Below are 224,298 nucleotides of genomic sequence, written 5' to 3'. Positions count from 1 at the left end.
AGACGGTCTGTTGACACCGGCAGGCGTTCCCGAAACTATCGGCACCCATGAACACCTCGTCCTCGGCAGCCGATGCGATCCTGAGCCGGCGCTCGCAGTCGCTCTCCGGCATCGTGCAGCGCGAGCTCGAGCGGCTGATCCTTTCGGGCGAGATCGCGGCCGGCGAGCGCCTCAACGAGCAGCGGCTCGCCGCGAAACTCGGGGTGAGCCGCGGCCCGATCCGCGAGGCCACGCGGGCGCTCGAGAGCGCCGGCCTCGTGACGGTCGTGGCGAACCAGGGCGTGTTCGTCCGCCAGCTCGACCGCGACGAGGCGGCCGAACTCTACGACATGCGCGCTGTCGTCTTCGGCTTTGCCTGCGCCCGGCTTGCGGAGAAGGCGGCGCCCGATCAGGTCGCTGTGCTGAAGGGGCTCATCGCCGAGATGGACGCCGCGATCGGGGTGCCGGACCCGTCGCGCTACTACCGGCTGAACCTGCAGTTCCACGACACGATCCTCGCTTTCGCGGGGCACAAGCGTGCCGTCCAGATCTACGATTCGCTCGTGAAGGAGGCGCATCTCTGCCGCCAGCGCTCGCTGCAGCCCATCGCTTCGATGCAGGAATCGAACGAGGAGCACCGGCGGATGGTGGCCGCGATCGCAGCGGGCAATGCGGTCGAGGCCCGCCGTACTGCCGAGGCGCATCATTTCGGCGGCAAGCGCCGCTGGCAGGCGACGCTGGACAAGGAGGCGACCCGCACGGCCGACGCCGCCGTCGCCTGACAAGAATCCGGGTGCGGCCAGGCCGGGCCCGGGGAACGGGAAACAGGGAGGAAGCAATGAGAAGACTGCTGAAGGAATGGACGGGACTGCTCGGAGCCGGCGCGCTCGGGCTGATGATGGCGGCCCAGCCGCTCACCGCCGGCGACGCGGCCGCGCAGGACTATCCGAACAAGCGGCTCGAATGGACGATCGCGTTCGGCCCGGGCGGCGGCAACGACATCATGTCCCGCACGCTCATCGACATCCTGGAGAAGCACAAGCTCTACCCGGGCAACATCGTTGCAGAGAACCGGGCCGGCGGCAGCGGCGCGGTCGGCTGGGGCTACCTGTTCAACCAGAAGGGCAACCCCTACCAGATCTCCTCCACGAGCGGCAGCTTCATCACCACGCCGCTGCAGGCCGACACGCCCTGGAAGCCGACTGACTTCACGCCGATCGCGCTCCTCGCGAGCGACGACCTGGTGCTCCTGGTGCGCGGCGATTCGCAGATCGAGACGCTCGACCAGTTCATCGAATCCGCCAAGCAGAACCCGCCGACGATCGGCGGCATCGGCGCGGTGAACGTCGATTTCATCATCCCGAAGATCCTGTCCAAGCAGGCCGGCTTCGAGTTCGACTACGTCTCGTTCAATGCCGCGGGCGAGCTCAACACCGCGCTCCTGTCGAACGCGCTCGACGCCATCATGGCGAATCCGGGCGAGGTGCTCGGCCTGATCGAATCGAAAGACATGCGCCCGCTCGCCTATAGCGGCGAGGAGACCCCCGACGCGCTCGGCGACGTGCCCACCATGAAGGAGGCGGGCTACGAAATCGGCGTCTCCCTGCCGCGCGGCCTGATCCTGCCGCCCGACGCGCCCAAGGAGGCGCAGGACTGGTGGATCGAGACGATCAAGAAGGTCGTCGAGACGCCGGAGTGGCAGGACTATCTCGACAAGCAGATCCTGACCGAGAACATCCGCTACGGCGACGACTTCAAGGCCTTCCTGCAGGAGACGCAGGACCGGTTCGCCGAGATCCTGCGCGAACAAGGCGCCATCAAGTAGCCGGCGGCGGCACCCGAACGCGGCCCTGCGGCGCATCGCCCGCAGGGCCGTCCCTCGTCAGGGGATATCCATGAAGCGGGCTTTCATCCTCGCGATCCTGGCGATCGCGCTGGGCTACACGTATCTGGCCTTCCAGCTGAGCTTCCTGTCGTCGACCGGCCGGCTCGGGCCGGGCTTCTTTCCGCGGGTGGTCGGCATCGGCCTGGTCGTCTCCTGCCTCTATGCGCTCGTCGCCGAATGGCGCTCGGATGCGCTGCGCGAGGAGCAGAAGGGGCTCTGGGGCGTCACGGTCGCGATGGTGCTGCTCTCCGGCGCGTTCGTGGCGGTGCTGGACGTGCTCGGCGGCCTCCTTTCCATGATCCTCTTCATGTTCGCCGCGCTCTTCATCCTGAATCGGGGCCGCCTCGTGCAGAACGCCGCGCTGTCGCTCATCCTGCCGGGCGTCATCTACGTGCTCTTCGAACACTGGCTCAATGCGGGCATGCCGGAAGGCATGCTGCGGCTGCCCGTCTGAGGCGCCATGGATCTCTTCGACAATCTCTGGATGGGGCTGTCCATCGCGGCAACGCCGATGAACATGCTCTATCTGCTCGCCGGCGCGATGGTCGGCATGGTGGTGGGCATCATCCCGGGCTTCGGTCCGGCGGCCGGTCTCGCGATCCTCTTGCCGATCACCTTCGGCATGGACCCGATCGGCGCCGTCGTCATGCTCGCGGCGATCTACTACGCCTCCATGTATGGCGGGACGATCACCTCGATCCTCCTCAACACGCCGGGCGAATCCGCGACGGTGGCCAGCACCTTCGACGGCTATCCGCTCGCCCGCCAGGGCCGCGCCGGGCCGGCGCTCGTCATGCAGGCCGTGGCCTCCTTCGTCGGCGGCACCGTCGGAGTCATCCTGATCACGCTGCTCGCACCCATGTTCGCGCTGCTGGCGCGGAATTTCGGGCCGCCGGAGTATTTCCTGCTCGCCATGATGGGCATGCTGCTCCTCATCGTGATGGTCGGCGGCAACTGGCGGCTCGGCGTCATCTCCGCGCTGATCGGCTTCGCGCTCGGCACGGTCGGCGTGGATCTCGAGACCGGCCAGCAGCGCTTCACCTTCGGCTCGGCCGAGCTCATCGGCGGCATCGACTTCATCCCGATCGCGATCGGGCTGTTCGGCCTCGGCGAGCTCTATTACTCGCTCTACAACGGCCTCCACCTCTCGCGCTCCGGCTCGATCGTCGACTACCACAAGGAGGCGCGCTTCTGGCCCGAGGCGCGCGATTTCATCGAGACGCGCTTCACGCTGATCCGCGGCTCGCTGCTCGGCTTCGTCGTCGGCGTGATCCCCGGCGCCGGCGCGACGATCGCCTCGCTGATGTCCTATTCGATCGAGAAGTCGCTCTCGCGCACGCCGGAGAAGTTCGGCAAAGGCGCGATGGCGGGCCTGGTCGGGCCGGAATCCGCCAACAACGCCGCCTCCGCCGGCGCCATGGTGCCGCTCCTCACCCTCGGCATCCCGGGCTCGGCCTCGACCGCGGTGCTGCTCGCCGCCTTCCTGCTCTGGGGCCTGCGCCCCGGGCCGCTGCTGATGTCGCAGAACCCGGAATTCGCCTGGGGCCTGATCGCCAGCATGTATCTCGGCAACGTGGCGCTGCTCGCCATCAACATCTTCGCCATCCCGCTCTTCGTGTGGATGGTGAAGACGCCCTACCGGCTGCTCGCGCCCGCCGTCATCGTGGTGTGCACGGTCGGCACCTACAGCGTCCACAGCTCGATCGTGGAGACCTGGCTGATGTTCTTCGCCGGCATCGTCGGCTTCTTCATGAAGAAGTTCGGCTTCTCGCCGGCCGCGCTCGTGCTCGCGCTGGTCCTCGGCAAGCTCGCCGAGGAGGCGCTCCGGCAGACGCTCACCATTTCGCGCGGCTCGTTCTGGATCTTCCTGGAGCGGCCGACCTCGCTCTGGATCATCGGCATCACGGTCGCCGTGCTCATGATCGCGCCGCTCCTCCGGCGCGCGCAGCCGAGGGGCTGAACCGTCGCCCGACGATCCCAATACGACGAGGAGACCGGATGAACGAGGAAGCGGCCCGCGCGGCCTTCGAGACGGCGCTGTCCACCTACGAGCAGAAGTTCGAGACCTTCTTCCTCGCCCGCCTGTTCGGGCTGGAGATCGCCTATACGGACGAGACCTGCGTGGTGGAGATCCCCGTAGCCGACTTCATGTCCAATCCGCAGGGCAGCCTCCACGGCGGCGTCATCGCTTTCGCGCTCGACGTCTCCATGGGCCATCTCATCAAGCACAGGACCGGCAAGGCGGGCATCACGCTGGAGATGAAGGTCCAGTACATGCGGCCCGCAATGCCCGGCCGGGTCCGCTGCGAGGGCCGGTTCCTCCGCATCGGCCGCACCGTCAGCCAGATGGAATCGCGCATGACCGACGCCGGCGGCAAGCTCCTCGCCATGGCGACGGCCACCTGGCAGATGCCGCAGGGCTGAGGAGCGCCGCTTTCGTCGAACAGGGCCCGGCAGGCCGCGCCCCGGCCAACGCTCACGCGGCCGTCGCGTCCTCGTGCTCCGGGTGGAGCGGGGCGGCGACGGGGGTGGTCTGGGGCAGCGGCCGGAAGGCGGCCTGCGCCTCGGCCGGCAGCGGCGGGCGGGCGAAGGTGCGCGCGATGCCGAAGCCGGTCGCGGCGAGGGCCATCACCGCCGAGAACACGAAGAGGCCGGGAGGGCCGATCAGCGACATCGCGACGGAGCCGGCGAGCGGGCCGAGAATGGCGCCGACGGAATTGAGCAGGATCAGCCCGCCGCTCGCCGCGACGAGGTCGGACTTCGCCACGTAATCGTTGGTGTGCGCGAGCGACAGCGGATAGAGGCTGAACGACAGCCCGCCGAAGAAGAGCGCGAAGCCCAGGAACCGCCACTGCTCGGCCGCCGGCGTGGCCCAGAGGCCGAGGCTCGTGGCGCCGAGCACGGCGGCCACCGCGATGATGACCGTGCGGCGGTCGAGGATATCGGAGAGCCGCCCGAGCGGCCATTGGAGCAGGACGCCGCCGAGGATCAGCACGGTCATGAAGGCCGCCGTTCCCGATACGCCGAAGCCGGAGGTCGCGCCGAACACCGGCCCGAGGCTGTAGAGCGCGCCCGTCATCGTCCCGCTGATGAAGACGCCGGCGAGGCCGAGCGGCGAAGCCTGGTAGAGCTTGCGCAGGCTGAAGGAGGTCACGTCCGGGAGCATGGGCGGCGCCGTGCGGGTGAGCGAGACCGGCACGAGCGAGATCGACACGAGGATCGAGATCACCATGAAGAGCAGGGCGCCGGGATCGGCTTCCAGGTTGAGGAGCTGCTGGCCGGCCCCGAGCGCCGCGTAGAGCGTGACCATGTAGACCGAGAGGATCCGGCCGCGCGTCTCGTTGCTGGCCTGGTCGTTCAGCCAGCTCTCCACGCACATGTAGATGCCGGCGAGGCAGAGGCCCTCGATGAACCGCAGCGCCGTCCAGAGCCAGACGTCCGCAACGATCGCGTGGCCGAGCGAAGCCGCCGAGAAGACGGAGGCGAAGGCGGCGAACGCCCGGATGTGCCCGACCCGGCTGATCAGCCGGAAGCACTGCATGGATCCGACCGTGAGGCCCGCGAAATAGGCGGCGCCCACAATGCCGACGGCGACCGGCCCCGCGCCCGCGAGCGAGAGCCGGATGCCGATCAGCGTGCCGAGCGCGCCGTTGCCGAGCATCAGGAAGGCGACGCTCACCAGGATGGGAAGGATGGACGGGAGGGCTGAGATCACGCTGTCGGGCTCTCTTCCTGCCGGGCGGGCGGCTCGGCCGCGCGGGATCCGCTCCGGCTTCGGCGGGCTACCCGAACGGGCCGGGGCTGCGCAACCGCCTGCCTAGACGTCGCGGAGCCGGCCCGCGACCTCCTCAGCGACCGCGAGCGACGCAGTGAGCCCCGGGCTCTCCATGCCGAAGAGGTTGACGAGGCCAGCGACGCCGTGCGCCTCCGGGCCGTCTATGCGGAAGTCGGCGGCCGCCTCGTTGGCCCGGACCAGCTTCGGCCGTATGCCGGCATAACCGGGGGCGAGGACGTCGTCGGGCAGCGCCGGCCAGTAGCGCCGGATGGCGGCGTAGAAGAGGTCGCCTCGCCGCGGGTCGACGTCGTAGTCGATCGCCTCGATCCATTCGGCGTCCGGGCCGAAGCGGGCATTGCCGGCGAGGTCGAGGGTGAGGTGCACGCCGAGGCTCGCGCTGTTCGGCATCGGATAGATGAGGTGGCTGAAGGGCGAGCGCATGCAGAGCGTGAAGTAGTTGCCCTTGGCGTAGCGGGTCTCGGGGATGTGCGCCGGGTCGAGGCCCGCGATCGCGGCGGCGACCTGCGAGGCGTGGAGGCCGGCGGCATTGACGAGCGCGCGCGCCGTGATGCGGCTCTCCTCCTCGCCGCCGACGCGGATCGTGAAGGTGCCGTCGGCCTCATGGTCCGCACCGAGGAAGGGCGCCCGGAAGATCACGGTGGCGCCGGCATTCTCGGCGTCGCCGAGCAAAGCGAGCATGTAGGAATGGCTGTCGAGAATGCCGGTGGAAGGCGAAAGCGCGCCTCCGACCGACTTCAGCGCCGGCTCGAGGACGTGCGCCTCCTCCGCGCCGATCATGCGCAGGTCGCCGACGCCGTTCGCCCGGCCGCGTGCCAGCAGTGATTCAACGACCGGCAGCTCGTCCGGCTCGACGGCGACGAGGATCTTGCCGCAGCGCAGGTGAGGAATCTCACGCTCGGCGAGGTACTGGTAGAGACGGTGGCGCCCCTCGACGCAGAGCCGCGCCTTCAGGCTGCCCGGCGGGTAGTAGATGCCGGCGTGGATGACCTCGCTGTTGCGGGACGAGGTCTCCATGCCGAAGGACTCGGCCTTCTCGACGACCAGGACGGAGCGGCCGGAGAGGGCGAGCGCCCGCGTGACCGCAAGCCCCACGACGCCTGCGCCGACGACGACCGCATCGAAATCCGCCATACCGCTCCTCCGCGTCTGCCGGCCCGGCTGTAAGCCGAACCGGCGGCGAAGAAAACCGGCGACGGACGCCATCCGGACGTTGGGCCGAGTGGGCGGCCCGAATGCCGCCACTCCCACTGTCGTCCTGCCCGGGCTCGACCCGCATCCAGCGGCGGCGGAGGGGCTGCGGTGGATCGCCGGATCAAGTCCGGCGATGACGACAGAGAGTGAGGCACTTCGGTGCAGGTTCGGCGATGACGACAGCGCCTGGGGTGCGGGCGGTGCTCCGTAGGTCGGCGGCGATGGCGAGGGAGTCGGCGACCGAATGCTGGCACTCCCACTGTTGTCATGCCCGGGCTCGACCCGGGCATCCCGCGGCGGCGGAGGGGTTTCGGTGGATCGCCGGATCAAGTCCGGCGATGACGACAGAGGGTGGGCCACCCCGGAGCAGGTCCGGCGATGACGACAGCGGCTGGGGTGCGGGCGGTGCTCGGCAGATTGCCGCGATGGCGGCGGCAGGCCGCCGCGAAGAGCGTCAGGAGCGGGGCGCGTGGCGCGGCAGCTCGGCGCTGATGCCGAGCGTGTCGAGGTCGGCCTTCTCCGGCCGGTAGCCGTTCTCGACCGCATTCGCGACGCGGATCGAAGCGCCAATCAGGCCGACGAACTCCGAAACGCGGCCGAAGCCGGTCGACAGGGCGGCGAGGGGGGTGGCGGCCGGTCGGGCCGGGGCGACGGTGGTGTAGGCCATGGTGTTCAGCTCCTCGAAGAAAAATTGATGGTGGAGGCGGGATGCGTTCAGCCCCTGCCGTACCGCGCGCCGATCTCGGCGCCGCAGAGCCGGCGCTCGACCTCGTCGGTCAGGCGTGCGCCGCTCCGGCCGAGCACGGCCTCGACCTCGCGGTCGGCCTGGCGCTGGCGGGCGGCCATGAAGGCGCTGGCGAAGCGTGTGAAGAGGCCCGGACGCGCCGTGGCGGCGGATCGGGCTCTGTCGATGCCGCCGGCGATGGGCGGCAGGCTTGTCACCGTGGTCATGTCTCTCTCCAGATGCGAGTGACGGGGACCCCGGACGCTTCCTCGCTCTTGACTGACCCCAAGATAGGTCATCGGGAGCGCGGCGGAATATGGTGCAGCGCAACTCAGCTATGCGCGAAGCGCTGCGCTGGAGCCGCCGCGAATCAGGAGAAATTCAGAAGATCCGCAGCAGCTATGCCGGGGATGCATGCCTGCACTGCAGCATTTTTCCGTTGTGCAATGCAGCGGAGCGTGCCATCTTACGCGTGCCCTCATTGGGCGTTTCCTCCCTAGACTTGGGCCGCCGGGCAACCGTGCGGCCCTTTTTTCTGGACCTGTTCGGCCCAGGGGGAGGGCAGGCTGCGCTACGCGCGCACGGGCTGTTCGGCCGGCTCCGCCCGCCGGACCGCTGGGCCGGCGCGGATACTGCTCTCGGGCGCGATCTCCAGATCCTGGGCCTGCAGCATCCGGCGGTAGGCGCTGTCGCGGGCGATGAGCTCCCTATGCGTGCCCTCTTCCGCGATGCCGCCTCTGTCGACGACGAATATGCGGTCGGCGTTGCGGATCGTGGCGAGCCGGTGGGCGATGACGAGCGTGGTGCGGCCTTCCGCGAGTTCGGCGAGCGACTTCTGGATCTCGCGCTCGGTCTCCGAATCGAGCGCCGAGGTCGCCTCGTCGAGGATCAGGATCGGCGGGTTCTTCAGGAAGATGCGGGCGATGGCGAGGCGCTGCTTCTGGCCGCCGGAGAGCTTCACGCCGCGCTCGCCGACGATCGTGTCGAGCCCCGCCGGGAGCTCGTCGAGGACCTTCTCGAGGTGGGCGCGGCGCGCGGCGTCGAGGATGTCCGCCTCGCTCGCGCCGAGCCGGCCATAGGCGATGTTCTCCCGGATCGTGCCGCCGAAGACGAAGACGTCCTGCTGCACGATGCCGATCTGGCTCCGTAGCGAGGCGAGCGTCATGTCGCGGATGTCGATGCCGTCTATCGTGATCGACCCGGCCTCGATCTCGTAGAAGCGCGGCAGCAGCGAGCAGATCGTGGTCTTGCCGGCGCCGGACGGGCCGACGAAGGCGACGGTCTGGCCGGGAGACACCGCGAGGTCGACGGACTCCAGGATCCGCCGGCCGCGGCCGTAGCCGAAGCTCACGCCGGAATAGCGGATCTCGCCCTTGAGCGGTGGGACCGGCCGGGCGCCCGGCCGGTCCGCGACGTCCGGCTCGGTCTCCAGCAGTTCGAGATAGCGGCGGAAGCCGGCGATCCCCTTCGGATAGGTCTCGATCACCGAGTTGATCTTCTCGATCGGCCGGAAGAACACGCCGACGAGGAGCAGGAAGCCGACGAAGCCGCCATAGGTCAGGCTGCCCTGCAGCACGAGCCAGCTTCCGGCGAGCATCACGACGAGCTGGACGAGCCGCATGCTCATGTAGCTGAGCGAGGAGGTGGCGGCCATGAGCTTGTAGGCTTCGAGTTTGGTGCTGCGGTACTTGGCGTTGTCGCGCGCGAACAGCGAGCGCTCGTGCTCCTCGTTGGCGAAGGCCTGGACGACCCGCATGCCGCCGACATTCTCCTCGATGCGGACGTTGAAATCGCCGACCCTCTCGAAGAGCCCCCGGAAGTTCTGCGTCATGCGCCCGCCATAGGAGGTCGTGACCCAGGCGACCGCCGGAACGATCAGCGCGGTGAGGAGCGCGAGCTCGACGTTCACCGTCAGCATCAGCACGAACGCGCCGATGAAGGTCATCACGGCGATGAAGAGATCTTCCGGGCCGTGATGGGCGACCTCGCCGATCTCCTCGAGATCCTTGGTGACGCGGCCGACGAGGTGCCCGGTCTTGTTCTCGTCGTAGAAGCTGAAGGAGAGCTTCTGCAGATGGTCGAACGCCTTGCGGCGCATGTCGGTCTCGATGTTGATGCCGAGCATGTGGCCCCAATAGGTCACGATCGCCATCAGCCCGGTGTTCGCGACGTAGAGGACGAGCAGGCCGAGTGCGGCCAGCACGATGAGCGACCAGCTCTGGGTGGGGAGCAGCTCGTCGACGAAGAGCTTGACCGCCATGGGGAAGGCGAGCTCCAGCAGTCCGGCGATCACCGCGCAGCCGAAATCGAGCAGGAAGAGGCCCCTGTAGGGGGCGTAATAGGCGAAGAAGCGGGCGATCATCGAGAACCGGCGACGAGCTTGCGACGGAGGGTTATGGCGCCTCGTGCCGCGGAAGGCCAGCCGGTGTGCGGCTCCTGGCAGGGCCGCTTGCGTTCGCGCTTGTCCTTTGAGCAGACACGGCCGAAAGAGGGCCGTTCCGGCGCGAGCGCGCCGTCCCGGATGAGAGGTATCCGATGCAGCTCGACGACTACGCGATCGACGTCCTCGTCCAGGGCTTTCCCGGCAAGTCTGTGTGCCACGGCACGCTCGGCTGGAGCACGATCGCGCTCCTGAGGGGGCACGGCCGCAACGCGCTGGTGGACGTCGGCGCCTTCGGGATGCGCAAGACGCTGCTCGCGCGGCTTGCCGAGCGCGGGCTCGGTCCCGGCGACATCACCGACGTCGTGCTGACGCACTGCCATTACGACCACGCGGTGAACTGGGTGACGTTCCCGAACGCGCGGGTCTTCATCGGCGGTTCCGAGCTCGACTGGGCGGTCACCGTGCCGTTCGGCCAGACCATCGTGCCGGAGCTCTACGTTCGCGAGCTGGTCGCGAGCGAGCGGCTGGTCCGGGTGGCGCCCGGCGAGGAGGTGCTGCCGAGGCTCGCCGCGCATGCGACGCCGGGCCATACGCCCGGGCACCTCGTCTACGTGCTCGAAGGGGCCGGGCACGACGTCATCTTCACCGGCGACGCCGCGAAAAACCGCGCGGAGCTGATCGAATGCCGGGCCGACGCCACGATGGATGCGGGCGCCTCGGCCGCCTCGATCGCCGCCATCATGGAGCTCTGGCGCAGGCGGCCGGGATCGGTGCTGATCCCGGGCCACGACGTCCCGATGGTGCTCCGCGACGGCCGGCCGGCCTATGTCGACGAGCGGCGGGCGGCGATCGTCGCCTGGTACGACGAGAGCCTCGACGAGACGCGGGTTTTCGAGCTCGCCTGAGCCGGCCGCCTCACCAGCCGATCGCGTTCGGGAGCCACGTCGCGAGGCCGGGAAAGAGGAAGAGCATGACGAGCGCCACGATCTGCAGCAGGATGAAGGGCACCGCGCCGCGGTAGATGTCGCCGGTCGTCACACCGGCGGGCGCCACGCCCTTCAGGAAGAACAGCGACCAGCCAAACGGCGGCGTCAGGAACGAGGTCTGCAGGTTCAGGCAGACCAGCATGCCGAGCCAGACCATGTCGACGCCGCTCTGGATGAAGAAGGGCAGGAAGAGCGGCAGCGCGATGTAGCCGATCTCGATCCATTCCAGGAAGAAGCCCAGCACGAAGATCAGCACCATCAGGAAGATCAGGCTGCCGGTCACGCCCCCCGGCACCAGCGCGAAGGCGTCCGCCACCAGGCGCTCGCCGCCGAGGCCCCGGAAGGCGAGGCCGAACACCTGGGCGCAGATCAGGATGAAGAAGACCATCGCCGAGATGAGGAGCGTCGAGCGCGCGATCTCGTCGAGGAGGCGGAAGGAGAACTTGCCGCTGAGGATGACGAGGAGCAGCGCGCCGATCGCGCCCATCGACGCGGCCTCGGTGGGCGCGGCGACGCCGCCCACGATCGAGCCGAGCACGGCGACCACGAGCCCGAGCGGCGGGACGACCACCTTGACGGTCTTCAGCGCGAGCGTGCCCCGGGACAGGCCGGCCCGCTCTTCGGCCGGGATCGGCGGTGCGAGGTCGGGCCGGTAGGCGGCGAGCGCGATCAGCGCCAGGATGTAGACGCCGGAGAGCAGCAGCCCCGGCACGACCGCGGCGGCGAAGAGCGTGCCGACGGACTCGCCGAGGATGTCGGAGAGCAGGATCAGGATCAGGCTCGGCGGGATGATCTGGCCGAGCGTTCCGGAGGCGCAGATCGTGCCGCAGGCGAGCGGCTTGGAATAGCCGCGGCGCAGCAGCGTCGGCAGCGTGAGGAGCCCGAGCGTCACGATGGTCGCGCCGACCACGCCGGTCGCGGCGCCGAGCAGCATGCCGACCAGGATGATGGCGATGCCCATGCCGCCCGCGAGCCGGCCGGCGAGGTGGCCGATGACGTCGAGGAGCTCCTCGGCGAGCCGCGACTTCTCCAGCGTCACGCCCATGAAGACGAAGAGCGGGATGGCGAGCAGCGTGTAGTTGGTCGCCACGCCGTAGATGCGCGCCGGCAGCAGGTTGAAGAGGCCCGGCCCGAACCCGGCATAGCCGAAGACGAGCCCGCAGACGGCGATCGCGATCCCGACGGGAATGCCGATGACGAGGAGCGCGAAGAAGGACGCGACCATGCCGATCGCGAGGAGTTCGCCGGGCGACACCTAGCGGGCCCCGCGGAAGGTCAGGGCATGGCGGAGCGCATGGGCCGCGCCCTGCAGGCCGAGCAGCGCGAAGCCGAGCGGGATGAACGCCTTGAGCAGCCAGCGGTAGCCGAGCCCCCCGGGATTGGGCGAGCCCTCGCCGATCCGGTACGCCTGCATCACGAAGGGCAGGGACAGCTTCACCGCGATCACTGCGAAGATCACCAGGAGCAACCCCGTGAGCACCTCGATCGCGTTGCGGAGCCCGGCCGGCATGCGGTCGAACAGGAAGTCGACGCGCACCTGCTCGCCGCCGAGCAGCGCGTAGCTCATGCCGAGCAGCGCGATCGGCGAGATCAGGTGCCATTCGAGCTCCTGCAGCCAGATCGTGCCGGTGCGGAAGAAATAGCGGGCGAGCACGTTGCCGGCGACGACGAGCACGAGCGCGACGCAGGTCCAGGCGGCGAGCCGCCCGGCCACGTTCACGGCCATCTCGATCGCCAGCGCAGCCCGGCGGGCGGCGGCGATCATGTCCGGGTCACACCTTCAGGATGCTGCCGAACCACGGCTTCTGGCTGACGGCGGCCCAGCGGTCGTGCTTCGCCTTGAAAGCCATGTAGGAATCATGGACCTTCTGCACGAGCGGATCGGCCGCCGCGTGCGTGGCGAGCGTGTCGGCAGTCGCCTCGCGCAGCCGGTCGACGACTTCGGCCGGCAGCTCGGCGGCCTTCACGCCGTGGTTCTCGACGAGATCGACGAGCGCCTCGCCGTTCACGGCCTCCGACCAGGCCACGCTTTCCAGCACGGCGGCCATCGCGGCGGAACGGACGATCGCCTTGAGATCGTCCGGGAGCGCGTCCCAGGCGGGCTTGGAGATGACCAGCTCGCCGGTCGTCGCCGGCTCGTGCCAGCCGGTCGTGTAATAGTTCTTCGCCGCCGTCTGCAGCCCGAGCCGCCGGTCCTGGTAGGGGCCGACGAACTCGGCCGCGTCGATCACACCGCGCTCCAGCGCCGGGAAGATCTCGCCGCCGGGCAGGAGCCGGACGTCCACGCCGAGCGTCTGGTAGACCTGACCCGCCAGGCCGGGGATGCGCATGCGCAGGCCGTTGAAGTCCGCGACGCCCTCGACCGGCTCGCGGAACCAGCCGGTCATCTGGATGCCGGTGTTGTTGATCGGGAAGGCGACGACGCCGAACGGCTCGTAGACCTCCTGCCAGAGGTCGAGCCCGCCGCCGTGATAGAGCCAGGCCATGTGGCCGAGGAAGCTCATGCCGAACGGCACGGTCGTGAAATACTGCGCGGCGAAGCTCTTGCCCGACCAGAAATAGGAATTGGCGGCGTTCGTCTCGACCGTGCCGGCCGCGACGGCGTCGAAGCCCTCGAGCGCCGGGATGAGCTCGCCGGCCGCGAAATGCTGGATCTTCAGCCGGCCGCCCGACATCGCCTCGACCTTCTCGATGAAGTCGGTCGGGCTGCCCGGCCCGACGACGTAGAAGGGGGCGTTCGGGCCGTAGGCGTTGGTCATGCGCCAGGTGAAGCTCTCCTGGGCGCGGGCGACCGCCGGGGCGGCGAGCGTCGCGCCCGAGGCGGCGGCGGCCGTCATTCCGGTCCGCAGGAACGTACGTCTGTCCATGAAATCCCTCTCGAGCGTATGCGTGGCCTCGGCGGCCGTCGGGAGAGGGGTTTCAAGAAGCGTGCCAGCTTTGGCCGCGGGCGCGCGGGGGAGCCGGCGCGCGCCCGATCGGGCAGTGCCCGCGCGGCGAAGGCGGTGTGCGGCACGCAAGCTGCCCAAATCCTGGGCAGAGCGTGCCCGAGGCCCCGCTACTTCCGCTCGGGCATCGGCTCGACCGGGCCGCCGGCCTGGCGCCAGGCGGAGAGGCCGCCGCCGACATGCGCCACGTTCGGCAGGCCCATCTCCTGCGCCGTCTTGGCGGCGAGCGCCGAGCGCCAGCCGCTGGCGCAGTAGAACAGGAACCGCTTCGGCTCGGAGAAGACCGGCTTGTGGTAGGGGCTTTCCGGATCGATCCAGAACTCGAGCATGCCGCGCGGGCAGTGGAAGGCGCCCGGAATGCGCCCGTCGCGCTCGAGCTCGCGCGGGTCGCGCAGATCGACGAACAGGATCTGCTCTGCCTCCGCCGCGTGCATGGGGACGGCCATCACCGCCGGGATCGTCTCGATCGCGGCGTTCGCCTCCTCCAGCAGCTGCTTGTAGCCCTTCCTCATCGCTCGCATGCCTCTCTGTGCAACGTTTCCTCGGCCTCGACCGTAGCAGCGGGCCGGGTGGCGGGAAATGCGGTTCTCTCCCATTGACGCCATGCGCCGCCCTCCCATATCCATCCCTGCGGATGGTGAGAAATGGATCGACTTCGGCAACTCAGGGCGAGAGCAGGCGACACCGAGAAGATCACGATCAATCTCGGCTATGTCGATCTGGGCCATATCGACCTGATGGTGCAGGAGGGGTTCTACTCCAACCGGACGGATTTCATCCGCACCGCGATCCGCAACCAGCTCGCGGCCCATGCCGAGGCGATCAGCACCTCGGCCATCCGCAAGACGCTCGACCTCGGCCTCCGGCATTTCGGCCGGAGCGACCTGGAGGCGGCCAAGAAGAAGGGCGAGAGGCTGAGGATCCAGGTCCTCGGGCTCGCCGTGATCGGCGACGATGTCACGCCGGCGCTCGCGGAGGAGACGATCGAATCGATCACCGTCTTCGGGGCGCTGCACGCGAGCCGCGAAGTCAGGGCGGCATTGGCCGGCCGAATCCATTGACGCCGTGCTGAAGGAATTTTTCATGTCGGAACGTTTCGGGGCCGCGATGCGCAAGGCGGCGCGCCTGACCGGCGCGCGCAAGCTCCTGGAAGCGACGGAGGTCATCCAGCAGGCGCTCGGCGGGCGCGGCGAGCCGCGGACGGGCACGCCGCAGCCCGGTGCGCCAGCCGGCGGTCCCGCAGCCAACGGCGACGGCGGCACCGCGCTTGACCTCACGGCCGAGATTGTGCGCGTCCGGCGGGCGCCGGCGGAGACGGAGCCCGCCACGAAGGGGCAGCGGACGAAGACCGCGCCGTCCGGCCGGCCAGTGCGCCCGCTCGGCGAGGTCGTGGAGGGATTGCGCCACGGCCGCTTCGCCCGGAGCCCAGGCGCGCCCGCCACGCCGGAAGGCGCCGTCTTCCTGGAGGGCAGGCACTCGGCCGCCGGCGGCTCGCGCACCTACAAGCTCTACCGTCCGGCGACGGCCGCGGACGAAGGCGACAGGCCGCTCATCGTGATGCTGCACGGCTGCACGCAGAACCCGGACGATTTCGCGGCAGGCACAGGCATGAACCGGCTCGCCGAGGAGCACGGCTTCCTGGTGCTCTATCCGGCGCAGTCGCGGCAGGCGAACCAGTCCGGCTGCTGGAACTGGTTCGACGGCGGTCACCAGCGCCGGGGGCGGGGCGAGCCCGCCCTCATCGCGGCGATGACGCGCGCAGCGATCGCGGAGCATGGCGCCGATCCGGGCCGCGTCTTCGTGGCCGGCCTGTCCGCGGGCGGTGCGATGGCCGCCGTGATGGGCGCGACCTATCCCGACCTCTACCACGCCGTCGGCATCCATTCGGGCCTCGCCTATGGAGCGGCGAGCGACGTGGCCTCGGCATTCCGCGCCATGCGGGGGGAGCACGGCGAATTCCTCGTCCCCGGGCTGCGGCCTGCGCCGAAGCCGCGCCCGGGCGGGCTCGTCCGCACCATCGTCATCCACGGCGACGCCGACGCCACCGTGCATCACTCGAACGGGGAACGGATCGCCTCGATCGTCGGGACCCGCCTCTCCGAGGCAGAGGCAGAGGCCGAGGCGGTGCGCGAAAGCGGGGAGGCGAACGGGCGCAGCTACGAGCGGGTAGTCATCCGCGACGGTGCGGGGATCCCGGTGCTGGAGCACTGGATCATCCACGGCGCCGGCCACGCCTGGTTCGGCGGCGATCCGGCCGGCTCCTATGCCGACCCGGCCGGGCCGGACGCTTCGCGCGAGATGGTGCGCTTCTTCCTGGAGGGCGCTCGGCCTTAGCGCCGGACGCTCATCTCTGGCGGGCCTTGCGAGCCGCGTAGCGGGCGTCCCGCGCGGCCTTCTGGGCGGCCTTCAGGGATTCTTCGCGCTCCTCCTCGGCCTTGAGCTCGGCCTCGCGCGCCTCCTTTTCGGCGGCCTCGCGCGTCGCGCGTTCCACCTTCGCCGCCGCTTCCTCGGCCTCCCTGGCCGCCTTGCGCTCGGCCGCGCGGGCCTCGCGCGCGGCCTTGGCGGCAGCCCGCTCGGCCTGGCGCTGCGCGACGGCCGGGTCGTCGGCCTTCGGCCGCGACTGGAACTTCTCGAGCAGCTTCTTCTTGGCTTCGGAAGCCGCGCTGATCCGGTCGCCGAATTCCGGATTCTTGAAACCAGCCATCTCTGTTCGCCTGTTCGCCTGGGTGAGGACCGCGTCGACGGCATTCGTCTGTTGGCAGCATCGCCTGCGACGGCGCTGCAAATGCATGACGCCGGCGCAGGCGGCTTTGCCTTGCCGGTAGATCGACTGCGATCGTGCTTTGCGCCTCGACTAGCACGGGCGGCCCGTGCTTCTCAAGGCCGGCGCGGCATCGGCGCGGATCGGTCGCGCCATCACCGTTCGCAGATGCGGCGCGACCCCCGGTATGGCTGGTAGGTGCAGTCCGAGGCGCGGAACGAGCGGTAGAAGCGGGAGCAGGCCCGGTAATTGCACTGCATGGCGGCCGGCTGGTCGGTCTGGCCGGTCGGAACGGCACCGGCCACCGGCACGGAGCCCGTCGCCATCGCCTCGAGCCGCTGTTGGTCGGTCGGATCGGGCGCCGGCTCGGCCGGGGCGGTCGCCCGCCTCGCGGCGGACAGAACGGTGCTCTCGGGCGATCCGGCCGGATCCGCGGCGGGCTCCGCGGCCGGTACGGGGACCTCCTGCGGCGCTTCGTCCGCTGCCGGGGGCGGGGGCTCGGCGGCGGCGACGGGGATGTCCGGGTCGGCGGCCTCGGGCTCGGCCGGGGGCGCCTCCGCCACCGGGGCGTCCTGCTCTTGTGCGGACGGGATCTCCTGTGCCGGCGCCGGGGGAGCCGCGCGGGCGAGCGCCATCGCGCGCGTGACGAAGGTCTTCCAGATCTGCGCCGGCAGCGTGCCACCGGTCACGTCGTCCATCGGACTGCCGTCGTCGTTGCCGACCCAGACGCCGACCACGATGTGCTCGTTGAAGCCGACGAACCAGGCGTCGCGATGGTTCTGGCTCGTTCCGGTCTTGCCTGCCGCGAAGCCGTCGAGCGCGGCCTCGCGTCCGGTGCCGCTCTCCACGACCAGGCGAAGCAGGCCGACGAGCGGCTCGTGCACGTCGGCGAGCGACTGCCGCGCCGTGACGGGGGGCCCCGACGTCATCAGCTGGCCCTGCTCCTCCGGCCCGAAGGCGGCGATGCCCCAGGGTTCGATCGGGGCGACGCCGGCGCGCACGGAGGCATAGGCGCCGGTAAGGTCGAGGAGCGTGACCTCCGATGTGCCGAGCGCCAGGCTAGGCGTCTCGCCGAGCGGTGCGTCGATGCCGAGATCGCGCGCGGCACGGGCGACCTCCAAAATGCCCACGCCGTCGGCGAGGCGGACCGTGGCCGTGTTGAGCGACCGCGCGAAGGCTTGCGCGAGCGTGACGCGGCCGTGGTAGCGGCCGCCGAAGTTCTCGGGTTTCCAGCCGTCGATCTCGAGCGGCGCATCCTCGACGATGTCGTCCGGCCGCAATCCGCTGCGGAGCGCGGCAAGATAGACGAAGAGCTTGAACGTGGATCCGGGCTGCCGCTTTGCCTGGGTGGCGCGGTTGAAGACGCTCTCGCCGTAGTCGCGGCCGCCGACCATCGCCATGACCGCCCCGTCGGGCTTCAGCGCGACGAGCGCCGCCTGCGACGGGCCGCCCGCCCCGCCGGCGAGCGCCTCGCCCACCACCTCCTCGGCGAGATCCTGCAGGGCCGGGATGAGGGTCGTGCGGATGCGCATGCCGCCGCGGAAGGAGCCGGCAAGGTCGCTCGCCTCTTCGAAGATCCAGTCGGTGAACCAGCTGCCGCCCTGGAGCGCCTTGGGCTGGTGGAGGACCGCCGGGTTGGCCTTGGCCTCCTCGGCGGCGGCCGCATCGAGCCTGCCGTCGGCCACCATGCTGTCGAGGACGACGGCCGCCCGTCGTCGCGCGGCGTCGAAGTTGCGCAGCGGATTGAGCTGCGAGGGCGCCTTGATGAGCCCGGCGAGGAGCGCAGATTCGGCGAGCGTCAGCTCGCTCACCTCCTTGTCGAAATAGATCCGTGCCGCGGTCGGCATGCCGGTCGCGCCGGCGCCGAGATAGATGCCGTTCAGGTAGCGGGCGAGGATCTCGTCCTTCTCGAGCTTGCGGTCGAGCCACACCGAGAGCGCGACCTCCCGCAGCTTCCGGCCGTAGGTCCTCTCGCGGTCGAGATACTCGATCTTCACGAGCTGCTGGGTGATCGTGCTGCCGCCCTCCACGATCCCGCCTGCGGAATAGTTGCGGATCGCGGCGCGCAGGATGCCGCGGAAATCGATCCCGGAATGGTCGTAGAAGCGCCGGTCCTCGATGCTGAGAACGGCATCGACGAGGTGCTTCGGGAAGGCGTCGATCGGCGCGTCCGGCGCCTGGATCGGGCCGCGGCGCGTCAGGGGCTCGCCGTCGGCCGCCTCGATCAGGATGGAGGGCTCCGTCTCCGCCTCCGCGACCGAGGCGAGGGGGACGTCCCGCAGGGCCCAGAGCGCGGTGCCCGCGGCGACGATCGTGCCGAGGAGGAAGATTGCAAAGACCGCCGCGAGGGCCGCAACCATCGGGCGGCGCAGCCCGCGTCGGCGCCGCCCGGCTTGCGCCTCTGACGCGACCACTGGAGCCGAATGGGCTGCGCTGCCCTTGAGAAGCCGCGACCGGCGGGACGCCGCGGGACGCCGGGCGTCGTCGAGCCCCGTTGCCGCTGCGCCGCGGATGCGATGCGCCAGGCCCGCCGCGGCGATGTTCCGCCTTGCGCCGTCGAGGCCCGCCGCGCCCGCGATGCGGATGCGCTGCGCCAGACGCGCCGCCGCCGCACGCAGCCCGACGGCGAGAATCGCGAGGTCTTCGGCAAGCGCGGCGAGGAAGGCGCGCCCCGCCTCGCCGGTCCGGCTGTGCGACCGCCGACGGCCGACCTCCCCGTCCCGCCGCGGTCGCGGTGATCCCGCTCCCCTCGGCCCGGCGTCGCGCTCCCCGAGATCCATCCGCCTGCGCTCGATCCTGTCGTGACCTGCTCGTGACAGGTAACTTGAGCCGGCGACGGTACGTTCCAGACGATTGCATCGGAGTTGGGCCGCCCAGCGCGCTCCGAATGCAATCGCTGGCGCGGGCGGTGCCCGCCGCAACGCAGGGTATCCGCTTGCTAGGGCAGGAGATGTTCGGGCAAGATCGTCATCGGAGAATTGCAGAGCCGGCCGCGAGCCGTCCTCAGGGAGGACCGAAGACCATGAAGGCTGTCCTGTTATCCGGAATCGTCGCGCTTCTGTCGTCGACCGCTCTTGCGCAGACGCCGCCCGCGCAGGACCCCGGCAGCCAGGCGCCCGCCGCCGCGCAGGCACCGGCCGCACCTGCGCCCGCCGCCGAGGCGCCTTCAGGAGCCGCCCCGAACGCGCAAGTGCCCGCGGCGGATGCGCCTGCCGGCGAGGCGCCGGCTGCCGGCGCCGCTCAGGCGCCCGCCGCCACGGCGCAGGCCCAGGGCGGCCCCGCCAATCTCTGCCAGGAGCTCTTGGCCTACATGCAGGCGCCGCCGCCCGCGCCACCGGCGCCTGCCGGGGCTGCCCCGGCCGCGCCCGCCGCTGCCGCCGCTCCCGCCGGACAGGCGCAACAGCCTGCGGGTCAGCAGGCTGGAGCTCAGCCCGCGGGTCAGGCGCAGCCGCCTGCGGGCGAACAGGCCGCAGCACCGCCCGCAAGCCAGGCCGGCGGCGGGCAGCAGGCTGGGGCTCAGCCCGCGGGACAGCCGGCGGCCGGCCAGCCCGGCGCGGCTCAGACCGCTGCGCAGCCGGGCGCTCCCGAGCAGGCAGGATCGCCGTCCGGCCAGGCCGTCCCGCCGCAACCGGCGTCGGAGGGAGGATCGGCGCAGCAGATCGCCGGCCAGAGCGGCCCGGCGGTCGAGGCCCCGAAGCCGACCTCGGCGCAGCCGGCGCAAGGCACCGGACAGAACGCGCCGCAGACCTCCGGTATCAGCGCGCCCGTCCCGGCCGCGCCGACGAGCCCGCCGAAGGACTCGGTGATGTCCGTCGAGGAGGCCCAGGCGCTCGCCGACGCCAACGACATCATGGGCTGCCGCGCCGCGGCGAGGAAGATGCGCGTGGCCGGCGTCGCCATGCCCGCGCCGCTGCTGGCGCTCGCCGCCCTCGACCCGAAATTCTTCGGCCAGCAGCCGAACCAGTGATTGCGAGGGCGTTGGTCGCAAACAAGGAGATCAGAAAATGGGGGTAATCGTGACCGGCATTCTGGCGGCGGTCGTCATCGCGATCGGTGCCGGCTTCTTCCTGCAGGGGCAGGAATGGAAGCCCGCCTGGGAGGTCTACAGCAGCACCGAGAGCACGCGCGTCGGCAATCCCGGCTACAATCTCGTCGGCAGGAACTGGCGCGGCGAGCCGACAGGCCTGGAGGCCGATGCCGGCACGACCGGAAGCAACGGCTGACGCGCACGGCGGGTCGGGCGTAAGGTCCGGCCGTCCCCCGCGATTGCGCCCGGTCTAGCATCGGCGCCAGACGGCGTCCCGTCTGCCGGGCCATCTGCCGAGGCAGCAAGCTTCTCAGGAATGGTGTCGCCCCGTCCCGCCCCAGTGGGGCGGGACGGGGTCTTCTTGCTGCCCGCAAATCGCCGTCGCGCAGCGTCCTGCCCGTCTCCTGGAAGATGCGCTTGCGTCCCGGGGCATTGCAGGGCGCCGCGGGTCCGCCGGGCGTGGGCGGTTTGCGGTCGAGCCGGCCGTTCGAAAAAGAAGAACCGCCGGAACGGGCGTTCCGGCGGCTCCGTCGATCCGTGTCGGACGGAGCCTTGCGGCTCCGGGCCGTGCTATTCCGCCGGCGCCATCGTGGTGGCGGGGCGGCCGGTCACACGCGCCTCCTGCGCCTCGACCCAGGCGCTGTGATGGGCGCGCGCCCAGTTCAGGTCGACCTCGCCGCTGCCCATCGCGTCGTAGGCGCCCTCCATGCCGAGCGAGCCGATATAGATGTGGGCGAGGATCACCGCGATCATGACCATGCCGACCACGGCGTGAACGTACTGCGCCAACTGCATGCCGTTGATGTCGGTGAAGGAGAACGGGAACAGCATGATCACGCCGGTCACCGACAGCGCGATGCCGCCGATGATGACCGACCAGAAGATCAGTTTCTGGCCGGCGTTGAAGCGGCCCGCCGGCGGATGGGTGTTGCGCAGGAACCCGCCGGCTTCCCGGATCCAGCGCCAGTCGTAGCGGTCCGGCAGATTGTCCTTGATCCAGATGACGAGCATGAAGAACACGCCGACCATGAACGCCCAGGAGACGAAATTGTGGGCGTACTTCGCCCAATAGCTCCAGGTGGCGAAGGCGTCGGGGCTCATCAGCGGCATGAGCAGGCGCTTGCCGAACACGTAGTTGAGGCCGGTGATGGCGAGGACGATGAAGGCCGTCGCCGTCATCCAGTGATTGAACCGCTCGAACCAGTTGAAGCGGAGGATCTTCACGCCGGAATAGCCCTCCGTCATCCGCATCCGGCCCTTGGTGAAATAGAAGACCGCCAGGGCGAGCAGCATGCCGAGAATGGCGATCGCGCCGATCCAGACCAGCCAGCCCTCGCGGAAATCGCGATAGTCGCGCCCTTGCGGCTGCTCGAGCAGCCCGGCGGCCGTGTTCGGGATGCTGACCCGGCCCTGGATCTTGTTGAGCTCCTGCAGGAGCTGCTGCTCATGGACGGATTGCGCGGTCGGGTTGCTCCCGGTCCCGCTCTGTCCCATCCCCGACTGGTTCTGCGCGGAAACGGGCGCCGCATAGAGCCCGATGGCCAGAACCAACGCGACGATCATCGGCCCGATCGGGCCGGAAAGCTTCGACAAAGGCATCCCTCACTCCTTGTCTCGGCGCTCCTTTCCGGAGCGTCTTTCCCGATCCGTCGTCTAGACCGTGATCCCTTCGCGATAGGCCGTCTGCCAGCCCCAGGCGCCGGAGCCGTAGCCGCGCTGCGTCACCCGCTCCTTGTAGATCGAGGCGATGATCTCGCCGTCGCCGGCGAGCAGCGACTTGGTCGAGCACATCTCGGCGCAGAGCGGGAGCTTGCCCTCGGCCAGGCGGTTCGACCCGTATTTGGCGTATTCCGCCGCCGTGTTGTCGGGCTCCGGGCCGGCGGCGCAGAAGGTGCACTTGTCCATCTTGCCGCGCGAGCCGAAATTGCCGACCCGCGGATATTGCGGGGCGCCGAACGGGCAGGCGTAGAAGCAATAGCCGCAGCCGATGCAGAGGTCCTTCGAATGCAGCACCACGGCGTCCGCCGTGGTGTAGAAACAGTCGACCGGGCACACCGCCGCGCAGGGCGCGTCGGTGCAGTGCATGCAGGCCATGGAGACCGAGCGCTCGCCGGGCTTGCCGTCATTGATGGTGACGACGCGCCGGCGGTTGATGCCCCAGGGGACGTCATGCTCGTTCTTGCAGGCGGTGACGCAGGCGTTGCACTCGATGCAGCGGTCCGCGTCGCAGAGGAATTTCATCCGAGCCATTTCGTCGTCCCCCTTACGCAGCCTGGATCTGGCACAGAGTGGCCTTCGGCTCCTGCATGCCCGTGACCGGGTCGAAGCCGTAGGTCGTGATCGTGTTCACGCTTTCGCCGAGCACGACGGGATCCGTCCCTTCCGGGTAGCGGTGTCGCATGTCCTCGCCCTGGTACCAGCCGGAGAAGTGGAACGGCATCCAGGCGACGCCTCTGCCGACCCGCTCCGTCACCAGCGCCTTGACGCGGGTCCGGGCGCCGTTCTCGGCGCCGAGCACCCACACAAACTGGCCGTCCTTGATGCCGCGATCGCCGGCGTCGCCCGGGTTGATCTCGACGAACATGTCCTGCTGCAGCTCGGCGAGCCAGCGGTTCGACCGGGTCTCCTCGCCGCCGCCTTCGTACTCGACCAGCCGGCCGGAGGAGAGGATGATCGGGAACTGCCGGGCAATGTCCTTGTCGACCGCGCTCTGCTGGACCGTGAAGCCGGCGTTGAGCAACCGGAACTGCCGCTCGTCGGGCCGCGTCGGATACTGCGCGACGAGGTCGCTGCGCGGCGTGTAGATCGGCTCGCGGTGGACAGGCACGGGATCGGGCAGGTTCCACGCCACGGCGCGCGCCTTGCCGTTGCCGTAGTGCATGACCCCATGCGCCATGCAGACGCGCTGGATGCCGCCGGAGAGGTCGATCGACCAGCTCACGGTGTCGATCTTGTCGCCGCCGATTCGCTCGATGACCGCGAGCTCGTCCGCCGTGAGGTCCCTGTCCCAGCCGAGCTTCTTCAGCATCGCCATGGTGAACTCGGGATAGCCGTCGGTGAGCTCGGAGCCCTGCGAGAAGGAATCCTCGGCGAGCAGCGTCTGCCCGTTCCGCTCGATGCCGAAGCGGGCGCGGAACGTGCCGCCCCCCTCCATCACGTGGAGGTTGGTGTTGTAGAGGATCGGCGTCCCGGGGTGCCGGAGCTCCGGCTTGCCCCAGCACGGCCAGGGCAGGCCGTAATAGTCGCCGCCGACCTCCGGCACGTCCTTCGGCGCCCGGAGCGTGACGAGGTCGAACTTGTCCTGGTTGCGCATGTGCGCCTTGAGGCGCTCCGGCGACTGCCCGCAATAGCCGGTCGACCAGCCGCCGCGGTTGATCTCGCGGAGGATGTCCTCGGGGTCGGGCTTGTTGTCCGTGACCCTGATGTTCTTGAACATGCTCTCCGCCAGGCCGAGCTTCCTGGCGAGCAGGTACATCGTCTCGTAGTCGTCCTTCGATTCGAAGGCCGGCTCCACGATCTTCTCGCCCCACTGGATGGAGCGGTTGGAGGCCGTGCGCGACCCTTCCGTCTCCAGCGATGTGGCGATCGGCAGGAGATACGTGCCTTCCTGGCGGTTGCCGATCGCGGCGAAGGTGGTCGGGTGCGGGTCGGCGACGACGAGCAGGTCGAGCTTGTCCATCCCCTTGATCATCTCGGGGATGCGCGTGACCGTGTTGCCGCCGTGGCCCATGACGATCATGCCGCGGACGTTGGAGCGCTGGTCGACCTCCTCCTCGGGGGTCGTCACCGCGTCGAACCACCTTGTCGAGGTGATCCCCGGCGTCTCCATGTTCTCCTTGCGGGTGCGCGCCTTGCGGCCGCCCTTCTCGGGCACTTCGTCGAACTGGCCCTGCAGCCAGTCGTACTCGACTTCCCAGACACGGGCCCAGTGCTTCCACGCCGCTTCCGTGAGGCCGTAATAGAGGGGCAGGGTGCTGATATCGAGGCCGAGATCGGTCGCGCCCTGCACGTTGGTGTGGCCGCGGAAGATGTTCGCGCCGGTGCCGGGCGAGCCGATGTTGCCGGTGGCCAGGCACGCGATGCAGAAGGCGCGGACATTGGCCGTGCCGATCGTGTGCTGGGTCGCGCCCATGCACCAGATGATGGTCGCGGGCTTCTGCGTCGCGAACATCTCGGCGACGCGCCGGAGCTGGTCGCCCGGCACGCCGGTCACGCGCTGGACCTCCTCGGGGTTCCACTTCGCGACTTCCTTGCGCACCTCGTCCATGCCGTAGACGCGCTTGGCGATGAAGTCCTTGTCTTCCCAGCCGTTCTCGAAGACGTGCCAGAGCAGGCCCCAGACGAGCGGGATGTCGGTGCCGGACCGGAACCGCACGTATTCCGTCGCGTGCGCGGCGGTGCGCGTGAAGCGCGGATCCATCACGACGACGTTGGCGCGGTTGAGCTCCTTGCCCGACAGGATGTGCTGCATCGCGATCGGATGGGCTTCGGCGGCGTTGGAGCCGATGAAGATCATCGTCTTCGTGTTGCGGATGTCGTTGTAGGAGTTCGTCTGCGCGCCGTAGCCCCACGTGTTCGCCACGCCGGCGACCGTCGTGGAGTGGCAGATGCGGGCCTGGTGGTCGATCGAGTTCGTGCCCCAGAAGGCGCCGAACTTGCGCATCAGGTAAGCGCCCTCGTTCGTGAACTTGGCGGAGCCCAGCCAGTAGACCGCGTCGGCGCCGGACTGCTCGCGGATCTCGAGCATCTTGTCGCCGATCTCGTCGATCGCCTGGTCCCAGGAAATGCGCTGCCATTTCCCGCCGGTGAGCTTCAGCGGGTATTTCAGCCGGCGCTCGCCATGCACGATTTCGCGGATCGCCGCGCCCTTCGCGCAGTGCGAGCCGCGGTTGATCGGGCTCTGCCAGGCGGGCTCCTGGCCGGTCCAGACGCCGTTCTGCACTTCGGCGAGGACGGTGCAGCCGACCGAGCAATGCGTGCAGATGTTCTTCTTGATGGTGACTTCGACGCCCGGCTGCGGGGCGGCGACCGCCTCGGCCTTGCGGATCGTGCCGAGCTGGAAGCTGCCGGCCGCGGCGAGGCCGCCGACGGTGAGCCCCGACCGGCGCAGGAAGGTGCGGCGGTCGATCGCCTGCGAGGCGGCGGCCGCGATCGCCTGGAGATTTCTGCGGGCGGCCTGGCCGCTCTTGCGCTTGGTCAGCATGGCGCCCTCACTTCTTCAGCGTTTCGTAGCCGTTGACGCGGTAGAAGGCCTTGACGTGGTCGGTTTCCTGGTACCGCGCCCGCGTCTCCTCCCCGCCCGGATTGTAGGCCTGCGCATCGTCAGGCAGTGCGACCGCGACGGCGGCCACGGCGGCCGTGGAGGCGCCGCCGACGGCCCGCAGGAAGTCGCGGCGACCGATCCCCTTCTGCTGCTTGTCCTGCATCGTCCGTCCTCCTTTTTCGCCGCCGGTCCATCCACCGGCACGGGCGGCTCGCCGCCCCCCTAGTGCATGGCGATCACGCATCGAGCGCGAAGGCCTCCGATTCGATGTCCATGAACAGGCCGCCGATGCGGCCGACCGGCGCGTAGAGCTTCGCCCGTTTCGCCATCTCGAGGTCCGCGAAGAAGCGCGGCGCCCACGGCGCGATGTGATCCAGGAAGAACCGCCGCTCGTCGTCCGGGCTCGCCTCGAACGCGCCGCAGGCGAAGCCGCTCATGATCTCGCAGAGCGTGCCGAGATGGTCCTCCGGCTCGCGATGGCCCTCGGCGCGCTCGAGCCCCAGCCGCCGGAGGTCGCCGCGCAGGCGTGCGAGCGGGCGCTCGTTCAGGAAGCCGGTCAGGTAATACGAGGCGTAGGGCAGCAGCTCGCCGCGGCCGACGCCGATGAAGAGGTCGAAATATTCCTGCTGGGCGTCCGCCACCGAGGTCGAGGCCGCCGCCTCGGCGAGCGCGATCTGGGCAAGGCCGATCGGGGTCGCCGTGCCCTGCACGGCGGAAAGCTGCGCCAGCATGGCGGCGTCGGGCGCGCGCAGGAGAAGGCCGGCGAGCAGAGCGTAGAGGTGGGAGCGCGCGAGGTCGGTCTCGTCGACCTCGGGGCGGGACTGGAACGCTGTCATGCGATCACCCACAGGCGCGACTGCGTCCGGCCGTCTCGTCCGGCCCGAATCAACTCTTTCCGCATCCCCGAAAGCGCGCTCGGCCACGCCGTTGACCATTCCGACCGTTTCCTCCCCGCCCTTCTTGGTCTGCACGTCGGTGCGGGCGTTTGTCATAGTACGCTGCGGTTGCGCGACTGCAATAGATTTATGTGAATCACCCGGGCGTTGTGGGCGCCGTTCAGGCCGGCAGCGCGCCGCCGTGGCGCCCGCTCCGCCCGCGCTCCGGGCCGCGGCCCGGAGCCCCTTCCGCCTCGTCCTCCGGGGACATCGCCGAACCGGCATCGAGCGTTTCCGGCGGCGCCGTTTCCCCACCGGGTTGCGCGGCGGGTGCCGCCGCGCTCGCCGCGTCCTCCGCGATCGCGTCGTTCTCCGTGGCCTGCGCCGCCTCATCCGGCGCGTCGGACGGAGCCGGTGTTCTCGGCTCGGGCGCCTTCGCTGCTTCGGGGTGCTCGCCGGGTTGCCCCTCCTCCCTCAACGAGAACCGGACCGGATTCGGACCGGCCCCGCCGGCGGCGGGCCCGAAGCCCGGAATCGATGCGGGATCGTTGAAATCCCACGCATTCTCCGCCGGCCCGACATAGCTGCGGATCGTGGGATCGAGCGCCCACGCCTTGCGGAGCGCCGCCGCCCGCAGGGCCTGCGGCACGCCCTTGCGCAGGAAGGCGGAAAGGTCGCTCTCGGCCGTCACCTCCTCGATGCGCGGCAGGTCCGCCTCGGGGATGGGCTCCTCCGCCGGGGCCGCTTCCTGCGCGGCCTCGGCCCCGACGGCCTCCTCGGGCGCCGCCGGCGCGATCTCCGCCTCGGCAGGATCCGTTCCGGCCTCGAGCTTCCGGCGCGACCAGCGGGCGAGGAAGCTCTGTTCGCGTTCGCTCATGGCTCGTCCTCATGCGGCAGCTTCTCCGGCTTCGGCCGCAGCGCGAGCGCTTCCGGATTGGCGCGGTCGCGCTTGCGCTTCACGAACGGCCGCTCGACGTGGTGCGCGGCGACGAAGGCGGCGACCCGTTCGCGCACTGCGGGCGGCATCGGCACCGCTTCCACGATCGCCGCGCCCGTCTCCGTCAGGCCCTCGCCCTCGGCCGGGTCGGGCGTCACGATGGCGAGCGCCACGCCCGGCTCGTGCTCGGACTCGCGCAGCGACACCCAGAGCGTCGGCGCGCCGGTGGCGAGGTTGTCGCGGTAATTGCCCGTCTCGGTCCGGTGCAGCGCCACCTCGGCCGCCCCCGCGTAGAAGGTCGTGCGGTCCGGGTCCTCGGCGAGCACGCTCCACGGCGCGGCCGCCGCCGGCGCGGGCAAGGCGGCGACGGGCACCCAGGCGAACTCGGCCCAGGGGCTCTTCAGCCGCCGCCGCTCCACCACGATCCCGACTTCGAATGCCTCGCCCGCCATCCGTCAGCTCGCCATCTCTGACGTCCGAAGCGGCAGGCCCGCGACGAGGTTCTGCGGCTTCATGCGGACGATGCGGTCGGGGGTCATGGCGAGGATCAGCCAGACCGGCCGGCTTCCGACCTCGTCGCGCGCCTCGCGCGGATCGGCGAAGGTCAGGCGGAACAGCGCGAGCACGCGCGAAAGCGTCTCCGCGTCGATCTCGCCGCCGCGCCAGAGCAGGTTGCCGATCCGCGTCGCCTCGGCGTCGAGCCCGACGAACCAGGTGAAGTCAGGGTCCTCCAGTCGCGCGACTGGCTCGACCTCGACCTCGGCTCCGAGGAGATGCCGGACCCAGGTCGCGATCGCGGTCGCGAGCCCCTCCCGCACCCGGCCCTCGCCGAGGTTCAGCACGAACTCGAAGGCGTCGCTGCGCTCGAAGTAGCGGTCGGCGTCCGCCTCCGTGAGCACCGCGAGCTCGGCCACGGCCGGCCCGCCCAGCATGGCGAGGAGCGGCGAGGCATGCCGGTCCTTCTCGTGGCTCTCGATCGTCTCCGCATCGGCGAGCAGCACCGAGCCCTCGTTGAAGGTGACGCGCTGCGCCCGGTAGAGGAGCTCGGCCGCGCGCAGCACGAACGGGTCGCCGATCCCGTCGAGCGCGTTGCGGAGCACCACCTGCGCGAGCTGGTTCAGGAAGATCGGCGGGGTCCGGCCCATGTCGCCGCGGGCGAGCGCGACGTAGGCCGCCTCGAGCGACGGCGCCGCGATGAGCCGGTCGCGGAAGGCGATCATCAGCTCCCAGTTCTCGCGCGCGTCGGCGTCGCGGATCGCGGCGATCTCGGCCGGGGCGACGGGGCGGCGCGGGTGATGGAAGAGCAGCTCGTGGTGGAGCCGCCGCTCCGCCTCGCAGGAATCGTCCGGGGGGACCAGCTCGGGACGGGCGAGATAGGCCTTGATGAAGGCGTCGGTCGCGACGAGCCGGCCGGCCTCGTCGCGGTCGAGCAGGTGGTGGCCCGCGGCGATCCAGAAGTCGCTCATCGGCGGCCGCCCTTCAGCATGGCGAGCAGGTCGACCGCTTCCTCCGGCGCCTCCTCGTCGTCCTCGACGATGCGGAACACGCCGCGCGGCTGCAGCTGGTCCTCCCTTCGGCGGAGCGTGCGGAACGACTCCCGCACCTCGTCGCCGGAAACCGTCCGGTGCAGGGCGACGAGCGTGCCGACGGGGTGGTCGCAGAGCGATGCGGCGAAGGCGATCTCCTCGGCCGCCGCGCCGCGCGCGACCGCGTGGGACGGCGCGCCGCAATGGGCGACCAGTTGCCCGGCGAGGCGCTCGACCGCGGCGTCACGCTCCGCCTCGTTCGCCTCGCTCACCACCACGAGGGTCGACCAGCCGAAGCTCTCGATCCCGGTGAAGCCGCCGCGGAAGGCCTGCAGCGCCTTGCCGGCGAGCGTGCCGGCATCCACCCCGAAGAAGCGGAACGTCCCGGTCACCGCCCATTCGCCGGGCTCGGCGGCACGCGCATAGACGAAGGTGTCGGAGGCGTCGAGGCGGATCGTTCGCGGCAGCTTCAGAGCCATGGCAGCCCCGTCTCCGGATCGCGCCAGGACGGCGTGCCGAGCTCCGCCCGCAGGCTGCGGCGCTCGCCCGCCTGCGGGCCGATGCCGCGCGGAACGAAGAGGTCGCCGTTCTCCTCGATCGTGGCGAGGGCGCCGGCCCCGGCGGGCAGCCGCTGCAGCCAGCGGCGCGCCACCGCGTCGAACCCGCTCTCGTTCCAGAGGTCGAACTGCAGCATCATGTGGCGCGCGAAGCTGCCGAGCAGCGCCGCGCCGTCGATACCCTCGAAGCCGAGCTCGTCGAGCGCGCCGAGGAGCGGCCGGAGGCCCGGCTCGCCGGCGCGCATCACCGCCGTGCGCAGCATGCCGGCGAACACCAGCCAGTCCGGCACCGAATCCTCCGGCGTCCCGTCCGGCCAGGCGAGGCGGACGCCGCCGACGAGCACGCCGTCCACCCGGATGGCGTCGGGCCATTCGAACTGGATCGGCCGCTCCGGCGGGGATTGGGCCGCGAGCGCGTCGGCAAGCGCATTCATGCCGGCATAGAGCGCCCGCCGCGCCGTCGCCAGCGGCTCCTCCGGCTCGAGCACGAGGGCGAACTCGACGATGTCGAACCGGCCGACCCAGACGAGGGTCGCCGCGCCCGCCTCGGCCGCGATCGACCGGGCATGGGCGAGCGCGTCCCCCGACTCGCGCAGCGTCACGAGCCGGTAGAGCGGTGGAAGATCGATCGTCCGGCCTTTGGACGAGACGGCTATGGCCATGATTTCCCGTGCGCTGGTGCCGCGGTGCCATCTCGTTATAATCCTTCTAAAGTGGCCGACGCCACAGTCGCGTGGGCAAGGCCTTGGAGGGGCGATGAAATCGCAGGAGCGCCGCACGATCCTGGTCTGCTCGTGCGAGAAGACCATGCCGGATTTCGGCGCGGACGCGGAACGCGGCTGCCCGGGCGCCGGCGTGGAGCGTGCCGAGCAGCTGTGCGGCCGCGAGCTCGACCGGGCACGGAGCGTCCTTGGCGGAAGCGGAACCGTGACGATCGCGTGCACCCAGCAGGCGCCGCTCTTCGGCGACCTCGCCGAGGAGGCGGGGTTCTCGGGCCGGGTCGATTTCGTCAACATCCGGGAGACCGCCGGCTGGTCGGCGGAGGCGGCGGCAGCCGGCCCGAAGGTCGCGGCGCTCCTCGCCATGGCCGCCGAGCCCGCCGGCGACACGCCGATCGTGAGCGTTGCGAGCGAAGGCGTGATTCTCGTCTACGGGCGCGACGAGGTCGCGATCGAGGCGGGACGCGCGCTCTCCGAGCGGCTGAACGTAACGATCCTGCTCACGCGGCCGCAGGACGTCGCCCCGCCGCGGGTCTGGGACTTCCCGATCATGCGGGGCACGGTCACCGGTGCAACCGGCCGGGTCGGGGACTTCGCGCTCACCGTCGACGATCTCGCCGCGCCCCTGCCGTCGTCCCGCGACCGGCTCGTGTTCGGCCCGGCGCGCGACGGCGCAACCTCGCATTGCGAACTGGTGCTGGACCTGAGCGGCGGTACGCCGCTCTTCGCCGCCGACGATCTGCTCGACGGCTATTTCCGTGCCGATCCCCGCGACCGGGCGGGCGTCGCCGAGGCGATCGCGCGGGCCGGCGAGATGGTCGGCGAGTTCGACAAGCCGCGCTACGTCGATTTCCATGCCGACCTCTGTGCGCATTCCCGTTCCCGGATCGTCGGCTGCTCGCGCTGCCTGGAGCTCTGCCCGACCGGTGCGATCACGCCGGCCGGCGATCACGTCGCCATCGATCCGCTGATCTGCGCCGGGTGCGGAAGCTGCGCGGCGGCGTGCCCGACGGGTGCGGCGTCCTACACGCTGCCTGCCGTCGACGGGCTGCTCCGCCGCGTCCGGGTCGGACTGCAGGCCTACCAGCGTGCGGGCGGGCGCGACGCGGTCCTGCTCTTCCACGACGGCGAGCACGGCGGCCCGCTTGTCGACGCGCTCGCGCGGTTCGGGGCGGGCCTGCCGGCGAACGTCATCCCGGTCGAGGTGAATGCCGTGACCCAGATCGGGCTCGAGGCCTTCGCGGCGCCGCTCGCCTGGGGCGCGGTCGCGGTGCGGGCGCTGTCCCGGGCGAAGCCGCGGCACGACGTCGGCGGCCTGCTGCGCACCATCGCAATGGCCGACCATCTCGCCGCGGCGCTCGGCTACGGGTTCGGCTCGGCCGGCCTCGTCGAGACGGACGATCCCGACCGGCTCGCCGAGGCGCTGGCCGGACTGCCTCGCCGGGCCGTGGAGCGCGAGATCGCCACCTTCATGCCGGCCGGCGGCAAGCGCACGGTTCTCGCCACCACGTTTCGCGAGTTGCACCGCGTGGCGCCTGCGCCAGTCGATGTCGTCGCTCTCCCGGCGAGCGCGCCCTTCGGCGGGCTGGCGATCAATGCGGAGGGATGCACCCTCTGTCATTCCTGCGTGGCGGCGTGCCCGACCGGGGCGCTCTCCGACGATCCCGATCGGCCGGCCCTCTACTTCAACGAGAGCGCCTGCGTTCAATGCGGCCTTTGCGCCGCCACCTGCCCCGAACATGTGATTGCGCTCGAGCCGCGGCTCGACTTCGCCGCCTGGAACGCGCCGAAACGGCTCGTCAAGGAGGAGGAGCCGTTCTGCTGTATCGCCTGTGGGGCGGCGTTCGGCACCAGGAGCACGATCGAGCGCATCGTGGCGAAGCTCCAGGACAGCCACTGGATGTATGCGGGAGTGAATGCGCGACGGCTCGACGTGATCCGCATGTGCGACACGTGCCGCGTCCAGGCGATGACCGAGGAGAGCTTCGACCCCTATGCCTCGCCGCGCGCGCCGCGCACGACGGAGGATTATCTCCGCGCGGGTACGCCGACCGACGGCTCGGCCTGACCCTCCTCCGGGCCGGCCCTCTTCGCCCCGGGAGCCGTTGGCCCGGTCGCCCGCGCCAGGAACGACACGAGCGCGGCACGATCCTCCGGGTCGCGGATCACCTGCTCGGGCATCTTCGTGCCGGGGGTATAGGCCATCGGTCCGACCTCGAAGAGCCTGGCGACGGTTTCGGGCGTCCAGACGATGTCCATCTGCTTCAGTGCTTCGGAATAGTGGTAGTCCGGCAGCGTCGCGATCCTGCGGCCGAACACGCCGTGGAGCGTCGGCCCTGCGCGGGCACCCTCGGAAGGATCGAGCGTGTGGCAGGCGACGCAGGCGCGGAACACCTGCGCACCGCGGTCTCCCTCGAAGGCGGCGAGCGGATCCGGCGGGCCGCCGCCCACCAGCCCGCCGAGATGCGCTCCCGTCTCGACGTTCCATTGCCGGACCACGCGATCCGAGCCGCCGGTGAAGAGCGTCTTCCCGTCGGGCGCGAACGCCGCCGACCAGACCGGCAGGCCCGGCCCGACGAGGTCCCGCTCCCGTTCCAGCCGGTCGGAATCCAGCACCGCGATCGCGCCGCGCAGCCCGCCTGCCGCGAGCCTTTTCGCGTCGGGCGATGCGGCGAGCGCGATCACCGGCGTGGCCGAGATCTCCGCCTCCGCCAGTATCACACCGGTGCGGTCGAGCAGGCGGACGCGGCCGTCGGCCGAACCCGCTGCGAGGCGGTCGGGCCCGACCGCGACGAGCGTGTTGACCGGGCTCGGCAAAGTCGCGACGGAGGATGACCAGTCGTCGGGCCGCCAGAACCGGACGGTCAGGTCGTAGCCGCCGCTGACGAGCGTGCCGTCGGCCAGGAAGGCGACGGCGTTCACGTTCCCCGAATGGCCCTCCAGGATGCGCGGCTCGCCGCCCCGGAGCGGCCAGACCCGGACCGTGCCGTCCCAGGCCGCCGATGCTAGGCTTTTCCCGTCGGGAGAGACGGCGAGGCCCGCGATCGGCGCCGTGTGGCCCTCGAGGACGCGCTCGGGCGTGGTGGCGCCGGGCTGCCAGAGCGCGATGCGGCCCTCTTCCCCCGCGCTCGCGACGCCGCCGCCGGGCAGCACGGCGAGCGCGTTCACCTGCCCGTCGTGGAAGCGGAGCACCCGCTCGGCCGCCCCGACGGTGGCCGACCAGACGATGATCGCCGTGTCGAAGCTCCCGCTGATGACCCGGCCGCCTTCGGAATCGACCGCGAGGCTGCGCACCGGGCCGCCGTGGCCGCGGAGTTCCGCCCCGTGGCCGGGCGCGACGCCCTGCAGGAGGAGCGCGGCGGCACAGGCGGAACCTGCGACCGCCCCGCGACAGCGGCGATGCAACCGGGTCCCGCCCGCCATCAGGCGCTTCCGGCAGCGGCCGGCGCGTTCACGGGGATGCCCAGCGCCGCGAGCGCGTCGGCGAGTTCGGCCGCGGAATAGGGCTTCCGCAGGAAGGCGATGCCGCGCCAGTTCATCTCGATCGAGTTCATGCCGAGGAATCCGGAAGTGAAGAGCACCGGAAGGTCGGGGATCCGGCTCCGGAGCCATTCGGCGAGGCGCGGGCCGTCGAGCGCGCCCGGCATCATGCAATCCGTGAAGAGCGCGGAGATGCCGGCGTCCTGCTCGAAGAGGCGCGCCGCCTCGTCGCCGTTCGCCGCGCTGACGACGTCGACGCCGAGCTCCTCGAGCATCGAGGCCGCGAGCGCGCGCACCTTCTCCTCGTCCTCCACCAGGAGGATGCGGGCGGGTTCGCCGCCCGTCTTGCGCTGCTGCGGCAGCTTGCGCCGCCGGCGCGATCGACTCCCCCGCTCGTCGAGGGCACGTGGCAGGAAGAGCCGGACGGTGGTCCCCACACCGAGTTCGCTGTCGATTGTCACCGTGCCGCCGGACTGGCGCATGAAGCCGTAGATCGAACTCAGGCCGAGGCCCGTGCCCCGGCCGGCTTCCTTGGTGGTGAAGAACGGCTCGAAGGCGTGTGCCTTCACCTCCTCCGACATGCCCGATCCGCTGTCGGCGACGGCGAGCTCGACATACTCCCCTTGCGGCAGGTCGAGGCCCGCGAGCACGGCATCGTCGGCGGGACGGTTCAGGGCCGTGATCCTGATCGCTCCGCCCTCGGCCATGGCGTCCCGGGCGTTGATGACGAGGTTGACGATCGCGGCCTCGAGTTGCGAGGCGTCGAGATAGACCGGCCAGACGTCATCCTTGCAGGTCATCTCGACCGGGATGCGATCCTCGAGAAGGCGCGCCAGGATCTTCTCGAGCCGGATCAGCTCGTCGCAGAGCCTGATGCTCTTCGGCTCGAGCGCCTGGCGCCGGGCGAAGCTCAGGAGCCGCTTGGTCAGGTCCGCGCAGCTGACCGCCGCCTGCATGGCGAGGTTCAGTCGCGAGGAGAGCCTCTCGTCCTCGATGGGCATGGCGAGCGCGCGGTCGAGGCTGCCGATGATGACGCTCAGCATGTTGTTGAAGTCATGGGCGATGCCGCCGGTCATCTGCCCGATCGCCTCGATCTTCTGGGCGTGGACGAGCTGTTCCTCGAGCCGCCGCCGCTCGGTGATGTCGAGCAGGATGCCGAACTGCTCGCGCCGGTCGGACTTGCTGAAGGTGGCGCGGTCGGAGAACCAGCGGTAGGAGCCGTCGCGGCATTTCAGGCGGTACTCCGCCGAGAACACCTTCGTCTCAGTCGCCTCCTCGAAGGCGGAGAGGATGCGCGGGCGGTCGTCGGGATGGACCCAGTCGAACCAGTTCCGGATCTCGCCGTCGACGTCGCCGCCATGGCCGACGAGCCCCTCGAGCCGCCCGCCGACCAGCTTGCGGGACCGGAACTCGTCGACCGAGCGCGCCGTGTAGAGGGCGAGCGGAAGGGCCTCGATGACCGCCGATTGCTGGGCGAGGCTCCGCTCCAGCGCCGCCTCCGTCCGCATCTGCTCGGTCCTGACGAGGAGGTTGTCGGCAAGCAGCCGCTTCTCGTGCTCGGCCTGGCGGCGGATCTCCTGGGCGCGCTTGTGCAGCTCGATGAAGACGGCGACCTTCGAGCGCAGCATGAGCGGGTCGACGGGCTTGAACACGAAGTCGACCGCGCCCGCCGCGTAGCCGCGCGCGAGATGGCCCGATTCCTTGTTCACGGCCGAGAGGAAGATGATCGGGACGTGCCTGGTGCGCTCGCGGGCGCGGATGATCGCGGCCGTCTCGTAGCCGTCCAGCCCCGGCATCAGCACGTCGAGGAGGATGACGGCGAACTCCTCCTTGAGGAGGCGGCGCAGCGCCTCCTCCCCGGAGCGCACGCACACGATGGGCTGCTCGAGCTCGCCGAGGATCGCCTGGATTGCGATCAGGTTGGCCGGGTCGTCGTCGACCGCCAGGATGCGGGCGAACTCGCCCGCCTCGCCGGGCCGGGCCTCCGGGATCTCGTTGCCCTCGTCTTGCTGCCGCGCCAACGCCATCCGTCAACCCGTGTTCCGCTGGAGCCAGGTGCGCAGGACCGACAGCATCTCATCGAGGTCGACCGGCTTGGAGAGGTAGTCGGACGCGCCGGCCTCGAAGCAGCGGTCCCGATCCTCCTTCATGGCCTTGGCCGTCACGGCAATCAGCGGAATGTCCTTCACCTCGTCGATGGCGCGAAGCGTGCGCATGACCTCGTAGCCGTCCATCTCCGGCATCATGATGTCGACGAGAACGGCATCGAGGTCCGGGTTGGCCATGACCAGTTCGATGCCCTGGCGGCCGTCCTCCGCATGGATCACGTCCACGAAGTGCTGTTCCAGAATGGCGGTCAGCGAGAATATGTTCCGGATGTCGTCGTCGATGATGGCGATCTTCCGGCCCTTGAGCCGCGGATCGTGGCGCCTGAGCTCCTCGATCTGCAACTGCACCGCCTCCGGCAGCGTGGCCAGCGGCAGATGTAGCGCGCGCGTCAGCTCGTCAAGCGTCAGGCCGGCCGTGTTGCGGCCGGAAATGACGACCGGGCCGCGGCTGCGAAGCGCGCTCTCCAGCTCGGGGTCGAGCGCCTCCAGCACCCGGACGACGACCGGCACCTTGCGGTTGGTCCGGTCCTTCACGAGCTGGTCGACGAAGGAGACGAGGCTCGGCGAGCCCTTCCCCGCGGTGACCATGATGCAGTCGAACGTCTCGTCGCGGATGAGGCGGGCCGCCTTGCGCGCGTTCGCCTCCACGATCGTCAGCCCGTTCACGGCGTCGAGCATGTCCAGCTCTCCGGCTTCGGCGGGCGAGGCCCGCACGACGAGGAGCCGCCGCTCCGTCCGGGCGATCAGCGTCCGCAGGTCGCCGAAGACGTCGAGGAGCTCGTCGCGGCTGACGGGCTTGCCGCTGTAGTGAACCGCGCCGAGATGCGAGCGCAGCCGCGCCTCGTCCTCGACCACCGAGATGATGTGGACGGGGATGTGCCGGGTCGCCGGATGGTGCTTCAGGAGGTCGAGCAGCGCCCAGCCGTCGATGTCCGGAAGCTGGATGTCGAGGCTGATCGCGTCGGGGCGGTGGCGCGCCACCGCGGTCAGCACGGCGCGGCCCTCGGAGATCGACATGCCGTCGAAGCCCTTCTCCCGCGCGATTTCCAGCAGGATGCCGGCGAAGATCGGATCGTCCTCGATGACGAGGACGAACGGCTTCGCCCGTCCCGGCGCGATCGGGACCTGCGCGCTTTCGATCGGCTCCGCCGCGCGGGCGGGGGCGGGCGCCGGGCGCGATGCAGCGGGGCGCGTCACGGGCGCGACCGGCTCCGGCGGCAGGCGGCGCATCGGTTCGGCCGCCCGCGCCGAGGCGTCCCGGTCGATCGGGAGATAGAGCGTGAAGGTGCTGCCCTCGCCGGGCTGGCTCTCGAGCCGGATCTCGCCGCCGAGCAGCGCGGCCAGCTCGCGGCTGATCGACAGGCCGAGCCCGGTTCCGCCGTAGCGCCGGCTGGTCGTGCCGTCGGCCTGCTGGAAGGCCTCGAAGACCACCTGCTGGTGCTCGGGCGAGATGCCGATCCCGGTGTCCCGGATCGCGAACGCCACCACCTGGGGCGCCGCCGCCAGCGATGGGACCGCGCTGCTCCAGCCCTTCTGGGCCAGGTGGATGCCGAGCGTCACGCTGCCGGCTTCCGTGAACTTGAAGGCGTTCGAGAGCAGGTTGTTGATGACCTGCTGGAGCCGCATCGGATCCGTGTGGATCGTGTCGGGCAGTTCCGGGCCGAGCTCGATCCGGAACTCCACGCCCTTCTCGGCCGCCGTTTCCCGGAAGGTGCGCTCGGTCTGGTCGCAGAGGCTCTTGAAGGGCAGCTCGCTCACGTCGAGGACCACGGTCCCGGACTCGATCTTGGAGAGGTCGAGGATGTCGTTGATCAGGCGGAGCAGGTCGGTGCCGGCGTCGTGGATGGTGCGGGCATGCTCGATCTGCTTCTGGCTGAGATTGCCCGGGGCGTTGTCCGAGAGCAGCTTGGACAGGATCAGGAGGCTGTTCAGCGGCGTCCGGAGCTCGTGCGACATGTTGGCGAGGAACTCGGACTTGTAGCGCGAGGTGAGGGCGAGCTGCTCGGCCTTCTCCTCGAGCGCGACCCGCGCCGTCTCGACCTCGCGGTTGACGGCCTCGACCTGCCGCTTCTCGTTCTCGAGCTGCGCCGCCTTCTCCTGCAGCTCCTCGTTCTTCCCGCGCAGCTCGTCCTGCTGTGCCTTCAGCAGCTCCTCGGATTCGCGCAGATCGGCCGCCTGCTGCTGCAGCCGGTCGTTCGTCGTCTTCAGTTCCGCCTGCTGCGACTGCAGTTCGCTCGTCAGGATCTGCGACTGCTTGAGGAGCCCTTCCGTGCGCATGCCCGCCCGGATCGTGTTGAGCACGATGCCGATCGATTCCACCAGTTGGTCGAGGAAGGAGATGTGGCTCGCGCTGAACCGGCTGAACGAGGCGAGCTCGATGACGGCGCGCACGCTGCCCTCGAAGAGGACCGGCAGCACCACGATGTTGAGCGGCTCCGCGCTGCCCGTCCCGGACGTGATCCGGACGTAGTCGGGCGGCACGTTGGTGAGCAGGATGCGCTTCTTCTCGAAGGCGCACTGGCCGACCAGCCCCTCGCGCAGATGCACCGTGCTCATCAGGTGCTTGCGCTCGCTCATCGCGTAGCTCGCGGTGAGCTCCAGCTCGAGATCCTCGCCGACCTCGTCGCGGGCGACGTAGAGCACCCCGTGCTGGGCGTCCACCAGCGGCGCCACCTCGGAGAGGACGAGGTTGCAGACGGTCACCATGTCGCGCTCGCCCTGCATCATGCGGGTGAAGCGCGCGAGGTTCGTCTTCAGCCAGTCCTGCTCCATGTTGTACTGCGTCGTCTCGCGCAGGTTGGCGATCATCCGGTTGATGTTGTCCTTGAGCTCGGCCACCTCGCCGAGCGCCTCCACCGAGATGGTCCGGGTCAGGTCGCCCTTCGCCACTGCGGTGGCGACCTCCGCGATCGCGCGCACTTGGGTCGTGAGGTTGGCGGCGAGCTGGTTGACGTTGTCCGTGAGGTCGCGCCACAGGCCCGCGGCGCCGGGCACGCGCGCCTGGCCGCCGAGCTTTCCTTCCGCGCCCACCTCGCGCGCGACGTCCGTCACCTGGTCGGCGAAGATGGCGAGCGTCTCGATCATGCCGTTGATCGTCTCGGCGAGCTCGGCGATCTCGCCCTTGGCGTCGACGGTGAGCTTGCGCTTCAGGTTGCCGTTGGCGACGGCGGTTACGACCTCGGCGATGCCGCGCACCTGGTTGGTCAGGTTGGTCGCCATCATGTTCACGTTGTCGGTCAGGTCCTTCCAGGTGCCGCCGACGCCGCCGACCTGCGCCTGGCCGCCGAGCTTGCCCTCCGTGCCCACCTCGCGCGCGACGCGCGTCACTTCCGAGGCGAAGGAGTTGAGCTGGTCCACCATCGTGTTGATGGTGTTCTTCAGCTCGAGGATCTCGCCCTTCACGTCGACGGTGATCTTCTTGGAGAGGTCGCCGCGCGCGACCGCGGTCGTGACCTCGGCGATGTTGCGGACCTGGCCCGTGAGGTTGGTCGCCATCGCGTTCACGTTGTCGGTCAGGTCCTTCCAGGTGCCGGCCACGCCGCGCACCTGGGCCTCGCCGCCGAGCTTGCCTTCGGTGCCCACCTCGCGCGCGACGCGCGTCACCTCCGAGGCGAAGGAGTTGAGCTGGTCCACCATCGTGTTGATGGTGTTCTTGAGCTCCAGGATCTCGCCCTTCACGTCGACCGTGATCTTGCGCGAAAGGTCGCCGCGGGCGACCGCGGTCGTGACGTCGGCGATGTTGCGGACCTGGCCGGTGAGGTTGGTCGCCATCGCGTTCACGTTCTCGGTAAGGTCCTTCCAGGTCCCGGCGACGCCTTCCACCTGCGCCTGCCCGCCGAGCTTGCCCTCCGTGCCGACCTCGCGCGCAACGCGCGTCACTTCTGAGGCGAAGGAGTTGAGCTGGTCCACCATCGTGTTGATGGTGTTCTTCAGCTCCAGGATCTCGCCCTTCACGTCGACGGTGATCTTGCGCGAGAGGTCGCCGCGGGCGACCGCGGTCGTGACGTCGGCGATGTTGCGGACCTGGCCGGTGAGGTTGGTCGCCATCGCGTTCACGTTGTCGGTCAGGTCCTTCCACGTCCCGGCGACGCCCTCCACCCGGGCCTGGCCGCCGAGCTTGCCCTCCGTGCCGACCTCGCGCGCGACGCGCGTCACCTCCGAGGCGAAGGAGGACAGCTGGTCGACCATCGTGTTTATGGTGTTCTTCAGCTCCAGGATCTCGCCCTGGACGTCGACGGTGATCTTGCGCGAGAGGTCGCCGCGGGCGACCGCGGTCGTCACGTCGGCGATGTTACGGACCTGTCCAGTGAGGTTCGTCGCCATCGCGTTCACGTTGTCGGTGAGGTCCTTCCAGGTGCCGGCGACGCCCTCGACTTTGGCCTGCCCGCCGAGCTTGCCTTCGGTCCCCACCTCGCGCGCCACGCGCGTCACTTCCGAGGCGAAGGAGGACAGCTGGTCGACCATCGTGTTGATGGTGTTCTTCAGCTCCAGGATCTCGCCCTTCACGTCGACGGTGATCTTGCGCGAGAGGTCGCCGCGGGCAACGGCCGTGGTGACGTCGGCGATGTTGCGGACCTGGCTCGTCAGGTTCGACGCCATCGCGTTCACGTTGTCGGTCAGGTCCTTCCAGGTGCCGGCGACGCCCTCGACCTTGGCCTCGCCGCCGAGCTTGCCCTCCGTGCCGACCTCGCGAGCGACGCGCGTCACTTCCGAGGCGAAGGAGGAGAGCTGGTCGACCATCGTGTTGATGGTGTTCTTCAGCTCGAGGATCTCGCCCTTCACGTCGACGGTGATCTTGCGCGAGAGGTCGCCGCGGGCAACGGCCGTGGTGACGTCGGCGATGTTGCGGACCTGGCTCGTCAGGTTCGACGCCATCATGTTCACGTTGTCGGTGAGGTCCTTCCACGTCCCGGCGACGCCCTCGACCTTGGCCTGTCCGCCGAGCTTGCCTTCCGTGCCGACCTCGCCGGCGACGCGGGTGACTTCCGAGGCGAAGGAATTGAGCTGGTCCACCATCGTGTTGATGGTGTCCTTGAGCTCCTGGATCTCGCCCTTCACGTCGACGGTGATCTTCTTGGAGAGGTCGCCGCGGGCGACCGCGGTCGTCACGTCGGCAATGTTGCGCACCTGGTTGGTGAGGTTCGTCGCCATCGCGTTGACGTTGTCGGTCAGGTCCTTCCAGGTGCCGGCGACGCCGCGCACCTTGGCCTGTCCGCCGAGCTTGCCTTCGGTGCCGACCTCGCGCGCCACGCGGGTCACTTCGGATGAGACCAGGCCAAGCCGGTCCACCATGGTGTTGATGGTCTTGGCGATGTGCAGGAACTCGCCCTTCAGCGGCCGGCCCTCAACGTCGAGCGCCATCGTCTGGGACAGGTCGCCCTTGGCGACGGCGCCGACGACGCGCGAGATCTGCGCCGTCTGCTGCACCGTGTCGGTGATCAGCGCGTTCACGCATTCCATGCTCTCGCGCCAGCCGCCCTGGGCATTGTCCAGCCGCCCGCGCTCGCTGATCCGGCCGTCGCGACCGACCGCGCGCCGCAGCCGGGAAAGCTCGCCCGCCATGGCGCGGTTGAGGCCAACCACTTCGTTGAAGAGCTCCGCGATCTCGCCGTCCGTCCCGGTCAGGTCCTTCGGCAGCTCCACCGAGAAATCGCCGCGCCGCAATGTCCGCAATGCGGCCAGTATGGCCTTGTTGTTGAGCTCCGGCTCCCTGGATTCGACCTGAACGTTCATGCTTCCTCCAAGCGCGGGCGTCGTGCTGCGGCCCCGTCTGCCCCGGTGACCTGCCGGGAGCCGCACGCCTGCATCCATACCAACCGTGGCCGCCGGACGGTACTGCCTTGTTGCAACTCGCTTTCGCAGGGCCGGAGGCCGGCCTTCGGGTCCATGCCGCGTGCCGCGCCGCCCGGACGAGCGCGCACCGTCCTCAGGAACGGGTGCACCCGCACTCCGTTGATCCGCCTGCGACACCGGCAGGGACCCGAAAGGTGAACCGATGAACAATTCGTGCGGAATATTCGCTGCCTCGATCCTTGCGCTCGGCCTCGCGGCCGCGCCCGCTCTTGCGCAGGAGAAGAGCCCGGCGAGCGACGAGTACGAAGCCGCGATGAAGGACATGCAGTCCAGGATGATGGAGGCGAGCGACGATCAGGCCGATGTCGAGTTCGCGAAGAAGATGATCGAGCACCACCAGGGCGGCGTCGCGATGGTCGACATCGTGCTGAAGTACACGGAAGACGAGAAGCTGCGCGAGATGGCGCAGAAGACGAAGGCGATGCAGGAGAAGGAGACGAAGGAACTTCAGGCCTGGATCGAAGAGAACGACAAGTAGGTCGCGGGCCTGCTCATCCGATCGCGAGCGCGAGGGCGGCGTAGCGCGCCGTCTTCGCCGCGCCGACCAGTGCGACGAAGACGGCGAGCGGCGTTCGCAGCGCGCCCGCGACGACCGTGATGGGATCGCCGATGAGCGGCACCCAGCTGAGAAGCAGCGACCACAGGCCCCAGCGGCGATAGAAGCGCTCGGCTCGGGCGAGGGCCGGTTCGCGCACCGGGAACCAGCGCCTGCCCCTGAACGAGGCGAGAAATCGGCCGAGCACCCAGTTCACCACCGAGCCGAGCACGTTGCCGACGCTGGCGACCGCCACCAGCACGACCGGGTCGGCGGCACCGGCGAGAAGCAGCGCCGCGAGCACCGCCTCCGACTGGGCCGGCACGATCGTCGCCGCCAGGAAAGCCGAGCCGAACAGGCCCGCCAGGGCTGCAGCCTCGCTCAAGAACGGCGTTCCGGGACGAGGCCGGCGCTTCCCGAGGCCGGAACGGCAGGCGTCGCGGCGGTGCGCGTCACACCCGCTCGAACGCCATCGCGACGCCCTGGCCGACGCCAACGCACATCGTCGCCAGCCCATAGCGCGCGCCGCGCCGATGCACCTCGCGCACCACGTCCGACGCGATGCGCGCACCCGACATGCCGAGCGGATGCCCGAGCGCGATCGCCCCGCCATTGGGGTTCACGTGCTCGGCGTCGTCGGGGAGCCCGAGCTGGCGGAGGCAGGCGAGCGCCTGCGAGGCGAAGGCCTCGTTGAACTCGATCACGTCGAAATCCGAAACCTGCATGCCGAGCCGCTCCGTGAGCTTGCGCACGGCCGGCACCGGCCCGATGCCCATGATCCGCGGCGGCACGCCGGCCGACGCCATGCCGAGGACGCGGGCGAGGGGAGAGAGGCCGTAGCGCTCCACCGCGTCGCCGGAGGCGACGATCATCGCCGCTGCGCCGTCGTTCACGCCCGAAGCGTTGCCGGCGGTCACGGTGCCGTCCGGGCGGACGATCGGCCGGAGCTTCGCCAACGTCTCGAGGGTCGTGTCGGGGCGCGGATGCTCGTCGCGCTCGACCCTGACCGGCCCCGCCTTGCCGCCGGGCACCTCGATCGGGATGACATGCGCGTCGATCCGGCCCTCGGCCCGGGCCCGGCCGGCGCGCTGCTGCGAACGCAGCGCGAAGGCGTCCTGGTCGGCCCGGCTCACCTGGAACTCCTGCGCGACGTTCTCGCCGGTCTCCGGCATGGAATCGACGCCGTATTGCTGCTTCATGAGCGGATTCACGAAACGCCAGCCGATCGTCGTGTCATGGATGTCGGCGCTGCGCTGGAAGGCCTGCTCGGCCTTGCCCATGACGAACGGCGCGCGCGACATGGATTCCACGCCGCCGGCGATCGCCAGCGCGATGTCGCCCGCCTTGATCGCGCGGCTGGCCGCCCCGACCGCGTCGAGGCCGGACGCGCAGAGCCGGTTGATGGTGCTGCCGGGGATCGTCTCCGGCAGGCCGGCGAGAAGCGCCGCCATGCGCGCGACGTTGCGGTTGTCCTCGCCGGCCTGGTTGGCGCAGCCGAGGAACACCTCGTCGATCGCTTCGCGGATGGCGGGGTGCCGCTCCGCGAGCGTCCGGATCGGGATGGCGGCGAGATCGTCCGCGCGCACCTTCGCGAGCGACCCGCCGTAGCGCCCGATCGGGGTGCGCACGGGGTCGCAGATGAAGACGTCGCGGGTCGCTGCCATCGGGGAATGCTCCAGCCGGCCGCGAACCTCCGGTGGCGTGCGGCCGCATCCGCCGGCCGCCGCCGGAAGCCGTGAGGTGCGGCTCATCTCGTTCCGCGTCCAGATAGGCGCTGGACGCCTGGAGGTCCATGCGGATCAGGTGCCGGCCGGAGCCTCGTCCGCGCTCGTCCTCTCGCCGCGCAGGACGACGTAGATCGCCGGGATGACGATGACGGTGAGGAGCGTCGAGGAGGCGAGCCCGAACAGGAGCGAGATCGCCAGGCCCTGGAAGATCGGGTCGAACAGGATCACCGCGGCGCCGATCATGGCGGCGATGGCGGTGAGCAGAATCGGCTTGAACCGGATCGCGCCGGCCTCCAGCAGCACGTCGACGAGGCGGCGGTTCTCCCGCGGCGCGTGCCGGATGAAATCGACGAGCAGGATCGAGTTGCGCACGATGATGCCGGCGAGCGCGATGAAGCCGATCATCGACGTGGCGGTGAACGGCGCGGCGAAGAGCCAGTGCCCGAGCATGATGCCGATGAAGGTGAGCGGGATCGGCGTCAGGATGACGAGCGGCAGCTTGAACGAGCCGAACTGCGCGACGACGAGGATGTAGATGCCGAGCATGGCCACGGCGAAGGCCGCGCCCATGTCGCGGAACGTGACCCAGGTCACCTCCCATTCCCCGTCCCACAGCAGCGTCGGCCGCGATTCGTCGTCGGGCTGGCCGTTGAGGCGGATCTCCGGCTTCGGCACGTCGCCCCATTCGATGCGCTCGAGCGCCGCGGCGACCTCCATCATGCCGTAGAGCGGCGCCTCGAAATCGCCGGCGAGTTCGCCGGTGATCATCTCGGCCGCCCGGCCGTCGCGCCGGTAGACCGGGAAGGAGGCACGCTCGCGGACGGGGCGGACGACGTCGCCGAGTTCGACCACGCTGCGGTCGCCCGGCAGGATGTTGGCCGGCACCGGCGTCGCCAGCGCGCGCTCGTCGAGCACCTTCTCCGCCTTGCCGCGGGCGAGCCGGATCGGGATCGGGTTCCGCCCGCCGCCGCGGTGCGAATAGCCGACGGTGGCGCCGCCATACAGCGTCCGGATCGTGTCGTAGACGTCGCGATGGTCGACGCGGTGGAATTCGAGATCGTCCTCGGCGATCCTGAGGCGGATGCGCTCGCTCGGCGTGCCGAAGGAATCATCGACGTCGACGACGAACGGCACCATGGCGAACGCCTCGCGCACCTTTCCCGCCACGGCGCGGCGGGTCTCGGCGTCGGGCCCGTAGATCTCGGCGAGCAACGTGGCGAGGACCGGCGGGCCGGGCGGCGGCTCGACGACCCGGATCGCGGTGCCCTCCGGCACCTCCAGGGCGCCGAGGCGCTCGCGGATCTCCAGCGCCAGATCGTGGCTGGCGCGGTCGCGCTCCGCCTTCGGGCTGAGGTTGAGCTGGATGTCGCCCTGCTCCGGCTTGCCGCGGAGATAGTAATGGCGGACGAGGCCGTTGAAGTTGAACGGCGCAGCCGTGCCGGCATGGGTCTGGAACGACAGGATGTCCGGCATGTCGGCGAGCCGGGCGGCCGCCGCCTGCAGCACGCGGTCGGTGCCCTCGACGGAGGCGCCCTCCGGCAGGTCGATGACGACGGCGAGCTCCGACTTGTTGTCGAACGGCAGGAGCTTCACGGTCACCGCCTTCGTGTAGAACAGCGTGAGCGCCGCCAGCGTGGCGATGCCGACCAGGATCAGGAAGAGCCACGCGCGCCAGCGGCTCGCCAGCACCGGCGCGGCGGCTGCCCGGTAGGCGCGGCCGAGCACGCCGCCTTCGCTCGCCGCATGTCCGTCTCCGTGTCCGCCACCGTGGCCGGCGGCCGCGCCGCCGAGGCGCAGCATCAGCCACGGCGTCACCGTGACCGCCACGAAGAAGGAGAAGATCATCGCGGCCGAGGCGTTGGCCGGGATCGGGCTCATGTAGGGGCCCATCAGGCCGGACACGAAGAGCATCGGCAGGAGGGCCGCGACCACCGTCAGAGTCGCGACGATGGTCGGGTTGCCGACTTCCGCGACCGCCTCGATCGCGGCCGTGATCCGGCTGCGGCCGTCGCGCATCGCCCAGTGCCGCGCGATGTTCTCGATGACGACGATGGCGTCGTCGACCAGGATGCCGATCGAGAAGATGAGGGCGAACAGGCTGACGCGGTTGAGCGTGTAGCCCATCAGCCGCGCCGCGAAGAGCGTGAGCAGGATCGTGACGGGGATCACGACCGCCACGACGATCGCCTCACGCCAGCCGATCGCGAGCCAGACGAGGAGGACGATCGAGACGGTGGCGAGCCCGAGATGGAAGAGCAGCTCGTTCGCCTTCTCGTTCGCCGTCTCGCCATAGTCGCGGGTGACGTGGACGACCACGTCCTCGGGGACGATGCTGCCGCGCACCGTCTCGACCTGGGCGAGCACGTGCTCGGCGATCGCGACCGCGTTGGCGCCTGCGCGCTTGGCGACCGCGACGGAGACGGCCGGGACGCGGACGAGCGCGCCGTCGGCCCCGCGCTCCAGATGCGAGACGCGCGCCTCCGCCGGCTCGGCGACGAGTTCCAGGTCGGCCAGGTCGCGGACGTAGACCGGGCGCTCGTCGCGGCTCGTGACGAGCAGGTTGCCGATCTCCTGCATGCCCTGCAGCGTCTGGCCGGCGACGAGCCCGATCTGCCCGCCGCCGTCGCGGACGCGCCCGGCCTGGAAGGTGCGGTTGGCGCCTTCGATCTTGGCGGCGAGCTGCTGCAGCGTGACGCCGTAGAGCGCGAGCTTCTCCGGATCCGGGTCGATCCGGATCTCCTCGGCCTGCTCGCCGACCAGATAGGTCAGCCCGACGTCCTCGAGCTTGGCGATCTCGACCCTGAGCTCGCGGGCGAGCCGCGTGAGGGCGTTCGCGGTCCAGCGATCGGCGACCTCCGGCTTCGGCGCCAGCGTGAGCACGACGATCGCCACGTCGTCGATGCCGCGGCCAACGATCAGCGGCTCCGGGATGCCGACGGGGATGCGGTCCATGTTGGCGCGCACCTTGTCGTGCACGCGCAGCACCGCCGCGTCGGCGCTGGTGCCGACCTCGAAGCGCGCGGTGACGAGCGCGCCGTCGTCCTCGGTCTGGGAATAGACGTGCTCGACGCCGACGATGCCCTTCACGATCGTTTCGAGCGGCTCCGTCACGAGCTTCACCGCGTCCTCCGCCTTCAGCCCCTCGGCGCGGACGTGGATGTCGATCATGGGCACCGAGATCTGCGGCTCCTCCTCGCGCGGCAGCGTGGCGAGCGCGACCAGGCCGAAGGCGAGGGAAGCCAGCAGGAAGAGCGGCGTCAGCGGCGAGGCGATGAAGGTGCGGGTGAGGCCGCCGGCGATCCCGAGCTTCATGGCGTGACGACCCGGTCGCCGTCGCGGATCCCGGAAAGGATCTCCAGCCGCGGCCCGTCGGGCGTCTCGATGCGCTCGCCGACGAGGACGGCTACCTCCGTCTCGCCGCCGTCGCGGCGGAGCCGGACGAAATCGATGCCGGATCGCGTCGCCACGGCCTCAACGGGCACCGCCACGACCTCGCGCATGCCGACCGGCACCCGGACGAGCGCGCGCTCGCCGACGAAATAGTCGCCGAGCGCCGCGACCTCGACGTCCGCGATCACGCGGCCGTTCTCGAGCTCCGGGTAGATCTTCGCCAGCCGGCCCTTGCCGGCCGCGGCGCCGGCATCGGAGCCCCCGCGCGCGCCGACCTCGACCTCGGAGCCTTCCTTGAGAAGCGCCGCGTGGCGCTCGGGGAGGGCGAGGCGGAGGAAATAGCCGCCGCCCGCGATCCTGGCGACGGTCTCGCCGGGGAGGATGACGGAGCCGCGCGTGAGCGGCACGGTCAGGGCGCGGCCCGAAACGGGGGCGACCACGTCGCCCTCGCTGCTCTGCTGGGCGATGACGGCGCGGTCAGCCTCGCCGCCGGCGATCTGGTTGACGAGCACGTTCAGCTGCGTCTGCAGCTGGTCGACGCGCTGCTGCGGGACCGTGCCGCGGGCGAGGAGCTGCTGCGCCCGCTCGAGGTCGGTCTGGACGTTGTCGCGCTCCGCCTGGAGCGCGCGCAGGCGTGCCTCCGTCGCCTCCATCTGCAGCGCGAGCTTTTCGTCGACGACGCGCGCGAGCACGGCGCCGGCCTCGACCGCGGAGCCTTCCTCGACCTCGACCGACACGAGCGTGCCGCCGATGCGCGCCCTCGCCGGCACCAGGTCGCGCGGCTCGACGCGGCCGTAGACCGCCTTCATGTCGGCGATCTCGTATCGCGTCGCCGCGACGTCCGCCGCACCGGCGGGTCCGCCTCCGAACGCTGCCGCCGCAGCAGACAGTCCGGCGGCAAGGATGGTGGCGCGAATCCGACGTGCGGGGCCGCACGCGGCTGACGGGACGATCGGCAGGACCATGATCCTCTCCTGCAGGAACTTCGGAGAGGCGGTTACATCGTCCCGAGGCCCCGCGCCTTGCGCTCGATCAAGTCGGCCGACCATGTGAATTGACGGGGTGGTCATACGGTATCACAATCAGGTGCTCGCCAGCTGCCGTTGATGACGGGGCGGGCGGAACGACAAACAAATCGAAGGGAGGAGCGCATGCGCTCTCGCATGAAGGTACTGGGTGCCGCCGCGATGGTGACTGCCACGCTGGCGTTTGCGGCGTCGCCGGGTACGGCGCTGGCAGGGCCGGTCTATGACGGGAAGAACGTGGTGCTGGTGGTGCCGAACTCGCCCGCGGGCCTGATGACGCAATATGCGCGCATGATCGCGCCCTTCATCGAGAAGCACTCGGGCGCGAAGATGGTTCGGGTCGAGAACCGCACGGGCGCCGGCGGTCTGAAGGGGACCAACACGGTCTGGAACGAGAAGCCGGACGGCATGACCATTGCGTTCACCAACGTGCCGGCGCTGATCCTCGCCCAGCTCGCCGACAGCCCCGGCGTCCAGTTCGATGCGACGAAGTTCACCTATCTCGGCCGTGCGGCGTCCGAGCCCCGGGTGCTCGTGGTCGGCACCGTGTCCGACATCAAGACCATGGAGGACATCCAGAAGCTCGGGCGCCCCTTCGCCTATGCCTCGCAGGGCACCGACGAGGATTTCTACGCGACGTCGGTCATTGCCGACGTGTTCGGCTTCAAGCTCAAGGCGATCACCGGCTATGAGGGGCAGTCCGACACGGCGCTCGCCGCGATCAAGGGCGACCTCGATGGCTACACCACCGGCTGGGTGGCAGCGAAGCCGGTCGTGGACGCCGGCGAGGTCCGCGTCATCGCCGTTCTCGACGAGAAGCGCTTGACGGACCTTCCGGACGTGCCCTCGGTCGTCGAACTCGCGACCGACGACAGCAAGAAGAGCCTGCTCTCGGCGACCATCACGATCATGAACATGAGCCGCGGCTTCTTCGGCCCGCCGGACATGGATCCTGCCGCGACGGAGGAGATGCGGGCGGCGATCGAGGCCTCGCTGAAGGATCCGGAGCTGCTGGCCGCGGCCGACAAGGCGGGTGTCTCGATCATCTTCGCGCCGGGCGCGGAGCAGCAGGAGAAGGTCGCCGAGATCCTGGCCGCCAGCGAGGACCTCAAGTCGGTCCTGAAGGCGTCGATCGCCGCGCTGCAATAGCGCATCGGCGCCGCCCGACCGCGGCACGGCCCCTTAACCTCCCCCTCGCGGGGAAGTCGAAAGCGGCGGAGCCGCTTTCGGGAGGGGGGCGCTGCGCTTCCGCTTCCTCGGCGTCGGGAGAGCCCTCGGCCGCTGGATGCCCGGGTCAAGCCCGGGCATGACGACAGTGGGCGGGAGGCGCAGAGCAACGGCCCGGCCCCTTGACCTCCCCGCGAGGAGAGGCCGAAAGCGGTGGAGCCGCTTTCGGGACGGGGAGGGGGCGGGCGGCCCCGGGAATGCGGCGCGCCGGCCTCAGCGCTCGATCGGGACGCCGACGAGGTTGCCCCATTCCGTCCAGGAGCCGTCATAGACGCGCACGTTCTCGAAACCGAGAAGCTGCGTCAGCGCGAAGTAGGCGACCGTCGCGCGGTGGCTCATGCGGCAATAGGCGATCACCGGCTCGCCCGGCGAAAGGCCCCTCTCGGCGGCGAGTGCGCGCAGCTCGTCCGCCGGCCGGAAGGCTTTGTTCTCGTCGAGGAAGTCCATGTAGAACATGTGCCTCGCGCCCGGGATGCGCCCCGGCCTGACCGCGCCGCTGTCCGGGCCGCCGGGCCCGCCGACCCGCTCCCCGCGGTATTCCTCGGGCGAGCGCGCATCGACGATCGCCGCCGTCTCCTCCTCGAGCGCCTTCAGGACCTCGTCCCGGAAGATGCGCATGCCCGGATCGCGCGCGGTCGGCCGGTATTCGACGGGCGGCGGAGCGGGCGGGAAGGCCTGCTCGAGCGGCCGGCCCTCGGCCTTCCAGCGGTAGCGCGCGCCGTCGAGCACCTTGACGTTGCGATGACCGCAATAGCGGAGCGTCCACCAGGCGTAGATGCCGAACTGCACGTCCTCGCCGTAGACGACGACGGTCGTATCGTTGCCGATGCCGGCGGCACCCATGCGGCGCGCGAACTCCTCGGGGGAGGGGAAGTCGCGCATGTGGCTGTCCCACAGCATCTCCTTCCAGCGCCAGCACACGGCGCCCGGCACGTGCCCGGCCTTGTAGGCGGGCATGTCGTCCTGCCTGAGGCCGGCGATCTCGACGATGCGGAGGTCGGGATCGTTGCGATGCGCCTCGAGCCATTCGGGGCTGACAAGCGGCGAATCGCCTGCGGTGCTGGTGCTGGCCATGTGGTCCTCTCTTCTCTCGATCAGGGTGCTGGCGCGGGCCGGAACCGGACGCGGAGTTCGGAGCCGAGCGCGATGCGGCTCACCACGCCGCCGGAGCGGGCGGCATCCTCCAGGCCGGCGCGGTCTGCGATCGCGTCCAGGCCGGGCAGGGCAACGTCGATCGCGACCGCGTCCCGGTCCCCGGCGGCGGAAGGCTCGAACGCCACCTCGACGGCGATGCCCTCCGACGGATGACCGGCATGGGCCAGGAAGGTGCGCAGCGACCCGGCCGCGCAGGATCCGATGGCGAGGAGGAGCAGCTCGCCCGAGGTCGGGCCGGCGTCGGTGCCGCCGTCCTCCCGCTTGCGGTCGGTCGTGACCTGGTGCGCCCCGGCGGTGCAGAGGAGCTTGCGCCCCTCCAGGCGGCGGACGACGATCCTGTTCATGGCGGCCTCGCGGCGGCTGCTTCAGCCGGCATTCAGAGTTGCCGAAAGTATGACCATATGCCCATAGTACGATCCTTGGGCCTGCATCAAGGCGCGGGATCGGCGGTCCGGCCGCCGCACCGCCAGCCAGAGGCCAGGGGAGGAAACGACATGAAGAGCATTCGTGCGAACGGCATCAGCCAGACGGAATGGGTTGCGCGGCGAGACGTGCTGAAGGCGGGCGGGTTCGGCGCGCTCGGGCTCCTGCTCGCCGTGGCGACGACGCGCGGGAGCTTCGCCCAGGATGCGACGCCGAGCATGGCGAACGTGAAGGCGAACCTCAGCTCGCTGAAATACGGCGAGTTCAACCCGAACTACGTCTCCGCCTGGGCCCTCACGATTGCCCGCGCGCAAGGCTATTTCGAAGAGGTCGGCCTCTCCGACGTCGAGATGATCCTCTCGGAGGCCTACATTCCCGGCCTGATCGGCGGCAGCCTGCACCTCGCCCACGGCGACACCAGCAGCTTCCTCAGCGCCGCCGAGAAGAGCGGCACGCCGATCAAGATCATCAGCATCCTGCGCCACAAGGAATGGTGGATCATGGGCGTGCGCAAGGGCATCGAGAAGCCCGAGGACCTGAAGGGCGGCAAGATCACCGGCGGGTCGCTGGACGGCCGCAACACCTGGATCCAGAAGGAGCTGGTGCGGAAGATGGGGCTCGACCCGGAGAAGGACGTCGAGTTCGTGCCGAGCTCCGGCGGCTCCGACAACCGCATGGCCGCCCTCGTCAACGGCATCGTCGACGGCGCCAGCGTGTTCCCGCGCCACAAGGCCGGCATCGAGGCCTCCGGCGGCCGCTTCCTGCACGAGGAGCTGGTCTCCGCCCCGCAGGAAGGCATCGGCGCGATGGGCGACTTCCTCGAGAAGAACGAGGACACCGCCTATGCCTGGGCGCTCGCCGAGATCCGCGCCCGGCAATGGCTGTTCGAGCCCGCCAACAAGGCCGAGGCCTACGACATCATCCGCAAATACGGCTTCGAGGTCCCGCCGGAATTCGAGGCGCAGTACCAGGTCGAGCTCGACCAGCTCAGCCCCGACGGCGGTTTCGACAGCGCCGAGGCGATGGACACGTTCCTCGCCCAGCTCGCCGAGACCGGCGAGGTCGAGGCGGGCGTCGACTGGCGCAAGCACATCGAGATGAAATACGTCTGGGCCGCCCAGGAGGCGCTCGGCCTGCCGAAGCGGCCGACCTCGATCTGAGCCCGCGGGCGCCGGAGAGGAGCCCCAGCGCTCCCTTCGGCGCCTCCGAGGTTGCCCGGCGGGACCGCCCCCGCTAGAACGCCGCCGGCTTCATGAAGGAATGGCCGCCGGTGGCGGGCGAGTGAGCGGGAAGGACCCAGAGACATGCGCGTTTATTACGACCGCGACGCGGACGTGAACCTCATCAAGGATCGCAAGGTCGCGATCATCGGCTATGGCAGCCAGGGCCATGCCCATGCGCTGAACCTCCGCGATTCCGGCGTGAAGGAGGTCGTGATCGCGCTGCGTCCGGGGTCCGCCTCCGCGCAGAAGGCGGAGAGCGCGGGCCTGCGCGTGATGTCGGTCGCGGACGCCGCCGGCTGGGCCGACCTGATGATGATGGCGACCCCGGACGAGCTGCAGGCCGACATCTGGCGCGAGCACATCGCGCCGAACATCCGCGACGGCGCGGCCATCGCGTTCGCCCACGGCCTCAACGTCCATTTCGCGCTGATCGAGCCGAAGTCCACGATCGACGTCGTCATGATCGCGCCGAAGGGGCCGGGCCACACGGTGCGCAGCGAGTACCAGCGCGGCGGCGGCGTGCCCTGCCTCATCGCGGTCGCGCAGGACGCCTCCGGCAACGCCCACGACCTCGCGCTGTCCTATGCCTCGGCGATCGGCGGCGGGCGCTCCGGCATCATCGAGACGACCTTCAAGGAGGAATGCGAGACCGACCTCTTCGGCGAGCAGGCGGTGCTCTGCGGCGGTCTGGTCGAGCTCATCCGCGCCGGCTTCGAGACGCTGGTGGAGGCCGGCTACGCGCCCGAGATGGCCTATTTCGAGTGCCTGCACGAGGTGAAGCTGATCGTCGACCTCATCTATGAGGGCGGCATCGCCAACATGAACTACTCGATCTCCAACACCGCCGAATGGGGCGAGTACGTCACCGGCCCGCGCATCATCACCGACGAGACCAAGGCGGAGATGCGGAAGGTCCTGAAGGACATCCAGAGCGGGCGGTTCACCTCGGAATGGATGCAGGAATACCGGGCCGGCGCCGCCAAGTTCAAGGCGACGCGCCGCCTGAACGACGCCCACCCGATCGAGGAGGTGGGCGAGCGCCTGCGCGGCATGATGCCGTGGATCACCGCCAACAAGCTGGTCGACAAGGCGAAGAACTGACGGCCGGCCGAGCCCGCCGACGGACCCGGACCCCGCGCTTTGGCGCGGGGTTCTTCGTTCTTCGGGGCGCCGTCGGCGTCGGCGCGCAAAGCGCCGCGGGGGCATGCTCTTCCTTTACCGGGAATCGCTTGCCGCGACCCCGTTCCGCCGGCCCCTATTGCGTCGCCTCCCTCTCTATTGTCTTTCAGGGGCTGACGATCCCGATCCCGCTCCGCCGGATCGGATGGGTGAGAGGACAGGATGGCGCGGCGCTACCAGATCTACGACGTCTTCACGGACCGGCCGCTCGCGGGCAACCCGCTCGCGGTCGTGCTCGACGCCGAAGGGCTGGACAACGGCGCCATGCAGGCGATCGCGCGCGAGTTCAACCTGTCGGAGACCGTCTTCGTGCTGGAGGCGGACAATCCCGGCCACACCGCGCGCGTGCGGATCTTCACTCCCTTCGCCGAGCTGCCCTTCGCCGGGCATCCGACCATCGGCACCGCCGTGGCGCTCTCGGCGCAGCGCTTCCAGGGCGCCTCCGGCGAGCAGGACGCGGTCGTCGTGCTCGAGGAGAACATCGGGCCGGTGCGCTGCGGCGTGAAGGTGACCGGGCCCGACGGCTTCGCCGAGTTCGACTGCCCCCGGCTGCCGCGTGCGCTCGGGCCGGCGCCGGCGCACGACGCCATTGCCGGTGCGCTCGGGCTGTCGGTCGGCGAGCTCGGCTTCGAGAACCATGCGCCGTCGGTCTGGTCGGCCGGCGTCCCGTTCCATTTCGTGCCGGTGCGCGACCGTTCGGTGCTGGCCGAGGCGATGGTCGTGCACGCGAACTGGTCGGACGCGTTCGGCGAGGACGGCGCCTATCTCTACACGCGCGAGACCGAGGGCCACGACCACGCCTTCCGGGCCCGCATGTTCGCGCCCATGCACGGCATCGACGAGGATCCCGCCACCGGGTCCGCAGCGGCCGCCTTCGCCGGGCCGATCCATCATTTCGACGACCTTCCGGAAGGCGGGCACACCTGCATCGTCGAGCAGGGCTACGAGATGGGCCGCCCCTCTCTCATCCGCGTCGAGATGAGCGTGTCCGGCGGCAAGCTCGCGACGGTGCGGATCGGGGGCAGGGCCGTTCGCGTCGCCGAAGGCGTGCTGGCGGTCTGAATGCCGATTGATCTGCCGCAAGGCGCCCGGATCGAACTCCGGCTAAACGATGTGCGAGTCACCGTCCGGACGGCCTTCTGATGTACGAAATCCTGCTGATCGCCCATCTCATGATCATCGCCATGGTGACGGGGATGGCCTTCTCGCACCTCCTGATGCTGCGGGTGAGCGCCGGGCAGTCCGGCGACAGCAGCCTGGCGCTGGCGCTCGCCCGGCGGACGCTCGCGGACTTCACGACCATGGCGGTGGTCTTCGTATGGATCACCGGCTTGATGCTGTTGTGGAGCCAGTACGGCCAGACCGGCCGCGAGGTGAGCGCGTGGTTCTACGCCAAGGTCGGCTTCGTGGGCGTGCTCACCGTCTCCCACCTCATGCAGCGCATGCAGGCGGCGCGCATGCACGGTCTCGTCGGCGAAAAGGAGCGCGCGAGGCTCGAGCTCTGGGTGGCGGTCGTATGGCTCGCGGCCCTGATCGCCATCTGCCTTGCGGTGGTCTCGTTCGCGCCCGATCCGCGCTAGCTGTCCCGGCGGAAGCGGGTTCGGCTCACGCCAGGAGATCGAGGGCCGTCGCCATCGCCTTCGCGGCGCCGTCCTCGTCGCCGGCGAGCTGCAGCCGCCGGGCTTCTGCGATCAGCGAGCGCACGCGTGCCACGGCATCGCCGTTCATGGCGTTCTCTTCCATCGCGAGTTCCAGTTCCCCCGCCGCTTCGTACCGGCGCTCCCCGGCCATGCTCGGGCCCGTCACCCCGGAACCGATGACGGCGAGGACGACTGCGATCGTCAGATCCTGCTTGATGCGCCTCATCTTTCCCTCCGACTGCCCCCTCGCCGGCGAGTGAAGCTGCTCTCGGTGTCCGAATGAAGGCGCAATGTGGGCTCCGGCCGGGCCGTTCCGAAGCGAAGGTGAGCCGCGCCACATTCCCGCGGTATCGTGGCGGATCGGCAACGCCGCCGCGCGCCGATATTGCGGAAACGGGCGGAAATCGGTAGAAGGCGGGGAGGTGAGGTTCCGGCGAATGTTCGAGCGATCCGCGATCGCAGCATTGCTGTCGACTGGCCCGCGTTCCGCGCGGAGCCTTCCGCTCGCCCTCGGTCTCCTTCTTCTTAGCCGCCCCTGAGCGTCGGCAGCCCGGGTCCGATGGACCGGTCAGGGCGGGCACTCAGGGGAGCGAGCCACCAGAAGAGACAACGCGTGCGCCTTGATGGCGGCACCCCGAGACCGGAACAAGGACTAGACCCATGAGCGAGACCGCTCCCCAGCAGACCGACGCCGACCGCGTCCTGATCTTCGACACCACGCTGCGCGACGGCGAGCAATGCCCCGGCGCGACCATGACCTTCGAGGAGAAGCTCGAGGTCGCCGACCTCCTCGACGGGATGGGCGTCGACATCATCGAGGCGGGGTTCCCGATCGCCTCCGTCGGCGATTTCGAGGCCGTGAGCGAGATCGCGAAGCGGGTGAGGAACGCGACCGTGGCAGGCCTCGCCCGGGCCGGCTTCAAGGACATCGACAGGGCCGGCGAGGCGGTGCGTGCCGCGCGCCGCCCGCGCATCCACACATTCATCTCCACCTCGCCCGTGCACATGAAGCACAAGCTCCAGAAGGAGCCCGACGAGGTGCTGGAGATGGTGGTCGCCTCCGTCGCGCGCGCCCGCAACCTCGTCGACGACGTCGAATGGTCGTGCGAGGACGGCACGAGGACCGAGCACGACTTCCTGTGCCGCTGCGTGGAGGCGGCGATCAAGGCCGGCGCGACCACGATCAACATCCCCGACACGGTCGGCTACACCACGCCGGACGAGTACCGTGCGCTCTTCCGCACGGTGCGCGAGCGCGTGCCGAACGCCGACAAGGCGGTGTTCTCCGTGCATTGCCACGACGATCTGGGGCTGGCGGTAGCGAACTCGCTCGCCGGCATCGAGGGCGGCGCGCGTCAGGTCGAGTGCACGGTCAACGGCATCGGCGAGCGCGCCGGCAATGCCGCGCTGGAGGAGATCGTGATGGCGATCCGCACGCGCGCGGACGCCTATCCCTTCACCACCGGCATCGACGCGACGCAGCTCACCCGGGCCTCGAAGCTCGTCTCGGCGGTGACGTCGTTCCCGGTCCAGTACAACAAGGCGATCGTCGGGCGGAACGCCTTCGCCCACGAGAGCGGCATCCACCAGGACGGCATGCTGAAGAACACCCAGACCTACGAGATCATGACGCCGGAATCCGTCGGTGTCTCGAAGACCTCGCTGGTCATGGGCAAGCATTCGGGGCGGGCCGCCTTCCGCTCCAAGCTGAAGGAGCTCGGCTACCAGCTCGGCGAGAATGCGCTGGAGGACGCCTTCAACCAGTTCAAGGCGCTCGCCGACCGCAAGAAGCACGTCTACGACGAGGACATCGAGGCGCTGATCGACCAGGAGATCGCCTCCGCGCACGAGCACGTCCGCGTGCTCTCGCTCACCGTCATCGCCGGCACGATGGGTCCGCAGAGCGCCACGCTCACGCTCGATTTCGACGGCGAGCACCGGACGGTGCAGGCGACCGGGAACGGGCCGGTCGACGCGATCTTCAACGCGGTCAACGCGCTGGTGCCGAACGAGGCGAACCTCGAACTCTACCAGGTCTCGGCCGTGACCGAGGGCACGGACGCGCAGGCGGAGGTCTCCGTCCGGCTCGAGGAGAACGGCCGGAGCGTGACCGGCCGCGCCGCCGACACCGACACGCTGGTCGCCTCGGCCAGGGCCTACGTCTCGGCCCTCAACAAGCTGCTGGCGCGGCGCTCCAAGGGCGCGCCGGAAGCGCTCAGGGCGGTCTGACCCGCTGCGCGCGGACGCGACCGGGGAGATCCCGTTGAGGATCGACGCGCCGGCGGCTTCGGCCCCGCCGGCGCGCCTGCCGTGGGTGGACGAGGCGCGCGGCATCGCCATCCTGGCGATGGTGGTCTACCATTTTTCCTGGGATCTCAGCTTCTTCCGGCTGATCGAGACCGATGTCGGCGAGGCCTTCGGCTGGCGCCTCTTCGCGCGCATCATCGCCGGTTCCTTCCTCTTCCTGGTCGGCTTCAGTCTGGTGCTTGCGACCCGCGGCGGCATCCGCTGGCGACCCTATTTCCGCCGGCTCGCGCTCGTCGCCGCGGCGGCGGCGGCGATCACCATCGTGACGTGGTTCGTCTTCCCGGAGAGCTTCGTCTTCTTCGGCATCCTGCATCACATCGCGGTGGCGAGCGTGCTGGGGCTCGTCTTCGTGCGCGCGCCGCTCTGGTTGGTCGCGCTCGCCGCGCTCGTCGCGGTCGCCGCACCGGCGATCTTCGCCGCGCCGGTCTTCGACCACCCGGCGCTGCTCTGGCTCGGCCTCTACACCGAGCCGCCGATGTCGAACGATTACGTGCCCGTCTTCCCCTGGTTCTCCTTGGTGCTCTCGGGCATCGTGGCCGCGCGCGTGCTGGCCGGCCGCCTTGCCGCGGCCCGCCCCGGGGCGCCGGGCCGGGCGGGGAGGGGGCTCGTCTGGCTCGGCCGGCACAGCCTCGCCATCTATCTCGTGCACCAGCCGGTCCTCTTCGGCAGCATGCTCGCGCTGCAGGCTTTCGGCGCCTGGACGCCGGCCGTGGAGCGCGAGTTCGTGGCGAACTGCGTCGCCGCCTGCGTGGCGACCGCGCGCGACGAGGCGCTCTGCCGCCGGGCCTGCCCGTGCGTGCTCGAGCAAACCAAGGCGAGCGGCATCTGGGATGCCCTCCAGTCCGGCCTCCTCAGCGACGAGGACCAGCAGATCTACGCGGACGCCGCCCGCCAGTGCTTCGCGGGGGAGGCTCGTTGATCAGGTCGCAGCCTTTGCGCGTCGCCGCCGGCTCCGCGGCTTGTGCGCCGGCTGGTCCGGCGTCGGCTCCGGCCTGAGCCGGACCTGCATCGGCCCGCCGTCGCGCTGCTCGATCTCGAAGGCGCCGGTGCTGCGGACGAGGTCGCTCAGCTTCCGAAAGCCGAACGTGCGGGGGTCGAAGTCGGAGGCGATCGTGGCGAGACGCTGCCCGACCGTGCCGAGGCGCACCCAACCGTCCTCCGTCTCGATCTGCTCGACCGCCCGGGTGAGGATCGGGACGGCGGCGGCCGCCGGCTCGAGCTGATTGGCCGGCGCGCTCTCGTCCCGTGCCGCAGCTTGCGCTTCGGGGAGGAGGTTCTCCGTGTAGATGAACCGCCGGCAGGCCTGGCGGAAGCTTTCCGGCGTCTTCTGCGCGCCGAAGCCGTACACGTCGGCGCCCTGCTCGCGCAGGCGCGAGGCGAGCCGGGTGAAATCGCTGTCCGACGAGACCAGGCAGAAGCCGTCGAACCGTCCGCTGTGCAGGAGGTCCATGGCGTCGATGACGAGCGCGATGTCGGAGGCGTTCTTGCCGGACGTATAGGCGAACTGCTGGTGCGGATCGATCGCATGCTTCTGCAGCACGTCCGCCCACGATTTCAGCCGCGGGCTGGAGAAGTCGCCGTAGATGCGGCGCGCGCTCGCCTCGCCGAACTTGGCGATCTCCTCGAAGAGGCCGGCCGCGATCTTCGGCGACGTGTTGTCGGCGTCGATGAGCACGGCGAACCGGCGGAGCCGGCCTTCATCTGCCATGACGTTCTCCTCCTCCGCGTGCATCCGGGTCGCAGCCGCCGGCGGGCGAGGTCCGGACCGGGGATCACGATCCGGTCGGAGCCGGACCTTGCCCGCCTCGCCCGGCTCCGGCCGCTCGCCGGTGAGCCGCGCCTTCACATAGCCCTGGGCATGGACGGCGGTCGAGGAGGGCGCGTCCCAATATTGCGCGCACTCGCCCTCGACGCGCACGAGCACGAGGTGAAGAACCACAGCTCGCCTTCCGGCTCCGCCGCGATGGAGCCCATCGGCCCGGCGTGTCGTCGGGGGCCAAAGGATCGCGGCGGCGAACGGTTCCGGGCTGCCTCAGGCGACAATCCTCAAATCCGCGACGAGGTCGCGGAAGCCCTTCTCCTTGGCGCTCCGGTCGGGGATGCGGAGGATCATGGAGGGGTGGACGGTGAGGAGCAGCCGGAAGCCGCGCGCGTCCTGCGACGCCCGGCCGCGCTCGGAGAGCACCTTCACGGCGCGGCCGTAGAGCGCCTGGCCCGCGGTCGCGCCGAGCGCCACCACCGTCTCCGGCTTCAGCACCGCGAGCTCGCGCTCGAGCCACCATTTGCAGGCCTCGATCTCCGGCCGGTCGGGCTTCTTGTGGATGCGCCGCTTGCCGCGCGGCTCGAACTTGAAGTGCTTCACCGCATTGGTGACGTAGACCTCGTCGCGGTCGATGCCGGCCGCCTCCAGCGCGCGGTCGAGCATCTGCCCCGCCGGCCCGACGAACGGCCGGCCCGTGAGGTCCTCCTGGTCGCCCGGCTGCTCGCCGACGAGCACGATGCGCGCGTCGGGCGGCCCCTCGCCGAACACCGTCTGCGTGGCGTCCCGGTAGAGCGGGCAGCGGGTGCAGGCGGCCGCCTCCTCCCTCAGCGCAGCGATCGTCGTGTTCGGGCCGATGCCGAAGAGGTCCGGAGAGCTCGTTTCCATGCGATCGCTCCCTGGCGAAGTCTGCCGCTCCGGCCGCGACCGCCGCCCCGGCACCCGGCCGTTCACTGCGGCGGCGCGAGCTCGAGGTCGACGCGGGCGCTGATGCCGGCGCAGAGCAGGAGATGCGCGACGCGCTCTTCCGGCACGCCCGGGCGCTCGGCCGCGATCCGCCGGGCCTCCTTGCCGACACAGAGGATCTCGCCGTCGGCGATCGCCTTGGCCACGGCGGAGCGGACCGCCTCCTCCAGGCTCGGCTTGCGGGCGGTGTCGATGGTGCTGACGGGCGGGAACAGATGGGCGGTCATCTTCTTGTTCTTTCGCGGGCCGCAGCCAGAACGCCGAAGCCACCCGCCGGTTCCGGCGCGGCGCAACGGCGCGGGGCCAGGTTCGCGCTTTGCGCGCTTGCGTACGTCGATGTACACCGGAGAGGGAAAATCAAACGCGGAGGCGAGAGACGGTCATGGCCACACCCGCTCGCCCACGCTAGGATGACGTGAATGGGGGCCTCCATGGATCCTGCTCAGATCGCGTTCGAATTCGTGGAGCGGTGCAGCACCCACCGGTCCGTCGAGACCGTGCTGGCGGACTTCGGGGCCTGCGCCGGACGCTTCGGCTTCGACCATTTCATCCTGACCGGCCTTCCCGTGCCGACCGCGAAGCTCGAGCCGCTCGTCCTTCTCAACGGCTGGCCCCGCGGCTGGTTCGCCCGCTACAACGAACGCGACTATTTCGCCGCCGACGGCGTCAGCCAGTGGGCGCTGCGCACCCATCAGCCGTTCCTCTGGCGCGAGGTGCCGCCCGCCCTGCGCGACACGGCCGGCTCGCGCCTCGTGGCGAACGAGGCGGTCGAGTTCGGCCTGCGCGACGGCTACGTGGTGCCGATGTACTCCGCGCGGCACTGGCAGTCGGCGGTCTCCTTCGCCAGCAGCGAGCCGTGCGACCTCAGCCGCCGGGATCGCGCCGCGCTCCACCTGATGGCGATCTACGCGAACGGCGCGGTGCGGCAGCTGCTGGGGGAGATCCCGTCCGAGCCGCGCCTGTCGGACCGCGAGCGGGAGGTCCTGCGCTGGACCGCCGACGGCAAGACCGCGTGGGAGGTCTCGGTGATCCTCACGATTTCCGAGCGCACCGTGGCCAAGCACCTGGAATCGGTCAGGCGCAAGCTCGACGTCACCACCACCAGCCAGGCCGTCGCGGTAGCCCTCCAGAGCGGAGAAATCGCGCTCTAGTCAATACGTAGATCTGCCACCTGACAGCATCGTCGCAAAGGTTAGCTTCCTGCGATATCGCCCGCAGGAGTCCTTGCCATGATCGAAGTGCATGTCGTCGGGAGCAACAACCGCGATCTCTACGCGGCGGAGCTCGACAGCTACTTCGAGTGGCGGCACCGGGTCTATGTCGGCGAGAAGGGCTGGCATGCTCCGTTCCCGGACGGCCGCGAGCGCGACCAGTTCGACACCATGCGCGCAACCTATCTCCTGGGCTTCGAGAACGGCGAGCTCGTTACCGGCTCGCGGCTCGTTCCCACCGACGCGCCGCACCTCCTTTCCGAGGTGTTCTCGCATCTCGGCGACGTGAAGGGCATTCCGCGCCGGCCGGATGTCGCCGAGTGGACGCGGATGCTGGTCGTGCCGAGCCGGCGCGAGCGCGGCCATTCCGGCGTCGCCGGGCAGATGTGCTGCGCGGTCATGGAATACCTGCTGGAGGAAGGCGCCAGCCAGGTGGGTGGGGTGCAGGAACTCTACTGGCTTCCGCGCTGGCAGGATTACGGCTGGCGCGTCCATCCGCTCGGGCTGCCGGACGAGATCGGCGGCGTCTGGTGCCTGGCGGCCTATTTCGACGTGTCGGAGGAGGCGCTCGCCGGGGTCCGGGCGGCGACCGGGGTGGCACAGCCGCTCGTCGTCCGCAAGGGCGCGCCCGATCCCTTCGTTCCGCGGCCGAAGGTGCCGCCGCCCCGGCCGGGCCTCGCCCTTCAACGCGGCATCAAGCAGATCGGCTGAGTGGACATCATGGCGAACGGAGACGTCAGGACGGCCGAACTGATCCCGCTCCCGGCGCGCCGGGAGCACCCGAAGCAGGCCGGCGATTGCGCGCCGCGCATCGCGCTCGCCTATGCGATCGCGGATCTTCAGCGGCAGGCAGAGGAACTCGGCCTCCCGCTCGTCGCCCATGTGCTCGAACTGGCGCTGTGCGAGGCGGGCCGGCTGATCGACGACCCGTCCAGGATCTAGGCCGGGCCGCGCGGCTCCTCCGCGTCGCGGGCGAGCCAGCGCTCGGCGGCCTCGATCACGACCCGGTCGTCCGGCCTCGCCCCCATTTGCGCCAGCGCGCGGGCGGCGCGCAGCACCGGCACCAGCATCGCGCGGTTGTCCGGAGCCTGTTCGCCGCGCGCCCGACGCAGCGCGAAAGTCAGCGCCTCGGAGAGATTCTCCGCGGCGGCAAGCGCCAGATCCCGATCACTGCCGGCCGTCTCCGCCATCATCTCCCCTTGCGGGAAGAAAAAGGATATCGGCACGTCCAGCGCGCGCGCGATCTGCTGAAGCCGGCTCGCGCCGATGCGGTTCACGCCGCGCTCGTACTTCTGCACCTGCTGGAACGTCACCCCGATCGCGTCGCCGAGCGCTTCCTGGGTGATGCCAAGTTGCTTGCGTCGCAGGCGGACCTGGCTGCCGACATGAACATCGATCGGGGCGGGCGACCGGGTCGCACTGATTTCGGCCTGAGCCATCAAGCCTCCTGAACAGCGGTTGGATGAATGGGAGACGAACGGGCGACATTACGCGCGATGCACCGTGGAGGCGAGCAAATCCGCCCCTCGCGGCCCAGCGCGGCAAAGAAGGTCTTAACCGACACAACCGCACCCGCCCCCGGAGCGGCTGTCGGTCGGACCCGGCGGGCTGGCACATCTCGCTGTCTTTTCTCAGCCGGCACGCTTCTTCGCTCATCCATCGACGAACGCTATAGCGTACCATCAAGTTGCGTGTAAGTATCCAAAATGACTTGTTGAATTCGTTCGTGTACAATTCGTAGGCAGTGACGCGGCGGGCCACGCTCCCCCGGCTCGTGTCGCAGCGCATGCAGGGCGGCCCGTTTCCGGCGCCGCGTCAGACGCCCCACGGGGCAAACCCGTTTGAGACCAAATCAACACGGCGGAGTTGATCAACTCAAGGTAGCGCGGTTTCGGCGTGCGCTCCGGCTTCCAGCGCCAGGATCGCCGTCAGCCCGGCCCGGTAGTCCGGGTGGCGCAGGCGCACGCCGAGCACGTCCTTCATCCGATCGTTCCGGACGCACTTGTTCTCGCCGTAGAACGACCGGGCCATCGCGGTCATCTCGGCCTCCTCGAAGGGCACCTCGGGCGGGGGCGGCAGGCCGAGCAAGGCGGCGGCATAGGCGAGCACGTCCTCGGGCGGGGCCGGCTCGTCGTCGGCCGCGTTGAAGATGCCGCTCGCGGCGCGGGCGAAGGCCGCGTCCACGAGCGCGGCGATATCGTCCACATGGATTCGGTTGAACACCTGGCCCGCCTTGATGATGCGCCGGGCCGTCCCGTTCCTGACCTTCTCGAACGGGCCGCGGCCGGGCCCGTATATGCCGGCGAGGCGTATCAGCGCGACGGGGACGCCCGTCGCCTCGGCGAAACGCTGCCATTCCTGTTCCGCCGCGAGCCGCTGGCGGGAACGCTGCGACGCAGGGTGGCAGGGGCTCGTCTCGTCGACCCAGGCGCCGCCATGGTCGCCGTAGACGCCGATGGTGGACAAATAGACCACGCATCGCGGCCGCGCCCGGACGAGGTCGTCGCGGTAGAACCGCAGGACCGGATCCCCCTCCGCGTCGGGCGCGATGGAGACGAGGACGCAATCGGCTCCCGCGAGGTCCCGCGCCGCGGACTCGCTGCGCGTCCGACCGTCGAAGACGGCCGCGTCGATCCCGGACCCGCGGAGACGGTCAGCCTTGTCGGGGCTGCGGGTGGTGCCGGCAATATGGGTCAGGCGCGGCCGGAGGCGTTCTGCGACGGCCGCCGCCGAATAGCCCATCCCGAAGACGAAGAGACGGCTCATGCCCCGCCGCGGGCCTGGCCCTGTCTGGCGCGAGGCCGCAGCCGCAGCCGCTCGATCTCCAGCGTGCCGATGGAGAGGTGGTCGAACCGGGCGCGCCGGACGGCCATCCCGCCGACCGCCAGCCTGCCGATGGCGAGGCCCCCGAGCGCGAAGGCGCCGATCGCGAGCGCTCCGAGGGCGGCCGCACCGAGCGCACCCGCCGGCCGGCGGTAGGGCCGGATCATCTTCATGCGCGTCGAGCCCTTCATGCCGCCGTCTCCCACTCTGCCCGCACGTCCGGGTCGGCCTCGATCGCGATGCGCGCGCCGGACATCCGCTTCGCCGCCGCGGGTGCGATGCGCTCCAGCGCCCACACGGCCGCTCCCCGCACCAGCGGGCTGGCATCGTCGAGGCGGCGAAGGACGTCCGGGAGGAAGTGCTCGCGTTCGGAATTGCCGATGGCGATCAGCACGTTGCGGATGAAGCGGTCGCGCCCGATGCGCTTCACCGGCGAGCCCGAGAAGAACTGGCGGAAGCCGGCATCGTCGAGCCGCACGAGGTCCGCCAGCCGTGGCGCCTCGAGGTCCACCCTCGCCTTCAGCTTCGCCTCGGACGCGGCGGCGGCGAACTTGTTCCACGGGCAGACCGCCAGGCAGTCGTCGCAGCCGTAGATCCGGTTGCCCATCATCGGCCGGAACGCGCGCGGGATCGGGCCCTTGTGCTCGATCGTCAGGTACGAGATGCAGCGGCGCGCGTCGAGGCGGTAGGGCGCCGGGAAGGCGTTGGTGGGGCAGACGTCCAGGCAGGCGCGGCACGAGCCGCAATGGTCCGCCTCCGGCGCGTCCCGGGCGAGTTCTGCCGTGGTGAAGATCGCGCCGAGGAAGAGCCACGAGCCGTAGGACCGGCTCACCAGGTTCGTGTGCTTGCCCTGCCAGCCGATCCCGGCCGCCGCCGCGAGCGGCTTCTCCATGACGGGCGCGGTGTCGACGAACACCTTGATGCCGGCTCCGGCAGAGGCCGCAAATTTGGTCCCGATCCGCTTCAGAGCGCCCTTGATGAGGTCGTGGTAGTCGCGGTTCCTGGCATAGACCGAGATCGTGGCGGCAGCCGGATCGGCGAGGGAGGCAAGGGGATCGCTCGCGGGACCGTAGTTCATGCCGAACATCGCGATCGACCGCACGTCCGGCCATAGCACGGCAGGCTGCGACCGCCGCCCGGCCGTTTCCGCCAGCCAGGTCATGGTCGCGCCGTGGCCGTCGGCAAGCGCCCGCGCCAGGCGTGTCCCGGCATCGGGAATGGCATCCGGTCCCGTCACGCCGAGCACCGCGAAACCCTCGGCCGATGCGAGATCGTCGAGCAGGCCGCGCAGGCGCTCCGGCGCTAGAAGTCGAGCGCGGGGTAGTGCTCCGGCGGCTTCTGGCCCCGAACGACGTCGGCCAGAAGCGGGCGGAACCCGGGCCTTGACTTCAGCCGCATGTACCAGTTCTTCGCCTCCTCGGCGTCCGTCCATGGCACCTCGCCCAGATAGTCCGCGACGGAGAGCGCCGCCGCTGCGGCCAGATCGGCATAGCTCATCCGCTCCCCGGCGAGCCAGTTCCGCTCGCCGATCAGGTGCTCAATATAGGCGAGATGCGTCCGGATGTTGGAGCGTGCGGCACGGAGCGCAGAGGAATCGGGCGATCCGTTGCCGCCCTTGCGGGCGCGCTCCCGCTTGATCACCTTCTCCTCCACGAAATAGCCCGTCACCTCCTCGTCGAAACGCAGCGCGAACCATTCCGTGAGCCTGCGCACCTCCGCGCGCTGTGCGGCGCTCGAGGGCAGCAGGCGCCGGTCTCCGAGCGCGAAGCCGCGCGTCTCGTCAAGATATTCCGACACCGCCCAGACGCCGCAGACCGGCGGGCTGTCGTCCTCGAAGAGCACGGGGAGGGTCCCGGCCGGGTTGGCCAGCAGGAAGTCGGGCCGACGCTCCCAGTACGCCTCCTCCTGGAGGACCGGACTGATCTCGCTTTCCGCCAGCGCGAGCCGGATGAAGCGGGACGTCACGGAGAGCGGGTAGTGGATGAGTGTGATCATGCGCCGGTTTCGTCCGAGCGGTAGGTGTTGCGGAAGCCGTTAGCAATTCCGGCGCGCGAAGGCGATAAGAGCGCCTTTCTGAAAACCCGAATCGGGCAAGGCGACGGCGATATGGACCTGCAGCGGATTTTGGAAGCCATTTTCCTCGGTTTTCTCGAGGGCCTGACCGAGTTCATCCCGGTTTCCTCGACCGGCCACCTGCTGCTGGCAACGCATTTCATGGGCTTCGAGACGGCCGGCCGGTCGTTCGAAGTGCTGATCCAGCTCGGCGCGATCCTGGCGATCCTGTCGGTCTATTTCGGCAAGCTCTGGCACGTCGCCACCGCCCTGCCGCACGATCCCGCGGCGCGGCGCTTCGTGCTCTCGATCCTCCTCGCCTTCCTGCCGGCGGTCGTCATCGGCGTGCTGGCCCACGGCTTCATCAAGAACGTGCTGTTCGAGACTCCGCTCCTGATCTGCATCACCCTGATCGTCGGCGGCGTGATCCTCGCCCTCGTCGACCGCCTCGACCTGAAGCCGGTCCATCACGACGCGATGCGCTATCCGCCGGGACTGGCCTTCAGGATCGGGCTGTTCCAGACGCTTGCGATGGTGCCCGGCGTCTCGCGCTCCGGCGCCACCATCGTCGGCGCCCTCCTGATGGGCTGCGACAAACGGTCCGCCGCGGAATTCTCCTTCTTTCTCGCCATGCCGACCATGGCCGGCGCGTTCGCCTACGACCTCTACAAGAACCGCGACGTGATTTCGATCGACGATGCCGGCGTGATCGCCGTCGGCTTCGTCGCCGCCTTCGTCGCGGCCGTCGTCGTCGTGCGCAGCCTGCTCGACTTCGTGTCCCACCGCGGCTTCACGCCGTTCGCGATCTGGCGCATCGTGGTCGGCACGGCCGGGCTGATCGCTCTCTGGGCCTTCGGCTGAGCGGGTCAGGACGCGCCGATCCGCGCGAACTGGCCGCGTTCCCGGTAGCTCACGAGGTAGGTCGGCAGGATCACGTCGACGGCGGTCGGCTCGATGCCGAGCCCTTCCAGCGTGCGCCCCTCGGCCTGCGCCTCCGCCGAGACGACGTTGTCGTGCTCCAGCTGCCGGACCTGGTCGTAGGTGATCGGGGCCATCGGGAAGGCGCCGAGGACGCGCCCGAGCATCTTCGAGACGCCGAACGAAAGCGGCACCAGCATGCGCCGCCGGCCCGTCTGCGCGAGCACGCGCTCGTAGACTTCGCGCAGCGTCATCACCTCCGGCCCGCCGAGTTCGTAGACCGTGCCGCGGCGCGATGCGCCGTCGACGGCGCGTGCGACGGCCTCTCCGACGTCACCGCCGAAAACCGGCTGGAACCGCGTCCCGCCACCCCCGATCAGCGGCAATCCCGGCGAAATCCGCGCCATCCCGGCGAATCTGCGGAAGAAATGGTCACCCGGCCCGAAGATGATCGAGGGCCGCATCACGACCGCCTCAGGCACGGTTTCCAGCATGCCGCGCTCGCCGAGCCCCTTGGAGCGGGCGTAGGGAATGTCGGATTCCGGGTCGGCGCCGATCGCGGAGACGTGTGTCACGTTGGCGATGCCGGCCGAGCGCGCCGCCTCGGCGATGGCGCGGGGGCCGAAGGTCTGGACGGCGTCGAAGCGCTGGCGGCCGGATTCCGCCAGGATGCCGACGAGGTTGACGACGGCGTCGGCGCCCTCCACCGCCCGGTCGACCGACCAGCGATACCGCAGGTTCGCCTGGACTGCCTTGATCTGGCCGACGGTCCCGAGCGGCTGGAGATGGCCGGCGAGATCGGGCCTTCGCACGGCCACAAGCACGCGATAGCCGCGCTGCGCCAGCGCCCGCACCACAAAGCGTCCGAGGAAGCCGGAGCCGCCGAAGACGGTGACGAGCTTCCTGGACGAATCCGGTACGGTCATGGTGCCACTCCTCGTGCGCGCGAGCGCGGTCGGGCGGTCCTTATCGTGCAGGCGATGGAGTGTATAGCCCCGGCCGGATCAGGTTGGAGGCGCCATCCTTCGGCGTATCGCATCCCCATCGGCGGCGCCGGCGTGCGAATCAGGAGGAGGCCGCCTCAGCGGGTGGCGGCGGCGGATCGCCGCGGTCGCGGTACGACGGCAGGTCGGGGGCCCCGTCCGGGACCGGGTTCCTTTCCATCTCCACGATGAGCTGCTTCATTTCGCTGATCTCGCGCACCTGGGCCTCGATGATGCGGTCGGCGAGGAGGCGCACGCGCGGGTCCCTGATATGCGCACGCTCGCTGGTCATGATCGCTATCGAATGGTGCGGGATCATCGCCTTCATGTAAGACACGTCGCCCACGGTCTGCTGGCTCCGGACCAGCCAGAGCGCGCCCGCGAAGACGAGAACGCTTGCCGCGATGACAGCAATATTGGCGCGCCGGTTCTCGTACATGGACCACATGAAGGAAAGCATGACGATCGCCATTGCGGCACCCATCACCAGCGCCATCCAGGTCCGCGTCTGGCTGTAGTCGACGTGCTCAAGCGCATAGGTGTTCAGGTACATCAATCCGAACATCACGATGGTGGACGTCGCGATCATCGCGGCGAAACGTGCGTAGCTCATGATCTTCTCCGTGCCGCTCGTTTCCGGTTCATCCCCCGGAGAAAATGATCGGCCGACGGATTCGTTTCACGGCTACCGATGTGCCGGCCGGGCTTGGCTTCCTCTTCGGCGTGGCCGGGCGGACGGCCGGGCCTCCGCTCGCACCTCACAGCACTTCGCGAAGCGCCTCGTAGATCATGAGGCCGGTCGACACCGCCAGGTTCAGCGAATCCGCCTTCCCGCGCATCGGGATCCGCACGAGCGCGGTGCATGCTTCGGCGAGCGCGGGCGACAGGCCCTGCTGCTCGTTCCCCATCACGATCGTCATGGGCTGCCGGTAGTCGGCCAGCCGATAGTCGACGCTCGCCGACAGATGGGTGCCGACGAGGCGCAGGCGGTCGCGGCCGGCCGCGGCGAGGAAGGCGGTCTCCTCGAGGCGCACGACCGGAACGTGGAAGATCGATCCCATCGTGGCGCGAACCGTCTCGAGCGCGAACGGGTCGCAGCACTGGCCGACGAGCGCCACCCCTGCGACGCCGGTCGCGTCCGCGGTCCGCAGGATCGTGCCGAGATTGCCGGGATCCCGGACGCGGTCGAGCGCGACCCACAGGCCGCTCCGGCCGATCGTGGCCGGCGCGGCGAAGCGCTGCCCGACCACCCCGATCACCGTCTGCGGATTGTCGCGTCGGGCGATCTTCTCGAGCACTGCCGCGCTGACCTCCAGCACGGTGCCGCCGGACGCCTTCACCTCGGCGGCCATGCGGCCCACGGTGGGGTCGCTCGTCTGGTCCGGGCCGAGCACGAGCGTCGCGACCGGCCAGCCGCCGTCGAGCGCGTCGCGGACGAGCTTCCGCCCCTCGGCTAGGAAAAGCCCGGTCTCGTCGCGGTGCTTCTTCATGTGCAGCGCGCGGATGTCCTTGACGAGCGGGTTGGCGAGGCTCGTCACCTTGCGGTAGGCGCCCGGGGCCGGCACGGCGCTCATCGCGGCGTCCACCGTGCGAAGAGCGAGGTCGAGAGGAGCCGCCCGCCGGCCTCGCGCAGAACCAGTTCGCCCGACTCCACGCGCCCGCCGAACACCTCCCGCACCAGCATGTCGAGCGAGAGGAAGGATGCCCGGATGGCGTAGGCGGTGAGGATCAGGAAGCCGTTGTCCGGGTCGATGATCTCGCGGCAGGCGCGCAGCAGCTGCGGCAGGTCGCGGAAGATGTCCCAGATCTCGCCGTTGGGTCCGCGGCCGTATTTCGGCGGGTCGAGCAGGATGCCGTCATAGCGGTTGCCGCGGCGGGCCTCGCGGGCCGCGAATTTCGGCGCGTCCTCCACGAGCCACCTGATCGGGCGGTCCTCCAGCCCGGAGAGGGCCTGGTTCTCGCGCGCCCAGGCGGTCGCCTTCTTCGACGCATCGACATGGGTGACGCGCGCGCCCGCCTCTGCGGCAACGAGGGAGGCGAGGCCCGTATAGCCGAACAGATTCAGGAGCTTCGGCTCGCGCCGCGCGGCGAGCCGCTCGCGCATGTCGCGCCAGTGCGCCTCCTGCTCGGGGAAGACCCCGACATGGCGGAACGAGGTCAGGCGGCAGCGGAACGCGATGCGGCCGTGGCGGCTGACCCAGCTCTCGGGGCGGCCGGGCTTGCGCCGCCAGCGCCCGGCGCCTTCCTCGTCGGTGTCGCCGGTGAAGACCGCGTCGGCGGCCTCCCAGTCGCGCTCAGGCAAGCGGGGCGTCCAGATCGCCTGCTCCTCCGGCCGCACGAGGACCATGTCGCCGAAGCGCTCGAGCTTGCGGCCGTGACCGGAATCGAGCAGCCGGTATTCTTCATAGCCGTCCGTGGCGAGAAGGAGCGGGCCGGGCAGGCCGTCGCTCATGCCGCCTGGTCGAGATCGAGCCGGTCCAGCAGGCCGGCATCGCCCGTTGCCAGGAAGAACGGGTTCTCGAAATCGCGCATCCCCTCGACCTTCAGCTTGCCGTAGGCGAGCGGCCGACCGTCGAGCGTGACGACCCGACCGCCGGCCGCACGCAGCACCGCGTCGCCCGCCGCCGTGTCCCATTCCATCGTGGGCCCGAAGCGCGGGTAGAAGTCGGCCTCGCTCTCCGCCACCATGCAGAACTTCAGGGACGACCCGATCGAGCGGCGCTCGCCCGCACCGACTTTGTCGAGCATGATCTCGGTCTCGGGCGTGGAGTGCGAGCGACTCGCCACCGCGACCGGGGCGCCGGAAACGCTGCGGGCGCGGAGCGGCGTCGGCGCGTCCATCGCCGTGCAGTCCGGATCGACGCCTGCGGTCCAGGCCTCGCCGCCGGCGCCGGCATAGATGCGGCCGAGCGCCGGGGCGAGCACAACCCCGGCGACGGGACGGCCGTCCTCGATGAGCCCGATGTTCACCGTAAACTCGCCGTTCCGCTTGATGAACTCCTTCGTCCCGTCGAGCGGGTCGACCAGGAAGAAGCGGCTGCCGATCTCCGGCACGCGCCCCTCCGATACGGCCTCCTCGGCGACGACGGGAATGTCCGGGAAGGCTGCTCGCAGCAGCGGTTCGATCACGCTCTCGGCGCGGCGGTCCGCTTCGGAGACGGGCGAGTTGTCGCCTTTCAGTTCGACGTCGAAATCGGTGGCGTAGACGGCGAGAACCTCCCGGCCGCCCGCGAGGGCGGCCTCGACGAGCGTCGGCAGGAGCTTTTCGGGGGCGAGGCTTGCGGCGGAATGATCCATCATGAGGAACCTTTATCCCCTCCCGCCGTCGACGCCAACCGGAGCGGGCGGGCCAGGGCATAAATCGCGGCAGCCCCATTGTCGGCCGGCAACGGGCGGTGCAACATCAAGTCGAGGAGGACCCGCATGGAGCTCAAGGGCGAATATCGGATCGCGGCGCCGCGCGAAGACGTGTGGGTGATGCTCAACGATCCGGACGTGCTGCGCGACTGCATTCCCGGATGCGAGAGCCTGGAAGCCTCGGGCGACGGGTTCGCCGCACGCGTCACGACCAAGATCGGCCCGGTCAAGGCGACTTTCACCGGGACGGTCACGCTCACCAACATGAACCCGCCGGTCGGCTACACGATCGTCGGCGAGGGCAAGGGCGGCGTGGCCGGCTTCGCCAGAGGCAGCGCCGACGTCCATCTCGCCGAGGACGGCATCGTCACGGTGCTCACCTATTCCGCCGACGCCAAGGTGGGCGGCAAGCTCGCCCAGCTCGGCTCACGGCTGATCGATTCGACCGCCAAGAAGCTCGCCGACGAGTTCTTCGCCTGCTTTGCCGCCCGCGCTGTGGGCGAGCCGGCGCGGGCCGAGCCGGTCGACGTGCCCGCACCGGCGGCACCGGCTTCCGAAGCGGGCCTGCCGGCCGCCACGGCGATCGAGCCGAGCGCCGGCGCCCGATCCACGGCGACAGCGCCGGCCGGCGCGCCGCCGCCTGCCGCGCCCGTGACGGCGGTTCCCGCGGGCACGGCCGCGGCCGGGGGATCCGCTACGCCTGCGGCGGCTGCCGCCGCCGCGGTGACATCCGTTCCACCCGCCGTCGCGCTCGCCGGCGAGGAGGCCTCGGCCCATGCGGGCAGGCTCGACCGGGAAGCGAGCGCCGGCGGGCCGGAAACGCCGGCGGCGTTTCCGGGCGAGACGATCCCTCCGGCAGCAACGGGCGTTCCGGAGGTAGGAGTGGCGAGCGAGGCGGCGCCGGCGCCAATCCTGGAGGAGGCCAAGCCGGCAACCGCCGTACCTCATCGCCACGGTGCGGCCGAAGCCGTCGCCCACGCGGCCCACGACGTCGAAGAGGAAATCGAGCTGAAGGCGGCGACCGGGTTCCTTGGCGGACCTGTCGTGTGGGGCCTGCTCGTGCTCGCCGCGCTGATCGTCTTCTATTTCATTTTCCAATGATCGCATCCCGCGCAGGCGGGTCGGGGCAAGGGAGGCTCGGATGTCCAGAGTGGAGTTGACCGTCAACGGGCGGTCGGTCGCGCGGGAGGTCGAAGACCGCACGCTGCTCGTGCATTTCCTGCGCGAGGAGCTGGGCCTGACCGGGACGCATGTCGGCTGCGACACCTCACAATGCGGCGCCTGCGTGGTCCATGTCGACGGGCGGGCCGTGAAGTCCTGCACCATGCTCGCGGTGCAGGCGAGCGGCAGCACGGTCACGACCATCGAGGGCCTGGCGCGCGGCGAGGAGCTCCATCCCGTCCAGGCCGCATTCCGGGAGCATCACGGGCTGCAGTGCGGCTTCTGCACCCCCGGCATGATCATGGCTGCGATCGACATGATCGAACGCCACGACGGCCAGCTCGACGAGAAGACGGTGCGCCACGAGCTGGAGGGCAACATCTGTCGCTGCACGGGCTACCACAACATCGTCAAAGCCATCCTCGCCGCATCCGATACCATGCGCGGAGGGATGCGCGCGGCTGCGGAATAGCGCCGACGGAGCGGGCGTTCGCCGGGCGGCACATCCTGCCGCGGAGCCCGCAGAAGACGATGCCGCAGGCCGCACACGGCCGCGGCGCTTCGGGAGAACCTGGGGAGGAAAGAATGGGCGTTGAGGGAATTGGCGCTCGCGCGCTCCGGAAGGAAGACCGCCGCTTCATCACCGGCAAGGGCAGGTACACCGACGACATGGTCGTGCCGGGCATGGCCCATGCCGCGTTCGTGCGCTCGCCGCATGCCCATGCCCGCATCGCCCGCCTGGACGCGAGCCCGGCCGAGGCCATGCCCGGCGTGATCGCCGTCCTGACGGGGAAGGAGATCGCCGCCGACGGCATCGGCAACCTCATCTGCGGCTGGATGGTCCACTCCAAGGACAAGACGCCCATGAACATGGGCCAGTATCCGGCGATGGCGAAGGACACGGTGCGCTACGTGGGCCAGCCGCTGGCGGTGGTGGTCGCCGAGACGCGGGCGCAGGCGCGCGACGCAGCCGAGGCGGTGGAAATCGACTGGGAGGAGCTGCCCGCGATCATCGACCCGATGGACGCGATCGCCGAGGGCGCGCACCAGCTGCACGAGAACGCGAAGCGGAACCTGGTCTACGACTGGGAGATCGGCGACGCCGCCGCCGTCGATGCGGCCTTCCAGCGTGCGTCCCACGTCACGCGCATCGACCTCGTCAACAACCGGCTCGTGCCGAACGCGATGGAGCCGCGCGCCGCGCTCGGCCATTACGATGCCGGCGACGACCATTACACGGTGTGGACGACGAGCCAGAACCCCCATGTCGCGCGGCTCGTCATGTCGGCCTTCTACAATGTCGCGCCCGAGCACAAGCTGCGGGTGATCGCGCCGGACGTCGGCGGCGGATTCGGCTCCAAGATCTTCATCTATCCCGAGGAGATCGTCTGCCTGTGGGCGTCGAAGCGCACGGGCGTGCCGGTCAAGTGGACGAGCGACCGCAGCGAGGCATTCCAGACCGACGCCCACGGCCGGGACCACATCACCCATGCCGAGCTGGCCTTCGACGACGACAACCGGATGATCGGGCTGAAGGTCGACACGATCGCCAATTTCGGCGCCTACATGTCCCTCTTCTCGTCGTCGGTTCCGACCTACCTCTATGCGACGCTGCTCTCCGGGCAGTACGTGATCCCGGCGATCCACTGCAACGTCCGCGCGGTCTACACCAACACCACGCCGGTCGACGCCTATCGCGGCGCCGGCCGTCCGGAGGCGACCTACGTCCTCGAACGCCTCGTGGAGACGGCTGCGCGCGAGCTCGGGCTTGCGCCGGCGGAGCTGCGGCGGCGGAACTTCGTCAGGGAGTTCCCCTACCAGACGCCAGTCATCATGACCTACGACGCCGGCGACTACGAGGCCTCGCTCGACGCGGCGATGCAGGCCGCCGACTACGCCGGGTTCCCGGCCCGGAAGGCGGAGGCGGCCCGCCGCGGCAAGCTGCGCGGGATCGGCATGTCCTGCTACATCGAGGCCTGCGGCATCGCGCCGAGCGCGGCGGTCGGCTCCCTCGGCGCCGGCGTCGGGCTCTGGGAATCGGCCGAGGTGCGGGTGAACCCCGTCGGCACGATCGAGGTCCTGACCGGCTCGCACAGCCACGGCCAGAGCCACGAGACGACCTTCGCGCAAGTGGTGGCGGAGCGCTTCGGCGTGCCGATCGAGAACGTCGCCATCATCCACGGCGACACCGACAAGGTGCAGTTCGGCATGGGCACCTACGGCTCACGCTCCGGCGCGGTCGGCATGTCGGCAATCGTCAAGGCGCTCGACAAGGTCGAGGCCAAGGCGAAGCGCATCGCCGCGCACCTGCTGGAGGCCGCCGAGGGCGACATCGAGATCCGGAACGGGGAAGTTCTCGTCGCCGGCACGGACAGGAAGCTCGGCTGGCACGAGGTCTGCCTCGCCGCCTATACCGGCCACAATCTGCCGCCCGGCCTGGAGCCGGGCCTGAAGGAGGGGGCGTTCTACGACCCGACCAACTTCACCTTCCCGGCCGGCTGCTACATCTGCGAGGTCGAGATCGACCCGGAGAGCGGCAAGACGGACATCGTGCAGTTCGTGGCCGCCGACGATTTCGGCCGCGTCATCAACCCGATGGTCGTGGAGGGGCAGGTCCATGGCGGGCTCGCCCAGGGCATCGGGCAGGCGCTGCTCGAAGGCTGCGTCTACGACCGCGAGACGGGGCAGCTCATCACCGCGAGCTACAACGACTACGCCATGCCGCGGGCGGGCGACCTGCCGTCCTTCCACGTCTCGACAACGGAGACGATCTGTCCGGGCAATCCGCTCGGCATGAAGGGCTGCGGCGAAGCGGGCGCGATCGGCTCCCCGCCGGCCGTCATCAACGCGATCACGGACGCGATCGGCAACAACGAGATCGACATGCCTGCGACCCCGGAGAAGGTCTGGCGCGCCATCCGCGCCTCGGGAATGCAACAGGCGGCCGAATAGGGGAGGCGAGGATGTACCAGACGCAATACCACAGGCCGACGAGCCTCGAGGAGGCGGCCCGCATCTTCTCCGAAGCAGGCGACGCCGCGTACCTGTCAGGCGGGCACACGCTGCTGCCCGCCATGAAGCTGCGCCTGTCCGCGCCGGGCAATCTGATCGACCTCCGCCATGTCGGCGAGCTCAAGGGCATTTCGGTCGGCGCCGACGAGGTGACGATCGGCGCCGGGATGACGCACGCGGAGGTGGCGGCGTCGGCGGACGTGAAGGGCGCCATCCCGGCGCTCGCCGAACTCGCCGGCTCGATCGGCGACGCCCATGTCCGCCATCTCGGCACGATCGGCGGGTCGGTCGCCAACAACGACCCGGCCGCGGACTATCCGAGCGCGGTACTCGCGCTTGCCGGCACGGTTCACACGAACCGCCGCTCGGTCGCGGCCGACGAGTATTTCACCGGCCTCTACGAGACCGTGCTCCAGGAGGGCGAGATCGTCACGAAGGTGAGCTTCCGGATCCCGGAGACCGCGGCCTATGCCAAGTTCCGCAACCCGGCCTCGCGCTACCCGATGGCGGGCGTGTTCGTCGCACGCCACCGCGACGGCAGCATCCGCGTCGCCGTGACGGGGGCGGGGAATTCGGGCGTGTTCCGAATTCCGGCCATGGAGCAGGCGCTCGCATCGAACTTTTCCGCCGACGCCATCAAGGACATCCGGGTCGACCCGGCCGGCATGATGGGCGACATTCACGGCTCGTCCGAATACCGGGCGCATCTGGTCAACGTGATGGCGCGCCGGGCGGTGGAGAATCCCGGCAAGGCTCTGGCCTTCGTCTGAGCGAGCGGTCGGCCGGAACCCGGGCCGGGAAGGCGGGAGGAAGACGGGCATGAGACGGGCGATCCTGGCCGGACTCATCGGCTTCCTTCTTACGGCGGCGGCCTCCGCGCAGCCCGCCTCCGATCTCGTTGCGCCCGAGCCGGCGACCCGGCCGGCCGCGGAGAATGCCGGCAGGCAGCCCGTCACCGCAGAGAAATGGCTGGTCGCCGCCGCCAACCCGCTCGCGGCCGAGGCCGGGGCGGCGATCTTGCGCAAGGGCGGCAGCGCAGCGGATGCGGCGGTCGCGGTGCAACTCGTGCTCGGTCTCGTCGAGCCGCAATCCTCCGGCCTCGGCGGCGGCGCGTTCGTCCTCCACTGGGATGCGGAGGCAAAGCGGCTCGTCACTCTGGACGGGCGCGAGACGGCGCCGCGCGCCGCCACCCCGATCCTCTTCCAGGACGAGAAGGGCGAGCCGCTGAAGTTCTACGACGCCGTCGTGGGCGGCCGCTCGGTCGGCGTGCCGGGGACGCCGCGGCTCCTCGAGGCGCTTCACGCGCGCTTCGGCACGCTGCCCTGGGCCGACCTCTTCGGCACGGCGATCGAGCTGGCGGAAGAGGGCTTCCAGCTCTCGCCCCGGCTGCTCGCCCTGGTGGCGGAGGACAGCGCGCGGCTCGCCCGCTACCCGGCGACGCGCGACTACTTCCTCTCCGGGTTCATGCGGGCGCTCGCCGAGGGCGGCCGCATCAGGAACCCGGCCTATGCCGAGACGCTGAAGGCACTCCGCGACCGCGGCGCCGACGCCTTCTATTCCGGTGCGATCGCCGCCGATATCGTGGCGGCCGTCCGCGAGGCCGAGGGCAATCCCGGTGCGATGGTCCTCCAGGATCTCGCCGCCTATACGGTGAAGGAGCGCGAGCCGGCCTGCGCGCCCTACCGGCTCTATCTCGTCTGCGGCATGGGTCCGCCGAGTTCGGGCGGGGTGGCCGTCGGCCAGATCCTGGGGCTCCTGGCGGAAACGGAGATCGCGAGCTTCGGGCCGGACGACGTCCGCTCCTGGCAACTCTTCGGCGACGCCACGCGCCTCGCCTTCGCCGACCGCGAGCGCTATCTCGCCGACAGCGACTTCGTGCCGGTCCCGGTCCGCGGGCTGCTCGATCCCGCCTATTTGTCCGCCCGCGCGGCCGCCCTCGAGCCGGGCCGGCGTCTCGAGGAGGCGGAGGCGGGCGAGCCGGCGTGGGATCACGCGCTGAACTGGGCCGAGGAGCCTGCGCTGGAGCTGCCCTCGACCAGCCACTTCGTGATCGTGGACGGGGAGGGCGACGTGCTCTCCATGACGACGACGATCGAGAACCAGTTCGGCTCGCGTCTCATGGTGCGCGGCTTCCTGCTCAACAACGAGCTGACCGACTTCTCCTTCCGTTCGCACAGGGGCGGCGTGCCGGTCGCCAACCGGGTGGAGCCGGGCAAGCGTCCGCGCTCCTCGATGGCGCCGACGATCGTGCTGAAGGACGGAGAGCCGGTGCTCGCGCTCGGCTCTCCCGGCGGCAGCCAGATCATCCCCTATGTCGCGCAGGCGCTCGTGGCGATGCTCGACTGGGGGCTCGACGCACAGGCGGCAATCGACCTGCCGCATCTCACCAACCGCTTCGGCACCTTCGACGTGGAGGCCGGCACTTCGGCCGAACGCTTCGTGCCGATGCTGAAGGCGATGGGGTACGAGGTGAAGACTGGCGAGCTCAATTCGGGGCTGCATGCCGTCGCGATCCGGCCAGGCCGGCTGGAGGGCGGGGCGGATGCGCGCCGCGAAGGGATCGCCATCGGCGAATGAGCCGGCACGTCACGCGCGATTCACCGGAAAGTGCCTTGCCGAGGGCCGGTTCGGGGCTCAGTTGCGGCGGAAGGAGTCCCGCCATGCTGCTGCGCCTGACCGCCTTCTGCCTGTCCGCCCTGATGATGCTCGGAGCCGCGCGCGCCGACCAGCCCGATCCCCGGAACTGGGCGGACGTGATGGCCGCTGCACGCGGCCAGACCGTGTATTTCCACGCCTGGGGCGGCGAGCCGCGCATCAACGACTACATCGCCTGGGCCGGCCGCGAGGTGGAGCGGAGGTTCGACGTGAGGCTCGTCCACGTCAAGGTCGCCGAGACAGGCGCGGTGGTGGCGAAGGTGCTGACGGAGAAGGCGGCGGGCCGCGTCACCGGCGGCTCCGTTGATCTCGTCTGGATCAACGGCGAGAACTTCGCCGCCATGAAGGAGAATGCCCTGCTGCTGTCGCGGCCGTGGTCGGAGGCGCTGCCGAACCACCGCTTCGTCGATGTCGAGGGAAAGCCGACGGTGGCGAGCGACTTCGGCATCCCCGTCGACGGACTGGAGGCCCCCTGGGGCATGGCGAAGCTCGTCTTCTTCCACGACGGGGCGGCGCTTGCCGAGCCGCCGCGCTCCACCCCCGCGCTAGGAGAATGGATCGCGGCCAATCCCGGCCGCTTCACCTATCCGCAGCCGCCCGACTTCATGGGAACCACCTTGCTGAAGCAGATCCTGGTCGATCTCGCGACCGATCCCGCGCAGCTCCAGCGCCCGGTTTCGGCGGCCGACCCGGACGAGGTCACGAAGCCGCTCTGGGCCTTTCTCGATCGCGTCACCCCGCATCTCTGGCGGCAGGGACGGGCCTATCCGAGGGACTATGGCGGCATGCGCCGGCTTTTCGGCGACGGCGAGATCGGCCTGAGCTTTGCCTTCAACCCTGCCGATGCTTCGAACGCTATCGCAAACGGGGAACTGCCGGACACCGTCCGCAGCTTCGTCTTCGAGGGAGGCACGATCGGCAACACGCATTTCCTCGCGATTCCCTTCAACGCCAACGCCAAGGCGGGGGCGATGGTGGTCGCCGACTTCCTGCTCTCGCCGGAGGCCCAGGCGCGCAAGGAGGATGCCGCCGTCTGGGGGGATCCGACGGTGCTTGCCGTGGAGAAGCTGCCGGAGGCGGAGCGGGCGAGCTTTGCCGGCATCGAGCGCGGTCCCGCGACCTTGGCGCCGGAGGAGCTCGGACCGGTCCTGCCCGAGCCGCATCCCTCCTGGGTCGCCTGGATCGAGGCGGAATGGGCGCGCCGCTATGGCGCCGGCCAGTAACGGCCGGCCTTGCTGAGGCTCGTCCCGCCGGCGATCCTGCTGATCCTGATCGGCCCGATTGCGGCGGGGCTTCTCGGGGTCCTCCTGCCGGCCGCGGGCTATCTCCCCGCGCTCGGCGGCGACGCGCTCTCGCCGGACCCGGTTCGGAAGCTGGTCGCGATGCCCGGGCTCGGCACCTCCGTCCTCCTGAGCTTCGGGACCGGGCTGGCCGCAACTGCGATCTCGGTCCTCGCCGTCCTTCTCTTCGTCGGAGGCTGGCTCGGCACACGAACCTTCCGCCTGCTGCAGCGCCTCGTATCGCCTCTCCTCAGCGTGCCGCACGCGGCGGCCGCCTTCGGCCTCGCTTTGCTGATCGCGCCGTCCGGCCTGCCGGCGCGCATTCTGTCGCCCTGGCTCACCGGCTGGACCAGCCCGCCCGATCTGCTGATCGTGAACGATCAGACGGGGATCGCGATGACGGCCGGTCTCGTCATCAAGGAGATTCCGTTCCTGCTCCTCATGACGCTCGCCGCGCTTCCCCAGACGCGGGCTCGCGAGCGGCTCGAGCTGATGACGAGCCTCGGCTACGGCCGGCTCGCCGGCTTCGCGGTCGGCGTCCTGCCAGTACTGTACGGCCAGCTCCGCCTGCCGGTCTTCGCCGTGCTCGCCTATGCCACGTCGACCGTCGACGTCGCGCTCGTGCTCGGGCCGACGACGCCGCCGCCGCTCGCCGTGCGGCTGCTCGACTGGCACGCCGACCCGGACCTCGGGATGCGCTTCGTGCTCGCGGCCGGCGCGATCCTCCAGCTCGCCGTGACGGCCGCCGCGATCGTGGCCTGGGTCGCTCTCGAGCAGGTGTGCCGCGGCCTCCTCGCGGCGATCGCGGCGGCCGGTCGCCGGGGCGCGAGAGGGCGGATTGCGCGAGCGGCGGGGCTCCTCCTCGTTTCCGTGTCGGCCGCTTCGGTCCTTCTCGGCATGGCGGGCCTTGCGCTCTGGTCGGTTGCCGGCCCCTGGCGCTTCCCCGACGCCCTGCCGCAGCACTTCACGCTGGACGTCTGGATGCGCGCGGCGAGCGGGTTCCGAGAGGCCGTCGGCGACGCGCTGCTGATCGGGGGCGCCGCAAGCGCGCTCGCGCTCGCGCTCGTGCTCGCGGCCCTCGAGAACGAGAGCAGGACCGGGGTCCGCCCCGGGTTGAAAGCGCTTGCCGCGCTCTATCTGCCGCTGGTCGTTCCGCAGGCGGCGTTCCTCTTCGGCCTCGACCTGCTGGCGACGGGGACGGGTTCGGACGGCATGCTCGTGGCCGTCGTCATGATCCACACGTTGTTCGTGCTCCCCTACGTCTTCCTTTCGCTCGCCGATGCGTGGCGGAGCTTCGACCCGCGCTATGCGGCGGTTGCGCGCAGCCTCGGCCGCGGGCCCGATTTCGTTTTCTGGCGCGTCCGTCTGCCCGTTCTCCTGCGACCCGTCCTGACGGCACTCGCGGTCGGTTTCGCGGTCTCCGTCGGGCTCTACCTTCCGACACTCATCGTCGGCGCCGGCCGCTGGCCGACGATCACGACCGAGGCCGTGGCGCTCGCCTCCAGCGGCGACCGCCGCGTGATCGGGGCGACGGCGCTCGTCCAGGCGCTGCTCCCGTTTCTCGGCTTCCTGCTCGCCGCGGCACTCCCCGCCTTGCTCTTCCGTGACAGGCGGGCCCTGAGGGTCGGCTCGTGAGCAAGCAAGGTTTCCGGCTGTCGCATGTGCGCATCGGGCTTCGGGGGCGCCTTCTCGTGGCGGTCGACGCGTCCGTTCTGCCCGGTGAAGTCCTGACCGTCATGGGGCCCTCGGGGTCGGGCAAGTCGACGCTCCTCGCCTATGTCGCCGGCTTCCTCGATCCCGCCTTCTCGGCGGAAGGGCAGGTGATCCTCGACGGCCGCGACATCACGCGGGTGCCGCCGGAGCGGCGTGGCGTCGGGCTCCTGTTCCAGGACAGCCTACTCCTCCCGCATCTTTCGGTGGCCGGAAACCTCCTGCTCGGCATCCCCGCCTCGGTCCGCGGCCGGGCTGCGCGCCGCCGGATCGCGGAGGAGGCGCTCGCCGGGATCGGGCTCGACGGCTATTCAGGCGCCGACCCGGCCACGCTCTCCGGCGGCCAGAAGGCGCGCGTCGCACTGTTGCGCACGCTGCTGGCGGAGCCGCGCGCGCTCGCGCTCGACGAGCCTTTCTCGAGCCTCGACGCGGCGCTCCGCGCGCAGATGCGCGATCTCGTCTTCGGCGAGGCGCGGCGGCGCGGCCTGCCCGTGCTCCTCGTCACCCACGACGCGGATGACGCGGCCGCAGCGGGCGGGCCGGTGATCGATCTGGCGGAGCACGGGGGCGCAACCCTATAAGGCGCCATGCTGCCCGTCGAAGACGCCATCCCGGAACTGCTGCAGGCGCTGGAAGAGGGCCGGTCGGCCGTGCTGGTGGCGCCGCCAGGCGCAGGCAAGACGACGCTGGTGCCGCTCCGGTTGCTCGACGCGGCCTGGATCGGCGGCGGCCGCGTCATCGTGGTCGAGCCGCGCCGGCTCGCCGCCCGCGCAGCGGCCCGCCGCATGGCGGAAATGCGCGGCGAGGAGGTCGGCGACACCATCGGCTATCGCGTCCGCAACGAGACCCGCGTCTCCACCGGCACCCGTATCGAGCTCGTCACCGGTGGTGTCTTCGTCCGGATGATCCTTGACGACCCGGGGCTGTCGGGGGTTGCGGCCGTGCTCTTCGACGAGGTGCACGAGCGCTCCCTCGACACCGATCTCGGCCTGGCGCTTGCGCTCGACGCGCAGTCGGCCCTCCGTGACGACCTCCGGCTGCTCGTGATGTCCGCCACGCTGGACGGCGCGCGCTTCGCCGCCCTCCTCGGCGGGGCGCCCGTGGTGGAAAGCGCCGGCCGGGCCTTTCCCGTCGAGACGATCCATCTCGGTGCCGATCCGGCGCTTCGCATCGAAGACCGGGTGGTGCGCGCGATCCGGAAGGGGCTCGCCGAGCGGCCCGGCAGCATCCTCGCCTTTCTGCCCGGGCAGAGCGAGATCGCCCGCGCGGCGGAACGCCTGTCGGACCTGCCCGCCGACGTGATGCTCGCGCCGCTCTACGGCGCCCTCGACCCGCGCGCGCAGGACGCAGCCGTCCGCCCGGCCCCCGCGGGCCGGCGCAAGGTCGTGCTCGCCACGTCCATCGCCGAGACTTCGCTCACCATCGACGGCGTCACGGTCGTCGTCGATTCCGGCTTCGCGCGCCGGCCGCGCTACGATCCGGGTTCCGGGCTGACGCGGCTGGAGACGGTGCGCGTCTCGCGCGCCTCGGCCGACCAGCGGCGCGGGCGCGCCGGGCGCACGGCCCCCGGCACCTGCTACCGCCTGTGGGACGAGCCGCAAACCGCCTCGCTGGCGCCCTTCGACCGGCCGGAGATCCTGGAGACGGACCTCGCAGCGCTTGCGCTCGCGCTTCTGGCCTGGGGCGTCGACGACCCGATGCGCCTCGCCTGGCTCGACCCGCCGCCCGCAGCGGCATTCGCGGAGGCGATGGCGACGCTCGGCCGGCTCGGAGCGCGCGATCCCGCGGGCGGGCTGTCGCGGCACGGGCGGCGGCTCGCGGACCTGCCGCTACCGCCGCGTCTGGCGCACATGGTGCTCGAAGGCGGGCGCCGCGGCGAGGCCGAACTCGCCGCCGACATCGCCGCCATCCTGGCCGAGCCGGGCATTGCCGGCCGCGACACGGATCTCGCGCTGCGGATCGACCGGTTCAGGCGGGCGGGCAGCGGAGCGGCACGTGCTGCGCGCCAGGCGGCACAACGCTGGGCGAAGCTCGCCGGCGGCCGACGTGCCGGTGAGGGACCCGGTGCGGGCGGGCTTCTCGCGCTCGCCTTCCCGGAGCGGATCGCGCAGGCGCGTGGCGCGCGCGGTCGCTACCGGATGGCGGGCGGCGCCGGCGCGAAGCTCGACGAGGCCGATCCGCTCTGCGATGCCCCGTTCCTCGCGGTGGCCGAGGTCCAGGGCGGCGGGCCCGACGCCCGTATCCTTCTCGCAGTCGCGATCGAGCGCGGAACGATCGAGGCGCTCTTTGCCGACCGGATCGTTGATGAGGACCGGGTCGAGTACGACAGATCGGCCGATCTCCTGCGCGCGACCCGCGTGAAGCGCCTCGACGCGCTCGTCCTGTCGGAACGGCCGGCTGAGCCGGCGGGCAACGAGCGGAACGCGCGCATCCTGGCCGAGGCCGCCCTCGATCGCGGGCTGGACGCATTGCCCTGGCCGGCCGAGTTGAACCGGATGCGCGAGCGGCTCGCCTTTCTGCGCGCGAGGCAGGGCGCCGGCTGGCCGGATCTCTCCGATGACGCCTTGCGGGCCAGCGCCGAGGACTGGCTGGTGCCTGCCCTCCGTGGCAAGCGGCGTCTCTCCGAGCTGTCGGGGACCGGTCTGCGGGAGGCGCTCGCCGGGCTTCTTCCGTGGCAGAGGATGGCGGAGCTCGACCGCCTCGCCCCTGCCTCCTTCACGGCACCGTCGGGCAATGCGGCGGCGATCGATTATTCCTCGGGCGAGCCGGTGGCGCGGCTTCCCGTGCAGAACCTGTTCGGGATCGCCGTCCATCCTACGGTGCTCGGCGGCGCCGTCCCCATCGTGTTCGAGCTGCTGTCGCCGGCGCGCCGGCCGATCCAGGTCACGCGTGACCTGCCCGCCTTCTGGCGAGGATCGTGGCGTGACGTGCGCGCCGACATGCGGGGGCGCTATCCGAAGCACGCCTGGCCCGACAATCCCGCCGAGGCTGCGCCCGTCTCGGGCGCGAGGCGCTCGGGGCGACCAGCATGAAGCTGATTCCCTACCGCGCGGCGACCGCCGCCCTCCGCCAGCGCCGACCCGTCAGCGACACGCCGAAGCGATTGGGCGTGCGCGCGAAGGCGGCGAGGCCGAGCAAAGCGGGACTGTCGCGGGTGATCACGGCGGTCGCCATGCCCGCCACGAGCTTCTCGTGCGGCGCTTTCGCTTCGAACGCCTTGCGGAAGCCGCCGCGATTGAGGAAGGGCAGGAGGCGTGGCGCGATTCCGCCACCGAGATAAACGCCGCCGCGCGCCATGAAGATCAGCGCGAGGTCGCCGGCCGTGCGCCCGAGCAGCCGGCAATAGAGCTCCATCGTCCGTTCCGCGCAGGGGTCGGTCCCGGCGAGCGCTGCGTCGGTGATCATTGCCGGGCTGTGCAATTGCGGCATGGACCCCGCCACCGTCGCCACCGCGCGGTAGAGCCGCACGATGCCGCGCCCGGCGAGCAGCGATTCGGCGGAGATGCGTCCGTGCTCGGGCTCGATCACCCGCCAGATCGGGAACTCGTCCGGCTCGATCGGACCGAAGGAGACGTGCCCGCCTTCGCCGGGCACCGGCACCCAGATCCGCGCAGCATGCACCAGCCCGCCGACGCCGAGCCCGGTGCCGGGGCCGACGACCACCTTCGTGCAGAAGCTCTCGACCTCGCCGCGGCCGACATGGGTGACGTCCGCCGGCCTCAGCTCCGGCAGCGCGAGCGCGAGCGCCTCGAAATCGTTGAGGAGAACGACGTCGCCGATGCCGACCTTCTCCATGATGTCGGCCGGCCGGACGATCCAGTCCGCATTGGTGAGGTCGACCGCGTTCCCGCTCACCGGCCCCGCAACGGCGATGACGGCGGATCGCGGCATGATGCTCGTGTGGGCGAGAACCGTCTCCTCGATCGCCGTCTCGATGTCCGGGTAATCGGCGGTGCCGACGGACGGGAAGCTGCGCAGTTCGGCGTTGGCGTCGCTGAGGAGCGCGAACCGGACGTTCGTCCCGCCGATGTCGCCGACGAGCACCGGAAATGCGAGCGGCTCGATCGCGGCTTGCAGCAACGACATTACGGGCTTCCCTTCACGGCACGGGCTATAGCAGATATCGCGTCCGAGCGGGGCGTCAAAGGCCGGCGAACCCGATGAGCCTCGCGCCGCGCGTGCGGAACGCCCGCCGGCCGCACCTCACGGCCGCAGGAGAGGAGCAGCGCATGCGTGTCAACCCGACCAGCGCGGCGGCACCGACTGCCGCATCGGCACCCGGCTCGTGAACCGCTCGCTCCACCGCCGTGCCTGCCTCGCCTTCCTTGCCGGCGGCCTGGCCGGCGGCGTCGCCGGTTGCGCCGGCCCCGCCGCCCTGCTGGAGGCGCGCCAGCTTCCCGCCGACGAAGGAGCGGCCGCCCGGCTCGTCGCGGCGTTCCGGGCGAAAAGCGGCCTCGGGCCGGTGACGTCCGACCCGCTGTTGCGGACAGCCGCGGAACGGCAGGCTCTGGCGATGGCACGCGCGGACACGCTCAGTCACACGGTCGCCGGCCGGCTGCCGGGGCGGGTCGAGGCTGCAGGCTACGACTGGGGCATCCTCGTGGAGAATCTCGGTGCCGGCTATCGCACCATCGAGGAAGCGGTGGCGGGCTGGAAGGCTTCGCCCGAGCACCGGCGGAATCTCCTGCGCGACGGCGTGACCCAGTTCGGCATCGGCCTCGCTCATGCGCCCGCGTCGCAGTACCGCTACTACTGGGCGCTGATCCTTGCCATGCCGCGGCCGCCGCGGGGGCCGGGCGGGCCGTTCGCGACCTGAGCCGGCGCGGCCTTCGCGGGGCCGTGCGGGCGCCAAGCCGCCCGGCCGCGGCCAAGCAGGGTCCTTCGCTCCCAGAACGCGCCTTTCCGTATTGACGGTCGACCGTCTTGCCGGCTTCATCACTCGCCCTGCACCGCCGCCGGCGGGGCGGGGCGTGCCTTGTGTCAAGGAGCATTGATGGGGGCCCCGTCGAGCGACCTCTTCAGAGCCGCCTGCGCAGCCATGGCTCAGGCCCATGCGCCCTATTCCCGTTTTCCGGTCGGGGCGGCGATCCGGACGGCCTCCGGCGCCATCCATTCGGGGTGCAATGTCGAGAACGCGGCCTATCCCGAAGGGTGGTGCGCGGAAACGACCGCGATCGGACACATGATCATGGCGGGCGAAAGGCAGATCGAGGAGGTCGCGGTGGTCGCCGAGAAGATGGATCGGATCACGCCCTGCGGCGGCTGCCGCCAGCGTCTTGCCGAGTTCGGCACGGCGGACACCCGGGTCCATCTCTGCGATCCCGGCGGCGTGGTGGAGACCGTCCGGCTGGGAGACCTCCTGCCGCTCTCCTTTTCGAGCAGCCGCGGATGAGCGCGCTCATCAACGCGGCCTTGGTGGAGGCGCGCTCGCGGCACGTCCCAAGGCTCGCGATCGTTCTCGGCTCCGGCCTCGGCGGCGCCATGGACCTGAATGACCGCGTGGAAATCCCCTATGGCGACCTCGCCGGGTTTCCGGAGCCCGGGGTCTCCGGCCATGCGGGCACGCTCGCGCTCGGCACGGTCGCGGGTGTCCCGGTCGCTCTCCTGTCCGGCCGCTCGCACTATTACGAAACCGGCCGCGCCGACGGCATGCGCGTGGCCCTTGAGACGCTGAAGGCGCTCGGCGCCGAGGCGCTGGTCCTCACCAATGCCGCCGGCAGCGTCCGGGCGGACATGCCGTCCGGTTCGGTCATGCTGATCACCGACCACATCAACCTGACGGCTGCCAACCCGCTGCTGGGGGAGACGGGCGACGACCGCTTCGTCGGGATGACGCGGGCCTACGACGCGGAACTCTGCGGGCGGGCACGCAACGCTGCGGAATCGCTCGACCTCGCGCTCGCCGAAGGCGTCTACATGTGGTTCTCGGGCCCCGCTTTCGAGACGCCGGCCGAGATCCGGGCCGCCCGCGTCCTCGGCGCCGATGCGGTCGGCATGTCGACCGTGCCTGAGGTGATCCTCGCCCGCTTCCTCGGCTTGCGGGTCATCGCCTTTTCGGTGATCACGAATCTCGCCGCCGGCATGACCGGCGCGGAACTCTCCCACGAAGAGACAAGGGATCGGGCGCCCGAAGGGGGAGAAAGGCTCGCCCGCCTCCTGACGCGCCTGCTGGAGGATTGGGGATGAAGACGGCCGAGCGGCAGGCCAATGCAAGACGCGCGCTGGCCTGCCTCGACCTCACCGACCTCTCCGAAGCCTGCACGACGGGCGACGTCGATCGCCTGTGCGAGCGTGCCGTGACGCCGCACGGGCCGGTCGCGGCCGTGTGCGTGTGGCCGCGCTTCGTCGCCCGGGCGAAGCAGCGTCTGGACGGCGCACCGGTCTCGGTTTCCGCGGTGGTGAACTTCCCCGAAGGCCGTGACGACGTGGACGCGGCCGTCGGGGAGGCGGCTGCCGTCGTGGAGGCCGGCGCCGACGAGATCGACATGGTGATGGCGTGGCGGCTGGTCGGTTCGGAGCCGCAGAAGGCCGAGGCCCAGATCGTGCGCGTCGGCGAAGCGATCGGGCCCGACGTCATCCTCAAGGTCATCCTGGAGACGGGGGAACTGAAGGAGGAGCGGCTCATCAGGCGCGCCGCCGAGATCGCCGCCCGCGCCGGCGCCGATTTTATCAAGACCTCGACCGGCACGGTGCCGGTGAACGCCACCCCGGAAGCTGCCAGGGTCATGATGGCGGTCATCGCCGAATATGCCGGCGACCTCGGCTTCAAGGCCGCGGGCGGGATGCGGACGGTCGAGGAGGCCGCCGTCTACCTGCAGCTCGCCGACGAGATCCTCGGGCCGGACTGGGCAACTCCGGACCGCTTCCGATTCGGCGCGTCGGCGCTCCTCGACGCGCTCCTGGCGGCGCTCGCCGAGGTCCGGACGGATGCCGCGGACGGATGCTGACTCCGTGAGCTTCCTGCCGCAGGAGGTGATCCGCAGGAAGCGGGACGGCGGCCGGCTCTCCGACGGGGAGATCCGCTCGTTCGTGGCCGGGATCGCCGACGGCTCGATCGGGGAGGGCCAGGTCGCCGCCTTCGCCATGGCCGTCTTCTTCCGCGACCTCGACATGGCCGAGCGCGTCGCGCTCACCGGGGCGATGCGGGATTCCGGCTCGATCCTCGATTGGTCGCATCTCGACCGGCCGATCCTGGACAAGCATTCCACCGGCGGCGTCGGCGACAATGTCTCGCTGATGCTGGCTCCTCTCGTCGCGGCCTGCGGCGGGGCGGTCCCGATGATCGCCGGCCGCGGCCTGGGCCATACCGGCGGGACGCTCGACAAGCTCGATTCCATTCCCGGGTACCGGAGCCAACCCAGCCTGGAGGTGTTTCGCCGGGCGGTCGCCGAGGTCGGCTGCGCGATCGTCGGCCAGACCGCGGATCTCGCGCCGGCGGACGGCCGTCTCTACGGCATCCGCGACGTGACGGCGACGGTGGAGTCGATTGCGCTCATCACCGCCTCGATCCTGTCGAAGAAACTCGCGGCCGGGCTCGACGCGCTCGTGCTCGACGTGAAATCCGGCTCCGGCGCGTTCATGGAGGAGGAGGCAGACGCCCGCAGACTGGCCGAGAGCCTCGTCACGGTGGCAAACGGGGCCGGGCTGCGGACGAGCGCCCTCCTCACCGACATGCACGAGCCGCTCGCATCCGCGGCCGGGAACGCCCTCGAGGTGTTGAATGCCATCCGGTTCCTGACGGGCACGGCGCGGGACCCGCGACTCGAGCAGGTCGTCCTGGCGCTCGCTGCCGAGATGCTGGTGCTCGGCGGCCTGTCCGAAGACCAGGGGCGGGCCGAGCAGGCAGCGAAGGCAGCGCTCGATGACGGCCGCGCAGCCGAGACCTTTGCGCGAATGGCGGCGGCGCTCGGCGGTCCGCGCGACCTCGTGAGCCGCCCGGAGCGTCACCTGGCCGCGGCGCCGGTGCAGCGCGCCGTGCTCCCCGATGCGGCCGGCGAGATCGCGGCGATCGACACCCGTGCGGTGGGGCTCGCGGTCGTGGCGCTCGGCGGCGGACGCCTGCGCGCGGAGGACCGCATCGACCACGCCGTGGGCCTTTCCGGCCTCGCGGGCCTCGGGGATGACGTCGGGCCGGAACGGCCGCTCTGCATCGTGCATTCCCGCGACGAGGCATCCGCGGAGCGGGCGGCGCGGACGCTGCGCGTCGCCTATGCGATCGGCGAGCCAGGGGAGCGCCGGCCCGTCATCCTCGGCCGGCTCGGCGCGGAAGGGAACTGAGGTGGCGCGTGCCTTCCTCCTCGTGATGGATTCCGTCGGAATCGGCGGCGCGCCCGACGCGGCCGAGTTCGGCGACGAGGGCGCGGACACGCTGGGGCACATCGCCGAAGCCTGCGCCGCGGGCGGAGCCGACGTCCCCGGCCTGCGTGCGGGGCCGCTCGCGATCCCGACGATGAACCGGCTGGGCATCGGCCGAGCGGCGGAAGCGTCTACCGGCCGGCATCCCGCGGGTCTCCCGCGCGTGGAGGCGCCGGAGGCGATCTGGGCCCATGCCCGCGAGGTCTCGCGCGGCAAGGACACCCAGTCCGGCCATTGGGAGCTCGCGGGGCTGCCGGTGCCGTTCACATGGGGCTACTTTCCCGACGAAGTGCCCGCCCTGCCGGAGGCCCTGACGCGTGCGCTGATCACGGAAGCCGGCCTGCCCGGCATTCTCGGCGACAAGCACGCTTCCGGGACGGCGATCCTCGATGAACTCGGCGCCGAGCACGTCCGGACCGGAAAGCCGATCTGCTACACCTCGGTGGATTCGGTCCTGCAGATCGCTGCGCACGAGGAGACCTTCGGACTTGAACGGCTCTATGCGGTCTGCCGCATCGCGCGCCGGCTCTGCGATCCGCTGCGGATCGGGCGGGTCATCGCCCGGCCCTTCACCGGCGACGAGGCCTCCGGATTCCGGCGCACGGGCAACCGCCGCGACCTGGCGATCCCGCCGCCTGCGCCGACGCTCCTCGACGAGGCGGTCTCGGCCGGCAGGTCCGTCTTCGCGGTCGGCAAGATCGCCGACATCTTCTGCAACCGGGGTGTCTCCCGCATTCTCAAGGCGACTGACAATGCGGCGCAGTTCGATGCCACGCTCGCCGCCGCCGAGGCGGCGAGGGACGGCGACCTGGTCGTGACCAACTTCATCGACTTCGACCAGCTCTACGGGCACCGGCGCGACGTCGCGGGGTATGCCGCCTGCCTGGAGGACTTCGACCGGCGGCTCCCAGAGCTCATCTGGCGCCTCCGGACGGGCGACCTGATCGTTCTGACGGCCGATCACGGCAATGACCCGACCTTCCGCGGCACCGACCACACACGTGAGAACATCCCCGTGCTCGCGTTCGGCCCCGGCATCGAAGGCAAGGCCGCGGGTGCGCGCAGCACCTATGCGGACGTTGCGGCGACGATCGCCGCCCATCTCGGCCTGCCGCCGATGCGGCGCGGTGCGAGCTTGATGTGACCGGCCGGGCGGGTAATCTCTGCGACGTGCAGACAGTTCAGCGTTTCCGCGCACCCGCGGACGGTCACCTGACGATCGGGATGAACGACGCCTGGGAGCGCGACGGCTTTCTCGTGATCGAGGACTTCGTCCGGCCGGCGGAGCTCGCCGCCGTTCGCGACCGCATTGATCGTCTCGTCGAGAGCTTCGACCCCGCGCGGGTCCGGTCCGCGTTCCCGAGCGGCGGCGGCAGCCTCGCAAGGGACGAGTATTTCCGGGATTCTGGCGACAAGATCCGGTTTTTTCTCGAGCCGGAGGCCTTTGACGAGCGGGGTGGGCTCAAGGTGCCCAAGCGGCGTGCGCTGAACACGATCGGACACGCCTTGCATGATCTCGACCCGACATTCGACCGATTCTTCCGGAATGCGCGGCTGGCTGCCCTGACGGAGGACCTGGGGATCCGCGATCCCGGGCTGGTGCAGTCCATGGTGGTCTTCAAGCAGCCGCACATCGGCGGAGAGGTCGGCCTGCACCAGGACGCGAGCTTCCTTCACACCGAGCCGGAGTCGGTCGTTGGGTTCTGGTTCGCGCTCGACGACGCGGACCGGGAGAACGGGTGCCTATTCGTCCTGCCCGGCGAGCACCGCAACGGCCTCCGCGAGCGGTTCCATTATGATGGCGAGGATCTCGTCATGAGCCGGCTCTTCGATGTCGACTGGGACGAGCGGCAGCCCGTTCCGCTCGAAGTGGGTGCCGGGACGCTGGTGGTGCTGAACGGACTCCTTCCGCATGGATCGGCTCCCAATCGAAGCCGCCGGCCGCGCGAGGCGGTTGTCCTCCACGTCGTGGATCGCGCCGCTCGCTGGCCTGCCGACAACTGGCTGAAGAGAAGCCCGGCCATGCCGCTACGCGGCTTCGCCGACCCCGCGGCCGAGGTCGCGTGAGCGAAGGGGAGCCGCCACTTTCGACCGCGAGCATGGGGGGAGGGCGCCTGAACGTCCTCGTGCTCGGCCTCGCGCGCACCGGCACCACCGTCATCTCGGAGACGATCGCGCGCGCAATCGGGGCGGATCGATATGTGTCGGAACCCCGCACCATCGAGACATTCCAGGACCGCCGGCTGCTGAAGGCGAAGCGGGCGGTGGTCAAGGTCCTCTTCGAGCACTGGAGCGACCGGCCAAATTTGCGGCGCGGCGTGGTCGCCGACGAATGCGCCGTGAAGTTCGACCGCCGCATCTTCGTCGTCCGCGATCCCCGCGACGAACTGATCAGCCGGCTGCACTTCTTCATCCTCAGCCATATCGACAATGCCGGTTACGATCCGGGCGTCTGCGACCGCTGGCTGGACCTCTTGAGGCGAAAGGAAGAGGCGCCCGGGAGCGTGTCCGTTCTCGATCTCGTGCGGGCGCGCGAGGCGATCTTTGGAAAGGGCGCGATCGCCCATGTCGGCAAGAACCGGGCGCTCGGCCGGTTCATTGCCGGCACCGCCCACTCGAATTACGTGCTGCGCTACGAGGATTTCATCGCGGGGGACCGCGCGGAACTCGGCGCCTATCTGGGCTGCGGGCCGATCGAACTCGCCGACGAGACCCGCTTCGCGCATCGCAAGCGCACGGGCGCGGCAGAGAACTGGAAGCGGTACTTCACGGCGGAGGACGTCAAGCATTTCCGGCCGCGCTACGGACCGGTCATGGAGCCGCTCGGCTACCACGACTGGGCGCTGGAGCCTGTGGACCGGCTCGATCCGGCGGTCGGCTCCGGCTATGTCGAAGAACTCGTCACGCTGGCGCGGGCCCGGAAGCGCCGCCGCTGGCCGTTCTCGTGGCGTCCCTTCGGCCGCGGCCGGTACGCGCCGTGAGCGGCGCGGCCGAACCGGGGACAGGTTGCGACGGACGACTGGCGGGGCCGCGGGCATCGGCGCACTAATGCCGGCCTACTCGAGGAGGCGATGATGGTGGAGGGTTTCCCGGGGGTGACGGTCGTCGACCATCCCCTCGTCCAGCACAAGCTGACGATCATGCGCGACGCGGAAACGTCCACGAGGGGTTTCCGCCAGCTCCTGCGCGAGATCGCGGCGCTCATCTGCTACGAGGCGACGCGCGACCTGCCGCTCGAAACCGTGGAGATCCGCACGCCGCTGACGACGATGCAGGCGCCCAAGATCGCCGGCAAGAAGCTCGTCTTCGCGTCGATCCTTCGCGCCGGCAACGGACTTCTTGAAGGCATGCTCGATCTCGTCCCCTCTGCGCGGGTCGCCCATGTCGGCATATACCGCGACCCCGAGACGCTGCAGGCGGTGGAATACTACTTCAAGGCTCCGGACGACCTGTCGGAGCGGACCGTCATCGCCGTCGACCCGATGCTCGCGACGGCCAATTCGGCGGTGGCAGCGGTGGAGCGGCTGAAGAGCAGGGGCGCGCGGGACCTCCGGTTCGTCTGCCTGCTGGCCGCGCCGGAAGGGATCAGGCATTTCCGGTCCGTGCACCCCGATGTGCCGGTCTTCACGGCGGCGATCGATAGCCATCTGAACGATCACGGCTACATCGTGCCCGGCCTCGGCGACGCCGGCGACCGGATGTACGGGACCAAGTAGCCTCCGCTCCGCGATCGCGGTCCGCCGATCCCGGGTGCCGCGATCGCCGCGCAAGCGCATGCGTTCCGGCCCCGTCAATCATTCCTTTCCGTTCGCCCGTCATGATCGGCCGCAAGGCTCCGCAATGCGTCCGCTCGTCATCACATCGATCCTGATCGCGCTCGTCGCCGCCTCGGCCCCGAGCGTCATCGAGCGGTTCCTGCCGGGCCGGACGCTCGACGGTACCGCCCGTCCGACTGCCGTCCCCGGCGGGATCGCTCGGACCGCGCCGGCAGAAGCGGACACGGCACGGCGGGTGACGGTCCGGGCGGAGCCCGACGGCCACTTCTACATCGACGGGCACATCAACTTCCGCCCGGTGCGGCTGATGGTCGACACCGGCGCGAGCGTGATCGCGCTCCGCGAATCGGATGCGGCCGCTGTCGGCCTGCGGATGCGCCGATCGGACTTCCGCCAGCCGGTGCAGACGGCCAACGGCACGACCAATGCGGCCGAGGCGATCCTGAACGAGGTCGCTGTCCGCGACATCGCGATCGGGAACGTCCGTGCCCTCGTGATCCCGGACGACAGGCTGGCCGTCAGCCTTCTCGGCGCGAGCTTCCTGAACCGGCTCCGTCGCTTCGAGGTGGCGAACGGGGTGCTGGTGTTCGAGAACTGATCGGGCTTATCGTCGGCCCTTAGGCCAGCGCCTCGCCGGCATAGCGCGCGCCTTGGGGTCGAGAGGCGTTCCGCCTCGGTACGCCTGCCGGGAAGGGCGCCGGCCACGGCGCAGGACGGAGCATCGGATCGCCGTGCGGACGTGTGTTGGCATCGCCGGACAGGGACTGATCGCGGTCGGGCTCGCGGTCACGCTCGGCCTCGCCATGGACTCGGCCGCAGCCGTCGATCGCCGCTCCGATCCGCTTGCGCAGGCCGACATACCGCGCGACGAGCCGCCGAGCCTTCCGTCGAACGCCGGCGAGCTTCCCCGAACGGCACCACCGGCGATCCAGCGGATCGGCGGGAGAAGCGGAACGGAGCCGGTCCGCGTCGGCATCATCGGTCGGAGCCCGATCGCGCCGTTCCTGGAGCGCCTCGCCCCCTTCAGGGACGGGCTGGCGCGCGCGCTCGGCAGGCCGGTCGAGATTCAGCCCTTCGCGACCTATGCCGCTCTCGTCGATGCGCAGGTCTCGAACCGCGTCCAGCTCGGGCTCCATTCCTCGGCGAGTTTCGCAGTGGCCGAAGCGGCCTGCGCCTGCCTGGAGCCTCTGGTCGCCCCGGCGGCGGAGGACGGCACGCTCGCCTTCCACGGTATTCTGGTGGCGAGGCGGGACGCGGCGAAGGACGGGCTGGATGGCCTGAGGGGCGGCCATCTCGTCGCCGGCGGCCCGGATTCGATCGGGGCGAGCCGGCTTCCCTTGGCGGCGCTCGCGGCGGAGGGGATCGACCCGTCCTTCTTTGGCAGGATCGAGAGCGTGCACTCGCCGGTGGAGGCGATGCGGATGGTCCTGGACGGCCGGGCGGATGCCGCGCTGGGCTGGAGCACCATGACGGGCGACGCGGCGGCGGGCTACTCGCGCGGCAGCCTGGCCCTCCTGGCGCGGCTCCAGGAGGGCGCCGCGGGCGAACTGGCAGTCCTGTGGCGCTCACCGCCCCTGACGCACGGCCCGGTCGCTGCGTCAACTTCGCTTCCGGAGGCCGACAGGCAATCAGCCCGCGGCTATTTCCTCGATCTCGCGGCAGCGGATCCGGAAACCTACGGCCGGATCGAGCCCTTCTACCCGGGCGGGTACCGTGCGGTCGGGCCGGACGACTACCGCAGCGCGGCGCTGCTCGCCGGAGGCGACGGCGGCAAGACCGGCATCCCGGCTCAGTAGCAGATCTTGCTCGCGCTGTTGTTCGTGCAGAGCTGGACCTTCGAGGAGAGGCGCGGGACGAAGAACAGCTTGCTGTCGAGCTGGATCGGTCCGGTGATCACATGGCCGACGGCGGGACGGTAGGGATAGTAGGCTTCGGTCATGATGACCTGGCTGCTCGGCGTGCGCAGCTTCGCGTCGATCGCGGCGGTCATGTTGGCGCCTTGCGAATAGGCTGCACGCTTGCCCTTGGCGCGGCTCCACGCGACGGTGGCGTTGCCCTTGTCGTCGATGTTCACCGCGGTCAGCACCATGTCGGCGCTGCCGGCGGCGTATGGGTAGAGGACGCCTCCTGCGATGTCGAAGATGCTGTCGACATCCGAATAGGTGAGCGACTTCCACCGTGCGACGAGATCGCCGACGGTCGAGGCGAGGTTGTTGACCTTTCGGTCCATGGTGAGCGCCTGCGTGACCTCGACGCCGCCGATCCAGAGCACGATCAGCATCGGGAGAATGAGCGCGAACTCGACCGCCGCCATGCCGTCCTCGCGGCGGCGGAACAGGCGGAGCGGCGCGCGAAGGCGCCGTGCGAGGGAGCGTCGGACGGCTCTCGGTGCGGCGGCGCGGTCCATCTCAGGACACTCCGGCGGTCTTGGCGTAGGGCTCGTTCTTGAACGCCGCCGTCGTTCCGATGAGGCGCTTGCCGCTCGCCATGTTCTTCAGCGACAGCCCGCCGAAGATGGAGGTTGTGGGCATCTGGTAATAGGCGCGGACGACAACGATCTCGTTCGGAGCGCCGAAGCTGTACTGGCCCTCGTCGGCAAACTTGTCGTCCTTGTCGACCGGCTTGTCGAGCTTCATGTCGGAGAAGTTCGTGTAGGAGCGGACGTCGAGGTAGAAGTTCGGACCGTCACAGTCGACGAAGACCGACATGCGCCGGCACACTTCGTCCTTGAAATCTTGCTTGGAAAAGCCGGATGACTGCACCTGGCCTGTGCGGATCAGGCGTGCCGCGTCGGCGACGGCATTGTCCATCACCTGCTCGGCGATGAAGATGAGAGCCGTCTGCGCGATGACGAACATCAGGAACAGGAAGACGGGTGCCAGGATGGCGAACTCGACCGCCGCAGAGCCGCTCTGGCTCTCCCGCGTGCGCCGGGCGATCGTCCGCAGCGCGGATATCCGCCGTGCCCACCGCCGCATCCTCGACACCTTCAGCATTCGTTCCACCGCTCGGGAACGCAATGTAAGCTCGTCCGGGCGCGCCCGGATCGTTAAACTTTGCGTTTGTTTAATAGAAGATGTGCGGACGATCCCCGGTCATCGCGCGCCCGAGAATTCCTGCCTGCTCTGGATCTGCGCACGCGCGTTGTCGAACGCTTCCTTCTCGTCGCCGACCGAGATCACCTGCTCGCATTGCGGGGCGCAGGAGAAGCTGTGCCGCTTGCTGCCGTAGAACACCGTCGTCAGCTGCCGCGTGTCGGACGAGACCCGCACGAGCGCATTGGCCATCTCCTCGCCCTTGGCGTCGAGGATGATGAGATTGGTCGTCCCGGCCGCCTTGCCCGTGAGGACGACGGTCGTGTCGTCGCCAACGGTCGCATCCGCGATCCCGGGATTGCCGATCACGAGCGTCCCGGCCGGCCGGTCGAGCTTCAGGATCTTGGCGAAATCGATCGTGACGTCGATCACGTCCGCGGCGAGCGCGGCCGGACTCGTCAGAATTGCCGCAGCAACGGCCAGGGCGAACTTGCTCCGCCTGGCGACCAAAGTCCGGGTGATTCCCATTGCGAAACTCCTTCTCTTGTCCCGGAATCTGCCAGATGTCGGTGAAGAAAGTGCAAATGCACCCGCCGCCGCGCCAGGACCCCCGACGCACGGGGCCGCGGCCGGGACCGCTTCTCGACACTTGAGTGGCAGCACACACGCAAGCAAGGGCTAAACCCAACCCTAATAGTTAATCGACCGTTAAGACTATCTTGCTGCCGAATACCCTGTTGACTTCTCCGGAGGGATACCTAAGACATTCCAGCAACGGGTTGATATAGATCAAATTGATTTTGTTTTTACCATTCCAAGCCTTTCCGTTCGGACATTGCCCCGCCGCCGTGCGATTAACCTGACTGCAAGCAATGGCTGCTACTAATCAAGTCAAGTTTCGGCGGGGACAAACCCCCGAGGCGGGTCCAAAGCGGCCAGGTGGGTAACAGGAGCAGAGATTATGAAGAAGCTTGTGACGCGTTTCGCGAAGGATGAATCGGGCGCGACCGCCATCGAGTACGGCCTCATCGCGGCGCTCATCTCGGTGGTTCTCATCACCGTCCTGACGGCGCTCGGAACGACGCTGGACGCGAAGTTCGACGAGATCAAGACCGCTCTCGAGTAGGCGGTACCGGCTCATAGCCGACTGCCCGCGTGATCGGGCACGCGAAACGGGGGGCACTGCCCTCCGTTTTTCGTTGGACCCGGATCCAGATCGGCTTCGGCTTTCGGGAGCGTTGGTATGACGGTTTCGGACGCGGCGCTCGTGACGGCGAGCCTGCTCTTTCCCGGCGCGATGATCTACGCGGGGATCATGGACCTCGTGACCATGAAGATCCGCAACGGGCTCGTCCTCTTCGTCGCGGCGGCGTACTTCGTGCTGGCGCCGCTCGCGGGCTTCGGTGCGGCGGAGATCGGGCTGAGCGCGATCCTCGGGCTGGCGGTGTTCGTCGTCACTTTCGTCCTGTTCGCGCTCGGCTGGATCGGAGGCGGCGACGCCAAGCTCGCCGCCGCGACGGCGCTCTGGTTCGGGCCGGAGCATGCGCTGACCTTCTTCACCTACATGGCGCTGCTCGGCGGCCTCCTCACTCTGGCGATCATTCAGCTCAGGGCCTGGCCGCTGCCGTCGCCGCTCAGCCGCATCGGGTGGCTCTCGCACCTTCATGCGCCGAAGACCGGGATTCCCTACGGAGCTGCAATGGCGCCCGCGGCGCTCATCGTATTCCCGAATACGGATTGGATGAACGCCATCCTTTGAGAGTAAGGCGGAAGTCCGCCGATCCGAAGGCTCGGAATCGGCAAGATTCCGGTCCTGTTAACCATCCCTTGATGTTTCAAAGCGAGACTGAATGGGAGCCATAGCCCTGTCGGGCGAACTCCAACCGAGGCCTTCGACATGTTTCGCGTGATCGTTCTTGCCGTCGCGCTGATTGCAGGCGGCATTGCCGCCTACCTGGCCCTCAATCTGGGCTCGGGCGAGCCGGGCCAGACGGTCGTTGAGCTCGCCCCGCAGATCACGACCCAGGAAGTCCTCGTCGCCACCCGGGACATCGGCCAGGGCCAGGCGCTCTCGGAAGAGAACCTCCGGTGGCAGCGCTGGCCGGAGGAGGCGGTGAACGCCGCCTTCATCAGCAGGACGGCACGCCCCGACGCAATCGAGACGGTCAAGGGGTCGGTCGTCCGCAGCCAGTTCGTCGCCGGCGAGCCGATTCGCGAGAGCAAGCTCGCGCGGCCGGAATCCGGCTTCATGTCGGCGATCCTGCCGGAGGGCAAGCGCGCCGTCGCCGTCCGCGTGTCCGCGCAGAACACCGCCGGCGGCTTCATCCTGCCGAACGACAGGGTCGACGTCATCCAGACGGTGACGCAGCCCGGCAGCCAGGACGGCCAGAACGAGACCGTCAGCCGCACCATCCTCACCAACATGCGCGTGCTGGCGATCGATCAGACCGTAGAGGAGAGCGGCGGCGAGCCGGTGGTGGTCGGCAAGACCGCCACGCTCGAGGTCGATCCGGTCCAGGCCGAGATCATCACGGCCGCGGAAGCCTCCGGCACACTCTCGCTCTCGCTGCGAGCGATGGCCGACACCGACGAGGCGTCGGCATCCAACCAGCGGCAGAGCGGGACCGTGAAGATCTACCGGTCCGGCCGCGGCCAGATCGTGAAGACGCAGTGAGTTCTTGCCGGCGCCCCGTCGCTGAGGAGCATTCCATGATCGCGCTTGCCCCCATCCGCACAGCCCTCAGAGCGGCAGCCTTCGTTGCCCTGGGCCTGCTCGCGACCGCACCGGCGGCCGCACAGTCCGGTTCCCAGGATTACCTGCAGCTCACGTCGAACGACGTTGTGCACAGCCGCAGCATCCGGCTCGGGATCAACAAGTCGGCGGTCATCGAGCTGCCGCGGCCGGCCGGCGACGTGCTCGTCTCCAATCCGGCGATTGCCGACGCGGTGCTGCGCACGTCGCGCCGGCTCTACCTGATCGGCGTGAAGCTCGGCCAGGCCAACATCTTCCTCTTCGACAGCGCGGGCGCGCAGATCGCGAGCTTCGACGTCTATGTGGAAGCCGATCTGAGCGGCCTCAACCGGCTGCTCTCGGAGGCGATCACCGACGGCTGGGTCAAGGCGGAGGCGATGAACGGCAACATCGTCCTGCGCGGCGAGGTCGCTTCGGCCGCCTCGTCCGGGCGCGCCCAGGAGATCACCGTCGGCATGCTCCAGGGCCAGTCGCTCGGCACGTCAGAGGAGGGTGGCACGGTCGAGAAGCGGGTCGTGAACCTCCTCACCATCACCGGCGTCGAGCAGGTCAGCCTGAAGGTCACCATCGCGGAAGTGCGGCGCGAGGTCGTCAAGCAACTCGGCATCGACACGCAGGCGTTCCTGCGCCGCGGCAACATCGCCTTCGGACTGCTGAACTCTCAGACCAGCTCATTCGCGACCAACCCGAACGTCGGAGCAGCGGGGCTCAGCTGGACGAACGGGTCGAACTCGATCGACGCAACGCTGCGCGCGCTCGAGGAGACGCAGCTCATCCGGACGCTGGCCGAGCCCACGCTGACCGCGGTTTCGGGCGAGACTGCCGAATTCCTCGCCGGCGGCGAGTTCCCGGTCCGGGTCTGCACGGACAACGACAACAACACGCGGACCTGCTCGATCGAGTACAAGCAGTTCGGGCCGCAGCTGGCGTTCACCCCGGTGGTGCTCTCGGCCGGCCGCATCAGCATCAAGGTGCGAGCCGAAGTCAGCGAGATCACCTCGATCATCGACACGATCCCGGTTCTGAGCGCGCGTCGCGCCGAGACGACCGTGGAGCTTCCCTCGGGCGGGTCCTTCGTGATCGGCGGTTTGATCCAGGAATCGACGCGCCGCACCGTGAGCGGGCTCCCCGTCCTCCAGAAGATCCCGGTGCTGGGCGCGCTGTTCTCGTCGAAGGACTTCCAGAAGGACGAAACCGAGCTCGTGATGATCGTCACGCCTTACCTGGTCAAGCCGACGACGCCCTCCAAGCTCGCCCGGCCGAATGACGGGCTGGTGATGGCGAACGACGCCGAGGCGATCTTCCTCGGCCAGGTCAACAAGATTTACGGCTCGGCCAGGAACCAGCGGCCGGACGCTTATCGTGGCCAAGTCGGCTTCGCCTTCGACTGAAGCGCGGGTCGGGAGACAGATGATGCTGAATGCGATCTCGAGCATGCAACCGCGCCGCAGGCGATCCGCGGCTCCCGGACTGGCGCTCGCCGCGGCCCTCGCGGCCGGCCTGGCCGGCTGCAACACCGCCGCCGACCAGCGGATGGCCTATTTCGACAACGACTACCGGGTCCGCCACCCGATCGTCATCTCCGAGGAGCCCGAGACGCTCGACCTCCCGATCGGCATGCGCGGCGGCGCCCTGTCCGCCGAGCTCGTCCAGGCGATCCACAATTACGCGGCCGAGTACCGCCACACGGGAACGGGCGCCATCACGATCCAGGTGCCGACCGGCTCGGCGAACGAGATCGCGGCATCCCAGGCCGGCAGCGCGGTCCACCATGCGCTGGTGCGGGGCGGGGTCTCGCCGGCCCTGATCCAGGTCGCGCCGTACCGCTTCGGCGACCGCGGGACCATGGCGCCGGTACGCCTTTCCTATCTCAGGGTGATGGCGACGACGCCGCGCTGCGGGGTCTGGCCGCGCGACGTCTCGCCGAGCTTCGCCGATCGCGACCACTACAATTTCGGTTGCGCGGCGCAGCAGAACCTCGCGGCAATGGTCGCCAACCCGGCCGACCTCGTCCGCCCGCGGACCGAGGAGCCGGCGAGCGGCGCCCGCCGCGCCAAGGTTATCACGGACTACCAGCAGGGCCAGGAAACGAGATCGAGCTCGACCCTCCTCGATACCAACCTCGTGAGACAGTAAGCCGATGGCCAGCAATCTCGCTTACGACATCGACCACGACCTCGGCCGCGACGAGGCCCAGCCGCACGGGCTCGACGCCCGGCCGGTGCCCCGCATCACGATCCAGGCGTTCTGCGACACCCCTGAGGTCGCGGGCGCCATCGAGATGGCGTCGAACGACCGCCGCATGGCCCGGGCCCACGTCAAGGTCCATACCGGCGGGATCTCGGCGGCCAACGAGTTCTATCGCACCGCCCCGACGCCGAACCTGGTCGTCGTCGAGAGCCGCTTCCCTGCCGACCGCCTGATCGGCGAGCTCGATTCGCTCGCGGAGGTCTGCGACGCCGGCACGAAGGTAATGGTGATCGGCCATTCCAACGACGTGACGCTCTACCGCGAGCTCCTGAAGCGCGGCGTGAGCGAGTATCTCGTCGCGCCCGTCGACGTGATGACGGTCATCGCCTCCATCTCCGGCATCTACCGCGACACCAGCACGGACAAGCTCGGCCAGTCGTACGCCTTCGTCGGATCCAAGGGGGGCGTCGGCTCCTCCACCATCGCGCACAACGTCGCCTGGACCATGGCGCGGGTGTTCGGCTCCGACGTGATCCTGGCTGACCTCGACCTCGCCTTCGGTACGGCCGGCCTCGACTTCAACCTCGACCCCACCCAGGGCATCGCCGAAGCGGTCTTCGACCGCGACCGGCTCGACGAGGTGCTGCTCGACCGGCTGCTCGCGAAATGCGAGGACCATCTCAGCCTGCTCGCCGCGCCGGCCGCGCTCGACAAGTCGTACGATTTCGACGAGACGGCGTTCGAGCCGATGCTGGAGATCGTGCAGGCGAACGTGCCCTCCGTCGTGCTCGACGTGCCGCATGTCTGGACCGCATGGGCGAAGCGCACGCTGATCTCCGCCGACGAGGTGGTGATCACCGCCGTGCCGGACCTCGCCAACCTGCGCAACACCAAGAGCCTGATCGACCTCCTGCGCCAGGCGAGGCCGAACGACGCGCCGCCCAAGCTCATCCTGAACCAGGTGGGCGTGCCGAAGCGCCCCGAGATCAAGCCGGACGATTTCGCCGCCGCCCTGCAGCTCGAGCCGATCGCCTGCATTCCATTCGATCCGCTCCTGTTCGGCACGGCCGCCAACAACGGCCAGATGATCGCCGAAGCGTCGGCCAAGACGACCATCTCGGACATCTTCTCCGACATCGCCCAGGTCATGACCGGGCGGAAGGACGTCAAGCGCAGCCGCAAGGGGGCGATGAGCCTGGCTCCCCTGCTCGAGAAGCTGCGGTCGAAGAACAAGCAGAAGGCCACGGGGCGTAGGACAGGGTAAGCAGGAAAAGGCGCGACAATGTTCGGAAAGCGCAGTGCACAGGACAACGTGCTGGAGCGGCCGCGTCCGGCCGCCGTGAAGCCGGCGCAGCCGGCCGCCCGGCAGGCTCCTGCGGCTGCCCCGGCAGCTTCACCGTCGCCGGCGCAGGCGCGCTCGTCGCAGGGGCGGCGGAAGACCGAGGAATACTACGACCTCAAGACGCAGATCTTCGGGGCGCTGATCGATACCATCGACCTCTCGCAGCTGTCCAAGATGGAGATGGACCAGGCGCGCGAGGAGATCCGCGACATCGTCAACGACATCATCACCGTTAAGAACGTGGTGATGTCGATCGCGGAGCAGGAGGAGCTTCTCGAGGACATCTGCAACGACGTCCTCGGCTATGGCCCGCTGGAGCCGCTGCTCGCGCGCGACGACATCGCCGACATCATGGTCAATGGCGCTGGCCAGGTCTTCATCGAGGTGAGCGGCAAGGTCCAGGAGACCGACGTCCGCTTCCGCGACAACGCGCAGCTCCTCAACATCTGCCAGCGCATCGTGAGCCAGGTCGGCCGGCGCGTCGACGAGGCGAGCCCGATCTGCGACGCGCGCCTGCCCGACGGCTCGCGCGTCAACGTGATCGCCCCGCCGCTCTCGATCGACGGCCCGTCCCTCACCATCCGGAAGTTCAAGAAGGACAAGCTCACGCTCGACCAGCTGGTCCATTTCGGCTCGATCACGCCTGAAGGCGCGCAGATCCTCCAGATCATCGGGCGCGTCCGCTGCAACGTGCTCGTCTCGGGAGGCACCGGCTCGGGCAAGACGACGCTGCTCAACTGCCTCACGCGCTACATCGACCACGACGAGCGCATCATCACCTGCGAGGACGCCGCAGAGCTTCAGCTCCAGCAGCCGCACGTGGTCCGCCTCGAGACGCGCCCGCCCAACATCGAGGGCGAGGGCGAGATCACCATGCGCGACCTCGTCAAGAACTGCCTGCGCATGCGCCCCGAGCGCATCATCGTGGGCGAGGTGCGCGGGCCGGAGGCGTTCGACCTGCTCCAGGCGATGAACACCGGCCACGACGGATCGATGGGCACGCTCCACGCCAACTCGCCGCGCGAGGCGCTCTCCCGCATCGAGTCGATGATCACGATGGGCGGCTACGCGCTGCCCTCGAAGACGATCCGCGAGATGATGACCTCCTCGATCGACGTGATCGTGCAGGCCGCTCGTCTGCGCGACGGCTCGCGCCGGATCACGCACATCACCGAAGTGCTCGGCATGGAGGGCGACGTGGTGATCACGCAGGACCTCTTCGTCTACGACATGGTCGGCGAGGACGCGAACGGCAAGATCATCGGCCGCCATCGCTCGACCGGCATCGGTCGGCCCGCCTTCTGGGACCGGGCCCGGTACTACGGCGAGGAGCAGCGGCTCGCGGCCGCGCTCGACGCCGCCGAGGGCGAGAACCGGTGAGCGCCATGGCGTTTCCTTTCCGCAGCGGCGGGGTACCGGGCTGATGTCGCCGACCGTCGTCCAGATCGCCGTGGTCCTCCTCGCCGTCTTCAGCGTCGGCGGGCTCGCCGCGGCGGCGCTCTACCCGCGCCTCACCGCGACCAAGTCCTCCAAGCGGATCGAGGTGGTGGCCGGGGCGCGCGCGCCGGTCGACCGCCGCAACGCGCTCACCGACGAGAGCCGGCGGCGCCGGAACGTCGAGGAGACCCTGAAGGAGATCGAGGCCAAGCAGAAGGCCAAGGTCAAGCGGAGCTCCAAGCCGAGCCTCCCGGTCAGGATCCGGCAGGCCGGCCTCGGCTGGTCCATGCAGACCTATTACCTGATCTCCGCCGGGGCGGCTGTCGCGACCTTCCTCCTGGTGCTCGTGGGCACGGGCATCGGTCTCCTCCCGGCGCTGGGCTTCGGCATCGCGGGCGGCCTGCTCCTGCCCTACGTCTATGTGAATTTCGCGCGCAACAAGCGCTTCAAGGCCTTCTCCAACGAGTTCCCGAACGCCGTGGACGTCATCGTGCGCGGCGTGAAGGCGGGTCTGCCGCTCGTGGACTGCCTCAAGATCATCGCCTCCGAAGCCGCTGAGCCGGTGAAGAGCGAGTTCCAGACGATCGTCGAGGACCAGACCCTCGGGCTCCCGATCGACGAGGCGGTCGGCCGGCTGCCCGAGCGCGTGCCGCTCACCGAGTCGAACTTCTTCGCCATCGTGATCGCGATCCAGACCCGCACCGGCGGCAGCCTTTCCGAAGCGCTGGCGAACCTCTCGAAGGTGCTGCGCGAACGGAGAAAGATGAAGGCCAAGATCAAGGCCATGAGCTCGGAGGCGAAGGCTTCGGCCGGCATCATCGGCTCCCTCCCGGTCGTGGTCGCCGTGCTCGTCTACCTCAGCAGCCCGGACTACATCCTGCTGCTCTTCCAGACCACGGTCGGCAACATCGTGCTGGTGATCTGCGCCATGTGGATGCTCATGGGCGTCCTCGTCATGCGCAAGATGATCAACTTCGACTTCTGAGGACCGCAATGGCCGGGCTGACAGACAATCCCGAGATGCTGGTCGCCCTGATGGCGGCGGTGTCCGTCTTTTCGGCGATCCTCGTCGTCTCCTGGCCCTATCTCGTGCGCGACAACCTGGATACGCGCATGCGCCAGGTGGCGAACGAGCGGGAGCGCATCCGCGCACGCGAGCGCGCGCGGATGGACGCGGAGAGGAAGACCTCGCTGCGCAGCGAGCCGAAGAAGGTCTTTCAGGACATCGTCGACCGCTTCAACCTCGCCAAGCAGCTGGAAGACGGCGAGATGGTCCGCATGATGCGGATGGCGGGATATCGCGGCCGCAGCCCGGTCGTGACCTTCCTCGCAATGCGGATCCTGATGCCGGTGCTCATGTTGCTCGTGGCGGCCTTTTACGTCTTCGTGGTCCTCAAGCTCGAGCAGCCGTTCTTCCTGAAGGTGGCGATCGTGCTTGGGGTGGCGTATCTCGGCTACTACGCGCCGCTCATCTACGTGAGGAACCGGATATCGAAGCGGCAGACGGCCGTCCGCCGGGCCTGGCCGGATGCGCTCGACCTGCTTCTCATCTGCGTCGAGTCCGGCATGGGCATCGAGAGCGCGTTCCGGAAGGTGTCCGAAGAGATCGGCGCGCAGTCGATCGAGCTGGCGGAGGAACTGAGCCTCACAACGGCCGAGCTTTCCTACCTTCAGGACCGCCGCAAGGCCTACGAGAATCTCGGAGAGCGGACCGGCTTGGAAGGCGTCAGGTCGGTCGTGACGAGCCTGATCCAGGCGGAGAAGTACGGCACGCCGCTTGGTCAGTCGCTGCGCGTGCTCGCCCAGGAGAACCGCGACATCCGCATGTCGGAAGCGGAGAAGAAGGCGGCGGCGCTCCCGCCCAAGCTGACGGTCCCGATGATCCTGTTCTTCCTGCCCGTGCTCTTCGCCGTCATCATCACGCCGGCGGCCATCCAGGTGGCGAACATCCAGTAGGGCCGCTGGCGGGCGTCACCGCCGGCCCGCCGAGCGCCAGGCCAACCTACGCGGAACGTTCCTTCCAGTGACGAGGCGGCGGAGGCCCGCCCGAATTGCCGCGGGTGCGCGGGCCTCAGCCGCTCTTCTTGATCTCCGCCCAGACGTTCTCCTGGGCAGGAAGGGCGGGCGAGGGCGCCGGCCCGGTCTCGCCGGCCGAGGCGGTCCGGTTGGTCGCCGCTTTCGGCGCGGCACCGCCCTTGCTCTGCAGCGCAAGGACGAGGGCCAGGTTCTGCTGCGTCCTGGCGGTTGCCTTCGGGCTCGCGAGCGCCTGCCGGAGCGTCGCCTCGGCCTCCGAGAGCTGGCTCGTCAGGACGTAGGACATTGCGAGGTTGTTCAGGACCTGCGGCTCGCCCGGCGCCAGCACGAGCGCTTGCCGGTATCGCTCGCGCGCCGACCGGCTGTCGCCGAGCGAATCGAGGATGCCGCCTTCCGCCGCAAGGAGCTGCCAGTCGGGGTTGTCCTGCTGCTGCGCGCGCTGGATCACCGAGAGCGCTTCCTGGAACTGCCCGTCGTCGGCGAGCGCCTTGCCGAACGCTGCGAGCACCGAGCGGTCCTTGGGATGGTAGATCACGGCCTTCCGCATCACCGCGACGGCCTGCTTCTTCTCGCCGGCTGCGCGCAACGCGGCCGCATAGTTCAACGCGGCCTGCTTGTCCTTCTCATTCCGGGCATAGGCCTGGCCCCACGTCCGGACGGCCGAGACCGCAGCCTGCTGGTTCATGTCGGACGAGACGAGCGTGTTGGTCGGCCGCAGCGACCCGGTGGTCGCGGGGCCTTTCGCCCCGATCGCCTGGCAGCCGGCTCCCAGCGCTGCGAACGCGCCGAGCGCCAGGAGGGGTCCGAGACGGCGGGTCTTCTGTTTGCGCTCCGACGGAATCGGCATCTGGACGGCCCCATGAATCTCCATGCCGCAAGCCTTATGGGCCAGTCGCTAACGCTCCGTTAACGATAATCCGGACATTGCCAGCCGCGCGCGCGAGGCCTAATCCGGACGAGTTTCAGGCGGAGCGGCCATGACCAGTTTTCCGATTGTTCCTGCAGGGCACGGTGCGGCCTCGATCCCGGTCGGATTGGTCCAGGCCGAGCGGCTCGACGCCGTCCTGGGTGGCCTCTCGCAACAGGAACGCCGCTATGCGGAGGCCTTGGGATTCAAGGCGCAGGCCGGACGGATCGCGTTCCTCCCCGACGGGGAAGGCGGTATCGGGCGGGTGCTGTTCGGCCTCGGTGCCGGCGACGCGCCGGACCGGACGCCGTTCCTTCCGGGAAAGCTCGCCGGCGAACTCCCGGCCGGGCTCTTTCGCCTGGAAGGCGAGGGTTATGACCCGGAACTGGCGACGCTCGCCTTCGCGCTCGGCGCCTATCGGTTCGACCGCTACCGCAAGCCGAGGAACGGCCAGGCCCGGCTCGTTGCGCCGGACGGCGTCGATCTCCGCCACATCGAGACCCTCGCCGTGTCGGTCTATCTCGCCAGGGACCTGGTGAATACGCCGGCGAACGACCTCGGCCCCGCCGAGCTCGCCGCCGCCGCGAGGGAGCTTGGCGAGCGTTTCGGGGCACGGTTCCGGCTCGTTTCCGGGGCCGCTCTCGCTGAGGGCTTCCCGTTGATTGCTGCCGTCGGCGTGGCAAGCGACCGCGAGCCACTGCTGGCCGACTTCATCTGGGGCGACGAGAGCCATCCGAAGGTCACGCTTGTCGGCAAGGGTGTGGCCTTCGACACCGGCGGCCTCGACATCAAGTCGTCGAGCGGCATGCTCCTCATGAAGAAGGACATGGGCGGGGCCGCGAACGTGCTCGCGCTCGCCCGCATGGTGATGGAGTCCGGCCTCAAGGTGCGCCTCCGGGTGCTCGTGCCCGCGGTCGAGAACGCGATCTCCGGCCGCGCCTTCCGCCCGGGCGACGTGCTGAAGAGCCGGAAAGGGCTGAACGTCGAGATCGGCAACACCGATGCCGAGGGCCGGCTGATCCTCGCCGACGCGCTGGCGCTCGCCGACGAGGAGGCGCCGGATCTCGTCGTCTCGATGGCGACGCTGACGGGGGCGGCGCGCGTGGCGCTCGGCCCGGAGCTGCCACCCTTCTACTGCGACGACGACGACTTCGCCGGCAGCCTTGCAGAAGCTGCCGGCCGCGTCTGCGACCCCGTCTGGCGCATGCCGCTCTGGCGTCCGTACGAGACCTGGCTTTCGTCCAAGGTGGCCGACATCAACAACATCGCCGGCAATTCCCATGCCGGCTCGATCGTCGCCGCGCTCTTCCTCGACCGCTTCGTCCAGAAGGCCGCGACCTACGCCCATTTCGACATCTTCGCCTGGAACCCGAGCGCCCGGGCGCACGCGCCGGAGGGCGGCGAAGCCCAGGCGATCCGCGCCATCTTCCATGTCCTGTCGGAGCGCTACGGCTGAGCCCAATCGCCGGGCGGGAGGGAGCATGACCGGTTTGGACCCGCGGCTGAACGCGTTCAGGCCCGATCTGGCGGATGCGGCGCTCCGCGGCCGGGTGGAGGCGGAGCGGTTCGCCGAGGCGGTGCTCATGCGGGTGACGGCTGCCGCGGCGCCGGTCAGGCGCGAGGCGCGGCCGGACGGCATGCGGCTCACGGAAGCGCTCGCCGGCGAGGCGGTGCGCGTGTTCGAGACGACGGAGGAGGGCTGGGCGTGGGGCCAGCTCGTCGCCGACCGCTATGTCGGCTGGCTCCCGCTCGACAGCCTGTCGGCGACCGCCCCCGTGCCAACGCACAGGGTGGCGGCCCTGCGGACGCCGGTCTTCTCCGGGCCAGACATCAAGAGCGAACCGATGGCCGCCCTCTCCATCGGCGCGCGCGTGAGCGTCACCGGCGAAGCGCAGGACCGCAACGCCCGCTACGCGCTGATCGCGCCCGCCGGCGCGGTGGTGATGCAGCACCTCCGGCCGATCGGCGACGCGGCCGAGGCCGACTTCGTCGCCGTTGCCGAGCGCTTTCTCCACGTCCCCTATCTCTGGGGCGGCAAGACGAGCCTGGGGCTGGACTGCTCGGCGCTCGTCCAGATCGCGCTCGGCGCGGCCGGCGTCGAAGCGCCGCGCGATTCCGACATGCAGCAGCAGGACCTCGGCATGAAGCTGCCGATCGTGACCGCGCTGCCCGAACTGCGGCGCGGCGACCTCGTCTTCTGGCCCGGGCACGTCGGCATCATGCAGGATCCGGAGCGCCTGCTGCACGCCAACGCCCATCACATGGCCGTCGCCAGCGAGCCGCTTGCCGATACGTTGGCCCGTTTCGGCGCGAAGGGGATCACGATGACGGCGGTCCGCCGGCTCGCCTGATCCCTCAATAGCCCCGTTTCGGGTCCACCACGTTCCGCAACGGCTCGCCGCGCTCGAAGGCGCGGATCTGCTCGGCGATGCCGATCGAGAGCGCCGCGGCATCCGAGACGGCCGCGACGTGGGGCGTCAGGACGAGGTTGGGTGCGTTCCAGAGCGGGCTCTCCGGTGCCAGCGGCTCCTGCTCGAAGACGTCGAGGCTCGCGCCCTTCAGCGTCCCGTCCCTGAGGGCGGCGTCGATGTCGGCCTCGACCTGGCTGCCGCCGCGCCCCGCATTGATGAGGACCGGGCCGCCGAGAGGGCCGTCCTTCCTCAGCGCCGCGATGAGCTTGCGGTCGAGGATGCGCTGCGTCTCGGGCGTGAGCGGCAGCAGCGCGACGAGGATTTCGGTCTGGCCGAGGAAGCGCTCGAGCTCCGCCTCGCCCGCGAACGTCTCCACGTCCGGCACCGACTTCGCGCTGCGGCTCCACCCGATGACGCGGAAACCGAGGCGGGCGAGCAGGTCGGCGGCGCTCAGGCCGAGCACGCCGAGGCCCATGATCCCGACCGTGACGTGGCGTGCCGCGGGTTGCCGGAGGTCCCGCCACTGCCGCGCAGCCTGCTGGCGCCGGTACGCGAAGGCCTGACGATGGTGGTGGAGCACCTGCCAGACCACGTACTCCGTCATGCGCGCCGTCAGATCCGGATCGACGATCCGGACCACCGGCACCCCCGGGAGCCGAGGCAGCGCCATCAGATGGTCGACCCCGGCGCCGAGGGAGAACAGCACCTCCAGCCGGGGGAGCCGCTCGAGAAGGTCGATCCTCGGCTTCCATGCGAGCACGTAGCGGACGGTCTCGAGGTCGTCCGGCGCACCCTCGAACTCGCCCCTCCTGGTGGTCGCGATCACGCGGCGGTCCGGCATTGCCGCCCGCATGTGTCGCGTCCAGCCGTCGGGATCGAAGGTCGAGGCGATCAGGATGGTCATCGTCAGTCCGCGAGCCCCGCTGCCGGCGCCGTCTGCATCGCGAATGCGGCCGCCATGAGCGCCTTTGTGTACGCCTCCTTCGGCGCATCGAAGATGGTTTCGGCGGGCCCGGATTCGACCACCTTGCCGTTCCGCATGACGATGACGTCGTTGGCGAGCGCGCGGACGACCTTCAGGTCGTGGCTGATGAAGAGATAGGAGAGGCCGTGCCGGCGTTGCAGGTCGCGCAGGAGATCCACGACCTGCGCCTGCACGCTCATGTCGAGTGCCGAGGTGGGCTCGTCCAGCATGACGAATTTCGGCTCGAGGACCATGGCGCGGGCGATCGCGATGCGCTGGCGCTGCCCGCCGGAGAATTCGTGAGGGTAGCGGAAGCGGCTCTCCGGGTCGATGCCGACCTCGGTGAGCGCATGCACCACCCGCCGGTCGCGCGCCTCCGGCGAGAGCTCTGGCTCATGGATCTGCAGGCCCTCGGCCACGACGTCGCGGATCACCATGCGCGGGCTGAGCGAGCCGAAGGGATCCTGGAACACGATCTGCATGTCGGCGCGTACCGGGCGCATCGCCTTGAACGTCGCGCCCTGGATGTCGCGCCCGAGGAAGACGATCCGGCCTTCCGAGGAGGTGAGCCGCAGGAGCGCGAGCCCGAGCGTTGTCTTGCCCGATCCGGACTCGCCGACGACCCCGAGCGTCTGCCCCTCCCGGACGGCGACGTCGATCCCGTCGACGGCCTTGATGTGGCCGACGGTGCGGCGGAGCACGCCGCGCCTGATCGGGAACCAGACCTTCACGTCCTCGCCTCGGAGCACGATCGGCGCATCGGGATTGCGCACCGGCGGCTCGCCCTTCGGCTCGGCGGCAAGAAGGTGCCTCGTATAGGCGTGCTGCGGGTTCCTGAAGATCGACTCGGTCGGCCCGGTCTCGACGATCCGGCCCTCCGTCATGACGCAGACCCGGTCGGCGATCTTCCGCACGATGCCGAGATCGTGGGTGATGAAGAGCATCGACAGCCCGCGCTGCCGCTTCAGCTCGGCGAGGAGTTCGAGGATCTGCGCCTGCACGGTCACGTCGAGCGCGGTGGTCGGCTCGTCCGCGATCAGGAGCTCCGGCTCGTTGGCGAGCGCCATCGCGATCATGACGCGCTGCCGCTGCCCGCCAGAAAGCTGGTGGGGATAGGCGCCGAGCCGTTCCTCCGGATCGCGGATGCCGACCTGTTGGAGAAGCTCCAGAACGCGCGCGCGCGCCGCCGGCCCGCGCATGCCGCGATGAACGTCGAGCACCTCTCCGACCTGCCGCTCGACCGTGTGAAGCGGATTGAGCGAGCTCATCGGCTCCTGGAACACCATGGAGATTTGGTTACCGCGCACCTCGCGCATCGTGTTCGCGTCGGCATGGACCAGTTCGCGGCCCTTGAAATGGATCGTGCCGGTCGGGTGGTGCGCGGCCGGGTAGGGCAGCAGCTTGAGGACGGAGAGCGCCGTCACCGACTTGCCCGAGCCCGATTCGCCGACGAGCGCCACCGTCTCCCGCTCCCCGACGTCGAAGGAGACGTTCCGCACCGCGTGCGTCACGGTTTCGCCCTGACGGAAGTCGACGGACAGGTCGCGGACGGAAAGGAGGGGGGCGGTCACGGCCATCGATCGAGATCCTTGACTGCATCGACGCTTACCCGAACCATCTCGGACGGCGTGCGGAGCCTCCTGTCCGACGAGACGAGCACATTGCAGGAGCAGTCCATTGCGGTCGCCACATGAATGGCGTCCGGGAGCTTGTTTCCGAGAGCCGCGCGCACCTCTGCGCTCCGCACCAGGATCGTCCGGGATACGGGAACAACCTGGAGCCAGTCGTCCCCGGTCAGGATCTCTCCGAAGAGAGCCGCCCGGCTCCGATCGTGCCGACGGAGCGGATCAACCAGAACCTCGGCGAGGGTGAGTTCGCTCGCATGGAGACTCAGGACGTCGTCTGCGGCTTGCTCCAGCAAGAAGATGAGCGCGTCGTCGGCGCTTTCGACGTGCCGGATGAACAGATTGGAATCGAGATAGACTCGCCAGCGCGGAGACCGGATCATTCACCCCACTCGTCTCGCAAGGCACGAACGCGGGCGACTGCGTCCTCGACCGAGGTATTCATGTCCCGGTGGGCGCCAAAGCTGCGCAGATACGGCTCGGGGATGGTGCGACGGCGGCTTTCGGTGACCTCCACGATCACCCGGGTGCGACGGCCGGGATCGATGTCGCCGCGCAGCTCCTCGGGGAGTTTTTCTGCGGGGTAGTCCTCGATGACACGGCGTTTGCTCTCGTCCATGCCCGCAATCCTACACGAAGGTCTTGCGCGGGTCGAAGGCGTCGCGGACGGCCTCTCCGACGAAGATCAGCAGCGACAGCATGAGCGAGATCACCAGGAAGCCGGTGATCCCGAGCCACGGCGCCTGCAGGTTCGACTTGCCCTGTGCGAGGAGCTCGCCGAGCGAGGGCGAGCCGGGCGGCAGCCCGAAGCCGAGGAAGTCGAGCGAGGTGAGGGTGGTGATCGAGCCGTTCAGGATGAACGGCATGAAGGTGAGCGTCGCGACCATCGCGTTCGGCAGCAGGTGCCGGAACATGATGGTGAGGTTGCCGACGCCGAGTGCGCGCGCCGCCTTCACGTACTCGAAGTTCCGCGCTCTCAGGAACTCGGCGCGCACGACCCCGACCAGCGCGACCCAGGAGAAGAGGAGCAGGATCCCGAGCAGCACCCAGAAGCCCGGCGCCAGCACCGAGGAGATGATCAGCAGCAGGTAGAGCGACGGGATCGCCGTCCAGATCTCGATGAAGCGCTGGAAGAAGAGGTCGACCCGGCCGCCGAAATAGCCCTGCACGGCACCGGCGGCGACCCCGATCACCGAGGAGAGCACCGTCAGCACCAGACCGAAGAGGACGGACAGCCGGAAGCCGTAGACCATCCGCGCGACGACGTCGCGAGCCTGGTCGTCCGTGCCGAGCCAGTTCCAGTTCCAGGCGGTGCAGTTCGGGTCTTCCTGCCCGAGGACGTAGGCGGCGCAGCGCTGCTCCTTGTCGAGCATCCAGGACGGCGGCGCAGGGGCCGGGACGGGGATCTCGTTGTTGACCGTGCGATAGGAATAGCGGATCGGCGGCCATGCGATCCAGCCGTTCGCCTCGATCTCCTCCTGGATGTAGGGATCCCGGTAGTCGGTCCGGGCGAGGAAGCCGCCGAACTTCTCCTCCGGATAGTCGACAAAGACGGGATAGAGCAGTTCGCCCTTGTAGGAGACGAGGATCGGCCGGTCGTTCGCCAGGAACTCGGCGAAGAGCGACAGGATGAAGAGAGTGAGGAAGATCCAGAGCGACCAGTACCCGCGCCGGTTCGCCTTGAAATTGTGCCAGCGCCGCTGGTTGATCGGCGACAGCGCGAAGCGCGTCCGGCGGGCGGGGGCGACCTCCTGGCCCGGCAGCGGGACGATGGTCTCCAGCGCGGTATCGGGGCCCGGTGCCTCCGGCTGCGTCTTCGGCTCCAGGGCCGGATCCCGCTTCGTGCGCTCGATCTCGTCGGCGGTCTTCACGTCCATCGTCGTCAGACCTCCCGGCTCTCGAAATCGATGCGCGGGTCGATCCACGTGTAGGTGAGATCGGAAATCAGCTGAACGAAGAGGCCGAGGAGCGAGAAGATGTAGAGGGTCGCGAACACCACCGGGTAGTCCCGGTTGATCACGCTCTCGAAGCCGAGCAGGCCGAGCCCGTCGAGCGAGAAGATCGTCTCGATGAGGAGCGAGCCAGCGAAGAATGCGGACACGAAGGCGGCCGGAAAGCCCGAGACGATGATCAGCATCGCGTTCCGGAAGACGTGGCCGTAGAGGACCTCGCGCTCCGAAAGCCCCTTGGCGCGCGCCGTCACCACGTACTGCTTCCGAATCTCGTCAAGGAACGAGTTCTTCGTCAGCAGCGTCGTCGTGGCGAAGGCCGAGAGCGCCATCGCGATGAGCGGCAGCGTCAGGTGCCAGAAATAGTCCACGATCCGCTCCGGCCAGGACATGGAGGCCCAGTTCTCGGAAGTCAGGCCCCGCAGCGGAAACCAGTCGAAGAAGGTGCCGCCTGCGAAGAAGACGATCAGGAAGATCGCGAACAGGAAGCCGGGGACGGCATAGGCGACGACGATCACGCCCGAGGTCCACACGTCGAAGCGCGTTCCGTCGCGGACCGCCTTCCTGATCCCGAGCGGGATGGAGATCAGGTAGGACAGGAACGTCATCCAGAGCCCGAGCGAGATCGAGACGGGCAGCTTCTCGATGATGAGATCGATCACCGAGATGTCGCGGAAATAGCTCTCGCCGAAATCGAAGCGCAGGTAGTTCCAGATCATCAGCAGGAACCGTTCGTGCGCCGGCTTGTCGAAGCCGAACTGGCGCTCGAGCTCCAGGATGAACTGGGGATCCAGCCCCTGCGCGCCGCGATATTTCGAGCTGACCGCCGAGGATTCCGAGCCGGATCCGGGCTGGCTCCCCGATCCGCCGAAATCGCCCGTGGTGGAGCCGCCGATGCGGGCCGTCGCCGAGACGTCGGTGCCCTGGAGCTGCGCGATGACCCGCTCGACGGGCCCTCCGGGAGCGAACTGGATGACGAGGAACGAGATCGCCATGATCCCGAGGATGGTCGGGATCATCAGGAGCAGACGCCGGACGATGTAGGCGGCCATGCCGGGTCAGGCCTTTCCGAGCGCGGCGGCCTTGTCGGCCGCCTGCCACCAGGTGTCGAGCACGCCGGGATCATAGCGCGCGGTGTTCGCAGGCCGTTCGTACATGTCCCAGTAGGCGAACCAGTGCACCGGCTTGAACCATTGCGGGACCCAGAAGTGCTCGGCGCGCAGCACCCGATCGAGCGCGCGGGCCGAGGTCACGAAGCTCTCCCAGTCTTCGCTGCCGATCATCGCCTCCACCAAGGCGTCGACCGCTGGGCTCGCAACGCCTGCGAGATTGTACGAGCCTTCCTGCTTCGCCCGCTCGCTCGAAAAGAACTGCCGGATCCCCTCGTCGGGATAGAGGGAGGTTCTGAAGCGCGACACGACCATGTCGAAGTCGAAGCGCTTCAGCCGCTCGTTGTACTGGGCGGGGTCGACGATGCGGTAGCTGCCGCGGATGCCGAGCAGGCGAAGGCCGTTGATATAGGCGTTGTGATGCGGCTCGAAGGTGCTGTCGTTGCCGAGGAACTCGACCGTGAAGGGTTCGCCCTGCGGCGTCAGCAGCCCGTTCGGCCCCCGCGTGCAGCCGGCCTCCATGAGGAGCTCGTTCGCGCGCTGAAGGTTGCGCCGGTCGCGGCCCGAGCCGTCGGAAACGGGCGGCACGGCGGCTGCGCCGAAGACCTCGTCGGGAACCTTGCCGCGGAACGGCTCCAGCAGCGCCAGCTCCGCCGGGCCGGGCGCGCCCTCCGCCTTCAGCTCGGAGTTCTCGAAGAAGGAATGCGTGCGCTGGTACGATCCGAACATGATGTTCTGGTTCGTCCATTCGAAGTCGAAGGCGTGTGCAAGCGCCAGCCGGACCCGCGGATCAGAAAACTTCGGCCGGCGCATGTTGATGAACCAGCCCTGCGCCCCGGACGGCGAACCGCTCGGCACTTCGTCGCGCACGACTCGGCCGTCGAGTCTCGCCGGGAAGTCGTAGTCGCGCGCCCAGATGCGGGAGGTGAACTCCTCCCGGAAGGTGAGCTGTCCCTTCTTGAACGCCTCGAAGGAGGTCGTCCGATCGCGGTAGTACTCGTAGCGGATCCGGTCGAAATTGTAGCGGCCCCGCATGACCGGGAGGTCGTCGGCCCACCAGGGCCGCACCCGCTCGAACTCGATCGCATTGCCGAGGGCGAAGGCGGCGACGCGGTAGGGGCCGGAGCCGAGCGGCGGCTCGCTGAGGGATGCGCCGAACGTGCGGCCCGCCCACCATGACTGCGAGAAGATCGGCGCCGTGGCGACCATGATCGGCAGGCTGCGCCCGCTCTCCGCGGCGAGCCGGACGGCGATCGTCCGCTCGTCCTCGACCTCGATCGCCGTCAGGCCCTTGAGCTCGAGGGCGATGTTCGGGTGGCCTTCGTCCCGGAGGACCTGCAGCGAGAATGCGACGTCCTCGGCGGTTATCGGACTGCCGTCGTGGAACGCCGCCTCGGGCCTCAGGAAGAACCGCAGGGACTTGCCGTCTTCGGAGCGCTCGACCTCGCGCGCGACGAGGCCATAGACGCTGCCCGGCTCGTCCGCGGAGCCCGCCATGAGGCTCGCGAAGGTCAGCGGCATGCCGGCCGCCCCGTCGCCGCGCAGGACGTAGATGTTGAGCGTGTTGAAGGTGTTCGGGTTCTGGTTGTAGCCCCAGGACGAGAGCTGGGTGACGATGCGTCCGCCGCGCGGCGCGTCCGGGTTCACGTAGTCGAAGTGCCGGAAGTCGGGCCCGTATTTAAGGTCCCCGATGACCGCCATCCCGTGCCGGCGCCCTTCCGGCTCGGCGAAGGCGAAGCCCGGCAGGAGGCTCGCGCCGGCGGCGGCGCCGGCGAGCCTGAGCACGTCGCGGCGGGTGGCGCCGTCGGTCACTGCTGGGGCTCCAGCGTGCGCTCGCGGTCGGTCTCGATCCACCAGGAGAAGGTGTCCACGCCGGCATAGGCGGGCTGCTTCTCGGGAATGCCGAACTTGGTCCAGTACGCGATCCAGACCTCCGGATTGTGCCATTGCGGAACCGCGTAGAAGTTCCACAGCAGCACGCGGTCGAGCGCGCGCGTGGCGGCCACCAGCTCGTCCCGGTCCTTGGCGAAGATCACGCGGTCGATCAGCTTGTCCACCGCCTCGTCCTTGATGCCAGCGGAGTTGCGGCTGCCGGGCTGGTCGGCCGCCTGCGAGCTCCAGAAGTCGCGCTGCTCGTTCCCGGGCGACAGCGACTGCGCGAAGATGTCGGTGATGACGTCGTAGTCGAAATTGTCGGTCATCGCCTGGTACTGCGCGCTGTCGACGATGCGGATGCCGGCGTCGATGCCGAGCCGGCGGAGCGCGTTCACGAAGGGCAGCATCACCCGCTCGCTGGTCGGGTCGTTGCCGAGGAACTGGATCGCCATCGCCTGGCCGGTCTGCTCGTTGACGAGCCGGCCGCCCCGCGGCACCCAGCCCGCCTCCTGCAGGAGCCGCGCCGCCTCGCGCAAATACTTGCGGTCGTCGCCGGGCTTCTCGTAGACGGGAAGCGTGAAAGGCTCGGTGAAGACCTCGGGCGGCACGAGGTCGCGCACGCTCTCGAGGATCTCCAGCTCCCGGCCTTCCGGCAGGCCGGACGAGGCGAGCTCGCTGCCTTCGAAATAGGAGTTCGTTCGCTTGTAGAGGCCGTAGAAGAGCGTGCGGTTCATGCTCTCAAAGTCGAACACGAGACTGAGCGCCCGGCGCACCTTCGGATCCCTGAACTGCTCGCGGCGGGTGTTCATCACGAAGGCCTGCATCGGCTGGACCGATTCCTGCGTGAACGCCTGCTTCTTCACCTGGCCGCGCTGGAACGCCGGAAAGTCGTAGCCCTGCGCCCAGCGCTGCGCCCGGTTCTCGACCCGGAAATCGTAGAGGCCGCCCTTCTTGAACGCCTCCCAGATCGCGTCGGCGCTGCGGAAATAGGTGAACCGGATCCGGTCGTAATTGTAGCGGCCGCGTCGCGTCGGCTGCTCCGCGCCCCAATAGTCCGGAACGCGCTCCCAGACGATCGTGCGGCCGCCCTCGAACGAGGCGATCCGGTAGGGGCCGGAGCCGAGCGGCGGCTCGAGGATCGGCTGCGTGATGTCGCGCTTGCGGCCGTTCGGGCTGGTACCCTCCCACCAGTGCTTCGGCAGCACGGGCATGTCGCCGATGATGTTCGGAAGCTCCCGGTTGCCGGCCTGGTCGAAGGTGAACGTGACCTCGCCGTCTCCGGTCCGTTCCGCCTTCTCGACGTGGTTGTAGTACTGCTTCCAGAACGGGCTCGAGCCCTTCAGGACATCGAAGGTCCACACCACGTCGTCCGGGGTAATCGGCTGCCCGTCGTGCCAGCGCGCCGCGGGATTGAGCCGGATCGTGGCGGAGGAGAAGTCCGCAGGGTGCCGCACCGCCTCGGCGATCAGCCCGTAGCTCGTGCCGGGCTGGTCCGTCGACTGATCCATCAGCGAATCGTAGAGGTAGCCGCCGGTCGGGCCGAGGCCGGCCGCGACTGCGCCGCGCACGATGAACGGATTGAAGCTGTCGAAGGTGCCGACGGCGACCTGGTTCAGCGTGCCGCCCTTCGGCGCGTCCGGATTCACATAATCGTAGTGCCGAAAGCCTTCGGGATACTTCGGTTCGCCGATCAGCGAGGTCGCGCTGTGCCAGCCGTCTTGATCGGCGAGGGCGGCGCCTGCCGGCGCGATGGCGAGGCAGGCGGCGAGGGTCAGGCTGATGCGGCCGCGCATGCTGGTCCGGTACTCCTATCCGTCGACTCTGCCGCCGATATTAGGACGCGGCGTCCGCGGCTTCACCCTTCATCGGCCAATCTGACCAAAATTTAACGCCCGGCGACGAAAAAGGGCCGGCGCTGCGGGCCGGCCCTTCCGTGTGTGATGCGGTCTGCGGCGGCTATTGCGCGCCGGCGAGCGGCTCCGGGTTGGCCGACAGCGAATGCATGTAGGCGATGAGGGCGGCGCGCTCGTCATCGTTCCGGATGCCGGGGAAGGCCATCTTCGTACCAGGGACGGCCGCCTTCGGGTTCAGGAGGAAGGCGTCGAGGTGCTCGATCGTCCAGGTCTCGGCGCCTCCGTTCGAGAACTCCTTCATCGCCGGCGAGTAGTTGTAGCCTTCGTGGACGGCAATCGGCTGGCCGAAGCGGTCCCAGAGGTTCGGGCCGACCTTGTTCGGCCCGCCCTCGTTGAAGGAATGGCACGCGGCGCACTTGCGCGCCGAGCGCTCGCCGACGGCGATGTCGGCGGCGGCCACCATGGCCGCCATCCCGCTCGCCTCGCCGGCGGCGGCCGGCTGTTCGGCGGGAGCGGCAGCCTGCTGCTGCGCGGGGGCGGCCTGCTGTTGGGCCGGTGCTGCCGGCGCAGTGCCCTCCTGCTGCGGTGCGGGTGCCGCGGGCTGTTCCGCCGGCGCCGGCTGCTGCTGAGGCTGCTGGGCCCCTTCGGGTGCGGCGGGTGCCGCCGGCTCGGCGCCGGCCGCGGGGGCGCTCTCCTGCTGGGGCGCGACCGGCATCCCGCCGCCGGTCGTCGTCTGCGTCTGCTGGGCGTCCGGCACCACCACGGCGGGCGGGACCGTCGCCGCGCCGCCCTGCGGCGCCGCATCGGACGCGCCCTGCGCATCCGGAGCGGCCGTCTGACCGGGCTGATCCGGGGCGGTGGTGGACGTCTGCGGGCTCGGCTGCGCCCCGGTCTGGGAGGTCTGGACGCCGGCCTGGCCCGGCTGATCGGGAGCCGTTGCAGCGCCCGGGGCCGGTGCGGCCGGGGCGGCGGCCGGCGCTTCCGCAGCCGTGGCGTCGTCCGCTGCCGGAGCGGTCGCGCCCTCTGCCGGCGCGGCGGCCTGCTCGCCCTCGGCCGGCGCTGCGGCCTTGCCTTCGGCGGGGGCGGCTTCGCCCTCCGGCGCCGCGGCGGCCGTGGCCTCGGGCAGCGGCTGCGGATTGTCGGACAGCGTGCGCAGATAGGCGACCATCGCGGCGCGCTCGTCGTCGCGCTTCAGGCCGGCGAAGCTCATCTTGGTGCCGGGCACCGTGCCGCGCGGGTCGTGCAGGAAGTTGCTCAGGTGATCGTAGTCCCAGACCTGCGCGCCGCCCTCGGAGAAGGAGACCATGCCGGCGGAATAGGAGAAGCCCTCCACGCCCGCGATCGGGCGGCCGACGACGTCCCACAGATGCGGTCCGACCTTGTCGGCGCCGCCCTTCTCGAAGGTGTGGCAGGCCGTGCACTTGTTGGCGTTCCGCTCTCCCACGGCGGGATCGGCGCTCGCCAGCAGCGTCGCGAAGTCGGGGCCCTCCTCGGCCGCTCCAGCGCCGCCGCCCTCGCCAGGCTCGGCGATCGCGATCACGTAGGCCGGCTCTTCCGGCGCATGGCGCTCGAACATGATCTCCGACAGGATGCTGATTCCGAACGCGACGAGGATCGCGAAGAGGACCGCGCCGGCGATCTTGTTCAGCTCGAACGAATCCATGGGACGAGTTGCTCCTGCGCGAGAACAGCCGGAAAAGGCCCGCGACGGACCCCGCGGCGGGTCGGGACGAGGTATCGCTTTTGCATGGGGGCATCAAGACGTATAAGCGCGCCCTTGTGAGACGATTTGACACCCGCTCGGGTGTTTTCCGCCCAAGACCCGTGCCCGGAATGAACCCCATCACCGTTATTCCGAGCAGGCTCGCCGCCACCCGCCTGCCGCGCAAGCCGCTCGCCGACCTTCTCGGCAAACCGATGATCCGTCACGTCGTGGAGCGCGCGCTGGAGGCCGATGTCGGTCCGGTGATCGTCGCGGTCGACGATCGCGAGATCGCGGACGCGCTCGCCGGGAGCGGTGCCGACGTGGTTGTGACCGGGCGCCACCACCCCTCCGGCTCCGACCGGATCCACGAGGCGCTCGCCCTTCGCGATCCCGACGGCCGCTACGACGTGGTGGTGAACCTGCAGGGGGACCTGCCGACGATCGACCCGGCCTCCGTAAGAGCGGCGCTCGGCCCCCTTTCCGATCCCGATGTCGATCTCGCGACGCTCGCGGCGATCATCACGGTCGAGCACGAGCGGACGGACCCCAATGTCGTGAAGGTGGTCGGTACCGCCTTGGCGCCCGGCCGGTTGCGTGCGCTCTACTTCACCCGCGCGACCGCCCCCCACGGCGACGGGCCGCTCCTTCATCATATCGGGCTCTACGCCTGGCGGCGGGAGGCGCTCGGCCGTTTCGTGCGGCTGGCGCCAAGCCCGCTTGAAATGCGGGAGCGGCTGGAGCAGTTGAGGGCGCTCGAAGCGGGGATGCGGATCGACGTCGTGCTCGTCGGCGCCGTGCCGCTCGGTGTCGACACCCCGGCGGATCTCGAGCGGGCGCGGATGCTGCTCGCCCGACCGAGATAGCTGCGGCAGGCCAGGGAGCGTTTGAAGTGTCGGGTCAGAAGGTCGTTTTCCAGGGGGAGCTCGGGGCGAATTCGCACATCGCGTGCCTCGAGGTGTTCCCCGACTGCGTGCCGGTGCCGCTGCCGACCTTCGAGGACTGCTTCCAGGCGGTGTCGTCCGGCGACGCCGATCTCGGCATGATCCCGATCGAGAACTCGGTGGCCGGCCGCGTCGCTGACATCCACCATCTGCTGCCGACCTCCGATCTTTCGATCATCGGCGAGCACTTCCTGCCCGTGCGGCACCAGCTGATGGGCGTGCGCGGCAGCCGGCTGGAGGACCTGAAGGTGGTGCAGAGCCACGTCCAGGCGCTCGGCCAGTGCCGCAAGCTGATCCGGAGGCTGGGCATCACCGCCGAAGTGGCGGCGGACACTGCCGGCTCGGCCCGGCATGTCGCCGAACTGGGCGACCCGAGCCGAGGTGCGATCGCGTCGCGCCTCGCGGCCGAGATCTACGGTCTCGACATCCTCGCCGAGGACGTGGAGGACGAGGCCCACAACACGACGCGCTTCGTGATCCTCTCGCGCGAGCCGCGCCGCTCGGCGGCCGGGAACGGCCCGGTCATCACCTCCTTCGTCTTCCGCGTCCGCAACGTGCCGGCCGCGCTCTACAAGGCGCTCGGCGGCTTCGCGACCAACGGGGTCAACATGACCAAGCTGGAGAGCTATCAGCTCGGCGGGCGCTTCTTCGCGACGATGTTCTATGCCGACGTCGAGGGCCATCCCGACGACCGCAGCGTCGCGCTCGCCCTGGAGGAGCTCGACTTCTTCTCCGCGGAGCTCCGCATCGTCGGGATCTATCCGGCGAGCCCGTTCCGCGCCAACATCGCGGAGCCCGAGGAGAACCGCGAGCTCCGCCCCGTCCGTCACGGGTGAGGGAGAGCGGGGCTACTTGAACATGCCCTCACGCAGGTTGATGCCGTGCTCGAGCCACGCCTTCATGGCGCAAAGCATCTGCATCCAGCCCTGGCAGTTGCCGTAGGAGGCGCGGAGGCCGCCAGGCGTCTCGCGCCAGCCTTCCTCCGAGATCGTCACCAGCGTCCGGCCGTCCTGGAGCGGCTCGAACGTCATCGTGACGGTGGTCCTGTACCCGCCCGCCGGGGTCACGGCCGTGTCGTCGTCCGGCGGCGCGCCTTCGTTCGCCTCCCACTGGAGCACGATGCGCCGCTCGGGCTCCACCTCCGTCACCCAGACCGGGAACGCGCCGGGAAAATCGTGAAAATCCCAGGTCACCGTCGCTCCGGGCTCGATCCGGCCTTTCGCGCCGCCGGTGGTGAAGTAGCGCGACAGCTCGGTCGGGTTGACGACGGCCTCGAACACTTCCGCGACGGGTCGCGCGATGCGGCCGGCCACCCTGAATTTCAGGTCCATGGTTTCCTCCTGTGCTTCGGCGCCATCATGTTATAGAAACATAACATGTCAAGCGGCGAATCGGATGATCGGGTCTTCAAGGCGCTCGCGGCGCCGGTTCGGCGCGCACTGCTCGATGCGCTGAAGGACCGGCCGCAGACGACGGGAGAGCTCTGCGCGCGCTTTCCGGCGCTCGATCGGTGCACGGTGATGCAGCACCTCAAGGTGTTAGAGGGGGCGGACCTAGTGATCGTGCGGCGCGAGGGGCGCGAGCGCTGGAACCACCTCAACCCGCTGCCAATCAAGACCATCCACGACCGCTGGATCGGCCCCTATGCGGCACGCGCGGTCGAGTTGCTCGACCGGCTGAAGTCCGACCTCGAAGGTTGAGCGCGGTGGCGGCTCAGACCTCTTCCGCCGCGAACGACGCGATCAGGCTCCGGGCGATGGCAATCTTCTGCGGGGCGGCGAACCCGTCCGGGTGCGTGCCGGCGATCATCAGCCGGATTTCGTCGCGGCTGAACCAGCGGCAGTCCTCGAGCTCCGTCTCGTCGCGCCGGATGTCGGTGGAGAGCGCCTCGGCGAAGCAGCCGATCATGAGCGAGGAGGGGAACGGCCAGGGCTGGCTGGAATGATAGGCGACGCGACCGACGACCACGCCGGATTCCTCGCGGATCTCCCGGCGGACGGCGCCCTCGATTGTCTCGCCGGGCTCGATGAAGCCGGCGAGCGCGGAATAAACGCCCGGTGCGAAACGGGCCTGTCTTCCGAGCAGGCAGCGGTCGCCGTCGATCGCGAGCATGATCGCCACCGGATCGACGCGTGGGAAATGCTGCGCCCCGCATGCCGCACACTCGCGGCGGACGCCGCCGCCGCGAGGCTCCGTCGCGGCGCCGCAGCGGGCGCAGAACCGGTGGCTGCCGTGCCAGGCGAGAAGCGAGCGCGCGTGTGCGACGGCGCTGGTGTCCTCCTGCCCGAGCAGGCCCTGGAGGGCGAGCGAGCGCAGGTCGACCGCTTTAACGTCCCCGGGCATAGCCCGCTCCGCATCGACCAACCCTGCGAGCCGCGGCCCATCCCGGCCGGTGCCGAGGAGGATCAGCGTGCCGCGGTCGAGGCCGAGCGCATCCGCGGTCGCAACGTCGAACACGCCTCTGGCGCTGCCGCCGTCGAACTGCAGCAAGGCACGATCGCCCGCGAAGAGAAGGACCCGCGCCGCCGGGTCGGCCAGAGCGTCGGCGAGGCTGTTTTCCGAGCGGTGCTCCGAGAGCCGGTCGAGCCGGTTGCCGGAGAAGCCGTTGAGCGCGCTCGTGTCGCCGAAGTACGGGTGCTCGAAGAGAAGGCGCTTTTGGGCCTGGCTGGTCAGGTCGCCGCCCCTATCCTTGTCACCGTCAGGCGCGCGGCGATCCGCGCCGCCAGCGTTTCCGCCTCGCCGGCGCCATAGGACCTGGCCGGCGCGGCGCCCCAGACGGGGCGCGGCCACGCAGGATCGCCGCGGCGGCGGGCGATGACGTGGACGTGGAGCTGCCGGACGGAATTGCCGAGCGCGGCGACATTGAGCTTGTCGAACCCGACCGCTGCCTTCAGCGCCTCGCCGGCGAGCCCGATCTCGTCCATCAGCTGGACGCGATCGTGGCGCGGCAGGTCGAGGATCTCGACCAGGCCGGGCCGCCGCGGCACCAGCAGCAGCCACGTATAGTTCGCATCACCCATCAGCCGGACGGCCGAAAGCGTGAGATCGCTGACGGGTATGCTGTCGCGCTCCAGCTGCGGGTCGAGATGGAACGGCACGTCGGGCATCCCTTGTGGCTCGTGCTCCTGCCAAGCCCGGTTCAGGGTCCGAAGTCAAGCGGGCGCGGCCCCTCGCGCGTTGACAGCGGAAGGGCACGGACTAAGGTCCGCCGCGCTTCAGAACGACCGGACGGACAATGGCGGACCTCGGACAGCTTCAGACGATCATCGACCAGGCCTTCGACGGGCGCGACGGTATCGGGCCCTCGACGGGCGGCGAGATCCGGCGGGCCGTGGACGAGGCGCTCGGGCTGCTCGATGCCGGTACGGTGCGCGTCGCGGAGCGGGGCGCGGGCGGCGACTGGACGGTGAACCAGTGGCTGAAGAAGGCCGTGCTCCTGTCGTTCCGGCTCAACCCGATGGCGGTGATCGACGGCGGGCCGGGCGGCGCCGTCTGGTGGGACAAGGCGCCGTCGAAGTTCGCCGGCTGGACGGCGTCCGAGTTCGAGCGTGCCGGGTTCCGCGCCGTGCCGGGCGCGATCGTCCGCCGTTCGGCATTCATCGCGCCGGGAGCCGTGCTGATGCCGTCCTTCGTCAATCTCGGCGCCCATGTCGGCGAGGGGACGATGATCGACACCTGGGCGACGGTGGGCTCGTGCGCGCAGATCGGCGCCAACTGCCACATCTCCGGCGGGGCGGGGATCGGCGGCGTGCTCGAGCCGCTCCAGGCCGGCCCCGTGATCATCGAGGACAATTGCTTCATCGGCGCCCGGTCGGAAGTGGCCGAGGGCGTCATCGTCCGGGAAGGCTCCGTTCTCTCGATGGGTGTCTATCTCGGCGCCTCCACCCGCATCGTGGACCGCGCGAGCGGCGACGTCCGCTACGGCGAGGTGCCGGCCTATTCCGTCGTCGTTCCCGGTGCGATGCCCGGGGAAAGCGGCGGGCCGGCCCTTTACTGCGCCGTGATCGTGAAGCGCGTCGACGAGCGCACCCGGTCCAAGACCTCGATCAACGAGCTGCTGCGGTCCTGAAGTCGTGGCCACCCCTCCGCAACCGGCCCGCAACGAATCCTGGCGCAGGCTGCTCTGGGCGCTTTTCGGCTTCTCGGGGCGGATCGGGCGGCAGGTCTACTGGCTCGCCCTCTTCGGTCCGCAGGCCGTCATCACGGCGATGTTCCTGCAGCTGATGGGCGGAGAGGAGGCGAGCTACGCCGCTCTCGCTTCGGCGCTTTCGCCGTTCGTGTCGGTGCTCGGCGTCTGGTCGAGCGTGGCGATCGCGGTGAAGCGGCTGCACGACATAGGCATGAACGGGCTATGGGCGGTCGCGATCGCGATCCCGTTCGTGAACCTTGCCTTCACGGTCTGGCTGGGGATCGTCCCGCCGCAGCCAGGCGCGAACCGCTACGGAGCGGCCGCAGACGTGCCGCCGACCTGACGGACGATGCCTTCTTCACCGGCTGGAACCGCTGTTCGCCGCCCGGCCTTGCCTGCGCGCGGCATCGCCGCTACCCGGGAGGGTGTGGCGCGGAGGACCGGCTCATGGACTGGCAATACCTGTTCCTGAACTTCGACGGCAGGATCGGCCGTCGCGACTGGTGGTTCGGTGCAATCGTCCTGCTCATCGCGAGCGTGCTTTCCGGCATCCTGTTCGGCGATGGGCTGATCGGCTGGCTCGTGAGCGTGCTGATGATCATCCCCACCCTCGGAATCCACGTCAAACGGTTCCATGACCGCGGCAAGAGCGGCTGGTGGGTCCTCATCCTGATCGTGCCGGTCGTCGGCCTCATCTGGATGATCGTCGATCTCGGGCTCCTCGAAGGCGATCCGGGCCCGAACCGCTTCGGGCCACCACCAAGGCCGGTCACTTCGTGAGCGACGGGACATCCGCGGCGGCGATCCTGGCGGATCTGATCCGAGCGCCGAGCGTGACGCCCGACGCCGGTCCCGCCCTCGACGTCATCGAACGCCGGCTTCGCCCGGCGGGCTTCGCAGTGGACCGGCCCATCTTCACCGAGCCCGGCACCCCGGAGGTCGAGAATCTCTTCGCTGCATTCGGCGGGGGCGAGCGGCATCTCGTCTTCGTCGGCCATGCCGACGTCGTGCCGCCGGGCGATCCGTTGCGCTGGCGCCATCCGCCCTTCGACGCCGCTGTCGAGGACGGCCTCATGTTCGGCCGGGGAGCGGTCGACATGAAGGGCGGGCTCGCGACCTTCATGGCGGCGGCGATCGGCTTCCTGGAGCGACGCGGGCCGGATTTCGGCGGACGCATCTCGTTCCTCGTCACCGGCGACGAGGAGGGCCCCGCGATCAACGGCACCGCGAAGCTGCTCGCCTGGGCTGCCGAACGGGGCGAGCGGTTTTCGGCTGCACTCGTCGGCGAGCCGACCAGCGCGAGCGTGCTCGGGGACCAGATCAAGATCGGCCGCCGCGGCAGCTTCTCCGCGACGCTGACGGTGGAGGGGAGGCAGGGCCACGCCGCCTACCCCCATCTGGCGGAGAACCCGGTAAGGGGACTGACGGAGCTTCTCTACGCCCTCCAGGCGGAGCCGCTCGACGACGGTACGGAGCATTTCGAGCCGTCGACCTTCGAGGTCGTCTCGGTGGACGTCGGAAACCCGGCCTGGAACGTGATCCCCGCCTCCGCGAGCGCCCGCATGAACAGCCGGTTCAACGATCGCTGGGACCGCGCGAGTCTGCACGGGGAGATCGAGCGGCGGATCCGTGAGGTCGCGGAGAGCCCGCGTCTCGCGACGCCGCCGATCCGCTGGCGGCTCGAGGAGGAGCCCTCGCCCTCGGACGTCTTTCTCACGCGCGACGAGGCCCTGATCGAGCTCGTGTCCGGCGCGGTGGAGGCCACCACGGGCCGGCGCCCCGCGCTTTCGACCGGCGGCGGGACGTCCGACGCGCGCTTCGTGAAGGACTACTGCCCGGTGGTGGAGTTCGGCCCCGTCGGGAGCAGCATGCACCAGGCGGACGAGTGCATACCGCTCGACGAGCTCGCCCGGCTCACCGAGGTTTACGAGCGCATCCTCGACACGTATTTCCCCGCCTGATGCCGATAAGCTGGATTCGCGAGAACCTCGCGGGGGCCTGGGCCGTCATGAACGGCGATTCCGCGGGCCTCACGCGCCTCGACACGTCGATCGAAGGCTTCTGGAAGTCGTTCGGGGCGATCGTCCTGGTGCTGGCCTTCTCGCTGCCGGTCCTTCTGGCGGAGCCCGCGCTTCTGGCGGAGAACGCAACGGGGGAGCCGCCGGCGGCGGGGCCGACGGCGCTCCGCTTCATGGCCGTCGCGGTCGACTGGGTGGCCTTTCCGCTGCTCTTCGCGCTCCTGGCGCGGCCGCTCGGCCTGGCGAGCCAGTTCGTTCCCTACATCGCCTGCCGCAACTGGAGCTCGGTGATCGTCGCCGGCGTCTACGGCGCCGTGCTCCTGCCCTACGTCGCCGGGCTCCTGCCGGCCGCGGTCGTGCCCTACCTGCTCTTCGCCGTGTTCGGCCTCGCGCTGCGCTTCTCCTACATGGTCGCCCGCACGGCCCTCGGCGTGCCGGCCGGCCTCGCCATCCCCATCGTCGTCCTGGAGGTCCTCGTCTCCCTCATCGTGGAGTTCACGATCGGCCGGATGGGCTGAGCCGCTCCGGGTAGTCGACGCGGAGGAGGTAGAGGCCGTCGGGCGGGGCCACCGGGCCGCAGAAACGGCGGTCCCGCGCATCGAGCGCCGCACTCAGCATCGACGCCGACCATTTGCCCTCGCCGACGAGTTCCAGCGAGCCCGCGAAGGACCGGATCTGGTTGTGCAGGAACGAACGCGCCGAAGCCTCGATCACGATCTCCTCGCCGTAGCGGGCGACGTCGAGGCGGTCGAGCGTCTTCAACGGGCTGCGCGCCTGGCAGTCAGTCGAGCGGAACGTGGTGAAGTCGTGCGTGCCGACGAGGCGCTGGGCGGCGGCGTGCATGGCCTCCGCGTCAAGGGGGCGGCCGACGCGCCATGCGCGGCCGGCATCGAGCGCGAGCGGCGCGCGCCGGTTCACGATGCGGTAGCGGTAATGTCGGCGCAGCGCGGAACGACGGGCGTCGAAATCGCCCGCGACCGCCTCCGCCCGAAGGATTGCGATTGGCGCCGGCCGCAGATGGGCGTTCAGCGCATCGGCGAGGCGGTCGCCGGGCCAGTCCCGCGTCAGATCGAGATGCGCCACCTGGCCGAGCGCGTGGACGCCCGCATCCGTGCGACCCGCCCCGCGGATCGTGACCCGCGCGCCGGTCACGCCGAACACCGCTTCCTCGATCGCGCCCTGCACGGAGCGGCCGTTTGCCTGGCGCTGCCAGCCGACGAACGGGCCGCCGTCATATTCGATGGTCAACCGGAAGCGCGGCACGCATGACCTCGATCAAGCGGCGGATCCGCAAGGCGATTAGAGTGGCGCCGATGGAAACGGAATCGACCTAAACCCGGATGGACGCTGCAATCGAGCGCAGAATCCTGGACCTGCTCGACGAGCACAGGATCATGACGGTCGCGACCTTGAGGCCGGACGGCTGGCCGCAGGCGACCACCGTCGGTTACGTGAACGAGGGGCTCGCCATCTACTTCTTCTGCGCGTCCGACAGCCAGAAGGCAGGAAACCTCGCGGCCGATGACCGCATCTCGCTGACGATCGCGCGCGACGTCTCCGACCTCACGGCAATCAGGGGCCTCTCGATGGCCGCGCATGCCGAGCAGATCATCGATCCGAACGCGGTGAGGCGCATCGTGCAACTGCTGCCGATGAAGTTCCCCGAACATGCCGGCATGCCGATCCTGGCGCCGTCGCCGGAGCGCACGCTGCTCTTCCGCGTCCGGCCGACCGTCATCTCCGTCATCAATTACAGACAGGGCTTCGGCCACTCCGATCTCGTCACGGTCTGATCGGCCCGGCGTCACGGCAGCACACGGATGCCGCCGCGCGCGCCGCGCAGGAATTCTTCGGCCTTGGAAGGCTTCCGGCCGGCGCGCTGCAGTTCGAGCAGCTCCACGGCACCGTCGCCACACGGGACGACGAGGCGCTCCTCGGCCGCACCTCCGGTCTCGGACGGCACCGCCCGCAGCACCTTCACCCGCTCCGGCTTGTCTGCGACCATCATCTCGCACCAGGCGCCGGGGAAGGGCGAGAGGCCGTTGATGTGGCGGGCGATCTCGGCCGCGGGCCGGGCCCAGTCGATCCGCGCTTCCGCCTTGTCGATCTTGGCGGCGTAAGTCACCCCCTCCGCCGGCTGGGGCGTGCAGGCGAGCGCATCGCGCTCCAGCGCGGCGAGCGCCCGCACCATCAGGTCGGCGCCGAGGCGCGCCAGGCGCTCCGCGAGTTCGCCGGCCGTCTCGCGGGCGCCGATCCGGACACGCTCGGCCATGCAGACCGGGCCGGTGTCGAGGCCTTCCTCCATCCGCATGACCATCACGCCGGTCTCCGCGTCGCCAGCCATGATGGCGCGCTGGATGGGTGCCGCGCCCCGCCAGCGCGGCAGCAGCGAGCCGTGAAGGTTGAGGCAGCCGTGCCGCGGCGCTGCAAGGATCGCCGGCGGCAGGATCAGCCCGTAGGCGACCACGACCGCCACGTCGGCCTCGAGCGCCCGGAATTCGGCCGCCGCCTCGTCGCGCCGCAGCGAGACCGGCGTGCGGACCGGGATGCCGAACCGTTCGGCCGCCTCGTGGACGGGGGAGGGGCGCTCGGCCATGCCGCGGCCCGAGGGGCGTGGCGGCTGGCTGTAGGCGGCGACCACCTCGTGGCCCTGGCCGACCAGTTCCATCAGCGTCGGCACCGCGAAGACCGGCGTGCCCATGAACACCACGCGAAGGGTCATCGGCCGCTCCTCAGATGCGCTGCTGCCGGTGACGTTCCTTCTCGCGCGCCTGCTTCGTGAACTTCCGGATCACGAGGTCGCGCTTCAGCTTGGAGAGGTAATCGATGAAGAGCACGCCGTTCAGATGGTCGATCTCGTGCTGCAGGCAGACCGCGAGCAAGCCCTCGGCCTCCTGCTCCTGCGGCCTTCCCTCGCGGTCGATGAACTTCACCCGCACCTTCGCCGGTCGCTCGACCTCGGCGTAGTAATCGGGGATGGAGAGGCAGCCCTCCTCGTAGCGGGCGCGCTCGTCGGACGACCAGAGGATCTCCGGGTTGATCAGGAAGAGCGGTTCGCGCGCATCCTCCTCCTTGGAGACGTCTATCGTGACGAGGCGCCGCGGCACCCCGACCTGGACCGCCGCGAGCCCCACCCCCGGAGCCTCGTACATGGTGTGCAGCATCTGGTCGAGGAACCGCCGCGTCTCGTCGTCCACGGTTTCGACCGGGGCGCTCGCCTGGCGGAGGACGGGGTCGGGAAGGGTCAGGATTTCGAGGCTGGTCATGGCGCGGGCGACATAGGCCGTGCTCGCAGCAGCGTCAACGCAGGGCTGCTTCCGGCCGGAGCAAGACGTCCGGCCGGAAGCCGGAGCTCAGGCCTTCTGGAGCTGCTTTGCGCCCTTCCGGCGCTCGCGCACCGCGTCGATGATCATGCTGTCCGCCGCCTTGGCCATGCCGAGATCGACCATCTTCTGGTAGGCGCCGAGCGCGGCGCGCCCCATGACCGGGTCCTCGCCGAGCGCCTCCTCCAGCCCGATGCCGTAGGTGAGGTCCTTGATTCGTCCGGCGGCGGTGAAGCCCGGCGGATCCTCGTGCTCGTTCTCGGCCATGAACGGGCCGTGCTTGCGCACGTGGCCGCTGCCGGTATTGCCGTTGGCGAGCGCCTGCGCGGCGGTGCGCAGGTCTATGCCGGCGGCCTCGGCGGCAGAGAGCGCCTCGGCGAGCCCCACGATCTGCACGACGCCGAGGACGTTGTAGATCAGCTTGAAGGCGGTGCCGGTGCCCGGCGCGCCGAAATGGAAGATCTCCTTGCTGAGCGGCGTGACGAGCGGCCGGATCTTCTCCAGGTCCTCCTTGTCGGCACCGACGAAGACCGCGAGCTGGCCGGCCGCGGCGGCATCGGGCCGGCCGGCGACCGGGCAGTCGACGTAGTGCAGGCCCTTCTCGCGCACGATGCCGCAGAGCTCGAGCACCCAGTCGTGCGACATGGTGGAGTGCTCGACGATGAGAGCGCCCGGCGCGAGATTGGCCGACAGCGCCCCCTCGGGGCCGGTCCAGACCGTGCGCGAGGCGGCATCGTCCGTCACCGAGGCGAACACCATCTCCGCGCCTTCTGCCGCCTCGCGCGGCGTCCGCGCAAGCCTGGCGCCGGCCGCTTCGAGGTTCCTCACCTTGTCGAGCGTGCGGTTGTAGAGCGTCACGTCGTGGCCGGCCGCGAGCAGGCGCTTCACCATCGCCTGGGCCATGTTGCCGCCGCCGAGATATCCGATCTTCGTCATGTCCAATCCTTCAGAGCGTGTGGAGTGCGGCAGGGGGCGATCACTTGACGAGGGCGAGGCCTTCGAGCGCGAGGCCGTAGGGCAGGAGCTCGTTCATCTGCCGGCGCAGGACCTCGGTGATCAGCAGGCGCGTGTAGCGCCGGTTGAGCTCCGGCATCTTCATGATGTTGCGGGCATGCTCCCAGGCCCGCGGCAGCAGCTGGTCGGCCGGGACGATCTCGTTCACGAGCCCGACGTCCTTCGCCTCCTCGGCGCCGATCTTCTGGCCCGTCAGCAGGAAGTAGCGGCCGCGATTGTAGCCCATGAGGAGCGGGAAGACGACGTGCATGCCGTCGCCGGGCACGAGACCTCCGACGAAATGGGCCGAATCCTGGAAGGCCACCGTCTCCGTCGCGAGAACGATGTCGCACATGACCGGCAGTTCGGCATGGCGCAGCGCGGGGCCGTTGATGGCCGCGATCATCGGGGCGTCGATCGCCAGCATGTTGAAGAGGAGGTGCTTCGATTCCCAGCCGAGCTCGCCCCATTCCTCGGTCGACTGGTTGTGGGTCTTGAGATTGTCCTCCACGCTCGGGGCCGGCCCGGAAAATTCGTCCCCGGTCCCGGTCAGGATGATGACGTGGTTCTCCCGGTCGCGTCCGACGTCAAGGAAGGCCTGCTCGAGCTCGCGGTGCGGCTTGCGGCTCCAGCGCAGCGGGCCGCCGTCGGTGTGGAGCGTCATCTCGAGGATGCCGTCCTCGCGCCGCATCCGGATGGTCTCGAACTTCTCTGCGTAGTCTGCGAAGGGCACGTCTGTCACCGTCTGCAAAGGGTCTCAGGGGATGATGGGCGGAGCTCCCGTCAGCGCGAGCGGGTCTCGCGGAAGCCGTCGAGCTTGTCGAAGAAGGTGATCGGCGGATAGGCCTCGGGATCGGTCACAATGTCGAGGACGAAGGTGCCGCCGGCGGCGAGCGCCTCCTTCAGCGCCGGAAGGTAGTCGGCCGCCCGCTCGATCCTGACGCCGCGGCAGCCGCACGCCTCGGCGATGGCTGCGTGGTCCACCGGCTCGAAGTAGCAGGCGCTCGTGTGGCGCCCGAACTTCATGTCCTCGGCGTCCTTCTGGTAGCCGAGCACGCCGTTGTTGAGCACGGTGACGATTACGGAGGTGCCGGTGCGCCGGCAGGTCTCCAGTTCGCTCCAGACATGGGCGAAGCCGCCGTCGCCGACGACGCTGAGGACCGGGCTTTCGGGACGGGCCCGCCTGGCGCCCATGGCGAGCGGCAGGCCCCAGCCCAGCCCGGCGATGCCGCGCGGCGTGATGAAGCGCATGCCGGGCGCGAGGCTCGTCAGGTAGCTCGCCACCCAGATCGTCGAGTAGCTTGCGTCCGCGACCACGATCGTGTCGGGCGTCAGCACCGTCTGCATGTCCCTCATCAGCCGTTCCGGCCGGATCGGGGAGGCCTCGGAGCCCGCCAGTGCGGCGATCTCGGCCTCGTGCCGCTCGTGCCCGGCGCGGACCAGCGCGCGGTCGCTCCCGGCGCTCGCGGCCGGGCCGCGGATCGCCTCGCCGAGCGCGGCAAGCGTCAGCTTGGCGTCGCCGACGAGGCGGAGCGCCTCGTAGTTCCGGCCGATCTCCGAGGGGTCCATGTCGATGTGGATGAAGCGCGCATCCGGCGCGAAGGAAGTCCAGGAATCGGTGCCGTTCTGGGCGGTGCGGGTGCCGACGAGGAGCACGACGTCGGCGCTGCGGATGCGCTCCGCGAAATGCCGGCTCGGCGATAGCCGTCCGAGCGCGTTGCCGCCGACGCCGAGCGAAAGCGGGTGCCTCTCGTCGACGGCGCCCTTGCCCATGACCGTGGTGGCGACCGGGATCTGCGCCTTTTCCTGCAGGACTGCGAGTTCCCCGGCTGCTCCGGAAATGTGGACGCCGCCGCCGGCAAAGATCAGCGGGCGCTTCGCCGAGGCGATGAGTGCCGCCGCCTCCTCGATCCGCTCCTTCGGGGGAACGGTCCGGTCGAGGGGGAAGCGGCCCAGGTCGGCCCCTCGCGGTGCGGCGCCGGAGGCGCGCTCGAGGAGCACGTCGGCCGGCAGCAGCAGCACCGCCGGGCCAGGCCGGCCGCCGGTGGCGGCGGCGAAGGCCATGTCGACATAGTCCTCCGTCCGGCTCGGCACGGTGAGCCGGCGGATCCACTTCGCGCAGGAACCGAAGAGGGCGAAGTGGTCCAGATCCTGGAAGGCGTTCCTGTCCATCTGGTCGCGGTTCACGTCCTGCACCAGGGCGACCACGGGAATGGAGGACTTCAGCGCTTCAGCGAGGCCGGGCACGAGCAGCGTGGCGGCGGGCCCGTTCTGGGCCGTCACGACCGCGGCGCGCCCGGAGATGCGGGCAAAGCCGTCGGCCATCGCCGCGCCGGCGTTCTCGGTCCGGTAGACATATTGCTGAAGCCCGAGATCCTCGGCGGCCAGCAGGACGGCGGAAGGCAGGCTCTGGGAGAAGATCACTTCCACGCCGTGCCGCGCCAGCGCGGACGCGATCGCCTGCGCTACGGTCTGTTCGTTCGACATTGCGCTTCCCCGCCTTCAATATGGATGATCCACGGCGCAGTGCGGGCCGGGGACAGGGTGTTTATACACTCGTATGAATGCGATACAAGGGCTTGCCCGGCGATTGTATGACGGGATTCAACCGCGGCATGAGGCACGGCGATTTGAGCGAGCCAGCGACAGGTAGCGGTCAGGCCAGTTCCCGGGAGCGTCTCCTCGACGCGGCCGAAGAGCTCTTTGCGGAGGTCGGATTCAACGGCGCCTCCGTGCGCCAGATCGTGGAGCGGGCGTCGGTCAATCTCGGGGCGATCCCCTACCATTTCGGGACCAAGGAGAACCTCTTCAAGGAGGTGATGCTCCGGCGGGCGCGGCCGCTGCGGGCCGAGCGGCAGCGGATGCTCGAAGCGCTTTTCGCCGCCGATCCCGAGCCGGCCCTGGAGGATCTGCTCTATGCGATGCTCGAGCCCGCGTTCCGGACGAGCCGCGAGAACGAAGCGTTCCGCCGCCTGCTCGGCCGCGCCTCCATGGATCCGACGCCGGAGGTCCGCCGCCTGATGATCGAGATCTACACGCTCGACTTCATGGTCGTCCCGCGGGCGCTCAGGGAGCATTTCGCGGCCATGGACGAGACCGAGTTCCACTGGAAGCTCAACTGCCTCTACGGCGTCATGCTGTTCGTCCAGGCCGACACCGGCAAGATCCAGACGATCGCCGGCGAGGGCTTCGACACCTCGCAGCCGGCGGTCGCGCTGAAATACGTCATCCCGTTCCTGGCGGCAGGGTTTCAGGCGCCCGTGAAGGAGTGACGCGGCTGCGGCGCCGGCGCGCCGCAGCCTCACGGCCTCACGGCCTCAGGCCGGCCGCGTCGTCTGCTGGCTGATCGCCATCTGCCAGCGGCCGTCGCGCTTCACCCAGAACCGGGTGGCCCGGTAGGGCGGGCGGCGATTGCCCGGCATCACGTGATCGGCGCGCATGACGGCAGCATCGCCGAACACCCAGAGCTTCATGGCCTCGACCGCGGCGACGAAGGTTTCCGCGTTCACGGCCTTCTGGTTGCGCAGATGGCCGGCGCGCTCGGCCTTCGTGGTCGGGTGCTGCCTGGTGCGGTAGACGATGAACTCGTCCGCCATGTGCTTCACCCATTCGTCGGCATCGTTCCGCGTGACCGCCTTCTCGAGCGTCTGGAACGACGTGATGATGTCGCGCTCGGCCTGCTCCTTTGCCTCGTAGGGCACGAACGCGCACGGGTTCTCGCAGTCCGGCGGGGGCGCGCCGGCGTCGCGCGCGACCGGCGCGGGGTGGGTCGAAGGGCTCGCGGGGTCGGCGACGACGTTGAGGTGGTGGACGAGCGCGCGCCACGTTCCGCCCCGGTTCACGAACACGTCGAGCGCCACCCGCTCGCCGCCGGGGACGGCCGCCTTGCCGGTGACCATTGCGAGCGTGCCGTAATCCTGCACCGTCCAGCGCGTATCCGCGGCGTCCGGGGCGGTTTCCCGCGCGGCGGCCGCTTCGGTGCGGGAGCGCACCAGGCCGCCTTCGTCGATGGCGGTGAAATCGGGCTCGGTAATTGCCTCGAGAGCCGCAGCGTCGCCCTGCGCAAGGGCTGCGGCAAGCCTGCTGCTCGCTGCGACGAGGGCTTCCTCGTTCCGGGACGCGCCCGGGCGTGTGGTCTGATCGTTCACCTTCGTGGGCCTCTTGCTTGAAGCGGATTCTCGCGAAACGCCGCTCGACGTAGCACGTCATACACTTGTATGATAGAGCGTCTGCTCGCGGATTGTCATACGAGCATATTGCCTTTTGATGCGATCGTTTGCATAGACGTCGCGCCATCCGGTTTCGGCCGGGAAAGAGGCGGTGCGCGCTCCGCGGGAGCGATCCGTACCCAGAAGAGGTGGAGGGAGAGAAATGGACAGGAATTCCCCGGCGAACGGCCGGAAGGGGGCCTCCCTGAAGGCGCTCGCGGTGACCGGGCTGCTGGTGGCCTTCGGGGCCGCCACGGCCGGCGGCGCGGCCGCCCAGGGCAAGGCTCCGACCGGCGAAATCGAGATCACCGTCGGCTCCGGCGCCGGCGCGGGCCCCGATCTGACGCAGCGCCGCGTCGCCAAGATCCTCAACGACGAGAAGATCGTCACGAACCCGATCGTCGTGCAGAACCGGACCGGCGGCAGCTGGACGGTCGCGTCGAACTACGTCATCGGCCAGAAGGGCAACGAGAACCTGCTGTTCGGCATCAGCCCGACGGTGTTCGCCTCGCCGATCGTGCAGGGCCTCGACCCCTGGTACAAGCAGCTGACGCCGCTCGCGACGCTGATCGCGGCCGACCTCCTCTTCACGGTCAGGACCGATTCCCCGATCAACTCGCTGACCGATCTCGTCGAGCAGGCGAAGAAGGAAGAGTTCTCGATCTCCGTCGGCGGCGCGAACATCGGCTCGACCGATCACATCGTCACGACGCTTCTCGAGAAGGCGGCCGACATCAAGATCAACTTCATCCCGTTCGACGGCGGTGGCGGACAGATCACCTCGGCCGTCATTAGCGGCGCGGTCACGATGGGCGTCTATCCTCCCGACGAGGCGCTGCCCCTCATCAAGGGCGGCCAGATGAAGGCGATCGCGATCCTGAGCGAGGACCGTCATCCCTCCGACGAGTTCAAGGACGTCCCGACCGCCAGGGAGCAGGGCTTCGACGTGGTGTGGAGCTCGCCGCAGTCGCTGACCCTGCCGCCCGACGCCGACCCGGAGCTCATCGCCTGGTGGGACGACAAGCTGCAGAAGATGGTGGCAACCGACGCGTGGAAGAACATGCTCGCGGAGAACTACTTCCGCGACATCTACGCGCCGGCTTCCGAGGCGGGCGCCGAGATGGACAAGCTCCACGAGCGCTACCTCAACATCCTGACCGAGCTCGGCCTCGCCAAGCAGAAGTCGTAAGACGAGCGGAGATCCCAGGTGAAAAAGATCGACATCGTTGCGGCCCTCGTCCTCATCGGCCTGTCCGCGCTGGTGGCGTTCCAGACCTGGGATCTCCCCTACTGGAGCACCTTCGCCCCGGGGCCTGCCTTTGCGGCGCTGTGGGTGGCGGCTGCAGGCGCGCTGATCGGCTTCGTGCTGCTGGTGCAGTCGGTCCGTTCCCGCAGCGAGGAAAAGGCCGACTGGCCGGACCGGACCGGGGCGCGGCAGGTCGTCCTCGGGATCGGCGCGCTGTGGGTGCTGTTCGCGATGCTGCCCTATCTCGGGACGGTGATCAGCGGCGTCATATTCATGCTGCTCTTCCTGCTCGGCATCGCGCGCCGGCCGATCCTGCCGTCGCTGTTCGCCACACTGATCACGGTCGGGCTGATCGAATCCGTGTTCGTCTACTGGCTCAACATTCGCTTGCCCACCGGCCCGTTCGGCTTCTGAGCCGCCGACGGACATCGAGGACTCCCCATGGATACTGTCGGCCTCCTGATGAACGGGTTCGCCGTTGCGCTCGAGCCCCACAACCTGCTGGCCGTGCTGATCGGCGTCATCCTCGGCCAGGTCATCGGGGCGCTGCCGGGAATCGGCCCGTCGCTCGGCATGGCGCTCCTGCTGCCGGTCTCGTTCGGGCTGCCGCCGGTGACCGCCATCGTGCTGCTCTCCGGCATCATGTACGGCGCGATGTACGGCGGCACGCTCACCTCCGTCCTCATCAACGTCCCCGGGGAATCGTCCGGCGTCATGACGACGCTCGAAGGACACAAGCTCGCGCGCCAGGGCCGCGCCGGCCCGGCGCTCTGCATGTCGGCCATCGGTTCGTTCATCGCCGGCACCGTGACCATCTTCCTGCTGATGTTCATGGCGGTCGCGATCAGCAATTTCGCGCTGAACTTCGCGCCGCCGGAATACTTCCTGCTCGCCGCCCTCGGCATCACCGCCACCGCCAGCATGGGCGAGGGCTCGGCGCTGAAGGCGCTCTTCATGGCCATCATCGGCCTGATGCTCGCGCTCGTCGGCACCGATCCGATGATGGGGACCGAGCGGCTCACCTTCGGGCAGATGAACCTGCTCGACGGCATCGACTTCCTGCCGATCGCCATCGGCGTGTTCGGCGTCGCGGAGATCCTCGCTTCGCTGGAGCGCATGGTCACGCTCGAACCGATCCGCACGCGCGTCCGGGACATGTGGCCGCGCTGGAAGGACTGGGTCGAATGCCGCATGGCGATCTTGCGCGGAACGGCCATCGGCTTCGTACTGGGCGTGCTGCCGGGCGTCGGGCCGACCGCCTCGACCTTCCTCGCCTATGCCGCGGAGAAGAAGTTCAGCAAGCACCCCGAGAAGTTCGGCAAGGGCGCGCTCGACGCGGTCGCCTCGGTCGAATCGGCGAATAACTCGGCCGTGGTCGGCTCCCTGGTGCCGATGCTCACCCTCGGCATTCCCGGCTCCGGCCTCACCGCCGTGCTGCTGGCCGCCTTCATTCTGCAGGGGATCCGGCCGGGGCCGATGCTGATGACCGACCAGCCGGACCTCGCCTGGGGCCTGATCGCCAGCATGTTCGTCGGCAACCTCATGCTCCTCATCATGAACCTGCCGCTTGCGCCGTTCTTCGCGATGCTGCTGCGCATCCCCTACGTCTATCTCGCGCCGGGCATCATGCTCCTGTCGGTGGTCGGGGCCTACGCGGCGGAACTGCGGCTCTTCACGGTCGGCATGACGCTCTTCTTCGGCGTGATCGGCTACCTGATGATCAAGGCGAAGCTGCCGCGCGCGCCGCTGATCCTCGGCATCGTGCTCGCGCCCATCATGGAGCAGGCGCTCCGCCAGTCGCTGATGATGTCGCGCGGCAGCCTCGGCATCTTCTTCGATCGGCCGATCGCCCTCACGCTCCTCATCTGCGTGGTGCTGTCGCTGGTGCTTCCCTTCATGGGCGGCACGATCCGGAGTGCTTCGCGCATCTTCCGGCGGGGGCCTGCCGCGGACTCTGCGGCACTCTGAGGCGCCGTGGCGGCAAGGCTGCACGGCGGGCCGTCCTGTCCTCGGCCCTGACTGGCCCGCATATTGCATCGCGCGTCCCGAGTTGACGGCTAGGGTTCCGGCCGCCGGCCTGCATGGGCCGCGGCGACTGGACCGAGAGCCGTCGCCCGGCCGATCCGCCGGGTCCACGGAGGGATAAAAGCCCGGGAGGCCTCACCCCGAGGCGGCGGCATGGCGCCGTCCGCCTGAAGCCAGGATGAGGAGTTCGCATGCGATTTCGCCGAACAGCTGCCGCAGCGCTCGCGCTCGCGGCCGCCTTTGCCGTCGCTCCCGCTTCCGCGCAGGAGAAGACCGCCTTCAAGCTCGGCTGGTCCATCTATGTCGGCTGGATGCCGTGGGGCTGGGCGGCCGACAACGGCATCGTGCAGAAATGGGCCGACAAATACGGCATTACCATCGAGGTGACCCAGTTCAACGACTACATCGAATCGATCAACCAGTTCACCGCGGCCGATTACGACGCTGTCACCGTCACGAACATGGATGCCCTGTCGATCCCGGCGGCCGGCGGCGTCGACACCTCGGTGGTGATCGTCGGCGATTATTCGAACGGCAACGACATGGTGATCGCGAAGGGCGCCGGCTCCGTGGCGGACCTGAAGGGCGAGCGCATCAACCTCGTCGAGCTCTCCGTCTCGCACTACCTGCTGGCGCGGGCGCTCGAATCGGCCGGCCTGTCCGAGCGCGACGTGACCGTGGTGAACACGTCGGACGCCGACCTCGTCGCCGCGTTCGCGACGGCAGACGTCACCACGGTGGTCACCTGGAATCCGCTCGCTTCCGAGATCCTTGCGGGCGGCGCGGGCCGGAGCCTGTTCGATTCATCCCAGATCCCGGGCGAGATCATGGATCTCACCGTGGCGAAGACCGAGGTGCTCGCGGCAAACCCCGACTTCGGCAAGGCGCTCGCCGGCATCTGGTACGAAACGATGGCGGTCATGACGGCTGAATCCGCCGAGGGCGAGGCCGCACGCGAGGCGATGGGAGAGGCCTCGGGCACCGACCGCGCCGGTTTCGAGGCGCAGCTCGCCGCAACCAAGCTCTTCGCCACGCCCGAGGCGGGCGTCGCCTTCATCGAGAGCCCCGATCTCTCGACGCAGATGGAGACCGTTCGCACGTTCCTCTTCGACAAGGGCCTGCTCGGCCAGGGGGCGCCCTCGCCGGACGTGATCGGGATCGAACTGGCCGACGGCACCGTCCTCGGCGACGGGGGCAACGTGAAGTTCCGCTTCCCGGCCACCTACATGAAGGCCGCTGCCGACGGCGCGCTCTGACGCGCGGTCCCGGGCGGTGCGCCGCCCGGGACCCCACCGTTCAGGCGGCGGTGGTGCGGGCGCGCATGTCCATGTACGCCCGCCATCCGCCCATCGCCGTGATCTCCTCGGCACCGGCGAGGCCTGCCGGCTCGCACAGGAATCCCGGCACCTCGCTGCCGTCCTCGAGCCTGACCTTGCCGATGCCGAGCGGGGCGGGGATCGCCGCTACGAAGCGTCCGAAGTCTGCCGGGGGTAGGGACCAGATCTCGACCTCCAGCCCCCGGCCGCGATGGCCGGGGTCGCGGACGAGCCCCGGCTTGGGCGGGTCGGTGTCCGGCAGGACGTAGAGCCGGTAGTCCGGCGCCGTGCGGCAGCGCCTCACCAGCGTGCCGCCCGCAGCCAGCAGCTCGCGGTTGAGCGGCATGCCGGACAGATGCGCTCCGACCACCATGATCGGCAGGCCTCCGGTGCGCGGCGCGGGGGCGGGGCCGGGCCGCTTCGCCCGGTCGATGCCGGAGCCGCAATGCGCGGCCGCGTGCATCGCATGGGCGAAGGGCGCGAGCGCCTCGTCGCTGTCGCCCGGGCCGAACAGGGTGACGCCGAAGGGCAACCCCTTTCCCGTGAAGCCGGCCGGCACAGAGATCGCGGCGAGACCCATCAGGTTGGCGAAGTTCGTGTAGAGCCCGAGCCGGGCGTTGAGCGCGACCGGGTCGGCCCGCATCGCATCCACGGTCGGGATATCGGGCGCGGTCGGCAGCATGAGCAGGTCGGCCTTCGTCCATTCCGCTTCGGCCGCGCGGCGGCACGCGAGCAGGCGGTACTGCCCGCGATACGCCTCGACCGCCGTCCGGCTCTGCGCCCCGAGCACGATTGCGCGCACCGTCGGGTCCATGCTGTCCGGCCGCGCCGTCGCGAAGGCCTCGATCGCGGCGAGCCGCTCGGCCACCCACGGCCCGTCGTAAAGCAGCGCGGCGGCCTCTTGAAAGGAGGCGTAGTCGATCGCAACGATCGCCGCGCCGAGCGCCTGCGCCCGTTCGACCGCGGCCGCGTAGAGGTGCTCGTAGCCCATGTTGCCGAAGAAGGCCCGGTCACCCTCCGCGAGCACGCCGACATGCAGACCCTCAGCGGGCAGGGGCACGTGCTCGACTCGGCGGCTGAACGGGTCGGCCGCGTCGAAGCCCTCGGCCACGCGGCGGACCTCGGCCGCGTCGGCGACGCTGCACGCGAAGATCGAGACCACGTCGAGCGATCGGCAGGCCGGCACCACGCCCGTGGTGGGCACGCGGCCGGGCGTCGGCTTGACGCCCACGACGTTGTTGAACGCGGCCGGCACCCGGCCGGAGCCGGCCGTATCGGTGCCGAGGGAGAAGGCGGCAAGCCCGGCTGCGACGGCCACGGCGGAGCCGGAGCTCGATCCGCCCGACACGTAGTCGGGATCGAACACGCAGCGGGGCGCGCCGTAGGGCGAGCGTGTCCCGTTCAGCCCCGTCGCGAACTGGTCGAGATTGGTCTTGCCGAGGAGGAGTGCGCCCGCCGCGACGAGCCGGGCGATGACGGCCGCATCCCGATCGGGGCCATAGGCGAAGTCGGGGCAGCCGGCGGTCGTCGGCAGGCCCGCTACGTCGATGTTGTCCTTCACGACGAAAGGCAGGCCCCAGAGCGGGAGCGCGTTCGGCTCCGGTGCACGCTCCACGAGCGCCTGCGCCGCGGAAAGGAGCGCCTCCTCCGGCACCCGCGTGATGAAGATCGCGGGATCCTTCGCGGAGCGCATGCGCGCGATCACGGCTTCGGCCATAGCGGCCGGCGTGCCGCCGCCCGCATAGAAGGCACGCAGCGATGCGAAATCGAGCAACTCGGGCAGCGTCGTCATGCGTCCTCCAGAATGGCCAGCACGTCACCCGCCCTGACCGTCTGGCCGGGCCGCGTACGCAGTCCGGCGACGCGGCCGCGGCTCGGCGCGGGCACCGTGATCTCCATCTTCATCGACTCCAGGATCAGCATCGGCTCGCCCGCCTCGATCAACGCGCCGTGCTCGACGAGGATCTTCCAGACGCTTCCCGGCACCGGCGAGTAGAGGCCGCTGCAGCCCTCCGGGACGGCCTGTTCGACCGCTGGCGAGCCTGCATCGCAGACGGCCGGCATCTCTGCGCCCATTTCCTTCCAGCGTGCGCGCTCCTGGCCGAAGGCCGCCTCGCGCCGGGCCGTGAAGGCCTCGATCTCCAAGCGGTCGCGCTCCAGGCCGCCCAGGTATCGGGCATAGCCGAACCGGCTCTCCTCGATCCGGATCGGATAGGCGCCATGCGGGAAGGCACGGCGGGCCTCGGCCAGCTCCGCCTCGTCGACTTCGTAGAAGCGGATCTGGTCGAAATAGCGCAGGAGCCACGGGTGCCCCGGCTCGAACTCCCGGGTCGTCCGCCAGGTGTTCCAGACCTGGACCGTGCGCCCGAAGAGCTGGTAGCCGCCCGGGCCTTCCATGCCGTAGATGCAGAGATAGGCGCCGCCGATGCCCACGGCGTTCTCGGGCGTCCAGGTCCGCGCCGGATTGTACTTCGTGGTCACGAGCCGGTGGCGCGGATCGAGCGGCGTGGCGACCGGTGCGCCGAGATAGACGTCGCCGAGCCCGAAGACCAGGTAGCTCGCGTCGAAGACGATGCTCCGCACCGCCTCCTCGTCGGGCAGCCCGTTGATCCGGCGGATGAACTCGATGTTCGACGGGCACCAGGGCGCGTCCGGCCGGACGGTCTCCTGGTATTTCTGCATGGCCAGCCGCACCTGCGGATCGTTCCAGGACAGCGGCAGGTGGACGATGCGGCTCGGCAACTCGACGTCGTCGATCCGCGGCAGGCCGCTCTCGATCTCTTCGAGAAGGCCGAGCAGGCGCGCGCGGGGGAGCCTGTCCGGGTCGTAATGGATCTGGAGCGAGCGGATGCCCGGCGTCAGGTCGACGATGCCGGGGACGCGGGCGGCCGCCAGCGCTTCGGCGAGGACATGCACGCGCAGCCGCAGCCCGACGTCGAGCGTCATGTCGCCATACTCGACGAGGAGGTTGCGGTCGCCCTGACGGCGGTAGACGACGGGCAGCTCGGCCTCCGGCCGGCCGCCGACGATGGCGGAGCCCGCTTGCGGACATGCGAGCGGGACGGGTCCCGCCAGCGGATCGTCCGGGCGCGGCACGGGCGTGAACCGCACCGCGTCGCCTGGCTTCAGCTGTCCGATCTTCCACAGGTCGGACCGGGCGACGACGGCCGGGCAGACGAAGCCGCCGAGGCTCGGGCCGTCCGGGCCGAGGATTATCGGCGTGTCCCCGGTGAAGTCGATCGCGCCGACGGCGTAGGCGTTGTCGTGGAGGTTGGAGGGATGGAGCCCCGCCTCGCCGCCGTCGTGGCGCGACCATTCCGGCTTCGGCCCGACGAGGCGCACGCCTGTCCGGTCGCTGTTGAAATGGACCTCGTAGGTCGCGGAGAACAGCGTCCCGACATCCGCTTCGGTGAGGAAGTCGGGCGCGCCCTGCGGGCCGTACACGACCGCCAGGTCCCATTCCCGCCCGAACCCCGGAAGATCGACGGGGCGGGGCTCGTGCGGCGCCGCCTCCCCGACGCGAAGGAGGTCGCCGGGCTTCAGCGTGCCGGTGGCATGGCCGCCGAAGGCGCCGAGCGTGAACGTTGCGCGCGAGCCGAGGATTTCGGCCGCCTCGAAGCCGCCGCGGACGGCGAGATAGGTCCGCTGCCCGCCGCCCTCGATCGCGCCGAGCTTCAGCACCTGGCCGGCGGATACCCGGATCGGCTCGCCATAAGGCAATCTCTCGCCGTCGAGGGTCGCGGGCATGCGCGCGCCGGCGAGCGCGATCAGGAGGCCCTCTCCGGCGAAGCGGAGCGTCGGGCCGCTCACCGTAATCTCGAGCGCCGGCGCCTCCTCGGCATTGCCGACGGCGGCATTGGCGAGCCGGAAGGAGCGTTCGTCCATCGGCCCGCTCGGGGGCACGCCGACATGCCAGAGGCCGAGCCGGCCCGGCAGTTCCTGGACGTGCGACAGCGCTCCCGGCGCGAGCACCTCGACGGCGCGCGGCGCGAAGGGGAAGGAGGCGAGGGCGGTCGTCGAGACCTCGGCCGCCGCGAAGAGGCCGCTCGCCGCGATCGCGCGCAAATAGTCGAGATTGGTGGCGATGCCGTCGAGCGCGGTCTCGGCGAGGGCGGTCCGGAGCTGCGCGACCGCCTCGGCCCGGTCGGCGCCCGCAACGATGACCTTGGCGAGCATAGGGTCGTAGAAGGTGGTCACCTCCGTCCCGCGCTCGACCCAGGTGTCGACGCGTGCGCCTTCGGGAAGCCGAACATCCGTCAGGATGCCGGCGCTCGGGCGGAAGTCCTGGACCGGGCTCTCGGCGTAGAGGCGCACCTCGATCGCCGCCCCTTGCGGGCGGATCTCGCCGGCCCGATCGAGCGGGTTTTCGCCGCCGGCCTGCCTGACCATCCACTCGACGAGATCGATGCCGGTCACGGCCTCGGTCACAGGGTGCTCGACCTGGAGGCGCGTGTTAACCTCCAGGAAGTAGAACGCATCGCGCACGGGGTCGTAGATGAACTCCACCGTCCCCGCGGATTCGTAGGCGACGCTCTCGCCGAGCCGGATTGCGGCCGCCAGCATCTTCCGGCGGGTGCCCTCGGGCAGGCCGGGCGCGGGCGTCTCCTCCACGACCTTCTGGTGGCGCCGCTGCAGAGAGCAGTCACGCTCGCCGAGCGCCGCCACGCGCCCCTTGCCGTCGCCGAAGATCTGCACCTCGATGTGGCGCGCGTCGGCGACGAAACGCTCCAGGAAGGCGCGGGAATCGCCGAAGCTCGCCGCCGCCGTGCGCCGGACCGCCTCGAACCGCTGCACGAGCTCGGCCGGGTCGCGGCAGAGCTGCATCCCGATGCCGCCCCCGCCGGCGGTGCTCTTCAGCATGACGGGGTAGCCGATCCGCTCCGCCGCGGCGAGGGCGACCTCAACCTCCTCGACGACCCCCGTGCCGGGAAGGAGCGGGACGCCGACACCCTCCGCCAGCGCCCGGGCCGTGTGCTTCAGGCCGAACGCTCTGAGATGCTCCGGCCGGGGTCCGATGAACGCGATCCCCTCCGCCGCCAGCCGCTCCGCGAAGCCCGCGTTCTCGGCCAGGAAGCCGTAGCCCGGATGCACGGCTTCCGCGCCGGTCCGCCGGCAGGCTTCGAGAACGGCATCGACATCGAGGTAGCTCTCGGTCGCAGGCGCGCTGCCGATCACGATCCGCTCGTCGGCATCGAGGACCGGACGCGTGAAGCGGTCGGCCTCGGAGGCGACGGCGACCGACCGGATGCCCATGCGCCGCAGCGTCCGACACACGCGCGCGACGATCTCGCCGCGGTTGGCGATGAGAACCTTGCCGAACATCGCCTCAGTCCGCCGGCGCGTCGAACACGATCACGCGGATCGGCGTCGGGTCGAAGCCGTTGCAGGGATTGTTGATCTGCGGGCAGTTCGAGATCACGCAGAGCACGTCCATTTCGGCGACGAGGTCGACATGCGAGCCCGGCGCCGAGATGCCGTCGTCGATGACGAGGTCGCCGTTCGGCGCGATCGGCACGTTCATGAAGAAGTTGATGTTGGGAACGATGTCCCGCTTGGTCATGCCGTAGCGCGAAACCTCGTAGGCGAAGTTCTCGCGGCAGGCGTGCTGGTACCTCGTGTGGTGGCCGAAGCGCACCGTGTTGGATTCGCAGGAGCAGGCGCCGGCGGAGGTGTCGTGACGGCCGCAGGAATCGGCGACGACCGTCAGCATGACGTTGCCCTCGTTCGACACGATCTGGGTGCCGGTGGTGACGTAGGCCGAACCCTGGACGCGCAGCGTGTCCTGGGCGCTGTAGCGCTCGGCGAAGTCGTCGAGGCGGTAGAACAGCGTGTCGACCGCCTGCTGCCCGCAGGTATCGACGATGCGCAGGCGCTGTCCGCGCCGGACGATGCCCGACCACGGCGCTCGTGCCGGGATTTCGTGGTCGAGGACCACCGGGGCGGCATCGGGGGCGGCATCTGGGGCGGAAGGGGCCGCAGGGGATTCCGGGGTCATCATGCGCCTCCTTCAAAGCAGGAATCGGTGTTCTCGAAAGCGCGCACGGCTTCGGCCGTGGCCGTTCGGCAGAGGTCGTCGGACGGCGCGTGCGGTGCGCGGAAGCGCACGAGCTCGACCGGTCCCGGCGCATAGGGCCGGGCCAGGTCGAGCGGATGGGGGCAGTTGGAGACCGCGACCAGAAGATCCATCTCGGCGCGCAGGTCGACGAAGTCGCCGGCCCGACGGATGCCGTCCTCCCATCGCAGCCCGCCGCCGGGATCGACGGAGACCGGGGCGAAGAAGGTCACGCAGGGCGGGATGTCGCGGCGCGCGAGGCCGAGCTTGGCGGAGGCCAGGATGAAGTTGTCCCGCGTGTTGCGGAGGCCGTCCTTGCCGTAGGCGACCTTCGTGCTCGCCGCCGTCGATCCGCCCGTCAGCGCATCGTGCCTGCCGCTCGTGTCTTCCACGATCGAAAGGAGCACGCGTCCCATGTCGGAGAGGAGGACGCGGCCCTTCCGGAGCGCCGCGGTCCATTGCACCTTGATGGTGTCGGCGTAGTTCAGCCGCTCCGACGGATCGTCCGCGTTCCACGCGACCACCGAGACCGCGGACGTTCCGCCGGAATTCACGATGCGCAGCGCCTCGCCGCGGCGGAGCTTCAGAGGGGCGTACCACCCGCCGGGAACGGTCTCGCGACGGATGACCGTCGAGGGGTCGATCGGTGCGCCGTCCAGCAATGTCGGCGGCGGCAGCGTGCGCGGCGCGCCCGCGATGCCCTCGGCCCTGAGCGCCTCGTAGCGGCGGCGGTTCTCCGCGGCCTCCGCCGCGGCATCGGTGTCGTCAAGCATGGTCCGCTCCACTCCCTTTTCCGGCGCCGGCGATGCGGCGCGGCCAGATCTCGATGTCCCGGGTGACGGTTGCGCCATAGCGCTCGCGCTCCTCCGGCCGGTCGCGCGTGCGCTCGAGCGCGATTACCCGCGTGGCCAGCGAGAAGGCTTCGGAGAGGTCGTGCGTCACCATCACGACCGTCAGCTCCACCTCGTTCCAGAGCCGGCGGACGAGGGCGTGGATGTCCGCGCGCACGCCCCGATCGAGGGCGCCGAAAGGCTCGTCGAGAAGCAGGATCTTCGGCCGGCGGAAGATCGCCTGGGCGAGCGCGAGGCGCTGCTGCATGCCGCCGGAGAGCTCGGACGGGTAGCGTCCGGCCGCTGCGCCGAGGCCGACCTCGTCGAGAAGCGCTGCGGCCTCGGCGCGTGCCGCCCGGCGCCGACGCCCGAAAAGGCGGCCGAGCAGCGGAGCCGCCTCGAACTCCCGGCCGAGGATCACGTTCTCGATCGCGGTCAGGTGCGGGAACACCGAATAGCGCTGGAAGACGACGCCGCGGTCGGCGGTCGCCTCCGGCGCGATCGGAAGGCCATCCACCGTGATCTCGCCGCGGCTCGGGCGCTCCTGCGAAAGGAGCATGCGCAGGAGCGTGGTCTTGCCGCAGCCGGATGGACCGACCAGCGCGACGAAGGCGCGCGGCGCGATCTCGAGCGAGACGCGCTCGAGCACGATCTGGTCGCCGAACTCCTTCCAGACGTCGTCGAGGCGGATGAGGCTCACCGCGCCCGCTCCCCGAACCAGGGGAAGGCGCGCCGCTGAAGGAGGCGGAGGCCCGCGTCCATCAGGAACGCGAGGAGCGTGATCCACGCGACATAGGGCAGGATCACGTCCATCGCGAGATAGCGGCGCATCAGGAAGATGCGGTAGCCGAGGCCCGATTCCGACGCGATCGCCTCGGCCGCGATCAGGAACAGGAATGCCGGACCGATCGAGAAGCGCACCGCATCGATGAGGCGCGGCAGGAGTTGCGGCAGCATCACCCTGACCGCCACCTGCCAGGTCGAGGCGCCGAGCGTCTGGGCCTTGATCAGCTGTTCGGCCGGAATCTCCTCCGCCCGCAGCGCAATGTCGCGGATGATGAAGGGCGTTATCCCGATCGCGATGAGCGCGATCTTCGACGCTTCGCCGAGCCCCATCACGATGAAGAGGATCGGCAGCACGGCGAGCGGCGGGATCATGCAGACGACCGCGACGAGCGGTGCGAGCAGCGCTCGCGCGAAAGGCACGAGGCCGATCAACAGCCCGAAAGCGAGACCGATCGCGGTTGCGATCGCGAGCGCCGCGAGAAGGCGGGAGAGGCTCGCTTGTGTATCGACGAGCATCAGATAGTCGCCGGACCGCGGATCGGGCGTCAACGCGATCCGCGTCACCGCTTCGACGATGGTGTTCGCCGCCGGCAAGAGCTTGTCGTTCGGGTTGGCGGCGAGCCGCATCTCCGAGCCGACTGCATAGGCAATGAGCAGCATTGCGAACGGAATGAGCGCGAGCGCGAGCGCTGCGCCCCGGCTCGGCCGCCGGTTCATCAGGCGCATCGGATGCGGTCCCTGGAGGAGCCCGAGGAGGGGAGGCGGAACGGAAGCGACGAGCGGCTGCGCGACATGAACCCTTGAACCCTAAGATCACCGAGGAGCGGCGGGGCCGCCGCCGTTCCGGAGTTCTCGAGGTCTCCCGGGCTTTTGTCCCGCCGTGCACCCGGAGGTCCGCCCTCCGGGCGGCGGCTCTCGGACCAGCGCTCGCCTAACGAGCCGGAACCCTAGCCGCCATACTCGGCGAAGGACTACGCAAGCGCCGTGCCAATCGCGGCCTCACCGGCGTCACGCCCGGTGCGCTCCGTGTTCCGCCTCAGCTCGCGCAAGAACGTGAGCAGCAGCGGCCGGCGCGCCTCGCTCGTCCGCACCGCCGTGAAATGCTGCGAGGCGAAGCCGTAGATGTCGCGCTTCAGCGCCCGCATCTGGCGCCGGCCGGCCCAGTCCTCGCCGATATGGCACGGCAGGAAGCCGATGTACTGGCCCGACAGGATCATCATCACCTGCGCCTCCATGTGCATCACCGTGCCGGCGGGACGAGGGTGGTTGGCGCGGTAGAGGTCGTCGAAATGGAGATAGCCGCGCACGGAGAAGGCGCACTTCTCGACGTCCTCGCGCGCGATCGCCGCGTCGGGCGTCTCGAACAATGGATGGCCCGCCCCGCAATAGAGCGCGTGCGGCTCGCGGCAGAAGGCGCGGTAGGTGATCTGCGGCGCCTTCTGCGACATCGGCCCGATCACCACGTCGCGCGTGCCTTCGGTGACGGCCCGCTCCAGTTCGCGCGGCGTGCCGAGCGCGAGATCGAGGAAGACGTCCGGCGCGTAGCGGCAGAAACGGCCGAGCGCCGCCTGCAGCCCGAGCTCGGGGCTCGTCACGACGCCGTCCACGATCCCGATCCGCAGCCGGCCCGTGAGCTTGCCGCGGTCGCGACCCAGCCGCGCCTCGAAGCTCTCGATGTCGGTGAAGAGCTGGCGCGCCGCCGCATAGACGCTCTCGCCGAACTCGGTGAGCCGGAAACCGCGCCTGCCTCGCTCGCACAGCGGCGCGCCGATCTTCTTCTCGAGCGCGCTGAGATGGGTCGAGAGCGTCGACTGCGACAGGTTGAGGGCGATCTGCGCATCGGCGAAGCCGCCGGCATCGGCGAGCGTCACGAAGACGCGCAGCAGGCGGAGATCGATATTGTCGAGCCGGCGCATCGGTTCTCACATCAGCTTTTTTCGATGTCTTCTTCTATTAAATCCGATTTCCATAGAAGTTAAACTGGCTGATCATCCGGCTCTCCGGGGAAATGAGGAGTGCGAAGATGTTCCGTTCCGTGTTCGCCGTCGCCCTTATGATCGGGACTGCGGCGCCCGCGCTGGCCGCCGACACGATCCGCGTGCTGTCGCCGACCTGGCCGGGCTTCGCGCCCGTGCTCGTCGCCATCGACAAGGGCTACTTCAAGGATCTCGGGCTCCAGGTCGATCTGAAGTTCGAGGATGATCGCTCGAACGTGATGGCTGCCTACGCCCGCGGCGACATCGAGGCCGACATGCGCACCGTCGGCGAGCACCAGGGCCGCCCGCGCGACGAGAACACGCCCGGCATCATCATCGGCACCATCGACAAATCGGTCGGCGGCGACGGCGTGATCGCCGACGGCTCGATCGAAAGCGCGGCCGACCTGAAGGGGAAGACGGTCGCCGTCGAGCCGAACATCCCGGCCCGCCTCCTGCTCCAGCTCGAGCTGAAGAAGGCGGGCCTGACCCTCAACGACCTCAACGTCAAGGAGATCGCTACCGCGGACACGGTCGCGATCTTCGCCGACAACTCGATCGCCGCCATCGGCACCTACGAGCCGTTCCAGTCGCAGGCTCTCACGGCCATCCCTGCGCGCAACGGCAAGCTTCTCGTCTCGTCCAAGGACAGCGAGATCATCGTCGACGTCATCACCGCCCGCCAGGACGACCTCGCCGCCAACCCGCAGAAGTACGTCAACTTTCTGAAGGGCATCTATCAGGCGATCGACCTCTACAAGAGCGACCCCGAGGAGTTCATCCGGCGCGCCGCCCCGCATTACAATCTGAGCGAGGCGGAGGTGAAGGAGATCCTCGACACGAGCCTCGCCTACACCGACCTGGCGGAATCGAAGGAGCTCATCGGCACCAAGGACCAGCCGGGGACGCTCCATGAGGTCTTCGACACGGTGATGGAGCTGAACCTGGAGAACGGGGCGGCCGACGTGAAGCTCGATGCCGCGAGCCAGATCGACCCCGGCCCGATGTCGGCCCTCTAGGAGCGGGCCATTGGCCGAGATCGCGACAGCGCTGAGGGAGAGCGGGCGGACGGCCGCGGACGAGCGTTCCGCGGCTGCTCCGGCTGCGCGGCGGCGCGGCGCGGGGCTGTGGACGTTCCGCGGCGCGATCCCGCGGCGGACCGAGCTCGCGCTCGCGGTCGGCGGCAGCCTCGGCCTGCTCCTTCTCTGGGAGGCGGCGGGCCGGCTCGGCCTGACCAACCCGATCTTCTTCCCGGCGCCGAGCGCGGTCATCGCGGCGCTGGTCCGGATGGTGCAGGACCAGCACCTCCTCTGGCATGCCGGCGTGTCGACGATGAGGGTCTGGGTCGCGTTCTCCATCGCGGCGCTGATGGCGATCCCGATCGGCATCATGATGAGCAGCTACCGGGTGATCGGCTCGACGCTGGAACCGGTCATCGACTTCATCCGCTATCTGCCGGTGCCGGCGCTGGTGCCGCTCTCCATCATCTGGTTCGGCGTCGGCGAGGCGACGAAAATCTACCTGCTCTGGCTCGGCACCTTCTTCCAGCTCGTGCTCCTGGTGGCCGACGACATGCGCCGCGTGCCGCACGAATATGTCGAGATCGCCGCCACGCTCGGCGCCAAGCCGCGGCAGATCCTCAAGGACGTCGCCTTCCGGGCGATGCTGCCCGGCCTCGTCGACAATCTTCGGATCACGCTCGGCTGGTGCTGGACCTATCTCATCATCGCCGAGATCGTGGCCGCCGATTCCGGCATCGGCTTCGTGATCTGGACGGCGCGCCGCTACATGAAGACGCCCGAGGTCATGGCGGGCGTCGTCGTGATCGGCGTCATCGGCCTCCTAACCGACCAGCTGCTCCGGGCGCTGCACCGGCGCGCCTTCCGATACCTCTGAGCGCGCCGATGCACACGCCCTATCTCGCCTTCAGCCGCGTCACGAAGCGCTTCGACGCGATCGAGGTGGTCGCGCCGACCTTCGACCTGGAGGTCGCCCGCAACGAGTTCGTGGTCTTCCTCGGGCCGTCCGGCTGCGGCAAGACGACCCTCATGCGCATGGTCGGCGGCCTCGACCAGCCGAGCAGCGGCGAGATCCTGCTCGAGGGCGTGCCCGTCGGCCCGCCCGACCGCCGGCGCGGCATGGTCTTCCAGTCCTACTCGTCCTTCCCGTGGCTCACCGTCGCCGAAAACGTCGAGTTCGGCATGAAGTACCGGCGCGACCTCAGCCACGACGAGAAGCTCGCGCGCCGCGACCGCTACCTCGACCTGGTCGGCCTCTACGAGTTCTCCGACGCCTATCCGAACCGCGTCTCGGGCGGCATGCGCCAGCGCGTGGCGATCGCGCGCACCCTCGCCGCCGGCTCCGACGTCCTCCTGATGGACGAGCCGTTCGGGGCGCTCGACGCGCAGCGCCGCGAGCGGCTCCAGGTCGAGCTCCGCAACATCCAGAAGCGCGACGCCAAGACGGTCATCTTCGTCACCCACGATGTCGAGGAGGCCGTGTTCCTCGCCGACCGGGTGATCGTGTTCTCGAAGCGGCCGGCCCGGGTACTGATGGAAATCGACGTGACCGACCGTCTCGGCGCGGACCGCCCGCTGGAACTGCGCGACAGCGTGCCCTTCTTCGAGCTCCGCAACGAGATCCTCCGGCTCCTCCGCCAGACCGGAGCGGACGAGGAATGACGCTTCCCGGGCTCTCCGGTCGCCGCGTCCTCGTCACCGGCGCGAGCCGCGGCATCGGCTTCGGAATCGCCGAGGCGTTCGTGGCGGCCGGTGCCGAGGTCGCGATCGCGGCGGAAGGCGAGGACGTCCTCGCCGCCGGCGAGCGGCTCGGCGTCCGGGCGCACCGGGCGGACATCTCGCGGTTGGCGGAGGTGACGAACCTCGTCTCGACGGTCGGCGCGATCGACGTGCTCGTGAACAATGCCGGGCTGGAGCTGATGACGCCGCTCGACGACGGGAGCGCCGCGAACGAGGAGGCGTTCCGTCGGATCCTCGAAATAAACGTCACGGGCACGTTCCTGATGACGCGCGCGACTCTTCCGGCCATGAGCGGCGGCGGGGCGATCATCAACACGGCGTCCGTCTGGGGGCGTGTCGCGGAGCCGCTCTTCTCTGCCTACGTGGCCTCCAAGCACGCGGTGATCGGCCTCACCAAGACATGGGCGAAGGAGCTCGGGCCGCGCGGCATCCGCGTCAACGCCGTCTGCCCCGGCTGGGTGCGCACCGTCGCCAGCATGCGCTCGCTCGGCCGGATGGCGGAGCGCTCGGGGCGGCCGGAGGCGGAGCTGCTCGACCTGATCGTCGGCGCGCAGGCGCTGCCGGGCCTGATGGAGCCGGCCGACGCCGCCGGCCCGTATTTGTTCCTGGCCTCCGACCTCGCCGCGAACGTCACCGGCCAGACGCTCGGGGTCGACCGCGGGGAGGTGCCCTGGTGACGGATCTTGGCGGCAAGCGCGCGCTCATCACGGGCGCGGCGAGCGGGATCGGGAAGGCGGCGCTGGCGGCCCTTCGAGGAGCCGGCGCGCGTGCCTTCGGGCTCGACCGGATCGCTGCGGAGGGCGATGCGGACTGGGTGATCGCCGACCTCATGCATGAGGCGGAGATCGCGGCCGCCGTCGCCGCAGCGGCGGAAGCCCTCGGCGGCATAGACATCCTGGTCAACTGTGCCGGCATCGAGATCGAGGCGCCGCTCGCGGCGATCGACATCGCCGACATGGACCGGATGTACGCCGTCAACGTGCGAGGCCCGATCCTCGTCGCGCGCGAGGCGCTGAAGGCGATGGGGCCCGGCGGGCGGATCATCAACGTCGCCTCCGAGCTCGCCTATCTCGGGCGGCAGAACGCCTCCGGCTATTGCGCCACCAAGGGCGCCGTGATCGCGCTGACGCGCTCCTGGGCGCGGGAGCTCGCGCCCGGCATCCTCGTCAACGCCGTCGCGCCGGGTCCCATCGACACGCCTCTCCTCGCCTTCGAGCGCATGAGCGACGCGCAGAAGGCGCTGGAGACGAACAATCCGATGGGGCGGATCGGGCGGCCGGAGGAGGTCGCCGCGGCGATCGTCTTCCTGGCATCGCCCGCCGCGACCTTCACAACCGGGCAATGCATCAGCGTCGACGGCGGCGCGGCCATGCACTGAGGCGCATGCACTGAGGGGACAGATGGCAGACAGCGTGTTCATGGCCGAACTCACCTGGCCCGAATTCGAGAGGCTGGCCGGAGAGGGCGTCATCGTCTTCCTGCCGCTCGGGGCGACCGAGCAGCACGGCCCGCACATGGCGCTCAACGTCGACGTCGTGCTGCCGACAGGGGTGTGCGAACGCGTGGCGCGCGAGGTCGGCGGCCTCGTCGCGCCGACGATCCCCTACGGCTACAAGTCGATGCCGCGCTCGGGCGGCGGCGAGGCGTTCCCCGGCACGACCAGCCTCGACGCGAACACCTTCTCGCTGGTTGTGCGCGACGTCATCCGCTCGCTCGGGCAGAACGGCATCCGCCGCATCGTGGTCGTGAACGGGCATTTCGAGAACGGCTGGCCGGCGGTGGAAGGGGTCGATCTCGGCCTTCGCGATCTGCGCCGCGACGGCATCGCCGACATGCGGCTGATGAAGCTCGAATATTGGGACTTCGTCCGGCGGGCGACGCTCGACCGCCTGTTCCCGGAGGGGTTTCCGGGCACCGAGCTGGAGCATGCGAGCCTGCTCGAGACGTCGCTCATGCTGCTCCTCCGCCCCGATCTCGTCGACATGGCGAAGGCGCCGGACGACGGGCCGGCCAGGTTCCCCACCTACGACATCCATCCCGTGCCAGAGGGCTTCGTTCCGCCTTCCGGCGTGCTCGCCCGCGCCGAGAAGGCGACGGCGGAGAAGGGGCAATGGCTGATGGACGACCATGTGGCGCTCATTGCCGAGGCCGTGCGCGCCGAATTCGGGCTTTGACACGATGAGCATCAGCGATTTCCAGCCGCTCGATTCCGGGCTCGTGCCGCGCTTCGCCGGCGTGCCGACCTTCATGCGCCTGCCCGTCGCTCAGCCGGACGCCGTCGAGGTGGCGATCGTCGGCGTGCCCTTCGACGGCGGCACGACGAACCGGCCGGGCGCCCGCCACGGCCCGCGCGAGATCCGCAACCAGTCGAGCATGGTCCGCCGCGTCCACCACGCGACCGGAATCTCTCCCTTCGATCTCGTCCGGACCGGCGATTGCGGCGACGCGCCGGTCAACCCGCTCGACCTCGACGACAGCCTGGAGAAGCTCCGCGCCTTCTATGCGGGCGTCCGCGCGGCGGGCGCGGTGCCGCTGTCGGTCGGCGGCGACCACCTGATCTCGCTGCCGGTCCTCCGCGGGATCGCGGCGGGCGGCCCGCTCGGGCTGATCCAGTTCGACGCCCATTCGGACACCTATGACAGCTTCTTCGGCACGAGCCGCTACAATCACGGCACGCCGTTCCGCCGCGCCATCGAGGAGGGACTGGTCGATCCGAAGCGCTTCGTGCAGATCGGGCTGCGCGGCGCGATCTCGGATGCCGGGAACTACGACTTCGCCAAGGCCGCGGGCGTGCGCATGGTCTTCATCGAGGAACTGCGGGCGCGCGGCGTCGCCGACGTGATGGCGGAGGCGCGCGCGATCGTCGGCGAGGCGCCCGCCTACGTCACCTTCGACATCGACGTGCTCGACCCCGCCTACGCGCCCGGGACCGGAACACCGGAGATCGGCGGCGTCACCACCTTCGAGGCGCAGCAGCTCGTGCGCGAGCTGCGCGGCGTGCAGATCGCGGGCGCCGATCTCGTCGAGGTGTCGCCGCCCTTCGACGCCGGGGGGCTGACGGCGCTGACCGGAGCGACGCTGCTCTTCGAGCTGCTCTGCGTCATCGCGGAGGGCGTCGCAGCGCGGCGCGAGGCGCGCGCGGCCGCGCCGGCCCTGGCCTGAGGCGCGTCATGGCCCACGGCTACGAGAGCGGCCGGCTCGACCTTCCCTTCGTCGGCATCTGCACCTTCGGCAAGTATCCGCTCTGCCTCGACTGGGACCGTATCGAAGCCGACGTCGCGGTGCTCGGCGCGCCCTTCGACCTCGGCACGCAATGGCGCTCCGGCGCGCGCTCGGGCCCGCGGGCGATCCGCGAGGCCTCGACGCTCTTCGCCTTCGGCCATGCCGGCGCCTACGACCACGAGGACGACGTGGTCTACCTGCCGGCCGAGACGACCCGCATCGTCGACATCGGCGACGCCGACATCGTCCACACGGACACGCTGCAGAGCCACCGCAACATTGAAGCGGGGGTCCGGAAGATCCTCGCGGCCGGCGCCGTTCCGGTGGTGCTCGGCGGCGACCATTCGGTGAGCATCCCCTGCATCCAGGCCTTCTCGGAGGAGGCGCCGATCCACGTCGTGCAGTTCGACGCGCATCTCGACTTCGTCGACGAGCGGCACGGCGTCCGCTTCGGCCATGGCAGCCCGATGCGGCGGGCCGCCGAGAAGCCCTGGGTCACCGGCCTTACGCAGCTCGGCATAAGGAACGTGTCGTCGACGGCGCGCGAGGGCTACGAGGACGCGCGGCGCATGGGCTCCGACATACTGAGCGTGCGCCAGATCCGGCGGCTCGGGACGGACGCCGTGCTCGCCCGCATCCCGGCCGGCGCGCGCTATTACGTGACGATCGACATAGACGGCTTCGATCCCTCGATCGCGCCGGGGACCGGCACGCCGAGCCACGGCGGCTTCCTCTATTACGAGGTGCTTGAGCTGCTCTCCGGGCTCGCCAGGCGCGGCCGGATCGTCGGCGTCGACCTCGTCGAGGTCGCCCGCGAATACGACCCGGCGGGCGTCACCGCCGTGCTCGCCGCGCAGGTGCTGCTGAACCTCATCGGCCGCATGCTGCACGCGCGGGCGGGGGGAGGGGGCGGCGCGTCCTGAAAGCACGCGGATCGGCCATGCCGATCCGGGGCAAGTCCGGAATGGACCGCGCACGACGAGTGGCTGGGGCGCCAGGATTCGAACCTGGGATGGCGGGACCAAAACCCGCTGCCTTACCGCTTGGCTACGCCCCAAGAGAAGGTGCCGCGATATAGCGCGATCGCCGTGGTGCGGCAACCGAACCGGACATCTCGACCGCGCGCCCAGACGATCCGACGCGCGAACGCCGATCGGGCTCGCCCTGCGGCCGATTCGCGCTCATTGTCTTCCGACGCAACGCCCGGCGGCCTGCACCGTTGACCCACGCGGACAGGGGGCTCGCGACAGAGGGACAGTGGACGGAATGATGATTTCGGCGCGACAGGTGAAGGCGGCCCGGGCGCTGCTCGGCTGGTCGGAGGGCGACCTGGCGGCGCGCGCCGGGATCGACGAGGCCGAGATCGCGGCGATCGAAGCCGCCGACAAGCCGCTGATCGCGCCGGCCCATCTGGCCGCGACGCTCGTCCGGACCTTCGCCGCCGCCGGCCTCGATTTCCTCGGCGACCACGGCGAGACCGGCGTCCGGCTGCGCCGCCGGAAGCTCGCCGACGGGCTCCGGCCGAGCGAGCTCAATTCCGCCAACGACGGCTGACGGCTCGGGCGCCGCCGACGGACCGGCGCGCCGCGACCGGCGGGAACGGCGGCGGCGATCGGCTGTTCAAGCATCAGCGCACAGGAAAACCCGGGAGCGGATGCGATGAGCGAATGGGAGCGGATCGGCCTCTCCGCGGCCGTCACGGGCACGGTCGCGAGCCTCGTGACCACGGCCGTCCTGGCGGGGCTCGCGCGGGCGGAAGGGAAGGGCGCCCTGCAGCCGACCAACGCCACCAGCCACTGGCTGCACGGCGAGGAGGCCGGTCACCACAGGGGGCCGGATCTCGAACACACCGCGCTCGGCTACGCCACGCACCACGCCTCGGCGCTGTTCTGGGCGCTCCCGTTCGAGGCCTGGCTCGCCAGCCGGCCGCGCCGGACCGGACCGGAGCTCCTGCGCGACGCGGCCGTCATGGCGGGCATCGCGGCCGTCGTCGATTACGGCCTCGTGCCGAAGCGGCTGACGCCGGGCTGGGAGGAGGTGCTGCCGCCCCGCTCGATCGCCGTGACCTTCGCCGCGCTCGCGCTCGGCCTCGCGGCCGGGGCGATGCTGACGCGGGAGCTGCGCGACGGTCGGCGCTGACCGGCCGCCCGAGCAGCGTCGCGGGGGAAAGCGAAGGGTCGAGGCGACGGTTGGCCGTCTTCCAACAGTGAACGGAGGGGGTGCTATCGAGCGGCCGCGTCTGCGGCTCAGGCAAGACGTCGCCCAGGCAGAAGACCCGACGATTTGACGGCCGCTGCAGTCAATTCCACGCCTGGAAAGCATGCGCCGCTTCGCCGTGCGAAACCGAGCTTCTCATGAAGCGACCAGGAGGCACGCCGACATGGCGGCTGAAGGCCGTGCTGAATGTGCTCGCAGAGCCATAACCGATCCGTCGAGCCACCTCGTCGAGGGCGATCTCCCCGTCGCGCAACAGCTTCTTCGCGATCGCCATGCGCCAGGCGAGCAGATATTCCATCGGCCGGACCCCGACCACGCGGACGAAGCGCTCGAAGAAGGCGGAGCGGGACATCCCCGCCTCGCGCGCGAGTTGCGGGATCGTCCATGTCCGTTGCACATCGCCGTGCATGCTGCGCAACGCGGCGGCGATCCGTGGGTCGGCCAGGCCGCGCAGTATGCCCGGCTCAGCCGGTTCGGGCGGGACGACCCGGAGCGCCTCGATCAGCAGGATTTCCACCAGTCGCTCCAGGATGAGCTCGCGGCCCATGTCCTCGCGTTTGGCCTCGTCACCCACGAGGCGGACCAGTTGCGTCAGCCGCGGGATGCCGCGGATGTGGATCATGCGCGGCAAGAGTGAGACGAGGAACGCGGCGTCGGGCGAGCCGAAGGAGAAATAGCCGCCGAACTGCCGGACGTCGGGTGGCCCGTCGGCCCGCCCGTAGCGGACTTCCCCGTCAGGCGGCGACGCCGTCCGCGGGTCTATGCGCACCGGGGTCGCGGGCTCGAAGCCGGACATGGTGAAGGCGGGCGTTGCCGGCAGGAGAACGAAGTCTCCTTCTTCGAGCACGACGGGCGCCTCGCCATCGACGGCAAGGCAGCATCGCCCCTCGGTCACGGCACAGAAACCAGGCTGGCCGAATTCGGCATAGCGCACGGCCCAGCGGCCGGCGCCGCTGATCCCTTTCGAGAACACCGCGCGCGGGCGCAGCAGCTGGATGACTTGGGAGAGGGGGTCGATCATCTCGGACTTTCGCCAATAGAATTCGGACGATCGATTGATGATGGTCCTGATCATGCAGCTTAGATCGATCCCGTCAACCTCACGCACAGGAGACCGACATGAAAACCGTCCTCATCACCGGCTGCTCGTCCGGCTACGGGCTGGAGACCGCCCGCCACTTCCACGCGCAGGGTTGGACCGTCATCGCCACCATGCGTACCCCGCGCGAGGGCCTGCTCCCCGACTCGGAGCGCGTCCGCATCCTGCCGCTGGACGTCACCAGCCCCGAGAGCGTCGCGTCCGCAGTCGAGGCAGCAGGGCCGATCGACGTGCTGGTGAACAATGCCGGCATCGGCGTCGTCGGCGCCTTCGAGGCAACCCCGATGTCGCATGTGCGCGAGGTGTTCGACACCAATACGTTCGGCGTGCTGGCCATGGTGCAGGCCGTGATCCCGCAAATGCGGGAGAATCGGTCTGGCGTGATCGTGAACGTCACCTCCAGCGTGACGTTGGCGCCGATGCCGCTGGCGGCCGCCTACACCGCCAGCAAGCAGGCCGTAGCGGGCTTCACCGGCTCGTTGGCGCATGAACTGGCTGCCTTCGATATCCGCGTGAAGCTGGTGGAGCCGGGCTACGCGCCGACGACGCGGTTTGCGGCGAACACTGTCATTCCGGTCATGGATCTCGTTCCGGAAGCCTATGCGGAGTTCGCGCGGCCCATCTTTGCCGGGTTCGCCGACCCGGCCCTAACGACGAAGGAAAGCGATGTCGCCGAGGCGGTGTGGCTGGCTGCGAACGATGCGTCGGATCGGCTGCATTATCCTGCGGGTTCCGACGCCGTCGCGCTGGCGCGGGCAGCCTGACCGGATTGGCACCGATCATCGGCCCGGCGCCATGATCGGTGCCCGGAATGCGCCCGGTTCGCCGCGGATCGCGGCACGTAAAGGCTCGGGCGACGATGAGCGCTAGAGCATCGTCACCTTGCCGGTTGCGATGTCGTAGACGCCGCCGACCACCTTCACCCGGCCTTCGGAGACGAGGCCGCTCACGATCGGCTCCGCCGCCTGCAGCTTCGTCACGTTGTGGCGGACGTTCTCGACCGTCGCCGCCGCCAGGAGGTTTTCCGGCTTTGCGGCGATGGCCGCCTCGACGCCCGGCCGCAGCGAATCCACCAGCTGCGGCAGATGGCCGGGAAGCTCGGCCTTGTCCTGGATCACCTTGATGGTGGCATCCACGGCGCCGCACCCGGAATGCCCGAGGATGAGGACGAGCGGGATGCCGAGGAACTTCGCGCCGTATTCGAGGCTCGCGAGGCCGTCCTCGTTGACGAAGTTCCCCGCCACCCGGACGACGAACAGCTCGCCCGGCCCCTGGTCGAACAGGAGTTCCGGGGAGACGCGGGAGTCCGCGCAGCTCACGATTGCCGCGATCGGGTGCTGCGCCTGCGACCGCGCCGTCCGGCCGACCGAATAGTCCCGGTTCGCGGCGTCGTTGGCGGCATACCGCCCGTTGCCGGCGAGGAGGCGCTCGAGCGCTTCGTCCGGCGAGATGGCGTTCGGCGCATCGGGCACCTGCGCGCGCGCCGCGTCCGGCCCGAGCCCGAGCCCCGCCAGGCCGGCAAGGGCCGCACCTCCGCCGATGAAGCTGCGGCGCGACAGTTGGCCGTGGCTTTCAATGCAGTTCCTGCACATCCGGAAATCCCCCTCGGACCTGTTGTTGTCGTGGCCGGTCGATCTTGCGCCGGCGAACGGCACGATACGGGGTTCGCTCGAAGGCGGTACTCGCCTGAATGCGCAGCCTTTACCGCTTGCTGCGTCGCGCCCGCGATCACCTGCTCAAAGTTTAGGGATCGCCGCGGGGCGCGGCATTCCGAGCGGCGCGTTCACCATGCGTCAACCTTCCTTCGGCATGGCGGTGGAAGGGATCGAGGCCTCGCCCGCACTCTGCCTCGGCGGCGGAGGAGCGCGTGGCGGACATCATCGAATTCGGGCGCAGGCGGGCAGATCCCCGTCTCGTGCGCAGCGGCGGGCGATCCCGCCCAGGCCACCGCGGCAGGCGGTTCCGATCCGGGCGCTGGCCGCTCCTCGCGGCACTGGCGGCGTTGGCGATGGCCGGCCTGTTCTTGTCGGAGGAGCGGGCGAACAGCACGACCGGGCATGCCGAGTTCCGGCTCTGCCGGTCGGCCGTGCAGCAGGACTGCGTCATCGACGGCGATACGCTCCGCTATGGCGGATTGACGATCCGGATCGCCGACATCGACGCGCCGGAGACGCGCCAGTCGCGCTGCGCTTCGGAGGCGGCGCTCGGGCGGCAGGCGACGCATGCCCTCCTGGACATCATGAACGACGGCCCGTTCCAGCTCGTTTCCGTCGGGTCGCGCGACGAGGACCGCTACGGCCGCAAGCTCCGCGTCATCAAGCGCGACGGCGCCTCGGTCGGCGACACGCTCGTCGAGCGCGGCCTCGCCAGGCCGTGGGAGGGCAGGCGGCGGAGCTGGTGCAACTGAGCCGGCTGCACCCGGGTCTTCAGCCCTCGCGCAGCACCATGTCGTCACGGTGGATCATTGCGGAGCGCCCGCGATAGCCGAGGATCGCCTCGATCTCGCTGCTGCGGCGGCCGGCGATCTTATGCGCCTCGGCCACGTCGAAGGCTACCAGGCCGCGGCCGAGCTCCGCGCCGTCGCTATTGACGATGATCACGGCGTCGCCGCGCGCGAAACTTCCGGACACGCGCGTCACGCCGGCCGGAAGCAGGCTCTTGCCGGACTGGAGCGCGGCGGCCGCGCCGCGATCGACCACGATCGTGCCGCGCGGCTCGATGTGGCCGGCGATCCAGGCCTTTCGCGCCGAGGCCGGGGTCGCGAGCGGGTCGAACCAGGTCGCGCGCGCGCCCGCGTCGATGGCGGCGAGCGGATGCATGACGCGGCCGCTCGCGATCACCATGGCGGCGCCGGCGGCGGTCGCGATCTTGCCGGCCTCGATCTTCGTCTTCATGCCGCCGCGCGAGAGCTCGGACCCGGCCGCGCCGGCCATCGCCTCGATTTCGGCCGTGATCGCCGGCACGTGCGGGATGAAGCGGGCGGCGGGGTCCTCCTGCGGCGGGGCACTGTAGAGCCCGTCTATGTCGGAGAGGAGGACGAGGCAGTCGGCGCCGACCATCGCGGCGACGCGCGCGGCGAGCCGGTCGTTGTCGCCGTAGCGGATCTCGTTGGTCGCGACCGTGTCGTTCTCGTTGATGACCGGGACGGCCGCGAGCTTCAGGAGCGTGGCGAGCGTGGCGCGGGCGTTGAGATAGCGCCGCCGCTCTTCCGTGTCGCCGAGCGTAAGCAGGATCTGAGCGGCGGTCAGGCCGCGCTCCGACAGGGCAGACGCCCATGCGCCGGCGAGCGCCACCTGCCCGACGGAGGCCGCGGCCTGGGCCTCCTCCAGCTTCAGCGGGCCGCGGGGAAGGCGGAGGACGCCGCGCCCGAGCGCGATCGCTCCGGAGGAGACGACGAGCACCTCCTTGCCCTTTCCCGTGAGCGCCTTCAGGTCGTCGCACAGCGCGGCGAGCCAGTCCCGCTTGAGGCCGCTTTCGCGATCGACCAGCAAAGCCGAGCCGACCTTGACGACGATGCGGCGGCGCGCGCCGAGCCCCCTTCCGCTCATGTGCCCGGCGTCCAGGGCTTCCCTTCGCCGGCCGCCGAGCGGTCCTCGCGGCCGCCGTCGAGGAGCGCCAGGCAGGCGTCGAGGAGCGCCTCGATGCCCTGGCTCGTCGCAGCCGATGCGACCAGCGGCACGCGGCCGGCCTGCGCCTCCAGGTCGCGCTTCGCGGCGGCGAGCGTTTCCCCGTCCACGAGATCGGCCTTGGAAAGGACGAGCAGCTCCGGCTTGTCCGCCAGCCCGCCGCCATAGGCCTCGAGTTCCTCGCGCACGATCCGATAGGCCTCCGCCGGATCCTCCTCGCCGAACGCCGGCACCAGGTGGACGAGCGCGCGGCAGCGCTCGACATGGCCGAGGAAGCGGTCGCCTATCCCGACTCCTTCATGCGCGCCCTCGATGAGGCCAGGAATGTCGGCGAGCACGAACTCGCGGCCCTTGTGCCGGACGACGCCGAGATTGGGGTGAAGCGTGGTGAAGGGATAGTCTGCGATCTTCGGCTTCGCCGCGGTGACGCGTGCAAGCAGCGTCGACTTGCCGGCATTGGGCAGCCCGACCAGCCCGATATCGGCGATCAGCTTCAGCCGGAGCCAGATCCACTTCTCGATCCCCTCCTGGCCGGGATTGGCGCGGCGGGGCGCCTGGTTCGTCGAGGACTTGAAATGCGTGTTGCCGAAGCCGCCATTGCCGCCGCGGGCGAGCAGCACGCGGTCGCCGACCTTCTGGAGATCGGCGATCACGGTCGCGTTGTCCTCGTCGAGGATTTCGGTGCCGGCCGGCACCTTGAGCACGAGGTCCGGGGCGTTGGCGCCGGCCATGTTGCGGCCCATGCCGTGTCCGCCGGTCTTCGCCTTGAAATGCTGCTGGTAGCGGTAGTCGATGAGTGTGTTGAGCCCGTCGACCGCCTCCGCCCAGACGTCGCCGCCGCGCCCGCCGTCGCCGCCGTCCGGCCCGCCGAACTCGATGAACTTCTCGCGCCGGAACGAGACCGCGCCGGCGCCGCCATTGCCGGACCGGACGTAGACCTTGGCCTGGTCGAGGAACTTCATCGCGCCGCTGTCTCGAAATCGGCCCGCGTCACCTGCATGTCGATCGTTCGGATCGGCACGCCGCGGGACAGGGAGGGTGTGTCATAGCGCCGGACCTCGCGGAAGCCCAGCTTCTCCAGGACGCGCAGCGATGCCGGGTTGTCGACGAAGACTCCAGCGCCGACGCGGTGCGCGTCCCAGCGTTCGAAGGCCCATGCGGTGACCGCCGCCACCGCCTCGCCGGCGTAGCCTCTGCCCTGGAAAGCTCGGCCGACCCAATATCCCAGGCGCGGCATCTCGCGGGGAGGATCGCCGCTGCCCGGCCGCTTCACGCCCGCGGCACCGACCGCGAAACCGTTCGCGACCAGAACGAAGTTGTCGCTCTCGCGCTCGGCGGCTGGACGCGCCGCGAACGCTTCCACCGCCGCAACGGAAAGCGGCCAGGGCACGGCGGCGAGCATCCGCACCACCTCCCAGTCGTTCTCGATCGCGTGGAGCGCAGGCGCGTCCTCGGCGCGGATCGGTCTCAGCAGGAGGCGCGCCGTCCTCAGTTCCATCCCGAGCCCCGGGCCGGCAAAGCCGAACGAAAAAGGGGAAGCGTCACCGCTCCCCCTCGCAATCTCGGCCGGAATCGCGCGGAGCGCTATTCGGCCGCCTCCTGGATCGGGTCCACCGAGACGAAGGTCCGGCCGCCGGCCTTGGAGGCGAAGGTCACCTTGCCCTCGACGAGCGCGAAGATCGTGTGGTCCTTGCCGAGGCCGACATTGCTGCCGGGGTGCCACTTGGTGCCGCGCTGGCGGATGATGATGTTGCCCGGAATGACGTGCTCGCCGCCGAACTTCTTGACGCCGAGGCGCCGGCCCGCGGAATCGCGGCCGTTGCGGGACGAGCCGCCTGCCTTTTTGTGTGCCATTGTCTCTCTCCTTGGCTCGCCGGATCAGCCGGCCGCGATCTCGGTGATGCGGACGACGGTGTAGTCCTGGCGGTGGCCATTCTTGCGGCGCGAATTCTGCCGGCGCCGCTTCTTGAACACGATGATCTTGCGGCCGCGCGTATGCTCGACGATCGTGGCCTTCACGCTCGCTCCGGACACGAGCGGCGCGCCGACCTTCGCCTCGCCGTCGCCGCCGAGCAGCAGCACCTCGTCGAACACGAGCTCGTCGCCGGCATCGCCGGGAAGCTTTTCGATCTTCAACGTCTCGTCGGCGGCAACGCGGTACTGCTTGCCGCCGGTCTTGATGACTGCGAACATGTTGTTCCTCTTGTTCGTTGCGCCGCCTGGCTTTCGCCGGCGGGCTTCTTCCAGTCGAACCGACGGATCTCCCGAGGGACATCCCGCCCAAACGAATTCAGGCGCGGACCAAGGGCCCGCGCCGCTGTCGGCATAAGCCCGATCAGGGCATCCGCTGTCAAGATGGCGCTTGGGTCAGCGCCATTCAACCGCGCACGATGCGGCCGCCGTGTGTCCGATGCGTCCGCCGGCCGCATCGGACACACGGCAGCAGATACTTATCTTCCCTGCAGGTGCGAAGAACACGTCCTGGTACGCGGGCGGGCGCCGCAGCTCTTGACGGGATCGTATGCCTGTCATACGGTCACACCGTGTGAGTGCCTGACGTTGTCCTGGTCCGGACGGGGGACGCGATGAGCCAGCTGCAGCATGAAACCGTGCTCGATGTCCGCCACTGGACCGACACGCTGTTCAGCTTCAGGACCACCCGCGACCAGGCCTTCCGCTTCCGCAGCGGCCAGTTCACCATGATCGGGATCGAGGTCGAGGGCAAACCGCTCCTGCGCGCCTATTCGATGGCGAGCGCACATCACGAGGAGACGCTCGAGTTCTTCTCGATCAAAGTCCAGGACGGCCCGCTCACCTCGCGTCTCCAGCATCTGCGCGAGGGTGACGCCATCCTGGTCGGTCGCAAGCCGACCGGCACGCTCGTCTTCGACAACCTCCTGCCCGGCCGTAACCTGTGGCTGCTCTCGACCGGAACGGGGCTGGCACCCTTCCTGTCGATCATTAAGGATCCCGAGGCTTACGACCGCTTCGAGCGGATCGTGCTCGTCCACGGCGTCCGGCACGTTGCGGAACTCGCCTACCAGGACCTCATCACCCAAGATCTTCCCGGCAACGAGCTCTTCGGCGAGGAGGTGCGCGAGAAGCTCGTCTATTATCCCACCGTCACGCGCGAGCCCTACCGCAACCGCGGCCGCCTGACCGATCTGGTGCGCTCCGGCCGGCTGTTCGCCGATCTCGGCATGACGGCCTTCGACGAGGCGGAGGACCGCGTCATGATGTGCGGAAGCCCGGACATGCTCGCCGACATGCGCACCCATCTCGACGAGATCGCGTTCAGCGAAGGCAGTGCGACGGAGCCGGGCCACTACGTGATCGAAAAGGCTTTCGTCGAGCGCTGAATCCCTCCCGGCGGCGGGCGGCTCCCCGAAGTCCTATAACGCAGATTGGCTCTCGCAAACGATTGCCGTGCTGGTATCGTGCTGCTCGGGGGACGAAGGTCCCGCGAGCAGCAGCCCGCCTGCAGAAGACGGCCGGGCCTGGGAGGGAGAAGGAAATGAGCGACAATCATCTGGATCGTCGAAGCGTTCTCTTGGGCGCGACCGCGATCGGCACGGCGGGACTGCTGCCGAAGCCGGCGATCGCCCAGGGAACGGCAGGGCCGGCACAGGCCGACAGGCCCTCGGCTTCACTGCCCACGCGCGGCGAGTTCGTCATCAAGAACGCGCATGTGCTCACGATGGAGCACAATCTCGGCGAGCTTCCCGACGGCGACGTCCATGTCCGCGACGGCGTCATCGTCGGCGTCGGCCGCACGACCCGGGCGGGGCCGGACGTGGAGGTGATCGACGGCTCCAACACGATCTGCATGCCGGGCTTCGTCGAAACCCACTGGCACCTCTGGACGAGCTGTTGCCGGCCGCTCTTGCGCGAGGGCAATGCGGATCGCGGCTACTTCCCCGTGACGTCCGGCCTCGGCCCGCACTACACGCCCGAGGATTCCTACCGGAGCGTGCGCCACGGCCTTGCGGAGGCGCTCTATTCCGGCATCACGACGGTCCACAACTGGGCGCATAACGTCCGCAGCCCCGAGCACGCCGACGCCGAGCTCCGCGCCATGCGGGACACCGGCATTCGCGGGCGCTTCTCCTACGGTACGCCGCAGCGCTCCTCGAACGAAGAGCCGATGGACAGCGCCGATCTCGCCCGCGTGAAGCGCGAATGGCTGCCGGAGAACCCGCTGCTCAGCCTCGGCATCTGCTCGCGCAATGTCGGCAACAACACGAACCAGATGCGCGGCGCGATCTCGATCGAGATGGCGCACAGGGACTGGGGCGCCGCGCGCGAGCTGGGCCTGCCCATCACGATGCACACCTCGTCGGGCAGCCCCGTGAAGATGCTCGACGAGGCGGGCCTGCTCGGGCCCGACGTGCAGCTCGTCCATCCGCTGCTGACGACGCCGGAGGACCGCGAGATCCTCGCGAAGCACCGCACCAGCTACAGCATGGCGCCGCTGGGCGAGTCCCGCCGCTCCGCCAAGGTCGGCGAGATCCAGCTCGCCGAGCTCCTGGAGGCGAACGTGCCGATCAGCATGTCGATCGACCACATCGCCACCTTCAACTGCGACTGCTTCAACTGCATGCGCACGCTCTATGCGCTGCACCAGCACCGGATCGGCGATGCCGTCCCGCTCTCGCCGAAACGGCTCGTCGAGCTCGCCACGATCGACGGCGCCTACGACATGGGCGTCGGCGACAAGGTCGGGTCGCTCTCCCCGGGCAAGCGCGCCGACATCATTCTCGTGCGCACCGACGCGCCCAACATGGCGCCGATCGGCGACCCGTACGACGCGCTCGTGAACCTCGCGCACCCGGGGAACGTCGATACCGTCATCGTCGACGGGCGAATCCTCCGGCGAAAGGGCGACTTCACCGCGCTCGACTTCCAGCAGGTCGTCCGGGACTCGCAGCAGACCGCCGCCGAACTCGCAAAGCGGGCGAACTGGACCTGACGCGGGGAGGCTACTCGGCGGTTCCGGCCGGACCACCGGCCGGAACGCGACTGCGTGCCGCTCTAAGGCCCGGGGGCTTCGGTCAGGCGCGGGCCGCGAACGTCTCCTCGACGTTCTGGAGAAGCGCGCGCAAGTCGGGTTCCTGCACCTGCTCCGCTGCATCTTCCGGTTGAAACCAGACCCGTCGGCGCTCGTCCTGTTCGGGCCAGGTCTCCTCGAGCCGTTCGACGCGCAAGGGATAGACGGTGACCCGGCAGGGGACCGTGTCCGTCGCGGTCTGCTTCTGGTACTCGTAGCTGCCGATCGCCTGCTTGGATGGCTTGCCGATGGCGCCGGCCTCCTCGAAGGCCTCGATCGCCGCTGCGACGTGCGGGGCGTGCTTCTTCATCGGCCAGCCCTTCGGCAGAACCCAGCGCCCCGTGTCGCGCGACGTCACGAGCAGGATCTCGATCCCGCCGTCCTCGATCGGCCGGTACGGCAGGGCTGCGAACTGCTTGCGTCTTCTCTGCTTGGTCATCGCGGCGGGCAAGGCTCTGATTCGAAATGGAAAATACAATGTAGGTGTAAACTTCCGAAATGCAAACGGGCGCTCCCAGCCCGGCAGCGGTTGAGGCAAGAAAAACCGGACCGTAAAGGGACGTCCGCAAGTCGAGCGGACACGGTCGAGCCGTTGAGGGAAGGAAGACGCGACGGATTATAGTCCAGCCGTGTCTCGCAGAGAGGACGCGATGGCAAACGGCCGCGGAAACCTCACCAGGCTTCCGCGGCTGCGGAGGACGAGTGTTCCCCTCAGCGGTTCAAGAGCTTCGAGGCGAGCCAGTCGGCCGCGAAGTCGATGCCGACCTGGCGGTTGTCGACGTGGGCGTGCTCGGCGCCGCCTTCCTCGATGGAGAAGATCTTGATGGTCTTGTCCTTCGAGCCGACCGCTTCGTAGAGCTTCGGGGCATTCTCGGTCGGCACGATCCTGTCGTTGCCACCATGCGTGACGAGGAACGGGCAGGCGATCTGGTGCGCCACGTCCTTCAGCGAGAACTTGCGGGCGATCTCGATCGCCTCGTCCGCCGTCTTCGCGTTCACAACCCATTGGAACTGGAAGTTGGACTGGCCGATCGCCTTGGGATCGCTCTCCGTCTTCTGCTTGATTCGGAGCTGCCAGGCCGCGAGGTCCCAATGCAGCGCGCTGAGCGCGATGCAGGCCGCGTAGCGCGGTTCGAACGCTGCGATCCGGGACGAATAATAGCCGCCGAAGCTGTAGCCCATGATGGCGATGCGGGCCGGGTCGACGTCCGACCTGCCGGAGAGGTAATCGTAGGCTGCAGCGCCCGGAGCCTCGTAATCGTAGCGGCTGTGGATGCCGCGCAGGCGCAGCGTCTCGCCCTGTCCGGGGCCGTCGAGCGCGAGCGTGTTGAAGCCGCGCTTCGCGAATTCGAGGCCGGCGAAGATGATGCTCATCTCCTTGGAATTGTCCATGCCGTTCACGATCACGACCGTCGGCGCCGGGCCGTCGGCGCGTTCGGCGCGCAGGAACAGCGCGGGCAGAGTGGTGCCCTCGTAGGGCACTTCGACGAACTCGATCTCGGGATAGCGCCGCCTGATGCCCTCGTGATAGCAGCGATAGGCGGTCCGGCTCATCTCGCGCTTCTCGTCGCCGGGCGGCACGAAGCGCTCGGCGTTGTAGTGGTAATGTGCGGCGCGGTAATAGTAGTTACCCGCGGTCCGGCTGTTGCCTTCGGCGACCGCCTTCTCGGCGAGCGCCTCGACGTCGCGGGCGAGCGCGCCCCATTCCTCCCACCACGCGGTCTGGTCGCCCTGGCGCGGCCGCAGCCGCTCGCAGGCGCGGTCCATCTCCTCCAGCGACACGACGCCGTAAGGTGCCATGCCCTTCATGATGAGGGTGGCGTTCGACCACAGGAAGTTGCCGGGAAAGGTATCGATCCAGGGTCCGCGTTCGACAGGCATGATCTCTCCGATTGCTGGTGGAATGGGACGGCCGGGCGGTCAGGCCGGAAGGTTGGCGGTTCCGCCGATCACGGCATCGCCTCCTTCAGGCTCCGCCGCCGGCGAAGGAAGGCCGCGATGATGGGCCAGAGCAGGGCGAACACGACGACGACGACGAGGCCGGCGGAGACCGGCCGCTGCAGGAAGATCATCGGGTCGCCGAGCGACAGCATGAGCGACTGCCGCAGCGAGGTCTCCATGAGGGGCGCGAGCACGACGGCGAGCACGAGCGGCGCGCGCGGCAGGTCGGCCTTGATCATGACGTAGCCGATGACCCCGAACACCAGCGCCAGGATCGCCGAGTAGAAGCCCATGGTCGCGGAGTAGGCGCCCACCATCGAGATCGCGAGGATGCCGGGAGCGAGATAGGCGTAAGGAACGCGCAGCAGCGCGGCGAAGAGCGGCGCGAGCGGCAGGTTGAGCACGAGCAGGATCAGATTGCCGATGAACATGCTGGCGATCAGGCTCCAGACGAGCAGCGGCTCCTGCTGCATCAGCATCGGCCCCGGCCGGATGCCCTGAAGGGTGAGGGCGGCGAGCAGGACGGCCGTGCCGGACGAGCCCGGGATGCCGAGCGCCAGCATCGGGGCAAGCGCTCCCGTGACCGAGCTGTTGTTCGCCGATTCGGTCGCCGCGACCGCGTCGAGCGCGCCTTTGCCGAACCGTTCCGGCTCCTTGCTGAAGCGCCGTTCCGCGACATAGGCGAGGAAGGAGGAGATGGTCGCGCCGGCCCCCGGCGTCATGCCGACGAAGAAGCCGATGAGGCTGCCGCGCAGGATCGCCATCCGGCACTCCGCCCATTCGCGTCCCGTGATCCACATGTCGCGGAGGCGGGTCGCCGTCGGGGTGGCGTGGACCGTGCGCTCGATCGAGACCAGCACCTCGGCGATGCCGAACACCCCGATCGCGACGGGCAGGAAATCGAAGCCTTCCAGCAGGCTGGTTCTGCCGAAGGTGAGGCGCGCCGAGCCGAGCAGGGGGTCGGTGCCGACCAGCGCCAGCGCGATCCCGAAGACACCCATGATGAGCGCCTTGATCGGGGAACCGGTGCCAAGGCTCGCGGTGGCCGAAATCCCGAGCAGGGCGAGCAGGAAGAATTCGGGCGCGTTGAACCTGAGCGCGATCGCGCTCAGCGCGGCGGCGGCGAAGGCGAGCGCGATCGTGCCGGCGATTCCGGCGATGAACGAGCCGATGGCGGCGATCGAGAGCGCCTTGCCGGCCTTGCCCTGGCGGGCGAGCTGATAGCCGTCGACCGCAGTCATGATGCTCGACGATTCACCAGGGACGTTGATCAGCACAGACGTCAGCGTGCCGCCGTACATGCTGCCGTAGAGGATGCCCATCAGCATCATCACGGCCGGGATCGGGTCCATCCCGAAGGTGACCGGCAGGAGCAGCGCCATGCCGGCGGCGGGGCCGATGCCGGGCAGGGCGCCGATCACCTGGCCGATGACCACGCCGATGGCGATGGCCGTGAAGCCTTCCAGCGTGAGCGTCGCGGCGAAACCCTGCGCGAGAAGGTGCAGCACTTCCATGCGATGCGGTCCCGGGGGCTAGAAGCCGACCACGCCCTTCGGCAGGCGAAGGTCGAGCCAGAGCGTGAAGACGGAGTGGAGCAGCAGGCCGACCACGGCGGTCGTCACGACGCTCGGCACGAGCGGCTGCCGCAGGATCGCGACAAGCTGGAAGAGCACGAACAAGGCTGCGGCCGGTATCAGGCCGAGCCAGGGCGTCAGGACGATGATTCCAGCGAGCCCCGCCATCGTCGCCAGGACCCGGGCCGCACCGGCACGCTCGGGCCAGTCGACCGCTTGGTCGTTCGCCTGCCGCCAGGTGGCAACGACGAGCATGAGGGCGAGCAGCACGCTCGCCCCCGCGACCAGCACCGGCATCAGCCGCGAGCCGGGCGCGTACTCATCCCAGATGGGCAGGCCGCGGGTGCCGTAGAGCACCAGGGCGGCCAGCAGCAGCATCGCTGCCGCCACCGCATAGTCGAGCCGCTTCATGCCGGCCGCCCTCTCGCCGTCAGTTCTTCGCGACGCCGATCGCCCGCAGGATTTCCTGGCGGCCCCTGTGCATCTCGGCGACGAAGGCGGTCGCCTCCGCGCTCGGATAGGACTTGCCGCCCAGGAAGTTGTCGGCGAGCGCGGTCTTCCAGGCGTCGGATTCCACGAGCGCGGCGATCTTCTCGTCCCACCACTTCACGACCGCCGGGTCGAGCTGCGGCGCGCCGGAGAGGCCAAAGACCTGGCCCCACACCACGTCGATGCCCTGCTCCTTCGCGGTCGGGATGTCCTTCAGCTTGTCCTCCGGCCGCCGCTCCTCGTTGAGGATCGCCAGCGCCTTGCCCTTGTTGGACTCGATGAGCGGCAGGGCCTCGTCGATGGTGAGGGTGATGAGGTCGGTGTTGCCGCCGAGGAATGTGGCCTGCGCCGCGCCGCCGCCGTCATGCGGGATGTAGGTGAGGTCGACGTCGGCGGCCTTCTCGATGAGCGCCATGACCTGGGCGTCGGTCGAGGCGGCGTTCGCCCCCGAGACCTTCACCTCGCGCGGCTTGTCCTTCGCGATCGCCACCAGCTCGGCGAGGCTGTTGGCCGGGTGATCGGGCTGCGCCACTACCACGAGCTGCGTCTGGACGAAGATGCCGAGCGTCGTGAGCTTGTCGTAGACCGGCTCGAGGCCCTGCGCGATCGGTGTCGAGATCGTCGGTTCTGCGAAGGCGAGCACATTGTTCTCGTCGCCGGGGCGCTCGAGGACATAGTTCATGCCCACCATCCAGGCGCCGCCGGGCCGGTTCACCACGACGACCGGCTGCTCGATGATCTTCTCCTCGTTCCAGATCTTGGCTGCCCGGCGCATCAGTACGTCGGGCGTGCTTCCTGCGCTGGACGGGACGGTAATTTCGATCGGCCCGTTCGGCGCGCGCGCTTCCTGCGCAATCGCCCCGAGCGAGGATACGGAGACGATACCTACCGCGGCGAGCAATGCCCGCGCGGACGACTTGAATGTGGTATTCACTGTTTCCTCCCTTTTTGAACTTTTCTGCCACAGCTTAACGCATTGCCTTCATTGAGCTTGGTGTCAACTCCGTTGCTCGATCCCGTGTGCGATGGTAGCAAACGATTGCGGTGGCGGTGCGGAAAGCCGGCGCCAGGTGCAGGAGACATCATGCCCGACACATTGCCGGTCTGCCCGTGTCCCGACCCGGAGCCGGCCGCCCCTGGTTTCGCGGTCCCGGCCGGAGCCTGCGACTGCCACGCCCACATCTTCGAGCCGTTCGAGCGCTATCCGCTCCAGGCGAAACGGGGCTACACGCCGGCGGCGACGCCGCTCGCCGACCTCCTCGCCATGCACGATGCGCTCGGGATAGAGCGACTCGTGCTCGTTCAGGCGAGCGCGCACGGCACCGACAATCGCGGCATTCTCGACGCCGCCGCTCAGCACCCCGACCGGCTGAGGGCCGTCGTCTCCGTCGGCGAGGGCGTGCTGCAGAGCGAGCTCGAAGCGATGCACCGTCAGGGCGCTCGCGGCCTCCGGGTCAACCTGATCGATCCCGGCGGCATGCCGTTCGCCTCGCTCTCCGAACTCATCATGATGGCGGAGCGGATCAAGGATCTCGGCTGGCACGTGGAACTGCTCGTCCATGTCGAGCAGGCGCCGGAGCTCGAGAACCTGGTGAAGGCGATGCCGGTGCCGGTCTCGGTCGGGCATATCGGGTACACGCCGACACGCGCCGGGCTGCACCATCCCGGCTACCAGCGCTTCCTGGGCATGCTCCGCGACGGCTTCTTCTGGGTGAAGCTCACCGCGCCTTACCGGATCTCCGCGGAGGAACGGCTGCCCTATGGCGACGTCGCGCCGTTCGCGCGCGCCGTCGTGGAAGCCGCGCCGGACCGGGTGATCTGGGGGTCCGACTGGCCCCATGTCCTCCACTGGCGGGAGATGCCGAACGACGGCGCGCTCCTCAACCTGCTGGCCGAATGGGTTCCCGACGCGGAGACCCGCCGCCGCATCCTCGTCGACAACCCGGCGCGGCTCTACGGCTTCGCCTGAGCGCGCAAGCGCTGCACCGCTCGCGCGCGGCAGCGCGCCGCCGGCGGGCAGACGCCGCGTCATCGGCCCCGGCCCCGCGACACAACGTTCTCCGCGATCCAGTCGGCGATGTAGTTCACGCCGGCGCGGCGGTCGTCGACCTGGCAGTGTTCGGCCGCCCCCTCCGCCTCCGTGAAGATCTTGAGCGTCTTCACGTCCGAGCCGGCACGCTCGTATAGGATCCTGGCCTCCTCGGGCGGGATCAGCCGGTCGTTCTCGCCGTGGACCACGAGGAACGGGCATTCGAGCCGTTCGACCACGCCGTCCAGGCTGAACGCCTCCATGCGCTCGATCGCCTTGCCCATGTCGAGATCGGGGATGCCGAGCACCCAGGGCACCTGGAAGTGCGAGGTCGCAGCCTGGTGGTTGCGCATCTCGATCTCGATGCGGACGAGCCAGGCCTTGAGGTCCCAGAACATCGCGCCGAAGGCGACGCAGCCGGCGTAGCGCTTCTCGAAGGCCGCGGCGCGTGGCGCCGCGTACCCGCCGAAGCTGTAGCCGAGGATGGTGACGAGCGCTGGATCGACCTCCGGCCTGGCGGCGACGTACTCGTAGGCGGCGGTCGCCGGCACCTCGTAATCGTGGCGGCTCGGAATGCCGCGCAGCCGCAGCGTCTCGCCCTGGCCCGGCCCGTCGATCGCGAGCGTGTTGAAGCCGCGCCGGGAGAATTCGAGCCCGGCGAAGATGACGCTCATCTCCTTGCAATTGTCGAGGCCGTCGAACACGACGACGGTCGGGGCCGGGCCGGAGGCGCCTTTCGCCGGCAGGAAATAGGCGGGGAGCGTGGTGCCCTCGTACGGCACCTCGACCGGCTCGATCTCGGGAAAGGACCGGCGCAGACCCTCCTTGTGACAGCGCAACGACTTCCGGTAGATCTCGGTCTTCAGTGCGCCCGGATGAACCATCCGCTCGGCCGTGTAATAGTAGTAGCCGGCCCGCATGTAGTCGTCGCCCGCCGACATGCTCCGCCCCCTGGCGGCGGCCTCTTCAGCCCTCGCCTCGACCTCGGCGGCCATCGCCGACCATTCCTCGTGCCAGGCGTCGTGGTCGTCCTGGCGCGGCTCGAGGCGCTGACAGATGCGTTCGATGTCGTTGAGCGCGACCACGCCGTAGGGCGCCATGCCCTTCGTCACCAGCGTGGCGTTCGACCATTTCAGGTTGCCGGGGAAATGCTCGACCCAGCGGTTGCCTGACATCAGCTTGCCTCCTCGCCGAGCAGTGCGGCCATGATCCGCTCGCGCGTGAGCGGCATCTCGCGAATGCGCGCACCGAGCGCGTGCGCGACTGCGTTCCCGATCGCGGCCGCCGTCGGCCCGACGGAAGCCTCGCCGATCCCGAGCGTCGGCTCGTCGGCCGAGCCGACGAAGCGGATCTCGATCTCGGGCACCTCGGAGAAGCGGAGGATCGGGTAGTCGTCCCAGGCCTCGGCGGCGGACCGGCCGTCGCGGAAACGGAGCTGTTCCTTCAGCGTCCAGCTCGCCGCCTGCACGATGCCGCCTTCGACCTGGCTCGCGGCGCCGTCGGGGTTGACGACGAGGCCGGCATCGACGGCGGCCCAGACCGTCTCGACCCGCACCTCCTCATCGACGACGACCTTCGCGATTGCGGCCATGTAGGCGGCGCGGTTCTTGTAGCGGCCGCAGCCGAGGCCGAAGCCCGTGCCGTCGCCGCCGGCGGGCCTACGGTGCCAGTCCGCCATCGCCGCCGCCTCTTCCATGACGCGGCGCGCCCGCGGGTCCGAAGCGAGGGCCATGCGGTAGCCGAGCGGGTTCTCGCCGGCGCGGCCGGCGAGCTCGTCCATCATGCTTTCGATGGCGAAGGTGTTGAGGTGCGAGCCGAGGCCACGGATGGTCGAGGTGCGGAGAGGGATGCCGGCCAGGCGGTGGTGGGTCATGGTCTGGCGGGGCAGGTCGTAACAGGCCTCGGCGTTGCGCGTCGCGCCGCCGCCGATCGCGTCCGGCACGTCCTCGAGCTCCTCCGGCTCGGGCTCGGTCAGCCCGAGCGCGTCGGCGGCGACGACGTTCGCGCGGCCGTTCATGCCCGGCCGGCGGCCGTGGATGGGGCTCCAGAGCTCGATCGCCCAGGCCGCCGGGCGGCTGCGTCCGTCGAGTGCGGCGGCGATCCTGACGACCGAGGCCGGGCCGACGGGTGCAGCGGCGAACTCGTCCTCGCGCGTCCATTCGACCCGGACGGGCCGGCCCGGGTGGCGCAATGCCAGGAACGCCGCCTCGAAAGCGGCATCGTCGGCCGAATTGTGGCCGTAGCAGCCGGCGCCCGGCGTGTGGAAGACGCGGACCCGGTCCGCTTCCAGTCCCAGCGTGCGGGCGAGCCAGGTCCTCAGGACGAAGGGACCCTGGGTATGGCTGTGGACGGTGAGGATCTCGCCGCTGAACGCCGCGAGCGCGCAGGACGGCGCGATGGAGCCGTGGGTGACGTAGCCGCGCGCAAACCGCGCCTCGAGATCGGGCGCTGTCGCAGCCGCGCCGGGATCGCTGCGAAACGTCACTTCGCGGTCTCGGCTCGGGCGGCTCACAAGCCAATCGGCCGTGTCGGCCTCGTCGGGCGGCGGGGTGCCGCCGGTCCAGACAGCTTTCAGCCTGGCGGCTTGCCAGGCGGCGACCGCAGCCGTCCGGTCGGCGGAAAGAAACGCGGCGAAATCGCCGTCCCGGACGATCTCGATCGGAGCGGCGGCGGCCTTCCGCACCGCCTGTTCGTCGAGGCCGGCGAGAACCGCGCCGCTCCACGGGCGGTGCAGCACACGCGCGTGCAGCATGTCCGGCGGCGCGAGATCGTGCACGAAGGGCGTTCCGGCGACGCGCTCGTAAAGGTCGGCGCGGGGCACGCTCCGTCCGACCACCCGGTAGTCGGCCGGGCGCTTCGCGGGCGCGTTGCCGCTCGCGTCGCGGTCGAGGTCGACCGCCCCTGCCAGCGACCAATAGTCGTGCCCGGTATCGCTCGCGCCGCGCCGAAAGGACCCGTCCTCGACGGAGAGCTCCGCCGGATCGCAGGCCAGCATCTCGGCGGCTCGCACGAGGAAGAGGCTGCGGATCTCGGCCGCTGCGAGGCGGATCGCGCCGCCCGAAACGGTGGTCGAGTTGCTGCCCGAGGTGAAGTCCTCGGCAGGGCCGGATTCCGTCGTCCCGGACCGGATCGCGATGCAGTCGACGGCGACGTCGAGCTCCTCGGCGGCGATCTGGGAAAGCGTCGTCAGGATGCCCTGGCCGAGCTCCACCTTGCCGGTGGAGAGGCGCACGCGCCCGGGCTCCTCGAAGCCGATCCAGGTGGACAGGCGAGGATTGTCGAGAAGGCTCTTCGGCAGGACGTTCGCGGTCAAGTGTCCTCGTCCCGGGCGCGGCCGGCCTCGGCTAGATGTTCTCCAGCAGCCAGTCGCCGATATAGTCGATGCCGATCTGACGGTGGTCGACCTGGCAGTGCTCGGTGCCGCCTTCCTCCGCCGTGAAGATCTTCAGGTGCTTCCGGTTCGAGCCGATCTTGTCGTAGAGGATCCGGGCGGATTCGAGCGGCACGATGCGGTCGTTCTCGCCGTGCAGGATCAGGAACGGGCAGTCGATCTGCTGGGCGATCCCTTCGAGCGTGAAGAGCTTCGCCCGCTCCAGCGCGGCCTTGTTGTCGGGCGAGCCGACCACCCAGCGGAACTGGAAGTCCGAGGAGAAGCTCGTCTTCGGATCGGCCGCGAGCTTCGCCTTGATGTCGGACTGCCAGGCATGCATGTCCCAGTGCATCGCGCCGAAGGCGACGCCGGCCGCGTAGCGCTTGTCGTTGCCGACGATGCGCGGGGCGTGATAGCCGCCGAAGCTGTAGCCCATCACCGCCACGCGGCTCGGGTCGACGTCCGGGCGCGAGGCCACGTAGTCGTAGGCCGCCGCTCCGGCCACCTCGTAATCCGGGCGGCTGGCGATATTGCGCAGGCGGAGCGCCTCTGCCTGGCCGGGACCGTCGATCGCCAGCGTGTTGATGCCGCGCTTGGCAAAGTCGAGCCCGGCGAAGACGACGCTCATCTCCTTGCAATTGTCCATGCCGTCGAAGAGCACGACGGTGGGCGCAGGCTTGCCGTCCTTCGAGGCCCTGACGAAATAGGCGGGAAGGGCGGTGCCCTCGTAGGGGACGTCGACGAACTCGATGTTCGGGTGGAGCCGCTTCAGCGCGCCGTGGTAGCAGCGCAGCGCGTTGCGATACATGGCGATCTTGTCGTCACCCGGCACCATGAAGCGCTCGGCGCTGTAATAGTAGTTGCCGGCGCGCATGTAATGGTTGCCGGCGGTTATGTCCCGGCCCTCGGCGGCGGCCTTGTCGGCGACGGCGGCGATGCGGTCGGCCATCGCCGACCATTCCTCGCGCCAGGCTGTGTCGAGGTCGGGCTCGTCCTGGCGCGCCTTCAGCCGGCGCCCGACGCGGTCGATTTCCTCCATCGCCACCGCGCCGTAAGGCGTCATGCCCTTGACGATCTGCATGGCGTTGCTCCAGCGCAGATTGCCGGGGAAGTGCTCCGCCCAGGTGCCGCACTTGTCGGTCGCTTCCATTGCTCACGGCTCTCCCGTTGCTCGGCGCCAGCCCGGATTCACGCGGGCGCTTGGCGTTTCGTCGTTCAGGCCTCCGCCACGACCGGATTGGTCAGGGCGCCGACCCCTTCCACCTCGACCGTCACCTCGTCACCGGGCTTCAGCCAGACCTGCGGCCTGCGGCCCATGCCGACGCCCGCCGGCGTGCCGGTCGGGATCAGGTCGCCCGGCTCCAGCGTCATGATCTCGGAAAGGGTGGAGACGATCTGCGCGACGTTGAAGATCATGCCCGCCGTGTCGGCGTCCTGCATGACCGCGCCATTCACCAGCGTGCGGATGCGCAGCCCGGAGGCGCCGGGCGGCACCTCGTCGGCGGTGGTGATCCAGGGGCCGACCGGCCCGGTCCTGTCAAAGTTCTTGGCGCCGGTCCACTGCGTCGACTTCTTCTGGTAGTCGCGGACCGAACCCTCGTTCATCATCGTGTAGCCGAACACGTAGTCGAGCGCCTCGGCCTCGGAGACGTGGCGGCACCTCTTGCCGATCACGATGGTGAGCTCCGCCTCGTAATCGAGCTGCTCGGAGCATTTCGGCACGACCATCGCTTCGCCCGGGTTGGCGAGCGACGTGGTGCAGCGCATGAAGACCGGCGGGTAGGTCGGCACGGCCTGGCCGGTCTCCTCCGCGTGGTCGTGATAGTTGAGGCCGATGCACATGATCTTGCCCGGATCGGGCACGGGCACGAGGAGCTTGAGGTCGGCGAGCGGGCGACCGCTCGTTTCCGCAGCGCGCTCCGCCTTCGCCTGCCATCCCTCGTCGGCGCCGGCGGCGATCACGGCCCTCAGCGTGGACGGCGCATCGGGGGCAACGTCGGCAAGCGGGACGACCTTGTCGCCGACAACGATGCCGACCCTTGCACTGCCCGCTTCTTCGAAGGTCACAAAACGCATGAAGCTCTCGCTGATGATCGAACGGGTCCGGTGACGGACGACCGCCATTCGTTCGCGGAACCTTCACTCGCCCCCTTGGCAGCCGGTAGCCTCTGGGGCATTGAATCACTTTAAAACTGAGGCTGATAATCATGCGCCCGCCGCTCCGAGCGATCGGAACCTTCGTCCGCTGCGCTGAAACCGGAAGCTTCAGCAAGGCCGCGCTCGAGCTCGGCATGACGCCACAGGCGGTCAGCGGACAGATCAAGCAGCTCGAGGACTGGGTGCAGGTCCGACTCTTCCACCGCACCACCCGCAAGATCAACCTGACGGAAGAGGGCTCGAGCTTCTTCGAGCACTGCAAGAGCGGGATCGACGCGATCGACGACGGCATCCGGGCGCTGCGCGAGACGACGAGCGAGGCGGTCGGGACGGTCCGGCTGGCGATGCCCTACGTGATCAGCCGCGGCTACATCATGCCCATCCTCGCGCCGTTCTTCGACCTCTACCCGCGCGTCTCCATCGAACTCATCATCCAGAACCAGAACCCGGACGTGGTGGAGCAGGGCGTCGATCTCGGGGTGGGCAGCGGGCCGATGCCGAAAGGCTCTATTATCGCCCGTCGGCTGGCCTCGGTGGAGCTCGTGCTCTGCGCGGCGCCCGACTATCTCTATCGCTTCGGGACACCGTCGACGCTCGAGGACATCAAGCAGCACCGCTGCGTGGCCCTGCGGCACCCGCGAACCGGCAAGATCATGCCCTGGACCTTCAGGAGCGGGGACAGCCTCGTGACGCTCGACCTCGAGGGCTGCCTGACCACGAACGACAGCGACACCCAGCGGCAGGCGGTGCTTTCTGGCATCGGGATCGGCCAACTCGCGAGCTTCTACGTCGCGCCGAACGTCGCCGCCGGCAAGCTCACGCCGCTCCTCATGGGCTACACGGCGCCGCCCTACCACTTCTTTCTCTACATGCTGAAGAGGACGAAGATCCCGCTGAAGACGCGGGTCCTTGCCGACTTCCTCTACCGCGAGCTCCGCAAGCACCCGGATTTCCAGCCGGCTCGGCTCCGCGAGGTGGCACCCGTCAGCTGAGCGTGCGCCACACCCAGTCGGCATGAGCGAAGAGCGCCCGGTCCTCGTGCCGGGCGCCGACCAGGTGCAGGCCGACGGGCCGCCCGTTCCCGCCCTCAAGGAGCGGCATGGTGAGCGCCGGGACGTGGAGCACCGTCCACATCTTGTAGAGATCGGCGCCGGCGAAAGCATCCCAACCGACCGGCGCCTCGCCGGTCGCCGCCGCCCCGACGAGCACGTCGACCTCGTCCCAGACCGTGGCCATCCGGGCCCGGCAATTCTCGGCGAGCTTCAGGCACGCGACGTAGCGTTCGAGCGTGCACGAGAACCCGTCGGCGATCCGTCCGCCGCGCAACGTGTCGCTGATCTCCTCGAAGCGGGTCTCGATCTCAAAGGTGAGATTGCGCACGAACTCGAAGCTGGAGATCCAGCGATGGGCGTCGGTGAGCGCCTCGAAATCCGCCGGCATCTCAATCTCCCGCACCTCGGCGCCGGCGCGGGCGAGCCGCCCGACCGCATCCTCGACGGCGCGCTGCACGGCGGCATCGACCTGCGGCCAGATGTGGGTGCGGCAGAAGCCGATCCGCGGCGGCCGGTCGAGCATGGCGATCAGCTCGGGCGGAACCCCGAGCAGCACGTCGCGGTAGAGCGCGACATCCTCCAGCGAGCGGGCGCAGATTCCGAGCGTGTCGAGCGAGCCGGACGCCTCCATCACGCCGTGCAGACGGTGCTCGCCGTAGGTCGGGCGATAGCCGAAGATGCCGCAGAAGGAGGAGGGCCGGACGGTCGACCCCGTCGTCTGCGTCCCGATCGCGATCGGGACCATGTCGTCGGCGACGGCGGCGGCCGAGCCGCTCGACGATCCGCCCGGCGTGCGCTCCAGGTCGCGCGGGTTGCGGGTCGGGCCGACATGGAGGTTCGCGAACTCCGTCGTCACCGTCTTCCCGAATAGGATGCCGCCCGCCTTCCGGCTGAGGGCGACGCAGGCCGCGTCCCGCCCGGCCTGACGGCCGCGATGGATCGGTGTGCCCCATTCGGTGGGCAGATCGGCGGTGTCGATGATGTCCTTGACGCCGAACGGCACGCCGCCGAGCGGGCCGCCCTTGCCGCTCCTGTCGAAGGCGCGCGCGGCGGCGATCGCCGCGTCGGCGTCGACGTGCGCCCAAGCCGCCACGGCGCCCTCGCGCTCTCCGATCCGCTCGAGGCAGGACCGGACGACGGCCTCGCTTGTGGTCCGTCCGGCGGCGATCGCGCGCGCCGTCTCGGACGCGGTGAGGCGGTTCAGCCCGGTCTCCTTCTGCACGACGTTCATCGCAGCACCTCCTCACGTGCATTTCCGCCATGGTCGCGAGAGCGAGGGACCAACCCAAGCGGCACTCCGTTGAATCACTTTCAAGCGCACGCTGCCAATCCGCTTCCGGGGCGGCCCTAGAGGCTGGAGAGGCCGCGGACGAGCAGTCGGACGCCGACGAGGATCATCAGGCCGAAGATGATCATGTAGAAGACCCGCCCGCCGGTGCGGCGCACGAGGAAGACGCCGAGCCATGCCGATGCGATGGCGAGCGGCATCAGGCCGAGCGAGAGGAGGAGGTTCTCCCGGTTGATCTCGCCGAGCAGGATGTACGGGCCGGTCTTCATCCAGTTGACGACGGTGAAGAAGATCACGCTCGTGCCGACGAAGACGTCGCGCGGGAGCCGCTGCGGGATCGTGTAGAGCTGGAACGGCGGCGCGCCGGCATGGGCGATCATGCTCGTGAAGCCCGACCCGGCGCCGCAGGCGAGCCCGAGAAGGGTGGTGGCCCGGCGCGCGCGCTGTCGCCGCGAACCGAGCGCAAGCGCCATCTGCTGCCCTCCGAAGAGGATGGAAATCAGCCCGAGCGTCGCCTCCACCACGCCGGTCGGGAGCTTCGCGGCCAGCAGATAGCCGCAGAGGACGCCGGCGGCAGCACCGGGGACGAGAATGGCCAGATTGCGCCGGTCCCATGTCCGCCGGTACGCCCAGGCCCCGACGAGGTCCTGGACGACGAGGATCGGCAGCATAATGGAAGCGGCCTTGAGCGGCGGCATGGCGAGTGCCATCAGGGGCAGTGCCACCATGCCGATCCCGGCGAAGCCGCCCTTGCCGACCCCGAGGATGATCACAGCCGGGATCGCCACGGCATAGAAGGACCAGTCCACGCCGCCGGCCCGTTCAGATGCCGAGCTGGCGCAGAAGATCGGGAGGGTAGCGCAGGCCTGCGGCGGCCCCCGGCGCGAACGCACTCCCGAGAATCGCGAGGTCGGCATCGTCGAGACGGACCGCCGCGCTGGCGATGTTCTCCTCCATATGTGCGCTGCGGTGGGTACCCGGGATGGGGACGATCCCCTCCGGCCGACCGAGGAGCCAGGCGAGCGCGACCTGCGCGGGCGTGCAGCCGTGACGTTCCGCGACCTGGCGGAGCGGGTCGAGCAGGCGTCCGTTCCGGGCGAAATTGTCGCCCTGGAAGCGCGGGTGAATGCGTCGGAGGTCGTGCGAGGGAAGTCCTTCGAGGCTCTTCAACGCGCCGGAGAGAAACCCGCGCCCGAGCGGGCTGTAGGCGACGAGCCCGATGCCGAGCTCGTCGAGCAGCGGCAGGATCTCCGCCTCCGCGTCGCGCGACCAGAGGGAGTATTCCATCTGGAGGGCGCTGATCGGATGGACGGCATGGGCGCGCCGGATCGTGCCGGGACCCGCCTCGCAGAGGCCGAGGAAGCGGACCTTGCCGGCCTCCACCAGCCGCGTCATCGCGCCGACCGTCTCCTCGATCGGCACGGCCGGGTCGACCCTGTGCAGGTAATAGAGGTCGATCGTCTCGACCTTCAGCCGGCGCAGGCTCGCGTCGCAGGCGATCGGCACGTAGTCGGGCCGGCCGTTCACGCCGGCGGGTCTGCCGTCCGGGCCGCGCATGTTGCCGAACTTGGTTGCGAGCACGAGCCCGGCGCGGCGCGCGCCTAGCACCGCGCCGAGGAAGCTCTCGTTGCGGCCGCTGCCGTAGGCGTCGGACGTGTCGAGCAAGGTGACGCCGCGCTCGAGGGCGAGGTTGACGGTGGCGCGCGATTCCTCCGGGTCGGGGCTGCCGTAGCCGGAGGTGAGGCCGAGACAGCCGAGCCCGATCGACGCGACCTCGGGGCCGTGTGCGCCGAGGCGCCGCGCTTGCATCCGTGTCGGTCCTTACCCTGCCTGATCAGCCAGAGCGGCCGACCGCCGCGCCGCCCTGTAGCGCGACCAGATCACGTAGAGGATCAGCAGCAGGGCCAGCACGAGCAGCGTGCCGCTGATCGGCCGCTGCAGGAAGCCCATGTAGTCGCCGCGGAAGAGGAGCAATCCGCGCCGGAGGTTCTCCTCAAGGAGCGGCCCCAGGATGTAGCCGATCAGGAGCGGGGCGGGCTCGAAATCGAGGAGGCGCAGGCCGTAGCCGACGAGCCCGATGATCAGCACCATCCAGATGTCGAAGTAGTTGTTGTTGACGCTGAACACGCCGATGCAGATGAGGATGAGGATTGCTGGGTAGAGGAGCTTGTAGGGGATCCTGAGGATGCTCACCCAGATCCCGATCAGCGGAATGTTGAGGACGAGGAGCAGCAGGTTCCCGATCCAGAAGCTGGCGATGACGCCCCAGAACAGCTCCTGGTTCTGCGTGACCAGGCGCGGCCCCGGCTGGATGCCGTGCACCATCAGCGCGCCGAGCATGATCGCCATCGTCGCGGTGCCCGGAATGCCGAGCGCGAGCGTCGGTATGAACGCAGTCTGGACGGCGGCGTTGTTGGATGCCTCCGGCGAGGCGATGCCTTCGATCGCGCCCTTTCCGAAGCGGCTCGGATCGCGCGCGACGCGCTTCTCCAGCACGTAGCTCATGAAGGAGGCGAGCGAAGGCCCGGTCCCGGGCAGCGGCCCGAACAGCGAGCCGATCGCGCTGCCGCGTAGGATCGCTGGCACGGAAAGCCGCCATTCCTCGCGCGAGGGCAGCATGGAGCGGAGCGCGATCCGCTTCTGTACGATTTCGCCTCCCGGCCGGTTGATGGAGGCGATCACCTCCGACACGCCGAAGAGGCCCATCGCGAGGACGACCATGTTGATGCCGTCCTGCAGCTCGTAGAAGCCGAGATCGTAGCGCACCACGCCGGTGTTGAGGTCCGTGCCGATGCAGCCGATGAGGAGCCCGAACACGATCATGATCAGGCCCTTGATCGGCGAGCCCTGGGCGACGGTGCCGGCGGCGATCAGCCCGAACAGGATGATGGCGAAATACTCCGCCGGGCCGAAGGCGAGCGCCATCGTCATGATGAGCGGCGTCAGCACCATCATGACGACGATCCCGATCGAGCCGCCGATGAAGGAGGCGATGCTCGTCATGAAGAGCGCGATGCCGGCCTTGCCCTGCTTCGCCATCGGGTAGCCGTCGAGGCAGGTGACCGCGCTCGCCGGCGTGCCGGGCAGGCGGAGCAGGATCGAGGCGGTCGAGCCGCCGTATTCGGCGCCGTAATAGACGCCTGCAAGCAGGATCAGCGCCGTGGTCGGGCTGAGATAGAAGGTGACGGGCAGGAGCATGGAGACGGCGGCGAGCGCGCCGATGCCGGGCAGGACGCCGATCGCCGTGCCGAGCAGAACGCCGAGAAAGCAGTAGGCGAGATTGTCGAGCGACAGCGCGACACTGAAGCCGAGGATCAGGGCGTCCATTGCAGGAGCCCCCGGAAGGCCGGCATCGGCAGATTGAGGCCCAGGCGGAAGATCGCCCATGCGGACACCGCGAGGAAGACGGCGAGCGCGATCGTGACCACCGGCCGGGCGGTCCTGTCGCCGAGCGAAGCGAGGACAACGGCGAGGACGACGGCCGGGATGAAGCCCAGCCAGCGCAGCCCGAGCCCGAAGGCGACGATCGCCGCCGCACAGGCGATCAGCGGGCGCCAGGCGATCGTCTCCTCCGTCACCTCCGGCGGACCGGCCTGGAACAGCGACACCAGGGACAGCCCAATCAAGAGGATGCCGAGCACGAGCGGCAGGTAACCCGGACCCATGCGCTGGGCCGTGCCCCAATTCATCCCGAAGGCGCCGGCGACGAAGAACAGTCCAACGGCGCAGAAGACGAGCCCGCCGATCAGGTCCCGCCTCCGCCTCGATTCGATCATTGGATTCCGCCCGCTCGGTTCAGGTCTGTTCAAGCATTTCGGGCCCGAGCGTCGACCGCTCGGGCCCGCGCGTGAAGGATCAGGGCGAGTGTCCGCGGCAATCCGCCAAGCGTCGCACGCGGCACCTGCCGCGGCTCATTCCGCCTTGATGCCGCGCTGCTCCACGAAGGCGGACCAGTTCGTGATCTCGCTGTCGAGCGTCGATCCCATCTCCTCGGCCGCCCCGAATTCCGGGGCGACCTCGATCCGGGCGAGCCGCTCCTGGACCTCCGGCTTCTTCAGGATTTCCTCGACCGCGCCCGCGAGCTTGGCCTTCACCGGCTCGGGAGTTCCGGCCGGGACGAAGAGGCCCCACCAGAAGCGCAGCTCGACATCCGAGGACACGCCGAGTTCCTCGAGCGAGGGGACGTCCGGCATCGTCGGGTTCCGCTCCCTCGACGTCACCGCGAGTACCTTGGCGCCGCCTTCCTCCGCGAGCTTCCGCGCGCTGCCGATGCTCTGCATCATGGCGTCGACATGGCCGCCGACCACGGCGGCATTCGCCTCGCCCCCGCCGCGATAGGGGATGTGCTGCGGCTCGATGCCGAGATTGGTGGCGAGCGCTTCGAAGGTCATGTGCGAGACGCTGCCGACGCCGGAGGAGCTGAAGTTGACGCCGCCCTGCTTGGTCTTCGCGTATTCGACGAAATCCTGGAAGGTGGCCGGCTCGAGCTTGGAGTGGATGATGAGCGCCATCGGGGCCGTTCCGACCTTGGCGACCGGGTCGAACGCCTTGCGCGGGTCGAGCGGCTCGTCGGGCCGCAACGCCTTGCCGAGCGCGACCGCGTTCTCGGCGAGGAGGACGGTGTAGCCGTCGGGCTCCGCCGATTCGATCGAGCGCCACGCCACGTAGCCGCCCGCGCCAGGCCGGTTCTCCACCACGACGGGCTGGCCGAGCGCATGGCCGAGATCGTCGACGATCACCCGGGCGAGGTTGTCGGTGGATCCGCCGGGCGAGAACGCCACGACGAGCGTGATCGGCTTGTTCGGAAAGTTCTCCGCACCGCCCTGCGCGAACGCGGCACCACAGGCCGTGATCGCCGCCAGCGCGCCGAGGCCGAACCTCACAAAAGTTCTCATTCTTCGATCCTCCCTTTCTTCAATCGATCGGCGCCGGCCTCCCCCGGCCGGCCGCCCCGTTCCCGGCTCTTCAGTCGAGCGCCAGCGCCAGGCGCCGGGAACCGCCGCGGATGCCCGCGCGCGCGGACCAGCGATCCCCCAGCCAGTCCGCGATGAAATCGATGCCTGCCTGCCGGTCGTCGACCTGGCAGTGCTGCGAGCCGCCTTCTTCCGACGTGAAGATCTTCAGCGTCTTGTCGGGCGAGCCGGCCTCGTCGTGCAGGCGCTTAACGGAATCGAGCGGCACGAGCGGGTCGTTCTCGCCATGCACGACAAGGAACGGGCAGGTCATCTTCTGCACCACGCCGTCCAGCGAGAAGCGGGCCATCTTGGCGAAGGATTCCTCGCGGCTGCTCGTCCCGAGAACCCACTGGATCTGGAAGTCGCTCGTCGTCGCGCGGCTGGCGTCATCGGCGATCCGGTACTTGTTGGCGAGCCATTCCGTCATGTCCCAGTAGGTCGCGCCGAAGGCGACGCAGGCGGAATAGCGCTGTTCGATGCTGGCCGCGCGCGGTGCGCAATACCCTCCGAAGCTGTAGCCCATCACGGCGACGCGGGCGGGGTCCACGTCCGCGCGGCCGGCCACGTAATCGAAGGCCGCCGTTCCGGGGACCTCGTAATCGTGCCGGTACTTGAGGCCGCGGAGCCGGACGGCTTCACCCTGGCCGGGCCCGTCGACGGCGAGCGTGTGGAAGCCGTGGCGGGCGAATTCCAAGCCGGCGAAGAGGACGCTCATCTCCTTGCAATTGTCGAGGCCGTCGAAGACGACCACCGTCGGAGCACGGCTCGGAACGCCCGGCGCCTTCATGAAATAGGCGGGGAGGCTCGCGCCGTCGGGCATCGGCACGTCGACCACCTCGATCTCGGGGTAGCGGCGGGTCAGGCCAGCGCGGTAGCAGGCAAGCGCCTTCAGATAGATGGCGTGCTTGTCGTCGCCGGGCGGCACCATGCGCTCGCCGGTGTAGTAGTAGTTCCCGGCCCGCAGATAATAGTGACCGGCGGTGAGGTCGTGGCCGGCGGCCGCGGCGGCGTCGCCCATGCGCTCGACATGCGCCGCCATCCCGCACCATTCCTCGCGCCAGGCGGAAGCGTCGCCTTCGCGGCCGCGCAGGCGGGTGCCGATGCGGTCGATCTCAGCAAGAGCGACCGCACCGTAGGGCGCCATGCCCTTGCAGATCAGCGTCGCATTCGACCACGAGGCGTGACCCGGGAAGTGGGCGATCCATTCGCCGATCGGCGGCTCTTCTCTCGGCTTCACCATCCACTCCCCCGGTGCAGCCAGCGCACCATGAAGTCGTCGGTCCGCCATCGGCTGGGGACGGCGGTCACGGGAGAGTTCTCGGCCGAAGACCTGCTGGAGATTGAAGTCTTCCGGCGAGAACAACTTTCGGTCAGTGCCGGGCGCCCCAGGCGGAGCCGGAAACCACTCTCGACCGCTCTGATGTTGCTGTCCTTCAGTGCGGTCAGTGTGAGGCAGGGCGCGGAGGCGATGCACCCCGCAATCCCGTGAAACAGTTTAAAGCCGGGGTGGATAAAGGGCGCTGATGCAAGGCGATCCACCCTACGCCTCGTGCGATGAGGGTGCGGGGCCATCCCGCCGGCCGGGTCGCCGGGCCTGGACGGGAACCTGGAAAGCGCAGTCGCCACGACCGATTGCCCGTCACAGGTTGAAAACGACGAGCCGCTCTTCCGTCATCTCGCGGATGGCGTAATGGGGCCCCTCGCGGCCGATGCCGCTGTTCTTCACGCCGCCATAGGGCAGTTGGTCGGTGCGCCAGGTCGAGGTCCCGTTGATGATGACGGCGCCGCTCCGGATCCGCCGCGCGGCGCGAATCGCCACCTCGAGCGACTTCGTGTAGATGCCGCATTGCAGGCCGAGGGGCGCATCGCTGACGAGCCGGAACATGGCGTCGAGATCGCTGTAGCGCTGGATGGAGGCCACCGGCCCGAACACCTCGTTGCAGACCACCTGCATGGTCGGGTCGACGTCGACGAGGAGCGTCGGCTCGATCTGCGCGCCGTGGCGGCCGCCGCCCGCAAGCAGTTTCGCGCCACGCTCGACCGCTTCCTTCACCCAGGATTCGACACGCCGGGCGGCGGCTTCGTCGATGAGGGTGCCGACATCGGTGTCGGGATCGAGCGGGTCGCCGATCCTGAGCTTGCGCACTTCCTCCGCGACGCGCTCGACGAAGCGGTCATAGAGGCTCTCATGGGCGTAGATGTTCTGGACGGAGGCGCAGCTCTGGCCGGCGAGGCGCATGGCGTTGCGCGCGCAGACCGGGGCGGCCTCCTCGATGTCGGCGTCCGCGTGCACGATCGTCTGCCCCGTGCCGCCGAGCTCGAGCGCGACGCGGCGAAGGCCAGAGGCCGCCTTGATCTCCGCACCGACCCTGGTCGAGCCGGTGAAGGTGACGAAATCCACGCGCGGATCGCGCACGAGAAGCGGCCCGACCGTGTTGCCGTAGACGACGTTCAGGAAGCCCGCAGGCACGCCGGCATCGACGAAGAGCTCGACCAGCTTGTGGACCACCAAGGCCGCCTGCGGAGGCGGCTTCAGGACGATCGTGTTGCCGGCTGCGAGCGCGGGCGCGACCTTGTGGGCGGCGAGGTTGAAGGGCGCGTTGAAGGGCGTGATGCCGGCGACCACCCCAACGGGGAAACGCAGCAGCATGGCAAGCTTGCCGGCGCCCATGGCGGTCGCATCGAGGGGCACGTGCTCGCCCTGGATGCGGACGGCTTCCTCGGCCGAAAGCCTGATCGTGTCGCGCGAGCGGGCGATTTCGGCCCGCGAATCCTTCAGCGCCTTGCCCGTCTCCCGGGTCATGATCTCGGCGATCGTGTCGGCGCGTTCGGCGAGGAGCCGGCCGACGCGGTCGAGCAGGGCCGCGCGCTCGTAGCCCGGCGTGGCGGCGGCCGCGTCCTTGGCGGCAACGGCGGCCGCGATGGCCGCGTCGAGATCCTCGGCGGTCGATTCCGGAACGAGCGAGACGGCTTCGCCGCGATAGGGGTCGCGGACCTCATACTCCGTCGCGCCGTAGCGCCATTCCCCGCCGATCAGCATCGGCACGCGCACGATCCGGGTCGTCGTCGCGACCTCCATTGCCCTGACACTCATGCGTTCACCCCAGTCCGCGCGCCGCGCTCGTCTGAAGCGCCGCGGCTCATTGACAATCCCGGTTCACGATACTCTAGTGCACGAGAAATGGGAATTGCGCTTATCCGTCGAAATGAGACGGCGGCTGAGGCGCAGTCACGGGATCGCCCGCAGGGAAGGAGACACGATGGTCGTCGAGGAACGGATCTATACGCTGCAGCCGATGTCGGCGGGGGGCTTCCTGTCGCTGGTGGAGGAGGAAGGCTTCGCGGTGCAGACGGAGCATCTCGGCAAGCCGGTCGGCTATTACTCGACCGAGTTCGGCCCGCAGAACCAGATCGTGCATCTCTGGGCTTATCGAGACCTCCAGGAGCGGGCGGAGCGCCGGGCGGCGCTGGTCGCCGATCCGCGCTGGCAGGCGTTCCGGCCGAAGCTGAAGCCGTTCCTGGTCAGCCAGGAGAACAAGCTGCTCATCCCCGCCCGCTTCGCGCCCGTGGAGCGCTAGGCGGCCGCCGGTCGGACAAGCGCGCTCGCCGCAGCCAAGAGGATGACATGGAACGGATAGCATTCATCGGCCTCGGCGCCATGGGCGAGCCCATGGTCGCCAACCTGCTCGCCAAGGGCTTTGCCGTCACGATCGTCGGCCACCGCCGGCCGGAGCCGGTCGAGCGCCTGCGCGCGCTGGGGGCGGGCGTGGCGGCAAGCCTCGCCGAAGCCGTGCGGGAAAGCGACGTCGTCATCCTGATGCTGCCGTCATCGCGCGAGGTCGAGGCGGTCGCGCTCGGCGCCCGCGGGCTCGAGGAGGCGGTCCGGCCGGGCGCGGTCGTGGTCGACTGCTCGACCAGCGACCCCGCCAGCACCGCCCGGATCGGCGAGCGGCTCCGCGCCCGCGGCATCGGCATGGTCGACGCGCCGGTGACGCGCGGCGTGGCGGGCGCCAAGCAGGGCAAGCTCGCCTTCTTCGTCGGCGGCGAGGAGAACGACATCGAGCGCGTGAAGCCGTGCCTTTCGGCGATGGGCGACACCTTCCACATGATGGGCCCGCTCGGCTCCGGCCACGCCACCAAGACGATGACGAACACGCTGAGCTACGCCACGGTCGCGCTCGTCGGCGAGATGCTGATGCTCGGCGAACGGCTCGGGCTCGATGCCAACGCGCTGCAGGAGGCGCTGATGTCGGGGGCGGCGAGCAAGGCGCTCGAATCCTTCGGCCCGCGCATCATCGCGCGCGAATATTCGTCGCCACGCGTCTCCATCGCGAATGTCTGCGCGCATCTCGATATCGCGGGCGGCCTTGCGGAGCGGACCGGTTCGTCGCTTCCCGTGCTCGCGGCCGCCGAGGAGGTCTACCAGCGGGTCTCCGACCTCGGGCACGACGGGAGCGACATGTCGAGCATCGCCGAGCTCTGGTCGGAGCCCTCCGGCGGCGCCCCGACGCGCGCCGCCTCCTGAGCGGGCGCAGGGCACCGCCGTGACGATCATCGACTTCCGGCTGAGGCCGCCGGTGGGCGGCTTCCTCGACATGATCATGTATGCGAACGCGCCGCGGCGCGACCGCCTGACGCGCATGCACGGCTTCGAGCCGGCGCCCTCGGCCTCGCAGCACTCCATGCCGATGCTGCTCGACGAGATGGACCGCGCCGGCGTGACAATGGGCGTGGTGGTCGGGCGCATGTCGGGCGCCTTCGGCTCCGTCAGCAACGACGACGTGGCGGCGATCGTGGCGGACCATCCGGGGCGGTTCGTGGGGGTTGCGTCGATCGATCCGGCGAGCCGGGACGGGGCGATCGCGGAGATCACGCGCGCAGCGGAGGCGGGGTTCCGGGCCGTCAACATCGAGCCGGCCTCATACCCTGTCCCGATGCTCGCCGACGACCGCCGGCTCTATCCGATCTACGCCCATTGCGAGGGCCTGCGCATCCCGGTCCTGATCATGGCCGGCGGCAGCGCCGGGCCGGACCTCAGCTTCACCGAGCCGGCGCACCTCGACCGCGTGGCGGCCGATTTTCCGGAGCTCAGGATCGTCGTCACGCATGGCGGCTGGCCGTGGGTGCACCAGGTGCTCCACATCGCTTACCGCCGGCCGAACGTCTACGTCTCGCCGGACCAGTATCTCGCCAACATGCCCGGCATGAACGACTACGTGGCGGCGGCCGACGGCTTCCTCTCGGACCGGTTCCTCTACGGCAGTTCCTATCCGTTCACACCGGTCGACACGTATGCCGAATGGTTCCTGAGGCTGCCGATCCGGCCGGAGGCGATGGAAAGGGTGCTGTTCCGGAATGCGGCCGAGCTGCTCGGGATCGACCTGCCGTGAGCCGGACCGCAGCCGACGGTGCGCGCCCTGCGGAGGAAAGCCGGGGTTCCGGCGGTCCCGGCCGGCGCAAGCACGAAGCATGCCACCCGGGTGCACCTGCCGGCTATCTGAGGCCGGTCAACAGGAGGCGTTCTGGTTGACATTCCCAATTCCCAACAGTGTAATTCGAAAGAAACGGGAATTGGCATGGTGAAGGCCGGGGCGGGGGTCGCCGAACGGCCAATAACGGGAGGATCTTCGAATGAGCATCATCCGCACGACGACATTTCCCGATCCGCGCCTGTCGCGGCGCACCTTCATGCAGGGCACCGGCGCCGCGGCCGCCGCGGCCGCCTTCGGCGGCCCGCTGATGGGTAGCGCACAAGCCCAGGAAACCCTGATGTGGTACTCCGCCTCCTCGGTGGAGTCGGTCGACGGCTGGGCCAAGATGTTCAAGGAGAAGACCGGCCATACCGTCGAGTACTTCCGCGCCGGCGGCGTGAAGCTCGCACAGCGCTTCGAGCAGGAGGCGAAGGCCAACCAAGCGCAGTGCGGCCCGATCGACGTGTCGATTCCCGGGCTCATGTCGCAGTGGGCCCGCGACGGCATGCTGATGGAATACGAGAGCCCGGAAGCGAAGCATTATCCGGACGACATCCAGATGAAGGGCTTCTGGACGCCGATCAAGGCGCTCGTCTGCTGCATGGCCTACAACGCCGACATCATCAAGGAGGACGAGGCGCCGAAATCCTGGGAGGATCTTCTCGACCCGAAATGGAAGGGCAAGCTCGTCTGCGCCGACGCCTTCTCCAGCGGCGCGACGCTGCACTGGTACGGCGCGCTGCGGCAGACATACGGCAAGGAGTTCATGGAGAAGCTGTCCGAGCAGGACGTGCTGATCCGCGCCGGTTCCGGCGAGACGACCGACACCGTCATTTCCGGCGAACGCCCGGTCGCGGCGATGATCCTGCAGTATTACGTGTTCGGCGAGATTCAGAAGGGCGCCAATCTGAACGTCGTCTTCCCGGAAGAGGGGCTGCCGATCAGCTACGAGGTGATCGGCATCGCCAAGAGCGCGCCGAACCCGGAGCTCTCCAAGCAGTTCGTCGATTTCACGCTGAGCAACGAGGCCCAGACCTACTGGCAGCAGACCTATTCGACGCCGTCCATGCGCGACGACGTCGAGCCGCTTTCGCGCGAGCACGGCCGGCGCCCGCTCAGCGAGGTGAAGCGGATGGCAAGCTCGGCTGCCGATCTCGACAGGCTCTTCGGACAGCAGACCGAGCTGCTCGACGAGTGGGGCACGCTCTTCAAGTAAGAGCCGATCAAAGGAAATCCGGGGCGCGTCGCCAGGCGCGCCCTTTCAGCATCCCAGGTCGGGCAGGTCCGTGGCGATATCGGAATCGGCTGGTTTTTCCGGCTTCATGATGAAGCGGGTCCGGGGCGCGTCGCTCTTCGATCCGCTGTTCTACGTGCAGATCCTCGTGATCCTGTTCCTCGCCGCGTTGATCATCTATCCGGTGGCGATCCTGATCAACATGGCCTTCCGGGACGACACCGGGGGACTGACGCTGCGCTGGTTCGCCGAGGCCTACGGCAACCCCCGCAACCTCAGCGCGATCGTCAACACGCTCATCATCGCCGTCGGAACCGCGATCGCGTCGACGGTCGCCGGCACGTTCCTGGCTTGGGCCGTGGTCCGCACCGACATGCCGGGTCGGCGGCTCATCGAGATGGCGGCGATCGTCCCGTTCATCTCGACGCCCTTCATCGGGGCGCTCGCCTGGGTGCTCCTGGCGAGCCCCGGCACGGGCCTCATCAACCAGCTCTGGAACTATGCCGGCGGGCCCGGGGCGCTCATCAACATCTATTCGCTCGGCGGCATCATCTTCGTGGAATCGCTCTACGAGATGCCGTTCGTCTTCCTCATGGTCGCCGGCGCGCTGCGCTCCATGGATCCGACGCTGGAGGAAGCCTCGCTGTCGGCCGGCGCGGGGCTCTGGCGGACGACGATCAAGGTGACGCTGCCGCTCGTGCTGCCGGCGATCCTGGGCGGCGCGCTGCTCGTCTTCGTCCTCGCCGCAGAGCAGTTCGGCGTGCCCGCCGTGCTCGGCACCCCGGCCCGCATCAGGGTGCTCACGACCACCATCGTGGAAACGCAGGCGTCCTATCCCGTCCGCCTCGGCCTCGGCGCGGCGCTCAGCGTCACGCTTCTCGCCATCGCGCTGATCGGCCTGTGGCTCCAGCGCCGGATGCTCGGCACGCGCTCCTACACCACGGTCGGCGGGAAGGGCGCGCATCCGCGCCGGTTCCAGCTCGGCCCCTTCCGCTGGGTGATCTTCGGCTTCTGCATTGCCTATCTGATGCTCGCGGTCGTGCTGCCCTACGCGGCGATCTTCATGAGCTCGATCCGGACCATCTGGACGGCCGATTTCCGGTGGGAGCAGTGGACGCTCGAGAACTACCGGTGGGTCATCTTCGACTATCCGATCACGCAGCGTGCGATCGTCAACAGCCTGTTCCTCGCAGTCGTCGGAGCGAGCGTCACGATGCTCCTCTGCGCGCTCATCTCGTTCCTGTCGCTGCGCACGAAGCTGCCCGGCCGGAAGGTGCTCGACTACCTCAGCATGGTGCCGATGGGCTTTCCGGGCGTGGTGCTGGCGTTCGGGCTCCTGCACGCCTGGATCTATCCGCCGCTGGTGCTCTACGGCACGATCTGGATCCTCTTCGTCGCCTACATGACGCGCTATATCCCGATCGGCGTGCGGTCCACGTCGGCGACCCTGGTACAGATCCACCCCGAGCTGGAGGAATCGTCGCTGTCGAGCGGGGCGAACTGGTTCCAGACCTTCAAGAACGTGACGCTGCCGCTTCTGAAGCCGGGCATCTTCGCGGGCTGGATCCTGCTCTTCATCGCCTTCTCGCGCGAGCTGAGCGCCTCGATCCTGCTCTATTCGCCCAGGCTGGAGGTGCTTTCGGTCGCAATCTACGACCTCCTGCTCGGCGGGCAGTTCCGCGCGCTCTCCGCGCTCGCCTTCATCCAGATCGGAATGGCGCTCGTGATGCTCGCCGTAGCGAAGTGGGTGTCGGGCCTCGACCGCACGCCCGGGCACTGAGGACGCCGGAGGACACCATGACCACGCTCACCGTCGACCAGCTGACCAAGCGCTACAACGGCGTGCTCGCCGTCGACTGCATCTCGTTCGGCGTCGGGGCTGACGAGTTCGTCTCCCTGCTCGGTCCGAGCGGCTGCGGCAAGACGACGACGCTGCGCTGCATCGCCGGGTTCGAACGGCCCGACGCAGGCGTAATCAGCCTCAACGGCGAACCCATCGTCAATGCCGCGACCGGCTTCTTCCGCCCTCCGAACAAGCGGCATTTCGGCATGGTGTTCCAGTCCTACGCGGTCTGGCCCCACATGACGGTCCACGAGAACGTGGCCTATCCGCTCAAGGTGCAGGGCGGCATCCCGCGGGGGGAGATGGCAGCGCGCGTTGCCGACAAGCTTCGCATCGTGGGGCTGAAGGGCTACGAGAAGCGCTACCCGACCCAGCTCTCCGGCGGGCAGCAGCAGCGCGTGGCGCTCGCGCGCGCCCTCGTCATGGAGCCGCGTGCACTACTCTTCGACGAACCGCTCTCCAACCTCGACGCCAAGCTCCGCGAGCGGATGCGGTTCGAACTGATCGAGATCCAGAGCAAGCTCGGCATCCCGGCCGTCTACGTCACGCACGACCAGTCCGAAGCCATGGTCATGAGCCGGACGGTCATCGTCATGGAGAAGGGCCGCATCTCGCAATCGGGGAGCCCCGAGGAGATCTATGCGCGGCCGCGCTCGCGCTTCGTCGCCGACTTCATCGGCCTCAGCAACTTCATCGAAGGGCGCGTCCTTGGCCCCGCGGCGAACGGACACTGGGCGGTGCGGACGGCGATGGGGGAACTCGTCTGCAGCAGCGACGACCCGCTCGTGCCCGGCCGCGACGCCGTGCTGGCGGTGCGTCCCGAATCGATCCGGCTCGCACGTGCGCCCGCGGATCGGCCGAACAGCGTTCCCGTCGTCCTGAGGCGCCGGTATTTCCTCGGGCCCTATTCGGAGTATTTCGTTGCCGCCGGCGAGACGTCGCTGCGCGTCCAGACCAGCGAGCATGTGGACGCGCCGCCGGGCACGCAGCTCTTCGCACACATCGCGCCCGAGCGTTGCCGCGTCCTCGCGGACGAGCACGTCGCAGCGGCTTCGGCCGAGGTGGCGGCCCGGGCGGGCCAGGCGGAGGAACTCGCGATCGGCCAGCAATTCGTCGGGGCGGCCTGAGCGGCGGACGTCCCGTCACATCCGGTCCGGCCCTCGCGGCCGGTCCACGAACGGCGCCCACGCGGGCCAACCAGGAAAGACTCCGATGCACGACAACATGCTGAACGGCGGACAGGTCATCGTCGACTACCTGATCCGCGAGAAGGTGCCCTACGCCTTCGGGCTCTGCGGCCACGGCAACATCAGCCTGATCGACGCGCTCTACGAGCGCGCCGACGACATCAAGACGATCTCGGTCCGCCATGAGAGCATTTCGGGCTTCATGGCGGACGTCTATTATCGCGTATCGGGGCAGCCGACGGCGACCTTCACCTCCTGCGGCCCCGGCTCGGCGAACATGCCGATCTGCCTCGCCAACGCCTATCTCGATTCCGTGCCGTTCCTCGCGATCACCGGCAACGTGCCGACCAGCCAGTTCAACCGCGGCGCGTTCCAGGAACTCTACCGGCATTACCAGGCGGATTTCCCCTCGACCGTCCAGGCCTATTGCAAGCGGGTCTTCCAGCCGACCCGCGGCGAGATGGTGCCACTCGCGATCCGGCAGGCGTGGAAGACGATGGTGACGGGCCGCCCGGGGCCGGTCGTGCTGGACGTGCCCTTCGACATCTTCAAGGAGGCCGCCGCGGAGGAGACGCCGCGGCCGGAGGAATGGACCGCCAACATCTCCTGCAAGGCGGGCGCCGATCCGGAAGGCGTCGAGAAGGCGGTCGACATGCTGCTGTCCGCCGAGCGGCCGGTGATCCTGGTCGGGCAGGGCGTGAAGTACGGCGGCGCGGTGGAGGAGCTGCTCCGGCTCGCGGAGCGGCTCCGCATCCCGGTTGCCTATTCGGCGAGCGGGCAGGGTGCGATCGACAGCCGCCACGCGCTCAATCTCGGGCTCGTCGCCCGCAACGGGCACTTCCAGGCGAACCAGGCGACGCGGCAGGCGGACGTGCTGCTCGCGCTCGGCGTCCGTTTCGACGACCGCACCTCGAGCTCCTGGATCCCCGGCTATTCCTTCACCATCCCGCCGACGAGGCTCATCCATGTCGACATCGACCCCGACGAGATCGGCCGGAACTATCCGGTCGCGCTCGGCCTGATGGCGGATGTGCGGACATTCCTGCGCCAGGTGAACGCCGAGATCGACCGGCGCCCGGATGCCACGACGATCCCGCAGGCGCGCGAGCGCTGGCTCGCCGCCATCGACGGCTGGCGGAAGGAGTGGAACGCCTTCATCGAGCCCGGTTTCCACGACGATTCGACGCCGATCCATCCCCAGCGCGCCGCCCGCGTCATCGACCGCGCGCTGCCGGAGGACGCCATCCTCGTGAGCGACATCGGCATCCACCACAACTGGCTGATCCAGTTCTGCGAGCCGCGCCGCCCGGACTCCCTCATCGGCTCGATGGGCTTCGGCCCGATGGGCTTCGGCGTTGGCGGCGTGCTCGGCGCCAAGCTCGCAGCGCCCGACCGCCCTTGCGTCTCGGTCTGCGGCGACGGCGCGTTCTTCATGCACGCCAACGTGCTCGGCACTGCGGTCGAATACGACATTCCCGTCGTGTGGGTGGTGTGGAACAACTACGCCTACGCCTCGATCCGCGGCCTGCAGCGCGGCTATCTCGGCGGACGCGAACTGGCGACCGACTTCAAGCACCCGGAGACGGGGCAGCCCTACAACCCGGACTTCGCGGCCATGGCGCGCGCAGCCGGCATCGAGGGCATCAGCGTCGACCGCGCCGACGATCTCGGCGATGCGATCAAGGCGGCGGTGGCGAAGAACCGCCCGGTCCTGATCGACGCCAATATCGGCGCCGACAAGAACCCGGCCGGCGCCGGCGTTTGGGAGTTGCCGGGCCTCGGCGTCGGCAAGCCGGCGATCGGCAGCCGCTACGAGCCCGCCTGAGCACCGATCAAGAACCGGAGAACTGGAATGCGTTCCGAGGAAGCGAAGAATTTCCGGCTGCTCGGCCACGACCGGTCGGCTGCCTGGGGCGGCGGCAGCCTTGTCGAGGTGCGCCGCGGCCACGCCTATGTCGGCGCGGTCGGCGGCTCGAGCTACAACGGCAGGGAGGGGTTCACCGTCCACGACGTCAGCGACCCGCGCAACCCCAGGAAGGTCGCGGAGTTCCTGGCGCCGCCCGGCGTCCACATGCACAAGCTCAGGATCGTCGGCGACGACATCCTCTACGTGAACTCGGAGGCGCTCGCCGGCGAGCGCGGCAAGGGGGCCCGGACCGGCTTCTACATCTTCGACATCAGCAAGCCCGGGACGATCCGCGAGGTCGGCTTCTACGACATGCCCGGCAGCGGGCCGCACCGGTTCGGCGTCGATAACCAGCGCCAGCTCGCCTTCTTCCCGAACGACGCGCCGGGCTGGGACCGCCGCGTGATCTGGACCATGGACACGCGCGATCCCGTGAAGCCGGAGGTGGTCAGCATCTGGGGCCTGCCCTGGCAGAAGGCGGAGGGCGAGGGGATCCACAACGACCCGCACCCCTCCGAGCAGACCTGCACGCTGCACGGCCCGCCGATGATCCGAGGCGACCGCATGTTCGGGGCATTCTGGGGCGGCGGCGTCGCCATCATCGACTGCTCCGACCTGCGCGACATGAAGCTCGTCGGCCACACGCGCTGGTCGCCGCCCTTCGTGGGGTCCAACCACACCGCCTGGCCGATCGGCGACCGCCCCTATCTCGTCGTCACCGACGAGGCGCGCGCCAAGCAGAACTATTGGGACAGCCAGTTCATGTGGATCGTCGACATCCGCGACGAGACCAATCCAGTCACCGTCTCGACCTGGTTCCCCGACCGGGAGACCTATTTCAACCGGGGCGGCCGGTTCGGGGCGCACAACATCCTGGAGGACATCACGACCGAGGGGCCGTGGGCGAACCTCGTCTTCATCACCTATTTCAATGCAGGGTTGCGCGCCGTCGACGTCAGCGATCCCCTGCGGCCAAAGGAGGTCGGGTACTACGTGCCGACCGTTCCGGAAGGGCAGGAGGAGATCCAGTCGAACGACATCGGGCGCGACGAGCACGGCCGGCTCTACCTTATCGACCGCTGGGGCGCCGGGATGCACATCCTGGAATATACCGGCTGACGTCCGCAGCCGGCCCGCTTCGCAGGGGGGCCGGCTATTCCGCCTCTTCGCCGGCGAGCAGACGTTCCATCCGCTCTGCGGATGCCATCATCAGCGGCACGGTCTCGTTCAGCGCCCGCTCCATGTCCATGCGGACGAACGGCGCCTGCACGGCGAGCCCCGCCACGACCCGGCCGTCCGGATCGCGCACGGGTACGGCGAGGCTGAGCATGCCGAGCGTCGTGCCCTGGTTGGAGATGGAGAAGCCGCGGCGGCGGATTGCAGCGAACTCCGCCTCCAGCTCGTCCATGTCGACCAGCGTGAAGGCGGTGAAGCGCTTCAGCGGCTGCGAGGCTTCGAGGATCTGGCGGCGCCGCGTCTTCGGGAGGTGGGAGAGGATCAGCTTGCCGATCGCCGATGCGTGGGGGTCGAGCCGCTTGCCGACCTCGGAATGGACGCGGAGCGACCATTCCGATTCCACGCGGTCGATCAGCAGCACCTTGTTCTGGTCCAGGATGCCGAGATTGCAGGTTTCGTTGGTCTGCTCCGCGAGCGCCTCCAGCACGGTGTGGAACGGCCCGGTGCTGTGCGACTGATAGGCGGTCTTCAGCGCCAGCAGCCGGAGGCGCGGGCCGACGGTGAACCGCTCGCGGTTCAGGTGCCGCTGCAGGAGGCCGAGCTCCAGCAGCTGGTTGAGGATGCGGTGGGCCGACTGGCGCGGCAGGTCGAGCCGGGTGCAGATCTCCTGCATGCCGAGCGAATGGTCGCTCTCCAGGATGGTCTCCAGCAGCTGCATGGCGCGGCCGAGCGCGGAGCCGATCGCACGTCGCTCCGCGGCCGTATCGTGGGGACTCGGCTCGAACTGGAGGTCCCGGACGTTCGCCGCCCGTTCGGGACCGGGCGTCTCGTCCAAGGTCGTCGCGTCGGCCGGTTGAGGTGAGGCAGCTTTGTGGCGTGCCATGCGAGTAAACCTTCGGCTGCAATCCAAACTAGCAGGCGCCAGTCATTCGACCATCCCCGACGCCGCCGCAATAGGCCGAATGTCCGACATGACGGACGCCGGGGTGGTGCCCTGCATTCAAATGGTCATGGAGACGCCGCCGTCCACGTGGAGCGCTGCGCCGGTGATGAAGCTCGCCCGCTCGGAGACGAGGAAGGCAATGGCGTAGCCGACCTCCTCCGGCCGGCCGAGGCGGCCGAGCGGCACGCGCGCGATGCGCTGCTCGCGTACCTCCGCCTCGGTCTGGCCGGTGATCTCGGCCCATTCCCGCATCGTGTCGTCCTGCGTGTCGGTGTTGATGAGGTGCGGGATGAGCGCGTTGACGGTGATGCCGTCCTTCGCGAGCCAGCCGGCGAGCGCCTTGGTGAGGTTGAGGACCGCGGCGTTGTTGAGCCCGACGGCGACGGTGGCGAGGTGCGGCTGACGGGCGGCGAGGCCCGACACGTTCACGATGCGCCCCCAGCCGTTCTTGCGCATGGACGGGATGGCGTGGCGGAGCACGCGCGCATAGCCGTTGAGCTTCTCCTCGAAGAGCCCGGTCCAGCGGTCCTCGTCGAGCGACATGAAGTCGGACGGCCGGACGGCGGCGGCGTTGTTGACGAGGATGTCGATGCGGCCGAACTCGGCGAGGGTGCGGTCGATCAGCTGCTTCGCCTGGCCGTCATGGGCGAGGTCGGCCGCGATCCCGAACACCTTGCCGTTCCCGCGCGCCGCCATTTCGTGGCAGGCCTGGTCGACGCGCGCCTGGTCGCGGCCGGTGACGACGACCGTCGCGCCCTCCTCGAGCAGGGTCTCCGCGCAGCACCGGCCGTTGCCGCGCGTGCTGCCGGTCACAAGAGCGATGCGGTCGGCTATTCCGAGATCCATTCTTTCCTCCAGGTCCAGAGAGTTGACGTCCGCGGCCGATGCCCCGGATCAGACGAGAAGCCCGCGCGGCGTGGTGATGCCGAGCACGAGCTTGAAGGCGACGTAAATGAAGAGGACGAAGCCGCAGGCGTAGGCGGCGCTTGCGAGAAGGCGCGCCGTGCTCGAGCGGCCGCTGCCGGACAGCATGAAGAACGTCAGCAACAGGAACAGGAAGGCCGATTCGTAGAAGCCGATGCGCGAGGCGCCGAGCGCCAGAAGCGCCAGGCCGGCCATCAGCCCGAGCACGTTCCGCCACGGCACGCCGGAGAACGGCCGGATCGCAGCCGCGCGGCGGGCGAGGGGCCCTCGCGCGCTCATGGCCGCCAGCGCGCCGGCGAGCACCAGCAGCGCGCCCGAAATCATGGTCGGGAAGAGCGCCCCCATGCGGGAAAGGCCTGCCGCTTCCGCCAAACCGAAGAAGGCGAGGGCGGCGAGCACGGCGGCCAGCGAAAGATTCGCCGCACGCATGCTGACGCCGGGGCCGGCGTCGACGGGCAGCGGCTCCTCGGCGGCGACCCTGCGGGTCTTCAGGACCTGCATGACGCCGCCGGCGAGGATGGCGAAGGCGATGCCCATGAGCACGAGCGCCACCGGCCGGTTGGCGAAGTAAAGGAGAGTCGAGCCGTAATCGACCCGGCCGACCAGGGCGGACTGCTGGTAGCTCTCCTCGACGAGATGCCCGAGCACGAGGCCGAGCGCGACCGTCGCCACCGGCACGTCGGTGCGGCTCAGGAGATAGGCCGCCATGCCGATCGACAGCAGGACGTAGACGTCGAAGAGGCTGTTGCGCAGGCCATACGTGCCGATCGCGGAGAGGACGAGGACGGCCGGAATGAGCGCCCGCCGCGGCACGCGGACCACCAGGCTCGACCAGCGGATCGTGAGAAGGCCGACCGCGAGCATGGCGAAGACGGTCAGGAACAGGCCGGCCATGAAGGTGTAGACGATGTCGGCGCGCTCGGCGAAGAGGCGGGGCCCGGGAATGATGCCGTGGATGGTCAGCGCGCCGAACATCACGGCCGCCGATCCCGAACCCGGAATGCCGAGCCCGAGCAGCGGGACCATCGACCCGCCGACCACGGCGTTGTTGGCGCATTCGGGGGCCGCGACGCCCTCGTAGGAGCCGCGCCCGAACTGCTCCGGATGCTTCGACATGCGCTTCGCCTCGCCATAGGCGACGAATGCCGAGATCGAGGCTCCGGCGCCGGGCACGATGCCGACCAGCGTCCCAAGCAGGCTGGACCATGCGAGGAGCACCTTCATGCGCGCGAGCCGCGCGATCACGAAGCGCAGTACGCCCTGGCGCAGGACGAGCGGGGCGACGGCCTCCTCGGAGCGGTCGAGCAGGTTCAGGATGCTCGCCACGGCGAACAGGCCGAGCAGCGCCGGCACGAGCGGAATCCCGCCGACGAGCCGGTAATCGTCGAAGGTGAAGCGCATGTCGCCCGACATCGCGTCCTGCCCGACCACCGTCAGCGCGAGGCCGAGGGTGACGCCGATCAGCCCCTTCACGGGCTGCCGGCCGGAGAGGCTCGCGACCAGAAAAAGGCCCGCGACCGCTACCCAGAAGAGCTCGGCCGGCCCGAGCATGAGGGAGGCGCGCGCAAGGAGAGGCGTGAAGAAGATCAGCACGATCGCGCCGAAGGCGCCGCCGAACGTGCCCGCGAGGAGCGAGATGTAGAGCGCCTCCTGCGCCTCGCCGCGCTGCGTGAGCGGCGTGCCGTCGAGCGTGGTGCAGGCCGCGCCCGAGGTGCCGGGCGCATTGATGAGAATGGCCGAGATCGAGCCGCCGTACTCGGCCGCCATGTAGACGGCCGCGAGCATGATCAGGCCCTGCGCCGGGTCCATCGTGAAGGTGAAGGGCAGGAGCAGCGCAACGCCGCTCACCGCAGACAGGCCCGGAAGCGCGCCGATCACCAGCCCGGCGAAGGTGCCGACCAGCACCACGAAGAGGTGCATCGGCTCGACCGCCACCGCCAGTCCCTGGAAGATGTTGCTCCACATGCCGTGGTCCTCGCGGTGCGGCTCGCCGCGGCTCTCCCGGAGGAAGCGCCGTAGCGAGCCGGGCCCAGGCCTATTCCGCGAGCTTGTTGGCCTGCACGACGGCCTCGATGTCGCGCGTCATGGTTTCGATCGACGCCTGGGCCTGCTCGGGGCCGCGATACTCGGCCGGCAGGCCGACCTTCGTGCTCTCCTCCTGGAAAGCCGGGTCCCCGACGACCTTCTCGCAGATGTCCGCCCAATAGCTCACGAGCTCGGCGGACATGCCGGGCGGGCCGGCAAGGGCGCGGTAGCGCTCGGAGACGACCGGATAGCCGAGCTCCTTGAAGGTCGGGACGTCGGCCAGCTGCGGGTCGCGCTCCTCCGTCGCGATGGCGAGGGGGCGGAGCTGCCCCTTCTGCGAGAACGCGAAGATGTTGCTGCCGACCATGGCGTCGGTCGTTCCGGCGAGCGTGCCCTGCAGCATCTTGGAGCCGCCGTCGAAGGGGATCTGGGTGAACTTCGTCCCCGTCGCGTTCTCGATCAGAAGGGTGGTCATGAAGTCGGCGCCGAGCGTGCCCGAGTTCGCCACCTTCACCTTCTCGGGATTGGCCTTGGCGTGGTCCACGAGATCCTGGAGCGTCTTGAACTCGCTGTCCTCGCGCACGAAAAGCACGTCCGGCACGACGGCGTAGACGCATATGTTCGTGAACTGGTCGAGCGTGTAGCCCGTCTGCTTCGGCTTCACGAGCGCCGGAATGATGTTGAAGGGGGGCGTCACGATCGCAAGCGTGTAGCCGTCCGGCTCGGCGCGCACGAGTTCGGCCCAGCCGGTGGTCCCGCCGGCGCCCGGCTTGTTCAGCACGACCATCGACTGCCCGATCATCGGCTCGGCGAACTTGTTGAAGAGCCGCTGGGATGCGTCGGCCCCCCCGCCGGCCGCGAAGGGCACGATGACCTCGACCGTCCGCGACGGATATTCCTGGGCGGCCACCTGGCCTGCCCCGAGAAGGGCGGTCATTGCGACCGCCAGCGATGCACCAATCCGTTTCATTCTTTCCTCCCTGTTCGCTCCCCCGCGGAGCGCTCCCGAACCGGCGCGACCCTCCCCCAGGCCGTGCCGCCGTCCCTCAATCCGGCTTCTCCATGTCGATGCGGATGTTCCCGAACGCGTCGCGCGACGCCTGCCAGCCGGGGGGCACCAGGCAGGTGGCATCGTATTCCTCGACGATGAGCGGGCCCGAGCGTCGGCCGGCGAGCGCGTGCCGGCGCAGGACCGGAGTCTCCAGCCAGCCGAGATCCGGGCCGAAGAACGCTTCTCGCGCAGCCGGCCCGCTCGGCACCGGGTGCCCGGCCGGGTCGGGCCGGGTTGGCGCCGCGCCTTCGCGCCGCGCGTGCGCGACAACCTCGATCCCGACGATCTCGACCGGCTCGGCCGTACCGGCGCGATGGCCGTAGGTACGCTCGTGCTCCGCCCCGAAGGCGGCGTCCAACTGAGCAAGGGACTCGGCGCGAACAGCGCCATCACCGAAAGGAATCCTGAGATCGAAGGACTGGCCCTGATATTGCAGCCGCGCATAGCGCGTGAGCCGGACGCGTTCGCGCCCGCAGCCCTCGTCGGCGAGCACCGCCAGCGCCTGCGCCTCCATCTCGCGCAGCATCCGCTCGACGGCGGCCGGCTCCAGCCTGCCGAGGGGCGCGCGGAGGCTCCGCTGCACGTGGTGCTCGAGATCGGCGTGCAGAAGCCCCACCGCGGAGAAGACGCCGGGCGAGGGCGGGACGACGATCTCGCGGATGCCGAGCGCGCGCGCCATGCCGGCGGCGAAGAGCGGACCGTTGCCGCCGAACGCGAAAAGGGCGAAGCCGCGAGGGTCGCGGCCGCGCTCGACGGAGACGGCGCGGATCGCCTGCATCATGTTCGCGGCCGCGATCCGGTGCGCGCCGAAGGCGGCCTCCTCGACCGGCAGCCCGAGCGGCCGTGCGATCTTCCGCTCCAGGACCTCGAGCGCGAGGCTCCGGTCGAGCGGGACGCTGCCGTCGGCGAGCCCCGTGGGGCTGAGATATCCAAGCACCACGTTCGCGTCGGTGACCGTCGGCTCCTCGCCGCCCCGGCCATAGCAGACGGGACCGGGTGTCGCGCCGGCGCTCTCCGGCCCGATGCGGAGCGAGCCCCCGGCGTCGCGCCAGATCAGCGAGCCGCCGCCGGCGCCGACCTCGGCGAGGTCGATCGCCGGCACCTTCAGCATGTAGCCGCCGCCCGTCAGGAGCCGGGAGCCCGCTATGATGCCGCCGCCGACCTGGTACTCGCCGGCCTGGGCGGCCTGGCCGTCCTCGACGAGCGCGGCCTTGGCGGTCGTTCCGCCCATGTCGAAGGTGATGATCCGGGAGAGGCCGGACGCCGCCGCGATCGCCTGTGCGCCGGTGACGCCGGCCGCGGGACCGGATTCGACGATGTTCATCGGGAATCGTGCTGCGCGCTCGGCGGAGGTCAGGCCGCCGTTCGACTGCATGAGCAGGATCGGCGCGCCGAGGCCGGAGCGGGCGAGCCGCCCGCCGAGCCGCTCCAGGTAGCTTGCCACGGGTGGCTTCACATAGGCGTTCACGACGGTTGTGGAGACCCGGTTGTACTCGTTGATCTCCGGCAGCACCTCGTGGCCGACCGAGACCGGCAGGTCCGGCGCGAGCCGCGCGACGATGTCCCGCAGCGCCTCTTCGTGGACGGGATTGGCGTAGGCGTGGAGGAGACAGATCGAAATCGCCTCCACGCCCTCGGCGAGGAGCTCCGCGACCACCCGCTCCGCCTCTTCGGCGTCGAGGGCGCGCTCGACGACGCCGCTCGCGTCGAGCCGCTCGTCGACTTCCCGGCGCAGATGGCGCGGCACCAGTGCCGGCGGCTTCTGCCATGCCATGTCGTAGAGGCGCGGCATTCGCAGCGTCCGGATCTCGAGGACATCGCGGAAGCCTTTCGTGGCGATCAGCCCGGTGCGCGCGCCCTTACCTTCGAGAATCGCATTCGATGCGACGGTGGTGCCGTGGGCAAGCTGGCCGACGGCGGACGGCGCTTCGCCGAGCTCGGCGAGCAGGGCGGCGACGCCTTCGTCGATCGCCCGGGCGTAGTCGTCGACGGTGGAGGAGACCTTCTTCGTGCGGAACCGTCCGTCGGCACGGACCGCGACGAGGTCGGTGAAGGTGCCGCCGATATCGGCGCCGATGCGGATCTCAGTCATGCGCGGCCGCCGCGAGTTCCGGCGCCGTGCCCGGCTCCGGCTTCCGGACGGGGCCTCGATCGCTGCGCAGGCGCGCGCGAAGGCGTTCCGTGCCGAGGGCATCGACCGTCCAGCGGGCGGTATCGACCAGCACGCCGTATTCGGCGCGCGCGCCTTCCTCAGAAACGAAGCCGTCCCGCACGTCCCGGAGGACCAGCGCCGGGTCGCGCTGGAGGGGATCGCCCCAGCCGCCGCCGCCGGCGATCTCGTGACGGAACACCTCGCCGCGGCGGAGCGTCGCCGTCAGCTTCCCGGGCAGCGGCTCGAAGCCGGCGCCGCGGTCGATCAGGTTGACGGAGGGGTGGCCCGGCAGGCCGCCCTGCAGGCCGTAGGGGCGGAAGGCCTGGCGGTCCGCCCGGACCTGCAGCACCGCCTCTTCCTCGAGCAGGCGGTAGTCGCGGCGGATCGCGGCGCCGCCGCGATAGGTGCCGGCGCCGGACCGGTCCGGCACGAACTCGTAGACGAGCACCTGGACCGGCTGTTCGGCCTCGATCAGCTCGATCGGCTGGGTCGCCATGTTCACGAAGAGGTTCGAGGCGCCGTCGAGCCCGTCGGCGAAGGGCCGTGCGCCCCAGGCGCCGCAGACGAAGTCGACATGGATGAAGGGTGTCCGGTCCGGCCGCCGGCCGGCGATTGTGATGCCGGTATTGCCGCCTTCGGATGCCGCGAAGACGCGGCCGGGCAACATGGCGGCGAGCGCGCCGAGGCAGCAGTCGAGCATGCGGAAGCCGGTCAGGCCGCGCGCGGCGCAGGCCGCCGGCGGCAGCGCGTTCGCGATCGTCCCTTCCGGCGCGCTGACCTCGATCGCGCGGAACACGCCCTCGTTGATCGGCAGGTCGTGCGACACGATCGTGAGGATCGCGGTGTAGGTCGCCGCCTTCGTGTAGGAGAGCGTATTGTTGATCGCGCCGCGCACCTGCGGGGCGCTGCCGGTCCAGTCGACGGCGAGGCGATCGCCCGCCTTGGTCACCGTCACCTTCAGCCGGATGGGCTTGCCGATCTCGACCCCGTCGTCGTCGATGAAGTCCTCGAACGCGAACGTCCCGTCGGGGAGCCTGGCGAACTCCGCCCGCGCCATGCGTTCGGAGTAATCGATCAGTTCTCGTTCGAGTGCTGCGAAGCCCTCGCGCCCGTACCGCTCCGCCAGTTCGAGGAGCTGCCGGTCCGCGACGTGGCAGGCGGCCAACTGCGCACGCAAGTCGCCGGCGAGCTTCGCCGGCAGGCGAACGTTGGCCTCAATCAGGCGCATCAGCGTCTCGTCGCGGCGGCCGCCGGCATAGAGCTTCGCAGGGGGGATCCGGAGCCCCTCCTGGTAGATCTCGGTGGAGTCGGAGGCGTTCGACCCCGGGACACGGCCGCCGACATCGGCGTGGTGGCAAACGGTGGCGGAGAACCCGATCCGCTCCGCGCCCATGAAGACCGGCTTCATCAGGAAGATGTCCGGCAGGTGCATGCCACCTTCGAACGGGTCGTTCAGGATGAAGACGTCGCCCGGGGCTATGTCGTCGCCGAAACGGTCGAGAACTGCGCGCATGGCGGTCGGGATCGAGCCGAGATGGCCGGGCAGCGTCAGCCCCTGCGCGACGAGACGCCCGTCCGCATCTGTCACGGCCGTGGCGAAGTCCATGTTGTTCTTGAGGACGCCCGAATAGGCCGTGCGCATGAGGGTCACGGCCATCTCGTCCGCGATCGCGCGCAAGCCGTTCTTGAACAGCTCGAACTCGACCGGATCCCTTGGCGCCATGCCACCCCCTGGACCGCTTCGCCGGGATGCGATGGCTCGCCGAGGCCGAAAAAATCAGGCCGCGAACGACAGCGCATCTCTCATTTTCAACGATCCTATGGACCGTAAAATGGGAATGTCAACAGGACTGCGCCTGCGGCCCCGCATCGGCGCCGTTCGCAACCTGTTGCCGATCCGTGTGCCGCGCGGATCCGTGCATCCCGTTTCCAAGCGGGCCGCAGCACTGCTAACCATGACGTCACGACATTGGAGGATGCGGGAATGGGCGGTGGCCGGATCGAAGTCTCGAGCAGGTCCGGAGCGCGGTTCCCCGCGCTCGGCTTCGGCACGGGGAGCATCGGCGAGGATTGCGAGAAGACGGTGCTCGCGGCGCTCGAGGCGGGGTACCGTCACATCGACACGGCGCGGAAGTACGGCACGGAGCGCGGCGTCGGCGCCGCCATCCGCGCCAGCGGCCTGCCGCGGGACGACCTCTTCGTCACGACGAAGGTTTCCCACGAGCATCTCCGCGCCGACGATTTCGCGCGCTCCACCGAGGCGAGCCTTCGCGACCTCCAGCTCGATCACGTGGACCTTCTGCTCGTCCACTGGCCGCTGCCCGACATGCCCTTCGAGGAGACGATCGGCGCTCTCGCCGAGATGAAGCGGAAGGGCCTGACGCGGCACATCGGCGTGGCGAACTTCAACATCGCCCTGCTGGAGAGGGCGATGGCGGTGTCGCCGGAACCGCTTTCGGCGCTGCAGGCCGAGTATCATCCGTTCCTGGACCAGACGAAGGTCCTCGAGTTCTGCCGCAGCCGCGGCCTGATCTTCATCGCCTACTGTCCCCTCGCAAGGGGCAAGGTGTTCGCCGACGCTGTGCTCTCCGAGATCGCCGCGGAGGGTGGCAGGACCGTCTCGCAGATCGTGCTTCGATGGCTGGTCCAGCAGGAAAGCGTCGCGGCGATCCCCAGTTCGACCAGCCCCGGGCGGATCCGCGACAATTTCGACATATTCGGTTTCGAGCTGAGCGCGGCGGAGATGCGACGCATTCATGGTCTGGCGAGGCCGGACGGGCGGATCGTGAACCCGAAGGGGCGCGCCCCCGCCTGGGAAGCGGCGCAGCAGATCTGACGCGCCGGCGCAACAGGCGGGCCTTGCGCTCGGGGGATTAGGCGCGGGGGTAGGAGGGCCGTTCGTCCGGCACAATGCACGGCCGGCAGGAACCCGGCCGGGCGTCTGCGCATCTACGGACTGTCACGCATCACGCGCCGTCGTTCGAGTGGCGGCGCGCGGAGGAATGGGCCTTCATGGACACCGAGCGGCTCAGCCCGCGCTATCGCGGCATCGATGCCTGGGACTTGGACGACATGCTCGATGCGCTGGTGGAGGCGCAGTTCGTCGCGGTCGCCGCGGTGAGGGCGGCACGCGCCGATGTCGCCGCCGCGGCTGCCGCCGTCGAGGCGCGCCTCGAAGCCGGCGGGAGGCTCGTCTATGCCGGGGCCGGCACGTCCGGCCGGCTCGCCGCGCAGGACGGGGCGGAGCTCACGCCGACGTTCGGCTGGCCGCGCGACAGGCTGCTTCTCCTCATCGCCGGCGGCGAGCGGGCGCTGACACAGGCGATCGAAGGCGCCGAGGACGAGCGCGACGAGGCGGAAAGGCTCGTCCGGGAAGCGGGAATCGGCGCGGCCGACGTCATGATCGCGCTGGCGGCGAGCGGCACGACACCCTTCACGCTCGCCTGCATCGCCGCTGCGAAGGAGCGCGGCGCGCTCGCGATCGGCATTGCCAACAATCCCGGGACGCCGCTTCTTTCGCTCGCCGACCACGCCGTCCTGCTCGACACCGGCGCGGAGCCGATCGCGGGGTCGACACGGCTGAAGGCGGGAACGGCGCAGAAGATCGCGCTCAACGTGCTGTCGTCCGCGGTGATGATCCGGCTCGGCCGCGTCCACGAAGGGCTGATGGTCGACGTGCAGGCGGGCAATGCCAAGCTCGTCCGGCGCAGCGAGGAAATGCTCCTGTTCCTGACGGACCGCAGCCGCGAGGCGGTGCGCGAAGCGCTCGTGCGCGCCGGCGGCCGGGTGAAAGTCGCCGCGCTCCTCCTGCGCGGCTGTGAACTCCGTCAGGCCGAGGATCTGCTCGCACGCACCGGCGGGCGTCTGCGCGCCGCCCTCACGATGCTGGAAACCGGCTCCGGCATGAAGCAGGATTGAGCCGCCAAAGGATCGCAACGTGGATCGGAAACAGCAGCCGGAACGGAGTCCCGCCATGCATGCACATTCGATCATTGCCGCCCATCCCGAGGTGAAGGGCAACGTCAATCCCGCCCTCGTCGAGGCGCTCGAGGCGCTCGCCTCCTGCGCCCAGGCCTGCACCGCCTGCGCCGATGCCTGCCTGGCCGAGGACATGGTGAAGGATCTGCGCCAGTGCATCAGGCTCGATCTCGACTGCGCCGACATCTGCGCCATGACCGCGGCGCTCGCCACCCGCCGCACCGGGTCCAACGCAGCAATCCTGAGACGCGCGTTGGAGCTCTGCGTGGATGCCTGCCGCGCCTGCGCGGCCGAATGCGAGCGGCACGCCTCCATGCACGAGCATTGCCGGCTGTGCATGGAAGCGTGCCGGCGCTGCGAAGCGGCCTGCGCCGAGGCGATGGTGCACACAGAGTGATGATCCGGGCTTCGGCATGACGAGCGGAAGCGATCCGAGCCGTCTTCTGGAGCGGGCCGGCCTGCCCGAGGACCTGCAGATCCTCCTGCAGAAATATCCGCGGGTGACGTGGGCGGATCACCGCAATCTCGGCGCGCTCGCGCGGTTCTGGATGGGTCGGCACGACATGTTCCGCGAGTTGTCCGACGCACTCGCGGACGGGGCCGGGCGATACCTCGGCGGCGAAATCGACGGCGCCGGCTTCCGGCGCTGGTTCGCGCCGCGGATCGCCTTCTTCCTCGATCAGCTCGAGGGGCACCACCAGATCGAGGACCTGCACTACTTTCCGTTGTTGTCGGCGGCGGAAGGGCGCCTTTCGCGCGGTTTCGATCTCCTCGAAACCGACCACCAGACCATCCACCGCGCGCTGGAGGAGCTCGGATCGGCCTGGCACCGGCTCGACGAGACGCTGCGGAGCGGGGCGGACGGACGCGCTGCCGGCGAGGGCATGGCGCAGACGCTCGACGGCTTTCTGTCGCCGCTCCGGCGTCACCTCGCGGACGAGGAGGACCTGATCGTCCCGGTCATCCTCGACCGCGGCGAAGGTCCGCTCGGGCTTTCCTGATCCGGTACGAGCGATTGCGCGCCGGCGGGGCGGAGACTAACGTCTGCCCGCTTTCCTGGGGGGCGCATGCTGCCGGTCCGCTCCGATTACGACAGGCTCCGCAGGGACTTCCGCTGGGAGGTGCCGGCGCGGTTCAACATGGCGCGCGCCTGTCTCGCCAGGCCGGACGAGGACCGGCCGGCGATCCTCCAGGTCGAGAATAAGGGGGATGTCCGTAGCTGGTCCTACCGTCTCCTGCGGCAGCAGGCGGCGCGGCTTGCCAATGCGCTCCGTGCGCACGGCGTGGGACGGGGCGATCGGATCGCCATCCTGCTCCCGCAGACGCCCGAGACGGCGATCACCCACCTTGCGGCCTGGAGCATCGGCGCGATCACCGTCCCGATGGCGGTGCTGTTCGGGATCGAGGCGCTTCGCTACCGGCTCGAGGATTCTGGTGCGACGGTCCTCGTCACCCATCATCCGTGCCTGGAGAAGATCGCTGGTATCCGCGACGAGCTGCCGGGCCTGCGCCTGGTGATCTGCACCGACGGCCCGGGCGACGGCGCAGCCGGCTGGGAGGCGCTCCTCGGCCGGTCTTCGGACGTGAACGAGACGCTGGACACCTCGGCCGATTGTCCTGCCGTGATGGTCTATACCTCCGGCACCACCGGTCCGCCTAAAGGCGCGCTGCACGGCCACCGGGTGCTGCTCGGCCATTTGCCGGGCGTGGAGATGAGCCACGAGTTCCTCCCGCAGCCCGGCGACAGGCTCTGGACACCGGCCGACTGGGCCTGGGCCGGCGGCCTCTTCAACGTGCTGCTGCCGGGGCTCTTCTTCGGGGTGCCGGTCGTGGCCCAGCGCACCGAAGGCTTCGATCCGGAGGCGGCCTTCGCGCTGATGGCGGGACAGGAGGTGCGAAACGCCTTCATCCCGCCGACCGCACTGAAGATGCTGCGCGCGGCGGCACCGCCGCAGGGCCGGCACGGGCTTCGGCTGAGGACGGTCGCTTCGGGCGGCGAGTCGCTCGGCCGCGAAGCCTACGAATGGGGCCGATCGGCGCTCGGGCTGACCATCAACGAGTTCTACGGCCAGACGGAATGCAACTACGTGCTGTCGTCATGCGCCGCGATCGGCGTCAGCCGTCCGGGGGCGATCGGCAAGCCTGTCCCCGGGCACGACGTCGCCGTCATCGACGGCGAGGGCAGGCGCATGCCGGCGGGCGAGCAGGGGCAGATCGCCATCCGCGCGCCGGATCCGGTCATGTTCCTCCAATACTGGCGGCGCCCCGAGGCCACCCGCGAGAAGTTCGTCGGAGAGTGGATGCAGACCGGCGACCAGGGCGTGATGGACGAGGACGGGTACATCCGATTCTTCGGCCGTGACGACGACGTGATCACCTCGTCCGGGTATCGGATCGGGCCGGGCGAGATCGAGGATTGCCTGATCGGGCATCCGGCCGTGCGGCTCGCGGCGGCCGTGGGCAAGCCCGATCCGATACGGACCGAGATCGTGAAGGCCTATGTCGTCCTGAACGAGGGCTTCGAGGCCGGACCGGCGCTTGCCGACGATATCCGCGTCTTCGTGCGGGAGCGCCTGTCGGCGCACGAATATCCCCGGGAGGTCGCGTTCGTAGCCACCATCCCGCTCACCACGACCGGCAAGGTGATCCGCCGGCATTTCCGGGACGAGGCGCGGCGCGAGGCGGAAGAGACCGCCAAGACCCGCGTCACCTCCGGCTGATCGCCCGCCTCAGCCGCTTCCGAATTCGGCTCTTCGCGTCGAGCAGGCCAGCGACGATGGCCGACGCGCCTGCCCCGCCCACCACGAGCGTCCCGTAGGGTTCGCTGTCGCGCCACAGCATGGAGAGCATCGGGTTTCCTTCCTCACAGACAGGGTCGACCTCAACCAGGTCGCCGTCGGCGAGCCAGTTCGCCGTCGCCCGCCACATCAACTGCTTGCCGGGCGAGGACTGCGCATGGGCCTCGTCGAAGGCGGTCTTCCAGGGGATCGCCAATCCGCCCGATGTGATCCGGATCATCGCCGCGGCGGGTGTCCTGCCGACCCGCATCAGGTCTATCTCCGCCTTTCCGGCGCGTGCGAGGCCCAGGATGGCGCTGCGCGCGAAAGCCAGTTCGGCGGGGTGCTGGGCGAGGGCGGTGCCGCGGCGGCCTTTCCATCCCGAAGCCTCGATCTGGACGAAGGCCTCGAACGCGGTCGCGACTTCCGCTTCCCCCCGCGCCGTCTCGAACGATACCGCCTGGCGGTCCTGGAGGCGGCGGAGCTGCCGGCGGAGTTCCTTGCGATGCTTCGGCGCGGCCAGCATGCCCAGCGACGGCCGTATCTTCCGGTCGCCGAGGCGCAGCACGGGACGGCTGAAAGGGGCCGCCTCGAAGACGCGCATGCCGCATTCCGCGCCAGCGGCCCGGAGCGTTTCGGCGGCCGCGCTCGCGAACGGAAGATCGGAGAACAGGATTGGTCCGCAGCCCATCATTGCCGAACCGGCGAGAAGAGTGGCGAAGGCGGCCTCGCTCGCCGACGCATCGACGAGGGGAACGCCGAGCGGAGCGTAGGGATGCGTCCAGACCGACATGCGGCGCGGAAAGCGGGCGCGCACCATCGGTGCGAAGAGGATCAGTCGGCCGTCGCGCCGGACGGTCGCCAGCTGGACGCCGCCGGGATTGAGCGCTTCCGCGGCAGGCAGGAGGAACGCCGGCTCGAAGAACGGGTTCGCGTTGACGGCGCGGGCGGCCAGGTCCTCGACCTCGCGGCTGAGCGCCGGCAGCTCATCGAGGGCCGCAAGGACGAACGCTGCCGGCGGCGGGCGAGCCCCGTTCATGCCGCGGGCGGATGGGAATGGCGCCCCGCCCGGCAGGCGAGGCCAGGACGGGTCGGCTTGCGGGAGCAAGCGCGTGCACTCGACACGGCTGCGCCTGCGATAACAACCAGCCTCACCCCGCGAACCCGCCGCCGTCGAGATAGGCCTGCTCCGCGGGACTGGTGTAGCGCCCGAGCGCGGAATTGCGATGAGGGAAGCGGCCGAAGCGCCGGATGATGTGCTCGTGCTCGCGGGCGTAGTGGAGCGTCTCGTCGTTGCGCAGCGGATAGCAGAGGCGCACGCAGAGCGCCTGCTCGCGAAGCTGCTCGGCGTGCATGAAGGGCAAATAGAAGAAGACCTTGAGCGCCGGCTCGACGGCCGCGTCATGGCCGGCCGCAAGGGCCCGCTCGGCGATCCCCAGAGCCTTTCCGTCCGCCTCGAAGGCCCGTGCCGTGCCGCGATGGAGGTTGCGCGAGAACTGGTCGAGCAGCAGGATCAGTGCGAGCGCGCCTTCCGGCGTCTCCTCCCAATCGTCCAGTTCGCCAGTCAGAGCGGCCGCTCGAACGGCCTCGAACCGGGCGCGGATCGCGTCATCGAAGGCCTCGTCCTTGGCGAACCAGCGCTCCGGCCCGGCTTCGCGCCAGAACCCGACGACACTTCCCGGCTCGATCGCCGTGGCTTCCATGTTGATCTCCCGTGCGGCCTTCAGAGTTTCAGGCGTCCGCTGACGATGTCGCCATAGAGGTCGGCGGTCAGCGGCACGTAGGCCTGTCGCCCGGGATGAAGGAAGTAGAGCGCGTCCGCAATCAGCGCCGGATCGAACCCTTCCTTCACGAGGTCGACCTTTCGCTGCTTGAAGGTCGACGTGGCGTCGATCTCCCGCTGGATGCGGACGATCACGGGGCGGGCGTAGGCCGGCAGCTGGCGGGACACATGGGTGTAGAATCCTTCGGGATCCCATCCCTCGTCGATCACCAGGGCGACCATGCCGGCCCGGCCCTCCGTGTTGGGGATCTTGACGCCGTAGACGTTCGCTTCCTTCACGCCGGGGAAGATGGTGATCGCCTCGGACACCTCCGAGGTGGAGACGTTCTCGCCCTTCCAGCGGAAGGTGTCGCCGATCCGGTCGATGAAGTAGAAGTAGCCGTGGGCGTCCTTCCTCATCAGGTCGCCGGTCCGGAACCAGCGGTCGCCCCTGGCGAAAACGTCCGTCATGATCTTCTTCTGGGTGGCGCCGGAATCCGCGTAGCCTTCGAAGCGCTGGCTCGGCCGGAGCGGATCGTTCACGATCTGGGAGATCATCTCGCCGACCTCCCCGGGCGCGCACTTGATGCAGAACCCGTCCGCGCCGCGCACCGGCTGCTCCGTCTCGAGATCGAAGCGGACCACCTCGGTCAGGAACCGGCGCTCGGCCCATTTCGGGATCCGTCCGACCGAACCGACCTTCCCGTCGAAATTGAAGAGGACTGCGTTGCCTTCAGTCGCGCCGTACCATTCGAGGATCTTCGGGATGCGGAATCGGGTCTGGAAATCCTGCCAGATGTCCGGCCGAAGCCCGTTTCCGGAGGCAAGGCGCAAGCGGTGCCTCGTCTCCTTCGGGTGGGTCGGGCTGTTGAGGAGATAGCGGCACAGCTCCCCGATATACTGGAAGACGGTGCACTCGTTATCGACGATGTCGTCCCAGAACTGGGTGGCGGAGAATTTCTCCCGAATGATGACCGTGCCGCCGGCGGTCAGCGCAGCTCCGCTCGCCAGCACGCCACCCGAGGTGTGGTAGAGCGGCAGGCAGACATAGATGCGGTCGTGCTGCGACATCGCCATCGCCGCGTTGAAGGCGTACATGATGCCCTGAACCCGGTAATGGTTGATGTTGGCGGCCTTCGGGAGCCCGGTCGTGCCGCTCGTGTAGATGTAGAGGCAGCGATCGTTGTTCGTCAGCTTCGGCCGTTCACCGGCCGGAATCGGCGCGTCGGGGAACCGGTCGATGACCGTGTCGATGCGCTCCCACCCGGCCGGCGCGCCGCCGTGGCACCACAGCTTCGGCCCGGGGTCGAGATGCGTCTCCGCGGTCTTGAAGGCATCGACGAGGCTCGCCTCCACGATGATGTGCTTGGCGTGGACGATGTTGATGCAGTGCCCGAGCGCGGGCCCCGTCAGGTTGGTGTTGAGAAGGGCGGTGACCCCGCCAGCGCGGGCAATTCCGAGCCAGATGGCGAGGTATTCCGGCCGGTTCGGCATCAGGAGGGCGACGGTATCGCCCTTCGCGACCCCGTTTGCCGCGGCCCAGCGGGCATATCGGTTCGCGCGCGCATTGTAGGCCCGGTAGGAGAAGCTTTCGCGATCGGAGACGAGGGCAGCCTTGTCGCCATGCTCGGCCGCGAGGGCTTCGGCGACATCCGGGTATGTGCGGTTGGTATCCTTCGCGATCGGGGTGACCTTCGAAAGGGTCCGCAAGGCGCCGCGCAGATAGGCGATCTCGCTTCCTACCCGTTCAACGAACCCCATCCGTCCCCCTTGCGCCGGCGCGCCCAGTGCCCGGCAGTCCGTTCTTGCTTGCGGCCTGCGCCGGTTGCGAACTTAGCATCGGGTGTTCTCTATTGCGAGACTCTGGAGCAGGACGGCAGCAGGCGGGAGCGGATGAGCGAAAGCGTTCTGATCGACGTGAGGGGCCTCAAGTGCCCGTTGCCCGTTCTGAAGACGGCAAAACGCATGGCGCCGCTCGCACCGGGTACCCGGGTGAGCGTCCTCGCGACCGACCCGATGGCCGCCATCGACCTGCCCCACTTCTGCAATGAGAACGGCCACCGCCTGATCGAAGCGGATCGGGCGGGCGATCTGATGCGCTTCGAGATCGAGAAGGGGCCCGGTGCCGATCGCTCGCGCTGATCGCGGCTAGTTCGGCTTCGCCCTCGGCAGCGGGACGGCCGCCTTGGACGGAGCGCTCGGGAGCAGCGTGAGCGGCCCTTCGGTGGCGGGGAAGGGGGCGCCGGTCGCGTTCGCCTGTCCGACGAAGGCGGTCATCTGCGATGCGCCGGCAAGCGCGGCCGGCGGGTTTGGGCGAGCCTTCGGGACCGGCGCATCGGCCACCGCGAGCCCCCCGGCGGGCGAGGCACCGGCCGCGCCGCCGACATAGACGCGGATCGGCGGGCCGTAGGCGATCTTTTGTCCGAGATGGGTCGGCCGCACCTGGTCGCCCTGCTGGATGACGACCATCCCGTTCGGCAGCGTCTTGAATTCGGGCTGCTCGGAATCGCCGGCCGCGATGGCGCCCCGCCGCGCCTTCAGGTACGGGCACATGTCGAGCGGCTCGCGGAACTCGGCGCCGGAGCGAAGGCCGGCAAGCTGCGGCCGCGCCCCGCCGAACAGCGCCCGCGAGCGGAAGCCCTTCTCGAGGAGCACTGCGGCCTGCTCGGCGCGCTCCAGAGCATTATAGGATCCGAAGACGACCGCGATCATCTCCCGGCCGTTCCGCTCCGCGCTCGCGACGAGGTTGAAGCCGGACGAACAGATGTAGCCGGTCTTCATCCCGGTCGTGCCCCGGAAGCGCTCCACCAGCGTGTTGTAGTTCTTGAGGACCGTCTTGCCGATCTGGATCGCGTGCAGGTTGAGATACGCGCGGTACTCCGCGAAATCCGTAGTCAGCGCGCGACCGAGCAGCGCCATGTCCCGCGCACTGCTGACATGGCGGGGGTCCGGAAGGCCGTGCGGGTTCACGAAATGCGTGGCGACCATTCCGAGCCGGCGCGCCTGCGCATTCATGCGGTTCGAGAACGCCTCGACGCTGCCGCCGACCGCCTCCGCCACCGCGACGGCGACGTCATTGGCGGATTTCACCATCAGCATCTTGAGGGCGTTGTCGAGGGTGATCACCGTGCCCTTCTTGAAGCCCATCTTGCTCGGCGGCTCGGCCGCGGCGCGGGCGCTCATGACGACCGGAGATTGCAGGTCGATCTCGCCGGCGCGGACGGCGGCGAGCGCGACATAGAGCGTCATCAGCTTCGTCGTGGAGGCCGGATACCACGGCCGCGCCGCATCGCGCTCCTCGATCACCTCGCCGGTGCGCGCGTCGACGAGCACGTACGGCGTCGTCACCGCCGGCAACGGCGCAGGAGTGGCCGCAGTCTGCGCGGCGGCAGGCGCCAGCGGGACGAGCATCAGGAGGACGAGCGCGAGCATCCGCCGCGCGGCGCAGGAAATCGGGGGACGCTTCGTCGGCTTCACGACGGCCTCTTCGGTTTCTCGGCCTTTTCCTACGCGATTTTGCGCGTCGCCGCATCCCCGCCGTGCCGGTTGTCAGCCGTGCTGCAGGTCCTTAGCCTCGGATTCGACTGGAGGCCGCCATGCCCGTATCGAACAGCATCGCCGACCGCGCCGACGAGATCGCCCAATGGCGGCGCGACTACCACCGCCATCCCGAACTCCTCTACGACGTGCACCGCACGGCCGCCGACGTTGCCGCCAAACTGCGCGCCTTCGGTTGCGACGAGGTGGTCGAGGGGCTCGGCAGGACCGGCGTCGTCGGCGTGATACGCGGCCGTTCGTCCGGGAGTGGGCGGGTGGTCGGGCTGCGCGCCGACATGGATGCGCTGCCGATCAGCGAGGAGAGCGGCAAGCCCTGGGCGTCGGAAATCGCGGGAAAAATGCACGCATGCGGCCATGACGGCCACACTGCCATGCTGCTGGGCGCCGCCCGCCACCTCGCCGAAACCCGCAATTTCGCCGGCACGGCGGTGGTGATCTTCCAGCCGGCGGAGGAGGGGGGCGGGGGCGGTCGGGCGATGATCGAGGACGGCCTCGTCGAGCGCTTCGGCATCGGGGAATTCTACGGGATGCACAACATGCCCGGCCTGCCGGTCGGCCATTTCGCGATCCGCCCGGGAGCGATGATGGCCTCGGCCGACCACTTCACCATCACCATCGAGGGCCGCGGCGGCCACGCGGCCAAACCGCACGCAACCGTCGATCCTGTCCTCGTCGGCGCGCACATGGTGCAGGCGCTGCAGAGCGTGGTTTCGCGGAACGTCGACCCGTTGAAGAGCGCGGTCGTCTCGGTGACCACCTTCCATGCCGGGGACGCCTTCAACGTCATCGCCTCACGCGCCAGCATCACCGGCACGGCGCGCGCGCTCGAGCCGGTCGTCCGCGACCTCGTGGAGCGGCGGATGAGCGAGATCGTGCAGAACGTGGCGGCCGCCTTCGGCGCCTCGGCCCAGTTCACATATCTGAGGAACTACCCGGTCACGGTGAACGATCCGGGCGCGACCGAGCATGCCGCGGAGGCCGCCCGCGCAGTCGCCGGCGGACTCGCCGTCGACGCCGCACATCCGCCGATGATGGGCGGCGAGGATTTCTCCTTCATGCTGGAGAAGCGCCCCGGCGCGATGATCTTCATCGGCAACGGCGACAGCGCCGGGCTGCACCACCCGGCCTACGATTTCAACGACGCCGCCATCCCCTACGGCGCCTCCTACTGGGTCGCGATCGTCGAGAGCCGGCTGCCGGCGGCCTGAGGCCCGCCGGCCCGGCCGTCTCACCCGCGCGCGTGGCCGGACGCCGCCGCCTCGGCGTCGAGCGCTCGGCGGTGCTCGTCGGCGGAAGCCTCGGAGAAGCAGCAGAACACGATCTCGGCGAGCGCGCCCGGCGCCGAGCGCGCGAAGCCGGCCGCCGTGCCGACCGCGATCGCGGCGGCGGCCGCCGCCGGATAGCCGTAGATGCCCGTCGAGATGGCCGGGAATGCGATCGTCCGGACGGCGTTCCCGGCGGCGAGCGTCAGCGCGTTCCGGTAGGCGCCGGCGAGTTCGGCCGCCTCGCCGCGCCCGCCGCCCTGCCAGACCGGACCGACGGCATGGATGATGCGGCGCGCGGGCAGGCGATGACCGCCCGTGATGCGCGCCTCGCCGGTTGGGGAGGGGGCGACCCGGGCGCATTCGGCGGCGAGATCCGGCCCCGCGGCGCGGTGGATCGCGCCGCAGACGCCGCCGCCCGGCGCGAGCGCCTCGTTCGCCGCGTTCACGATCGCGTCGGTGTCGAGCGTGGTGATGTCGGCCACCACGACCCGAAGCAGCGTCGCGCCGATCCGCAGTTCGTCCATGGCGCGATCCTAGCACGGAAGGGCGGCGTCTGACCCACCCGCGGGCCCACGCTCGGGCGCGGCCGGCTTCACAGCAGGTCCCGCAAGGCGATCAGCGGCGGGAGCTCCGCGAATGGCCAGGGGTTCCGGCCCGCGCCGAGAAAGACGAGCGACTGCCGCCAGAAGCCGTCGCGGTGGCGCTCGTGGAAGAGGCCGAAATGGCCGATCTCGGCCCTGCCGAAATCGTGCGGCGTCAGGAGCACGTGGGTCTTCCGCGCTCCGGAATAGTATCGAAGCGTGCGGTCGATCGCCTGCGGCGAGGCGATCGCGTCGTCGCTCATGCCGATCGCCAGGATCGACGCGCGGACCGCGGCGAAGCGCGCCAGGATCCCGGCGCGCTCGGCCGGCGGGTAGCTCGCCTCCATGCGTGCCCGGCGGAAGCTCCACTCATTGGCGACGCCGGCGGGCAGGTCCTCCAGCCAGCCGAGCCGGCGCCCCGGGAAATAGCCGAAGAGCCGGGTGAGCGCCGGCATGGCGACGTGCCACTTGAGGAAGAGCCGGCGCCGGTGCAACTCCGCATAGTCGCGCCACCAGGCGTATTGCGCGCCGACGGTCAGCATGCGGTCGATCCGGTGCGCCTCCGGCGAGAAGCCGGGCAGGAAGCCGCCGATCGAATGGCCCACGACCTGGACCGGTCCGGGCAGGCGGAGCGCGAGCGCGAAGCGCAGCGCGGCGTCGAAATCGCGCTCGCCCCAGTCGCGCCAGCGGAAGCGGCAGCCCCGGAGCGTCGGCGGCCGCGACGCGCCGATGCCGCGATAATCGTAGGTGACGACCGCGAACCCGGCCTCCGCCAGGAAGCGGGCATAGCGGTGATAGTAGCGCGCGCGCACGCCCGTAGCCGGATTGACGACGATTGCGCCGGAAGCGCGTGCGCCGGCGCTTCTCCACAAATGTCCGCCGAGCCGCACGCCGTCGGCGCACGAAAGCCCGATCTCCTCTTCCCTGACGAAACCCACGCCGCGCCTCCGCTCGGACCTGCGGCTTGATCGTCGCGGAGCGGTGCGGCAATTTATACTCACTAGTCAGTATACTTGGGGGAGCCGGTGGGCGACACGCGCGACAGGATCGTGAAGGCGGCGTCGGCGCTGTTCTACCGGCAGGGCATCCGCGCGGTGAGCGTCGACGCCATCGCCGAGAAGGCCGGCCTCACCAAGCGCTCGCTCTACTACCATTTTAGGAGCAAGGACGATCTGATCACGGCCTATCTGGAGGCCCGCGACCGGCCGAACCTCGACGCCTTCGACCGCTGGTTCGAGGAGGCGGAGGGCGATGCCGGCGCGAAGGTGCGCGCCGTGTTCGGGCATCTCGCTTGCGCCGCGCGCAGCCCGAAATGGAAGGGCTGCGGCTTCCTGCGCAGCGCCGCCGAGCTCGTCGGCATGCCCGGCCACCCGGCGATCCGGGCGGCGAACCGGCACAAGGCGGGGTTCGAGGCCTGGCTCGCCGATCGGCTCGCTGCGGCCGGCGCGGCCGACGCGGAGGCGCTCGCGCAGCAGGTCCGCCTCCTGATGGACGGTGCCTTCGCGGTGGTGCTCCTCAACCGGGACGCGCGCTACATGGACCGCGCCGGCGAGGCGGCGGAGGTGCTGGTGCGGGCGGGGATGGGGGCGGGGCGATAGCGACGCTTGCGGAGGCGGAAGCGCCGCGCCCCCCTCCCGAAAGCGGCTTCGCCGCTTTCAACCTCCCCGCGAGGGGGAGGTTGGGGGGCCGTGCCGGTTCGCGTGGTCCGGATGCGGCGGATGGTCCGCATTTCCACACCCGCTGTCGTCATGCCCGGGCTTGACCCGGGCATCCAGCAGGCGGTGCCGCAGGGGTGGCGCTGCTTGGATCGCCGGATCAAGTCCGGCGATGACGACAGGGAATGGGGTGGGGGCGGTTCGATCGACCCCCTGCGGCTCCTCTCGTTTTGTCGTCATGCCCGGGCTTGACCCGGGCATCCAGCGCAGCCGAGCCGCAGGGGTGGCGCTGCCTGGATCGCCGGATCAAGTCCGGCGATGACGACAGAGTGTGGGGCGGGGGCGGCAGGGGCTGGACGGTGTGACGAGACGAGCGCCTGTCGTTCTCGGGCCAGGAATCAATCGGGCTTCCGGGCAAGCGTAGGTGCCGCGCCCCCCTCCCGAAAGCGGCCCTGCCGCTTTCGACCTCCCCGCGAGGGGGAGGTTGGGGGTTGTGCCGGTTGACGACCGCCTCGGCACCGTGACGGCATCCGTTCAGATCCTGCGATCGGGCACGGCCGCGGCCGGGGGCTCCGCTCAACCTCCCCCTTGCGGGGAGGTCGAAATTCCGGAGCCGGAGGCGCGCGGAATTTCGGGAGGGGGGCTGGACCGCGCCGCGATATCGGTGTCGATCATGGTGGACTGGAACCCGTACGAAGAACCAGCGATGCCCAGGCACCTACCGCCGAAGCGCAACCGCCTTCTTGCCAGGGCGATGCGGCGCGACATGCCCGATGCGGAATTCCGGCTCTGGCGCGAGTTGTGCGCCCACCGGCTCGACGGCCTCGGTTTCCGCCGGCAGGCCCCGATCGGCCCGTTCATCGAGGACTTCCTCTGCCCGGCGGCGAAACTGGTCGTGGAGGTCGACGGCGGCCAGCACGGCCTCGAACCGGCGCGCGCCAGGGATGCGGCCCGAACGCGCCGGCTCGAAGAGCACGGCTACCGTGTGCTCAGATTCTGGACCGACGAGGTGATGCGCGACATCGACGGCGTCTGCACCACGATCCTCGCGGCTGCGCGGGAGCGGCTTCCGCGTTCCGCGGAACCGCCCGTGTGAACGGCGACGCCGCG

The 224,298-nt window shown here is 69.5% G+C and carries 211 protein-coding genes, 1 tRNA gene, 1 pseudogene and 2 riboswitches; of the genes and pseudogenes, 101 read left to right on the top strand and 112 right to left on the bottom strand.

Going from position 1 to position 224,298, the window contains the following annotated elements; genetic code table 11:
* Positions 1-47: 47 nt before the first annotated feature.
* The 5 genes from ACUN0C_RS07185 to ACUN0C_RS07165 all read left to right on the top strand — a co-directional run bounded on the left by ACUN0C_RS07185 (position 48) and on the right by ACUN0C_RS07165 (position 4,288).
* Positions 48-761: a GntR family transcriptional regulator gene (locus tag ACUN0C_RS07185; RefSeq protein WP_445465651.1), complete on the top strand. Its 714-nt coding sequence runs from the start codon at positions 48-50 to the stop codon at positions 759-761.
* A 56-nt stretch (positions 762-817) separates the two neighbouring features.
* The gene (locus ACUN0C_RS07180) at positions 818-1,804 is read left to right on the top strand and encodes a Bug family tripartite tricarboxylate transporter substrate binding protein (RefSeq protein WP_445465650.1); all 987 of its coding nucleotides are present in this window, start codon (positions 818-820) and stop codon (positions 1,802-1,804) included.
* Positions 1,805-1,874: 70 nt separating this feature from the next.
* Positions 1,875-2,318 (top strand): tripartite tricarboxylate transporter TctB family protein, encoded by a 444-nt coding sequence (locus tag ACUN0C_RS07175; RefSeq protein WP_445465649.1) that lies wholly within the window; start codon positions 1,875-1,877, stop codon positions 2,316-2,318.
* A 6-nt stretch (positions 2,319-2,324) separates the two neighbouring features.
* The gene (locus ACUN0C_RS07170) at positions 2,325-3,824 is read left to right on the top strand and encodes a tripartite tricarboxylate transporter permease (RefSeq protein WP_445465648.1); all 1,500 of its coding nucleotides are present in this window, start codon (positions 2,325-2,327) and stop codon (positions 3,822-3,824) included.
* Positions 3,825-3,862: 38 nt separating this feature from the next.
* Positions 3,863-4,288 (top strand): PaaI family thioesterase, encoded by a 426-nt coding sequence (locus ACUN0C_RS07165; protein ID WP_445465647.1) that lies wholly within the window; start codon positions 3,863-3,865, stop codon positions 4,286-4,288.
* A gap of 52 nt (positions 4,289-4,340) precedes the next feature.
* Here ACUN0C_RS07165 and ACUN0C_RS07160 read toward each other — a convergent pair whose 3' ends face one another.
* The 5 genes from ACUN0C_RS07160 to ACUN0C_RS07140 form a co-directional block, all read right to left on the bottom strand.
* Entirely contained in the window at positions 4,341-5,579 is a 1,239-nt protein-coding gene (locus tag ACUN0C_RS07160; protein WP_445465646.1) for an MFS transporter, read from the bottom strand.
* A gap of 102 nt (positions 5,580-5,681) precedes the next feature.
* Positions 5,682-6,791: an NAD(P)/FAD-dependent oxidoreductase gene (locus ACUN0C_RS07155; RefSeq protein ID WP_445465645.1), complete on the bottom strand. Its 1,110-nt coding sequence runs from the start codon at positions 6,789-6,791 to the stop codon at positions 5,682-5,684.
* Positions 6,792-7,305: 514 nt separating this feature from the next.
* Positions 7,306-7,518 (bottom strand): hypothetical protein, encoded by a 213-nt coding sequence (locus ACUN0C_RS07150; protein ID WP_445465644.1) that lies wholly within the window; start codon positions 7,516-7,518, stop codon positions 7,306-7,308.
* Between the two features lie 47 nt (positions 7,519-7,565).
* Positions 7,566-7,802, bottom strand: coding sequence for a hypothetical protein (locus ACUN0C_RS07145; RefSeq protein WP_445465643.1), 237 nt, complete (start codon positions 7,800-7,802; stop codon positions 7,566-7,568).
* A gap of 344 nt (positions 7,803-8,146) precedes the next feature.
* A complete protein-coding gene (locus tag ACUN0C_RS07140; RefSeq protein WP_445465642.1) occupies positions 8,147-9,937 on the bottom strand; it encodes an ABC transporter ATP-binding protein in 1,791 nt (596 codons plus the stop codon).
* A gap of 173 nt (positions 9,938-10,110) precedes the next feature.
* Here ACUN0C_RS07140 and ACUN0C_RS07135 point away from each other — a divergent pair, with 173 nt between their 5' ends.
* On the top strand, positions 10,111-10,863 hold the full coding sequence (locus ACUN0C_RS07135) for an MBL fold metallo-hydrolase (protein WP_445465641.1): 753 nt from the start codon (positions 10,111-10,113) through the stop codon (positions 10,861-10,863).
* Positions 10,864-10,873: 10 nt separating this feature from the next.
* On the opposite strand, the gene ACUN0C_RS07130 is transcribed toward ACUN0C_RS07135, so the two are convergent.
* The 4 genes from ACUN0C_RS07130 to ACUN0C_RS07115 form a co-directional block, all read right to left on the bottom strand.
* On the bottom strand, positions 10,874-12,199 hold the full coding sequence (locus ACUN0C_RS07130) for a TRAP transporter large permease (RefSeq protein WP_445465640.1): 1,326 nt from the start codon (positions 12,197-12,199) through the stop codon (positions 10,874-10,876).
* Positions 12,200-12,709: a TRAP transporter small permease subunit gene (locus ACUN0C_RS07125; RefSeq protein ID WP_445465639.1), complete on the bottom strand. Its 510-nt coding sequence runs from the start codon at positions 12,707-12,709 to the stop codon at positions 12,200-12,202.
* Positions 12,710-12,716: 7 nt separating this feature from the next.
* Positions 12,717-13,811 carry a TRAP transporter substrate-binding protein gene (locus tag ACUN0C_RS07120; RefSeq protein WP_445465638.1) on the bottom strand — a complete coding sequence of 365 codons (1,095 nt, stop codon included), beginning with the start codon at positions 13,809-13,811 and terminating at the stop codon, positions 12,717-12,719.
* A gap of 188 nt (positions 13,812-13,999) precedes the next feature.
* Positions 14,000-14,401 (bottom strand): rhodanese-like domain-containing protein, encoded by a 402-nt coding sequence (locus ACUN0C_RS07115; RefSeq protein ID WP_445465637.1) that lies wholly within the window; start codon positions 14,399-14,401, stop codon positions 14,000-14,002.
* Positions 14,402-14,533: 132 nt separating this feature from the next.
* Between ACUN0C_RS07115 and ACUN0C_RS07110 the strand changes: the two genes are divergently transcribed.
* Together ACUN0C_RS07110 and ACUN0C_RS07105 are read left to right on the top strand one after the other, a co-directional pair.
* On the top strand, positions 14,534-14,950 hold the full coding sequence (locus tag ACUN0C_RS07110) for a CopG family transcriptional regulator (protein WP_445465636.1): 417 nt from the start codon (positions 14,534-14,536) through the stop codon (positions 14,948-14,950).
* Positions 14,951-14,972: 22 nt separating this feature from the next.
* A complete protein-coding gene (locus ACUN0C_RS07105; RefSeq protein ID WP_445465635.1) occupies positions 14,973-16,223 on the top strand; it encodes an extracellular catalytic domain type 1 short-chain-length polyhydroxyalkanoate depolymerase in 1,251 nt (416 codons plus the stop codon).
* A gap of 10 nt (positions 16,224-16,233) precedes the next feature.
* On the opposite strand, the gene ACUN0C_RS07100 is transcribed toward ACUN0C_RS07105, so the two are convergent.
* A complete protein-coding gene (locus ACUN0C_RS07100) occupies positions 16,234-16,593 on the bottom strand; it encodes a DUF6481 family protein (RefSeq protein ID WP_445465975.1) in 360 nt (119 codons plus the stop codon).
* A gap of 212 nt (positions 16,594-16,805) precedes the next feature.
* Entirely contained in the window at positions 16,806-19,010 is a 2,205-nt protein-coding gene (locus ACUN0C_RS07095) for a PBP1A family penicillin-binding protein (RefSeq protein WP_445465974.1), read from the bottom strand.
* Positions 19,011-19,537: 527 nt separating this feature from the next.
* Between ACUN0C_RS07095 and ACUN0C_RS07090 the strand changes: the two genes are divergently transcribed.
* Both ACUN0C_RS07090 and ACUN0C_RS07085 read left to right on the top strand, forming a co-directional pair.
* Complete coding sequence (locus ACUN0C_RS07090; protein WP_445465634.1) at positions 19,538-20,617, top strand: hypothetical protein; 1,080 nt, start codon at positions 19,538-19,540, stop codon at positions 20,615-20,617.
* 37 nt (positions 20,618-20,654) lie between these two features.
* Positions 20,655-20,873: a hypothetical protein gene (locus ACUN0C_RS07085; RefSeq protein WP_445465633.1), complete on the top strand. Its 219-nt coding sequence runs from the start codon at positions 20,655-20,657 to the stop codon at positions 20,871-20,873.
* 374 nt (positions 20,874-21,247) lie between these two features.
* On the opposite strand, the gene ACUN0C_RS07080 is transcribed toward ACUN0C_RS07085, so the two are convergent.
* From ACUN0C_RS07080 to ACUN0C_RS07035, 10 genes are all read right to left on the bottom strand, one after another.
* Positions 21,248-22,276 (bottom strand): formate dehydrogenase subunit gamma, encoded by a 1,029-nt coding sequence (locus tag ACUN0C_RS07080; protein WP_445465632.1) that lies wholly within the window; start codon positions 22,274-22,276, stop codon positions 21,248-21,250.
* A 54-nt stretch (positions 22,277-22,330) separates the two neighbouring features.
* On the bottom strand, positions 22,331-22,927 hold the full coding sequence (gene fdh3B, locus ACUN0C_RS07075; protein WP_445465631.1) for a formate dehydrogenase FDH3 subunit beta: 597 nt from the start codon (positions 22,925-22,927) through the stop codon (positions 22,331-22,333).
* A 13-nt stretch (positions 22,928-22,940) separates the two neighbouring features.
* Positions 22,941-25,880, bottom strand: coding sequence for a formate dehydrogenase subunit alpha (locus ACUN0C_RS07070; RefSeq protein ID WP_445465630.1), 2,940 nt, complete (start codon positions 25,878-25,880; stop codon positions 22,941-22,943).
* A gap of 7 nt (positions 25,881-25,887) precedes the next feature.
* Positions 25,888-26,103 (bottom strand): twin-arginine translocation signal domain-containing protein, encoded by a 216-nt coding sequence (locus tag ACUN0C_RS07065; protein WP_445465629.1) that lies wholly within the window; start codon positions 26,101-26,103, stop codon positions 25,888-25,890.
* A gap of 73 nt (positions 26,104-26,176) precedes the next feature.
* Positions 26,177-26,776, bottom strand: coding sequence for a TorD/DmsD family molecular chaperone (locus tag ACUN0C_RS07060; RefSeq protein ID WP_445465628.1), 600 nt, complete (start codon positions 26,774-26,776; stop codon positions 26,177-26,179).
* 220 nt (positions 26,777-26,996) lie between these two features.
* Complete coding sequence (locus tag ACUN0C_RS07055) at positions 26,997-27,692, bottom strand: DUF3306 domain-containing protein (protein WP_445465627.1); 696 nt, start codon at positions 27,690-27,692, stop codon at positions 26,997-26,999.
* On the bottom strand, positions 27,689-28,204 hold the full coding sequence (locus tag ACUN0C_RS07050; RefSeq protein ID WP_445465626.1) for a DUF3305 domain-containing protein: 516 nt from the start codon (positions 28,202-28,204) through the stop codon (positions 27,689-27,691). Before ACUN0C_RS07050 ends, ACUN0C_RS07055 begins: the two co-directional genes overlap by 4 nt.
* A 3-nt stretch (positions 28,205-28,207) precedes the next feature.
* Positions 28,208-29,218, bottom strand: a complete 1,011-nt coding sequence (locus tag ACUN0C_RS07045) for a DUF6352 family protein (protein ID WP_445465625.1) — start codon at positions 29,216-29,218, stop codon at positions 28,208-28,210.
* Positions 29,215-29,757, bottom strand: coding sequence for a DUF6505 family protein (locus ACUN0C_RS07040; RefSeq protein WP_445465624.1), 543 nt, complete (start codon positions 29,755-29,757; stop codon positions 29,215-29,217). The genes ACUN0C_RS07045 and ACUN0C_RS07040 overlap by 4 nt, the downstream gene beginning before the upstream one ends.
* Positions 29,748-30,497, bottom strand: a complete 750-nt coding sequence (locus tag ACUN0C_RS07035) for a biotin/lipoate--protein ligase family protein (protein ID WP_445465623.1) — start codon at positions 30,495-30,497, stop codon at positions 29,748-29,750. The genes ACUN0C_RS07040 and ACUN0C_RS07035 overlap by 10 nt, the downstream gene beginning before the upstream one ends.
* Before the next feature lie 94 nt (positions 30,498-30,591).
* Between ACUN0C_RS07035 and ACUN0C_RS07030 the strand changes: the two genes are divergently transcribed.
* Positions 30,592-32,622 (top strand): 4Fe-4S binding protein, encoded by a 2,031-nt coding sequence (locus ACUN0C_RS07030; protein ID WP_445465622.1) that lies wholly within the window; start codon positions 30,592-30,594, stop codon positions 32,620-32,622.
* Here the strand turns inward: ACUN0C_RS07030 and ACUN0C_RS07025 are convergent.
* The 3 genes from ACUN0C_RS07025 to ACUN0C_RS07015 are packed head-to-tail and all read right to left on the bottom strand — an operon-like array spanning position 32,583 to position 41,875.
* The gene (locus ACUN0C_RS07025; RefSeq protein ID WP_445465621.1) at positions 32,583-33,977 is read right to left on the bottom strand and encodes a c-type cytochrome; all 1,395 of its coding nucleotides are present in this window, start codon (positions 33,975-33,977) and stop codon (positions 32,583-32,585) included. The two genes, ACUN0C_RS07030 and ACUN0C_RS07025, sit on opposite strands and share 40 nt — an antisense overlap.
* The gene (locus ACUN0C_RS07020; protein ID WP_445465620.1) at positions 33,977-36,055 is read right to left on the bottom strand and encodes a response regulator; all 2,079 of its coding nucleotides are present in this window, start codon (positions 36,053-36,055) and stop codon (positions 33,977-33,979) included. Before ACUN0C_RS07020 ends, ACUN0C_RS07025 begins: the two co-directional genes overlap by 1 nt.
* A 9-nt stretch (positions 36,056-36,064) precedes the next feature.
* A complete protein-coding gene (locus ACUN0C_RS07015; protein ID WP_445465619.1) occupies positions 36,065-41,875 on the bottom strand; it encodes a HAMP domain-containing protein in 5,811 nt (1,936 codons plus the stop codon).
* A gap of 262 nt (positions 41,876-42,137) precedes the next feature.
* Here ACUN0C_RS07015 and ACUN0C_RS07010 point away from each other — a divergent pair, with 262 nt between their 5' ends.
* The gene (locus ACUN0C_RS07010) at positions 42,138-42,473 is read left to right on the top strand and encodes a DUF305 domain-containing protein (protein ID WP_445465618.1); all 336 of its coding nucleotides are present in this window, start codon (positions 42,138-42,140) and stop codon (positions 42,471-42,473) included.
* 13 nt (positions 42,474-42,486) lie between these two features.
* On the opposite strand, the gene ACUN0C_RS07005 is transcribed toward ACUN0C_RS07010, so the two are convergent.
* From ACUN0C_RS07005 to ACUN0C_RS06990, 4 genes are all read right to left on the bottom strand, one after another.
* A complete protein-coding gene (locus ACUN0C_RS07005; protein WP_445465617.1) occupies positions 42,487-42,915 on the bottom strand; it encodes a YqaA family protein in 429 nt (142 codons plus the stop codon).
* Between the two features lie 67 nt (positions 42,916-42,982).
* Positions 42,983-44,194, bottom strand: a complete 1,212-nt coding sequence (gene pcaF / locus ACUN0C_RS07000) for a 3-oxoadipyl-CoA thiolase (protein ID WP_445465616.1) — start codon at positions 44,192-44,194, stop codon at positions 42,983-42,985.
* A 135-nt stretch (positions 44,195-44,329) separates the two neighbouring features.
* Complete coding sequence (locus ACUN0C_RS06995; protein ID WP_445465615.1) at positions 44,330-47,569, bottom strand: efflux RND transporter permease subunit; 3,240 nt, start codon at positions 47,567-47,569, stop codon at positions 44,330-44,332.
* Entirely contained in the window at positions 47,566-48,612 is a 1,047-nt protein-coding gene (locus ACUN0C_RS06990; protein ID WP_445465614.1) for an efflux RND transporter periplasmic adaptor subunit, read from the bottom strand. The genes ACUN0C_RS06995 and ACUN0C_RS06990 overlap by 4 nt, the downstream gene beginning before the upstream one ends.
* A 198-nt stretch (positions 48,613-48,810) precedes the next feature.
* On the opposite strand from ACUN0C_RS06990, the gene ACUN0C_RS06985 reads away from it, so the two are divergent.
* Positions 48,811-49,821 (top strand): Bug family tripartite tricarboxylate transporter substrate binding protein, encoded by a 1,011-nt coding sequence (locus ACUN0C_RS06985; RefSeq protein ID WP_445465613.1) that lies wholly within the window; start codon positions 48,811-48,813, stop codon positions 49,819-49,821.
* Between the two features lie 291 nt (positions 49,822-50,112).
* On the opposite strand, the gene ACUN0C_RS06980 is transcribed toward ACUN0C_RS06985, so the two are convergent.
* Together ACUN0C_RS06980 and ACUN0C_RS06975 are read right to left on the bottom strand one after the other, a co-directional pair.
* Positions 50,113-50,973 carry a sulfurtransferase gene (locus ACUN0C_RS06980; RefSeq protein WP_445465612.1) on the bottom strand — a complete coding sequence of 287 codons (861 nt, stop codon included), beginning with the start codon at positions 50,971-50,973 and terminating at the stop codon, positions 50,113-50,115.
* A gap of 20 nt (positions 50,974-50,993) precedes the next feature.
* Positions 50,994-51,398, bottom strand: coding sequence for an OsmC family protein (locus ACUN0C_RS06975; RefSeq protein WP_445465611.1), 405 nt, complete (start codon positions 51,396-51,398; stop codon positions 50,994-50,996).
* Between the two features lie 150 nt (positions 51,399-51,548).
* Here ACUN0C_RS06975 and ACUN0C_RS06970 point away from each other — a divergent pair, with 150 nt between their 5' ends.
* From ACUN0C_RS06970 to ACUN0C_RS06955, 4 genes are all read left to right on the top strand, one after another.
* Entirely contained in the window at positions 51,549-52,637 is a 1,089-nt protein-coding gene (locus tag ACUN0C_RS06970) for an ABC transporter substrate-binding protein (RefSeq protein ID WP_445465610.1), read from the top strand.
* 144 nt (positions 52,638-52,781) lie between these two features.
* The gene (gene ilvC, locus ACUN0C_RS06965) at positions 52,782-53,801 is read left to right on the top strand and encodes a ketol-acid reductoisomerase (protein ID WP_445465609.1); all 1,020 of its coding nucleotides are present in this window, start codon (positions 52,782-52,784) and stop codon (positions 53,799-53,801) included.
* 240 nt (positions 53,802-54,041) lie between these two features.
* Positions 54,042-54,941 carry a PhzF family phenazine biosynthesis protein gene (locus tag ACUN0C_RS06960; protein WP_445465608.1) on the top strand — a complete coding sequence of 300 codons (900 nt, stop codon included), beginning with the start codon at positions 54,042-54,044 and terminating at the stop codon, positions 54,939-54,941.
* Between the two features lie 80 nt (positions 54,942-55,021).
* Positions 55,022-55,459 carry a hypothetical protein gene (locus tag ACUN0C_RS06955; protein ID WP_445465607.1) on the top strand — a complete coding sequence of 146 codons (438 nt, stop codon included), beginning with the start codon at positions 55,022-55,024 and terminating at the stop codon, positions 55,457-55,459.
* Between the two features lie 25 nt (positions 55,460-55,484).
* Here the strand turns inward: ACUN0C_RS06955 and ACUN0C_RS06950 are convergent, their stop codons facing one another.
* The gene (locus tag ACUN0C_RS06950; RefSeq protein WP_445465606.1) at positions 55,485-55,745 is read right to left on the bottom strand and encodes a hypothetical protein; all 261 of its coding nucleotides are present in this window, start codon (positions 55,743-55,745) and stop codon (positions 55,485-55,487) included.
* Between the two features lie 434 nt (positions 55,746-56,179).
* Between ACUN0C_RS06950 and ACUN0C_RS06945 the strand changes: the two genes are divergently transcribed.
* Complete coding sequence (locus ACUN0C_RS06945) at positions 56,180-57,748, top strand: 2-isopropylmalate synthase (RefSeq protein ID WP_445465605.1); 1,569 nt, start codon at positions 56,180-56,182, stop codon at positions 57,746-57,748.
* A 34-nt stretch (positions 57,749-57,782) separates the two neighbouring features.
* Entirely contained in the window at positions 57,783-58,745 is a 963-nt protein-coding gene (locus ACUN0C_RS06940; RefSeq protein ID WP_445465604.1) for a heparan-alpha-glucosaminide N-acetyltransferase, read from the top strand.
* Here the strand turns inward: ACUN0C_RS06940 and ACUN0C_RS06935 are convergent, their stop codons facing one another.
* The 3 genes and pseudogenes from ACUN0C_RS06935 to ACUN0C_RS06925 all read right to left on the bottom strand — a co-directional run bounded on the left by ACUN0C_RS06935 (position 58,746) and on the right by ACUN0C_RS06925 (position 60,778).
* Entirely contained in the window at positions 58,746-59,534 is a 789-nt protein-coding gene (locus ACUN0C_RS06935; RefSeq protein ID WP_445465973.1) for an NYN domain-containing protein, read from the bottom strand.
* A gap of 324 nt (positions 59,535-59,858) precedes the next feature.
* Positions 59,859-60,419, bottom strand: a pseudogene (locus tag ACUN0C_RS06930) (UdgX family uracil-DNA binding protein); the annotation flags it as partial.
* Positions 60,420-60,535: 116 nt separating this feature from the next.
* Complete coding sequence (locus ACUN0C_RS06925) at positions 60,536-60,778, bottom strand: hypothetical protein (RefSeq protein WP_445465603.1); 243 nt, start codon at positions 60,776-60,778, stop codon at positions 60,536-60,538.
* 204 nt (positions 60,779-60,982) lie between these two features.
* Between ACUN0C_RS06925 and ACUN0C_RS06920 the strand changes: the two genes are divergently transcribed.
* The 3 genes from ACUN0C_RS06920 (at position 60,983) to ACUN0C_RS06910 (ending at position 62,704) form a co-directional block, all read left to right on the top strand.
* Positions 60,983-61,702 (top strand): helix-turn-helix transcriptional regulator, encoded by a 720-nt coding sequence (locus ACUN0C_RS06920; RefSeq protein ID WP_445465602.1) that lies wholly within the window; start codon positions 60,983-60,985, stop codon positions 61,700-61,702.
* Positions 61,703-61,780: 78 nt separating this feature from the next.
* On the top strand, positions 61,781-62,473 hold the full coding sequence (locus ACUN0C_RS06915; protein ID WP_445465601.1) for an acyl-homoserine-lactone synthase: 693 nt from the start codon (positions 61,781-61,783) through the stop codon (positions 62,471-62,473).
* 9 nt (positions 62,474-62,482) lie between these two features.
* Positions 62,483-62,704 (top strand): hypothetical protein, encoded by a 222-nt coding sequence (locus ACUN0C_RS06910; protein WP_445465600.1) that lies wholly within the window; start codon positions 62,483-62,485, stop codon positions 62,702-62,704.
* Here the strand turns inward: ACUN0C_RS06910 and ACUN0C_RS06905 are convergent.
* The 5 genes from ACUN0C_RS06905 to ACUN0C_RS06885 form a co-directional block, all read right to left on the bottom strand.
* Positions 62,701-63,201, bottom strand: a complete 501-nt coding sequence (locus ACUN0C_RS06905; protein ID WP_445465599.1) for a helix-turn-helix domain-containing protein — start codon at positions 63,199-63,201, stop codon at positions 62,701-62,703. The genes ACUN0C_RS06910 and ACUN0C_RS06905 overlap by 4 nt on opposite strands.
* A gap of 436 nt (positions 63,202-63,637) precedes the next feature.
* Positions 63,638-64,528, bottom strand: coding sequence for an SDR family oxidoreductase (locus ACUN0C_RS06900; RefSeq protein ID WP_445465598.1), 891 nt, complete (start codon positions 64,526-64,528; stop codon positions 63,638-63,640).
* The gene (locus ACUN0C_RS06895) at positions 64,525-64,776 is read right to left on the bottom strand and encodes a hypothetical protein (protein WP_445465597.1); all 252 of its coding nucleotides are present in this window, start codon (positions 64,774-64,776) and stop codon (positions 64,525-64,527) included. Before ACUN0C_RS06895 ends, ACUN0C_RS06900 begins: the two co-directional genes overlap by 4 nt.
* Positions 64,773-65,867 (bottom strand): tRNA epoxyqueuosine(34) reductase QueG, encoded by a 1,095-nt coding sequence (gene queG, locus ACUN0C_RS06890; protein WP_445465972.1) that lies wholly within the window; start codon positions 65,865-65,867, stop codon positions 64,773-64,775. Before queG ends, ACUN0C_RS06895 begins: the two co-directional genes overlap by 4 nt.
* A 20-nt stretch (positions 65,868-65,887) precedes the next feature.
* Entirely contained in the window at positions 65,888-66,580 is a 693-nt protein-coding gene (locus tag ACUN0C_RS06885) for a glutathione S-transferase family protein (protein ID WP_445465596.1), read from the bottom strand.
* A gap of 111 nt (positions 66,581-66,691) precedes the next feature.
* Here ACUN0C_RS06885 and ACUN0C_RS06880 point away from each other — a divergent pair, with 111 nt between their 5' ends.
* A complete protein-coding gene (locus tag ACUN0C_RS06880; protein ID WP_445465595.1) occupies positions 66,692-67,498 on the top strand; it encodes an undecaprenyl-diphosphate phosphatase in 807 nt (268 codons plus the stop codon).
* A gap of 5 nt (positions 67,499-67,503) precedes the next feature.
* On the opposite strand, the gene ACUN0C_RS06875 is transcribed toward ACUN0C_RS06880, so the two are convergent.
* The 5 genes from ACUN0C_RS06875 to cysQ all read right to left on the bottom strand — a co-directional run bounded on the left by ACUN0C_RS06875 (position 67,504) and on the right by cysQ (position 71,838).
* On the bottom strand, positions 67,504-68,481 hold the full coding sequence (locus ACUN0C_RS06875; RefSeq protein WP_445465594.1) for a complex I NDUFA9 subunit family protein: 978 nt from the start codon (positions 68,479-68,481) through the stop codon (positions 67,504-67,506).
* Between the two features lie 139 nt (positions 68,482-68,620).
* Entirely contained in the window at positions 68,621-69,151 is a 531-nt protein-coding gene (locus tag ACUN0C_RS06870; protein WP_445465593.1) for a DUF305 domain-containing protein, read from the bottom strand.
* A gap of 145 nt (positions 69,152-69,296) precedes the next feature.
* The gene (locus ACUN0C_RS06865; protein WP_445465592.1) at positions 69,297-70,112 is read right to left on the bottom strand and encodes a TrmH family RNA methyltransferase; all 816 of its coding nucleotides are present in this window, start codon (positions 70,110-70,112) and stop codon (positions 69,297-69,299) included.
* On the bottom strand, positions 70,109-70,990 hold the full coding sequence (locus ACUN0C_RS06860; RefSeq protein ID WP_445465591.1) for a class I SAM-dependent methyltransferase: 882 nt from the start codon (positions 70,988-70,990) through the stop codon (positions 70,109-70,111). Before ACUN0C_RS06860 ends, ACUN0C_RS06865 begins: the two co-directional genes overlap by 4 nt.
* Positions 70,987-71,838, bottom strand: a complete 852-nt coding sequence (gene cysQ, locus ACUN0C_RS06855; protein WP_445465590.1) for a 3'(2'),5'-bisphosphate nucleotidase CysQ — start codon at positions 71,836-71,838, stop codon at positions 70,987-70,989. The genes ACUN0C_RS06860 and cysQ overlap by 4 nt, the downstream gene beginning before the upstream one ends.
* Positions 71,839-71,961: 123 nt before the next feature.
* On the opposite strand from cysQ, the gene ACUN0C_RS06850 reads away from it, so the two are divergent.
* The 9 genes from ACUN0C_RS06850 (at position 71,962) to hrpB (ending at position 84,745) form a co-directional block, all read left to right on the top strand.
* Positions 71,962-72,996: an SRPBCC family protein gene (locus tag ACUN0C_RS06850; protein ID WP_445465589.1), complete on the top strand. Its 1,035-nt coding sequence runs from the start codon at positions 71,962-71,964 to the stop codon at positions 72,994-72,996.
* A 40-nt stretch (positions 72,997-73,036) separates the two neighbouring features.
* Positions 73,037-73,528 carry a (2Fe-2S)-binding protein gene (locus tag ACUN0C_RS06845; protein WP_445465588.1) on the top strand — a complete coding sequence of 164 codons (492 nt, stop codon included), beginning with the start codon at positions 73,037-73,039 and terminating at the stop codon, positions 73,526-73,528.
* 113 nt (positions 73,529-73,641) lie between these two features.
* On the top strand, positions 73,642-76,008 hold the full coding sequence (locus ACUN0C_RS06840) for a xanthine dehydrogenase family protein molybdopterin-binding subunit (protein WP_445465587.1): 2,367 nt from the start codon (positions 73,642-73,644) through the stop codon (positions 76,006-76,008).
* Positions 76,009-76,019: 11 nt separating this feature from the next.
* On the top strand, positions 76,020-76,838 hold the full coding sequence (locus ACUN0C_RS06835; protein ID WP_445465586.1) for an FAD binding domain-containing protein: 819 nt from the start codon (positions 76,020-76,022) through the stop codon (positions 76,836-76,838).
* A gap of 49 nt (positions 76,839-76,887) precedes the next feature.
* On the top strand, positions 76,888-78,645 hold the full coding sequence (ggt, locus tag ACUN0C_RS06830; protein ID WP_445465585.1) for a gamma-glutamyltransferase: 1,758 nt from the start codon (positions 76,888-76,890) through the stop codon (positions 78,643-78,645).
* Positions 78,646-78,728: 83 nt separating this feature from the next.
* Positions 78,729-79,946 carry an ABC transporter substrate-binding protein gene (locus ACUN0C_RS06825; RefSeq protein ID WP_445465584.1) on the top strand — a complete coding sequence of 406 codons (1,218 nt, stop codon included), beginning with the start codon at positions 78,729-78,731 and terminating at the stop codon, positions 79,944-79,946.
* A gap of 9 nt (positions 79,947-79,955) precedes the next feature.
* Positions 79,956-81,638 carry an ABC transporter permease gene (locus tag ACUN0C_RS06820; RefSeq protein WP_445465583.1) on the top strand — a complete coding sequence of 561 codons (1,683 nt, stop codon included), beginning with the start codon at positions 79,956-79,958 and terminating at the stop codon, positions 81,636-81,638.
* Positions 81,635-82,294 carry an ATP-binding cassette domain-containing protein gene (locus ACUN0C_RS06815; protein WP_445465582.1) on the top strand — a complete coding sequence of 220 codons (660 nt, stop codon included), beginning with the start codon at positions 81,635-81,637 and terminating at the stop codon, positions 82,292-82,294. Before ACUN0C_RS06820 ends, ACUN0C_RS06815 begins: the two co-directional genes overlap by 4 nt.
* Positions 82,295-82,300: 6 nt before the next feature.
* On the top strand, positions 82,301-84,745 hold the full coding sequence (hrpB, locus tag ACUN0C_RS06810) for an ATP-dependent helicase HrpB (RefSeq protein ID WP_445465581.1): 2,445 nt from the start codon (positions 82,301-82,303) through the stop codon (positions 84,743-84,745).
* Positions 84,746-84,755: 10 nt separating this feature from the next.
* Here the strand turns inward: hrpB and glk are convergent, their stop codons facing one another.
* Positions 84,756-85,793, bottom strand: coding sequence for a glucokinase (glk, locus tag ACUN0C_RS06805; protein WP_445465971.1), 1,038 nt, complete (start codon positions 85,791-85,793; stop codon positions 84,756-84,758).
* Positions 85,794-85,998: 205 nt separating this feature from the next.
* On the opposite strand from glk, the gene ACUN0C_RS06800 reads away from it, so the two are divergent.
* The 11 genes from ACUN0C_RS06800 (at position 85,999) to ACUN0C_RS06750 (ending at position 95,640) form a co-directional block, all read left to right on the top strand.
* Positions 85,999-86,529, top strand: a complete 531-nt coding sequence (locus ACUN0C_RS06800) for a CAP domain-containing protein (protein WP_445465580.1) — start codon at positions 85,999-86,001, stop codon at positions 86,527-86,529.
* Positions 86,530-86,706: 177 nt separating this feature from the next.
* Positions 86,707-87,105 (top strand): cytidine deaminase, encoded by a 399-nt coding sequence (gene cdd / locus ACUN0C_RS06795; protein WP_445465579.1) that lies wholly within the window; start codon positions 86,707-86,709, stop codon positions 87,103-87,105.
* Positions 87,102-87,899 (top strand): purine-nucleoside phosphorylase, encoded by a 798-nt coding sequence (locus ACUN0C_RS06790; protein ID WP_445465578.1) that lies wholly within the window; start codon positions 87,102-87,104, stop codon positions 87,897-87,899. Before cdd ends, ACUN0C_RS06790 begins: the two co-directional genes overlap by 4 nt.
* On the top strand, positions 87,896-88,660 hold the full coding sequence (deoC, locus tag ACUN0C_RS06785) for a deoxyribose-phosphate aldolase (protein WP_445465577.1): 765 nt from the start codon (positions 87,896-87,898) through the stop codon (positions 88,658-88,660). Before ACUN0C_RS06790 ends, deoC begins: the two co-directional genes overlap by 4 nt.
* Positions 88,661-88,664: 4 nt before the next feature.
* Complete coding sequence (gene deoA, locus ACUN0C_RS06780) at positions 88,665-89,990, top strand: thymidine phosphorylase (protein ID WP_445465576.1); 1,326 nt, start codon at positions 88,665-88,667, stop codon at positions 89,988-89,990.
* A 1-nt stretch (position 89,991) separates the two neighbouring features.
* Positions 89,992-91,212, top strand: coding sequence for a phosphopentomutase (locus tag ACUN0C_RS06775; RefSeq protein WP_445465575.1), 1,221 nt, complete (start codon positions 89,992-89,994; stop codon positions 91,210-91,212).
* 80 nt (positions 91,213-91,292) lie between these two features.
* Positions 91,293-92,135: a phytanoyl-CoA dioxygenase family protein gene (locus ACUN0C_RS06770; protein ID WP_445465574.1), complete on the top strand. Its 843-nt coding sequence runs from the start codon at positions 91,293-91,295 to the stop codon at positions 92,133-92,135.
* A 32-nt stretch (positions 92,136-92,167) separates the two neighbouring features.
* A complete protein-coding gene (locus ACUN0C_RS06765) occupies positions 92,168-93,049 on the top strand; it encodes a hypothetical protein (protein ID WP_445465573.1) in 882 nt (293 codons plus the stop codon).
* Between the two features lie 90 nt (positions 93,050-93,139).
* Positions 93,140-93,784: a uracil phosphoribosyltransferase gene (upp, locus tag ACUN0C_RS06760; RefSeq protein WP_445465572.1), complete on the top strand. Its 645-nt coding sequence runs from the start codon at positions 93,140-93,142 to the stop codon at positions 93,782-93,784.
* Positions 93,785-93,908: 124 nt separating this feature from the next.
* Positions 93,909-94,442, top strand: a complete 534-nt coding sequence (locus ACUN0C_RS06755; RefSeq protein WP_445465571.1) for a retropepsin-like aspartic protease family protein — start codon at positions 93,909-93,911, stop codon at positions 94,440-94,442.
* A gap of 133 nt (positions 94,443-94,575) precedes the next feature.
* On the top strand, positions 94,576-95,640 hold the full coding sequence (locus ACUN0C_RS06750; RefSeq protein ID WP_445465570.1) for a phosphate/phosphite/phosphonate ABC transporter substrate-binding protein: 1,065 nt from the start codon (positions 94,576-94,578) through the stop codon (positions 95,638-95,640).
* Here the strand turns inward: ACUN0C_RS06750 and ACUN0C_RS06745 are convergent.
* The 3 genes from ACUN0C_RS06745 to ACUN0C_RS06735 form a co-directional block, all read right to left on the bottom strand.
* Positions 95,634-96,251, bottom strand: coding sequence for a TadE/TadG family type IV pilus assembly protein (locus tag ACUN0C_RS06745; protein WP_445465569.1), 618 nt, complete (start codon positions 96,249-96,251; stop codon positions 95,634-95,636). The genes ACUN0C_RS06750 and ACUN0C_RS06745 overlap by 7 nt on opposite strands.
* Before the next feature lies 1 nt (position 96,252).
* On the bottom strand, positions 96,253-96,822 hold the full coding sequence (locus ACUN0C_RS06740) for a TadE/TadG family type IV pilus assembly protein (RefSeq protein ID WP_445465568.1): 570 nt from the start codon (positions 96,820-96,822) through the stop codon (positions 96,253-96,255).
* A gap of 117 nt (positions 96,823-96,939) precedes the next feature.
* On the bottom strand, positions 96,940-97,407 hold the full coding sequence (locus ACUN0C_RS06735; RefSeq protein WP_445465567.1) for a pilus assembly protein N-terminal domain-containing protein: 468 nt from the start codon (positions 97,405-97,407) through the stop codon (positions 96,940-96,942).
* A gap of 433 nt (positions 97,408-97,840) precedes the next feature.
* On the opposite strand from ACUN0C_RS06735, the gene ACUN0C_RS06730 reads away from it, so the two are divergent.
* From ACUN0C_RS06730 to ACUN0C_RS06690, 9 genes are all read left to right on the top strand, one after another.
* Entirely contained in the window at positions 97,841-98,005 is a 165-nt protein-coding gene (locus tag ACUN0C_RS06730; RefSeq protein ID WP_445465566.1) for a Flp family type IVb pilin, read from the top strand.
* A gap of 117 nt (positions 98,006-98,122) precedes the next feature.
* Complete coding sequence (locus tag ACUN0C_RS06725) at positions 98,123-98,638, top strand: A24 family peptidase (RefSeq protein WP_445465565.1); 516 nt, start codon at positions 98,123-98,125, stop codon at positions 98,636-98,638.
* 138 nt (positions 98,639-98,776) lie between these two features.
* On the top strand, positions 98,777-99,553 hold the full coding sequence (gene cpaB / locus ACUN0C_RS06720; protein WP_445465564.1) for a Flp pilus assembly protein CpaB: 777 nt from the start codon (positions 98,777-98,779) through the stop codon (positions 99,551-99,553).
* Between the two features lie 35 nt (positions 99,554-99,588).
* The gene (locus ACUN0C_RS06715) at positions 99,589-101,022 is read left to right on the top strand and encodes a type II and III secretion system protein family protein (protein ID WP_445465563.1); all 1,434 of its coding nucleotides are present in this window, start codon (positions 99,589-99,591) and stop codon (positions 101,020-101,022) included.
* Positions 101,023-101,044: 22 nt separating this feature from the next.
* A complete protein-coding gene (locus tag ACUN0C_RS06710) occupies positions 101,045-101,767 on the top strand; it encodes a CpaD family pilus assembly protein (protein WP_445465562.1) in 723 nt (240 codons plus the stop codon).
* Positions 101,768-101,771: 4 nt separating this feature from the next.
* A complete protein-coding gene (locus ACUN0C_RS06705) occupies positions 101,772-103,085 on the top strand; it encodes an AAA family ATPase (protein WP_445465561.1) in 1,314 nt (437 codons plus the stop codon).
* 18 nt (positions 103,086-103,103) lie between these two features.
* Positions 103,104-104,543 carry a CpaF family protein gene (locus ACUN0C_RS06700; RefSeq protein ID WP_445465560.1) on the top strand — a complete coding sequence of 480 codons (1,440 nt, stop codon included), beginning with the start codon at positions 103,104-103,106 and terminating at the stop codon, positions 104,541-104,543.
* Positions 104,544-104,583: 40 nt separating this feature from the next.
* A complete protein-coding gene (locus ACUN0C_RS06695) occupies positions 104,584-105,585 on the top strand; it encodes a type II secretion system F family protein (protein WP_445465970.1) in 1,002 nt (333 codons plus the stop codon).
* A gap of 8 nt (positions 105,586-105,593) precedes the next feature.
* A complete protein-coding gene (locus ACUN0C_RS06690) occupies positions 105,594-106,556 on the top strand; it encodes a type II secretion system F family protein (RefSeq protein WP_445465559.1) in 963 nt (320 codons plus the stop codon).
* A gap of 115 nt (positions 106,557-106,671) precedes the next feature.
* On the opposite strand, the gene ACUN0C_RS06685 is transcribed toward ACUN0C_RS06690, so the two are convergent.
* Entirely contained in the window at positions 106,672-107,505 is an 834-nt protein-coding gene (locus tag ACUN0C_RS06685; protein ID WP_445465558.1) for a tetratricopeptide repeat protein, read from the bottom strand.
* Between the two features lie 106 nt (positions 107,506-107,611).
* On the opposite strand from ACUN0C_RS06685, the gene ACUN0C_RS06680 reads away from it, so the two are divergent.
* Together ACUN0C_RS06680 and ACUN0C_RS06675 are read left to right on the top strand one after the other, a co-directional pair.
* Positions 107,612-108,997, top strand: a complete 1,386-nt coding sequence (locus ACUN0C_RS06680) for a leucyl aminopeptidase family protein (protein ID WP_445465557.1) — start codon at positions 107,612-107,614, stop codon at positions 108,995-108,997.
* Positions 108,998-109,022: 25 nt separating this feature from the next.
* Positions 109,023-109,892: a C40 family peptidase gene (locus ACUN0C_RS06675; protein ID WP_445465556.1), complete on the top strand. Its 870-nt coding sequence runs from the start codon at positions 109,023-109,025 to the stop codon at positions 109,890-109,892.
* Positions 109,893-109,896: 4 nt separating this feature from the next.
* Here ACUN0C_RS06675 and ACUN0C_RS06670 read toward each other — a convergent pair whose 3' ends face one another.
* From ACUN0C_RS06670 to ACUN0C_RS06630, 9 genes are all read right to left on the bottom strand, one after another.
* Positions 109,897-110,856 (bottom strand): 2-hydroxyacid dehydrogenase, encoded by a 960-nt coding sequence (locus tag ACUN0C_RS06670; RefSeq protein WP_445465555.1) that lies wholly within the window; start codon positions 110,854-110,856, stop codon positions 109,897-109,899.
* A 2-nt stretch (positions 110,857-110,858) separates the two neighbouring features.
* Entirely contained in the window at positions 110,859-112,493 is a 1,635-nt protein-coding gene (locus ACUN0C_RS06665; protein WP_445465554.1) for an ABC transporter ATP-binding protein, read from the bottom strand.
* Positions 112,484-112,924: a type II toxin-antitoxin system VapC family toxin gene (locus tag ACUN0C_RS06660; RefSeq protein WP_445465553.1), complete on the bottom strand. Its 441-nt coding sequence runs from the start codon at positions 112,922-112,924 to the stop codon at positions 112,484-112,486. The genes ACUN0C_RS06665 and ACUN0C_RS06660 overlap by 10 nt, the downstream gene beginning before the upstream one ends.
* Positions 112,921-113,160: a hypothetical protein gene (locus tag ACUN0C_RS06655; protein WP_445465552.1), complete on the bottom strand. Its 240-nt coding sequence runs from the start codon at positions 113,158-113,160 to the stop codon at positions 112,921-112,923. The genes ACUN0C_RS06660 and ACUN0C_RS06655 overlap by 4 nt, the downstream gene beginning before the upstream one ends.
* A 10-nt stretch (positions 113,161-113,170) precedes the next feature.
* Positions 113,171-114,418: an ABC transporter permease gene (locus ACUN0C_RS06650; protein ID WP_445465551.1), complete on the bottom strand. Its 1,248-nt coding sequence runs from the start codon at positions 114,416-114,418 to the stop codon at positions 113,171-113,173.
* A 5-nt stretch (positions 114,419-114,423) separates the two neighbouring features.
* The gene (locus ACUN0C_RS06645; RefSeq protein WP_445465550.1) at positions 114,424-115,542 is read right to left on the bottom strand and encodes a microcin C ABC transporter permease YejB; all 1,119 of its coding nucleotides are present in this window, start codon (positions 115,540-115,542) and stop codon (positions 114,424-114,426) included.
* A gap of 6 nt (positions 115,543-115,548) precedes the next feature.
* Positions 115,549-117,411, bottom strand: a complete 1,863-nt coding sequence (locus ACUN0C_RS06640) for an extracellular solute-binding protein (protein ID WP_445465549.1) — start codon at positions 117,409-117,411, stop codon at positions 115,549-115,551.
* The gene (locus ACUN0C_RS06635; RefSeq protein WP_445465548.1) at positions 117,408-119,267 is read right to left on the bottom strand and encodes an extracellular solute-binding protein; all 1,860 of its coding nucleotides are present in this window, start codon (positions 119,265-119,267) and stop codon (positions 117,408-117,410) included. The genes ACUN0C_RS06640 and ACUN0C_RS06635 overlap by 4 nt, the downstream gene beginning before the upstream one ends.
* 163 nt (positions 119,268-119,430) lie before the next feature.
* Positions 119,431-120,990: a c-type cytochrome gene (locus ACUN0C_RS06630; RefSeq protein ID WP_445465547.1), complete on the bottom strand. Its 1,560-nt coding sequence runs from the start codon at positions 120,988-120,990 to the stop codon at positions 119,431-119,433.
* A 170-nt stretch (positions 120,991-121,160) separates the two neighbouring features.
* Here ACUN0C_RS06630 and ACUN0C_RS06625 point away from each other — a divergent pair, with 170 nt between their 5' ends.
* Both ACUN0C_RS06625 and ACUN0C_RS06620 read left to right on the top strand, forming a co-directional pair.
* A complete protein-coding gene (locus ACUN0C_RS06625; protein ID WP_445465546.1) occupies positions 121,161-121,895 on the top strand; it encodes a 3-deoxy-manno-octulosonate cytidylyltransferase in 735 nt (244 codons plus the stop codon).
* A 26-nt stretch (positions 121,896-121,921) separates the two neighbouring features.
* Positions 121,922-122,809 carry a prephenate dehydratase gene (locus tag ACUN0C_RS06620; protein WP_445465545.1) on the top strand — a complete coding sequence of 296 codons (888 nt, stop codon included), beginning with the start codon at positions 121,922-121,924 and terminating at the stop codon, positions 122,807-122,809.
* Between the two features lie 12 nt (positions 122,810-122,821).
* On the opposite strand, the gene ACUN0C_RS06615 is transcribed toward ACUN0C_RS06620, so the two are convergent.
* On the bottom strand, positions 122,822-123,304 hold the full coding sequence (locus ACUN0C_RS06615) for an SRPBCC family protein (protein WP_445465544.1): 483 nt from the start codon (positions 123,302-123,304) through the stop codon (positions 122,822-122,824).
* Positions 123,305-123,349: 45 nt separating this feature from the next.
* On the opposite strand from ACUN0C_RS06615, the gene ACUN0C_RS06610 reads away from it, so the two are divergent.
* Complete coding sequence (locus ACUN0C_RS06610) at positions 123,350-123,673, top strand: ArsR/SmtB family transcription factor (protein WP_445465543.1); 324 nt, start codon at positions 123,350-123,352, stop codon at positions 123,671-123,673.
* Between the two features lie 13 nt (positions 123,674-123,686).
* Here the strand turns inward: ACUN0C_RS06610 and nudC are convergent, their stop codons facing one another.
* Together nudC and ACUN0C_RS06600 are read right to left on the bottom strand one after the other, a co-directional pair.
* On the bottom strand, positions 123,687-124,646 hold the full coding sequence (gene nudC / locus ACUN0C_RS06605; protein WP_445465969.1) for an NAD(+) diphosphatase: 960 nt from the start codon (positions 124,644-124,646) through the stop codon (positions 123,687-123,689).
* Positions 124,643-125,080, bottom strand: coding sequence for an HIT family protein (locus ACUN0C_RS06600; protein ID WP_445465542.1), 438 nt, complete (start codon positions 125,078-125,080; stop codon positions 124,643-124,645). Before ACUN0C_RS06600 ends, nudC begins: the two co-directional genes overlap by 4 nt.
* Before the next feature lie 128 nt (positions 125,081-125,208).
* On the opposite strand from ACUN0C_RS06600, the gene dapD reads away from it, so the two are divergent.
* The 5 genes from dapD to ACUN0C_RS06575 all read left to right on the top strand — a co-directional run bounded on the left by dapD (position 125,209) and on the right by ACUN0C_RS06575 (position 128,638).
* Positions 125,209-126,042 carry a 2,3,4,5-tetrahydropyridine-2,6-dicarboxylate N-succinyltransferase gene (gene dapD / locus ACUN0C_RS06595; RefSeq protein WP_445465541.1) on the top strand — a complete coding sequence of 278 codons (834 nt, stop codon included), beginning with the start codon at positions 125,209-125,211 and terminating at the stop codon, positions 126,040-126,042.
* Positions 126,043-126,046: 4 nt separating this feature from the next.
* Positions 126,047-126,445, top strand: coding sequence for a DUF805 domain-containing protein (locus ACUN0C_RS06590; RefSeq protein ID WP_445465540.1), 399 nt, complete (start codon positions 126,047-126,049; stop codon positions 126,443-126,445).
* A 104-nt stretch (positions 126,446-126,549) separates the two neighbouring features.
* Positions 126,550-126,882 (top strand): DUF805 domain-containing protein, encoded by a 333-nt coding sequence (locus ACUN0C_RS06585; protein ID WP_445465539.1) that lies wholly within the window; start codon positions 126,550-126,552, stop codon positions 126,880-126,882.
* Positions 126,879-128,063 (top strand): succinyl-diaminopimelate desuccinylase, encoded by a 1,185-nt coding sequence (dapE, locus tag ACUN0C_RS06580; protein WP_445465538.1) that lies wholly within the window; start codon positions 126,879-126,881, stop codon positions 128,061-128,063. Before ACUN0C_RS06585 ends, dapE begins: the two co-directional genes overlap by 4 nt.
* Positions 128,063-128,638 (top strand): hypothetical protein, encoded by a 576-nt coding sequence (locus ACUN0C_RS06575; protein ID WP_445465537.1) that lies wholly within the window; start codon positions 128,063-128,065, stop codon positions 128,636-128,638. The genes dapE and ACUN0C_RS06575 overlap by 1 nt, the downstream gene beginning before the upstream one ends.
* Here ACUN0C_RS06575 and truA read toward each other — a convergent pair.
* Entirely contained in the window at positions 128,616-129,383 is a 768-nt protein-coding gene (truA, locus tag ACUN0C_RS06570) for a tRNA pseudouridine(38-40) synthase TruA (protein ID WP_445465536.1), read from the bottom strand. The two genes, ACUN0C_RS06575 and truA, sit on opposite strands and share 23 nt — an antisense overlap.
* Before the next feature lie 77 nt (positions 129,384-129,460).
* Here truA and ACUN0C_RS06565 point away from each other — a divergent pair, with 77 nt between their 5' ends.
* On the top strand, positions 129,461-129,913 hold the full coding sequence (locus ACUN0C_RS06565) for a pyridoxamine 5'-phosphate oxidase family protein (RefSeq protein ID WP_445465535.1): 453 nt from the start codon (positions 129,461-129,463) through the stop codon (positions 129,911-129,913).
* Between the two features lie 11 nt (positions 129,914-129,924).
* Here ACUN0C_RS06565 and fmt read toward each other — a convergent pair whose 3' ends face one another.
* From fmt to ACUN0C_RS06540, 5 genes are all read right to left on the bottom strand, one after another.
* Entirely contained in the window at positions 129,925-130,842 is a 918-nt protein-coding gene (fmt, locus tag ACUN0C_RS06560) for a methionyl-tRNA formyltransferase (protein WP_445465534.1), read from the bottom strand.
* Between the two features lie 10 nt (positions 130,843-130,852).
* Positions 130,853-131,386 carry a peptide deformylase gene (gene def / locus ACUN0C_RS06555; RefSeq protein ID WP_445465533.1) on the bottom strand — a complete coding sequence of 178 codons (534 nt, stop codon included), beginning with the start codon at positions 131,384-131,386 and terminating at the stop codon, positions 130,853-130,855.
* 87 nt (positions 131,387-131,473) lie between these two features.
* Entirely contained in the window at positions 131,474-132,379 is a 906-nt protein-coding gene (locus tag ACUN0C_RS06550) for an NAD(P)-dependent oxidoreductase (RefSeq protein WP_445465532.1), read from the bottom strand.
* Between the two features lie 40 nt (positions 132,380-132,419).
* Positions 132,420-133,178, bottom strand: a complete 759-nt coding sequence (locus ACUN0C_RS06545; protein ID WP_445465968.1) for an enoyl-CoA hydratase/isomerase family protein — start codon at positions 133,176-133,178, stop codon at positions 132,420-132,422.
* 41 nt (positions 133,179-133,219) lie between these two features.
* Positions 133,220-134,923 carry an acetolactate synthase catalytic subunit gene (locus ACUN0C_RS06540; protein ID WP_445465531.1) on the bottom strand — a complete coding sequence of 568 codons (1,704 nt, stop codon included), beginning with the start codon at positions 134,921-134,923 and terminating at the stop codon, positions 133,220-133,222.
* Between the two features lie 143 nt (positions 134,924-135,066).
* On the opposite strand from ACUN0C_RS06540, the gene ACUN0C_RS06535 reads away from it, so the two are divergent.
* Entirely contained in the window at positions 135,067-135,708 is a 642-nt protein-coding gene (locus tag ACUN0C_RS06535; RefSeq protein WP_445465530.1) for a TetR/AcrR family transcriptional regulator, read from the top strand.
* Between the two features lie 45 nt (positions 135,709-135,753).
* Here ACUN0C_RS06535 and ACUN0C_RS06530 read toward each other — a convergent pair whose 3' ends face one another.
* Positions 135,754-136,584: a nuclear transport factor 2 family protein gene (locus tag ACUN0C_RS06530; protein WP_445465529.1), complete on the bottom strand. Its 831-nt coding sequence runs from the start codon at positions 136,582-136,584 to the stop codon at positions 135,754-135,756.
* 223 nt (positions 136,585-136,807) lie between these two features.
* Between ACUN0C_RS06530 and ACUN0C_RS06525 the strand changes: the two genes are divergently transcribed.
* From ACUN0C_RS06525 to ACUN0C_RS06510, 4 genes are all read left to right on the top strand, one after another.
* Complete coding sequence (locus ACUN0C_RS06525) at positions 136,808-137,833, top strand: tripartite tricarboxylate transporter substrate binding protein (RefSeq protein WP_445465528.1); 1,026 nt, start codon at positions 136,808-136,810, stop codon at positions 137,831-137,833.
* A gap of 18 nt (positions 137,834-137,851) precedes the next feature.
* Complete coding sequence (locus ACUN0C_RS06520; RefSeq protein WP_445465527.1) at positions 137,852-138,304, top strand: tripartite tricarboxylate transporter TctB family protein; 453 nt, start codon at positions 137,852-137,854, stop codon at positions 138,302-138,304.
* A 27-nt stretch (positions 138,305-138,331) separates the two neighbouring features.
* Positions 138,332-139,858, top strand: coding sequence for a tripartite tricarboxylate transporter permease (locus ACUN0C_RS06515; RefSeq protein WP_445465526.1), 1,527 nt, complete (start codon positions 138,332-138,334; stop codon positions 139,856-139,858).
* 78 nt (positions 139,859-139,936) lie between these two features.
* Positions 139,937-140,049, top strand: a riboswitch (guanidine-I (ykkC/yxkD leader).
* 57 nt (positions 140,050-140,106) lie between these two features.
* On the top strand, positions 140,107-141,171 hold the full coding sequence (locus tag ACUN0C_RS06510) for a putative urea ABC transporter substrate-binding protein (protein ID WP_445465525.1): 1,065 nt from the start codon (positions 140,107-140,109) through the stop codon (positions 141,169-141,171).
* Between the two features lie 40 nt (positions 141,172-141,211).
* On the opposite strand, the gene atzF is transcribed toward ACUN0C_RS06510, so the two are convergent.
* The 7 genes from atzF to ACUN0C_RS06475 all read right to left on the bottom strand — a co-directional run bounded on the left by atzF (position 141,212) and on the right by ACUN0C_RS06475 (position 150,815).
* The gene (gene atzF, locus ACUN0C_RS06505) at positions 141,212-143,023 is read right to left on the bottom strand and encodes an allophanate hydrolase (protein ID WP_445465524.1); all 1,812 of its coding nucleotides are present in this window, start codon (positions 143,021-143,023) and stop codon (positions 141,212-141,214) included.
* The gene (locus ACUN0C_RS06500; RefSeq protein ID WP_445465523.1) at positions 143,020-146,553 is read right to left on the bottom strand and encodes a 5-oxoprolinase/urea amidolyase family protein; all 3,534 of its coding nucleotides are present in this window, start codon (positions 146,551-146,553) and stop codon (positions 143,020-143,022) included. Before ACUN0C_RS06500 ends, atzF begins: the two co-directional genes overlap by 4 nt.
* Before the next feature lie 4 nt (positions 146,554-146,557).
* Positions 146,558-147,226 carry an urea amidolyase associated protein UAAP2 gene (locus ACUN0C_RS06495; protein ID WP_445465522.1) on the bottom strand — a complete coding sequence of 223 codons (669 nt, stop codon included), beginning with the start codon at positions 147,224-147,226 and terminating at the stop codon, positions 146,558-146,560.
* Positions 147,226-148,056, bottom strand: coding sequence for an urea amidolyase associated protein UAAP1 (locus tag ACUN0C_RS06490; RefSeq protein WP_445465521.1), 831 nt, complete (start codon positions 148,054-148,056; stop codon positions 147,226-147,228). The genes ACUN0C_RS06495 and ACUN0C_RS06490 overlap by 1 nt, the downstream gene beginning before the upstream one ends.
* Entirely contained in the window at positions 148,049-148,813 is a 765-nt protein-coding gene (locus tag ACUN0C_RS06485; protein ID WP_445465520.1) for an ATP-binding cassette domain-containing protein, read from the bottom strand. The genes ACUN0C_RS06490 and ACUN0C_RS06485 overlap by 8 nt, the downstream gene beginning before the upstream one ends.
* Positions 148,810-149,625 (bottom strand): ABC transporter permease, encoded by an 816-nt coding sequence (locus tag ACUN0C_RS06480; RefSeq protein ID WP_445465519.1) that lies wholly within the window; start codon positions 149,623-149,625, stop codon positions 148,810-148,812. Before ACUN0C_RS06480 ends, ACUN0C_RS06485 begins: the two co-directional genes overlap by 4 nt.
* A 131-nt stretch (positions 149,626-149,756) precedes the next feature.
* Positions 149,757-149,861: riboswitch (guanidine-I (ykkC/yxkD leader) on the bottom strand.
* 9 nt (positions 149,862-149,870) lie between these two features.
* A complete protein-coding gene (locus tag ACUN0C_RS06475; protein WP_445465518.1) occupies positions 149,871-150,815 on the bottom strand; it encodes a LysR family transcriptional regulator in 945 nt (314 codons plus the stop codon).
* 107 nt (positions 150,816-150,922) lie between these two features.
* On the opposite strand from ACUN0C_RS06475, the gene ACUN0C_RS06470 reads away from it, so the two are divergent.
* From ACUN0C_RS06470 to speB (ACUN0C_RS06435), 8 genes are read left to right on the top strand one after another with little or no spacing between them, the layout of a single operon-like run.
* Positions 150,923-151,894 carry an ABC transporter substrate-binding protein gene (locus tag ACUN0C_RS06470; RefSeq protein ID WP_445465517.1) on the top strand — a complete coding sequence of 324 codons (972 nt, stop codon included), beginning with the start codon at positions 150,923-150,925 and terminating at the stop codon, positions 151,892-151,894.
* A gap of 10 nt (positions 151,895-151,904) precedes the next feature.
* On the top strand, positions 151,905-152,771 hold the full coding sequence (locus ACUN0C_RS06465) for an ABC transporter permease (protein WP_445465516.1): 867 nt from the start codon (positions 151,905-151,907) through the stop codon (positions 152,769-152,771).
* A gap of 8 nt (positions 152,772-152,779) precedes the next feature.
* Positions 152,780-153,556, top strand: a complete 777-nt coding sequence (locus tag ACUN0C_RS06460) for an ABC transporter ATP-binding protein (RefSeq protein WP_445465515.1) — start codon at positions 152,780-152,782, stop codon at positions 153,554-153,556.
* Positions 153,553-154,311: an SDR family NAD(P)-dependent oxidoreductase gene (locus ACUN0C_RS06455; RefSeq protein WP_445465514.1), complete on the top strand. Its 759-nt coding sequence runs from the start codon at positions 153,553-153,555 to the stop codon at positions 154,309-154,311. Before ACUN0C_RS06460 ends, ACUN0C_RS06455 begins: the two co-directional genes overlap by 4 nt.
* Positions 154,308-155,012, top strand: a complete 705-nt coding sequence (locus tag ACUN0C_RS06450; RefSeq protein WP_445465513.1) for an SDR family NAD(P)-dependent oxidoreductase — start codon at positions 154,308-154,310, stop codon at positions 155,010-155,012. The genes ACUN0C_RS06455 and ACUN0C_RS06450 overlap by 4 nt, the downstream gene beginning before the upstream one ends.
* A gap of 22 nt (positions 155,013-155,034) precedes the next feature.
* Positions 155,035-155,808 (top strand): creatininase, encoded by a 774-nt coding sequence (locus ACUN0C_RS06445; protein ID WP_445465512.1) that lies wholly within the window; start codon positions 155,035-155,037, stop codon positions 155,806-155,808.
* 4 nt (positions 155,809-155,812) lie between these two features.
* Positions 155,813-156,796, top strand: coding sequence for an agmatinase (speB, locus tag ACUN0C_RS06440; protein ID WP_445465511.1), 984 nt, complete (start codon positions 155,813-155,815; stop codon positions 156,794-156,796).
* Positions 156,797-156,804: 8 nt separating this feature from the next.
* Positions 156,805-157,779, top strand: coding sequence for an agmatinase (gene speB / locus ACUN0C_RS06435; RefSeq protein WP_445465510.1), 975 nt, complete (start codon positions 156,805-156,807; stop codon positions 157,777-157,779).
* Positions 157,780-157,839: 60 nt separating this feature from the next.
* On the opposite strand, the gene ACUN0C_RS06430 is transcribed toward speB (ACUN0C_RS06435), so the two are convergent.
* Positions 157,840-157,913 (bottom strand) — tRNA-Gln (locus ACUN0C_RS06430).
* A gap of 212 nt (positions 157,914-158,125) precedes the next feature.
* On the opposite strand from ACUN0C_RS06430, the gene ACUN0C_RS06425 reads away from it, so the two are divergent.
* Positions 158,126-158,410 carry a transcriptional regulator gene (locus tag ACUN0C_RS06425; protein ID WP_445465509.1) on the top strand — a complete coding sequence of 95 codons (285 nt, stop codon included), beginning with the start codon at positions 158,126-158,128 and terminating at the stop codon, positions 158,408-158,410.
* A gap of 105 nt (positions 158,411-158,515) precedes the next feature.
* The gene (locus tag ACUN0C_RS06420) at positions 158,516-158,995 is read left to right on the top strand and encodes a hypothetical protein (RefSeq protein WP_445465508.1); all 480 of its coding nucleotides are present in this window, start codon (positions 158,516-158,518) and stop codon (positions 158,993-158,995) included.
* Between the two features lie 160 nt (positions 158,996-159,155).
* On the opposite strand, the gene ACUN0C_RS06415 is transcribed toward ACUN0C_RS06420, so the two are convergent.
* Complete coding sequence (locus ACUN0C_RS06415) at positions 159,156-160,094, bottom strand: AraC family transcriptional regulator (protein WP_445465507.1); 939 nt, start codon at positions 160,092-160,094, stop codon at positions 159,156-159,158.
* 98 nt (positions 160,095-160,192) lie between these two features.
* Between ACUN0C_RS06415 and ACUN0C_RS06410 the strand changes: the two genes are divergently transcribed.
* The gene (locus ACUN0C_RS06410) at positions 160,193-160,936 is read left to right on the top strand and encodes an SDR family oxidoreductase (protein WP_445465506.1); all 744 of its coding nucleotides are present in this window, start codon (positions 160,193-160,195) and stop codon (positions 160,934-160,936) included.
* A 102-nt stretch (positions 160,937-161,038) separates the two neighbouring features.
* Here ACUN0C_RS06410 and ACUN0C_RS06405 read toward each other — a convergent pair whose 3' ends face one another.
* Entirely contained in the window at positions 161,039-161,764 is a 726-nt protein-coding gene (locus tag ACUN0C_RS06405) for a carbonic anhydrase (protein WP_445465505.1), read from the bottom strand.
* A gap of 275 nt (positions 161,765-162,039) precedes the next feature.
* Between ACUN0C_RS06405 and ACUN0C_RS06400 the strand changes: the two genes are divergently transcribed.
* Complete coding sequence (locus ACUN0C_RS06400) at positions 162,040-162,579, top strand: thermonuclease family protein (RefSeq protein ID WP_445465504.1); 540 nt, start codon at positions 162,040-162,042, stop codon at positions 162,577-162,579.
* 19 nt (positions 162,580-162,598) lie between these two features.
* Here the strand turns inward: ACUN0C_RS06400 and proB are convergent, their stop codons facing one another.
* The 5 genes from proB to rplU all read right to left on the bottom strand — a co-directional run bounded on the left by proB (position 162,599) and on the right by rplU (position 165,991).
* On the bottom strand, positions 162,599-163,720 hold the full coding sequence (gene proB / locus ACUN0C_RS06395; protein WP_445465503.1) for a glutamate 5-kinase: 1,122 nt from the start codon (positions 163,718-163,720) through the stop codon (positions 162,599-162,601).
* Positions 163,717-164,760, bottom strand: coding sequence for a GTPase ObgE (obgE, locus tag ACUN0C_RS06390; RefSeq protein WP_445465502.1), 1,044 nt, complete (start codon positions 164,758-164,760; stop codon positions 163,717-163,719). The genes proB and obgE overlap by 4 nt, the downstream gene beginning before the upstream one ends.
* Positions 164,757-165,296, bottom strand: coding sequence for a GNAT family N-acetyltransferase (locus ACUN0C_RS06385; protein ID WP_445465501.1), 540 nt, complete (start codon positions 165,294-165,296; stop codon positions 164,757-164,759). The genes obgE and ACUN0C_RS06385 overlap by 4 nt, the downstream gene beginning before the upstream one ends.
* Positions 165,297-165,382: 86 nt before the next feature.
* Complete coding sequence (gene rpmA, locus ACUN0C_RS06380) at positions 165,383-165,652, bottom strand: 50S ribosomal protein L27 (protein ID WP_445465500.1); 270 nt, start codon at positions 165,650-165,652, stop codon at positions 165,383-165,385.
* A gap of 24 nt (positions 165,653-165,676) precedes the next feature.
* Positions 165,677-165,991 (bottom strand): 50S ribosomal protein L21, encoded by a 315-nt coding sequence (gene rplU, locus ACUN0C_RS06375; protein ID WP_445465499.1) that lies wholly within the window; start codon positions 165,989-165,991, stop codon positions 165,677-165,679.
* 392 nt (positions 165,992-166,383) lie between these two features.
* Here rplU and ACUN0C_RS06370 point away from each other — a divergent pair, with 392 nt between their 5' ends.
* Both ACUN0C_RS06370 and ACUN0C_RS06365 read left to right on the top strand, forming a co-directional pair.
* Positions 166,384-167,157, top strand: a complete 774-nt coding sequence (locus tag ACUN0C_RS06370) for a ferredoxin--NADP reductase (protein ID WP_445465498.1) — start codon at positions 166,384-166,386, stop codon at positions 167,155-167,157.
* Positions 167,158-167,312: 155 nt separating this feature from the next.
* A complete protein-coding gene (locus ACUN0C_RS06365) occupies positions 167,313-168,767 on the top strand; it encodes an amidohydrolase family protein (protein WP_445465497.1) in 1,455 nt (484 codons plus the stop codon).
* Between the two features lie 82 nt (positions 168,768-168,849).
* Here ACUN0C_RS06365 and ACUN0C_RS06360 read toward each other — a convergent pair whose 3' ends face one another.
* The 5 genes from ACUN0C_RS06360 to ACUN0C_RS06340 form a co-directional block, all read right to left on the bottom strand.
* Positions 168,850-169,284 (bottom strand): NUDIX hydrolase, encoded by a 435-nt coding sequence (locus ACUN0C_RS06360; protein WP_445465496.1) that lies wholly within the window; start codon positions 169,282-169,284, stop codon positions 168,850-168,852.
* Between the two features lie 272 nt (positions 169,285-169,556).
* A complete protein-coding gene (locus tag ACUN0C_RS06355) occupies positions 169,557-170,726 on the bottom strand; it encodes an alpha/beta hydrolase family protein (RefSeq protein WP_445465495.1) in 1,170 nt (389 codons plus the stop codon).
* 68 nt (positions 170,727-170,794) lie between these two features.
* Entirely contained in the window at positions 170,795-172,300 is a 1,506-nt protein-coding gene (locus ACUN0C_RS06350) for a tripartite tricarboxylate transporter permease (protein WP_445465494.1), read from the bottom strand.
* Positions 172,301-172,318: 18 nt separating this feature from the next.
* Complete coding sequence (locus tag ACUN0C_RS06345; RefSeq protein ID WP_445465493.1) at positions 172,319-172,771, bottom strand: tripartite tricarboxylate transporter TctB family protein; 453 nt, start codon at positions 172,769-172,771, stop codon at positions 172,319-172,321.
* A gap of 19 nt (positions 172,772-172,790) precedes the next feature.
* A complete protein-coding gene (locus tag ACUN0C_RS06340; RefSeq protein WP_445465492.1) occupies positions 172,791-173,783 on the bottom strand; it encodes a Bug family tripartite tricarboxylate transporter substrate binding protein in 993 nt (330 codons plus the stop codon).
* A 150-nt stretch (positions 173,784-173,933) separates the two neighbouring features.
* Between ACUN0C_RS06340 and ACUN0C_RS06335 the strand changes: the two genes are divergently transcribed.
* Positions 173,934-174,818 (top strand): amidohydrolase family protein, encoded by an 885-nt coding sequence (locus tag ACUN0C_RS06335; protein WP_445465491.1) that lies wholly within the window; start codon positions 173,934-173,936, stop codon positions 174,816-174,818.
* A gap of 59 nt (positions 174,819-174,877) precedes the next feature.
* On the opposite strand, the gene ACUN0C_RS06330 is transcribed toward ACUN0C_RS06335, so the two are convergent.
* The 4 genes from ACUN0C_RS06330 to ACUN0C_RS06315 all read right to left on the bottom strand — a co-directional run bounded on the left by ACUN0C_RS06330 (position 174,878) and on the right by ACUN0C_RS06315 (position 180,324).
* On the bottom strand, positions 174,878-176,053 hold the full coding sequence (locus ACUN0C_RS06330) for an alpha/beta hydrolase (RefSeq protein WP_445465490.1): 1,176 nt from the start codon (positions 176,051-176,053) through the stop codon (positions 174,878-174,880).
* Positions 176,053-178,191, bottom strand: a complete 2,139-nt coding sequence (locus ACUN0C_RS06325) for a molybdopterin cofactor-binding domain-containing protein (RefSeq protein ID WP_445465489.1) — start codon at positions 178,189-178,191, stop codon at positions 176,053-176,055. The genes ACUN0C_RS06330 and ACUN0C_RS06325 overlap by 1 nt, the downstream gene beginning before the upstream one ends.
* Positions 178,192-178,222: 31 nt before the next feature.
* Positions 178,223-179,398, bottom strand: a complete 1,176-nt coding sequence (locus ACUN0C_RS06320; RefSeq protein WP_445465488.1) for an alpha/beta hydrolase family protein — start codon at positions 179,396-179,398, stop codon at positions 178,223-178,225.
* Between the two features lie 65 nt (positions 179,399-179,463).
* Complete coding sequence (locus ACUN0C_RS06315) at positions 179,464-180,324, bottom strand: fumarylacetoacetate hydrolase family protein (protein ID WP_445465487.1); 861 nt, start codon at positions 180,322-180,324, stop codon at positions 179,464-179,466.
* Between the two features lie 131 nt (positions 180,325-180,455).
* Here ACUN0C_RS06315 and ACUN0C_RS06310 point away from each other — a divergent pair, with 131 nt between their 5' ends.
* Entirely contained in the window at positions 180,456-181,397 is a 942-nt protein-coding gene (locus tag ACUN0C_RS06310; protein ID WP_445465486.1) for a LysR family transcriptional regulator, read from the top strand.
* On the opposite strand, the gene ACUN0C_RS06305 is transcribed toward ACUN0C_RS06310, so the two are convergent.
* The 8 genes from ACUN0C_RS06305 to ACUN0C_RS06270 form a co-directional block, all read right to left on the bottom strand.
* Complete coding sequence (locus ACUN0C_RS06305) at positions 181,390-182,688, bottom strand: amidase (RefSeq protein WP_445465485.1); 1,299 nt, start codon at positions 182,686-182,688, stop codon at positions 181,390-181,392. The genes ACUN0C_RS06310 and ACUN0C_RS06305 overlap by 8 nt on opposite strands.
* Positions 182,689-182,804: 116 nt before the next feature.
* A complete protein-coding gene (locus tag ACUN0C_RS06300) occupies positions 182,805-183,554 on the bottom strand; it encodes a sulfite exporter TauE/SafE family protein (RefSeq protein ID WP_445465484.1) in 750 nt (249 codons plus the stop codon).
* Positions 183,555-183,567: 13 nt separating this feature from the next.
* Positions 183,568-184,554 (bottom strand): aldo/keto reductase, encoded by a 987-nt coding sequence (locus ACUN0C_RS06295; RefSeq protein ID WP_445465483.1) that lies wholly within the window; start codon positions 184,552-184,554, stop codon positions 183,568-183,570.
* Between the two features lie 12 nt (positions 184,555-184,566).
* The gene (locus ACUN0C_RS06290) at positions 184,567-186,072 is read right to left on the bottom strand and encodes a tripartite tricarboxylate transporter permease (RefSeq protein WP_445465482.1); all 1,506 of its coding nucleotides are present in this window, start codon (positions 186,070-186,072) and stop codon (positions 184,567-184,569) included.
* Positions 186,060-186,521, bottom strand: a complete 462-nt coding sequence (locus ACUN0C_RS06285; RefSeq protein ID WP_445465481.1) for a tripartite tricarboxylate transporter TctB family protein — start codon at positions 186,519-186,521, stop codon at positions 186,060-186,062. The genes ACUN0C_RS06290 and ACUN0C_RS06285 overlap by 13 nt, the downstream gene beginning before the upstream one ends.
* Positions 186,522-186,656: 135 nt before the next feature.
* On the bottom strand, positions 186,657-187,640 hold the full coding sequence (locus ACUN0C_RS06280; RefSeq protein WP_445465480.1) for a Bug family tripartite tricarboxylate transporter substrate binding protein: 984 nt from the start codon (positions 187,638-187,640) through the stop codon (positions 186,657-186,659).
* 70 nt (positions 187,641-187,710) lie between these two features.
* Positions 187,711-188,937 (bottom strand): alpha/beta hydrolase family protein, encoded by a 1,227-nt coding sequence (locus ACUN0C_RS06275; RefSeq protein WP_445465479.1) that lies wholly within the window; start codon positions 188,935-188,937, stop codon positions 187,711-187,713.
* A gap of 402 nt (positions 188,938-189,339) precedes the next feature.
* Positions 189,340-190,794, bottom strand: a complete 1,455-nt coding sequence (locus ACUN0C_RS06270) for an aldehyde dehydrogenase family protein (RefSeq protein ID WP_445465478.1) — start codon at positions 190,792-190,794, stop codon at positions 189,340-189,342.
* A 166-nt stretch (positions 190,795-190,960) separates the two neighbouring features.
* Between ACUN0C_RS06270 and ACUN0C_RS06265 the strand changes: the two genes are divergently transcribed.
* The 8 genes from ACUN0C_RS06265 (at position 190,961) to ACUN0C_RS06230 (ending at position 200,460) form a co-directional block, all read left to right on the top strand.
* Entirely contained in the window at positions 190,961-191,278 is a 318-nt protein-coding gene (locus tag ACUN0C_RS06265; protein ID WP_445465967.1) for an NIPSNAP family protein, read from the top strand.
* Positions 191,185-192,225, top strand: a complete 1,041-nt coding sequence (locus ACUN0C_RS06260) for an NAD(P)-dependent oxidoreductase (RefSeq protein WP_445465966.1) — start codon at positions 191,185-191,187, stop codon at positions 192,223-192,225. The genes ACUN0C_RS06265 and ACUN0C_RS06260 overlap by 94 nt, the downstream gene beginning before the upstream one ends.
* A 19-nt stretch (positions 192,226-192,244) precedes the next feature.
* Positions 192,245-193,090, top strand: coding sequence for an amidohydrolase family protein (locus tag ACUN0C_RS06255; RefSeq protein ID WP_445465477.1), 846 nt, complete (start codon positions 192,245-192,247; stop codon positions 193,088-193,090).
* 241 nt (positions 193,091-193,331) lie between these two features.
* The gene (locus ACUN0C_RS06250; protein ID WP_445465476.1) at positions 193,332-194,387 is read left to right on the top strand and encodes an extracellular solute-binding protein; all 1,056 of its coding nucleotides are present in this window, start codon (positions 193,332-193,334) and stop codon (positions 194,385-194,387) included.
* Positions 194,388-194,496: 109 nt separating this feature from the next.
* A complete protein-coding gene (locus ACUN0C_RS06245; protein WP_445465475.1) occupies positions 194,497-196,185 on the top strand; it encodes an ABC transporter permease in 1,689 nt (562 codons plus the stop codon).
* Positions 196,186-196,202: 17 nt separating this feature from the next.
* Positions 196,203-197,375, top strand: a complete 1,173-nt coding sequence (locus ACUN0C_RS06240) for an ABC transporter ATP-binding protein (protein ID WP_445465474.1) — start codon at positions 196,203-196,205, stop codon at positions 197,373-197,375.
* A gap of 85 nt (positions 197,376-197,460) precedes the next feature.
* Positions 197,461-199,260 carry a thiamine pyrophosphate-binding protein gene (locus ACUN0C_RS06235; RefSeq protein ID WP_445465473.1) on the top strand — a complete coding sequence of 600 codons (1,800 nt, stop codon included), beginning with the start codon at positions 197,461-197,463 and terminating at the stop codon, positions 199,258-199,260.
* A 27-nt stretch (positions 199,261-199,287) separates the two neighbouring features.
* Positions 199,288-200,460: an LVIVD repeat-containing protein gene (locus ACUN0C_RS06230; RefSeq protein WP_445465472.1), complete on the top strand. Its 1,173-nt coding sequence runs from the start codon at positions 199,288-199,290 to the stop codon at positions 200,458-200,460.
* A 34-nt stretch (positions 200,461-200,494) separates the two neighbouring features.
* On the opposite strand, the gene ACUN0C_RS06225 is transcribed toward ACUN0C_RS06230, so the two are convergent.
* The 6 genes from ACUN0C_RS06225 to ACUN0C_RS06200 form a co-directional block, all read right to left on the bottom strand.
* Positions 200,495-201,352, bottom strand: coding sequence for an IclR family transcriptional regulator (locus ACUN0C_RS06225; protein ID WP_445465471.1), 858 nt, complete (start codon positions 201,350-201,352; stop codon positions 200,495-200,497).
* Between the two features lie 165 nt (positions 201,353-201,517).
* Positions 201,518-202,306, bottom strand: coding sequence for an SDR family NAD(P)-dependent oxidoreductase (locus ACUN0C_RS06220; protein ID WP_445465470.1), 789 nt, complete (start codon positions 202,304-202,306; stop codon positions 201,518-201,520).
* 48 nt (positions 202,307-202,354) lie between these two features.
* Positions 202,355-204,349, bottom strand: coding sequence for a tripartite tricarboxylate transporter permease (locus tag ACUN0C_RS06215; RefSeq protein ID WP_445465469.1), 1,995 nt, complete (start codon positions 204,347-204,349; stop codon positions 202,355-202,357).
* A 70-nt stretch (positions 204,350-204,419) separates the two neighbouring features.
* Entirely contained in the window at positions 204,420-205,379 is a 960-nt protein-coding gene (locus tag ACUN0C_RS06210) for a Bug family tripartite tricarboxylate transporter substrate binding protein (protein WP_445465468.1), read from the bottom strand.
* A 76-nt stretch (positions 205,380-205,455) separates the two neighbouring features.
* Complete coding sequence (locus ACUN0C_RS06205) at positions 205,456-207,552, bottom strand: hydantoinase/oxoprolinase family protein (protein ID WP_445465467.1); 2,097 nt, start codon at positions 207,550-207,552, stop codon at positions 205,456-205,458.
* Complete coding sequence (locus tag ACUN0C_RS06200; RefSeq protein WP_445465466.1) at positions 207,545-209,335, bottom strand: hydantoinase B/oxoprolinase family protein; 1,791 nt, start codon at positions 209,333-209,335, stop codon at positions 207,545-207,547. Before ACUN0C_RS06200 ends, ACUN0C_RS06205 begins: the two co-directional genes overlap by 8 nt.
* A gap of 261 nt (positions 209,336-209,596) precedes the next feature.
* Between ACUN0C_RS06200 and ACUN0C_RS06195 the strand changes: the two genes are divergently transcribed.
* The 5 genes from ACUN0C_RS06195 (at position 209,597) to ACUN0C_RS06175 (ending at position 214,310) form a co-directional block, all read left to right on the top strand.
* Complete coding sequence (locus tag ACUN0C_RS06195; protein ID WP_445465465.1) at positions 209,597-210,448, top strand: aldo/keto reductase; 852 nt, start codon at positions 209,597-209,599, stop codon at positions 210,446-210,448.
* A gap of 176 nt (positions 210,449-210,624) precedes the next feature.
* Positions 210,625-211,530, top strand: coding sequence for an N-acetylmuramic acid 6-phosphate etherase (locus ACUN0C_RS06190; protein ID WP_445465464.1), 906 nt, complete (start codon positions 210,625-210,627; stop codon positions 211,528-211,530).
* Between the two features lie 55 nt (positions 211,531-211,585).
* Positions 211,586-211,987 carry a four-helix bundle copper-binding protein gene (locus ACUN0C_RS06185; RefSeq protein ID WP_445465463.1) on the top strand — a complete coding sequence of 134 codons (402 nt, stop codon included), beginning with the start codon at positions 211,586-211,588 and terminating at the stop codon, positions 211,985-211,987.
* A gap of 16 nt (positions 211,988-212,003) precedes the next feature.
* Positions 212,004-212,591: a hemerythrin domain-containing protein gene (locus tag ACUN0C_RS06180; RefSeq protein WP_445465462.1), complete on the top strand. Its 588-nt coding sequence runs from the start codon at positions 212,004-212,006 to the stop codon at positions 212,589-212,591.
* A gap of 66 nt (positions 212,592-212,657) precedes the next feature.
* Positions 212,658-214,310: an AMP-binding protein gene (locus tag ACUN0C_RS06175; protein WP_445465461.1), complete on the top strand. Its 1,653-nt coding sequence runs from the start codon at positions 212,658-212,660 to the stop codon at positions 214,308-214,310.
* Here the strand turns inward: ACUN0C_RS06175 and ACUN0C_RS06170 are convergent.
* The 3 genes from ACUN0C_RS06170 to ACUN0C_RS06160 all read right to left on the bottom strand — a co-directional run bounded on the left by ACUN0C_RS06170 (position 214,297) and on the right by ACUN0C_RS06160 (position 217,890).
* Entirely contained in the window at positions 214,297-215,406 is a 1,110-nt protein-coding gene (locus ACUN0C_RS06170) for a GNAT family N-acetyltransferase (RefSeq protein ID WP_445465460.1), read from the bottom strand. The genes ACUN0C_RS06175 and ACUN0C_RS06170 overlap by 14 nt on opposite strands.
* Positions 215,407-215,518: 112 nt before the next feature.
* A complete protein-coding gene (locus ACUN0C_RS06165; protein WP_445465459.1) occupies positions 215,519-216,070 on the bottom strand; it encodes a DUF924 family protein in 552 nt (183 codons plus the stop codon).
* Positions 216,071-216,090: 20 nt separating this feature from the next.
* Positions 216,091-217,890: a long-chain-acyl-CoA synthetase gene (locus ACUN0C_RS06160; protein WP_445465458.1), complete on the bottom strand. Its 1,800-nt coding sequence runs from the start codon at positions 217,888-217,890 to the stop codon at positions 216,091-216,093.
* A 132-nt stretch (positions 217,891-218,022) separates the two neighbouring features.
* Between ACUN0C_RS06160 and ACUN0C_RS06155 the strand changes: the two genes are divergently transcribed.
* The gene (locus ACUN0C_RS06155; protein ID WP_445465457.1) at positions 218,023-218,271 is read left to right on the top strand and encodes a sulfurtransferase TusA family protein; all 249 of its coding nucleotides are present in this window, start codon (positions 218,023-218,025) and stop codon (positions 218,269-218,271) included.
* A 6-nt stretch (positions 218,272-218,277) separates the two neighbouring features.
* On the opposite strand, the gene ACUN0C_RS06150 is transcribed toward ACUN0C_RS06155, so the two are convergent.
* Entirely contained in the window at positions 218,278-219,606 is a 1,329-nt protein-coding gene (locus ACUN0C_RS06150) for a D-alanyl-D-alanine carboxypeptidase family protein (RefSeq protein ID WP_445465456.1), read from the bottom strand.
* Between the two features lie 119 nt (positions 219,607-219,725).
* Between ACUN0C_RS06150 and ACUN0C_RS06145 the strand changes: the two genes are divergently transcribed.
* Positions 219,726-220,895, top strand: coding sequence for a M20 aminoacylase family protein (locus tag ACUN0C_RS06145; protein WP_445465455.1), 1,170 nt, complete (start codon positions 219,726-219,728; stop codon positions 220,893-220,895).
* A 20-nt stretch (positions 220,896-220,915) separates the two neighbouring features.
* On the opposite strand, the gene ACUN0C_RS06140 is transcribed toward ACUN0C_RS06145, so the two are convergent.
* Both ACUN0C_RS06140 and ACUN0C_RS06135 read right to left on the bottom strand, forming a co-directional pair.
* A complete protein-coding gene (locus ACUN0C_RS06140; protein WP_445465454.1) occupies positions 220,916-221,476 on the bottom strand; it encodes a macro domain-containing protein in 561 nt (186 codons plus the stop codon).
* A gap of 68 nt (positions 221,477-221,544) precedes the next feature.
* Complete coding sequence (locus ACUN0C_RS06135; RefSeq protein WP_445465453.1) at positions 221,545-222,471, bottom strand: alpha/beta hydrolase family protein; 927 nt, start codon at positions 222,469-222,471, stop codon at positions 221,545-221,547.
* An 87-nt stretch (positions 222,472-222,558) separates the two neighbouring features.
* Between ACUN0C_RS06135 and ACUN0C_RS06130 the strand changes: the two genes are divergently transcribed.
* Entirely contained in the window at positions 222,559-223,131 is a 573-nt protein-coding gene (locus tag ACUN0C_RS06130; RefSeq protein WP_445465452.1) for a TetR/AcrR family transcriptional regulator, read from the top strand.
* A gap of 763 nt (positions 223,132-223,894) precedes the next feature.
* Positions 223,895-224,284, top strand: a complete 390-nt coding sequence (locus ACUN0C_RS06125; protein WP_445465451.1) for an endonuclease domain-containing protein — start codon at positions 223,895-223,897, stop codon at positions 224,282-224,284.
* The last annotated feature ends 14 nt before the right edge of the window (positions 224,285-224,298 follow it).

It is taken from the genome of Faunimonas sp. B44, from assembly GCF_052655945.1.
Note: the sequence above shows the minus strand (reverse complement) of the source record. Positions and strands in the feature narration are given on the sequence as shown.

Bases quoted from the DNA above. Each gene is read 5' to 3' on its own strand.
- ACUN0C_RS07010 (WP_445465618.1), top strand. From the start codon at position 42,138: ATGAACAATTCGTGCGGAATATTCGCTGCCTCGATCCTTGCGCTCGGC.
- ACUN0C_RS07120 (WP_445465638.1), bottom strand. From the start codon at position 13,811: ATGGACAGACGTACGTTCCTGCGGACCGGAATGACGGCCGCCGCCGCC.
- ACUN0C_RS06205 (WP_445465467.1), bottom strand. From the start codon at position 207,552: ATGACTGAGATCCGCATCGGCGCCGATATCGGCGGCACCTTCACCGAC.
- ACUN0C_RS06295 (WP_445465483.1), bottom strand. From the start codon at position 184,554: ATGCAAGCGCGGCGCCTCGGCGCACACGGCCCCGAGGTCGCGTCGATC.
- ACUN0C_RS06245 (WP_445465475.1), top strand. From the start codon at position 194,497: ATGAAGCGGGTCCGGGGCGCGTCGCTCTTCGATCCGCTGTTCTACGTG.
- obgE (WP_445465502.1), bottom strand. From the start codon at position 164,760: ATGAAGTTCCTCGACCAGGCCAAGGTCTACGTCCGGTCCGGCAATGGC.
- ACUN0C_RS07015 (WP_445465619.1), bottom strand. From the start codon at position 41,875: ATGAACGTTCAGGTCGAATCCAGGGAGCCGGAGCTCAACAACAAGGCC.
- ACUN0C_RS06550 (WP_445465532.1), bottom strand. From the start codon at position 132,379: ATGACGAAGATCGGATATCTCGGCGGCGGCAACATGGCCCAGGCGATG.
- ACUN0C_RS06955 (WP_445465607.1), top strand. From the start codon at position 55,022: ATGTACGAAATCCTGCTGATCGCCCATCTCATGATCATCGCCATGGTG.
- ggt (WP_445465585.1), top strand. From the start codon at position 76,888: ATGAGACGGGCGATCCTGGCCGGACTCATCGGCTTCCTTCTTACGGCG.
- rpmA (WP_445465500.1), bottom strand. From the start codon at position 165,652: ATGGCACACAAAAAGGCAGGCGGCTCGTCCCGCAACGGCCGCGATTCC.
- ACUN0C_RS06405 (WP_445465505.1), bottom strand. From the start codon at position 161,764: ATGTGCAGGAACTGCATTGAAAGCCACGGCCAACTGTCGCGCCGCAGC.
- ACUN0C_RS06330 (WP_445465490.1), bottom strand. From the start codon at position 176,053: ATGTCAGGCAACCGCTGGGTCGAGCATTTCCCCGGCAACCTGAAATGG.
- ACUN0C_RS06915 (WP_445465601.1), top strand. From the start codon at position 61,781: ATGATCGAAGTGCATGTCGTCGGGAGCAACAACCGCGATCTCTACGCG.
- fdh3B (WP_445465631.1), bottom strand. From the start codon at position 22,927: ATGGCTCGGATGAAATTCCTCTGCGACGCGGACCGCTGCATCGAGTGC.
- ACUN0C_RS06770 (WP_445465574.1), top strand. From the start codon at position 91,293: ATGAACGACGCCTGGGAGCGCGACGGCTTTCTCGTGATCGAGGACTTC.
- ACUN0C_RS06900 (WP_445465598.1), bottom strand. From the start codon at position 64,528: ATGAGCCGTCTCTTCGTCTTCGGGATGGGCTATTCGGCGGCGGCCGTC.
- ACUN0C_RS06680 (WP_445465557.1), top strand. From the start codon at position 107,612: ATGACCAGTTTTCCGATTGTTCCTGCAGGGCACGGTGCGGCCTCGATC.
- ACUN0C_RS07065 (WP_445465629.1), bottom strand. From the start codon at position 26,103: ATGCAGGACAAGCAGCAGAAGGGGATCGGTCGCCGCGACTTCCTGCGG.
- ACUN0C_RS06935 (WP_445465973.1), bottom strand. From the start codon at position 59,534: ATGGCAGATGAAGGCCGGCTCCGCCGGTTCGCCGTGCTCATCGACGCC.
- ACUN0C_RS06615 (WP_445465544.1), bottom strand. From the start codon at position 123,304: ATGGACCTGAAATTCAGGGTGGCCGGCCGCATCGCGCGACCCGTCGCG.
- ACUN0C_RS06315 (WP_445465487.1), bottom strand. From the start codon at position 180,324: ATGCGTTTTGTGACCTTCGAAGAAGCGGGCAGTGCAAGGGTCGGCATC.
- ACUN0C_RS06655 (WP_445465552.1), bottom strand. From the start codon at position 113,160: ATGGACGAGAGCAAACGCCGTGTCATCGAGGACTACCCCGCAGAAAAA.
- ACUN0C_RS07155 (WP_445465645.1), bottom strand. From the start codon at position 6,791: ATGGCGGATTTCGATGCGGTCGTCGTCGGCGCAGGCGTCGTGGGGCTT.
- ACUN0C_RS06920 (WP_445465602.1), top strand. From the start codon at position 60,983: ATGGATCCTGCTCAGATCGCGTTCGAATTCGTGGAGCGGTGCAGCACC.
- pcaF (WP_445465616.1), bottom strand. From the start codon at position 44,194: ATGGCAGCGACCCGCGACGTCTTCATCTGCGACCCCGTGCGCACCCCG.
- ACUN0C_RS06145 (WP_445465455.1), top strand. From the start codon at position 219,726: ATGCCCGTATCGAACAGCATCGCCGACCGCGCCGACGAGATCGCCCAA.
- ACUN0C_RS06880 (WP_445465595.1), top strand. From the start codon at position 66,692: ATGGACCTGCAGCGGATTTTGGAAGCCATTTTCCTCGGTTTTCTCGAG.
- ACUN0C_RS07110 (WP_445465636.1), top strand. From the start codon at position 14,534: ATGGATCGACTTCGGCAACTCAGGGCGAGAGCAGGCGACACCGAGAAG.
- ACUN0C_RS06455 (WP_445465514.1), top strand. From the start codon at position 153,553: ATGACGCTTCCCGGGCTCTCCGGTCGCCGCGTCCTCGTCACCGGCGCG.
- ACUN0C_RS06235 (WP_445465473.1), top strand. From the start codon at position 197,461: ATGCACGACAACATGCTGAACGGCGGACAGGTCATCGTCGACTACCTG.
- ACUN0C_RS06710 (WP_445465562.1), top strand. From the start codon at position 101,045: ATGCTGAATGCGATCTCGAGCATGCAACCGCGCCGCAGGCGATCCGCG.
- ACUN0C_RS06905 (WP_445465599.1), bottom strand. From the start codon at position 63,201: ATGGCTCAGGCCGAAATCAGTGCGACCCGGTCGCCCGCCCCGATCGAT.
- ACUN0C_RS06985 (WP_445465613.1), top strand. From the start codon at position 48,811: ATGAAGGTACTGGGTGCCGCCGCGATGGTGACTGCCACGCTGGCGTTT.
- ACUN0C_RS06645 (WP_445465550.1), bottom strand. From the start codon at position 115,542: ATGGCCGCCTACATCGTCCGGCGTCTGCTCCTGATGATCCCGACCATC.
- ACUN0C_RS07100 (WP_445465975.1), bottom strand. From the start codon at position 16,593: ATGGCTGGTTTCAAGAATCCGGAATTCGGCGACCGGATCAGCGCGGCT.
- ACUN0C_RS07105 (WP_445465635.1), top strand. From the start codon at position 14,973: ATGTCGGAACGTTTCGGGGCCGCGATGCGCAAGGCGGCGCGCCTGACC.
- fmt (WP_445465534.1), bottom strand. From the start codon at position 130,842: ATGACCCTTCGCGTGGTGTTCATGGGCACGCCGGTCTTCGCGGTGCCG.
- upp (WP_445465572.1), top strand. From the start codon at position 93,140: ATGATGGTGGAGGGTTTCCCGGGGGTGACGGTCGTCGACCATCCCCTC.
- ACUN0C_RS06240 (WP_445465474.1), top strand. From the start codon at position 196,203: ATGACCACGCTCACCGTCGACCAGCTGACCAAGCGCTACAACGGCGTG.
- dapD (WP_445465541.1), top strand. From the start codon at position 125,209: ATGGCGGACCTCGGACAGCTTCAGACGATCATCGACCAGGCCTTCGAC.
- ACUN0C_RS06575 (WP_445465537.1), top strand. From the start codon at position 128,063: ATGCCGATAAGCTGGATTCGCGAGAACCTCGCGGGGGCCTGGGCCGTC.
- ACUN0C_RS06610 (WP_445465543.1), top strand. From the start codon at position 123,350: ATGTCAAGCGGCGAATCGGATGATCGGGTCTTCAAGGCGCTCGCGGCG.
- ACUN0C_RS06305 (WP_445465485.1), bottom strand. From the start codon at position 182,688: ATGAACGTCGTGCAGAAGGAGACCGGGCTGAACCGCCTCACCGCGTCC.
- ACUN0C_RS06840 (WP_445465587.1), top strand. From the start codon at position 73,642: ATGGGCGTTGAGGGAATTGGCGCTCGCGCGCTCCGGAAGGAAGACCGC.
- ACUN0C_RS06350 (WP_445465494.1), bottom strand. From the start codon at position 172,300: ATGGAAGTGCTGCACCTTCTCGCGCAGGGTTTCGCCGCGACGCTCACG.
- ACUN0C_RS06650 (WP_445465551.1), bottom strand. From the start codon at position 114,418: ATGGACGTGAAGACCGCCGACGAGATCGAGCGCACGAAGCGGGATCCG.
- ACUN0C_RS06585 (WP_445465539.1), top strand. From the start codon at position 126,550: ATGGACTGGCAATACCTGTTCCTGAACTTCGACGGCAGGATCGGCCGT.
- ACUN0C_RS07035 (WP_445465623.1), bottom strand. From the start codon at position 30,497: ATGGCCATAGCCGTCTCGTCCAAAGGCCGGACGATCGATCTTCCACCG.
- ilvC (WP_445465609.1), top strand. From the start codon at position 52,782: ATGCGCGTTTATTACGACCGCGACGCGGACGTGAACCTCATCAAGGAT.
- ACUN0C_RS07150 (WP_445465644.1), bottom strand. From the start codon at position 7,518: ATGGCCTACACCACCGTCGCCCCGGCCCGACCGGCCGCCACCCCCCTC.
- cpaB (WP_445465564.1), top strand. From the start codon at position 98,777: ATGTTTCGCGTGATCGTTCTTGCCGTCGCGCTGATTGCAGGCGGCATT.
- ACUN0C_RS06230 (WP_445465472.1), top strand. From the start codon at position 199,288: ATGCGTTCCGAGGAAGCGAAGAATTTCCGGCTGCTCGGCCACGACCGG.
- ACUN0C_RS06310 (WP_445465486.1), top strand. From the start codon at position 180,456: ATGCGCCCGCCGCTCCGAGCGATCGGAACCTTCGTCCGCTGCGCTGAA.
- ACUN0C_RS06715 (WP_445465563.1), top strand. From the start codon at position 99,589: ATGATCGCGCTTGCCCCCATCCGCACAGCCCTCAGAGCGGCAGCCTTC.
- ACUN0C_RS07070 (WP_445465630.1), bottom strand. From the start codon at position 25,880: ATGCTGACCAAGCGCAAGAGCGGCCAGGCCGCCCGCAGAAATCTCCAG.
- ACUN0C_RS06410 (WP_445465506.1), top strand. From the start codon at position 160,193: ATGAAAACCGTCCTCATCACCGGCTGCTCGTCCGGCTACGGGCTGGAG.
- ACUN0C_RS07055 (WP_445465627.1), bottom strand. From the start codon at position 27,692: ATGAGCGAACGCGAACAGAGCTTCCTCGCCCGCTGGTCGCGCCGGAAG.
- ACUN0C_RS06420 (WP_445465508.1), top strand. From the start codon at position 158,516: ATGAGCGAATGGGAGCGGATCGGCCTCTCCGCGGCCGTCACGGGCACG.
- cysQ (WP_445465590.1), bottom strand. From the start codon at position 71,838: ATGATGGATCATTCCGCCGCAAGCCTCGCCCCCGAAAAGCTCCTGCCG.
- ACUN0C_RS07170 (WP_445465648.1), top strand. From the start codon at position 2,325: ATGGATCTCTTCGACAATCTCTGGATGGGGCTGTCCATCGCGGCAACG.
- ACUN0C_RS07050 (WP_445465626.1), bottom strand. From the start codon at position 28,204: ATGGCGGGCGAGGCATTCGAAGTCGGGATCGTGGTGGAGCGGCGGCGG.
- ACUN0C_RS06960 (WP_445465608.1), top strand. From the start codon at position 54,042: ATGGCGCGGCGCTACCAGATCTACGACGTCTTCACGGACCGGCCGCTC.
- ACUN0C_RS06220 (WP_445465470.1), bottom strand. From the start codon at position 202,306: ATGGATCTCGGAATAGCCGACCGCATCGCTCTTGTGACCGGCAGCACG.
- ACUN0C_RS06635 (WP_445465548.1), bottom strand. From the start codon at position 119,267: ATGCGCGGCCGCATCAGCCTGACCCTCGCCGCCTGCCTCGCCATCGCG.
- ACUN0C_RS06370 (WP_445465498.1), top strand. From the start codon at position 166,384: ATGAGCCAGCTGCAGCATGAAACCGTGCTCGATGTCCGCCACTGGACC.
- ACUN0C_RS06290 (WP_445465482.1), bottom strand. From the start codon at position 186,072: ATGGACGCCCTGATCCTCGGCTTCAGTGTCGCGCTGTCGCTCGACAAT.
- ACUN0C_RS07185 (WP_445465651.1), top strand. From the start codon at position 48: ATGAACACCTCGTCCTCGGCAGCCGATGCGATCCTGAGCCGGCGCTCG.
- ACUN0C_RS06265 (WP_445465967.1), top strand. From the start codon at position 190,961: ATGGTCGTCGAGGAACGGATCTATACGCTGCAGCCGATGTCGGCGGGG.
- ACUN0C_RS07045 (WP_445465625.1), bottom strand. From the start codon at position 29,218: ATGAGCGACTTCTGGATCGCCGCGGGCCACCACCTGCTCGACCGCGAC.
- ACUN0C_RS07095 (WP_445465974.1), bottom strand. From the start codon at position 19,010: ATGGTTGCGGCCCTCGCGGCGGTCTTTGCAATCTTCCTCCTCGGCACG.
- ACUN0C_RS06625 (WP_445465546.1), top strand. From the start codon at position 121,161: ATGAACCCCATCACCGTTATTCCGAGCAGGCTCGCCGCCACCCGCCTG.
- proB (WP_445465503.1), bottom strand. From the start codon at position 163,720: ATGAGCGGAAGGGGGCTCGGCGCGCGCCGCCGCATCGTCGTCAAGGTC.
- ACUN0C_RS06825 (WP_445465584.1), top strand. From the start codon at position 78,729: ATGCTGCTGCGCCTGACCGCCTTCTGCCTGTCCGCCCTGATGATGCTC.
- ACUN0C_RS06685 (WP_445465558.1), bottom strand. From the start codon at position 107,505: ATGGAGATTCATGGGGCCGTCCAGATGCCGATTCCGTCGGAGCGCAAA.
- ACUN0C_RS06445 (WP_445465512.1), top strand. From the start codon at position 155,035: ATGGCAGACAGCGTGTTCATGGCCGAACTCACCTGGCCCGAATTCGAG.
- ACUN0C_RS06735 (WP_445465567.1), bottom strand. From the start codon at position 97,407: ATGGGAATCACCCGGACTTTGGTCGCCAGGCGGAGCAAGTTCGCCCTG.
- ACUN0C_RS06755 (WP_445465571.1), top strand. From the start codon at position 93,909: ATGCGTCCGCTCGTCATCACATCGATCCTGATCGCGCTCGTCGCCGCC.
- ACUN0C_RS06335 (WP_445465491.1), top strand. From the start codon at position 173,934: ATGCCCGACACATTGCCGGTCTGCCCGTGTCCCGACCCGGAGCCGGCC.
- ACUN0C_RS06210 (WP_445465468.1), bottom strand. From the start codon at position 205,379: ATGAAACGGATTGGTGCATCGCTGGCGGTCGCAATGACCGCCCTTCTC.
- ACUN0C_RS06195 (WP_445465465.1), top strand. From the start codon at position 209,597: ATGGGCGGTGGCCGGATCGAAGTCTCGAGCAGGTCCGGAGCGCGGTTC.
- ACUN0C_RS06125 (WP_445465451.1), top strand. From the start codon at position 223,895: ATGCCCAGGCACCTACCGCCGAAGCGCAACCGCCTTCTTGCCAGGGCG.
- ACUN0C_RS06670 (WP_445465555.1), bottom strand. From the start codon at position 110,856: ATGACCATCCTGATCGCCTCGACCTTCGATCCCGACGGCTGGACGCGA.
- ACUN0C_RS06180 (WP_445465462.1), top strand. From the start codon at position 212,004: ATGACGAGCGGAAGCGATCCGAGCCGTCTTCTGGAGCGGGCCGGCCTG.
- ACUN0C_RS07025 (WP_445465621.1), bottom strand. From the start codon at position 33,977: ATGGCGGGCGGGACCCGGTTGCATCGCCGCTGTCGCGGGGCGGTCGCA.
- ACUN0C_RS07180 (WP_445465650.1), top strand. From the start codon at position 818: ATGAGAAGACTGCTGAAGGAATGGACGGGACTGCTCGGAGCCGGCGCG.
- ACUN0C_RS06865 (WP_445465592.1), bottom strand. From the start codon at position 70,112: ATGAGCGCCGTGCCGGCCCCGGGCGCCTACCGCAAGGTGACGAGCCTC.
- speB (WP_445465511.1), top strand. From the start codon at position 155,813: ATGAGCATCAGCGATTTCCAGCCGCTCGATTCCGGGCTCGTGCCGCGC.
- ACUN0C_RS06845 (WP_445465588.1), top strand. From the start codon at position 73,037: ATGTCCAGAGTGGAGTTGACCGTCAACGGGCGGTCGGTCGCGCGGGAG.
- ACUN0C_RS06740 (WP_445465568.1), bottom strand. From the start codon at position 96,822: ATGCGGCGGTGGGCACGGCGGATATCCGCGCTGCGGACGATCGCCCGG.
- ACUN0C_RS07175 (WP_445465649.1), top strand. From the start codon at position 1,875: ATGAAGCGGGCTTTCATCCTCGCGATCCTGGCGATCGCGCTGGGCTAC.
- ACUN0C_RS07135 (WP_445465641.1), top strand. From the start codon at position 10,111: ATGCAGCTCGACGACTACGCGATCGACGTCCTCGTCCAGGGCTTTCCC.
- ACUN0C_RS06835 (WP_445465586.1), top strand. From the start codon at position 76,020: ATGTACCAGACGCAATACCACAGGCCGACGAGCCTCGAGGAGGCGGCC.
- ACUN0C_RS06975 (WP_445465611.1), bottom strand. From the start codon at position 51,398: ATGAACAGGATCGTCGTCCGCCGCCTGGAGGGGCGCAAGCTCCTCTGC.
- ACUN0C_RS06415 (WP_445465507.1), bottom strand. From the start codon at position 160,094: ATGATCGACCCCCTCTCCCAAGTCATCCAGCTGCTGCGCCCGCGCGCG.
- ACUN0C_RS06540 (WP_445465531.1), bottom strand. From the start codon at position 134,923: ATGTCGAACGAACAGACCGTAGCGCAGGCGATCGCGTCCGCGCTGGCG.
- hrpB (WP_445465581.1), top strand. From the start codon at position 82,301: ATGCTGCCCGTCGAAGACGCCATCCCGGAACTGCTGCAGGCGCTGGAA.
- ACUN0C_RS06385 (WP_445465501.1), bottom strand. From the start codon at position 165,296: ATGGAACTGAGGACGGCGCGCCTCCTGCTGAGACCGATCCGCGCCGAG.
- ACUN0C_RS06460 (WP_445465515.1), top strand. From the start codon at position 152,780: ATGCACACGCCCTATCTCGCCTTCAGCCGCGTCACGAAGCGCTTCGAC.
- cdd (WP_445465579.1), top strand. From the start codon at position 86,707: ATGGGGGCCCCGTCGAGCGACCTCTTCAGAGCCGCCTGCGCAGCCATG.
- ACUN0C_RS06675 (WP_445465556.1), top strand. From the start codon at position 109,023: ATGACCGGTTTGGACCCGCGGCTGAACGCGTTCAGGCCCGATCTGGCG.
- ACUN0C_RS07145 (WP_445465643.1), bottom strand. From the start codon at position 7,802: ATGACCACGGTGACAAGCCTGCCGCCCATCGCCGGCGGCATCGACAGA.
- ACUN0C_RS06360 (WP_445465496.1), bottom strand. From the start codon at position 169,284: ATGACCAAGCAGAGAAGACGCAAGCAGTTCGCAGCCCTGCCGTACCGG.
- ACUN0C_RS06995 (WP_445465615.1), bottom strand. From the start codon at position 47,569: ATGAAGCTCGGGATCGCCGGCGGCCTCACCCGCACCTTCATCGCCTCG.
- ACUN0C_RS06190 (WP_445465464.1), top strand. From the start codon at position 210,625: ATGGACACCGAGCGGCTCAGCCCGCGCTATCGCGGCATCGATGCCTGG.
- ACUN0C_RS06470 (WP_445465517.1), top strand. From the start codon at position 150,923: ATGTTCCGTTCCGTGTTCGCCGTCGCCCTTATGATCGGGACTGCGGCG.
- ACUN0C_RS06490 (WP_445465521.1), bottom strand. From the start codon at position 148,056: ATGCTTGACGACACCGATGCCGCGGCGGAGGCCGCGGAGAACCGCCGC.
- ACUN0C_RS06155 (WP_445465457.1), top strand. From the start codon at position 218,023: ATGAGCGAAAGCGTTCTGATCGACGTGAGGGGCCTCAAGTGCCCGTTG.
- ACUN0C_RS06945 (WP_445465605.1), top strand. From the start codon at position 56,180: ATGAGCGAGACCGCTCCCCAGCAGACCGACGCCGACCGCGTCCTGATC.
- ACUN0C_RS07125 (WP_445465639.1), bottom strand. From the start codon at position 12,709: ATGATCGCCGCCGCCCGCCGGGCTGCGCTGGCGATCGAGATGGCCGTG.
- ACUN0C_RS06250 (WP_445465476.1), top strand. From the start codon at position 193,332: ATGAGCATCATCCGCACGACGACATTTCCCGATCCGCGCCTGTCGCGG.
- ACUN0C_RS06270 (WP_445465478.1), bottom strand. From the start codon at position 190,794: ATGAGTGTCAGGGCAATGGAGGTCGCGACGACGACCCGGATCGTGCGC.
- ACUN0C_RS07165 (WP_445465647.1), top strand. From the start codon at position 3,863: ATGAACGAGGAAGCGGCCCGCGCGGCCTTCGAGACGGCGCTGTCCACC.
- ACUN0C_RS06910 (WP_445465600.1), top strand. From the start codon at position 62,483: ATGGCGAACGGAGACGTCAGGACGGCCGAACTGATCCCGCTCCCGGCG.
- ACUN0C_RS06790 (WP_445465578.1), top strand. From the start codon at position 87,102: ATGAGCGCGCTCATCAACGCGGCCTTGGTGGAGGCGCGCTCGCGGCAC.
- ACUN0C_RS06980 (WP_445465612.1), bottom strand. From the start codon at position 50,973: ATGGCCAGCACCAGCACCGCAGGCGATTCGCCGCTTGTCAGCCCCGAA.
- ACUN0C_RS06170 (WP_445465460.1), bottom strand. From the start codon at position 215,406: ATGAACGGGGCTCGCCCGCCGCCGGCAGCGTTCGTCCTTGCGGCCCTC.
- def (WP_445465533.1), bottom strand. From the start codon at position 131,386: ATGACCAGCCTCGAAATCCTGACCCTTCCCGACCCCGTCCTCCGCCAG.
- ACUN0C_RS06500 (WP_445465523.1), bottom strand. From the start codon at position 146,553: ATGTTCGGCAAGGTTCTCATCGCCAACCGCGGCGAGATCGTCGCGCGC.
- ACUN0C_RS06925 (WP_445465603.1), bottom strand. From the start codon at position 60,778: ATGACCGCCCATCTGTTCCCGCCCGTCAGCACCATCGACACCGCCCGC.
- ACUN0C_RS07030 (WP_445465622.1), top strand. From the start codon at position 30,592: ATGAAATCGCAGGAGCGCCGCACGATCCTGGTCTGCTCGTGCGAGAAG.
- ACUN0C_RS06885 (WP_445465596.1), bottom strand. From the start codon at position 66,580: ATGATCACACTCATCCACTACCCGCTCTCCGTGACGTCCCGCTTCATC.
- ACUN0C_RS06320 (WP_445465488.1), bottom strand. From the start codon at position 179,398: ATGGAAGCGACCGACAAGTGCGGCACCTGGGCGGAGCACTTCCCCGGC.
- ACUN0C_RS06495 (WP_445465522.1), bottom strand. From the start codon at position 147,226: ATGACCCCGGAATCCCCTGCGGCCCCTTCCGCCCCAGATGCCGCCCCC.
- ACUN0C_RS07090 (WP_445465634.1), top strand. From the start codon at position 19,538: ATGCAATCGCTGGCGCGGGCGGTGCCCGCCGCAACGCAGGGTATCCGC.
- ACUN0C_RS07115 (WP_445465637.1), bottom strand. From the start codon at position 14,401: ATGAGGAAGGGCTACAAGCAGCTGCTGGAGGAGGCGAACGCCGCGATC.
- deoC (WP_445465577.1), top strand. From the start codon at position 87,896: ATGAAGACGGCCGAGCGGCAGGCCAATGCAAGACGCGCGCTGGCCTGC.
- ACUN0C_RS06365 (WP_445465497.1), top strand. From the start codon at position 167,313: ATGAGCGACAATCATCTGGATCGTCGAAGCGTTCTCTTGGGCGCGACC.
- ACUN0C_RS06860 (WP_445465591.1), bottom strand. From the start codon at position 70,990: ATGAGCGACGGCCTGCCCGGCCCGCTCCTTCTCGCCACGGACGGCTAT.
- ACUN0C_RS06175 (WP_445465461.1), top strand. From the start codon at position 212,658: ATGCTGCCGGTCCGCTCCGATTACGACAGGCTCCGCAGGGACTTCCGC.
- ACUN0C_RS06565 (WP_445465535.1), top strand. From the start codon at position 129,461: ATGGACGCTGCAATCGAGCGCAGAATCCTGGACCTGCTCGACGAGCAC.
- ACUN0C_RS06665 (WP_445465554.1), bottom strand. From the start codon at position 112,493: ATGGCCGTGACCGCCCCCCTCCTTTCCGTCCGCGACCTGTCCGTCGAC.
- atzF (WP_445465524.1), bottom strand. From the start codon at position 143,023: ATGACGACGCTGCCCGAGTTGCTCGATTTCGCATCGCTGCGTGCCTTC.
- ACUN0C_RS06510 (WP_445465525.1), top strand. From the start codon at position 140,107: ATGCGATTTCGCCGAACAGCTGCCGCAGCGCTCGCGCTCGCGGCCGCC.
- ACUN0C_RS06345 (WP_445465493.1), bottom strand. From the start codon at position 172,771: ATGAAGCGGCTCGACTATGCGGTGGCGGCAGCGATGCTGCTGCTGGCC.
- ACUN0C_RS06525 (WP_445465528.1), top strand. From the start codon at position 136,808: ATGGACAGGAATTCCCCGGCGAACGGCCGGAAGGGGGCCTCCCTGAAG.
- ACUN0C_RS06280 (WP_445465480.1), bottom strand. From the start codon at position 187,640: ATGAGAACTTTTGTGAGGTTCGGCCTCGGCGCGCTGGCGGCGATCACG.
- ACUN0C_RS06600 (WP_445465542.1), bottom strand. From the start codon at position 125,080: ATGCCCGACGTGCCGTTCCATCTCGACCCGCAGCTGGAGCGCGACAGC.
- ACUN0C_RS06480 (WP_445465519.1), bottom strand. From the start codon at position 149,625: ATGCGCCTGATGAACCGGCGGCCGAGCCGGGGCGCAGCGCTCGCGCTC.
- rplU (WP_445465499.1), bottom strand. From the start codon at position 165,991: ATGTTCGCAGTCATCAAGACCGGCGGCAAGCAGTACCGCGTTGCCGCC.
- ACUN0C_RS07080 (WP_445465632.1), bottom strand. From the start codon at position 22,276: ATGCCTTTGTCGAAGCTTTCCGGCCCGATCGGGCCGATGATCGTCGCG.
- ACUN0C_RS06970 (WP_445465610.1), top strand. From the start codon at position 51,549: ATGAAGAGCATTCGTGCGAACGGCATCAGCCAGACGGAATGGGTTGCG.
- ACUN0C_RS06990 (WP_445465614.1), bottom strand. From the start codon at position 48,612: ATGGTCCTGCCGATCGTCCCGTCAGCCGCGTGCGGCCCCGCACGTCGG.
- ACUN0C_RS06895 (WP_445465597.1), bottom strand. From the start codon at position 64,776: ATGAAGGGCTCGACGCGCATGAAGATGATCCGGCCCTACCGCCGGCCG.
- ACUN0C_RS06515 (WP_445465526.1), top strand. From the start codon at position 138,332: ATGGATACTGTCGGCCTCCTGATGAACGGGTTCGCCGTTGCGCTCGAG.
- ACUN0C_RS06730 (WP_445465566.1), top strand. From the start codon at position 97,841: ATGAAGAAGCTTGTGACGCGTTTCGCGAAGGATGAATCGGGCGCGACC.
- ACUN0C_RS06355 (WP_445465495.1), bottom strand. From the start codon at position 170,726: ATGCCTGTCGAACGCGGACCCTGGATCGATACCTTTCCCGGCAACTTC.
- ACUN0C_RS06660 (WP_445465553.1), bottom strand. From the start codon at position 112,924: ATGATCCGGTCTCCGCGCTGGCGAGTCTATCTCGATTCCAATCTGTTC.
- ACUN0C_RS06165 (WP_445465459.1), bottom strand. From the start codon at position 216,070: ATGGAAGCCACGGCGATCGAGCCGGGAAGTGTCGTCGGGTTCTGGCGC.
- ACUN0C_RS06870 (WP_445465593.1), bottom strand. From the start codon at position 69,151: ATGAGCTACGCACGTTTCGCCGCGATGATCGCGACGTCCACCATCGTG.
- ACUN0C_RS06725 (WP_445465565.1), top strand. From the start codon at position 98,123: ATGACGGTTTCGGACGCGGCGCTCGTGACGGCGAGCCTGCTCTTTCCC.
- ACUN0C_RS07140 (WP_445465642.1), bottom strand. From the start codon at position 9,937: ATGATCGCCCGCTTCTTCGCCTATTACGCCCCCTACAGGGGCCTCTTC.
- ACUN0C_RS06630 (WP_445465547.1), bottom strand. From the start codon at position 120,990: ATGGATTCGTTCGAGCTGAACAAGATCGCCGGCGCGGTCCTCTTCGCG.
- ACUN0C_RS06875 (WP_445465594.1), bottom strand. From the start codon at position 68,481: ATGACCGTACCGGATTCGTCCAGGAAGCTCGTCACCGTCTTCGGCGGC.
- ACUN0C_RS06700 (WP_445465560.1), top strand. From the start codon at position 103,104: ATGTTCGGAAAGCGCAGTGCACAGGACAACGTGCTGGAGCGGCCGCGT.
- ACUN0C_RS06765 (WP_445465573.1), top strand. From the start codon at position 92,168: ATGGGGGGAGGGCGCCTGAACGTCCTCGTGCTCGGCCTCGCGCGCACC.
- ACUN0C_RS06215 (WP_445465469.1), bottom strand. From the start codon at position 204,349: ATGTGGAGCAACATCTTCCAGGGACTGGCGGTGGCGGTCGAGCCGATG.
- ACUN0C_RS06140 (WP_445465454.1), bottom strand. From the start codon at position 221,476: ATGGACGAACTGCGGATCGGCGCGACGCTGCTTCGGGTCGTGGTGGCC.
- speB (WP_445465510.1), top strand. From the start codon at position 156,805: ATGGCCCACGGCTACGAGAGCGGCCGGCTCGACCTTCCCTTCGTCGGC.
- ACUN0C_RS07060 (WP_445465628.1), bottom strand. From the start codon at position 26,776: ATGACAGCGTTCCAGTCCCGCCCCGAGGTCGACGAGACCGACCTCGCG.
- ACUN0C_RS06425 (WP_445465509.1), top strand. From the start codon at position 158,126: ATGATTTCGGCGCGACAGGTGAAGGCGGCCCGGGCGCTGCTCGGCTGG.
- ACUN0C_RS06160 (WP_445465458.1), bottom strand. From the start codon at position 217,890: ATGGGGTTCGTTGAACGGGTAGGAAGCGAGATCGCCTATCTGCGCGGC.
- ACUN0C_RS06200 (WP_445465466.1), bottom strand. From the start codon at position 209,335: ATGGCGCCAAGGGATCCGGTCGAGTTCGAGCTGTTCAAGAACGGCTTG.
- ACUN0C_RS06185 (WP_445465463.1), top strand. From the start codon at position 211,586: ATGCATGCACATTCGATCATTGCCGCCCATCCCGAGGTGAAGGGCAAC.
- ACUN0C_RS06850 (WP_445465589.1), top strand. From the start codon at position 71,962: ATGGAGCTCAAGGGCGAATATCGGATCGCGGCGCCGCGCGAAGACGTG.
- ACUN0C_RS07085 (WP_445465633.1), top strand. From the start codon at position 20,655: ATGGGGGTAATCGTGACCGGCATTCTGGCGGCGGTCGTCATCGCGATC.
- ACUN0C_RS07040 (WP_445465624.1), bottom strand. From the start codon at position 29,757: ATGGCTCTGAAGCTGCCGCGAACGATCCGCCTCGACGCCTCCGACACC.
- ACUN0C_RS06475 (WP_445465518.1), bottom strand. From the start codon at position 150,815: ATGCGCCGGCTCGACAATATCGATCTCCGCCTGCTGCGCGTCTTCGTG.
- ACUN0C_RS06950 (WP_445465606.1), bottom strand. From the start codon at position 55,745: ATGAGGCGCATCAAGCAGGATCTGACGATCGCAGTCGTCCTCGCCGTC.
- ACUN0C_RS06285 (WP_445465481.1), bottom strand. From the start codon at position 186,521: ATGATCGAATCGAGGCGGAGGCGGGACCTGATCGGCGGGCTCGTCTTC.
- ACUN0C_RS06705 (WP_445465561.1), top strand. From the start codon at position 101,772: ATGGCCAGCAATCTCGCTTACGACATCGACCACGACCTCGGCCGCGAC.
- ACUN0C_RS06745 (WP_445465569.1), bottom strand. From the start codon at position 96,251: ATGGACCGCGCCGCCGCACCGAGAGCCGTCCGACGCTCCCTCGCACGG.
- ACUN0C_RS06690 (WP_445465559.1), top strand. From the start codon at position 105,594: ATGGCCGGGCTGACAGACAATCCCGAGATGCTGGTCGCCCTGATGGCG.